This window comes from Enterobacter sp. R4-368, assembly GCF_000410515.1.
Taxonomy (GTDB): domain Bacteria; phylum Pseudomonadota; class Gammaproteobacteria; order Enterobacterales; family Enterobacteriaceae; genus Kosakonia.
Genome location: NC_021500.1, coordinates 115344 through 346029, shown reverse-complemented (window position 1 = coordinate 346029; position 230686 = coordinate 115344). Strand labels below are relative to the sequence as shown.

The 230686-nt window shown below is 53.3% G+C and carries 222 protein-coding genes, 3 tRNA genes, 2 other RNA genes, 2 pseudogenes and 1 other annotated feature (2 of these 230 only partly in view); of the genes and pseudogenes, 120 read left to right on the top strand and 109 right to left on the bottom strand.

The window, feature by feature from the left end; translation table 11 throughout:
- Together H650_RS01620 and H650_RS01615 are read right to left on the bottom strand one after the other, a co-directional pair.
- Window positions 1–226, bottom strand: the 5' portion of a protein-coding gene (locus H650_RS01620; protein WP_016495951.1) for an arsenic transporter. 1067 nt of this gene lie to the left of the window's left edge; the window shows 226 of its 1293 coding nt (coding positions 1–226); its start codon is at window positions 224–226; the stop codon falls past the left edge of the window.
- 42 nt (window positions 227–268) lie between these two features.
- Window positions 269–589 (bottom strand): metalloregulator ArsR/SmtB family transcription factor, encoded by a 321-nt coding sequence (locus H650_RS01615; RefSeq protein ID WP_016495950.1) that lies wholly within the window; start codon window positions 587–589, stop codon window positions 269–271.
- A 214-nt stretch (window positions 590–803) separates the two neighbouring features.
- On the opposite strand from H650_RS01615, the gene H650_RS01610 reads away from it, so the two are divergent.
- Both H650_RS01610 and H650_RS01605 read left to right on the top strand, forming a co-directional pair.
- On the top strand, window positions 804–1478 hold the full coding sequence (locus H650_RS01610; RefSeq protein WP_044489645.1) for a DUF2076 domain-containing protein: 675 nt from the start codon (window positions 804–806) through the stop codon (window positions 1476–1478).
- 175 nt (window positions 1479–1653) lie between these two features.
- The gene (locus H650_RS01605) at window positions 1654–2616 is read left to right on the top strand and encodes a DUF3829 domain-containing protein (RefSeq protein ID WP_016495948.1); all 963 of its coding nucleotides are present in this window, start codon (window positions 1654–1656) and stop codon (window positions 2614–2616) included.
- Window positions 2617–2669: 53 nt separating this feature from the next.
- On the opposite strand, the gene H650_RS01600 is transcribed toward H650_RS01605, so the two are convergent.
- The 5 genes from H650_RS01600 to H650_RS01580 form a co-directional block, all read right to left on the bottom strand.
- On the bottom strand, window positions 2670–4364 hold the full coding sequence (locus H650_RS01600) for a methyl-accepting chemotaxis protein (protein ID WP_044489349.1): 1695 nt from the start codon (window positions 4362–4364) through the stop codon (window positions 2670–2672).
- Between the two features lie 154 nt (window positions 4365–4518).
- The gene (locus tag H650_RS01595; protein ID WP_016495946.1) at window positions 4519–5637 is read right to left on the bottom strand and encodes an S-(hydroxymethyl)glutathione dehydrogenase/class III alcohol dehydrogenase; all 1119 of its coding nucleotides are present in this window, start codon (window positions 5635–5637) and stop codon (window positions 4519–4521) included.
- Window positions 5638–5669: 32 nt separating this feature from the next.
- Window positions 5670–5945, bottom strand: a complete 276-nt coding sequence (locus H650_RS01590) for a metal/formaldehyde-sensitive transcriptional repressor (protein ID WP_016495945.1) — start codon at window positions 5943–5945, stop codon at window positions 5670–5672.
- Window positions 5946–6205: 260 nt separating this feature from the next.
- Entirely contained in the window at window positions 6206–6571 is a 366-nt protein-coding gene (locus tag H650_RS01585) for a hypothetical protein (protein ID WP_016495944.1), read from the bottom strand.
- Between the two features lie 762 nt (window positions 6572–7333).
- Entirely contained in the window at window positions 7334–7963 is a 630-nt protein-coding gene (locus tag H650_RS01580) for a LysE family translocator (RefSeq protein WP_016495942.1), read from the bottom strand.
- A gap of 273 nt (window positions 7964–8236) precedes the next feature.
- Here H650_RS01580 and H650_RS25620 point away from each other — a divergent pair, with 273 nt between their 5' ends.
- Complete coding sequence (locus tag H650_RS25620; protein ID WP_071925195.1) at window positions 8237–8578, top strand: hypothetical protein; 342 nt, start codon at window positions 8237–8239, stop codon at window positions 8576–8578.
- 178 nt (window positions 8579–8756) lie between these two features.
- On the opposite strand, the gene H650_RS01575 is transcribed toward H650_RS25620, so the two are convergent.
- Complete coding sequence (locus H650_RS01575) at window positions 8757–10082, bottom strand: MFS transporter (protein WP_370447795.1); 1326 nt, start codon at window positions 10080–10082, stop codon at window positions 8757–8759.
- 192 nt (window positions 10083–10274) lie between these two features.
- Window positions 10275–10805, bottom strand: a complete 531-nt coding sequence (cybB, locus tag H650_RS01570; RefSeq protein WP_044489644.1) for a cytochrome b561 — start codon at window positions 10803–10805, stop codon at window positions 10275–10277.
- A gap of 190 nt (window positions 10806–10995) precedes the next feature.
- Between cybB and gap the strand changes: the two genes are divergently transcribed.
- Together gap and H650_RS01560 are read left to right on the top strand one after the other, a co-directional pair.
- Window positions 10996–11997: a type I glyceraldehyde-3-phosphate dehydrogenase gene (gap, locus tag H650_RS01565; RefSeq protein WP_016495939.1), complete on the top strand. Its 1002-nt coding sequence runs from the start codon at window positions 10996–10998 to the stop codon at window positions 11995–11997.
- 51 nt (window positions 11998–12048) lie between these two features.
- Window positions 12049–12975 carry an alpha/beta hydrolase gene (locus tag H650_RS01560; RefSeq protein WP_016495938.1) on the top strand — a complete coding sequence of 309 codons (927 nt, stop codon included), beginning with the start codon at window positions 12049–12051 and terminating at the stop codon, window positions 12973–12975.
- A gap of 34 nt (window positions 12976–13009) precedes the next feature.
- Here the strand turns inward: H650_RS01560 and aldA are convergent, their stop codons facing one another.
- The 3 genes from aldA to H650_RS01545 all read right to left on the bottom strand — a co-directional run bounded on the left by aldA (window position 13010) and on the right by H650_RS01545 (window position 16153).
- Entirely contained in the window at window positions 13010–14449 is a 1440-nt protein-coding gene (gene aldA / locus H650_RS01555; RefSeq protein ID WP_016495937.1) for an aldehyde dehydrogenase, read from the bottom strand.
- Between the two features lie 200 nt (window positions 14450–14649).
- On the bottom strand, window positions 14650–15450 hold the full coding sequence (locus tag H650_RS01550) for a YdcF family protein (RefSeq protein ID WP_016495936.1): 801 nt from the start codon (window positions 15448–15450) through the stop codon (window positions 14650–14652).
- Window positions 15451–15703: 253 nt separating this feature from the next.
- Window positions 15704–16153 carry a GNAT family N-acetyltransferase gene (locus H650_RS01545; protein WP_016495935.1) on the bottom strand — a complete coding sequence of 150 codons (450 nt, stop codon included), beginning with the start codon at window positions 16151–16153 and terminating at the stop codon, window positions 15704–15706.
- Between the two features lie 241 nt (window positions 16154–16394).
- Between H650_RS01545 and H650_RS01540 the strand changes: the two genes are divergently transcribed.
- The 4 genes from H650_RS01540 to H650_RS01525 are packed head-to-tail and all read left to right on the top strand — an operon-like array spanning window position 16395 to window position 21208.
- Complete coding sequence (locus H650_RS01540) at window positions 16395–18047, top strand: MFS transporter (protein ID WP_016495934.1); 1653 nt, start codon at window positions 16395–16397, stop codon at window positions 18045–18047.
- 19 nt (window positions 18048–18066) lie between these two features.
- Window positions 18067–19149 carry an HlyD family secretion protein gene (locus H650_RS01535; RefSeq protein WP_016495933.1) on the top strand — a complete coding sequence of 361 codons (1083 nt, stop codon included), beginning with the start codon at window positions 18067–18069 and terminating at the stop codon, window positions 19147–19149.
- Window positions 19146–20522, top strand: coding sequence for an efflux transporter outer membrane subunit (locus H650_RS01530; RefSeq protein ID WP_016495932.1), 1377 nt, complete (start codon window positions 19146–19148; stop codon window positions 20520–20522). Before H650_RS01535 ends, H650_RS01530 begins: the two co-directional genes overlap by 4 nt.
- A 26-nt stretch (window positions 20523–20548) precedes the next feature.
- Entirely contained in the window at window positions 20549–21208 is a 660-nt protein-coding gene (locus H650_RS01525; protein ID WP_016495931.1) for an O-methyltransferase, read from the top strand.
- Between the two features lie 110 nt (window positions 21209–21318).
- On the opposite strand, the gene hrpA is transcribed toward H650_RS01525, so the two are convergent.
- The gene (gene hrpA, locus H650_RS01520) at window positions 21319–25221 is read right to left on the bottom strand and encodes an ATP-dependent RNA helicase HrpA (protein ID WP_044489643.1); all 3903 of its coding nucleotides are present in this window, start codon (window positions 25219–25221) and stop codon (window positions 21319–21321) included.
- Window positions 25222–25422: 201 nt separating this feature from the next.
- Between hrpA and azoR the strand changes: the two genes are divergently transcribed.
- Entirely contained in the window at window positions 25423–26028 is a 606-nt protein-coding gene (gene azoR, locus H650_RS01515) for an FMN-dependent NADH-azoreductase (protein WP_016495929.1), read from the top strand.
- 217 nt (window positions 26029–26245) lie between these two features.
- On the opposite strand, the gene H650_RS01510 is transcribed toward azoR, so the two are convergent.
- Genes H650_RS01510 through H650_RS01500 form a run of 3 tightly spaced genes read right to left on the bottom strand, consistent with a single transcriptional unit; the run spans window position 26246 to window position 29407 of the window.
- Window positions 26246–26572, bottom strand: a complete 327-nt coding sequence (locus tag H650_RS01510) for a YdbL family probable chaperone protein (RefSeq protein ID WP_016495927.1) — start codon at window positions 26570–26572, stop codon at window positions 26246–26248.
- A gap of 7 nt (window positions 26573–26579) precedes the next feature.
- Window positions 26580–26771 (bottom strand): YnbE family lipoprotein, encoded by a 192-nt coding sequence (locus H650_RS01505; protein WP_016495926.1) that lies wholly within the window; start codon window positions 26769–26771, stop codon window positions 26580–26582.
- Complete coding sequence (locus H650_RS01500; RefSeq protein WP_016495925.1) at window positions 26768–29407, bottom strand: YdbH family protein; 2640 nt, start codon at window positions 29405–29407, stop codon at window positions 26768–26770. Before H650_RS01500 ends, H650_RS01505 begins: the two co-directional genes overlap by 4 nt.
- Before the next feature lie 171 nt (window positions 29408–29578).
- Here H650_RS01500 and H650_RS01495 point away from each other — a divergent pair, with 171 nt between their 5' ends.
- The 3 genes from H650_RS01495 to hslJ all read left to right on the top strand — a co-directional run bounded on the left by H650_RS01495 (window position 29579) and on the right by hslJ (window position 31408).
- Complete coding sequence (locus H650_RS01495) at window positions 29579–29764, top strand: hypothetical protein (RefSeq protein WP_016495924.1); 186 nt, start codon at window positions 29579–29581, stop codon at window positions 29762–29764.
- A gap of 120 nt (window positions 29765–29884) precedes the next feature.
- The gene (locus H650_RS01490) at window positions 29885–30874 is read left to right on the top strand and encodes a 2-hydroxyacid dehydrogenase (protein WP_016495923.1); all 990 of its coding nucleotides are present in this window, start codon (window positions 29885–29887) and stop codon (window positions 30872–30874) included.
- A 111-nt stretch (window positions 30875–30985) separates the two neighbouring features.
- On the top strand, window positions 30986–31408 hold the full coding sequence (gene hslJ / locus H650_RS01485) for a heat shock protein HslJ (protein ID WP_016495922.1): 423 nt from the start codon (window positions 30986–30988) through the stop codon (window positions 31406–31408).
- Here hslJ and H650_RS24295 read toward each other — a convergent pair.
- The 3 genes from H650_RS24295 to H650_RS01475 form a co-directional block, all read right to left on the bottom strand.
- Window positions 31402–31668 (bottom strand): putative hemolysin, encoded by a 267-nt coding sequence (locus H650_RS24295; protein ID WP_071925194.1) that lies wholly within the window; start codon window positions 31666–31668, stop codon window positions 31402–31404. The two genes, hslJ and H650_RS24295, sit on opposite strands and share 7 nt — an antisense overlap.
- 247 nt (window positions 31669–31915) lie before the next feature.
- Window positions 31916–33433, bottom strand: a complete 1518-nt coding sequence (locus H650_RS01480) for a sensor domain-containing diguanylate cyclase (protein ID WP_016495921.1) — start codon at window positions 33431–33433, stop codon at window positions 31916–31918.
- A gap of 299 nt (window positions 33434–33732) precedes the next feature.
- Complete coding sequence (locus H650_RS01475) at window positions 33733–33885, bottom strand: CPCC family cysteine-rich protein (RefSeq protein ID WP_110093587.1); 153 nt, start codon at window positions 33883–33885, stop codon at window positions 33733–33735.
- A 269-nt stretch (window positions 33886–34154) separates the two neighbouring features.
- Here H650_RS01475 and nifJ point away from each other — a divergent pair, with 269 nt between their 5' ends.
- From nifJ to H650_RS01450, 5 genes are all read left to right on the top strand, one after another.
- On the top strand, window positions 34155–37679 hold the full coding sequence (gene nifJ / locus H650_RS01470; protein WP_016495919.1) for a pyruvate:ferredoxin (flavodoxin) oxidoreductase: 3525 nt from the start codon (window positions 34155–34157) through the stop codon (window positions 37677–37679).
- A 123-nt stretch (window positions 37680–37802) separates the two neighbouring features.
- Window positions 37803–38015 (top strand): KTSC domain-containing protein, encoded by a 213-nt coding sequence (locus H650_RS01465; protein WP_016495918.1) that lies wholly within the window; start codon window positions 37803–37805, stop codon window positions 38013–38015.
- Between the two features lie 68 nt (window positions 38016–38083).
- Window positions 38084–38410 carry an antibiotic biosynthesis monooxygenase family protein gene (locus H650_RS01460; RefSeq protein WP_016495917.1) on the top strand — a complete coding sequence of 109 codons (327 nt, stop codon included), beginning with the start codon at window positions 38084–38086 and terminating at the stop codon, window positions 38408–38410.
- A gap of 123 nt (window positions 38411–38533) precedes the next feature.
- Window positions 38534–39397, top strand: coding sequence for an MBL fold metallo-hydrolase (locus tag H650_RS01455; RefSeq protein WP_238328372.1), 864 nt, complete (start codon window positions 38534–38536; stop codon window positions 39395–39397).
- A 49-nt stretch (window positions 39398–39446) separates the two neighbouring features.
- Window positions 39447–40289: a helix-turn-helix transcriptional regulator gene (locus H650_RS01450; RefSeq protein ID WP_016495915.1), complete on the top strand. Its 843-nt coding sequence runs from the start codon at window positions 39447–39449 to the stop codon at window positions 40287–40289.
- A 123-nt stretch (window positions 40290–40412) separates the two neighbouring features.
- Here the strand turns inward: H650_RS01450 and H650_RS01445 are convergent, their stop codons facing one another.
- Window positions 40413–41699, bottom strand: a complete 1287-nt coding sequence (locus H650_RS01445) for an AppA family phytase/histidine-type acid phosphatase (protein WP_016495914.1) — start codon at window positions 41697–41699, stop codon at window positions 40413–40415.
- A 174-nt stretch (window positions 41700–41873) separates the two neighbouring features.
- Between H650_RS01445 and H650_RS25870 the strand changes: the two are divergent.
- Both H650_RS25870 and ttcA read left to right on the top strand, forming a co-directional pair.
- Window positions 41874–42130, top strand: a pseudogene (locus tag H650_RS25870) (hypothetical protein); the annotation flags it as partial.
- On the top strand, window positions 42130–43065 hold the full coding sequence (ttcA, locus tag H650_RS01440) for a tRNA 2-thiocytidine(32) synthetase TtcA (protein WP_016495912.1): 936 nt from the start codon (window positions 42130–42132) through the stop codon (window positions 43063–43065). The pseudogene H650_RS25870 and the gene ttcA, both read left to right, overlap by 1 nt.
- A 38-nt stretch (window positions 43066–43103) precedes the next feature.
- On the opposite strand, the gene dbpA is transcribed toward ttcA, so the two are convergent.
- From dbpA to H650_RS01425, 4 genes are all read right to left on the bottom strand, one after another.
- A complete protein-coding gene (gene dbpA / locus H650_RS01435) occupies window positions 43104–44477 on the bottom strand; it encodes an ATP-dependent RNA helicase DbpA (protein WP_016495911.1) in 1374 nt (457 codons plus the stop codon).
- A gap of 30 nt (window positions 44478–44507) precedes the next feature.
- Window positions 44508–44681, bottom strand: a complete 174-nt coding sequence (gene ynaL, locus H650_RS25615; protein ID WP_016495910.1) for a proline-rich small protein YnaL — start codon at window positions 44679–44681, stop codon at window positions 44508–44510.
- A 271-nt stretch (window positions 44682–44952) separates the two neighbouring features.
- On the bottom strand, window positions 44953–45936 hold the full coding sequence (gene zntB, locus H650_RS01430) for a zinc transporter ZntB (protein WP_016495909.1): 984 nt from the start codon (window positions 45934–45936) through the stop codon (window positions 44953–44955).
- 145 nt (window positions 45937–46081) lie between these two features.
- A complete protein-coding gene (locus tag H650_RS01425) occupies window positions 46082–47257 on the bottom strand; it encodes a methyl-accepting chemotaxis protein (protein WP_016495908.1) in 1176 nt (391 codons plus the stop codon).
- Between the two features lie 457 nt (window positions 47258–47714).
- Here H650_RS01425 and H650_RS01420 point away from each other — a divergent pair, with 457 nt between their 5' ends.
- Entirely contained in the window at window positions 47715–49850 is a 2136-nt protein-coding gene (locus H650_RS01420) for a putative bifunctional diguanylate cyclase/phosphodiesterase (RefSeq protein ID WP_044489641.1), read from the top strand.
- 98 nt (window positions 49851–49948) lie between these two features.
- Window positions 49949–51169 carry a GGDEF domain-containing protein gene (locus H650_RS01415; RefSeq protein WP_016495906.1) on the top strand — a complete coding sequence of 407 codons (1221 nt, stop codon included), beginning with the start codon at window positions 49949–49951 and terminating at the stop codon, window positions 51167–51169.
- Window positions 51170–51224: 55 nt separating this feature from the next.
- On the opposite strand, the gene H650_RS01410 is transcribed toward H650_RS01415, so the two are convergent.
- Both H650_RS01410 and H650_RS01405 read right to left on the bottom strand, forming a co-directional pair.
- Window positions 51225–51413 (bottom strand): YdiH family protein, encoded by a 189-nt coding sequence (locus H650_RS01410; RefSeq protein WP_044489640.1) that lies wholly within the window; start codon window positions 51411–51413, stop codon window positions 51225–51227.
- A 409-nt stretch (window positions 51414–51822) separates the two neighbouring features.
- Complete coding sequence (locus H650_RS01405; protein WP_016495904.1) at window positions 51823–53439, bottom strand: peptide ABC transporter substrate-binding protein; 1617 nt, start codon at window positions 53437–53439, stop codon at window positions 51823–51825.
- A 188-nt stretch (window positions 53440–53627) separates the two neighbouring features.
- Between H650_RS01405 and mpaA the strand changes: the two genes are divergently transcribed.
- Window positions 53628–54341, top strand: a complete 714-nt coding sequence (gene mpaA, locus H650_RS01400; protein WP_016495903.1) for a murein tripeptide amidase MpaA — start codon at window positions 53628–53630, stop codon at window positions 54339–54341.
- Here the strand turns inward: mpaA and ycjG are convergent.
- Window positions 54332–55297: an L-Ala-D/L-Glu epimerase gene (gene ycjG / locus H650_RS01395; RefSeq protein ID WP_016495902.1), complete on the bottom strand. Its 966-nt coding sequence runs from the start codon at window positions 55295–55297 to the stop codon at window positions 54332–54334. The two genes, mpaA and ycjG, sit on opposite strands and share 10 nt — an antisense overlap.
- Window positions 55298–55414: 117 nt before the next feature.
- Between ycjG and tpx the strand changes: the two genes are divergently transcribed.
- The gene (gene tpx / locus H650_RS01390) at window positions 55415–55921 is read left to right on the top strand and encodes a thiol peroxidase (RefSeq protein ID WP_016495901.1); all 507 of its coding nucleotides are present in this window, start codon (window positions 55415–55417) and stop codon (window positions 55919–55921) included.
- Between the two features lie 49 nt (window positions 55922–55970).
- Here tpx and tyrR read toward each other — a convergent pair whose 3' ends face one another.
- The 7 genes from tyrR to pspA form a co-directional block, all read right to left on the bottom strand.
- Window positions 55971–57512, bottom strand: coding sequence for a transcriptional regulator TyrR (gene tyrR, locus H650_RS01385; RefSeq protein ID WP_016495900.1), 1542 nt, complete (start codon window positions 57510–57512; stop codon window positions 55971–55973).
- A 141-nt stretch (window positions 57513–57653) separates the two neighbouring features.
- Window positions 57654–58703 (bottom strand): YcjF family protein, encoded by a 1050-nt coding sequence (locus H650_RS01380; RefSeq protein ID WP_016495899.1) that lies wholly within the window; start codon window positions 58701–58703, stop codon window positions 57654–57656.
- Window positions 58700–60097, bottom strand: a complete 1398-nt coding sequence (locus H650_RS01375; protein ID WP_044489639.1) for a YcjX family GTP-binding protein — start codon at window positions 60095–60097, stop codon at window positions 58700–58702. Before H650_RS01375 ends, H650_RS01380 begins: the two co-directional genes overlap by 4 nt.
- Before the next feature lie 39 nt (window positions 60098–60136).
- Entirely contained in the window at window positions 60137–60373 is a 237-nt protein-coding gene (gene pspD / locus H650_RS01370) for a phage shock protein PspD (RefSeq protein ID WP_016495897.1), read from the bottom strand.
- Between the two features lie 9 nt (window positions 60374–60382).
- Window positions 60383–60742, bottom strand: a complete 360-nt coding sequence (gene pspC, locus H650_RS01365; RefSeq protein WP_016495896.1) for an envelope stress response membrane protein PspC — start codon at window positions 60740–60742, stop codon at window positions 60383–60385.
- A complete protein-coding gene (gene pspB, locus H650_RS01360) occupies window positions 60742–60966 on the bottom strand; it encodes an envelope stress response membrane protein PspB (protein WP_016495895.1) in 225 nt (74 codons plus the stop codon). The genes pspC and pspB overlap by 1 nt, the downstream gene beginning before the upstream one ends.
- A gap of 53 nt (window positions 60967–61019) precedes the next feature.
- Window positions 61020–61688: a phage shock protein PspA gene (gene pspA, locus H650_RS01355; RefSeq protein WP_016495894.1), complete on the bottom strand. Its 669-nt coding sequence runs from the start codon at window positions 61686–61688 to the stop codon at window positions 61020–61022.
- Between the two features lie 167 nt (window positions 61689–61855).
- Here pspA and pspF point away from each other — a divergent pair, with 167 nt between their 5' ends.
- From pspF to pdeR, 10 genes are all read left to right on the top strand, one after another.
- Window positions 61856–62836 carry a phage shock protein operon transcriptional activator gene (pspF, locus tag H650_RS01350; RefSeq protein ID WP_016495893.1) on the top strand — a complete coding sequence of 327 codons (981 nt, stop codon included), beginning with the start codon at window positions 61856–61858 and terminating at the stop codon, window positions 62834–62836.
- Between the two features lie 98 nt (window positions 62837–62934).
- A complete protein-coding gene (gene sapA / locus H650_RS01345; RefSeq protein ID WP_016495892.1) occupies window positions 62935–64575 on the top strand; it encodes an ABC transporter substrate-binding protein SapA in 1641 nt (546 codons plus the stop codon).
- Entirely contained in the window at window positions 64572–65537 is a 966-nt protein-coding gene (sapB, locus tag H650_RS01340; protein WP_016495891.1) for a putrescine export ABC transporter permease SapB, read from the top strand. Before sapA ends, sapB begins: the two co-directional genes overlap by 4 nt.
- Window positions 65524–66414 (top strand): putrescine export ABC transporter permease SapC, encoded by an 891-nt coding sequence (sapC, locus tag H650_RS01335; RefSeq protein ID WP_016495890.1) that lies wholly within the window; start codon window positions 65524–65526, stop codon window positions 66412–66414. Before sapB ends, sapC begins: the two co-directional genes overlap by 14 nt.
- Complete coding sequence (sapD, locus tag H650_RS01330; protein WP_016495889.1) at window positions 66414–67406, top strand: putrescine export ABC transporter ATP-binding protein SapD; 993 nt, start codon at window positions 66414–66416, stop codon at window positions 67404–67406. Before sapC ends, sapD begins: the two co-directional genes overlap by 1 nt.
- 1 nt (window position 67407) lies before the next feature.
- The gene (sapF, locus tag H650_RS01325) at window positions 67408–68214 is read left to right on the top strand and encodes a putrescine export ABC transporter ATP-binding protein SapF (protein WP_016495888.1); all 807 of its coding nucleotides are present in this window, start codon (window positions 67408–67410) and stop codon (window positions 68212–68214) included.
- Between the two features lie 121 nt (window positions 68215–68335).
- Window positions 68336–69124: an enoyl-ACP reductase FabI gene (fabI, locus tag H650_RS01320; RefSeq protein WP_016495887.1), complete on the top strand. Its 789-nt coding sequence runs from the start codon at window positions 68336–68338 to the stop codon at window positions 69122–69124.
- Between the two features lie 177 nt (window positions 69125–69301).
- Entirely contained in the window at window positions 69302–70459 is a 1158-nt protein-coding gene (locus tag H650_RS01315) for a carboxymuconolactone decarboxylase family protein (protein ID WP_016495886.1), read from the top strand.
- Window positions 70460–70596: 137 nt separating this feature from the next.
- Entirely contained in the window at window positions 70597–72531 is a 1935-nt protein-coding gene (locus tag H650_RS01310; RefSeq protein ID WP_016495885.1) for an exoribonuclease II, read from the top strand.
- 306 nt (window positions 72532–72837) lie between these two features.
- Window positions 72838–74829 carry a cyclic di-GMP phosphodiesterase gene (pdeR, locus tag H650_RS01300; RefSeq protein WP_016495884.1) on the top strand — a complete coding sequence of 664 codons (1992 nt, stop codon included), beginning with the start codon at window positions 72838–72840 and terminating at the stop codon, window positions 74827–74829.
- Here pdeR and H650_RS01295 read toward each other — a convergent pair.
- The gene (locus tag H650_RS01295) at window positions 74826–75692 is read right to left on the bottom strand and encodes a crotonase/enoyl-CoA hydratase family protein (protein WP_016495883.1); all 867 of its coding nucleotides are present in this window, start codon (window positions 75690–75692) and stop codon (window positions 74826–74828) included. The two genes, pdeR and H650_RS01295, sit on opposite strands and share 4 nt — an antisense overlap.
- A gap of 193 nt (window positions 75693–75885) precedes the next feature.
- On the opposite strand from H650_RS01295, the gene yciZ reads away from it, so the two are divergent.
- The 3 genes from yciZ to osmB all read left to right on the top strand — a co-directional run bounded on the left by yciZ (window position 75886) and on the right by osmB (window position 77396).
- Window positions 75886–76068: a protein YciZ/DeoL gene (gene yciZ, locus H650_RS01290; protein ID WP_016495882.1), complete on the top strand. Its 183-nt coding sequence runs from the start codon at window positions 75886–75888 to the stop codon at window positions 76066–76068.
- A 93-nt stretch (window positions 76069–76161) separates the two neighbouring features.
- Window positions 76162–76920, top strand: a complete 759-nt coding sequence (gene yciT / locus H650_RS01285) for a DNA-binding transcriptional regulator YciT (protein ID WP_044489347.1) — start codon at window positions 76162–76164, stop codon at window positions 76918–76920.
- A gap of 257 nt (window positions 76921–77177) precedes the next feature.
- Window positions 77178–77396 (top strand): osmotically-inducible lipoprotein OsmB, encoded by a 219-nt coding sequence (osmB, locus tag H650_RS01280; protein WP_025263597.1) that lies wholly within the window; start codon window positions 77178–77180, stop codon window positions 77394–77396.
- 111 nt (window positions 77397–77507) lie between these two features.
- Here the strand turns inward: osmB and yciH are convergent, their stop codons facing one another.
- The 5 genes from yciH to pgpB all read right to left on the bottom strand — a co-directional run bounded on the left by yciH (window position 77508) and on the right by pgpB (window position 81147).
- Entirely contained in the window at window positions 77508–77834 is a 327-nt protein-coding gene (yciH, locus tag H650_RS01275) for a stress response translation initiation inhibitor YciH (protein ID WP_016495879.1), read from the bottom strand.
- On the bottom strand, window positions 77834–78571 hold the full coding sequence (pyrF, locus tag H650_RS01270; protein ID WP_016495878.1) for an orotidine-5'-phosphate decarboxylase: 738 nt from the start codon (window positions 78569–78571) through the stop codon (window positions 77834–77836). The genes yciH and pyrF overlap by 1 nt, the downstream gene beginning before the upstream one ends.
- Window positions 78572–78757: 186 nt before the next feature.
- On the bottom strand, window positions 78758–79927 hold the full coding sequence (lapB, locus tag H650_RS01265; RefSeq protein WP_016495877.1) for a lipopolysaccharide assembly protein LapB: 1170 nt from the start codon (window positions 79925–79927) through the stop codon (window positions 78758–78760).
- Between the two features lie 6 nt (window positions 79928–79933).
- Window positions 79934–80242: a LapA family protein gene (locus H650_RS01260; protein ID WP_016495876.1), complete on the bottom strand. Its 309-nt coding sequence runs from the start codon at window positions 80240–80242 to the stop codon at window positions 79934–79936.
- 140 nt (window positions 80243–80382) lie between these two features.
- Window positions 80383–81147: a phosphatidylglycerophosphatase B gene (gene pgpB / locus H650_RS01255; protein ID WP_016495875.1), complete on the bottom strand. Its 765-nt coding sequence runs from the start codon at window positions 81145–81147 to the stop codon at window positions 80383–80385.
- A gap of 196 nt (window positions 81148–81343) precedes the next feature.
- Here pgpB and ribA point away from each other — a divergent pair, with 196 nt between their 5' ends.
- Entirely contained in the window at window positions 81344–81931 is a 588-nt protein-coding gene (ribA, locus tag H650_RS01250) for a GTP cyclohydrolase II (RefSeq protein ID WP_016495874.1), read from the top strand.
- 46 nt (window positions 81932–81977) lie between these two features.
- Here ribA and acnA read toward each other — a convergent pair whose 3' ends face one another.
- The 6 genes from acnA to topA all read right to left on the bottom strand — a co-directional run bounded on the left by acnA (window position 81978) and on the right by topA (window position 89467).
- Window positions 81978–84653, bottom strand: coding sequence for an aconitate hydratase AcnA (gene acnA / locus H650_RS01245; RefSeq protein ID WP_016495873.1), 2676 nt, complete (start codon window positions 84651–84653; stop codon window positions 81978–81980).
- A gap of 173 nt (window positions 84654–84826) precedes the next feature.
- Window positions 84827–84925: a small membrane protein YmiC gene (ymiC, locus tag H650_RS25865; protein ID WP_228007861.1), complete on the bottom strand. Its 99-nt coding sequence runs from the start codon at window positions 84923–84925 to the stop codon at window positions 84827–84829.
- 138 nt (window positions 84926–85063) lie between these two features.
- A complete protein-coding gene (locus tag H650_RS25610) occupies window positions 85064–85234 on the bottom strand; it encodes a YciX family protein (protein WP_016495872.1) in 171 nt (56 codons plus the stop codon).
- A 1-nt stretch (window position 85235) separates the two neighbouring features.
- Window positions 85236–85397: a YmiA family putative membrane protein gene (locus H650_RS24290; protein ID WP_082071763.1), complete on the bottom strand. Its 162-nt coding sequence runs from the start codon at window positions 85395–85397 to the stop codon at window positions 85236–85238.
- Between the two features lie 317 nt (window positions 85398–85714).
- A complete protein-coding gene (cysB, locus tag H650_RS01240) occupies window positions 85715–86689 on the bottom strand; it encodes an HTH-type transcriptional regulator CysB (RefSeq protein ID WP_016495871.1) in 975 nt (324 codons plus the stop codon).
- A gap of 180 nt (window positions 86690–86869) precedes the next feature.
- Entirely contained in the window at window positions 86870–89467 is a 2598-nt protein-coding gene (gene topA, locus H650_RS01235; protein ID WP_016495870.1) for a type I DNA topoisomerase, read from the bottom strand.
- Window positions 89468–89864: 397 nt separating this feature from the next.
- Between topA and H650_RS01230 the strand changes: the two genes are divergently transcribed.
- The gene (locus H650_RS01230; RefSeq protein ID WP_016495869.1) at window positions 89865–90116 is read left to right on the top strand and encodes a YciN family protein; all 252 of its coding nucleotides are present in this window, start codon (window positions 89865–89867) and stop codon (window positions 90114–90116) included.
- Between the two features lie 30 nt (window positions 90117–90146).
- Here the strand turns inward: H650_RS01230 and sohB are convergent, their stop codons facing one another.
- Window positions 90147–91193 (bottom strand): protease SohB, encoded by a 1047-nt coding sequence (gene sohB, locus H650_RS01225; RefSeq protein ID WP_016495868.1) that lies wholly within the window; start codon window positions 91191–91193, stop codon window positions 90147–90149.
- Window positions 91194–91407: 214 nt separating this feature from the next.
- Here sohB and H650_RS01220 point away from each other — a divergent pair, with 214 nt between their 5' ends.
- Together H650_RS01220 and cobO are read left to right on the top strand one after the other, a co-directional pair.
- The gene (locus tag H650_RS01220; protein ID WP_016495867.1) at window positions 91408–92163 is read left to right on the top strand and encodes a YciK family oxidoreductase; all 756 of its coding nucleotides are present in this window, start codon (window positions 91408–91410) and stop codon (window positions 92161–92163) included.
- Window positions 92160–92750: a cob(I)yrinic acid a,c-diamide adenosyltransferase gene (cobO, locus tag H650_RS01215; RefSeq protein WP_016495866.1), complete on the top strand. Its 591-nt coding sequence runs from the start codon at window positions 92160–92162 to the stop codon at window positions 92748–92750. Before H650_RS01220 ends, cobO begins: the two co-directional genes overlap by 4 nt.
- 236 nt (window positions 92751–92986) lie before the next feature.
- On the opposite strand, the gene tnpA is transcribed toward cobO, so the two are convergent.
- From tnpA to rnm, 4 genes are all read right to left on the bottom strand, one after another.
- A complete protein-coding gene (gene tnpA / locus H650_RS01210; protein ID WP_016495865.1) occupies window positions 92987–93421 on the bottom strand; it encodes an IS200/IS605 family transposase in 435 nt (144 codons plus the stop codon).
- A gap of 164 nt (window positions 93422–93585) precedes the next feature.
- The gene (rluB, locus tag H650_RS01205) at window positions 93586–94476 is read right to left on the bottom strand and encodes a 23S rRNA pseudouridine(2605) synthase RluB (protein ID WP_016495864.1); all 891 of its coding nucleotides are present in this window, start codon (window positions 94474–94476) and stop codon (window positions 93586–93588) included.
- Between the two features lie 99 nt (window positions 94477–94575).
- Window positions 94576–95196, bottom strand: a complete 621-nt coding sequence (locus H650_RS01200; protein WP_016495863.1) for an L-threonylcarbamoyladenylate synthase — start codon at window positions 95194–95196, stop codon at window positions 94576–94578.
- Window positions 95193–96074 (bottom strand): RNase RNM, encoded by an 882-nt coding sequence (gene rnm, locus H650_RS01195; RefSeq protein ID WP_016495862.1) that lies wholly within the window; start codon window positions 96072–96074, stop codon window positions 95193–95195. Before rnm ends, H650_RS01200 begins: the two co-directional genes overlap by 4 nt.
- A 160-nt stretch (window positions 96075–96234) precedes the next feature.
- Window positions 96235–96329 (top strand) — a sequence feature (Trp leader region).
- A gap of 26 nt (window positions 96330–96355) precedes the next feature.
- Here rnm and H650_RS01190 point away from each other — a divergent pair.
- From H650_RS01190 to H650_RS01165, 6 genes are all read left to right on the top strand, one after another.
- Window positions 96356–97918 (top strand): anthranilate synthase component 1, encoded by a 1563-nt coding sequence (locus H650_RS01190; RefSeq protein ID WP_016495861.1) that lies wholly within the window; start codon window positions 96356–96358, stop codon window positions 97916–97918.
- The gene (gene trpD / locus H650_RS01185; RefSeq protein WP_016495860.1) at window positions 97918–99513 is read left to right on the top strand and encodes a bifunctional anthranilate synthase glutamate amidotransferase component TrpG/anthranilate phosphoribosyltransferase TrpD; all 1596 of its coding nucleotides are present in this window, start codon (window positions 97918–97920) and stop codon (window positions 99511–99513) included. Before H650_RS01190 ends, trpD begins: the two co-directional genes overlap by 1 nt.
- 3 nt (window positions 99514–99516) lie before the next feature.
- Window positions 99517–100875, top strand: coding sequence for a bifunctional indole-3-glycerol-phosphate synthase TrpC/phosphoribosylanthranilate isomerase TrpF (trpCF, locus tag H650_RS01180; RefSeq protein WP_016495859.1), 1359 nt, complete (start codon window positions 99517–99519; stop codon window positions 100873–100875).
- Window positions 100876–100887: 12 nt separating this feature from the next.
- The gene (trpB, locus tag H650_RS01175) at window positions 100888–102081 is read left to right on the top strand and encodes a tryptophan synthase subunit beta (protein ID WP_016495858.1); all 1194 of its coding nucleotides are present in this window, start codon (window positions 100888–100890) and stop codon (window positions 102079–102081) included.
- Window positions 102081–102890 (top strand): tryptophan synthase subunit alpha, encoded by an 810-nt coding sequence (trpA, locus tag H650_RS01170; RefSeq protein ID WP_016495857.1) that lies wholly within the window; start codon window positions 102081–102083, stop codon window positions 102888–102890. Before trpB ends, trpA begins: the two co-directional genes overlap by 1 nt.
- 132 nt (window positions 102891–103022) lie before the next feature.
- Window positions 103023–104285, top strand: a complete 1263-nt coding sequence (locus tag H650_RS01165) for a chloride channel protein (protein ID WP_044489638.1) — start codon at window positions 103023–103025, stop codon at window positions 104283–104285.
- Between the two features lie 259 nt (window positions 104286–104544).
- Here H650_RS01165 and ompW read toward each other — a convergent pair whose 3' ends face one another.
- Window positions 104545–105180: an outer membrane protein OmpW gene (gene ompW / locus H650_RS01160; RefSeq protein WP_016495855.1), complete on the bottom strand. Its 636-nt coding sequence runs from the start codon at window positions 105178–105180 to the stop codon at window positions 104545–104547.
- 281 nt (window positions 105181–105461) lie between these two features.
- On the opposite strand from ompW, the gene H650_RS01155 reads away from it, so the two are divergent.
- The 4 genes from H650_RS01155 (at window position 105462) to yciA (ending at window position 107727) form a co-directional block, all read left to right on the top strand.
- The gene (locus H650_RS01155) at window positions 105462–105866 is read left to right on the top strand and encodes a YkgJ family cysteine cluster protein (RefSeq protein ID WP_044489346.1); all 405 of its coding nucleotides are present in this window, start codon (window positions 105462–105464) and stop codon (window positions 105864–105866) included.
- Between the two features lie 24 nt (window positions 105867–105890).
- Window positions 105891–106634 carry a YciC family protein gene (locus H650_RS01150; protein WP_016495853.1) on the top strand — a complete coding sequence of 248 codons (744 nt, stop codon included), beginning with the start codon at window positions 105891–105893 and terminating at the stop codon, window positions 106632–106634.
- A 51-nt stretch (window positions 106635–106685) separates the two neighbouring features.
- Entirely contained in the window at window positions 106686–107228 is a 543-nt protein-coding gene (locus H650_RS01145) for a septation protein A (RefSeq protein WP_016495852.1), read from the top strand.
- A 100-nt stretch (window positions 107229–107328) separates the two neighbouring features.
- Window positions 107329–107727: an acyl-CoA thioester hydrolase YciA gene (yciA, locus tag H650_RS01140; protein ID WP_017457174.1), complete on the top strand. Its 399-nt coding sequence runs from the start codon at window positions 107329–107331 to the stop codon at window positions 107725–107727.
- A gap of 28 nt (window positions 107728–107755) precedes the next feature.
- Here yciA and tonB read toward each other — a convergent pair whose 3' ends face one another.
- Window positions 107756–108475, bottom strand: a complete 720-nt coding sequence (tonB, locus tag H650_RS01135; protein WP_044489344.1) for a TonB system transport protein TonB — start codon at window positions 108473–108475, stop codon at window positions 107756–107758.
- A gap of 220 nt (window positions 108476–108695) precedes the next feature.
- Between tonB and H650_RS01130 the strand changes: the two genes are divergently transcribed.
- Window positions 108696–108992: a YciI family protein gene (locus H650_RS01130; protein ID WP_016495849.1), complete on the top strand. Its 297-nt coding sequence runs from the start codon at window positions 108696–108698 to the stop codon at window positions 108990–108992.
- 192 nt (window positions 108993–109184) lie between these two features.
- Here H650_RS01130 and H650_RS01125 read toward each other — a convergent pair whose 3' ends face one another.
- From H650_RS01125 to H650_RS25605, 3 genes are all read right to left on the bottom strand, one after another.
- Entirely contained in the window at window positions 109185–109523 is a 339-nt protein-coding gene (locus H650_RS01125; protein WP_016495847.1) for an SMR family transporter, read from the bottom strand.
- A gap of 18 nt (window positions 109524–109541) precedes the next feature.
- Entirely contained in the window at window positions 109542–110162 is a 621-nt protein-coding gene (locus H650_RS01120) for a LysE family translocator (protein ID WP_016495846.1), read from the bottom strand.
- A gap of 65 nt (window positions 110163–110227) precedes the next feature.
- Entirely contained in the window at window positions 110228–110401 is a 174-nt protein-coding gene (locus tag H650_RS25605) for a YciY family protein (protein WP_017457170.1), read from the bottom strand.
- Between the two features lie 140 nt (window positions 110402–110541).
- Between H650_RS25605 and cls the strand changes: the two genes are divergently transcribed.
- A complete protein-coding gene (gene cls, locus H650_RS01115; RefSeq protein ID WP_016495845.1) occupies window positions 110542–112002 on the top strand; it encodes a cardiolipin synthase in 1461 nt (486 codons plus the stop codon).
- A 30-nt stretch (window positions 112003–112032) separates the two neighbouring features.
- Window positions 112033–112362 (top strand): HI1450 family dsDNA-mimic protein, encoded by a 330-nt coding sequence (locus H650_RS01110; protein ID WP_016495844.1) that lies wholly within the window; start codon window positions 112033–112035, stop codon window positions 112360–112362.
- A 58-nt stretch (window positions 112363–112420) separates the two neighbouring features.
- Here the strand turns inward: H650_RS01110 and oppF are convergent, their stop codons facing one another.
- The 6 genes from oppF to H650_RS01080 form a co-directional block, all read right to left on the bottom strand.
- Window positions 112421–113425 carry a murein tripeptide/oligopeptide ABC transporter ATP binding protein OppF gene (gene oppF, locus H650_RS01105; RefSeq protein ID WP_016495843.1) on the bottom strand — a complete coding sequence of 335 codons (1005 nt, stop codon included), beginning with the start codon at window positions 113423–113425 and terminating at the stop codon, window positions 112421–112423.
- A complete protein-coding gene (locus H650_RS01100; RefSeq protein WP_016495842.1) occupies window positions 113422–114435 on the bottom strand; it encodes an ABC transporter ATP-binding protein in 1014 nt (337 codons plus the stop codon). The genes oppF and H650_RS01100 overlap by 4 nt, the downstream gene beginning before the upstream one ends.
- An 11-nt stretch (window positions 114436–114446) precedes the next feature.
- Window positions 114447–115355: an oligopeptide ABC transporter permease OppC gene (gene oppC, locus H650_RS01095; RefSeq protein ID WP_016495841.1), complete on the bottom strand. Its 909-nt coding sequence runs from the start codon at window positions 115353–115355 to the stop codon at window positions 114447–114449.
- A 14-nt stretch (window positions 115356–115369) separates the two neighbouring features.
- On the bottom strand, window positions 115370–116290 hold the full coding sequence (gene oppB / locus H650_RS01090; protein WP_016495840.1) for an oligopeptide ABC transporter permease OppB: 921 nt from the start codon (window positions 116288–116290) through the stop codon (window positions 115370–115372).
- 128 nt (window positions 116291–116418) lie between these two features.
- Window positions 116419–118050: an oligopeptide ABC transporter substrate-binding protein OppA gene (gene oppA, locus H650_RS01085; RefSeq protein WP_016495839.1), complete on the bottom strand. Its 1632-nt coding sequence runs from the start codon at window positions 118048–118050 to the stop codon at window positions 116419–116421.
- An 844-nt stretch (window positions 118051–118894) separates the two neighbouring features.
- The gene (locus tag H650_RS01080; protein ID WP_044489637.1) at window positions 118895–119542 is read right to left on the bottom strand and encodes a YchE family NAAT transporter; all 648 of its coding nucleotides are present in this window, start codon (window positions 119540–119542) and stop codon (window positions 118895–118897) included.
- 477 nt (window positions 119543–120019) lie between these two features.
- Between H650_RS01080 and adhE the strand changes: the two genes are divergently transcribed.
- A complete protein-coding gene (gene adhE, locus H650_RS01075) occupies window positions 120020–122698 on the top strand; it encodes a bifunctional acetaldehyde-CoA/alcohol dehydrogenase (protein WP_016495837.1) in 2679 nt (892 codons plus the stop codon).
- A 65-nt stretch (window positions 122699–122763) separates the two neighbouring features.
- On the opposite strand, the gene tdk is transcribed toward adhE, so the two are convergent.
- Complete coding sequence (gene tdk / locus H650_RS01070) at window positions 122764–123378, bottom strand: thymidine kinase (protein WP_016495836.1); 615 nt, start codon at window positions 123376–123378, stop codon at window positions 122764–122766.
- A gap of 546 nt (window positions 123379–123924) precedes the next feature.
- On the opposite strand from tdk, the gene hns reads away from it, so the two are divergent.
- A complete protein-coding gene (hns, locus tag H650_RS01065; RefSeq protein ID WP_017457162.1) occupies window positions 123925–124338 on the top strand; it encodes a histone-like nucleoid-structuring protein H-NS in 414 nt (137 codons plus the stop codon).
- Window positions 124339–124616: 278 nt separating this feature from the next.
- Here the strand turns inward: hns and galU are convergent, their stop codons facing one another.
- The 3 genes from galU to rssA form a co-directional block, all read right to left on the bottom strand.
- A complete protein-coding gene (gene galU, locus H650_RS01060) occupies window positions 124617–125528 on the bottom strand; it encodes a UTP--glucose-1-phosphate uridylyltransferase GalU (protein WP_017457161.1) in 912 nt (303 codons plus the stop codon).
- A gap of 198 nt (window positions 125529–125726) precedes the next feature.
- On the bottom strand, window positions 125727–126740 hold the full coding sequence (rssB, locus tag H650_RS01055) for a two-component system response regulator RssB (protein ID WP_016495833.1): 1014 nt from the start codon (window positions 126738–126740) through the stop codon (window positions 125727–125729).
- 90 nt (window positions 126741–126830) lie between these two features.
- Window positions 126831–127739 (bottom strand): patatin-like phospholipase RssA, encoded by a 909-nt coding sequence (gene rssA / locus H650_RS01050; protein WP_016495832.1) that lies wholly within the window; start codon window positions 127737–127739, stop codon window positions 126831–126833.
- Window positions 127740–127849: 110 nt separating this feature from the next.
- Between rssA and H650_RS01045 the strand changes: the two genes are divergently transcribed.
- The 7 genes from H650_RS01045 to H650_RS01025 all read left to right on the top strand — a co-directional run bounded on the left by H650_RS01045 (window position 127850) and on the right by H650_RS01025 (window position 130039).
- Entirely contained in the window at window positions 127850–128308 is a 459-nt protein-coding gene (locus tag H650_RS01045; protein WP_071925192.1) for a YchJ family protein, read from the top strand.
- Window positions 128309–128356: 48 nt separating this feature from the next.
- Entirely contained in the window at window positions 128357–129199 is an 843-nt protein-coding gene (gene purU / locus H650_RS01040) for a formyltetrahydrofolate deformylase (protein ID WP_016495830.1), read from the top strand.
- Between the two features lie 173 nt (window positions 129200–129372).
- Window positions 129373–129514, top strand: a non-coding RNA gene (locus H650_RS24285) — RtT sRNA.
- Window positions 129515–129540: 26 nt separating this feature from the next.
- Window positions 129541–129625: transfer RNA gene (locus H650_RS01035), tRNA-Tyr, on the top strand.
- 34 nt (window positions 129626–129659) lie between these two features.
- A tRNA-Tyr gene (locus H650_RS01030) sits at window positions 129660–129744 on the top strand.
- 43 nt (window positions 129745–129787) lie between these two features.
- Window positions 129788–129920, top strand: a non-coding RNA gene (locus tag H650_RS24280) — RtT sRNA.
- Between the two features lie 34 nt (window positions 129921–129954).
- Window positions 129955–130039, top strand: a tRNA-Tyr gene (locus H650_RS01025).
- A gap of 153 nt (window positions 130040–130192) precedes the next feature.
- On the opposite strand, the gene H650_RS01020 is transcribed toward H650_RS01025, so the two are convergent.
- A complete protein-coding gene (locus H650_RS01020) occupies window positions 130193–130636 on the bottom strand; it encodes an Lrp/AsnC family transcriptional regulator (protein WP_044489636.1) in 444 nt (147 codons plus the stop codon).
- A 110-nt stretch (window positions 130637–130746) separates the two neighbouring features.
- Here H650_RS01020 and H650_RS01015 point away from each other — a divergent pair, with 110 nt between their 5' ends.
- Complete coding sequence (locus H650_RS01015; RefSeq protein ID WP_016495828.1) at window positions 130747–131634, top strand: DMT family transporter; 888 nt, start codon at window positions 130747–130749, stop codon at window positions 131632–131634.
- Between the two features lie 31 nt (window positions 131635–131665).
- Here the strand turns inward: H650_RS01015 and narI are convergent, their stop codons facing one another.
- The 5 genes from narI to H650_RS00990 form a co-directional block, all read right to left on the bottom strand.
- Window positions 131666–132343 carry a respiratory nitrate reductase subunit gamma gene (narI, locus tag H650_RS01010; RefSeq protein WP_016495827.1) on the bottom strand — a complete coding sequence of 226 codons (678 nt, stop codon included), beginning with the start codon at window positions 132341–132343 and terminating at the stop codon, window positions 131666–131668.
- Window positions 132343–133053 carry a nitrate reductase molybdenum cofactor assembly chaperone gene (gene narJ / locus H650_RS01005; RefSeq protein WP_016495826.1) on the bottom strand — a complete coding sequence of 237 codons (711 nt, stop codon included), beginning with the start codon at window positions 133051–133053 and terminating at the stop codon, window positions 132343–132345. The genes narI and narJ overlap by 1 nt, the downstream gene beginning before the upstream one ends.
- Window positions 133050–134585, bottom strand: a complete 1536-nt coding sequence (gene narH, locus H650_RS01000; protein ID WP_016495825.1) for a nitrate reductase subunit beta — start codon at window positions 134583–134585, stop codon at window positions 133050–133052. Before narH ends, narJ begins: the two co-directional genes overlap by 4 nt.
- Window positions 134582–138325: a nitrate reductase subunit alpha gene (locus H650_RS00995; protein ID WP_016495824.1), complete on the bottom strand. Its 3744-nt coding sequence runs from the start codon at window positions 138323–138325 to the stop codon at window positions 134582–134584. Before H650_RS00995 ends, narH begins: the two co-directional genes overlap by 4 nt.
- A 396-nt stretch (window positions 138326–138721) precedes the next feature.
- Window positions 138722–140113: a NarK family nitrate/nitrite MFS transporter gene (locus tag H650_RS00990; RefSeq protein WP_016495823.1), complete on the bottom strand. Its 1392-nt coding sequence runs from the start codon at window positions 140111–140113 to the stop codon at window positions 138722–138724.
- Between the two features lie 308 nt (window positions 140114–140421).
- Between H650_RS00990 and narX the strand changes: the two genes are divergently transcribed.
- Both narX and narL read left to right on the top strand, forming a co-directional pair.
- Entirely contained in the window at window positions 140422–142224 is a 1803-nt protein-coding gene (narX, locus tag H650_RS00985; RefSeq protein WP_016495821.1) for a nitrate/nitrite two-component system sensor histidine kinase NarX, read from the top strand.
- On the top strand, window positions 142217–142867 hold the full coding sequence (gene narL / locus H650_RS00980; RefSeq protein WP_016495820.1) for a two-component system response regulator NarL: 651 nt from the start codon (window positions 142217–142219) through the stop codon (window positions 142865–142867). The genes narX and narL overlap by 8 nt, the downstream gene beginning before the upstream one ends.
- 4 nt (window positions 142868–142871) lie before the next feature.
- Here the strand turns inward: narL and H650_RS00975 are convergent, their stop codons facing one another.
- Complete coding sequence (locus H650_RS00975; RefSeq protein ID WP_016495819.1) at window positions 142872–144242, bottom strand: YchO/YchP family invasin; 1371 nt, start codon at window positions 144240–144242, stop codon at window positions 142872–142874.
- A gap of 145 nt (window positions 144243–144387) precedes the next feature.
- On the opposite strand from H650_RS00975, the gene H650_RS00970 reads away from it, so the two are divergent.
- From H650_RS00970 to H650_RS00955, 4 genes are all read left to right on the top strand, one after another.
- Window positions 144388–144936 carry a YbhB/YbcL family Raf kinase inhibitor-like protein gene (locus tag H650_RS00970; protein WP_016495818.1) on the top strand — a complete coding sequence of 183 codons (549 nt, stop codon included), beginning with the start codon at window positions 144388–144390 and terminating at the stop codon, window positions 144934–144936.
- A 78-nt stretch (window positions 144937–145014) separates the two neighbouring features.
- The gene (locus H650_RS00965; RefSeq protein WP_016495817.1) at window positions 145015–145368 is read left to right on the top strand and encodes a DsrE/DsrF/TusD sulfur relay family protein; all 354 of its coding nucleotides are present in this window, start codon (window positions 145015–145017) and stop codon (window positions 145366–145368) included.
- A 107-nt stretch (window positions 145369–145475) separates the two neighbouring features.
- Window positions 145476–147260, top strand: coding sequence for a methyl-accepting chemotaxis protein (locus tag H650_RS00960; RefSeq protein ID WP_016495816.1), 1785 nt, complete (start codon window positions 145476–145478; stop codon window positions 147258–147260).
- Window positions 147261–147475: 215 nt separating this feature from the next.
- A complete protein-coding gene (locus H650_RS00955; protein ID WP_016495815.1) occupies window positions 147476–147721 on the top strand; it encodes a DUF1883 domain-containing protein in 246 nt (81 codons plus the stop codon).
- A gap of 9 nt (window positions 147722–147730) precedes the next feature.
- On the opposite strand, the gene H650_RS00950 is transcribed toward H650_RS00955, so the two are convergent.
- Both H650_RS00950 and chaB read right to left on the bottom strand, forming a co-directional pair.
- Window positions 147731–148429 carry a gamma-glutamylcyclotransferase gene (locus H650_RS00950; protein ID WP_016495814.1) on the bottom strand — a complete coding sequence of 233 codons (699 nt, stop codon included), beginning with the start codon at window positions 148427–148429 and terminating at the stop codon, window positions 147731–147733.
- A gap of 171 nt (window positions 148430–148600) precedes the next feature.
- The gene (chaB, locus tag H650_RS00945) at window positions 148601–148831 is read right to left on the bottom strand and encodes a putative cation transport regulator ChaB (protein ID WP_016495813.1); all 231 of its coding nucleotides are present in this window, start codon (window positions 148829–148831) and stop codon (window positions 148601–148603) included.
- A 274-nt stretch (window positions 148832–149105) separates the two neighbouring features.
- On the opposite strand from chaB, the gene chaA reads away from it, so the two are divergent.
- The gene (chaA, locus tag H650_RS00940; protein WP_016495812.1) at window positions 149106–150206 is read left to right on the top strand and encodes a sodium-potassium/proton antiporter ChaA; all 1101 of its coding nucleotides are present in this window, start codon (window positions 149106–149108) and stop codon (window positions 150204–150206) included.
- A gap of 43 nt (window positions 150207–150249) precedes the next feature.
- Here the strand turns inward: chaA and kdsA are convergent, their stop codons facing one another.
- From kdsA to hemA, 6 genes are read right to left on the bottom strand one after another with little or no spacing between them, the layout of a single operon-like run.
- Window positions 150250–151101, bottom strand: coding sequence for a 3-deoxy-8-phosphooctulonate synthase (gene kdsA, locus H650_RS00935; RefSeq protein WP_016495811.1), 852 nt, complete (start codon window positions 151099–151101; stop codon window positions 150250–150252).
- Window positions 151102–151137: 36 nt separating this feature from the next.
- On the bottom strand, window positions 151138–151947 hold the full coding sequence (sirB1, locus tag H650_RS00930) for an invasion regulator SirB1 (RefSeq protein WP_016495810.1): 810 nt from the start codon (window positions 151945–151947) through the stop codon (window positions 151138–151140).
- A 3-nt stretch (window positions 151948–151950) separates the two neighbouring features.
- On the bottom strand, window positions 151951–152343 hold the full coding sequence (gene sirB2 / locus H650_RS00925) for an invasion regulator SirB2 (protein WP_016495809.1): 393 nt from the start codon (window positions 152341–152343) through the stop codon (window positions 151951–151953).
- Window positions 152344–152349: 6 nt separating this feature from the next.
- Window positions 152350–153189, bottom strand: a complete 840-nt coding sequence (gene prmC / locus H650_RS00920) for a peptide chain release factor N(5)-glutamine methyltransferase (protein ID WP_016495808.1) — start codon at window positions 153187–153189, stop codon at window positions 152350–152352.
- A complete protein-coding gene (gene prfA / locus H650_RS00915; protein ID WP_016495807.1) occupies window positions 153189–154271 on the bottom strand; it encodes a peptide chain release factor 1 in 1083 nt (360 codons plus the stop codon). The genes prmC and prfA overlap by 1 nt, the downstream gene beginning before the upstream one ends.
- 39 nt (window positions 154272–154310) lie before the next feature.
- Window positions 154311–155567: a glutamyl-tRNA reductase gene (hemA, locus tag H650_RS00910; RefSeq protein WP_044489342.1), complete on the bottom strand. Its 1257-nt coding sequence runs from the start codon at window positions 155565–155567 to the stop codon at window positions 154311–154313.
- Between the two features lie 198 nt (window positions 155568–155765).
- On the opposite strand from hemA, the gene lolB reads away from it, so the two are divergent.
- The 4 genes from lolB (at window position 155766) to dauA (ending at window position 160110) form a co-directional block, all read left to right on the top strand.
- The gene (gene lolB, locus H650_RS00905) at window positions 155766–156386 is read left to right on the top strand and encodes a lipoprotein insertase outer membrane protein LolB (RefSeq protein WP_016495805.1); all 621 of its coding nucleotides are present in this window, start codon (window positions 155766–155768) and stop codon (window positions 156384–156386) included.
- The gene (gene ispE, locus H650_RS00900) at window positions 156383–157249 is read left to right on the top strand and encodes a 4-(cytidine 5'-diphospho)-2-C-methyl-D-erythritol kinase (RefSeq protein WP_016495804.1); all 867 of its coding nucleotides are present in this window, start codon (window positions 156383–156385) and stop codon (window positions 157247–157249) included. Before lolB ends, ispE begins: the two co-directional genes overlap by 4 nt.
- 125 nt (window positions 157250–157374) lie before the next feature.
- Entirely contained in the window at window positions 157375–158322 is a 948-nt protein-coding gene (gene prs / locus H650_RS00895; RefSeq protein ID WP_017457137.1) for a ribose-phosphate diphosphokinase, read from the top strand.
- 108 nt (window positions 158323–158430) lie between these two features.
- Window positions 158431–160110 carry a C4-dicarboxylic acid transporter DauA gene (gene dauA / locus H650_RS00890; RefSeq protein WP_071925191.1) on the top strand — a complete coding sequence of 560 codons (1680 nt, stop codon included), beginning with the start codon at window positions 158431–158433 and terminating at the stop codon, window positions 160108–160110.
- Here the strand turns inward: dauA and H650_RS00885 are convergent, their stop codons facing one another.
- Both H650_RS00885 and ychH read right to left on the bottom strand, forming a co-directional pair.
- Window positions 160111–161145: a MerR family transcriptional regulator gene (locus H650_RS00885; RefSeq protein ID WP_016495801.1), complete on the bottom strand. Its 1035-nt coding sequence runs from the start codon at window positions 161143–161145 to the stop codon at window positions 160111–160113.
- Window positions 161146–161257: 112 nt separating this feature from the next.
- The gene (gene ychH / locus H650_RS00880; RefSeq protein WP_016495800.1) at window positions 161258–161533 is read right to left on the bottom strand and encodes a stress-induced protein YchH; all 276 of its coding nucleotides are present in this window, start codon (window positions 161531–161533) and stop codon (window positions 161258–161260) included.
- A gap of 271 nt (window positions 161534–161804) precedes the next feature.
- Between ychH and pth the strand changes: the two genes are divergently transcribed.
- From pth to H650_RS25860, 3 genes and pseudogenes are all read left to right on the top strand, one after another.
- Entirely contained in the window at window positions 161805–162389 is a 585-nt protein-coding gene (gene pth, locus H650_RS00875; protein WP_007371851.1) for an aminoacyl-tRNA hydrolase, read from the top strand.
- Window positions 162390–162515: 126 nt separating this feature from the next.
- Complete coding sequence (gene ychF, locus H650_RS00870) at window positions 162516–163607, top strand: redox-regulated ATPase YchF (RefSeq protein ID WP_016495799.1); 1092 nt, start codon at window positions 162516–162518, stop codon at window positions 163605–163607.
- A 336-nt stretch (window positions 163608–163943) separates the two neighbouring features.
- Window positions 163944–164157 (top strand): annotated as a pseudogene (locus H650_RS25860) (IS3 family transposase); the annotation flags it as partial.
- A 22-nt stretch (window positions 164158–164179) separates the two neighbouring features.
- On the opposite strand, the gene H650_RS00865 reads toward H650_RS25860, so the two are convergent.
- On the bottom strand, window positions 164180–165388 hold the full coding sequence (locus H650_RS00865; RefSeq protein WP_044489341.1) for an acetyltransferase domain-containing protein: 1209 nt from the start codon (window positions 165386–165388) through the stop codon (window positions 164180–164182).
- Window positions 165389–166482: 1094 nt separating this feature from the next.
- On the opposite strand from H650_RS00865, the gene H650_RS25850 reads away from it, so the two are divergent.
- The 6 genes from H650_RS25850 to H650_RS00835 all read left to right on the top strand — a co-directional run bounded on the left by H650_RS25850 (window position 166483) and on the right by H650_RS00835 (window position 173357).
- Window positions 166483–166641, top strand: a complete 159-nt coding sequence (locus H650_RS25850) for a DUF5993 family protein (protein WP_016495797.1) — start codon at window positions 166483–166485, stop codon at window positions 166639–166641.
- Between the two features lie 11 nt (window positions 166642–166652).
- Complete coding sequence (locus H650_RS00855) at window positions 166653–167213, top strand: disulfide bond formation protein B (protein WP_016495796.1); 561 nt, start codon at window positions 166653–166655, stop codon at window positions 167211–167213.
- An 870-nt stretch (window positions 167214–168083) separates the two neighbouring features.
- Window positions 168084–168866: a hypothetical protein gene (locus H650_RS00850; RefSeq protein WP_016495795.1), complete on the top strand. Its 783-nt coding sequence runs from the start codon at window positions 168084–168086 to the stop codon at window positions 168864–168866.
- A 101-nt stretch (window positions 168867–168967) separates the two neighbouring features.
- Window positions 168968–169714, top strand: a complete 747-nt coding sequence (locus H650_RS00845) for a hypothetical protein (RefSeq protein WP_016495794.1) — start codon at window positions 168968–168970, stop codon at window positions 169712–169714.
- Between the two features lie 215 nt (window positions 169715–169929).
- Window positions 169930–171819: a fibronectin type III domain-containing protein gene (locus H650_RS00840; protein WP_016495793.1), complete on the top strand. Its 1890-nt coding sequence runs from the start codon at window positions 169930–169932 to the stop codon at window positions 171817–171819.
- Between the two features lie 935 nt (window positions 171820–172754).
- Complete coding sequence (locus tag H650_RS00835; protein ID WP_016495792.1) at window positions 172755–173357, top strand: response regulator transcription factor; 603 nt, start codon at window positions 172755–172757, stop codon at window positions 173355–173357.
- A 127-nt stretch (window positions 173358–173484) separates the two neighbouring features.
- Here H650_RS00835 and H650_RS00830 read toward each other — a convergent pair whose 3' ends face one another.
- The 6 genes from H650_RS00830 to H650_RS00805 all read right to left on the bottom strand — a co-directional run bounded on the left by H650_RS00830 (window position 173485) and on the right by H650_RS00805 (window position 178658).
- Window positions 173485–173823, bottom strand: coding sequence for a hypothetical protein (locus H650_RS00830; protein WP_016495791.1), 339 nt, complete (start codon window positions 173821–173823; stop codon window positions 173485–173487).
- Complete coding sequence (locus H650_RS00825; RefSeq protein WP_016495790.1) at window positions 173820–174239, bottom strand: hypothetical protein; 420 nt, start codon at window positions 174237–174239, stop codon at window positions 173820–173822. The genes H650_RS00830 and H650_RS00825 overlap by 4 nt, the downstream gene beginning before the upstream one ends.
- A gap of 567 nt (window positions 174240–174806) precedes the next feature.
- Window positions 174807–175385: a lytic polysaccharide monooxygenase gene (locus tag H650_RS00820; protein ID WP_016495789.1), complete on the bottom strand. Its 579-nt coding sequence runs from the start codon at window positions 175383–175385 to the stop codon at window positions 174807–174809.
- A gap of 124 nt (window positions 175386–175509) precedes the next feature.
- Entirely contained in the window at window positions 175510–175851 is a 342-nt protein-coding gene (locus H650_RS00815) for a protealysin inhibitor emfourin (protein ID WP_174240601.1), read from the bottom strand.
- Window positions 175848–176876 carry a M4 family metallopeptidase gene (locus tag H650_RS00810; protein ID WP_016495787.1) on the bottom strand — a complete coding sequence of 343 codons (1029 nt, stop codon included), beginning with the start codon at window positions 176874–176876 and terminating at the stop codon, window positions 175848–175850. Before H650_RS00810 ends, H650_RS00815 begins: the two co-directional genes overlap by 4 nt.
- Window positions 176877–177767: 891 nt before the next feature.
- Window positions 177768–178658 (bottom strand): DMT family transporter, encoded by an 891-nt coding sequence (locus H650_RS00805; RefSeq protein ID WP_016495786.1) that lies wholly within the window; start codon window positions 178656–178658, stop codon window positions 177768–177770.
- Window positions 178659–178777: 119 nt separating this feature from the next.
- Here H650_RS00805 and gcvA (H650_RS00800) point away from each other — a divergent pair, with 119 nt between their 5' ends.
- Entirely contained in the window at window positions 178778–179662 is an 885-nt protein-coding gene (gcvA, locus tag H650_RS00800; RefSeq protein WP_044489340.1) for a transcriptional regulator GcvA, read from the top strand.
- A gap of 9 nt (window positions 179663–179671) precedes the next feature.
- Window positions 179672–179956: a hypothetical protein gene (locus H650_RS00795; protein ID WP_016495784.1), complete on the top strand. Its 285-nt coding sequence runs from the start codon at window positions 179672–179674 to the stop codon at window positions 179954–179956.
- Window positions 179957–180254: 298 nt separating this feature from the next.
- On the opposite strand, the gene H650_RS00790 is transcribed toward H650_RS00795, so the two are convergent.
- The gene (locus H650_RS00790) at window positions 180255–180779 is read right to left on the bottom strand and encodes a lipocalin family protein (RefSeq protein WP_016495783.1); all 525 of its coding nucleotides are present in this window, start codon (window positions 180777–180779) and stop codon (window positions 180255–180257) included.
- Window positions 180780–180897: 118 nt separating this feature from the next.
- On the opposite strand from H650_RS00790, the gene H650_RS00785 reads away from it, so the two are divergent.
- The 10 genes from H650_RS00785 to H650_RS00740 all read left to right on the top strand — a co-directional run bounded on the left by H650_RS00785 (window position 180898) and on the right by H650_RS00740 (window position 188685).
- Window positions 180898–181626, top strand: coding sequence for a MerR family transcriptional regulator (locus tag H650_RS00785; RefSeq protein ID WP_016495782.1), 729 nt, complete (start codon window positions 180898–180900; stop codon window positions 181624–181626).
- A 206-nt stretch (window positions 181627–181832) separates the two neighbouring features.
- Window positions 181833–182267, top strand: a complete 435-nt coding sequence (locus H650_RS00780) for a nuclear transport factor 2 family protein (protein WP_016495781.1) — start codon at window positions 181833–181835, stop codon at window positions 182265–182267.
- Complete coding sequence (locus H650_RS00775; protein WP_016495780.1) at window positions 182264–182983, top strand: SDR family NAD(P)-dependent oxidoreductase; 720 nt, start codon at window positions 182264–182266, stop codon at window positions 182981–182983. Before H650_RS00780 ends, H650_RS00775 begins: the two co-directional genes overlap by 4 nt.
- Entirely contained in the window at window positions 182980–184248 is a 1269-nt protein-coding gene (locus tag H650_RS00770; protein ID WP_016495779.1) for an NAD(P)/FAD-dependent oxidoreductase, read from the top strand. Before H650_RS00775 ends, H650_RS00770 begins: the two co-directional genes overlap by 4 nt.
- Entirely contained in the window at window positions 184241–184963 is a 723-nt protein-coding gene (locus tag H650_RS00765) for a DUF1365 domain-containing protein (RefSeq protein WP_016495778.1), read from the top strand. The genes H650_RS00770 and H650_RS00765 overlap by 8 nt, the downstream gene beginning before the upstream one ends.
- The gene (locus H650_RS00760; protein ID WP_016495777.1) at window positions 184960–186180 is read left to right on the top strand and encodes an SAM-dependent methyltransferase; all 1221 of its coding nucleotides are present in this window, start codon (window positions 184960–184962) and stop codon (window positions 186178–186180) included. Before H650_RS00765 ends, H650_RS00760 begins: the two co-directional genes overlap by 4 nt.
- Entirely contained in the window at window positions 186177–186659 is a 483-nt protein-coding gene (locus tag H650_RS00755; protein WP_016495776.1) for a DUF2878 domain-containing protein, read from the top strand. Before H650_RS00760 ends, H650_RS00755 begins: the two co-directional genes overlap by 4 nt.
- The gene (locus tag H650_RS00750) at window positions 186659–187186 is read left to right on the top strand and encodes a hypothetical protein (protein ID WP_016495775.1); all 528 of its coding nucleotides are present in this window, start codon (window positions 186659–186661) and stop codon (window positions 187184–187186) included. The genes H650_RS00755 and H650_RS00750 overlap by 1 nt, the downstream gene beginning before the upstream one ends.
- On the top strand, window positions 187183–187713 hold the full coding sequence (locus H650_RS00745) for a DUF3833 domain-containing protein (protein ID WP_016495774.1): 531 nt from the start codon (window positions 187183–187185) through the stop codon (window positions 187711–187713). The genes H650_RS00750 and H650_RS00745 overlap by 4 nt, the downstream gene beginning before the upstream one ends.
- 12 nt (window positions 187714–187725) lie before the next feature.
- Window positions 187726–188685 (top strand): YbgA family protein, encoded by a 960-nt coding sequence (locus tag H650_RS00740; RefSeq protein WP_016495773.1) that lies wholly within the window; start codon window positions 187726–187728, stop codon window positions 188683–188685.
- A gap of 128 nt (window positions 188686–188813) precedes the next feature.
- Here H650_RS00740 and H650_RS00735 read toward each other — a convergent pair whose 3' ends face one another.
- Complete coding sequence (locus tag H650_RS00735) at window positions 188814–189482, bottom strand: class I SAM-dependent methyltransferase (RefSeq protein WP_016495772.1); 669 nt, start codon at window positions 189480–189482, stop codon at window positions 188814–188816.
- Between the two features lie 183 nt (window positions 189483–189665).
- Here H650_RS00735 and H650_RS00730 point away from each other — a divergent pair, with 183 nt between their 5' ends.
- Complete coding sequence (locus H650_RS00730) at window positions 189666–190025, top strand: DUF1304 domain-containing protein (protein WP_016495771.1); 360 nt, start codon at window positions 189666–189668, stop codon at window positions 190023–190025.
- 69 nt (window positions 190026–190094) lie between these two features.
- Here H650_RS00730 and H650_RS00725 read toward each other — a convergent pair whose 3' ends face one another.
- Window positions 190095–190889 carry an AraC family transcriptional regulator gene (locus tag H650_RS00725; RefSeq protein WP_016495770.1) on the bottom strand — a complete coding sequence of 265 codons (795 nt, stop codon included), beginning with the start codon at window positions 190887–190889 and terminating at the stop codon, window positions 190095–190097.
- Between the two features lie 149 nt (window positions 190890–191038).
- Here H650_RS00725 and H650_RS00720 point away from each other — a divergent pair, with 149 nt between their 5' ends.
- From H650_RS00720 to H650_RS00710, 3 genes are read left to right on the top strand one after another with little or no spacing between them, the layout of a single operon-like run.
- Window positions 191039–193030 carry an FUSC family protein gene (locus H650_RS00720; protein WP_071925282.1) on the top strand — a complete coding sequence of 664 codons (1992 nt, stop codon included), beginning with the start codon at window positions 191039–191041 and terminating at the stop codon, window positions 193028–193030.
- On the top strand, window positions 193023–193238 hold the full coding sequence (locus H650_RS00715) for a DUF1656 domain-containing protein (RefSeq protein WP_016495768.1): 216 nt from the start codon (window positions 193023–193025) through the stop codon (window positions 193236–193238). Before H650_RS00720 ends, H650_RS00715 begins: the two co-directional genes overlap by 8 nt.
- The gene (locus tag H650_RS00710; protein WP_016495767.1) at window positions 193235–194146 is read left to right on the top strand and encodes an HlyD family secretion protein; all 912 of its coding nucleotides are present in this window, start codon (window positions 193235–193237) and stop codon (window positions 194144–194146) included. The genes H650_RS00715 and H650_RS00710 overlap by 4 nt, the downstream gene beginning before the upstream one ends.
- Window positions 194147–194221: 75 nt before the next feature.
- Here H650_RS00710 and H650_RS00705 read toward each other — a convergent pair whose 3' ends face one another.
- The 3 genes from H650_RS00705 to H650_RS00695 all read right to left on the bottom strand — a co-directional run bounded on the left by H650_RS00705 (window position 194222) and on the right by H650_RS00695 (window position 196575).
- Entirely contained in the window at window positions 194222–195400 is a 1179-nt protein-coding gene (locus tag H650_RS00705; RefSeq protein WP_016495766.1) for an alpha/beta hydrolase-fold protein, read from the bottom strand.
- 377 nt (window positions 195401–195777) lie between these two features.
- A complete protein-coding gene (locus H650_RS00700) occupies window positions 195778–196188 on the bottom strand; it encodes an ASCH domain-containing protein (RefSeq protein WP_016495765.1) in 411 nt (136 codons plus the stop codon).
- Window positions 196189–196299: 111 nt separating this feature from the next.
- Window positions 196300–196575, bottom strand: a complete 276-nt coding sequence (locus tag H650_RS00695; protein ID WP_016495764.1) for a hypothetical protein — start codon at window positions 196573–196575, stop codon at window positions 196300–196302.
- Window positions 196576–196945: 370 nt separating this feature from the next.
- On the opposite strand from H650_RS00695, the gene H650_RS00690 reads away from it, so the two are divergent.
- Window positions 196946–197878: an ATP-grasp fold amidoligase family protein gene (locus H650_RS00690; protein WP_016495763.1), complete on the top strand. Its 933-nt coding sequence runs from the start codon at window positions 196946–196948 to the stop codon at window positions 197876–197878.
- On the opposite strand, the gene H650_RS00685 is transcribed toward H650_RS00690, so the two are convergent.
- Together H650_RS00685 and H650_RS00680 are read right to left on the bottom strand one after the other, a co-directional pair.
- Complete coding sequence (locus tag H650_RS00685) at window positions 197879–198952, bottom strand: ATP-binding protein (RefSeq protein ID WP_016495762.1); 1074 nt, start codon at window positions 198950–198952, stop codon at window positions 197879–197881.
- Complete coding sequence (locus tag H650_RS00680) at window positions 198949–199653, bottom strand: response regulator (RefSeq protein ID WP_016495761.1); 705 nt, start codon at window positions 199651–199653, stop codon at window positions 198949–198951. The genes H650_RS00685 and H650_RS00680 overlap by 4 nt, the downstream gene beginning before the upstream one ends.
- Before the next feature lie 435 nt (window positions 199654–200088).
- Between H650_RS00680 and crrC the strand changes: the two genes are divergently transcribed.
- From crrC to H650_RS00660, 3 genes are all read left to right on the top strand, one after another.
- Window positions 200089–200475: a colistin resistant protein CrrC gene (crrC, locus tag H650_RS00670; RefSeq protein ID WP_016495759.1), complete on the top strand. Its 387-nt coding sequence runs from the start codon at window positions 200089–200091 to the stop codon at window positions 200473–200475.
- A 271-nt stretch (window positions 200476–200746) separates the two neighbouring features.
- Window positions 200747–201670, top strand: coding sequence for an ABC transporter six-transmembrane domain-containing protein (locus H650_RS00665; RefSeq protein ID WP_016495758.1), 924 nt, complete (start codon window positions 200747–200749; stop codon window positions 201668–201670).
- A gap of 38 nt (window positions 201671–201708) precedes the next feature.
- The gene (locus H650_RS00660) at window positions 201709–204822 is read left to right on the top strand and encodes a multidrug efflux RND transporter permease subunit (protein ID WP_016495757.1); all 3114 of its coding nucleotides are present in this window, start codon (window positions 201709–201711) and stop codon (window positions 204820–204822) included.
- A gap of 71 nt (window positions 204823–204893) precedes the next feature.
- Here H650_RS00660 and H650_RS25600 read toward each other — a convergent pair whose 3' ends face one another.
- The 3 genes from H650_RS25600 to H650_RS25595 all read right to left on the bottom strand — a co-directional run bounded on the left by H650_RS25600 (window position 204894) and on the right by H650_RS25595 (window position 206433).
- Window positions 204894–205061, bottom strand: coding sequence for a hypothetical protein (locus tag H650_RS25600; protein ID WP_158539526.1), 168 nt, complete (start codon window positions 205059–205061; stop codon window positions 204894–204896).
- 365 nt (window positions 205062–205426) lie between these two features.
- Window positions 205427–205909, bottom strand: a complete 483-nt coding sequence (locus H650_RS00650) for an RES family NAD+ phosphorylase (RefSeq protein ID WP_016495755.1) — start codon at window positions 205907–205909, stop codon at window positions 205427–205429.
- Between the two features lie 62 nt (window positions 205910–205971).
- A complete protein-coding gene (locus H650_RS25595) occupies window positions 205972–206433 on the bottom strand; it encodes a hypothetical protein (protein ID WP_189660087.1) in 462 nt (153 codons plus the stop codon).
- Between the two features lie 201 nt (window positions 206434–206634).
- Here H650_RS25595 and cspE point away from each other — a divergent pair, with 201 nt between their 5' ends.
- Together cspE and H650_RS00640 are read left to right on the top strand one after the other, a co-directional pair.
- Window positions 206635–206847, top strand: coding sequence for a transcription antiterminator/RNA stability regulator CspE (gene cspE, locus H650_RS00645; protein WP_016495754.1), 213 nt, complete (start codon window positions 206635–206637; stop codon window positions 206845–206847).
- Between the two features lie 636 nt (window positions 206848–207483).
- The gene (locus H650_RS00640) at window positions 207484–209397 is read left to right on the top strand and encodes a methyl-accepting chemotaxis protein (RefSeq protein WP_016495753.1); all 1914 of its coding nucleotides are present in this window, start codon (window positions 207484–207486) and stop codon (window positions 209395–209397) included.
- Window positions 209398–209475: 78 nt separating this feature from the next.
- On the opposite strand, the gene H650_RS00635 is transcribed toward H650_RS00640, so the two are convergent.
- Both H650_RS00635 and yajD read right to left on the bottom strand, forming a co-directional pair.
- Window positions 209476–210507 (bottom strand): S66 family peptidase, encoded by a 1032-nt coding sequence (locus H650_RS00635; RefSeq protein WP_016495752.1) that lies wholly within the window; start codon window positions 210505–210507, stop codon window positions 209476–209478.
- A 136-nt stretch (window positions 210508–210643) separates the two neighbouring features.
- Window positions 210644–210991: an HNH nuclease YajD gene (gene yajD, locus H650_RS00630; protein ID WP_013365700.1), complete on the bottom strand. Its 348-nt coding sequence runs from the start codon at window positions 210989–210991 to the stop codon at window positions 210644–210646.
- Between the two features lie 559 nt (window positions 210992–211550).
- On the opposite strand from yajD, the gene H650_RS00620 reads away from it, so the two are divergent.
- Entirely contained in the window at window positions 211551–212762 is a 1212-nt protein-coding gene (locus H650_RS00620) for an MFS transporter (RefSeq protein ID WP_016495750.1), read from the top strand.
- A gap of 45 nt (window positions 212763–212807) precedes the next feature.
- On the opposite strand, the gene H650_RS00615 is transcribed toward H650_RS00620, so the two are convergent.
- Window positions 212808–213605: a helix-turn-helix domain-containing protein gene (locus tag H650_RS00615; RefSeq protein WP_016495749.1), complete on the bottom strand. Its 798-nt coding sequence runs from the start codon at window positions 213603–213605 to the stop codon at window positions 212808–212810.
- A 211-nt stretch (window positions 213606–213816) separates the two neighbouring features.
- Between H650_RS00615 and cfa the strand changes: the two genes are divergently transcribed.
- The 12 genes from cfa (at window position 213817) to H650_RS00555 (ending at window position 227110) form a co-directional block, all read left to right on the top strand.
- Window positions 213817–214965, top strand: a complete 1149-nt coding sequence (gene cfa / locus H650_RS00610; RefSeq protein ID WP_016495748.1) for a cyclopropane fatty acyl phospholipid synthase — start codon at window positions 213817–213819, stop codon at window positions 214963–214965.
- Between the two features lie 94 nt (window positions 214966–215059).
- A complete protein-coding gene (locus tag H650_RS00605; RefSeq protein ID WP_016495747.1) occupies window positions 215060–215779 on the top strand; it encodes a (Fe-S)-binding protein in 720 nt (239 codons plus the stop codon).
- Between the two features lie 9 nt (window positions 215780–215788).
- The gene (locus H650_RS00600) at window positions 215789–217222 is read left to right on the top strand and encodes a LutB/LldF family L-lactate oxidation iron-sulfur protein (protein WP_016495746.1); all 1434 of its coding nucleotides are present in this window, start codon (window positions 215789–215791) and stop codon (window positions 217220–217222) included.
- Window positions 217222–217917 (top strand): LutC/YkgG family protein, encoded by a 696-nt coding sequence (locus H650_RS00595; RefSeq protein ID WP_016495745.1) that lies wholly within the window; start codon window positions 217222–217224, stop codon window positions 217915–217917. The genes H650_RS00600 and H650_RS00595 overlap by 1 nt, the downstream gene beginning before the upstream one ends.
- Before the next feature lie 120 nt (window positions 217918–218037).
- Complete coding sequence (locus tag H650_RS00590; protein ID WP_082071774.1) at window positions 218038–218403, top strand: helix-turn-helix transcriptional regulator; 366 nt, start codon at window positions 218038–218040, stop codon at window positions 218401–218403.
- A 66-nt stretch (window positions 218404–218469) separates the two neighbouring features.
- Entirely contained in the window at window positions 218470–219258 is a 789-nt protein-coding gene (locus H650_RS00585) for a phosphotransferase (RefSeq protein ID WP_016495743.1), read from the top strand.
- A gap of 92 nt (window positions 219259–219350) precedes the next feature.
- On the top strand, window positions 219351–220256 hold the full coding sequence (gcvA, locus tag H650_RS00580) for a transcriptional regulator GcvA (RefSeq protein WP_016495742.1): 906 nt from the start codon (window positions 219351–219353) through the stop codon (window positions 220254–220256).
- Between the two features lie 74 nt (window positions 220257–220330).
- Window positions 220331–221158: an EamA family transporter gene (locus tag H650_RS00575; RefSeq protein WP_016495741.1), complete on the top strand. Its 828-nt coding sequence runs from the start codon at window positions 220331–220333 to the stop codon at window positions 221156–221158.
- 20 nt (window positions 221159–221178) lie between these two features.
- Window positions 221179–222069 carry an oxidoreductase gene (locus H650_RS00570; protein WP_016495740.1) on the top strand — a complete coding sequence of 297 codons (891 nt, stop codon included), beginning with the start codon at window positions 221179–221181 and terminating at the stop codon, window positions 222067–222069.
- 138 nt (window positions 222070–222207) lie between these two features.
- Complete coding sequence (locus tag H650_RS00565; RefSeq protein ID WP_016495739.1) at window positions 222208–224601, top strand: phosphoketolase family protein; 2394 nt, start codon at window positions 222208–222210, stop codon at window positions 224599–224601.
- A gap of 149 nt (window positions 224602–224750) precedes the next feature.
- Window positions 224751–226064, top strand: coding sequence for a cation:proton antiporter (locus H650_RS00560; protein WP_016495738.1), 1314 nt, complete (start codon window positions 224751–224753; stop codon window positions 226062–226064).
- An 89-nt stretch (window positions 226065–226153) separates the two neighbouring features.
- Window positions 226154–227110 (top strand): quinone oxidoreductase family protein, encoded by a 957-nt coding sequence (locus H650_RS00555; RefSeq protein WP_016495737.1) that lies wholly within the window; start codon window positions 226154–226156, stop codon window positions 227108–227110.
- On the opposite strand, the gene H650_RS00550 is transcribed toward H650_RS00555, so the two are convergent.
- From H650_RS00550 to ycgZ, 5 genes are all read right to left on the bottom strand, one after another.
- Window positions 227094–228617 (bottom strand): alpha/beta hydrolase, encoded by a 1524-nt coding sequence (locus H650_RS00550; RefSeq protein ID WP_016495736.1) that lies wholly within the window; start codon window positions 228615–228617, stop codon window positions 227094–227096. The genes H650_RS00555 and H650_RS00550 overlap by 17 nt on opposite strands.
- Entirely contained in the window at window positions 228617–228769 is a 153-nt protein-coding gene (locus tag H650_RS25590) for a hypothetical protein (RefSeq protein ID WP_160269839.1), read from the bottom strand. The genes H650_RS00550 and H650_RS25590 overlap by 1 nt, the downstream gene beginning before the upstream one ends.
- A 108-nt stretch (window positions 228770–228877) precedes the next feature.
- On the bottom strand, window positions 228878–229156 hold the full coding sequence (locus H650_RS00545) for a biofilm development regulator YmgB/AriR family protein (RefSeq protein WP_170956311.1): 279 nt from the start codon (window positions 229154–229156) through the stop codon (window positions 228878–228880).
- Between the two features lie 41 nt (window positions 229157–229197).
- Window positions 229198–229506: a hypothetical protein gene (locus H650_RS25585; RefSeq protein WP_045509656.1), complete on the bottom strand. Its 309-nt coding sequence runs from the start codon at window positions 229504–229506 to the stop codon at window positions 229198–229200.
- Between the two features lie 147 nt (window positions 229507–229653).
- Window positions 229654–229893: a regulatory protein YcgZ gene (ycgZ, locus tag H650_RS00540; protein ID WP_016495733.1), complete on the bottom strand. Its 240-nt coding sequence runs from the start codon at window positions 229891–229893 to the stop codon at window positions 229654–229656.
- A gap of 333 nt (window positions 229894–230226) precedes the next feature.
- On the opposite strand from ycgZ, the gene H650_RS00535 reads away from it, so the two are divergent.
- A protein-coding gene (locus tag H650_RS00535; RefSeq protein ID WP_016495732.1) for a diguanylate phosphodiesterase crosses the window boundary here: on the top strand, window positions 230227–230686 show its start. It continues 764 nt past the right edge of the window; only the first 460 of its 1224 coding nucleotides appear in the window; the start codon lies at window positions 230227–230229; its stop codon lies off the right edge, out of view.

Genomic DNA, 230686 nt, shown 5'->3' with positions numbered 1-230686 from the left:
AAAAACCGGACTCATCCAACAGTAAACTGATGATAATGACGGCAATAAACGTCGCCGTTGCGTTCCAGACAATATTCCACACCACCGGAATATCGCTCATATGAATCACACCGCAGGCCAGCGCCAGCACCGCGCCAAGCGTTGCGCTCCAGCCAATACTCAACCCTTTGGGCTGCCAGATAACCAGCACGAGTGTGAAAATAAATATGCTTCCAGCCAGTAACATTTCAGACTCCATGATATACGGATTTATGCATATGTTTTGTTATCAGCACGAACCCAAAGACACTGATTGCAGTTTGGCTCGCGTCTCTTTACGCAAGCAATCCCATGCTGTATCGATGGTTGCTGCCGCCCAGGCGGGCATATGAGGTGACAGCCGATAATGGATCCATTTTCCTGCTCGTCGATCAACGACCAGACCATATTCACGTAACATCGCAATGTGCCTGGAAATTTTAGGTTGCGACTCCCCCGCCGCTGCGCAAATATCACATACGCAAAGTTCGCCGGACTCTCTGAGCAACAGCAGGATGGTTAACCGCGTTTCATCGGCGAGAATTTTAAAAAGCTGAACGGGTTGCAGCATGCCTTTACCTTAATGACGCCAAAGAACATATATGTTAATTCATATGTATTGCTTTTTGAAGAGACAACGAGAATCACCGGAACATCTGGCCTTTCACATCATTTTTTTTGCCCAGCTGCAACCAATGTTAAACAAACATTTCACTCATCGGACACGTATTCATGGCACTGATAAACTCAACAGTATCTATCACAGCGATCGGAAGGTTATTGCCATGCAATATGAAGAACAGCAGCTTATCAACGGCCTTTTCCAGCGCCTGAAACAGACCGAGCAACAGAACGGCCAGCGCGACGCCGAGGCTGAGCGTCAGATAGCGGAATTTGTGCGTCAGCAACCTGCCGCGCCGTACTATATGGCGCAATCGATCCTGATTCAGGAAGCGGCGCTAAAACAGCTCCAGAGCAAAGTCCAGCAACTGGAAAGCGAGCTGGCGGCGCAAAAAAGCAAACCGCAAACCGGCGGTGGCAGTTTCCTCGGCGGCCTGTTTGGCGGCGGGAGAAGCCAAAGTCCACAGCCGGAAAATAACTGGAATGCACCTCAGCAGCCGCAGCAGGACTATTCCCGTTCGGCGGCACCTGCGCCACGCGGGAGCGGTTTTATGGCCGGGGCCTTACAAACCGCGGCGGGCGTTGCCGGTGGTGTGGTGCTGGCCGAAATGCTGACCAGCATGTTCCATCAGTCCCGCCCGGAAGAGATTGTGAATATTATTGAAGAACCGGCGACGGCGGCGGGTAATTCGTCGTTTGAAAACACGCAGAACGACAACTTTAGTAATGCCTCCGACACCCGTTTTCTCGATCAGAACGATTCGTTCGGCAATGACTCTTACCAGAACGATGATTTTGATGACACCGATTACAGCGACGATGACGACAGCTTTATTTAACGCTGCCCACGCCTGAACCTGGCCCGGTGGCGCTGTCTGCCGGGCAATTTCTCCCCCTTTTTAAAACCTACCAATTCAGGTGGCATGCCCCTTGCCAGTCGGGCATTGATGCTAACCTGTGCGGCGCTCAGCAAAAATGAGTCGGTTTTTTCTTTTTTCGGACAAGGAGAATGGGATGTTCATCGCCAAACCTGTCGCACGTACGCTGGCGGTTGCCGCCTGCCTGCTGGCACTGTCAGCCTGTGACGACAAAACCACCAAAACGCAAGAAGCGCAGCCGTCAGCCGAACAGGCCGAAGTGCTGAAGTACAACGAATATATTGCTGCGGCTAACATGACCTCGGCCAACTTCGGTAAACAACTTGCTGAATACCAGAAGTACACACAGCCCGCTTTCGATGGCAAAAAGAAAATGGATGATCTGTTTTTTACTGAACCGCTCTCTATGGGGCGTATTAAAGAACATCTGGATAAAGCGCACAGCATGAAACCGGATATGCCGGAACTGGATGAACCGGGGCGTCTTTACAGCGAAGCGCTGGCAAAAGCCGAACCGGTAAGCCGCGATATGTACAACTACATCAGCGCAAAAACATACAAAAGCGATAATGGCGCTCACGGTCGCGAGATCCAACCCGCGTTGTTGAGCAGCATGCAGATGCTGGTCGTTGCGCAGGCAAATTTCTTTGAAGGTATCGAGGCAAAAGATCGTGCTCGCATTAAAGCGGAATTCGAACGTACGCAAAAAGGCACGCTTGAGCACGCGCAAATGGGGATGGTCTACTACCTGAAAGAGAGCCTGGATGCCGCCGGTGGCGTGCTGGATGGCAAAGGACTGGGCGATAAGAAGGCGGCATTCAAAGAGGCGCTGGATCAGTTCAACAGCATGGCTACCGCTTACGATGCCAAAGTACGCGAAAGCAACAAAACGGGCTGTTCGAGTCTTCTGTCTAAAGCCAATGACTATCTCTCCACCGGCCGTGACATTATTGAGCGCACCGAAAATGGCGAGTACGAAAAAGATGCCAAACAGTCAACGCAGTTTCAGCTGATGCAATCGCAGCAGACACAGGACGCCCAGTCCCTGCTGCAAAACTACAACAATATGGTCAGCGCCTTAAACACCAACCAGTGTTAAGATTTTGCGCATAAAAAAGAGGCCGTCCGGCCTCTTTTTTGTTTTCTGCATACTCAGAACGTTTCCCAGTTATCACCCTGCGCCAGCGCCGGGCGCTGTGGCTTGAAGGTTTTGCTGGTTGGCGATGCCGCATTATTCTGACGCTGCGGTGCCGCATCAGTTAAACGGAATGCCCCCACGGCTTCGGTCAGACGAGCCGCCTGCTCTTCCAGCGAAGCCGCCGCCGCCGAGGCTTCTTCTACCAGTGAGGCGTTCTGCTGGGTGACGTTATCCATTTCCGTGATCGCCTGGCTCACCTGAGTGATGCCTTTGCTCTGCTCATCAGAAGCGGCGGCGATCTCCAGCATGATATCGGTCACGCGCTTAACGGCTGTGACGATCTCACCCATGGTTTCACCGGCGGAAACCACTTCTCCGGAACCTTGTTCAATTAAGCTCACGGATTCGCTGATCAGCGCTTCAATCTCTTTCGCCGCCTGCGCACTGCGGCTTGCCAGCGTACGAACCTCGCTTGCCACCACCGCAAAACCACGCCCCTGTTCGCCAGCGCGCGCCGCTTCTACCGCCGCGTTAAGCGCCAGAATATTGGTCTGGAAGGCGATGCTGTTGATAACCGCTGTGATTTCGGAAATTTTGCGCGAACTGTTGGTGATATTGCCCATCGTTTGCACGACGCCAGAAACAATCTGCCCACCTTTGGTCGCTTTGCCGGAGGCATCGCGTGCCAGCCCGCTGGCATGGTGCGCGTTGTCGGCGTTCTGCTTCACGGTCGCGGTTAATTGCTCCATGCTGGCAGCCGTTTGTTCAATGGCCGCAGCCTGTTGCTCAGTACGGGAAGAGAGATCGGTGTTACCGGCGGAGATCTCGCTGGTGCCGCGATAGATCTCTTCCGCGCCCTGACGCACCGTCGCGACTGTGGTGACTAGTGAATGCTGCATCGCTTGCAGATCGCTACTCAGACGACCAATTTCGCTACGCCCGGCAGGCTCATCGGCTACCGTTAAATCCCCGGTCGCGATGCGAGAAATGCGCTGAGCCGCACGTTGCAGCGGGTTAATCACTACGCTGCGCAATACGGTAAAGGTGATAACCGTCAGCACCAGCGCTAACGCAAAGGCGGCAGCCATAAACATCAGCCCAAGCTGGGTGCGGCTGTGAGCCTCTTCGGTCAGGCGCTGCGCACGTGCGGTACGGATATCAATGGCTTTTAACAACACTTCGTTATAAGACGCATCCAGCTGGCGCGCCTGCTCACTTTCGTGGTTAATGATCGCTTCAAACATGCCGTTTTTGGCATATTTCAGCATAGGTTGCATGCCCGCGATGTAGGCATTAAAACGGGTGGTGAGATCGCCATCCAGGGCAAGGTCCGCCGGAGTTTTGACCGGGCGTTCCATATATTGATTAAAACCGTCCTGTGACTGCTTCATGCGTTTTTCTGCTTCAGCCACGTTGTTTTTCATATCTTCCATTTCGGCGATGCGACTGGCCGCGCCGGCGTGGATCAGGCTGATACGCGCTATGCGTAAGTTATTCGAACTGTTGGATAATCCCATGCGCACCTGGATTTCCTGTGTGACATCCTGCTGATCGCGATCCGCTTGCATCAGGAAGTAACCCGCCAGACCGGAACTTAATGCAAATAGCACTAAGATGCCGCCGAGAATGGAAGAAAACAGGGGAACCAATCGAATATTGTGCATAAAACCAATGCCTTGTGTTCTTTGCATCGCTGCTTTTTTATCCATGGCTATCGACTCTCATATATGTCTGATACGTACAACAGGAATGATATATAGGCATCGGCAATAATTGGATTATTCTTATGGCGAAAAGCGCGTCAGCGGTCACAGATTTGGAGTTTGGTTGCGCCAGCGGTGACACCGCTGGCGTGAGGGAGCGTTACTTTTCGCCGAAATGGATAACGGTGCGGATAGATTTCCCCTGATGCATCAGCTCAAAGGCATCGTTGATCTGCTCCAGTGGCATACGATGTGTAATGAAGGGATCGAGGCGAATTTTGCCCGCCATCGCATCTTCTACCATGCCTGGCAGCTGTGTACGACCTTTCACACCGCCGAAGGCGGAACCGCGCCATACACGCCCCGTCACCAGCTGGAATGGACGGGTGCTGATCTCCTGCCCTGCGCCCGCCACGCCGATGATGACGCTCTCGCCCCATCCTTTGTGGCAGCACTCAAGCGCGGCACGCATGACGTTCACATTGCCGATGCACTCAAAACTGAAGTCCACACCGCCGTCCGTCATTTCGACAATCACGTCCTGGATTGGCCGGTCGTGGTCTTTCGGGTTAATAAAGTCGGTTGCGCCCATCTCTTTGGCGAGAGGGAATTTATCCGGATTGGTATCGATCGCCAGAATGCGTCCCGCTTTCGCCTGAACAGCGCCCTGGATAGCCGCCAGACCGATGCCGCCGAGGCCAAAGATTGCGACCGTATCGCCCTCTTTGACTTTCGCCGTGTTATGCACCGCGCCAATGCCGGTGGTTACACCGCAGCCCAGCAGACAGACTTTATCCAGCGGCGCTTGTTCGTTAACTTTCGCCAGCGAGATTTCCGCGCAAACGGTGTATTCGCTGAACGTGCTGGTGCCCATGTAGTGATAAATCGGTTCGCCGTTATACGAGAAACGGGTTGTACCATCCGGCATCAGGCCTTTGCCCTGCGTGGCGCGAACGGCCTGACAGAGGTTGGTCTTCCCGGATTTACAGAACTTACACTCGCCGCACTCCGCCGTGTAGAGCGGAATAACGTGGTCGCCCGGTTTCAGGCTGGTCACCCCTTCGCCGACTTCCACAACGATGCCGCCGCCTTCATGGCCGAGTACCGCAGGGAACACGCCTTCCGGATCGTCGCCAGAAAGCGTAAATGCATCGGTGTGGCAAACGCCGGTGTGTGTGATGCGCACCAGCACTTCACCCTTTTTTGGCGGCGCTACGTCTATCTCGACGATTTTGAGCGGTTGACCCGGCCCAAAGGCCACAGCTGCACGTGATTTCATAAGTCGCTTCCTTTTTGTATATGGCTTATTGCTTATTTTAGATAAGAGCGCAGAAGATGACCGACTTCCGCCATGCGCACCGCGCGTTGATCAGCAGTGGTTTCGCCGGTGACCAGCTCATCTTTGAGGTGAATTTCAACCATTTCGCCCATCAGACCATTGGCTGCGCCGCGCACGGCGGCGATTTGCTGCAAAATCGCGATGCAGGGCTCGCCGCTTTCCAGCGCACGCTCTAATGCATCAACCTGGCCACGAATGCGACGAACCCGCGTAAGCACGCGTTTTTTATCTTCTGGTGAATGGGGCATGGGGCATGCGACCTCCTTGATACTATAGGGGGGTATGGTAACTTTTAATTTAGTATGGTGTAAACATTAGGTTTATATGGGTATCAGAAGGTTAGGCGTTTCAGTACAACGACCTGTGAAGCATAAAAGGGGTTTCGCCGTCCCAATTCGCCCCGGTTGCGAATATGAACCAGCCGGATCAGGAATAACCGCTTTCCTTTTTCACCGCGAATAAAAAAGCCCCGGCGAATGCCGAGGCTAGTGATAAGACCAGGGTAGTATTACCACTTCAGATCTTGTTTTGATGCCTTTTGATTTTCGTTGTACATCATTTCAATAGTCGTGTAGTTACACATATCCAGTGCCGAATGGCAGTATGTCTTAATGACTTTATCCATTATTTTTCGGTCTTTCGCCTGTGAAGCCTCTTTGAACGCGCGCAAATTCTCCTGCTCCATCATTCTTAAAGTCGTTTCCTGACACATATTGAGCTTGCTATTGCAGTAATCTTTCTGAACGCGATCTTGAATGTACTTAATAACTTCCGCTTTCTGCGCCTCTGAACCATCAAAATCCATCGGATGAATGAATTTTGCGAAAGATAAAGAAGGCAGGAAACAGATAAAAAGCAACAGTGATTTTTTCATAAACATCCTTTTATTATTTATCAGAAACATGTCGTTACATTACATCAAATCAGTTTGTTTGGCACTTCGCTGATAGTAAAAAATCCCGCCCAAAGCGGTTTTTATCGGGATGATGTATAAAAACAACTTATCAAACATTCGTTATGCATTGCCCTGTTTTATTCGGTTGTACAATATTGATGCGCAAATTCATCGAAAACGTGATCGCGATGATATGCACTGTCAAAGCCGCCTCATCTACAGCGCTCACGGTATGTTTCAATGCCAGCCAGTGCGAACGATAACGTTCACACCAGCCTGTCTGCTCAACTCCGCACCAGCGTATTCCTGATATGTTCCATAAAGGAGTACGCAAAGGTAATATGCCCTTCTCAGCGTATGATCGCATCGATGCTATGGGAGAGAGTTATTTTAATCATTAAAAACGTGGGGCTCTTTTTTATCTGCTTCGTGGCTGCATTTTGTTTATCAATATATGGAATGCCGCTCAATAGCTTAACCGTTGGCGTTTCAGACTGGGCTTATGCAACCTTTCGCCCGTTGATTTCCACGCCTTATGAAGCCGATGCCGATCCCACCTCACTTTGCATTTGTCATTATGCTATGTGTTTATGCATCGATTATGTTCGTGATCGTTAAATTAATTCTTCGCACAAAGAAGAGTTAATAACTCGCGTTCTTAATACAAGCAACTATTGTCGCCAGCGTTTTGACCGACAATATTTCTCAGGTTGCCACCCCCTGCGGTACTCAGCCTCAGTTTTACTTCACCAGCGACGAATAAATCAGCTTGATCCCTAAAATACTCAGTACCGTGGCCGAGGTTCTGTCCACCGCTGTTTTGATGCGCAAATACACGCGGCGCGGTTTCTCGGATGAAAGCAGCAGCGCCACCAGCGAATACCAGCCCGCATCAATCACAAAGCTCATTAGCGGGATCACATAATAGAAGACCGCTGGAATAGAGGCTGGCAGCAGCGCGGTGAAAATAGACGCGAATACGATAGCCGTTTTCGGGTTGCTTAACTGAATAAACAACCCATCACGAAACGTCTTCCACAGCCCTTTGGGTGCGTCGTTATGGTTCACAGAGAGCGTCAATGGTTGTGACGCGCCGCGAAAAATCTTCACCGCCAGCCAGATAAGATACGCGCCCCCTGCTATCTTTAGCGCCATATAGAGTTCCGGCACCGCATTCAGCACCCTTTGCAATCCCAGCATCGCCATCAGCGCAAAAGTCGCCGCGCCAACCCCCATTCCCAGCGAGGTGACTAAACCATGCACACGTGAATGCGCCAGTGAATTACGCGCAACGTAAATAAAACTCGGACCTGGGCTCATTACCCCCATCATTAGCACGGCGGCGATCGCAATCAGACTGGACAACAGCACGGGAAACCTCCTGACAAGGCGAGACTAAAGTGACGTGATGACTCTAGCAGAGAGAAAACATAATGTATTCACCGGAAAAGGTGAACAATCGTAAAAATATATTGTACAAAACCCCACCATTTTTGTTTGATATCAAAATCCTAAGTAAATTTAATTAAATATATCGTAGGTTAATCAGTGCAATATTAAATATAAAATTTAACTTAGGACTGGCGCGAATTATTTGATAAGATTTTTCTTAGTGAGACATTATGCTATTAGCAAGGAGAACTTATGCGCTGGGATATTACGGATATGCTGCTTTCCCCAACGACCGGCACGGCGTTTGCTGTCGCCAGGAATAGCGAGCATCTGTCGGTTATTGTCTGGTATCGCGGCAACTATTTTTTGCGACCAAACAACTACTTACATACTGATGGCGCACGGGTATCCATTGATGGAAAACCACAGAATTTTCGCGTTATTCATACCATGCCCTTTTTCCCTGCTATCTGGCGGACTTTAAAAACCAGTTGTCATTGTCCTGGTAATGATAACGTTTCATTACGGAATTGTGAAAAGCAGCAGACGTGTTTATTCGAACTTTGTCCCTATGGAATAAAAATGATTTCCTAGGTTAATATCACGTTGATATTTATTCCCCGAACGGACAAATAAATATTCCCCTGTAGATGTAAGCGAAAGAAAATCATCGGCCATTGCGCGCACCCGCCACGTCCTGCTCCGTGACGGATATGCGCAATATCCTGTTTAAGATTTACCTGATAGCCCGGCGGGCTCCTCCGGGCAAACGTCAGCGTTTTAACGGCTGCCCTGCGGTTTCGCGGGCGCGCAGCACTGTCAGGAAGGTGATGAGCGCCGCGCCCATCACATAGAAGGCGGGCGAAAATTTATCGCCGGTGCTGGTAATGAGCCAGGCGGAAAACCAGGGTGTGATGCCGCCAAAGAAGGCGACGGCAAAGTTATAGGCGATAGACAAGCCGCCATAGCGCACGCTGGTGGGGAAAAGTTCCGCCATTGCGGCGGTACAGGCGCCATCAAACGCGGCGATAAACGCCCCCAGCATCACCATTGCCAGCACAGCAGAGAGCACATCACCGTTCGCCATCACCATCATGGCCGGGTAACTCAGCAGAATAAACCCGGCGCACCCGGTCAGCATTAACGGTTTACGGCCATATTTATCCGACAGATAGCCCATAAACGGCACCAGCACCGCCACGGAAAAGAGACCAATCGTGGTGATGGCGTAAGCGTTAAGTTTCGAGAAGTGCAACTCGGTGGAGAGATAACTCGGCATAAAGGTTTGCAGCGTCCAGTGCCCGACCGCTTTGATCACCACAAAACCGACGCAGAACAACAACGCGCCCCACGCAGTGGTTACCGCTTTACGCAGCGGCGCGGATTCGGTTTGCCCGTTCTTCATGGCGTCGAGAAATTCTGGCGAATCTTCCAGATGTTTTCGTAAATACAGACCGACCCAGCCCAGCGGCCCGGCAATTAAAAAGGGAATGCGCCAGCCCCAGTCGCTCATTGTGCTTTCACCGAGCGTTGCCGTCAGCAGAAAGACCAGCCCGGAGCCGACGACAAACGCCATAAAACCAAAGTTATCGATCCAGCAGGTGAAGTAGCCACGGCGCTCCGTGGGGGCATATTCCGCCAGGTAGGTTGTCGCGCCCGAGCTTTCGCCCCCTGCGGCAAAGCCCTGAATCAGGCGCGTTATCACAAGCAGCACCGTCGCGGTAATACCAATCTGATGATAAGTCGGTAGCAGCCCCATTACGAAGGTGGCACCGGAGGTGAGCAGGATCACCGTTGCCAGCACTTTTTGCCGCCCTTTTCTGTCGCCCAGCGAACCGAAAAACAGCCCGCCAAGCGGGCGCATAATAAAACCCGCGCCAAAGACCGCGAACGACGAAAGCAGTGCGACGCTCGGATCGCCCGCCTGGAAAAACTGCAGGCCGATAATGGCGGCGAGCGTGCCATACAGGCCAAAGTCAAACCATTCGACAAAGTGACCAATGCCGGTGGCGAGCAGCACTTTGCGTAATTTGCGCGATCCGGCAGCGTGTTCTTGTGTTGCCATCCGATCAAGAGACTCCTGTACTGGCTGTGTCATATCCCCTCCGCCCGATAGTGTTTCTATAATAGATATACTATCTACACTGCTTGTACGAATTGCGCACAGCACGGATGGCGTAAAATGTGATTTCCGCCCTGCTTTTCAATGTGGAAAACCCGACAGGATCACATTTTAGACGCGCAGAAATGAAAAGGCCCCGCAGGATGCGGGGCCAGCAATGAGGAAGCGTTAACCGCGTTTTTTTGGCATCATACGCAGCAGCGTGTTGTCTTTAAAATAGTAGTGATGCGCCAGCGCCGCACCGGCATGCAACGCAATGACAAAATAGCCGACATTGGCCAACAGCTCGTGGAACTCTTTAAGCGTATCCACCAAATCATAATTCGCTTCGGCGGCATACGGCATCGTAATACCGAAAGCAATCCACGGACCACCGCGGTTATACATCATCAGCAGGCCAATAACGGGCAAGGCAATAAACAGCAGGTAAATGACCAGATGCCCAAGGTGCGCCAGCCCGGTCATCAGCGCGGACGGTTTCGGCTCAATCGGCGGCGTCGGGCTTTTCAGCCGCACCAGCAGACGCGCCAGCATCAGCACCAGAATTGAAATGCCGCATGAAACGTGTACCAGATTGAAATACGGACGATAGCTGCGCGGGAAGAATCCGCGTAGTTCCATGGCGCAATAAGCGCCAATAACCAGCAGGAACACCAGCCAGTGAATGGCGATTTGTAATCCGGAATATTTGCTACGCATAAGGAACCCCAAAACGAACGAACCGGCGTTCAACATACCGGGCTTTCCTTAAAAATTCATTAACTTTTCCTTATCATTTTTCAGGGACTTACCGCTGCCTGAATGGGATTCATTTGCCCAATAACGCCCGCCAGGTTATCACTAAATAAGTGCAAAACGGTGATTCATTACATTCTGATGGAGAAGATCGATGAGCAAAATTGGCATTAATGGATTCGGGCGCATTGGGCGCCTGGTGTTACGTCGCCTGCTGGAAACCAACAGCGGCGCAGAGGTGGTGGCGATCAACGATCTGACCTCACCCAAAGTGCTGGCCTATTTGTTAAAGCATGACTCCAACTACGGCCCGTTCGGCTGGAGCGTGGATTTTACCGAAGACGCGCTGATCGTTAACGGCAAAACCATCACGGTATATGCGGAAAAAGAGGCGAAAAATATTCCGTGGCGCAGCGCCGGTGCGGAGATCATCGTTGAGTGTACCGGTTTTTATACATCAAGCGAAAAATCGCAGGCGCACATCGACGCCGGGGCCAAAAAAGTGCTTATTTCCGCTCCGGCAGGCGAGATGAAAACTATCGTCTACAACGTTAACGACGACACGATTAATGCGCAGGACACCATTATTTCCGTGGCTTCCTGCACCACCAACTGTCTCGCGCCGATGGCCAAGGCATTGCAGGATAATTTCGGCATTAAAGTCGGCACCATGACCACCATCCACGCCTACACCGGTACGCAGGCGCTGGTCGATGGCCCGCGCGGGAAAGATCTGCGCGCCTCCCGCGCCGCCGCGGAAAACATCATTCCGCACACTACCGGTGCGGCGAAAGCCATCGGTCTGGTGATCCCGGCATTGAGCGGCAAGCTGAAAGGCCACGCGCAGCGCGTACCGGTGAAAACCGGCTCCGTTACCGAACTGGTATCCATATTAGAGAAGAAAGTGACGGTCGATGAAATTCATCAGGCACTGAAAAAAGCCACCGAAAATAATGCATCTTTCGGCTATACCGACGATGAGATCGTCTCGTCTGATGTTATCGGCAGCCATTTTGGTTCCGTTTTTGACGCCACGCAAACCGAGATCACCGAAGCTGGCGGTGTACAACTGGTCAAAACCGTCTCCTGGTACGACAACGAATATGGTTTTGTCACTCAGCTGGTTCGCGTACTGGAAAAATATCGCGCGCTGTAATCTCTCCATCCACGCCGGGTAATAACCCGGCGTATTCAAACCAGGCAGCACATGAGAAATATCAGCCCGGAAGATTTACTCACCCTGATGAAAGTAGCGGTACAACACGCCACGACGTTCCCCGTCTGGCCAACCGGCGAAGCTCCGGGTGCCGCGGTAAGCCCGGTGAAGTTTCAGCTTGAAGAGCATCATACCGGCCCCTCGCCTTTTGACCGATCCGTCACCGGCGTACGCGCTCCGCACATTACTGTCTACGCGCCACAAAACCCGAACGGTGTCGGTATTCTGGTCACGCCTGGTGGCTCTTATCGCCGCGTGGTGCTGGATAAAGAAGGCAGCGCGCTGGCCCCCTGCTTTAATGCCAAAGGTTACACTCTGTTTGTCATGACCTACCGCCTGCCCGGCGACGGGCATGAGGAAGGTGCGGACGCGCCGCTGGCCGATGTGCAACGCGCGATACGCGTCATTCGCGCCCGTGCGCAGGAGTGGCGACTCGATCCTGAACGTATTGGCATTATGGGTTTTTCCGCCGGCGGCCACGCCGCAGCCAGCCTTGGCACACGCTACAACGAAAACGTCTATCACCCCGTTGATGAGATGGATAAGCAACACGCCCGCCCGGCGTTTATGGCGCTGGTCTATCCGGTTATTACCATGCACCAGGAGATTGACCACCCGATGTCACGCCAGCAGTTGATTGGCGATACGCCGGGCGACGAACAGATCCGTCGCTACTCCGCAGAGCAAATGGCCGATGAAAACACACCGCCGACCTTTCTGTTGCACGCGGTCGATGACCCGGCAGTGAAAGTGGAAAATAGCGTGGTTATGTTCAGCGCCCTGCGCCGCCTTGGCGTGCCGGTTGAGATGCATCTGTTCGAACAGGGGAAACACGGTTTTGGCATTCGCGATGCGCTGGGCTTACCGGTGGCAATATGGCCGGAACTGATGATGGCGTGGATAGCAACCAAAGTATGAAACGTGCCCCCGCCATGCGCGGGGGCTACGGATATCAGGACTGCAGATAGACCATTTGCGTTTGCAGATACTCGTTCAGGCCGTGGCGTCCATCCGCCCCACCAATGCCCGATTTGCGCCAGCCCGCATGGAAACCCTGCATCGCTTCGAAATTCTCGCGGTTAATGTAGGTTTCACCAAACTTCAGCCCTCGCACGGCTTTCATTGCTGTCGTCAGATCGCGGGTATATACCGACGACGTGAGGCCATAATCGCTGTCGTTGGCCATCGCCAGCGCCTCTTCCAGCGTGTCGAACGCAACCACCGGCAGCACCGGGCCAAACGTCTCTTCATGCATGATGGCCATCTCCTGGCGCACATCGAGCAGCAATGTCGGCGGGTAAAAATAGCCTTTGCCGGCGACCGCCTTGCCGCCGAGTACCACGCGCGCGCCTTCAGACACGGCGCGCTCGACCTTCTCTGCAACGCGTTGCAGTGCCGCCGCATTGATAAGCGGCCCCATCGCTATATCGTTGCGCTGCGCCGGATCGCCAAACTGTACCGCTTTCATCGCTTCGCCAAGTCGATTGACAAAGCGGTCATAAATGCCTTTTTGCACATACACGCGTTCGGCGCAGTTACACACCTGCCCGGTGTTAATGACGCGGGAATCAACAATCGCTTTCACGGCCAGCTCAAGATCGGCATCATCAAAAACAATTGCCGGCGCTTTGCCGCCCAGTTCAAGACACACTTTGGTGATGTTTTTCGCCGCTGCCGCCATGATTTTCTCACCCGCGCCAACGCTGCCGGTCATGCTGACCATCGCCACTTTCGGATTCCCCGCCAGCTCCTGCCCAACGGTTTCCCCGCGCCCGAGCACCAGGTTAAAAACGCCTTTTGGTAAGCCGACATCATGGACGATTTTCGCGAAGGCGATCGCGTTGTTCGGTGTGAATTCGCTCGGTTTAATCACGATGGTGTTGCCGGTAATCAACGCAGGCGCCATTTTGCGGGCAATCAGGAAGAACGGGAAATTCCACGGCAAAATGCCAGTGGTGACACCCAACGGGCGTTTAAAGACAAAGATATTTTCGCCCGGACGGTCGCTTTGCAGAATTTCGCCTTCATAGCGCCGCGCCCACTCGGCCATATAGTCGATGTAATCGGCGGTAAAGGAGACTTCCACCTCCGCCAGTTGCTGGATTTTTCCCCCTTCGGCGACAATCAGCGCGCTAATCTCAGACGCTTTTTCACGAATACCCGCCGCGATTTTGCGTAACCAGCCCGCGCGCTCAATAGCGGGCAGCGCTTCCCAGCCTGGCTGCGCACGTTCTGCGGCGTCAATGGCCTTACGCGCGTCTTCGGCGGTGCCATCGGGAATACGCGCCAGGATCGCTTCGGTTGCCGGGTTGATAACATCCAACCACGTATCGCCTTGCCAGCTCACGAATTGACCATCGATAAACATAGGGTGCTGTACCGGTGCTGTCATGCCTCGCTCCTGTAATAACATTGTTTTTAACAAGTGAATTCGTTGTTAAAAATCTATCCGCGCACGACATTTTTCCTACAGACAGGGGCAGCTTTTGTGAGAGAACGCATAAAAGGGGCGCTAAAAAGCAACAAAACCGTGACAAGTACAGCGGAGGAAATGCCCGTTTGCGGCAACGTCTGCGCAAACGGGCATTGGGGTTACAAAGCGCGGCTGCCGAGCGCCGCAGTAAGCGTGGTATCGGCCATTAAAACCTGCCACGCAGCGTCGACTTCCTCCGGGAAATCAACATGAACGATAAAATCACGGCCGTTTGGCCCGTAGCCATTAGCATCATCGCGCAGACGCGGCACTTCCCCCAGCAGCAACGACAAATAACGCTCAACCGACCATAAACCTCGCTGCTGCGTCTGGAATGCCAGCCCCTCAGCCGTGTTGGTTAACTGCGGAGTAAAGCCGGGCCAGCTCAGCCAGTGCGGCGCATCGTGACACTGCTGGCTGACGCGGGCAAACGTCGCCATTGTGCGGCGCTGCATGGTGGGATCCTGCACCACCATCACGGTTTTCGGTTTTACCCCCTGCGACATCAGCATATCGATGCTGAACCTGGCGTTCTCGCCGCAGTTGGTGGATTTGTCCTCAATCAGGATCTGTTTCGCATCAATCTGCCAGAACTGGCGCGCGATATCGGCCAGAATAGCCGCTTCGCCGCGCCCGGTGGTACGCACGACGTTATAGCGTGGATGCCGGGCGACAGCCGAATAAAGAAACGTGGTGGAGTGCCCCACGCCACCGCTTATCAGAAGCGGCGTTTGCTGCGCCGCCGCCAGTGAGCAGGCGGCATCAATCGCAGGAATGACAGCATTACCCGCGAGGATCACCACATCAGCCCGCACGGGCGTGGGCTTACCGACAAAATCATTTTGCGCCAGCCATGCACCCAGCGTATTTGCCGCCGCCAGCGTGCGCTCTGATACGGCAGGAAAAGTCGTCATCAGCATAGAACCTCCTTCGCTTTAACTTACAGCCTACCGCGTCAACACCCGCAGAACAGGGGATCACTCCGAATCCTGTTCGCAGCGGTTCAGGTAAGTTTCTGTAGCCTTTTTGAAACATGTGCAATAACCCACGATGCAGGGATTACCGCTGTATCTGCCCCATTGAAGACAGCGCCTGTAACCCGGCGTTAAGCAGGCAAAACGGCATACTTTTATGCTGCACGCATTCGTGCACTAACGAAACCGCACCTACCGGTCACAACGCTTTTTCGAAACATACCGCTTCCGGCCTGCCAATATAGGTGCCGTAGTTTTCACGGATCCGAAAGCCGTTGCGCTGATAGAAATCAACGGCACGCTGGTTGATTTTGCGCGTCTCCAGCCACAGCGCATGAAAACCGCGCTCCCGCGCATGCTGCTCAAGCGCGCGTAGCAACCGAGCGCCTACGCCGCGCGTACCGGGGCGCGCATACATGCGCTTGATTTCACCGATCCCGGCGGACAATTCACGAACCGCAACGCATCCCACCGCCACCGCGTTTTCTTGTGCCAGCAAAAAGAAGCCCCGCTCACCTAAGGCTGCGGCGTCAAACGAGGCTCTGCCGCTGCTGCCTGTGAGGTGTTGCAGGTAATCGGAAAGCGCGTCCTGAAGTTGCAGGCATGCAGGCTCGCTTGCCCCGGTAAGCGTAATGGTTAGTGCACTCATAGTGACGTTGTCACCTATAGTTGTTTATTTTTATCAATAAAGCAGATCACTTAACGTCAGTAACCTATATTTTTCTTATGCGCTTGCATTGACTTTGACGGCACAAGTAGAATCATTAGCCCGCTAACCATTCACATTAACAACCTTTGTTTCTATATGGATTACAGCTGTCCCCGACATCTTCATACGCGCACAACTTACCGTCGCGAACGATCACCCTTAGCCCGGTCAGGAAAATGTAATGCGTTTGCCGAAAAGCGACCCGTATAGCCCACGCGAATGGCAGCCGCATGAAAAACCGATGCTGCTGGGTTCGCCTTCCACCCCTTATCACAGCACTCCGCGCCGTATCGCCTATGGTGTCGTTGGCCTGCTGGTTTGCATGACCGGCGCGCTCGGCAACGCGATGGTGACAGCTAATCTGCAAAACCTGCAAGGCACGTTTGCCGCCTGGTCGACGGAGATCGCCTGGCTGCCCGCCGTGTATGTGATGACCAATGTGTCAATTAACCTGCTGCTGGTAAAGTTTCGCCAGCAATACGGTCTGCGCGCGTTTACCGAAGGGTTTCTGGTGCTGTATGTACTGGTGACCTTCTTCCACCTGTTTATCAACGATCTCAGTTCTGCCCTGTTTGTCCGCGCCGCGCACGGCATGGTGGCGGCGGCACTCAGTTCGCTCGGCATTTACTATCAGATTCAGGCCTGGCCGGCGAAACATCGCTTAAAAGCGCTGACCATTGGTATTACCGGTTCGACGCTGGCGATTCCGATTGCCCGCCTCTTTTCTACCGAGCTGCTGCAACTGGATGAATGGCGCGGGCTGTACCTGTTCGAACTTGGGCTGGCGCTGCTCTCGCTTGGCTGCGTGATCGCCTTAAAATTGCCGCCGGGAGATCGTAAAAAAGTGTTTGAAAAGAAAGATTTCATCACTTTCTTTCTGCTCGCACCAGGCATGGCGCTGCTGTGCGCGGTGCTGTCGCTGGGTCGGCTGGACTGGTGGTTTGAAGCGCCCTGGATCGGCTGGGCGCTGGCAGGTGCCGTGGTGCTGATCGTCTCGGCGATAGCCTTTGAACACAACCGCAGTAACCCACTGCTCAACACCCGCTGGCTCTCCAGCGGCAGCATTGTGCGTCTTGGGCTGATTATGCTGCTGATCCGCATTGTGCTCGCCGAGCAGAACACCGGCGTGTTTGGCTGGCTGCAATATGTTGGCCTGCAAAACGAGCAAATGACCAGCCTGGCGTGGTCGATCCTGGCGGGTATCATCTGCGGTATTACCGCCAGTTGCCTGACGATTAAACCCCAGCGACTGGCATGGCCGATTGTCACCTCGCTGGCATTGATGATTATCGCCTCGCTGCTTGATAGCCAGTCCACCAGTTTGACGCGTCCCAATCAGTTGATGGTAAGCCAGTTTTTACTCGGTTTTGCCAGTGCGTTTTTTATCGCACCAGCGATGCTGGCAGGGATTGGCGGCGTGGTGGCGGAGCCGCGCAACCTGGTCAGTTTCTCGGTGCTGTTTGGCATGAGCCAGAATATCGGCGGGCTGCTGGGTTCGGCGATCCTCGGCACGTTTCAGACATGGCGGGAAAAGTATCACTCCAGCCTGTTAGCGGACCAGCTCACTACCTTAAACCCACTGGTCAATGAGCGTTTGCAATATTACAGCCAGATGTTTCAAAGCCAGCTTGGCGACAGCACATTGCTTAGCGCGCAGGCGGTGACGCAGCTGCAAACGGTGTCGACGCTGGAAGCGAATATTCTGGCTTACAACGATACTTATCTGCTGACGGCCAGCATTGCTGCCGCCACGCTGATTTGGATTTTATGGCGCTTGTTGCGCCTGCGTATTACTGCCCGCCTTGTGTTGAAGCGGGCCACTGGGAGCAAATAATAATGTTACTGGAGTGTCTATGAGCCAGCAGGATGCCGCCAAAGAGCGGGCCAATACCCGCAGCAACTTACGTGTGGTTTCTCTTTTTTCCGCCGCCGCGATTGGCCTGGTGGGCGTACTGGTGATCCTTTACGCCTGGCAGTTGCCGCCGTTTACGCGCCATACCCAGTTTACTGATAACGCCTATGTACGTGGCCAGACAACATTTATCAGCCCGCAGGTGAACGGCTACATCACCGACGTGCCGGTACAGGATTTCGCCGTCGTGAAAAAAGGCGATCTGATTATGCAGATCGATGACCGAATCTACCGCCAGCGCGTCGATCAGGCGAAAGCCACGCTGGCGATGAAGCTGGCTGCGCTGGATAACAACCTCCAGCAGCGAAAAAGTGCGCAGGCCGTCATTGCCCGCAACGAAGCCGCGCTTGCCAGCGCCAAAGCGCAGGATTTGAAATCCCAGGCAGATTTAAAACGCGTGAAAGCACTGACCGCAGACGGCTCGCTCTCCATTCGTGAACGCGACGCCGCCCTCGCCACCGCCGCGCAGAACACCGCCAGTATTGCCCAGGCACAAGCGACGCTTGAGATGTCGCGCCAGGATTTGCAAACCACCATCGTTAATCGCGGGTCGCTACAGGCAGATGTGGAAAATGCCAAAGCGGCGCTTGAACTGGCGCAAATCGATCTGCAAAACACCCGTATCGTCGCCCCTCGCGACGGGCAACTGGGGCAAATCAGCGTGCGCCTTGGCGCGTATGTCACCGCCGGAACGCACCTGACCTCGCTGGTGCCGTCGCAACGCTGGGTGATCGCCAACCTGAAGGAGACGCAACTGGCAAATGTGGTTGTCGGGCAGCCAGTGCGCTTTACCGTCGATGCGCTGGACGGGCGCAGCTACCACGGGCGCGTGGAGAGCATCTCACCGGCCACCGGCGTGGAATTTAGCGCTATCAGCCCGGATAACGCCACCGGTAACTTTGTCAAAATCGCCCAGCGCATTCCGGTGCGTATCCAGGTGGAGGCGAAACCCGACGAACTGGCAAGGCTGCGCCCTGGAATGTCGGTGCAGGTACATATTGATACGCGGGAGGCAGAGCAATGAAGCGGCGTCTCACCGTTGTCGCGTTGAGTCTCACCCTTGCCGCTTGCCAGTCTGCCGATGTTCAGCAAGCCCAACCGTCGCTGCAGATCCCGGCGGCCTGGCGCAGCGAGGCGGGTCTGGTCAGCAAAACGGATAGCGTCTGGTGGCGCAACTTTCACGACAGCCAGCTAAACCGCTATGTCGACCAGGCACTACGCCACAACAGCGACGTGCTGATCGCCCGCGAGCGGGTCAATGAATATCAGGCGCGGGTTTACGCCGCCGACAGCGCCCTGTTCCCCGAACTGGACGCCGGAATTTCCGGCACCCGTGCCCGGTCGCAATCTGCCGCGACGGGTTTACCCGTTTACAGCACCTTGTACAAAGGCAATCTGACGGCCAGTTATAACGTCGATATCTGGGGAGCCAGCCGCAGCGCGTCTCGCGCGGCAGACGCCTCGCTGGAAGCCCAGAAAGCAGCGGCAGCGGCGGCTGATTTGACGGTGGCGACCAATGTCGCTTCCGGTTATCTCACGCTGCTGTCGCTGGATGCGCAATTACAGGTCACGCAATCCACGCTGGCAGCGCGGGAAGATGCGCTCAAACTTGCCCGGCGACAGTATGAGACCGGCTATACTTCCCGGCTGGAGCTGATGCAAGCGGATTCCGAGTTGCGCAGCACGCGCGCGCAGATCCCGGTGCTGCAACATCAGATAAGCCAGCAGGAAAATGCATTGAGTGTGCTGCTGGGTAATAATCCGGCTGCGGTGAATCGTGGCGAATTTGCGGCGTTAACACCGCTGACATTGCCCTCGCAGTTACCGTCAAGTTTGCTCAACCGGCGGCCGGATATTGTGCAGGCACAGCGCCAGTTGGTTGCCGCCGATGCGACACTCGCCGCGTCGCAGGCGAAATTACTGCCGTCGATTAATCTGACGGCAACCGGCAGTATGCAGGACGATACGCTGCCCGGTTTGCTGGATAATCCGCTACGGTTGTGGAGCATTGGCGGCAGCATTCTTGCCCCGTTGCTTAACCGCCAGGCGCTGAATGCGCAGGTCGATGTCTCGATGTCGCAGCGTAATCAGGCGCTTTACACCTATGAAAAAACCGTGCGCAACGCGTTCAAAGAGGTGAACGATAGCCTTGATGCCATCACCCGTCTGGGCGAGCAGCTCACCGAGCTTGCCGGGCAAGTCGATGTCGCGCAGGAGACGTTACGCATTGCGCAAAACCGTTATCACAACGGTTATTCCTCTTATCTGGACGTGCTGGACGCCCAGCGCACGCTGTTTTCCGCTCAACTGAGCGCGGTACAGGTTAAAAACAATCTGTTACTGGCGCAGGTGGATCTCTATCGCGCACTGGGAGGTGGCTGGTCCGGGCTGAATTAAGTTTCTAATAAACCAGGAGTAATGCTATGCAGCAGAAGTGGTCCGCGGTTGACGAATACTTAGTAAAACAGCTGATTCCGGAAGATGAAATCCTGACTCAGGTGCTGGCAAATAACCAGCGCGCAGGGCTTCCGGCCATTGATGTTTCGCCCGCTCAGGGGCAATTACTGGCGCTGTTTGTGCGCATGGTGCGGGCGAAGCGCATTCTTGAAATCGGTACGCTCGGCGGTTACAGCACGGTGTGGATGGCGCGCGAGCTGCCAACCGGCGGCGAACTGCTGACGCTGGAAGCCGATCCGCTACACGCGGCGATAGCGCGTGAAAACCTGCAGCTTGCCGGGGTGGCGCATCAGGTCACTGTTGCCGAAGGCCCGGCGCTGCAGACGCTGGAAAACCTCGGCGAACGCCCGCCGTTCGATCTGATTTTTATCGACGCCGACAAACCCAATAACCCGAACTACCTGAAATGGGCAATGCACTATGCCCGTCCGGGTACGCTGATTATTGGCGATAATGTGGTGCGCGACGGCGCAGTGACTAACCCGACGACCACCGACGCCAGCGTGCAGGGCGTGCGTAAATTCATTGAGATGATTGGCGCCGACCCGCGCCTGACGGCCACTGCCATGCAAACGGTCGGCGTCAAGGGATGGGACGGCTTTACGCTTGCCTGGGTGAATGCGTAAGGTTACCGGTGCAAATCATTGCGGATGGGAAACTCGCTTAGCTGGCAACACGCGAAAGCGATGATAGTCGCCCGGTAGGCATCGCAACCGGGCTGCTATCAGTTCTCTGTTCAGGCGCTAATCTGCTCCATTGCCTGCAGGATACGCTTATCGGAGATGGGATACGGTGTCCCCAGTTGCTGCGCAAAGTAGCTGACGCGCAGCTCTTCGATCATCCAGCGGATCGCTTTGACATCCTCATCTTCCCGGCGTGCCGGCGGCAGTTTATTCAGCCACTGCTGCCAGGCTTGCTGTGTCTGCTCCACTTTCAGCATCTGCGCGCGGTCGCGGTGCGGATCGACGGCCAGTTTTTCCAGCCGCTTCTCGATGGCTTGCAGGTAACGCAACGTGTCGCCCAGACGGCGGAAACCGTTGCCGGTAACAAACCCGCGATACACCAGCCCGCTCATTTGCGTTTTGATATCCGACAGCCCGAGCGCCATGGTCATATCCACGCGCCCTTTCAGCCGCTTGTTGATATTGAACACCGCCGTCAGGATCTGTTCGACCTGTTTGGCGATCTCCACCACCGTTTCGTTCAGTTCGGCGCGCACTTTTTCATGCAGCGCAGCGAAGCTCTCTTCCGTCCATACCGGGCCGCCCGCGTCATCAATCAGTTTGTCCACGCCGCAGGAAATGCAGTCATCAATCAAATCCAGCACTTTGCCGTACGGGTTGAAATAGAGCCCCAGCTTGGCTTTGTTGGGCAATTTCTCGTGCAGGTATTTAATCGGCGACGGAATATTTAGCAGCAGCAGGCGGCGGATACCGCGCCACATCGCCTGTTGCTGCTCCTGCGGGTTATCAAACAGCTTGATCGCGACACTGTCACGTTCATCGACCAGCGCAGGCCAGGCTTTTACCTTGTAGTTACCGCGTTTTTGCTCGTAGCTTTCCGGCAACTGGCCGAAACTCCAGATATGCAAACCGCTCTGCTCAATGCCGTCATCGGCCACCGCAGAAAGAGTTTCCTGCACTTTGCCTTTCAGGCGCTCTTTCAGTTCGGCCAGCGAGCGCCCTTCCAGCAGCTTCTTGTTCTTGTCATCCACTACGCGGAAGCTGATTTTCAGGTGATCGGGCACCTGATCCCAGTGCCAGTCGTCGCGGTCGACGGTAACCCCCGTCATCCGGCGCAGCTCGCGCTCCAGCGCATCCAGCAATGGCAGTTCCAGCGGTGTAACGCGTCCCAGAAACGCTTCGGCGTAGTTTGGCGCGGGAACGAAGTTGCGCCGCGTCGGTTTCGGCAGTGATTTGATCAGCGCAATCACCAGTTCGCGGCGCAGGCCGGGAATTTGCCACTCAAACCCGCTCTCTTCGACCTGGTTTAATAACGGCAGCGGGATATGTACCGTGACGCCGTCTGCATCCGCGCCCGGTTCAAACTGATAACTCAGACGCAGCTTCAGGTTACCCTGATGCCAGAAGTTGGGGTAATCGAGCTTACTGACGCCCTCTGCGCCCTCTTTAATCAGCATGCTCTTTTCGAAGTTGAGCAGATCGGGGGCTTCACGGCTGGCCTTTTTCCACCAGCTGTCGAAATGGCGGGCGGAAATCACCTCGTGGCTGATGCGCTGGTCATAAAACTCAAACAGCGTTTCGTCGTCCACCAGAATGTCGCGGCGGCGGGATTTGTGCTCCAGTTCTTCCACTTCCGCGCGCAGTTTCAGGTTGTCGCGAAAGAAAGCATGCCGGGTTTGCCAGTCACCCTCGACCAGCGCGTGGCGAATAAAGAGCTCACGACACAGCATCGGGTCGATCTGGCTGTAGTTCACTTTGCGCGCCGCAACGATTGGCAGACCATAAACCGTCACTTTTTCCGTTGCCATTACCGCGCCCTGCGCCCGCTCCCAGTGCGGTTCACTGTACGAACGTTTAATCAGGTGCTGCGCTACTGGTTCAACCCATTCCGGATCGATGCGCGCGGCGATGCGCCCCCACAAACGGCTGGTTTCCACCAGTTCCGCAACCATTGTCCATTTCGGCGGTTTTTTGAATAAACCCGAGCCCGGGAAGATGGAAAAACGGGCATTCCGCGCGCCGGTAAATTCCTGTTTATCGGCATCTTTCATACCAATGTGCGACAGCAAACCGGTTAACAGTGCGATATGAATTTCGCGATATTCCGCAGGCTCGCTGTTGACCGGGATCCCTAACTCTTTCACCACCTGGCGCAGTTGGGTGTAGATATCCTGCCATTCGCGCACGCGCAGATAGTTCAGGTAATCCACCCGGCACTGACGACGGAACTGGTTTGACGAGAGCGCTTTTTGCTGCTCGCCCAGGTAATTCCACAGGTTCACAAAAGCGAGGAAGTCAGACTCTTTATCATGAAAGCGCTGGTGCTTCTCGTCTGAAGCCTGCTTTTTATCCAGCGGTCTTTCGCGCGGATCCTGAATCGACAGCGCCGAGGTAATGATCATTGCTTCGCGCACGCAGCCATGTTTTTGCGCTTCCAGTACCATACGCGCTAAGCGCGGATCGACCGGCAGTTGCGATAGCTGGCGGCCCAGCGGCGTCAGTTTGTAGGCGGTCTGCTGCTCGTCGGTGGTGATCGCGCCCAACTCTTCCAGCAGGCGAACACCGTCCTGAATATTGCGTTTATCCGGCGCTTCAACAAACGGGAAGGCGGCGATATCACCAAGCCCTAAAGCTGTCATTTGCAAAATGACCGATGCCAGGTTGGTGCGCAGAATTTCCGGATCGGTAAATTCCGGGCGTGACAGGAAATCATCTTCTGAATAGAGACGAATACAGATCCCTTCCGACACGCGGCCGCAGCGCCCTTTACGCTGGTTGGCAGAGGCCTGTGAAATCGGCTCAATCGGCAAACGCTGCACTTTGGTGCGATAGCTGTAGCGGCTGATGCGCGCCGTACCCGGATCAATGACATATTTGATGCCCGGTACGGTCAGCGACGTTTCCGCCACGTTGGTCGCCAGCACGATGCGCCGCCCGCTGTGCGGCTGGAATACGCGGTTTTGCTCACTGTTTGATAAACGCGCATACAGCGGCAGGATCTCCGTGTGGCGCAGATCGCGCTTGCTCAGGGCATCAGCGGTGTCGCGGATTTCCCGCTCGCCGCTCATAAAGATCAGAATATCGCCTGCACTTTCGCGCCCAAGCTCATCCACCGCATCGAATATCGCCTGAAGCTGGTCGCGTTCCGTGTCGTCCGCTTCTTCGACAATCGGCCGATAGCGCACTTCCACCGGGTAAGTGCGCCCGGACACTTCGATAATCGGCGCGTTATTGAAATGGCGCGAGAAACGTTGCGGATCGATGGTGGCGGAGGTGATGATAATTTTCAGATCCGGGCGGCGCGGCAGTAATTCACACAGATAACCCAGCAGAAAATCGATGTTCAGGCTGCGTTCGTGCGCCTCATCGATAATGATGGTGTCGTACTGCATCAGCAAGCGATCCTGCTGGATTTCCGCCAGCAGAATACCGTCGGTCATCAGCTTGACCATGGTGCTGTCGCTAACGTGATCGCTGAAACGCACTTTATAGCCAATGCAACCGCCCGGTTCGGTTTTCAGCTCTTCGGCAATACGGTTGGCAACGGTGCGCGCCGCCAGACGACGCGGCTGGGTATGACCAATCATCCCTTTAATGCCGCGCCCCAGCTCCATGCAAATTTTCGGTAACTGCGTGGTTTTACCGGAGCCGGTTTCGCCGGCCACAATCACCACCTGGTTATCGCGGATAGCTTCGAGGATCGCCTGTTTTTTCTGGCTGACCGGCAGGTTGTCCGGGTAATCAATGGTCGGGCGCGCGGCTTCGCGCTGCGCCACTTTTCCGGCGGCTTCGTTTATCTCTTGCGCCAGCGTCTGCAGCAGTGCTTGCTGAGATTCAGGATTTTTAACTTTCTTGCTGCCATGCAGGCGGCGGGCGAAGCGCTGCTGGTCGCGTAGCATCAGGGTGCTGAGCTGCGCGCTGAGATCGGTAATCGTCAATTTCTGTTGTTCTGTCATAGCGTTATTGGGCAGAGCACTGCCGGGAAACATCTTAAGTTCGCAATCGCAGTAGGATAGCACATCGCCGCAACCCTTTTCTTGTTCAAGAAATTCGAACATAGGATTCGATATATTGCGCTATTCATGTAGAGATTTTGTGAATAGAGTGTCATGACGTCACGGGGCAACCCATTGCAAATACAATAAAGGAAACACCCAATGAGCAAAGTTTTAGTTCTTAAATCCAGTATTCTGGCAGGGTACTCACAGTCTGGTCAGTTAGCCGATTATTTCGTTGAACAGTGGCGTGAAAAACACGCGGCGGATCACATTACCGTGCGTGACCTGGCCGCTAATCCGATCCCGGTGCTGGATGGCGAACTGGTTGGCGCGCTGCGCCCAAGCGATGCCCCGCTGACACCGCGTCAGCAGGAAGCACTGGCACTCTCCGACGAGCTGATTGCTGAGCTGCAAGCGCATGACGTGATTGTCATTAACGCCCCGATGTACAACTTCAACATCCCGACGCAGCTGAAAAACTACTTCGACCTGGTGGCACGTGCTGGCGTAACGTTCCGTTATACCGAAGCAGGTCCGGAAGGGCTGGTGAAAGGTAAACGCGTCATCGTGGTTTCCAGCCGTGGCGGTATCCATAAAGACACTCCGTCCGATCTGGTTGCGCCGTACCTGAAATTGTTTCTCGGCTTTATCGGCATTACCGATGTGAACTTTGTCTTCGCAGAAGGTATTGCTTACGGTCCGGAAGTGGCGACCAAAGCGCAGACCGACGCCAAAGCCGCAATCGACAGCCTGGTGGCTGCCTAAGATTTCCCCCTCTCACCTCCTGGTGGGAGGGTGCTTTTCCCCGCTTTTCCGGCTATTCACCTTCCGCAATATTATCGGCTGGATGCTTACCCGCGCCGCCTGTGGTTACGACATATCCCGCTTTTTTATCAAACCCATGACGCGGTGGCTGATTCACCGGAGTGCGAAAGCGCTGGCAGGTTGCCCCAGCACCTTGCTCAGGAAGGTAACGCGCCGCTTACGGTTTCTTCATCCATTTACCGTTAATGCCCTGCACGTAGTCGCCGGGCTTCGCGCGTTCCACCAGTTTCTGTCCGGCCATTCTGGCCACGTCATCCACCGCGATGTTGTTGCGATCGGCCAGTTGCTGGTAGCTCTCAGTACGCGCTTTGTTAATGCGTTCCACCAGCGCCAGCGTCTCTTTATCCTGGCTTATCGGCGCGACATAGCCATTGAGTGTTTCACCGACGCGCCCCTGGGTGCGGGCCTCATCAAGCGTCAGCGCCTGAGCGGTTGCGCTGAAAAGGCCAACGGCCAGCAGCGCGCTTATGACACGTTTTTTCATCATCGCCTCAGAACAAGTCGCTGCGGGTTTTCAGCAGGGTTTCGACGTCTTTATCCACTTTGATGTGGATTTCATGCTCGATCTTCACGTTCATATTGATGGTGATCGGCTCCTTCGGCGCCGCCACCTCAATACGCGGCGTGCAGGCAGCCAGCAGCATTGTCGCCATCAATACGGGCACGGCTTTCAGGGTTCTCATTTTTTATCCTCACACTCTTCGCCCTTCGCGCAGCGGGCTTGCGGTAGCGCCGCGTGTTGCTCAAGCCATGACTGCAAATTGTCGCCAAAACGTAAACTGCGCCATAAGGTGAATACATTCTCCTCATGGGTATAGTTCAAATTCACGGTACTGCTTTTGCCATCGACAAAACTGGTGCCGCGCAGGGTGGCCTGCAGCGTCAGCAACCCCAAATTATCCAGATTGATCTTCGTCCATGAGCGGGAAATTTCCATATAGCGCAGCCAGTTAATCGCCGCGCCCGCTGCCATGTTGTCCTTCACCACCGCGTCAGCGGTATCTTTATCGATCCGCAGCGTCATCGGGCCGGGGTTATGCAACCAGCCATCTTTAATGATCCATTGCGGGTTATCCAGCCACAGCGGCAGCGCGCCGTCAAACGGCCCGGAAAGCGCGAACTGCTTCGGATTCACTGCGCTTATCAACTCACTGGCGGAAATGTGCTTCAGACGCAGCAGTGCCGGGTCGTGCTGCGGCATACGTAGCTGCTGCATGGTCACTTTTCCGCCCAGTACATCGACGCTGACATCGCTTAAAACGAGTGGATTATCCTCGCTCCACGGCCACGCGCCCTGCAAATCAGCGGTGATGTTTTTCGCCGTCACCTGGTTTGTTATCTCACCGATGCGCAATGAAACCGGTCTGCGGGTTCCCAGTTGCCAGCGCCCTTCGCGGTAGCGGAATGGCAGCACAAAATCGACGCCGCTGATTTGGTTGTCCGGCGTCCAGACACTGCCGCTTTTTAGCACACCGTGACCGCCCGCTTCAAAACCCTGGTCCGCTGCGGCGGAAAAGGCGACCTGCGCATACAGTGCGCCATTGAGCAGCTTCATTTTCCAGTCCGGGGGAATAAGCGGCTGGAATACCGAGAGCGCCTGGCGCGGCCACCATGCCTGCCCGCGTAAACGCTCACCGTCCCAGCGGCCATTAACCTGCACCGGGCCAATCGTGTCGGCCTGCAACGCCCCCTTAAACTGGAACATGGTTGGATCGTTGCCTTCGACGCTGAATGTCAAGGTCGAAGGCGGTAAGACACTTCCCGCGCTGAAGCTGGTTTGCCCGGCATCCAGCGTCAGTGCGCCGGTGAACTGCGGATTTGCCGCGTCACGCACCCACTTTACTGGTGCATCCAGCACTAACCGGGGCGCAGCCATGTGCATCGCGCCATATTGCAACTGGTCAAAGCCGGTCGAGAGATCGTTAAGTGTGATCGTGTTGTTATTCCATTCGCCGCGACCGGCGACATCCCAGCGTGCGTTCATCGGCGTGAAATTGCCGTCGCCCCAGTAGCGCCAGCGCCACAGGCCGTTATCCGGCAGAAAATCCTGCGCCTGACCATCAAGGTGCAGACGGAAATCCCCCATCGCATTTTCATGCACGCGAAGGATGGCCTGCAAACGCCCGTCAATACCATGCTGAGTGAGTTTGACGCCCGCCAGCGGCCAGCGCACTTCATCAATATTTAACGAATCAATCACCTGTCCGCGCGAGCGCAGCAACGCGCCAGGCGTAAAAGCCAGTTGCGGATCGTCAATACTGCCGCTCAGATGGGCGGGAAGCACCGCATAAAACACCAGATCGCCCTGCTTTGCTTCTCCGGTCAGCCGCAGCGGCATATCGTTATTGTCGCTACCAAGACGGCCAGGGCCAATTGTCAGTACCGCGTTACCTTTCCCGGCGTCGCCCTGCGTCAGCACGTTTAACCGGCCACTGAACTGCGCCTTTTCCAGCCCCTGTTGCCAGTTATCCACTTTTAAACCGACCCGACCGCTCAGCGGAAAACCCTGATAGGGCCAGCTCCAGCGTCCATCGCTGATGGTCAATTGTTCGGGCGTAAGCTGCCACGGCAGATCGAGTAGCGGATCGCCCTGATCGCGCGCCATAACCACCAGTTGCCCTTCGTTATCGCGCCAGTCGAGATCGACATCCACCACGCCCGGCTGCTGCGACAGGGTTAAGGTGCTTTCCATATGTCCGTTAACGGGTACGCTGTCTGGAACATCCGGCAGGGTAAATTCGCCACCGAGTGTAAACGGCGGCTGATCATCGACAAGACGCAGCGCCATGCGGCTAACCGTCAGCGTCTGCCCGTGCAGGCGCGCGCTAAGTTCAATGCGCTCGCCGGAGTATGTGAGTTGCTGCGCATCCGGTGTCAACGAGGCGGATAATTTACCTGCCCACGTTTTCCACGGCGAAACGGTAAAACGCTCCACCGTCAGCCAGCTATAAGGCAGCATGGCTTGCCATTCGGCCAGCGTACGCGGCGCGGCAGAAACAGTTTCACTTTGTGGCAGTTTATTCAGGCAGGCGGTGTTAATATCCAGCGCGCCAATATGAAGCTGCCAGCGGCTGGGGTGTGTGAGTTCGGCGTTCTGTAATGATGCCAGTTGACAATCACCGACCAGATAGCGCAGATCGGGGATGTTTAACGCGTGTCGGGTGAATCGCGGGCTCTCCTCCATCGCGATACGCGTGCCGGCTGGCAACCAGATCCCGACCAGCGTCGGCACCCATTGCGCAAGCGTCAGCAGCAGCGTAAGCGGCAACAGAAGGAACAGTAACACCAGTGCGATGGCGGCTTTGTATTTACCCTTCATGGGTAGCTAATATCCTGATTTTGCATATGATTAAGCCGATTCTGGCGGTTATTGTGGCATGTTTGACCGTCCCTTTGAAGGCGCGAGTCGCTTTAATCATAGTCTGGCGAGTGCATTTTCAGTAGTTACAGAAAATAGTGTTTTAATATCATTAACTTATGGATTAAGCGTATGTTCACGAAAGGCTCTTTAATTCGCGGCTGGTTTATCGGTACCACCGTTTTCACCTGCTTTACCTTCAGCGATTATCTCAGTGCTAATTACTTTCACGACTCCAAAATTCCATGGCTTATCGGCGTATTCACCGCTCTGGCGATCAACTGGAGCGCCATTGGCTCGTTGAAACAATTGCGCTAGCAGCGGATATACTGAAACTGGACACATTCACCGCACCCATGGTTGTCAATAAAATTTGAACGTTTACATAATAATTTTAAAACGTGATAATGTGGGTAGAAAACCATTGGAGAAAGTCTTATGAAACTCGCGATATACAGCACAAAGCAATACGATAAAAAGTATTTGCAGCAGGTAAACGAGAAATATGGCTACGATCTTGAATTTTTCGACTTTCTGTTAACCGAAAAGACTGCCAAAACCGCGAACGGCTGTGATGGGGTCTGCATTTTTGTTAACGACGATGGCAGCCGCCCGGTGCTGGAAGAGCTGAAAAAGCTTGGCGTGAAGTTTATCGCCCTGCGCTGTGCCGGGTTCAACAACGTTGATCTCGACGCGGCAAAAGAGCTGGGGTTGCAGGTCGTGCGTGTTCCGGCCTACTCACCGGAAGCGGTGGCAGAGCATGCCATTGGCATGATGATGACCCTGAACCGTCGCATTCACCGCGCGTATCAGCGTACCCGCGATGCTAACTTCTCCCTGGAAGGGCTGACCGGTTTCACCATGTACGGTAAAACGGCGGGCGTTATCGGCACCGGTAAAATTGGCGTTGCCGCCCTGCGCATTCTGAAAGGGTTTGGCATGCGCCTGCTGGCGTTCGACCCGTACCCGAGCGCAGCGGCGCTGGAGCTTGGCGTGGAGTATGTTGATCTGCCGACGCTGTTTTCGCAGGCGGATGTTATCTCCCTACACTGCCCGCTCACCCCAGAAAACTTCCACCTGCTTAACCGCGACGCCTTTGCTCAGATGAAAGATGGCGTAATGATCATCAATACCAGCCGCGGTGGATTAGTGGATTCGCAAGCGGCGATAGAAGCGCTGAAAACGCAAAAAATCGGCGCGCTGGGAATGGATGTGTATGAAAACGAACGCGATCTGTTCTTTGAAGATAAATCCAACGATGTTATTCAGGACGACGTGTTCCGTCGCTTATCAGCTTGTCACAACGTGCTGTTTACCGGTCACCAGGCATTCCTGACGGCCGAGGCGTTGATTAGCATTTCCGAAACAACGCTGGAAAACCTGCGCCAGTTACGCGACGGCGAAGCCTGCCCGAACGTGCTGGCCTGATTGTCCGGGGTTCCCCTGCCTGCACGGGAACCCTTTCGGACAAACCCCGATGACGCCCAGGCTTAGCCTGTTAGAATCCCCCACGTGATGGATAACCCCTTAGAGGACGAGATGAAGAAAATTATGACTTTGGTTGCGTTGAGCGTAGTGCTTTCTGGCTGCGTGAGTTCCCGCACCGACACATTGAAGCCACAGCAACTGGCAGATCAGCGTTTTGTGCTGACCACTGTGAACGGCCAGGCCGTGCAGGGTAATGGCCCGGCCCCGGAAATCCGTTTTGATAAAGACCTGCGCGTGTCCGGCAAAATGTGCAACGGCTTTATGGGCCAGGGAAAACTCTCTGAAGGCAAATTGACCGTCAAACAGATGGGCATGACCATGATGCTCTGCCCTGACCAGCAGCGTAATGAACTGGACCACACCATTAATGCGATGCTCAGCGAAGGTGCGCAGGTTGATCTTACTGACAACCAGCTGACGCTGGCGACGGCGACGCAAACCCTGATTTACACGCGCGCGGCGAAGGCTCAGTAACTGCCGCAGCTTCCGGTGGCAAGCGACTGTTCACTGCAGCGTTTGCCATTTGGTAAGGCGCACATTCCCACCATTGAACCATCGAGTTGCCGGGCAACAGACAACGAACCACCAATCATCGCACAGTTCGCCTGACCACCATTTGACATTGCGGCTTTAAGCCCCGGCGCTACGTGTGCTGCAGTCGCTTGCTGAACGGGTTCACTGCTGCATGCCGATAATAATAAAGCGGCACATCCTACTAAAAACGCTGCGCGCATTTCTCTCCCCCTGCCCCTGTGTCCTCAGGATAATTTAAAAAAGCGAAACCCAAGCATCATAGGCAGCAAGACGCAATACGTCGAGAGCTGAAAAGCATCTTTATGCGACCTGGAAACATTTTTTTGCGTTTTTTTGGGCGGGTGAACACAATTCGTCGCAAACCGCGATTCAGCGGGTTCGTCAACTCAGGTTCAGTGGCAGGCGTTCCGCAGGCTACATCGCCACGAATGGCACGCTTTGGGCGTATCACGCAATTTGGCGGTTTGAGGTAACAACACGGTCGCGTCCTGAAGATTTCGCTGCGTAAAGCGCCTCATCGGCGAATTCGATGAGCATCGCCTCGCGCCCCTTCAATGCGGTGGCAGATCCGGCGGCAACACCAATGCTCACACTCACGACGCCAAGCGGGCTTTGCTGGTGGGGAATATTCGCAAGCTTAATATTATGGCCTATCTTTCTGGCAATATTTCCGGCGGAATTCTCATCCGTTTCAGGCAGAATGACCACAAACTCTTCTCCGCCATATCGGGCGGCCAGAAAAGAAGTTTCGCTAATGGTCTTTTTCAAATTTTCGGCGACTGCCTGTAAACAGCCGTCACCGGCAATATGCCCGTAATTGTCGTTATATTTTTTAAAGTAATCGACATCAATTAATAGCAGTGCAATCTGCTGTTTGTTGCTGGTACATTTTGCCACTTCGTCCACTAAAGCCTCATCGAATTTGCGCCGATTCGCCAGCCCGGTTAAGCCATCTTCCGTGGCCATCACTTGCAATTCGGCATTCGCCGACGCCAGAGACTCTTTTGCTGCCGACAGCTCTTTGCCGATGCGGATACGGTTGCGAACATCCTGAATAAGGTAATAGCTGGAGAAACTGACGCAGCCGATAAGAAACAGAATGATCGCAGCAAGAATTTCAGACTGACGACGCCATGAAGCCATGGCTTCATCGATGCTAACGGCAACGGTTGTCACCAAACCATAGCGTTTATTTTTTTGAAATGAATAAATGCGCTCTATTTTATCGAAACGCGATACTGACGTTGCGATCCCGGAATTCCCTCTTTTTAAATAATCCGTAAATAATGGCGAGTCCGAAATTTCCTTACCCATATATTTATCATCAAAAGGATAACGTAAAAGCACGATCCCCGCGTCGCTGGTTAACGCAATCGCGCCCTGCTTTCCAATGTCCAGCTTTCCATAGGTTTGCAAAAAATTGGCGATGTTCAGCGTCAATACAGCAACCCCTTTAAAATTCCCTTCGTTATCCTCCAGCCGTCGACTCACGGTGATCACCCACTGGCCATTTGTTCTGCTCACCACAGGCGGGCCGATAAAGATCTCCTTTGAATTATTATCCCGGTGGTGGATGAAGAAAAAGCGGTCAGCGCTATTACTCCTGCCCAAAAAATTCTCCTGCAAAGCGATAACTTTATTTCCTTTATCATCATAAATAATAATGTTATTCAGCTGGGTGAGAAGCAGGTTCTGGTCGGCGAGTATTTTCTTAATATTCACTAACTGAGCGGGATCCATGCCATATATTTCCGTTATGTCAGAAATGTTTTTTATCAACATCTCGCTTTGCCGGATAATTCCCTCTGAATAGGTATCGAGGGTATGGCTCAGGTTGGATATATTCGTATTAAGTTCATTCCGCGTATGGTTTTTGGTACTCAGGATCTGAACAATCAGCGTGATGGATATCGCGAAAAAGACAACAGTAATGAAACTTGCCGCAAAAAAGATCTCTTTTTTCATCTTATTTTTACCCGCTACGACTCCTTCACAAGCACGACTGTAACTGTAAATCTTAAGTATCAAAAACACACATCTAAAGTTTTGAGAGCATTTAATTCAGTAAGTTATTTACTGTACTCAAACGCAACGGCCGATAATAGCAGGATTGCAAATCCTTGTTTGTTAAGAACTGATGACCATCTTCTTTTTAAACAAGGCGCGATTACCCACCGCCATCATTTACCGTACATGGTCATTGCGATGATTCCACGTTCTCTTATCGTGCAGCGCGACGATCGTTGCTGCTTTACACGCCCAATTTATGCGGGAAATTGTCGACGATACGCTTTTTTAGCGTCATTAAGACTCTGCGCATTAGCCCCACCAGCCAAATCGGGGTTGTCTGCCTGCAGCGGATCATCTTCCCAGTGGCAAACAGGGCAGCTCTCCCACGCACCGCTTTGTTTCGCCACCGCAGCAAGGGCAGCGCAAAAGCTGTCTTGTCATTGATTTTCTCCCTCATTAAATGCATTCCGGCGCGAGAGTAACAGGAAACGCCTGCACACGTGTCACCAGGTCTCGCCATCACCTGCCATTAAATCGCAATTCATTGATTCCCGTTATACCTCAGGACACAAAAGCGAAAATTGCGCGCGCAGTGGTTTGCTAAAATAACAGGATAACTACAGGGCTTGCCGCCGTTTCACAAGCCCCTTCCTATTGAGCAATGCAAGGGTGCCATATGATTACTATTGACGGTAATGGCGCGGTCGCGTCAGTCGCTTTCCGCACCAGTGAAGTTATCGCCATATACCCCATTACTCCCAGCTCGACGATGGCTGAACAGGCCGATGCCTGGGCCGGAAACGGCCTGAAAAATATCTGGGGCGACACGCCGCGCGTCGTGGAAATGCAGTCGGAAGCGGGGGCGATTGCCGCCGTACACGGAGCTTTGCAGACCGGTGCGCTCTCCACCTCGTTTACCTCATCGCAGGGTTTGCTGCTGATGATCCCCACGCTTTACAAGCTGGCGGGCCAGTTAATGCCATTTGTTCTGCACGTCGCCGCGCGTACCGTTGCCACCCACGCACTCTCTATTTTTGGCGATCATTCCGACGTGATGGCGGTTCGCCAGGCCGGTTGTGCGATGCTCGCTGCCGGTAGCGTGCAGGAAGCACAAGATTTCGCGCTCATTTCGCACATGGCGACACTGAAAAGCCGGGTGCCATTCATTCATTTCTTTGATGGTTTTCGCACCTCGCACGAAATTAACAAAATCGTGCCGCTGGCGGATGACACCATTCGCAACCTGCTTCCTCAGGCGGAAATTGATGCGCATCGTGCCCGCGCGCTCAACCCGGAACATCCGGTGATCCGTGGTACTTCTGCCAACCCGGACACCTATTTCCAGTCTCGCGAAGCGACCAACCCGTGGTACAACGCGGTGTACGCGCACGTTGCGCAGGCGATGGACGATTTCGCTACCGCCACCGGGCGGCAGTACAAACCTTTTGAATATTATGGTCACCCGCAAGCCGATCGCGTGATCGTGCTGATGGGCTCGGCGATCGGTACCTGCGAAGAGGTGGTCGATGAGCTGCTGACGCGCGGGGAAAAAGTCGGCGTGTTGAAAGTGCGCCTCTATCGCCCGTTCAGCGCCGCGCATCTGTTGTCCGTGTTGCCGGAAAGCGTGAAAACCGTTGCCGTGCTGGATCGCACCAAAGAACCGGGCGCCCTGGCCGAACCACTGTATCTGGATGTGATGACCGCGCTGGCAGAAGCGTTTAATAACGGTGAGCGGGAAACCCTGCCGCGGGTGGTTGGCGGGCGTTACGGTCTGTCGTCAAAAGAGTTTGGCCCCGAATGCGTGCTGGCCATTTTTAACGAGCTGTGCGCGGCGAAGCCCAAACCGCGTTTTACCGTCGGTATTTACGACGATGTGACCAACCTTTCTCTGCCGCTACCGGAAAACACCCTGCCGTCGCATGCGAAATTAGAAGCGCTGTTCTATGGGCTCGGCAGTGACGGTAGCGTGTCGGCGACCAAGAACAATATCAAGATTATCGGTAACTCTACGCCGTGGTATGCGCAGGGTTATTTTGTCTATGACTCGAAAAAGGCTGGCGGCCTGACGGTTTCGCACCTGCGCGTCAGTGAAAAACCGATCAACTCGGCTTATCTGGTGTCGCAGGCGGATTTTGTCGGTTGCCACCAGTTGCAGTTTATCGATAAGTACCCAATGGCCGAGCGCCTGAAACCGGGCGGTATTTTCCTGCTCAACACGCCTTACAGCGCCGATGAAGTCTGGTCACGTTTGCCGCAGGAAGTGCAGGCGGTGCTCAACCAGAAAAAAGCGCGTCTCTATGTGGTTAACGCCGCGAAAATCGCCCGTGAATGTGGACTTGCCGCCCGCATTAACACCGTCATGCAAATGGCGTTCTTCCATCTCACAAATATTCTGCCGGGCGACAGCGCGCTGGCTGAATTGCAGGGTGCGATTGCCAAAAGCTATAGCAGTAAAGGTCAGGAGCTGGTGGAGCGAAACTGGCAGGCGCTGGCGATGGCCCGCGAATCGCTGTTCGAAGTACCGCTGGAAGCGGTTAATCCGCAAAGTGCCCATCGCCCGCCGGTGGTCTCCGATTCGGCCCCCGATTTTGTCAAAACCGTGACGGCGGCCATGCTGGCCGGTCTTGGCGATGCATTGCCGGTCTCCGCGCTGCCGCCGGACGGCACTTGGCCGGTGGGCACCACGCGCTGGGAGAAACGTAATATCGCCGAAGAGATCCCTGTCTGGAAAGAGGAGCTTTGCACCCAGTGTAACCACTGCGTTGCCGCCTGCCCGCACTCGGCGATCCGCGCCAAAGTGGTCTCGCCGCAGGCGATGGAAAACGCCCCGTCGAGCCTGCATTCACTGGATGTGAAATCCCGCGATATGCGCGGGCAGAAATATGTGCTGCAAGTCGCGCCGGAAGATTGCACCGGCTGTAATCTGTGTGTGGAAGTTTGCCCGGCAAAAGATCGCCAGAACCCGGACATCAAAGCCATCAACATGATGTCGCGCCTTGAACACGTTGAAGAAGAGAAAGTGAATTACGACTTCTTCCTCGACCTGCCGGAGATCGACCGCAGCAAACTGGAGCGCATCGACATTCGTACCTCGCAGTTGATTACCCCGCTGTTTGAGTATTCCGGGGCGTGCTCAGGCTGCGGCGAAACGCCGTATATCAAACTGCTGACGCAACTGTATGGCGACCGCATGATGATCGCCAATGCCACCGGTTGTTCATCGATTTATGGCGGTAACCTGCCTTCGACGCCTTACACCACCGATGAAAACGGGCGCGGGCCGGCGTGGGCGAACTCGCTGTTTGAAGATAACGCCGAGTTCGGCCTTGGGTTCCGCTTAAGTGTGGATCAGCACCGCCAGCGTGTTATGCGATTAGTTGATCAATTCGCTGAACATATTCCGGCGGAACTGAACGCGGCATTGCACGCGGAAGCGACCCCGGAAGCGCGCCGCGCACAGGTGGCAGAGCTGCGCACCGCGCTGGCGTCTGTGGAAGGTGCGCAACAACTGTTGACCGATGCCGATGCGCTGGTCGAAAAATCGATTTGGCTGATTGGCGGCGACGGCTGGGCGTACGATATCGGCTTTGGCGGCCTCGATCATGTGCTGAGCCTGACCGAGAACGTCAATATTCTGGTGCTGGATACCCAGTGTTACTCCAACACCGGCGGCCAGGCCTCAAAAGCCACCCCGCTCGGTGCGGTGACCAAATTTGGCGAGCATGGCAAACGCAAGGCGCGCAAAGATTTGGGCGTCAGCATGATGATGTACGGCCACGTTTACGTCGCGCAGATTTCGCTCGGCGCGCAGCTCAACCAGACGGTGAAAGCCATTCAGGAAGCAGAAGCCTACCCCGGCCCGTCGTTGATTATTGCTTACAGCCCCTGTGAAGAGCACGGCTATGATTTGGCGCTGAGCCACGATCAGATGCGCCAGCTCACCGCGACCGGCTTCTGGCCGCTGTACCGCTACGATCCGCGCCGTGAGGAAGAAGGGAAAGTTCCGCTGGCGCTGGACTCGCGGCCGCCGTCCGATGCGCTGGCGGAGACCCTGCTTAATGAGCAGCGTTTCCGTCGTCTCAATGCGCAGCAGCCGGACGTGGCGGAACAATTATGGAAAGATGCCGCCGCAGACCTGCAAAAACGCTATGACTTCCTGGCCCGGTTGGCAGGGAAAGCGGAGAAAAACGCGGCGGAGTAAGCCAGCCGCTGAAAAAGCCACCGGTTAACGCTGGTGGCTTTTTTAACGCACCGATTTAGCATGACACCCGCAGGAAGCGCGCTGATAATCACAATTTCAGTCCGCACGGCAAGGAGCGAATTTATGCATCATCACTCAGTTACCTCATCACGCATCGCTTCTGTCGGTTATGACGAACGCACCCGCACGCTGGAAATCTGTTTTCACGATAAAAGTGTCTACCAGTATCAGGGCGTGCCGGAACGTATCTTTTCCCTGTTTCTTACCGTGGTGTCCAAAGGCCGTTTTTATGATGGCGTGGTAAAAGGCAAATATCCGGAAAGAAAAGTCGCCTGAACAGGTAGCTACCGCTGCGTAAAATTCCTGTCAGGATGGAGAGCAGACAACCCGCATCAGGAATCGCCATGCCAGCATTTAACCACCCCACTCCCTATTACGCAGTGATTTTCACCTCCGTGCGCACCGCCGTTGATGATGGCTACGGCGCCATGTCCGATCGCATGATGGAACTGGCGGTGACTCAACCCGGCTTCCTGGGCGTGGATTCCGCCCGTGAAGAGGTTGGTATTACCGTCTCTTACTGGACATCGCTTGACGCTATCAAAAACTGGAAGATGAACGCCGGGCATCTGATTGCGCAGAAAACCGGGCGTGAAAAGTGGTATCACTCGTTCACGACCCGCATCTGCCTGGTGGAAAAAGAGTATTCTTTTCAGGCGCAGGACCAGTAACAGTGTGCTCGTGCACCACGCACAATGAGCGCAAAACGCACCGCATTGAACAAATAAGCGCACGCTTTTTCGTTACGCTGTATTCGATATTCAACGGAATGTGATGAAAACAGAGCGAGGATTATGATGACATCCCGGACGCTTGAGCCAACGCCCGTAATCAAACGCCAGCAATTGCAGGACATCACCGTCACGATACTCAGTGACGGTTACCTTGAAGGCAATTTTGCGCTATTGAACGGTATTGAAACCGACCAGGCCGAAGCGTTACTGACCGCCAGTGGCGTTTCGCCCCTGCCGCGCATGAATATTAATGCCTGCGTGGTCGAAACCGCCGGACACACCATTCTTATCGATAGTGGAACCGGTACGCCCGACGGCGCAAGCGGCGTGTTACCGGCTGCCCTTGCCGCAGCGGGCATTGATCCCCGCCGTATCGATACCGTCCTGTTAACCCATGGTCACCGCGATCACATTGGCGGTCTTGCCGGCCCGCAGCAGACTCCTCTGTTCAGTAACGTGCAGCGCCTGTTCGTGCATGAGAAAGAGCTCGCCTTCTGGCGGGATGAAACGTTGTATGCCAGCGCACCGGAGGGGCTCAAGCGCTCATATGACATCGCAAGGAATGCATTCAGCGCATACGACGATCGGCTGGTGACCTTTAAGCAAGAGGATATTCTGCCCGGTATTCAGGCGGTGTCGCTTTTTGGTCATACCCCAGGTCACAGCGGTTTTCTGCTTGGCAATGAGAAAGACGCTTTGCTTATCTGGGGAGATATTGTCCATTTCCCGCACATTCAGATAGCCCGGCCTGATGTCTCGATTGCTTATGACCGCGACCCGGCGCTGGCGGCCAAAACGCGCAGCGCCCTGCTGGATCGCGTCGCGACAGATAATATTGCCGTTTGCGGTATGCACTTTAACCTCCCGACCACGGCAAAACTTAGCCGTAGCGGTAAAAGCTACGCGTTGCATTACGCGATGTAAGTTTCTCCGGCACGAAAACCTGCCGGAACCAGCCTTGCAGAGAAGACAAATGATAAGCCCCGCTTTACACGCCGATGCACGCGAAACAGAAATCCTGCTCAATGAATTACTGGAGCTGGCCTGTTCGGAACTCGCCTTCCCCTGCTGTTGCCTGCGCGCCATGCAAAGCTGGCAGGTTAATAAGTTTCAGGTCGACGGTGCGACCTTCTCCTTCCCCCTGCGCGGCACGTTTCGTTACCGCGAGCAGGATAAGTGGGTCTGCGTACCGCCCGGCGAGATGCTGGTATTCCCCAACGCCCGTAGCATTGATATTGAGTGTACGCCCGATCCCGACAGCGGCGAGTTTCTCGCGCTGACGGTGTTAATGGCCGAGGAGCAACTGGAGGCCGCCCGGCTGTTACTGCGCGTTTTACCCCCGGCAACGCCCGGAAACGTCGGCGCTGAACCGCTGGCACAATTTATCGCCCCGATGACCCGCTGGGTCGCCGCGCTGCGGGCCGGAAACCGGGCACTATCAATACATGCAATGCTTGAGATTGTGATCAGATTGTTTGAGATGGGACATCACGGTTTGTTGCGTCTTCAGCCGCCGGGGATCGCCATGATGATACGCAACATGGTAAGCAGTGATCCGGCGTATCACTGGTCTACCGGTGAGATTGAAGAGCGGCTCAATATTAGCGGCGCCACACTTCGCCGCCGTCTTGCGGCTGAAAATACCACGCTCAGCGCGGTGATCACCGATGCACGGATTGCCGGTGCGCTTCAGTTACTGATGACAACCCGCATACCGATAAAAACAGTTGCCGCGCGTGTTGGCTACGCGTCGGTCGCCAGTTTCAGCCGTCAGTTCAGTAAACGCTACGGCGCAGAACCTTCCGTTTTTCGCTAAAACAAACAGGCTCAATGGCATATTAAGCGCGAATCACCTGCGCCCCGTTTCTTTAGCAATGTTCGGGGCACAGGATTTTACAGCGGGTCGTAAGATTCAGTTTTCTGGCGAAAGCCGTGTTTTTTATAAGCCACAGTCTGCAACGCGCACCGATTCAATCAGCTTTGCAAAATTGTTTAAGGAGCACATTCCCTGCGCATTCTTCTCACTGCACGCCTTGAGCGCAAGATCCACCCGCCCCGGCGGGTTATCCAGCGAGAAAGCGCGCATCTCTCTCATCTCCTGCAAGGTCTGATAAACGAACGACACCTGAACCCAGTCTGTGTTGTCGCTTACCCGTTTCCAGCGTTCGAAAACCAACTCTCCGCCCGGCGGGGTATTATCGGGTTGCGACGGCAGCGACCAGTTAAGATCTAACGCACCGCTGAGATTGGCGAGATTGGTATCATGTCCGGCAATAAACAACACAGAAACAGGAAATGTGATGCCGTAGTAATGCTGATCAGCGCCGTTGGTGGTCAATGCCGTGCGTATTAAATCAAGTAAGGGGGTCGCCCGGCTCCGCGCCACTTCAGGTGTTCTTTGTAACAGATCAAACTGGGCATTATGCAGGCTTAATAGCGATTGCCATTCTTTTTCTCCTGCGATCCTGCCCCACGCCACGTCCGCCATCCCCTGGGCTTGCTGCAGGAGGAAGATTTCCGTAAGTGTTGAAGAAAGCCCCCATGCGCCAGGCAAGGAGACGTTATCAGGCTTGATGTTGAGTCTGGTGGGGATGTTTTTGGTGAATGAACACGCACGGCTATCCCCGGCGGTTTTGCATTTCTCTGAGGCAGGGAAATTTAAAACGTGCTCCAGAGTCTGAAAAGCTGGCTGATATTTCTGCGTGAATTGCTCAATATTTCCTCCCGCTTTCGTTAAAATCGCCTCATTCACCGCCGATGTGTTAAATGAACATTTCCCCGTTTTTATCGGGTTAAAAAGCGGGTCTGTCTTCGATTTGTCTTGCTGATAATGCACAGGAACAGGACATTCAGGCGCCAGCCCCGCCAGGAACGCTTCACCTGTTTTGCGGGTTCGTTGATCGGTATCGGCAATCACTGCCACATGCCTCTCATCCGGGCAGGTTTTATCTGTCAGTAACCCCGTATCTGCCAGCCGCAGACGCTGATAATGCCCCAGAGCCGCTATAAGTTGTCCTCCGCGCGGCGTGAGCCATCCCAGCGGCACATCCCACTGGGGCCACTGAAAGGGTGTCACTTCGCGCATTTGTGGCGTGAACTTGGTTGGCGCGCGAACCCCGTGACGACTAACGATCACGACGCGCTCCAGCTTCATTCCGGGGTCTTCTTTTGCCTGTAATTGAAATGAAAAAAAGAAAAGGAGTAACACTCCTGCGCGAACAATCATTGCTCTTATCACTTTTACCTCCCTTCGATGATTAGATAACGGCTTGTTTCTTCACAAGCTGATTACACATCCTGGCGAAAATGATTTTACTCCTCTATTGATCAATAGGTTTTATACCGCACCTGAAAAAAGATGAGCGATGCCCCTTTCATTTATTGCCTGCGCCTGGTACCAGCCGTAAAACGTGCTGGTATTCGCCGCCGGAATCCGTACCATACGCGACATACTTTTGCCTGCTGGTGTTTGACTGCCAGCACAAGCCCATTTTCATCGCCAGTTAATGTGCATGAAAAGGGCAAAGGGTTTACGAAATTTACGGTGCATGGCGAGAGGAAATGAACCAGGATCAGAAAGGCATGCTCATCAGCAGCAGCCCTATCATGATGTGGTTTGCCCCTGCGGTGCCCCTGACGCTTCCAGAGACAAAATAATGATTGAAAAGCAAGAGATTACAAAGAAAGAACAGTACAACCTTAACAAACTGCAAAAGCGTCTGCGCCGTAATGTGGGCGAGGCCATTGCCGACTTCAACATGATTGAAGAAGGCGATCGCATTATGGTTTGCCTTTCCGGCGGTAAAGACAGTTACACCATGCTGGAAATTTTGCGCAACCTGCAACAGAGCGCGCCGGTCAACTTTTCGCTGGTAGCCGTTAACCTCGACCAGAAACAGCCGGGTTTCCCGGAACATATTCTGCCGCAGTATCTGGATACGCTGGGCGTGGAATACAAAATCGTGGAAGAAAACACGTACGGTATCGTTAAAGAGAAGATCCCGGAAGGCAAAACCACCTGTTCGCTCTGCTCACGCTTACGTCGCGGCATCCTTTACCGCACAGCGACGGAACTGGGTGCGACAAAGATCGCCCTTGGTCACCACCGCGATGACATCCTGCAAACGCTGTTTTTGAACATGTTCTACGGCGGAAAAATGAAAGGGATGCCGCCAAAACTGATGAGCGATGATGGTAAACACATCGTGATTCGCCCGCTGGCGTACTGCCGCGAAAAAGATATCGAGCGCTTCTCGGAAGCCAAAGGGTTCCCCATTATTCCGTGCAACCTGTGTGGCTCCCAGCCGAACCTGCAACGCCAGGTGATTGCCGATATGCTGCGTGACTGGGACAAGCGTTATCCTGGACGTATCGAAACCATGTTCAGCGCGATGCAAAACGTGGTGCCTTCGCACCTGAGCGATATTAATTTGTTCGACTTTAAAGGGATCACCCACGGCTCTGAAGTGGTGAACGGCGGCGATCTGGCCTTTGATCGGGAAGAGATCCCGCTGCAACCGGCGGGCTGGCAGCCGGAAGAGGATGATTCGCAACTCGATGAGCTGCGCCTCAACGTCATTGAAGTGAAATAACGTTGTGCCTCTCTGGTGCGCCAGAGAGGCTTTTTGCTTTATTTCAGCAACCGCACACGGCAGGTCTTGCCCTTAATTTTCCCGTTCTGCAATTGCTTCCACGCCTGACGCGCCACGCTTTGGCGCACTGCGACATAAACGTGCGCCGGGTGGAGGGTGATTTTGCCGATATCCGCGCCATCCAGCCCCATTTCTCCCGTTAACGCCCCGAGTACATCACCGGCGCGCATTTTGGCTTTCTTGCCCCCATCAATGCACAACGTTGCCATTTCGGCTTCCAGCGGAACGACTTTGACGTTAGCCGGAGGATTGAGCCAGTTCAGCTTCAGTTGCAGCATCTCGGCCAGAATATTCGCGCGCTGTGCTTCTTCCGGCGCACAGAAACTGATGGCCAGACCGCTGTTACCCGCACGCGCGGTACGCCCGATGCGGTGTACGTGAACTTCCGGGTCCCACGCCAGCTCGTAGTTCACTACCAGCTCCAGTGATTTGATATCCAGCCCACGCGCGGCAACATCGGTGGCGACCAGCACACGGGCGCTGCCATTGGCGAAACGCACCAGCGTCTGATCGCGATCGCGCTGCTCCAGATCGCCATGCAGCGCCAGGGCATCCTGCCCGGCGGCGTTCAGTGCATCACACACTTCCTGGCAATCTTTTTTGGTGTTGCAGAACACCACACAGGATGCCGGGCGGTGTTCGCTGAGCAGCTTTTGCAGCAAACTGGCTTTGCCGCTGCGGGAAACTTCAAAAAATTGCTGTTCTACTGCTGGCAGTGCGTCAACGGTGTCGATTTCAATTGTTTCCGGATTGCGCTGCACACGACCGCTAATGGCGGCAATGGCTTCCGGCCAGGTCGCAGAAAACAGCAGCGTCTGGCGCGAAGCCGGGGCAAAAGCGATAACCTCATTGATGGCGTCGCTAAACCCCATATCCAGCATACGATCCGCTTCATCCATTACCAGCGTTTGCAGGTTATCGAGAGCAACGGTGCTTTTTTGCAGGTGATCCAACAGGCGGCCCGGCGTGGCAACAATAATGTGCGGCGCGTGCTGTAACGAGTCGCGCTGCGCCCCGAAAGGATGCCCACCGCACAAGGTCAATATTTTGATGTTCGGCATATAACGCGCCAGGCGACGCAGCTCGTTTGCAACCTGATCCGCCAGCTCACGCGTGGGGCATAAAATGAGGGACTGCGTTTGAAAACGGCTGGCATCGATGTACTGCAATACCCCTAAGCCAAACGCCGCTGTTTTACCGCTGCCGGTTTTCGCCTGTACCCGGACATCCTTACCCGCAAGAATCGCGGGCAGCGCCGCCGCCTGGACGGGCGTCATGGTGAGATAGCCCAGTTCGTTGAGGTTTTCGATCTGGGCTGCGGGCAAAGTATTCAGGGTTAAAAAAGCGGTCACAATGTTTTCTCGCGATAAAAAGGCTTACGTTTAGCAGGCGCGTATCCTCTCAGATCTGCCTTTATAACGCGACATTTTAATCGGCTCTTCATCCGGCGGCGGATCCGGCATTGGTTGCGGGCGTGGGATCGGGTCGGGGATTGGAACCGGATCGGTTGGCACCGGATCGCTCAACTGTGGGGAAGAAAAATAGAGTGCGTTCATCATTGCCTCCTTTTTGTGGGCTTCTCGTTAAGGGTAGACGGCGAGAACACGGAGGCAAAAAAAAGCCGACTATTAAGTCGGCGTCGTACGAATCAATTGTGCTATGCAGTAATTCAAAAAAGGAAGTAAGACAATATGGAGCGCAACGCCCATCGCTTGACGTTGCATTCACCTGCGAGATGAATATTGCCCTGAACAGGTGTTTCGTTTATTGACCTCGCTCAATTAATGCGGCGTTTTTATGTTCAATTTTTGTTAAAAAAGTGAAATTTTACAGCCAGTTACTACGATGCAACCACCAGGTAACACCACCGATCAGCACCACCAACATCATGCAAAACAGCGCAAAGCCAAAATGCCAGCCACCGCCGGGGATACCGCCAAGGTTGACGCCAAACAACCCGGTTAAAAATGTGCTCGGCAGAAACACCATTGCCATCAAAGACATCGTATATGTGCGTCGCGCCAGTGATTCCTGCATCACCTGGGTAATTTCATCGGTCATCACGCCGGTACGGGCGATACAGGCATCAATCTCATCGAGCCCGCGACCAAGGCGATCGGCAATATCCTGCATCCGTCGGCGCTGATCGTCACTCATCCACGGTAAACGTTCGCTGGCCAGCCGGGCAAACACATCGCGCTGCGGCGCCATATAGCGGCGCATCACAATCAATTGCTTACGCAGCAACGCCAGGATGCCGCGCGGCGGAATTTGCTGATCGAGCAGGTTATCTTCAAGGTCGATAATCCTATCGTGCAGCGATTCGATAAACTCGCTGGCGTGATCGGTCAGCGCATCGCACACATCCACCAGCCAGCCGCCACAATCCGTCGGGCCGGTTCCCTCCTCCAGATCGCTGACCACATCGTCCAGCGCCAGCACTTTGCGCTGGCGTGTCGACACAATCATGCGCTCATCCATATAAACGCGCACCGCTACCAGTTGATCCGGCCGCTCGTCCGTGCTGCCATTTATGCAGCGCAAGGTAATTAACGTCCCCTCACCCATGCGGCTTACCCGTGGGCGCATGCTCTCCCCGGAAAGCGCCGTGCGTACGCTGTTCGGCAACACCGGTGTGGTTTCCAGCCACTGGGCGCTCTCCGGGTTGGTATAATTCAGATGCACCCAGCACGGTGTGCTTGCGGTAATAACATCATTATCTTCCAGCGGTTTCACGCCGCCTTTTCCGTCCAACAGCCAGGCAAATACCGCATCCGGAACGTTCACATCAGTTCCTTTAATTGCTTCCACAGGACCTCCACAATCCGCATGGTGTTTTGGCAAGTCTAGCCATATGGCAACGTTAAGCAATCATCACGCTGAATTTATTAACAAATTAACAAACAATGCAAAAAAGAAGGCCCGGTTTCCCGGGCCTTTACGGCTATCACCGCAATCAGAACGAGTGCCAGTAATTTTCCTGCTTACCCAGCAGCGGAGCACTGACGCGTGGAGGGGAGACTTTTTCTGGCAGTACCGCATCCTGTGCTTTTACCGCCGCCAGGCGGAATTTACCAATACGTTGCAGTAAGCCCTCCACCTGGTGTTGTAAAACATCCGACGAGCCCGCCAGTTCATCCACCATGGTGACGTTGCTTTGCGTCACTTTTTCCAGCTCCGCCAGCGCCAGAGTGATCTGCGAGATCCCCTTTTCCTGCTGCAGCGTCGTGACGGCGATTTCATCCATTAATTTACTCACCACGCTCGCACCAGAAACAATCTCGTGCATGTTCTGCTCGGCTTCACCAACGACGGTCGCGCCCTGGTTAACGTTATCGGTGGTAACAGCAATCAGCGATTTAATGTTTTTCGCCGCTTCCGCGCTGCGATGCGCGAGACTGCGCACTTCGCCCGCCACGACGGAAAAACCTTTGCCATGATCCCCGGCGCGTGCCGCTTCTACTGCCGCGTTCAGCGCCAGAATATTTGTCTGGAAAGCAATACCATCAATGATGGAGATAATTTCGGTCATCTGACCGGCACAATCGGTTATCGATTGCATATTTTTCGCCACCTGCCCCATTAACATGCCCCCTTTTTGCGCGCAGGTTGTGGCATCTTTTGCCCGGGTACTTGCGAGGCGGGTATTGTCAGCGTTGTTCTTCGTGCTGGAAGCCATCTGCTCCATACTGGACGCCGTTTGCACCAGCGCGGCAGATTGCTCTTCCGTTTTAACAGACAGATCGGCGCTGCGTGAGGCCAGTTGCGCCGAAAGCTCCAGCGCGGTATCGGAAGAGGCGCGAATTTCTTTCACCAGGTTCGCGATACTGGCAGAAAGGCTGTTAATGCCCGGAATTAACCGACCCGCGCAATTATTACCAAACTCAGGAATAACGATAGAAAGGTTTCCCGATGTGACTTCTTCTATGCTTTTTTTTACCGTGTTTATCGGCGTCACCAAATATTGCGTCATATAAAACCAGAGAAGCGTCAATGATGTGAGGGAAACAACACTTGTCATGGCAAATAGAACGATATTTTTTGAGACAACGATCACTAATACATCAAGAATAAAAAAAGAGACCAGAAGATATAAAATAATAAATGTTCTTACGCTAATATTTCGCAACATAGGGAAACCCACCTGAACACCGGGGACGGTAAGATCCTTATAGCATCCGCAATGTACTTTTACACGGCGAAATTGATGCCGAATAATGTTCACCTTTAAATAATTTCAATTTTACTTAAGTCGATTTAAATGAGAAGTTTAACTTCCACTCAGCAGATACTGATATAACAATATATTGAGCAAGCAGGATTGCTCGTTAACATATATCATATAAGAAATGATGCATCCCATACTAATGAGAAATAATATTCGCGACTTAAGATAATTTTATCATATGTTAAATCATTCACTTTATTTATGTTATTGCCATAACAGCCGATGAATAAATAAAGAGCTATTATTAGTTTATTCGCCCCTGCAATAATAAAATTAGCGTAGCCATTAAATTCATTAGGTTAGCTGCTAAAATTAGTGCCAGGATTACATATCATCTTTTTTTGCCTGTGTGGATTGCATGATGCTCTACGTTTCGTGGGACCCCATTCTGATTGGCATCTCTTTTCTGGTCGCTTTCATTGCTTCATTTGTCGCACTGGATAGCGCAGGCAAAGTTGCGACGTCTGAACCTCGCAGCGCAATATTCTGGCGTTTTTCGGGTGGAGCCACCCTGGGGATCGGTATCTGGTCGATGCATTATGTCGGCATGCTGGCGATGAAAATGCCGGTGATGATGCATTACGATTTAGAACTTACCCTCCTGTCATTTATTATCGCGATGTTGACATCCATACTTGCTATCAATATTGCCGTAGCGGGTAAAACACTGCCGACAAAACGTCTACTGTTCGCTTCCTTACTGCTCGGTACCGGCGTTGTATCCATGCATTATCTGGGTATGGCCTCGATGATGGGTTTCCTCACTATTTACTGGAACGTTGCGCTGATTGCGCTTTCGGTAGCCATTGCATTTTTCAGTGCCTGGGTTGCCCTTTGGCTGGCCTTTAGCCTGCGGCAAAATACCCATGGCGTCTTTATTAATCGCGTCTTTGCAGCCCTGGTAATGGGTGCTTCTATCAGCGCCATGCATTATACCGCCATGAGTGCCGCCACATTCAGCAACGATGGCACAGGCATTGTGATCCGCGGCCATGCAACAACGCTGATGAGCCACGACGTCGGCGAATTGGGGCTGTCATTGTGGGTTGCCACGACGACACTGGTGATTTTCGGCATCATGCTGTTCATTTCGATGATTGATTCCCAACTGCGGACATCACGTTTGACGGACAGCCTGCGCCAGCTTAATCAACAACTTGAAAAACAAGCCTATTATGACCCACTAACGGGGCTGGCAAACCGCTCCCAGCTCGACAATCTTCTTGATGCTTGCCTTAGCAAGGCCTCGGAGACACGCAGCACTTTCGCATTGATTTATATGGACTTAGATCGCTTTAAACTGGTCAATGATGCCTGGGGACATCACATAGGTGACCAACTGCTGGTGGCGGTTGCCGGGCGATTATCCGCCTGTATCAGCGAAAAAATGTCGCTGGCACGCCTGGGCGGAGATGAATTTACCCTGCTGGTGCCGGACACCCACGAAGACGAAGTTGAGGCGCTGGTAAAACACCTTGTAGCCACCATTCAACAGCCCTTCTGCGAGCTGAACCATGTCATTAATGTTTCACTTAGCGCCGGGATCAGTTACTACCCACAGCATGGCGATACCGCGCACGAGCTGAAACTGAAAGCCGACACGGCAATGTACAGCGTAAAACAGGAAGGCCGAAACAGCTGGGCTGTTTTTCATGCCGGCATGGCGCAGAAGACCGTCGACGATCCGCTGTTTTTGCAGGATTTATCGCAGGCGTTATCACGCGATCAGTTTGAACTCTGGTATCAACCGCAGTACCACGCGCCGGAGCATGCGTTGGCAGGTTTCGAAGCGTTACTGCGCTGGCGTCACCCGACACGGGGAGTTTTGCTGCCCGCAACCTTTTTACCGATGCTGGAAAAAACGGGGCTAATCATCTCTGTCGGGCGCTGGGTAATTGATGCAGCATGCAGGCAGTTGCATCACTGGAACAACCTGGGTTTTCGTCATCTGACGCTTGCTATCAACCTCTCACCCAGCCAGTTTGAGCAGCATGATATTTACGACCAAATCACCGATTCACTGCAACGCTACCATATCGATCCCATGCAGTTGACGCTTGAAATCACGGAGAACACTGCGCTGAAAAACATCGAGCGCAGTGTGCAGTTGCTTAACCAGTTCGCGCAAATGGGTATCACGGTCGCCATTGATGATTTTGGCACGGGCTACTCCAATATGCTGATGCTGAAACGGTTACCGGCAACAGAGCTTAAAATCGACAGAAGTTTTGTGAAGGACATTCGCGATAACAGCCGCAACGTTAAAATTGTCTCCACGATCATTGATATTGCACATTCCATGAACATGCATGTCGTCGCGGAAGGTATCGAAACGGCCGAGCAGCAGGCGTTGCTGACCAATATGGGCTGCGCTTATCTGCAAGGGTTTCTTTTTGCCCGTCCTTTACCGGTTGAGAAAGTGGCGGTGCTGCTCCAGCAAAAAAGATTCACTTTATCGCTGGAATGTTCAGATTCGTCACAAAAAAAGCCCGCATAACTCCCTAATTTTCAGGTATGTTGCAAGAAAGTCATTAAATTGCCGCTGATGTGTCACTTGTGATCGCGTTGCAACATACATGATTAAGGGGAGTCGCCATGCTTAAACATCACCTGGATGCGTTGAATGTGCTCTCCACCCCGGTTTGGGTGGTTGCTCCTGACACAGAAGCGTTACTGTTCGCGAATGCGCAAGCGCTGAAAATCGCGGCAGGACGCTCGCTCACTGAGATGCGAAACGGAAAATACTCTGCTTATGCGCAACTCAGCCTGTCTATGTACCTGCCCAGCTTACAAAATCATGAAGATGTGGTCGAAATCTGGAGTGTTTGTCCGGATGGTGAAGAGACCACCATCAGTTGCCGTGTCATGTTGCGTACGCTGGAAAACGCCGGTGAAGTGCTGCTGTTTGAAGGCGTATCAGGTGCCGCGGCGGCGGCGTTAAAAGCACACCACTCGCCAACGTATCGCCCACACAAGCAAGGTTTTTACGCCCGTTTTTTTTACACAACATCCGCGCCAATGCTGCTTATCGATCCCATTCGTGATGGGTTGATTGTCGATGCCAACCTCGCTGCGCTGCGTTTTTATGGTTATGACCACGAAGAGATGTGCCAGAAACACACCTGGGAGATCAATACGCTTGGGCGCAGCGTATTACCGGTGATGCAGGAAGTGTCGAATCTGCCGGGCGGGCATAAGCCATTAAATTTTATTCATCAACTCGCGGATGGTTCCACCCGCCATGTACAAACGTACGCCGGGCCGGTTGAGATCTATGGCAAGCGTTTGATGTTGTGCATTATTCACGATATCACCGAACAAAAACGCCTTGAGCAGGAACTGGAATACGCCGCGCATCGCGATGCGCTCACCGGCCTGCTGAACCGCCGCCAGTTTTATCATCTGACGGAACACATTCTGCCGACGGGGCTTGATTTCAGTTTGCTGCTGGTCGACGCCGATCATTTCAAAGGTATCAATGATCAGTTTGGTCATCAAAAAGGTGACCAGGTACTGGTTGAACTGGCGCGAATGCTTGAGACGAACTGCCGCTCAGGCGATTATGTTTTCCGCTGGGGCGGCGAAGAGTTCCTGTTACTACTGCCGCATACCACCACGGATATGGCACTAAACGTAGCGGAACGGATACGTCAGGCCGTGGCCAGTATCAACATCGCGGATCTGCCTGGCTTTACGGTGAGTATTGGTGTGGCGCACCATCTGCCTGATGAAGACCTGGATGCCCTCTTTAAACGCGTGGATGAGGCGTTATACCTGGCGAAGAATAACGGGCGAAACCGGGTACTGGCCGCATGATAACAAGCAAAAAAAAGCGCCCGTCGGACGGGCGCATTGCAGTGATGTTGCTGAGTTAGTGGATACCCAGACGCCAGGCAAAATCAATCTCTTCTTTCAGCTCGCTGTGCGACAGCGTCAGCAAATCCGCAAACTCCAGGCGCAATTGTTTGAGTTTTTTTAAGTATTCCGCCGGTGTCAGCGTGGTTTTGTCGCGACGCAGATATTCAATTGCCAGTTGGGTTGGGTCTAATTCAGTCTCCATAGCATCCTCTTTCGTGGTGAAAACCTGACCACTATAGCACACTGCATTGTCTGTTTTTTGACCAAAATCGTAAAAAGGCGGCATTTCGCGGGGGAAGATAATTTTGTCCCAGTCCATTTAAAAATGGGTTGCGTACTTAGATGATAAAATGAACTTTCTTAATAACGAATCGTTGAGTCAATGATTCAAGGGTATTACGTACGACATTACTTCCAGTTTTTTAGCCCGCTCAACGAAGCGGGCTTATTTGTTGAAAAGTCAGGGAAAAGCGTAAAAATGCGTCTCCTTATTTCCTCCATTGTCCCTTCACATTCCCTAAGTAAAATTCGCACCACTCCTGCTCAGACAGGAACCATTCCGTAATCAATGAGTTTCCCCTTACTTCCCGTGACGTAAGGGGATTTTTTTATCAGTGCTTCAGAATATAAAGCGTACGGCTATAAGCCACATCTTCGGGGTTATTGATCGGATAACCTTTCAGCCATGGTTTAATCAAACGCCCGTTGGTGTACTGATAAATCGGCGCGATCGGCGCTTTTTCCGCCAGAATATGTTCTGCCTCGTTATAGTCAGCGTTTCGCGCCTGGGCGTTGGTTTCCAGCGCCGCCTGCGCCAGCACTTTGTCGTACGCCGCATCGTTGAAACGTGGAATGTTGCCGCTGTTCGTCGAGTTCAGCACCGACAGGAAAGTGGAAGGTTCATTGTAATCCCCGACCCACGACGCGCGGATAACATCAAAGTTGCCGCTGTTACGGCTGTCGATATAGGTTTTCCACTCCTGATTCTGCAATTTGACGTCCGCGCCAAGGCTCTTTTTCCACATTGACGCCACCGCAATCGCGATTTTCTGATGGTTTTCTGAAGAGTTATACAGCAGCGTCAGTTTCAGCGGACGTTGCGGGCCGTAGCCTGCCGCCTGCAATAACGTTTTTGCCTGCGCGTTCAACTCGTCCTGGCTCATCTGTTCAATTTGCGAGGGCTGCGGCGTAAATCCGGCGGTAACATCCGGTGTGAAGCGCCAGGCTGGTTTTTCACCGGTGCCCAGCACTTTCTGCGCGATCACCCGCCGATCAATGGTCATGCTCAATGCAAGCCGCACACGCGCATCGGCAGTCGGCCCTTTCTGGGTGTTAAACGCATAGTAATAGGTGCCAAGCTGCGGCGGCGTATAAACCTGTCCGGGGATATCGTTAAGTAACTTTTGATAGAGGTTTTTCGGGAAAGATTCCGTAATGTCGATACCGTTCGCCAGATAGCGTTTGGTGGCCGCAGACTCCTGATTGATCGGTACAAACGTGACCTGCTGGATAACCGTTTTCGCATCGTCCCAGTAATGCTTGTTACGTTCGAGCACCAGCTTTTCGTTCACTACGCGATCGGCAAGTACATAAGCGCCATTGCCCACCAGTTTGCCAGGGCGCGTCCAATCAGCACCGCTTTGCACATTGGCTTTTTGCACCGGGTAAAAGGCAAAACTGGCGGCTAAACTCGGGAACCATGGCAATGGCCGCTCCAGTTGCACCCGCAACGTGCGCGCATCAACGGCGCTGACGCCGAGTTTATCCACCGCCTCTTTACCCTCCGTAATGCTTTTCGCATTCGCAATGCCCGCCAGCGCAGCAAAACTGGCAAAGGGTGAAGTGGTTTTCGGATCAACGAGTCGCTGCCAGCTATAGACAAAATCCTCTGCCGTTACTGGCGAACCATCGGACCAGCGCGCATCGTCCCGCAACGTAAATACCCAGGTGCGGTTATCGCTGCTTTGCCATTTACTGGCAACGCCCGGCACTATCTCGCCCTTCTCGTTCTGATTCACCAGCCCTTCAAAGAGATCGCGGATAACCTGAATTTCCGGCAAGCCAACGGCTTTCGCCGGATCTAACGTTGCAGGTTCATCTTTAACATGGCGAACGACTTCCTGTTTCTCGGCTAGTTGGGTACCCGGCGGCACATCGGCCGCCAGTGCACTTACAGAAAAACCGCACAGCCAGAGCGCGCAGCTCAGCGCTGAAATTCGATGCTTCATGGGATCCCCTCATTGGTATAACTTCCCGGCAAAAGATGAGGTAATTATTTGTTTTAACTTGGGAGAATGCAAACAGCGGACAGCGGAAAATTGAGGCTGGACGCCAAATTAACCCTCATGGCATGATTTGCGTCGCATCGCTTTATGCTCAACACTTGCTGTAAATAAACGACAATAAAAGGAAGCCTATGCCAGCCACACGCCCGCGTGCTCAACGAGGCGCATTTGCCCCCGGCAGTGAAGAGTTTGGTCGCTCGCTGTTAGGCGCGCCGCTGATCTGGTTTCCCGCCCCCATTGCCACGCGTGAAAGCGGGCTCATTATCGCCGGAACGCACGGTGACGAGAATTCGTCCGTGGTGACGCTCTCCTGCGCGTTGCGCACGCTTAAGACAGATTTACGTCATCATCACGTGGTGCTGGCGGTCAACCCGGATGGTTGCCAGCTTGGTCTGCGCGCAAACGCGAACGGGGTTGATCTTAACCGTAATTTCCCGGCGGCCAACTGGAAACCCGGTGAAACGGTGTATCGCTGGAACAGTGCGGCTGAAGATCGTGATGTCGTCTTGCTGACAGGCGATGCGCCCGGTTCAGAACCGGAAACGCAGGCGCTGTGCCAGCTTATCCATCGCATTCACCCGGCGTGGGTCGTGACATTCCACGATCCGCTGGCCTGCGTTGAAGATCCCCGCCAGAGCGCGCTTGGGAAATGGCTCGCGGATGAATTTTCCCTGCCGCTGGTCACCAGCATCGGTTACGAAACGCCGGGATCGTTTGGCAGCTGGTGTGCAGATATCAATTTGCACTGTATCACCGTCGAATTCCCGCCGATCTCCTCTGATGAAGCCAGCGAGAAATACCTTGCGGCAATGACGGCGCTACTGCACTGGGATCCTCAAAGATGAAGCTTACCGGTGCTGAAATGCAGCGCCGGTTCAACATCCACCGCCAGCCAGGTCGGGCCATCAAGATCGGCAAAACGCACCTGGCTGGCAAGCGGTAGCGCCGCCGCGATGGCGCGCGACGTACAGATCATACAACCAAGCATCAGCGTGAATCCTTGTTGAGACGCCTCATGCGCCAGCGCCAGCGCTTCGGTTAATCCGCCAGTTTTATCCAGCTTGATATTCACCATTTCATAGCGCCCATGCAGGTGAGCGAGGCTTTCTCGGGTGTGGCAGCTTTCATCCGCGCAAATCGGCAACGGATGGATGAAATTCGCCAGTGCATGGTCCTCATCGGCTGGCAGCGGCTGTTCCAGCATGGCAACGCCGAGATCCGCCAGCAACTGGCATCGCGCGGCAAGCCCTTCACTGTGCCAGGCCTCATTGGCATCCACAATTAATGTCGCTTCGGGCGCGGCAGCGCGAATTGCCACCAGCCTTTCGCTGATCAAATGGTCATCCAGCTTAATTTTCAGCAGTTGAGCGCCCTTTTCGCTGAGCGCGGCGGCGCTGGCCGCCATCTGTTCCGGTGTGCCAATCACCACTGTTTGAGCGGTGATAATAGTTTCCGGCAAACTGACACCAGCGGACTGGGCCAGCGAGATAGCCGCTTTGCGCGCCTGTAAATCCCACAAGGCGCAGTCAACCGCGTTTCGCGCAGCGCCCGGCGGCAGGAGGGTTTGCAACTCTTCACGCGTCAGGCGGTTTTCCAGTTGCGGCACAATTGTCATGATTTGCGCCATGACAGATGCCTCGCTTTCACCATAACGCGGGTAAGTCGTACATTCCCCGGCGGCTTTTATGCCATCCTCTTCCAGCTCGACCACCACCACGCGCGCTTCGTTGCGCGCACCGCGCGAAATCACAAACGGCGTGTGCAGCGGCCAGGTTTCCTCATACACTTTGACGCTTCTCATTCCTCACTCCTCTGCCGCAGGTCTAAACCAGTATAGATATGAAAATTGGTTTGCCGTGCTCTCCGTGGATGGCATAAACTAGCGCCGACGTTAACTATATGTAAACAGGAAGATATTATGTCACAACTCGTTCATTTTCAGGGCAATCCGGTTCCGGTTGCAGGCGCTATCCCGCAGGCTGGCGCAAAAGCCAGGCCGTTCACGCTCGTGGCTAAAGACCTGTCCGACGTCGCACTGAGCCAGTTCGCGGGTAAACGTAAAGTGCTGAACATTTTCCCAAGCATCGATACCGGCGTTTGCGCGGCTTCTGTGCGTAAATTTAACCAGTTAGCAACTGAGATGAACAACACCGTGGTGCTGTGCATTTCTGCTGACCTGCCGTTTGCCCAGTCCCGTTTTTGCGGTGCTGAAGGTCTGAGCAATGTCATTACCCTTTCGACGCTGCGCAGTGCTGACTTCCTCGAAAATTACGGTGTTGGCATCTCTGATGGCGCACTGAAAGGCCTTGCGGCGCGTGCTGTGGTGGTGATTGACGAAAACGACACTGTTGTTTTCAGCCAGCTGGTGAATGAGATCACCAACGAGCCGGATTACACCGCCGCGCTGGACGTGCTGAAAGGTTAATTAACCTGACACCAACAAAAAAGCCTCCGCAATGGAGGCTTTTTCTTTTCTACTCGTCGCCCTTCTTCTGGCTCAAGCCATATTCCCGCAGTTTATTGGCAATCGCGGTGTGCGAAACGCCGAGCCGCTTCGCCAGTTTACGCGTGCTGGGATAGTTGCGATAAAGCTGGATCAGCACCGAGCGCTCAAAACGGCTGGTGATCTCATCCAGCGATCCCTCCATGGCATCTTCGCCCACCGGCACCGTGGCGGCATCATAATCCGGCAGTTGAATATCCTGAGCGCGCAGCTCGTAGCCTTCCAGCTGCGTTAACGCCCGGTAAATGGCGTTTTTCAACTGGCGCACGTTACCCGGCCAGCCATAGCGGTTGAGCAATTGATGCACATCCTGCGACAGTTTTGGTCGTGGAACGCCCTGCTCATCGGCAAAACGGGCCACAAAAAGCTCTGTCAGCGGCATGATGTCCTGCGGACGATCGCGCAGCGGCGGTAAGTTCAGCGTCAGTACATTCAGGCGATAGTAAAGATCTTCACGGAACAGCCCTTTTTGCACCAGCTCCACCAGATTGCGCTGCGTTGCGCAGATCACGCGCACATCCACATGCACTTCATGATCTTCGCCGACACGCCGGAACGTACCATCGTTAAGAAAACGCAGCAGTTTCACCTGCATACGCGGTGACATTTCGCCAATCTCATCAAGCAGCACCGAGCCGCCGTTTGCCTGCTCGAAAAAGCCCTTTTTCCCTTCCGGCGCATGGCCAAACAGCTCGCTTTCGACAGACTCTTCCGGAATGGACGCGCAATTCAGCGCCAGATAAGGTTTCGCCGCGCGCGGGCTGGCAAGATGGCAGGCATGCGCCAGCAAATCTTTACCGGTGCCGGTATCGCCGGTGATCAGCAGCGGTGCGGTGAGCATCGCCAGTTTCCGCGCCTGCTCCACCACCTGACGCATTTTCTGGCTCACGGCGACAATCTGACTGAACGCGCTGAGATCCTGTTGGCTCAGGTTTTGTAACTGGCGACCCATACGAATAGTCGAACGCAGCATCACCACCGCACCGGTCAGCACCGGTTCGCCGGTCTCGCCTTCCAGGTGTACCGGCGTTATCTCCATCAGGAAATTTTGCCCGGCGATAACGACGTGCTCGTTATGCGAATTTTGCGGGTTACCATCGAGCCAGCGCTGGAAATTAAACCCCGCAATTAGCTGTACCGCGTTGTGGTTACGAAGTTTATCGGCATCCAGGGCAAAAAGCTGGCAGCTGGCCGGGTTCGCCAGTTCCACTTTGCTTTTCATATCCAGCGACAATACCGGCTCCGGCAGCGCTTCGAGCAGCGCGCTCATCGCGCGGTGTTCGCGTTCAGATGGCATCCACAACACGGTACGCACATCCGTCACGCCGGGGATACGGCGAATTTCAGCCATCAGGCTGCTGAAAGTGTTAAATTCGAGCGCGGCGAAATTCAGGTAGATCCGCCCGACAGGGTCAATTTCTATCCCGCGTAAGTCGATACCGCGCAGCACCAGTAAATCCAGTAATTCGCGAGTCAGACCAAGCCGGTCTTCACAAAAAACTTCAAGACGCATGGGAATTCGCCCTTATTCATTCACGTAATGAAAGGATGATAAGCCAGTTCGCGGTTGGCAGGAAGATATCTGTCAACAAATATTGACAGTTTGCGGAGAAAAGCGGCACTGCGGCGTAAAGGTAAGCGCAGCGCCGGTTTTTTAGTCAGCGGAGCGTTTCTGAAGCGTCTCTTTCAACTGGCTAATCAATTGTCTGCGGAAATCGCCAAGGCGCGGCTTATCGTCGTCAAGCCACGGCAGCGGACGACACAGCTCCATCGCTTTAATACCGAGGCGCGCCGTCAACAGCCCGGCACCAATCCCCTGCGCCGCACGCGCCGAAAGCCGGGCCGCCAAATCCTGCGAGACCCAGTCCATGCCAATTTCACGCACCAGTTCGCTGGCACCCGCAAAAGCGATATTCAGCAGCACCAGGCGGAACAAACGCAGACGGCTGTAGTAACCGAGTTCAATACCGTACAGCGTGGCGATACGGTTGATCAGCCGCAGATTGCGCCAGGCGATAAAAGCCATATCGACCATCGCCAGCGGACTGACGGCGATCATCAGCGCGGATTCCGCCGCCGAACGGCTGATTTCACGCCGGGCCTGAGTATCCAGCACGGGCTGAACCAGATGCGCATACAGGCTGACAATTTCTCGATCATTATGCGTTTCGTGGATCGCCGCATACCAGCGCTGTAGCGCCGGGTGCGCCTGATCGATGCCTGCCTGCCGCGCCAGTTTTTCGCAAAAAGCCCGCCCTTTCCCGGTGGCGTGGCTGTGCAATAAATCACGCGCTTCATCGCGTTCCTGCGCACGCTGGCGTAAACGCCAAAGCCGTCGCCATTCGCTGGCAACCGAACCGACACCTGCGCCAACAATCAACGCGCCGGCGGCGCAGCCGCCCAGTGCCACCCAGTCCTGAGTTTGCCAGGCGTTCATTGCCCACTGCACACCTTGTCCGACCACGCTTACGCCAAACAGCGTCAACCCGGCGGTGACCATTTTGCGCCACAGGCTCCGTTTTGGCCGCAGCGCAGCCTCAACCACCGCCTCGGCTTGCCCCTCTTCCGGCAGTTCATCAACCAGGGCGGGAGCAAAGTTTTCAGCTTGCTTATCGTTAAAGGTCTGCGCCCGCTTAAACTGCGCGCTGCTTTCCGCTTCCAGCGGGCCTGCGAAATCGATTCTCGGTTTTAGCGGCTCGGTCATCGCAATTTATCTCCAATCAAAAACTCCAGCGCCGCATCCAGGCGGATATGCGGCAGCGGCGTATCAACATCCATCACTGGCGGGCGGAACGCCTCAAAATTAAAACCTTGCTTATCCCAGAATGCCTGCCCCGGTAACCGCGCGGGCACTTCACCGGGGTAGACGGTTAGCGGCACGCCATCGCTCAGACGATGCCCGCGCAGCGCCGGGATCTTCTCGCCATTCACATCAATGATGCCGCTTTGCGTCGCCTGCACAGAAGCCAGCCCCAGACAATCCATACTGATGCCTTCAAACGCCGCGTTTTGCCAGGCGTCCTGGATCAGTTGCTGTAACAGCGACACCATATTGGCGTGCTGATCGACCGTAATATGATCGGCTTTGGTGGCGGCAAATAAGAGTTTGTCGATAACCGGCGCAAACAGGCGGCGAAACAGCGTGCGCTGACCGTAGTGGAAACTTTGCATCAGTTGTGTGAGCGCAAGCCGCATATCGTTAAACGCCTGCGGGCCGTTGTTCAGCGGTTGCAGGCAATCGACCAGTACAATCTGGCGATCAAACTTGAGGAAATGGTGTTTATAGAAACCTTTGACGACGTGCTCGCAATAATAGTTGTAACGTTCACGCAGCATCCCGGCGTTGGTGTGTTTACCGGCCTGCGCCAGTTTCGCTTCCCCGGTGCCGTCAACGTCCGGCCACGGGAAGAATTGCAGCGCGGGCGCGCCCGCCATATCACCGGGCAGAACAAAGCGGCCAGGTTGAATAAAGTGCAGCCCCTCTCGTTTGCATTGATGCAAATAGTCCGTCCACGCCGCAGCAATTTCGGCCAGCCGGTTTTCATCCGCTGGAGCCAGCGGATCAAGCCCCGCGCACAGGGCGCGCCATTGTGCCGACCACGCCTGACGCTGCCCTTGCAACAAGCCAGTCATTTGCCGCGACCAGCTCAGGTAATCCTGTGCCAGCATCGGTAAATCCAGCAGCCATTCGCCAGGATAGTCGACAATTTCCAGATAAAGCGTGGAGGTCTCTTTGAAATGGCGCAGCAGCGAATCATTGGAGCGAAAACGCAGCGCAAGGCGGATTTCGCTGACGCCGCGCGTCGGCGTCGGCCAGACCGGCGACGATCCATACAACTGCGCCAGCCCCTCATCATAGGTAAAGCGGGGAATACCAAAATCACGCTGCGGCACGCGTTTCACGCCAAGCAGCCGCTCTTCGCGCACGGCGCTTAGCAACGGCAGACGTGAACCTGCGTGAATGTTCAGTAATTGATTAACCAGTGCGGTAATAAATGCGGTTTTGCCACTGCGGCTCAGGCCGGTCACCGCCAGACGCAAATGCCTGTCCATTCCGCGGTTAACCAGCGCATTCAATTCGTTACGAAATCGATCCATCGCCATTGCGTTTTGCCTTAGAGCGTTAGCCGTAATTCCTTATTTTATCTCGTTTTGGGACAGGAAGCGGCGAGAAAATTTATTCGCAGCTCGCTTCAACAACGGCTCCAGCGCGAACGCCAGCAGCAACTTAACCGGGCGTCGGGCGACGGATTTCACCGCCCAGCCCGCAACACCTGCCGGGCCGAAGCGCAGCGCGGTCAGCAACGCCAGCTTTCCGACAATCTGCAAACCGGGTTTTACGTTACGGTGAACCTGTTGCCAGCGTTGATTCATATTTTTCTCCTACAACTGACGGAAACGGCTGCGCAGCGAGAACGTGTCTGAGGTGACATAACGTTCCATCTGGCGCAAACGGGTTTCTCCGGCGGCGAGCTGTGCGTCTACCGCGTCCAGCAATTCGCTGCTGCTCGGTACGTTTTCGCTCTCGGCATAATTGTCCGGCAGCGGATCCAGCACAAAAAACAGCACGATGTACGCCGCCACAACAAAGAAAAACAGCCCGAAAAACATCGCCAGAATGGCAAGAATACGCACGACTTTGACGCGAATATCCAGATACTGCGCGATGCCTGCACAGACACCACCGATTTTTCCGCGCTGCGGGATGCGCCATAACTTTTTATTCAGATCGAGGGTTGCCATTAGCGGTCTCTCCAGTTCGGGTGCTCAGCATCAAGAATATCTTCCAGCGCCTGAATACGTTCGCGCATCCTCGTGGCCTCTTCGGAAAGCTGGAGTAAGCGCTGCTGCTCGTTCTGGTTAAGTTCGCCGCGTGAAGTGCGATTGTTGTAATGCAGCCATAACCAGACCGGCAACACAAACAGGATGAAAAGTGTCAGGGGTATAGCCAGAAACAGCGTGCTCATGTGTACTCCTTACAGCGGATGAGGAGCGACATCTTCTGATGCCGCCGTTATTATTATTCGTTGTCTTGTTTCATTTTGGCTTTCAACTGCGCCAGTTGCTCGCTGATTTCGTCATCGGCACGCAGTTCTGCAAATTGCTGATCCAGCGATTTCTGCTTTCCAAAACCGTGACTTTCCGCTTCGGCTTCCATCTGGTCGATACGACGTTCAAACGATTCAAAGCGCGCCATCGCTTCATCCAGTTTGCCGCTGTCGAGCTGACGGCGGACATCGCGCGATGAGCTGGCCGCCTGGTGACGTAACGTTAATGCCTGCTGGCGGGCTCGGGTTTCGCTGAGTTTATTTTCCAGCTCGCCGATCTCTTTTTTCATCCGCGTCAGACTTTCATCCACCAGCGTCACTTCCTGCTCAAGCGTTTCAATCAGCGCGGTAAGTTTTTGCTTTTCAATCAGCGCCGCACGCGCCAGATCGTCTTTATCTTTCCGCAGCGCCAGTTCGGCTTTTTCCTGCCACTCGGCCTGCTGCGCGCTCGCTTGTTCAATGCGACGCGTCAGCTGTTTTTTCTCCGCCAGCGCACGCGCTGAAGTTGAACGAACCTCCACCAGCGTATCTTCCATCTCCTGGATCATCAGGCGCACCAGCTTTTGCGGATCTTCGGCTTTTTCCAGCAGTGAATTGATGTTGGCGTTCACGATGTCGGCAAAACGAGAAAAAATACCCATAATCTGTTCCTCTTGATTTCTGTAATCGGGCTCAGCCCTGCTGCTGGACTATTACAAACGCCGTGCCAACTTTTTATCCCATTGAATATAAAGCAGATGAATAGTTTTACCACAACGATAACTTAGGCTAGAGTAGTTAATCTCACTAACTAGTGGCGAATTTCATCATGTCGGAACAAAAGGATAATTTGCTCGGCGAGGCCAACAGCTTTATTGAAGTGCTGGAACAGGTTTCGCGCCTCGCGCCCATCGATAAGCCGGTGCTGATCATCGGCGAGCGCGGTACCGGTAAGGAGCTGATCGCAAACCGTTTGCACTTTCTCTCTTCGCGCTGGCAAGGACCATTCATTTCGCTCAACTGCGCGGCGCTGAATGAAAACCTGCTTGATACCGAACTCTTTGGCCATGAAGCGGGCGCGTTTACTGGCGCGCAAAAACGCCATCCGGGCCGGTTTGAACGTGCCGATGGTGGGACGCTGTTTCTTGATGAACTGGCCACCGCGCCAATGCTGGTGCAGGAAAAACTGCTGCGAGTGATTGAATATGGCGAGCTGGAGCGCGTCGGCGGAAGCCAGCCGCTACAGGTCAATGTGCGGCTGGTTTGCGCCACTAACGCCGATCTGCCGCAAATGGTACAGGACGGCACATTTCGCGCAGATTTGCTCGACCGGCTGGCCTTTGATGTCGTGCTCCTGCCGCCACTGCGCCAGCGTCAGAGCGATATCATGCTGATGGCGGATCATTTCGCTATCCAGATGTGTCGGGAACTGAAATTGCCGCTCTTCCCTGGCTTTACCGATCACGCGCGCGACGTGCTGATGGGCTATTCATGGCCGGGTAATATTCGCGAACTCAAAAACGTGGTGGAGCGCTCGGTTTACCGCCACGGCAGCATCGATACGCCGCTTGATGACATCATCCTTGATCCTTTCAACCGTGATATCACTCCCCAACCACAAACCGGGCAGGAAACAGCCGGGTTGCCAGCGTTGCCGCTGGATTTACGCAAATTCCAGTTCGATCAAGAAAAAGCACTGCTGCAAACCGGCCTGCAACAGGCGAAATTTAACCAGAAACGCGCGGCGGAGTTACTCGGGCTCACTTACCATCAACTGCGCGCCCTGCTGAAAAAGCACCAAATCAGCTGAAATCGCCGACAATAACAGCAGTCGTAAGCAGACATTTGTACGAAGCCATAGCAAGTGCGATACACTTTGCACATGAATTTAAAATCGTTGAAAAAATCATGCGTCTGGTTTTCTCTTCCCTGCTATTGACCGCAAGCCTGGCAACGGGTTTTGCGCAAGCGGCGACACCGCTTTCTGAGCAAGCGGATATTCGCGACAGCGGCTTTGTCTATTGTGTCAATGGCCAGGTCGATACCTTTAACCCGCAAAAAGTCAGCAGCGGTCTGATAGTCGATACGCTGGCGGCACAGCTTTATGATCGCCTGCTGGATGTCGATCCTTATACCTACCGGCTGGTTCCGGAGCTGGCGGAAAGCTGGGAAGTGCTCGATAACGGCGCGACCTACCGCTTTCGCCTGCGCGACGGCGTGGCTTTCCAGAAAACAGCCTGGTTTACGCCGCACCGCACCCTGAACGCTGATGATGTGGTCTTCACCTTCCAGCGCATTTTCTCGCGCAATCATCCCTGGCATAACGTCAACGGCGGTAACTTCCCCTATTTCGACAGCTTGCAGTTTGCCGATTCTGTCGACAGCGTGCGCAAGCTCGATAACCGCACGGTTGAATTTCGCCTGAAAAAACCGGATGCCTCCTTTTTATGGCATCTGGCGACACACTATGCTTCGGTGATGTCGGCGGAATACGCCGCCCAGTTAGAGAAAAGCGATCGCCAGGAGTTGCTTGACCGACAGCCGGTCGGCACCGGGCCTTATCAACTGGATGAATATCGTGCCGGGCAATATATTCGGTTACAACGTCACGAAAAGTTCTGGCGCGGTACCCCATTAATGCAACAAGTGGTGGTCGATCTCGGATCCGGCGGCACCGGGCGCTTGTCGAAGCTGTTAACCGGCGAGTGCGATGTGCTGGCCTGGCCTGCCGCCAGCCAGTTGACGATTTTGCGTGATGACCCGCGTTTGCGGCTCACGTTGCGCCCGGGCATGAACATCGCCTACCTGGCGTTTAACACCAACAAACCGCCGCTGAATAACCCGGAAGTGCGCCATGCGCTGGCGCTGGCTATTAATAATCAGCGTCTGATGCAGTCGATCTATTACGGAACCGCTGAAACCGCCGCTTCAATATTGCCGCGCGCCTCCTGGGCCTATGATAACGAAGCGAAGATCACCGAGTACGATCCGGCGCAGGCCCGCGAACGTCTGAAAGCGCTGGGGCTGGAAAATTTGACGCTGCAATTGTGGGTGCCGACCAGTTCACAGGCGTGGAACCCAAGCCCGTTGAAAACCGCCGAGCTGATTCAGGCAGATATGGCACAGGTCGGTGTTAAAGTGGTGATTGTTCCGGTGGAAGGCCGTTTCCAGGAAGCGCGGCTGATGGATATGAATCACGATTTAACCCTTGCCGGCTGGGCAACGGACAGTAACGATCCGGACAGTTTCTTTCGCCCGATGCTCAGTTGCGCGGCAATCAACTCACAGACCAATTTTGCGCACTGGTGCAACCGTGAGTTCGACGAGGTGTTACAAAAAGCGCTGGCTTCACAGCAACTTGCGGCTCGCATTGATGATTATGACGAGGCGCAGCAGATACTGGCGCGCGAATTGCCGGTGTTGCCGCTGGCATCTTCCCTGCGTTTGCAGGCGTATCGCTATGACATTAAAGGCCTGGTGCTGAGTCCTTTTGGTAGCGCCTCCTTTGCCGGTGTTTCGCGGGAAAAACAAGAGGTATCGCCACAATGATTATCTTTACCCTGCGCCGCCTGTTATTACTGCTGGTCACGCTTTTTTTACTGACCTTTGTCGGCTTTAGCCTGAGCTATTTTACGCCCCACGCTCCGCTTCAGGGCGCGTCCCTGTGGAATGCTTGGGTGTTCTGGTTTAACGGTTTGCTGCACTGGGATTTTGGTGTTTCCAGCATCAATGGCCAATTAATTTCAGAACAGCTTAAAGAGGTGTTTCCGGCCACTATGGAGCTGTGCCTGCTGGCGTTTGGCTCCGCCTTGTTAGTGGGTATCCCGGTCGGCATGCTGGCTGGTGTGATGCGCGGCAAGTGGCAGGATAAAATGATCAGCGCCTTTGCGCTGCTGGGCTTTTCAATCCCGGTGTTCTGGCTGGCACTGCTCTTAACCCTGTTTTTCTCGCTGAATTTAGGCTGGCTGCCGGTGTCGGGTCGTTTTGATCTGTTATACGAAGTCAAAACGGTGACCGGTTTTTCGCTGATTGATGCCTGGCTCTCCGATTCGCCGTGGCGCGAAGAGATGATTATCAGCGCCTTACGTCATGTCGTGTTGCCGGTGTTAACGCTGGCGGTGGCACCGACCACCGAAGTTATTCGTCTGATGCGCATCAGCACCATTGACGTGTTCGATAAAAACTACATCAAAGCGGCGGCGACGCGCGGCCTTTCGCGGCTGACGATCCTGCGCCGCCATGTTTTGCATAACGCCCTGCCACCGGTGATACCGCGCCTCGGCCTGCAATTTTCGACCATGCTGACGCTGGCGATGATCACCGAAATGGTCTTTAGCTGGCCTGGGCTGGGGCGCTGGTTGATCAATGCGATTCGCCAGCAGGATTATGCGGCGATTTCCGCAGGTGTGATGGTGGTAGGCTCACTGGTTATTATTGTGAACGTGCTGTCCGATATTCTCGGCGCGCTGGCTAATCCGTTGAAACATAAGGAATGGTATGCCTTACGATAGCGTCTACAGCGAAAAACGCCCGCCTGGCGCGCTGCGAACCGCGTGGCGCAAATTTTACGGCGATACCACCGCGATGATCGGCCTGTATGGCTGTGGCGCGTTAGTGCTGCTGTGTATTTTCGGTCACTGGTTTGCCCCTTACGGCATTGACCAGCAATTTCTCGGTTATCAGTTGCTGCCGCCCTCCTGGTCGCGCTACGGCGATGTTTCGTTTTTCCTCGGCACAGATGATTTAGGGCGCGATGTATTAAGCCGGTTGTTGAGCGGTGCAGCGCCAACGGTGGGCGGTGCCTTTGTCGTTACGCTGGCGGCAACGCTTTGCGGGCTGGCGCTTGGCGTTTTCGCCGGTTGCACTCACGGCCTGCGCTCGGCGGTGCTGAACCATATTCTCGACACGCTGCTGTCGCTACCGACACTGCTGCTGGCGATTATTGTGGTGGCGTTCGCCGGCCCGCATCTCTCGCACGCAATGTTCGCCGTCTGGCTGGCGCTGCTGCCGCGCATGGTGCGTTCCGTTTACAGCCTGGTGCATGACGAACTGGAAAAAGAGTATGTGGTTGCCGCGCGGCTTGATGGTGCGTCAACCATGAATATTCTCTGGTTTGCCGTGTTGCCGAACATTACCGCAGGCATGGTGACAGAAATTACCCGCGCGCTGTCGATGGCGATCCTCGATATTGCGGCACTCGGTTTTCTCGATCTCGGCGCGCAACTGCCCTCTCCGGAATGGGGTGCCATGCTTGGTGACGCGCTGGAGCTGATATATGTTGCACCGTGGACAGTAATGCTGCCGGGCGCGGCAATTATGGTGAGCGTGTTGCTGGTTAATATTCTTGGCGACGGTATCCGCCGCGCGATCACAGCGGGGGTGGAATAATGCCGCTTCTTGATATTCGTAATCTCACCATCGAAGTGAAAACCGGTGAAGACTGGGTAAAAGCCGTCGATCGCGTCAGCCTGACGCTGGCAGAAGGTGAAATTCGCGGGCTGGTTGGCGAGTCCGGCTCCGGTAAAAGCCTGATTGCTAAAGCGATTTGCGGCGTTACCAAAGACAACTGGCGCGTCACCGCAGACCGTATGCGCTTTGATGATGTTGATCTGCTGCGCCTCTCCTCACGTGAGCGCCGCAAGCTGCTGGGCCACAACGTATCGATGATTTTTCAGGAACCGCAATCCTGTCTCGATCCCTCCGAGCGCGTTGGCAAACAGCTGATGCAGAATATTCCCGGCTGGACGTGGAAAGGCAGCTTGTGGCAACGTTTTGGCTGGCGGAAACGCCGCGCCATTGAGCTGCTGCACCGTGTTGGCATTAAAGATCATAAAGATGCGATGCGCAGTTTTCCTTATGAGCTGACCGAAGGTGAATGCCAGAAAGTGATGATTGCTATCGCGCTGGCTAACCAGCCGCGATTGCTGATTGCCGATGAGCCGACGAACGCGATGGAACCGACCACCCAGGCGCAAATCTTTCGCCTGCTCGACAGGCTCAATCAGAACAACAACACCACCATTATGCTGATCAGCCATGATTTGCAGATGCTGAGCAAATGGGCGGATCGCATCAATGTGATGTATTGCGGCCAGACCGTGGAAACCGCGCCGAGCGAAGAGTTGATCGCAACGCCTCATCACCCTTATACGCAGGCGTTGATTCGCGCGATCCCGGATTTCGGCAGCGCGATGCCGCACAAAAGCCGCCTGAATACCCTGCCCGGCGCGATCCCGCTGCTGGAGCAGTTGCCGATCGGCTGCCGCCTGGGGCCGCGCTGCCCTTACGCCCAGCGTAAATGTGTGGAAACGCCGCGGTTAGCCGGTGCAAGAAATCATCTCTTCGCCTGCCATTTCCCGCTGAATATGGAGAGTGAGTGAGATGGTCGAAACCTTGCTTGAAGTGCGCAATCTGAGCAAAACCTTCCGTTATCGCACCGGCTGGTTCCGCCGCCAGACGGTTGAAGCGGTTAAACCGCTGAGCTTTACCCTGCGGGAAAAACAGACGCTGGCGATTATTGGTGAGAACGGCTCCGGTAAATCGACGCTGGCGAAAATGCTGGCCGGAATGGTCGAACCGTCTTCCGGCGAACTGGTGATAGATGATAAACCGTTGCATTACGGCGATTACACGTTTCGCAGCCAGCACATTCGCATGATTTTCCAGGACCCAACCACCTCGCTGAACCCGCGCCAGCGACTGTCGCAAATCCTTGATTTCCCGTTGCGCCTGAATACGGATCTTGAGCCGGAAGTCCGCCAGAAGCGCATTCTTGAAACGCTGCGCATGGTCGGCCTGTTGCCGGATCATGTCAGTTATTACCCCTATATGCTGGCACCGGGGCAAAAACAACGCCTGGGGCTGGCGCGGGCGTTAATCCTGCGTCCGAAAGTGATTATTGCTGACGAAGCGCTGGCGTCGCTGGATATGTCGATGCGTTCGCAGTTAATTAATCTGATGCTGGAATTACAGGAAAAACAGGGTATCTCTTATATTTATGTCACCCAGCACATCGGCATGATGAAACATATCAGCGATCAGGTTTTGGTTATGCATCAGGGTGAAGTCGTCGAGCGCGGCAGCACCGCCGATGTGCTCGCCTCGCCGCTGCACGATTTAACAAAACGTTTAATTGCCGGGCATTTTGGCGAAGCGTTAACAGCCGATGCCTGGCGAAAAGACCGCTGATTCAATAGTTTCAGTGGTCGGATTAACTCATCCGGCGACTCATGATAGAATCGCCGCGTTTTAACGACGATCGCCCCATATAATGGCGCTCGCCACAACAATGAATATAAGGATTAGAGCTATGGGTTTTCTTTCCGGTAAGCGCATTCTGGTTACTGGCGTCGCCAGCAAACTGTCCATCGCATACGGCATCGCACAGGCTATGCACCGCGAAGGCGCTGAGCTGGCATTCACCTACCAGAACGACAAGCTGAAAGGCCGCGTTGAAGAGTTTGCCGCCCAGCTGGGTTCCAGCATCGTTCTGGAATGTGATGTCGCTAAAGATGAAAGCATCGACGCCCTGTTCACCGACCTGGCGAAAAGCTGGCCGAAGTTTGACGGTTTCGTTCACTCCATTGGTTTCGCACCGGGCGATCAGCTGGATGGCGACTACGTGAACGCGGTAACCCGCGAAGGCTTTAAAATCGCCCACGACATCAGCTCCTACAGCTTTGTGGCGATGGCGAAAGCCTGCCGCGAAATGCTGAATCCGGGTTCAGCGCTGCTGACGCTCTCTTATCTGGGCGCTGAGCGTGCGATCCCGAACTACAACGTAATGGGTCTGGCAAAAGCTTCTCTGGAAGCAAACGTCCGCTATATGGCGAACGCGATGGGTCCGGAAGGCGTGCGTGTCAACGGTATCTCCGCCGGTCCGATCCGCACACTGGCCGCCTCTGGCATTAAAGATTTCCGTAAAATGCTGGCACATTGCGAAGCGGTTACCCCGATTCGCCGCACTGTGACCATTGAGGACGTCGGTAACTCCGCCGCGTTCCTGTGCTCCGATCTCTCTGCCGGTATCTCCGGTGAAGTGGTTCATGTTGACGGTGGCTTCAATATCGCCGCCATGAACGAGCTGGAAATTAAATAATCCCCACCGCCCCTTCTTCTGAAGGGGCGTTTTTCGATATGCCATTCTGATATTTATTATCACCTAACAATCTTTCATCCCTCTCCGTCATTACGCCAGGATTAAGCAGCAAAAAAGATCCGGCGACAATGATATGCCGTCGTATCCGGATCGCCACTTTCAGACCAAGGAACGACCATGGAACAACGCCGGATTGAAGGCAAAAGCCACTGGTATCATGAGACCCAGTCGAGTGCCAGCCGGGCACATGCGCTACCGTTAGTTCCCGAAGCGGCCACAGTAAACGACCCTTTTCTGCTCGACCTCGCCCTGCCGGAGAAACAAAAAACCGACCTTGAAGGCATTGTTTCGTCCGCACGAAAAATCTATGCCCTGCTATTTCCGCAGCGTGTAAACACCAGCCGTTTACGCACTTTCAGCGCCTATGATCGCCTCAGCACCGCCCTTACGGCGGCGCAGGTTTTCGGCGTTCAACGGTTATGCAATCACTACGCCGCGCGGCTGGCACCGTTATCCGGCCCGGACTCGTCACGGGAAAGCAACTACCGACTGGCGCAAATTACCCAACATGCGCGGCAGCTTGCCGCCTCTCCCTCGGTTATTGACGCACGTGCGCGACAACAATTAGAAGACGTAGGATTAACGCTGTATGACCTGGTGATCATCAATCAGATTATCGGCTTTGTTGCTTTCCAGGCGCGCGTTGTCGCCGCCCTGCAGGCATCGCTCGGCCAACCGGTGCGGTTTATACCCGGTATGGAAACCCAGCAAGAAGCGGACGCCGCGCTTTTTAGCGATACCGCCACTGAATGGCAACCCGGTATTGATAGTGTCGATTTACGTACTGCAAATGCGCCGCAAATGGAGTCACTTGCGCGCTGGCAACCGCTGCCGGAACTACGCCTGCTTGCCCCCTTGTTGGCCCATGAACATCTGCTGCTCAATGAGCTTGGCGAAATGAGCGAACAGGTGGCTAAAATCAGCCCCAATAAACAGCAGAGCTGGCTGGTGGCGGCCTACACCGCGCGCCTCAACGGCAGCACGAGCTGTTTTACCCAACAAGTGCAACGTGGCAGTGACGATGAGTTACTGGCGCAGGCGCTGCGCGCCGGCAGCCGCGAGCTCAATCGTGTGCTGGCAGGGAAAAACAAAGAGAGCGCTCTGGTGCAAGCCGTTCAGATGCTTACCTGCGCGCCGGACAGGTTCAGCCCCGCGCAATTTTTACAGCTTGAGGAGCATGGCTACAGCCGCCAGGCGGCAATGAGCTTGCTTGTCGCTTGTGCGCTAAATGGCTGGTTAAACCGGCTGCATATCGCCCTCGGGCAAAGCGTGTAGCCGCAGGCGGGTATAGAGCAGCGTAAGTGCTCTTGCCACTGGTTGCGCAGCATGATTTTGCTGAAACAGCGCTTGCCGCAGCAGGAAGAATCGCGTAAAACTGTCAGCCGCTCTTTTAGCCACGAAAATACATAATTATGCTCCAGGACAACCCGCTGCTAGCGCAGCTTAAACAGCAACTTCATTCCCAAACTCCGCGTGCGGAAGGTGTTGTAAAAGGCACTGAAAAAGGCTTTGGATTTCTGGAAGTCGACGCGCAAAAAAGCTACTTCATTCCGCCACCGCAGATGAAGAAAGTGATGCACGGCGACAAGATTATTGCCGTCATCCACAGCGATAAAGACCGTGAAAGCGCGGAGCCTGAAGAGCTGGTCGAGCCGTTCTTGACCCGTTTTGTTGGCAAAGTGCAAAAGAAAGACGATCGTCTCTCTATCGTGCCGGATCATCCGTTGCTAAAAGATGCTATCCCCTGCCGCGCCGCCCGTGGCGTTGAGCATGATTTCAAAGAGGGCGACTGGGCCGTCGCTGAAATGCGTCGCCATCCGCTGAAAGGCGATCGCGGTTTCTACGCTGAACTGACGCAGTTTATCACCTTCGCTGAAGACCACTTTGTGCCGTGGTGGGTCACCCTGGCGCGCCACAATCTGGAAAAAGAAGCGCCAAATGGCGTGGGGACCGAAATGCTGGATGACGGCTTGCAGCGTGTGGATTTAACCGCGCTGGATTTTGTCACCATCGACAGCGCCAGCACCGAAGATATGGACGATGCGCTGTATGTTGCGCAGACCGCTGAAGGCGAACTGCAACTGACCGTGGCAATTGCCGATCCTACGGCCTGGATTGCCGAAGGCAGCAAGCTTGATGAGGCTGCGAAGATCCGCGCTTTCACCAACTATCTGCCGGGTTTCAATATCCCTATGCTGCCGCGCGAGCTGTCTGACGATCTTTGCTCTCTGCGCGCCAACGAAGTGCGTCCGGCGCTGGTTTGTCGGATGACGCTGGATGCAGACGGCGCTATCAAAGACAATATCGAATTTTTCGCGGCGACCATTGAGTCGAAAGCCAAACTGGCTTATGACGATGTCTCCGACTGGCTGGAAAACACCGGTAACTGGCAGCCAACAAACGATGCCATCGCGGCGCAGATCCGTCTGCTGCAGCGCGTCAGCCAGCTGCGCGCCCAATGGCGCCAGAACCACGCGCTGGTATTTAAAGACCGTCCGGATTACCGCTTTGTACTTGGCGAGAAAGGCGAAGTGCTGGATATCGTTGCCGAGCCACGCCGCATTGCTAACCGCATTGTTGAAGAGTCAATGATTGCCGCCAATATCTGCGCTGCACGCGTACTGCGCGACAAGCTCGGCTTTGGCATTTATAACGTGCACCTTGGTTTCGACCCGGCGAACAGCGAACAACTGGCCGCGATGCTGAAAACGCACGGTATGCATGTTGATGCCGAAGAAGTGCTGACGCTGGAAGGTTTCTGCAAATTGCGTCGCGAGCTGGATGCGCAGCCTTCAGGCTTCCTCGATAGCCGCATTCGCCGCTTCCAGTCTTTCGCGGAAATCAGCGTTGAACCTGGCCCGCATTTTGGTCTTGGCCTGGAAGCGTACGCGACCTGGACCTCGCCTATCCGTAAGTACGGCGACATGATCAACCATCGCCTGCTGAAAGCGATTATCAAAGGCGAAACGCCGAAGCGCCCACAGGACGATGCCACGGTGCAAATGTCTGAGCGCCGTCGCCTGAACCGCATGGCGGAACGCGATGTCGGCGACTGGCTCTACGCCCGTTTCCTGCAAAACAAAGCCGGTACCGATACCCGTTTCGCGGCAGAAATTATTGATGTCAGCCGCGGCGGTATGCGCGTACGGCTGGTGGATAATGGTGCCGTTGCCTTTATTCCGGCTCCGTTTATTCATGCCGTGCGCGACGAGCTGGTGTGCAGCCAGGAAAATGGCACCGTGCAAATTAAAGGTGAAATCGTCTTTAAAGTGACCGACGTTATTGATGTCACGATTGCGGAAGTCCGTATGGAAACCCGCAGCGTTATTGCCCGCCCGGTGCTGTAACGTTTTTTAATCATGGCGCTTTCCAGCCCTGGGAAGCGCCAAATTTCTGTTGCGATGCCACGCGCATTTTTTTCTGAATTCTTCACACAATCCTGCAAAAACGGCCACAATAAAACCTCAGGCAACTGTTTGTTTACTGCGGCTTTATGCTATTTATTACAGATATTTTTTCGCTACCAGGCCGGGTTTTAACAAAACATTCCAAGAAGAAACAACACGTTCATGCCTGATTACCCCCTTTAAAAAGGCGGTTATCCGTCAATAAATTGTGTACCCGTTGCGCTTTTATGTGGGTTGGGAGATTGCATGAAAGACTTTCAGGAACAGAACCTGCTGTTTCGCTATCTGGGTTCGACAAGCCCCTTTTGGCGTTTAACCGCCGACAGTAACGCACTGCACTTTGCTCCGGACGAAAACGCCGATGTCAGCCAGGTTGTTGCGCTGAGCGACGAGCAAGCAGCGCGGATCCGCGAAATGACGGTCATCACGTCCAGCCTCACGATGCATCTCTCTTTATTCGGCGAGGACGTTGCCGTGCACCTTGTCGGCAGGAAAATATCCCGCAAAGCCTGGGCGGGTAGCGCATCGGCCTGGCACGATACCAAGTCAGTAGCCCGCGATCTGGTGCAAGGCCTCTCCTTCGCAGAGCAAGTTGTTTCCGAAGCGAATTCAGTGATTGTGATCCTCGATAAGCACGGGAATATTCAGCGTTTTAATCGCCTGAGCGAAGAATACACCGGCATGAAAGAGCAAGAGGTCATCGGGCAAAACGTTTTTAAACTGTTTATGAGCCGCAGCGAAGCGGTGGCTTCAAAACGTAATATCAGCGGTTTTTTCCGTGACGGTAGGCCATATGAAGTGGAACGCTGGGTTAAAACCCGTAAAGGCCAGCGTTTATTTCTGTTTCGCAATAAGTTTGTTCACAGCGGCAGCGGTAAAAATGAAATTTACCTCATCTGCTCCGGTACGGATATTACCGAAGAGCGGCGTGCGCAAGAGCGTTTGCGGGTTCTCGCCAACACCGATACGGTGACGGGTTTACCCAATCGCAACGCTATTCATGAGTTAATTAGCGATGCGATAAGCGCGCGCGGGGAAACGCAGGTCGGCATTGTCTATCTTGATCTGGATAATTTTAAAAAAGTGAATGATGCCTATGGGCATATGTTCGGCGATCAACTCTTGCAGGCGGTCGCGCTGGCCATATTGAGTTGTCTGGACGAAGGCCAGGTGCTTGCAAGGCTCGGCGGCGATGAGTTTATCGTACTGGCAACAGACACTTCACAGAGCCTGCTGGAAGCGATGGCATCGCGCATTCTGACCCGTTTACGCCAGCCTTTCCGTATCGGCCTTATTGAAGTTTACACCGGCTGTTCGCTGGGCATTTCGCTGGCTCCGCAGCACGGTAATGACCGGGAAAGCGTGATCCGCAACGCCGACACGGCGATGTATACCGCTAAAGAGAGTGGCCGCGGCAAGTTTTGCGTCTTCTCGCCGGAAATGAATCAACGCGTATTTGAATATTTATGGCTCGATACCAATCTGCGTAAAGCGCTGGAAAAAGAGCAACTGGTGATTCATTACCAGCCCAAGATCACCTGGCGCGGCGAAGTGCGCAGCCTTGAAGCGCTGGTCCGCTGGCAATCGCCGGAGCGCGGCCTGATCCCGCCGCTGGACTTTATCTCCTATGCTGAAGAGTCAGGTTTGATTGTGCCGCTGGGGCGCTGGGTCATGCTGGATGTGGTGCGGCAAGTGGCGAAATGGCGCGACAAAGGCATATTTGTGCGCGTAGCGGTAAACGTCTCTGCGCGCCAACTGGCGGATCAGACAATTTTCAGCGATCTGAAACAAGCGCTGCTGGATCTTAAATTTGAATATTGCCCAATTGATGTGGAGCTGACCGAGAGCTGCTTGATTGAAAACGAGGAGCTGGCGTTGTCGGTTATTCAGCAATTCAGTGCGCTGGGCGCGCAGGTGCATCTTGATGACTTCGGCACAGGTTACTCGTCCCTGTCACAACTGGCGCGTTTTCCGCTGGACGCTATCAAACTCGATCAATCTTTTGTCCGTGAAGTCCATAAGCAGCCAATATCGCAATCACTGGTGCGGGCGATTGTCGCCGTCGCACAAGCGCTTAATTTGCAGGTGATTGCTGAAGGTGTGGAGAATGCAAAAGAAGACGCCTTTCTTACAAAGAATGGCGTCAATGAACGGCAGGGTTTTTTATTTGCCAAACCAATGCCCGCTGCCGTATTCGAGCGGTGGTTCAGGCGTTATCAGGCACGTAAATCGCGTTAGCCCGCTTTCAGTGCCACCGCAGCGTGGCGATCCTGTAACAGGACTAAACGTTCCATATAAGCAATATCTTTCGGTTGCAAACAGAAAGCCGAGTCCACCCAGTCTTCGGTAATGTCCATCAGTTCACTGCGCGGTAACTGCAAAACGCGCTGGCGGGCGCGCAGCATTGCCCGCACACCGTTTAACCGGGGTTGCAGGGTATCGATAAAGGTACGTGTCGCAAGGAACCCCTGCCCGGATTCGAAAGAGACATCCACCAGCCCTTGCGCTTCATACCACTCTGCCGCGTGCGACTCCCCTTTGTAGATCAGCTCTTCCGCCAGTTTCATTCCCGAACGACGCGCCACCAGTGAGTACGCGCCCATACCGGGAAAAAGATTGAAGGCGATTTCCGGGAAACCGAGTCGTGCGTCGCGCTGCGCCAGCACGAAATGGTGCGCCAGCGCGGCTTCGAAACCGCCTCCGAGCGCACTGCCTTCGACCATCGCCAGCGAGATGGCTCCCGTGTCAAACCCTCTTGACGCGGCGTGAACGCAATCCACGCAGGCGCGGGCATAGGCGCGCAGGGCTTCGCGTCGACCATTCTTGATACAATCAACAAAAAATTGTAGATCGCCGCCGGTGTTGAACATGCCGGGGACTAACGATCCGGTTACCCAAAAATCAACGGCAAATCCCGCTTGTCGGACAAGCCAGGAAATATTCATGATCTCCTCAATTAACGCATGGTTGAAGCAAGGTCTTGGCCTGGCGCGCAGCATCATCCACACGGTACGGCGCTCCTCCTCGTAATAGCCAGAAAGCTGCGTAAAGCGTTCTTCGTCAGTAAACAGTTTGCAGGTGGTCTGGTTGATAATCGTCATTGCTTTATCCTCCGGTAATAAAAGCGCATTGCGCGCACTGCAAGACTAATCCACCGCCAGAGCCAGCTCTTTGTTGCGTAATGAATATATAATTGGCGCTTATAAGTTTTTGAGATTTCCTTTTTTTCCTTCTCTTTTTAAACTGTTTTCTGCATCATTGAATTCATTCGTTTTTCGACATAAAGGTGAAGGTATGGCAGACATCGACGTGAAACACCTTGCCGGCCGGATAGATACCGTTCTGGATATTCTGGTTGCGGGGGATTACCAATCCGCCATTCGTAACCTGGAAATTTTGAAGGCGGAATTATTGGATCTCGATAACAACGATAAAGCGGCCTCTTCTGGTGCGCCGAAAACACCCTGGGAAATTTAACTACCCTTATTTTCGCCATGACGCGGCAGCCGGGAATGCGACGCGCGTACTGGCGATTCCCTTTCTTCAAACCATTATTCGAAATATGTGGCTATGAATTCCCGACAACAACTTATTTTGCAGACGGTCATCGACAAGGGCCAAATGAGTGTTACAGACCTCGCGCGTATGACCGGGGTATCTGAAGTCACGATTCGTCAGGATCTGAATACGCTCGAAAAACAAAGCTATTTGCGCCGTACGCATGGTTTTGCTGTGCCGCTGGACAGTGACGATGTAGAAACACGCATGATGAACAACTACACCGTGAAGCGTGATTTGGCTGATTTTGCAGCATCGCTGGTGAGTTCAGGTGAAACCGTGTTTATTGAAAATGGCAGCAGTAACGCCCTCCTCGCCCGTAAACTGGGCGAACAGCGTGATATCACCATTATCACTGTGAGCAGCTATATAGCTCATCTGCTTAAAGAAGCGTTATGTGAAGTGATCCTGCTTGGCGGCATTTATCAGAAAAAGAGTGAAAGCATGGTCGGCCCGCTGACGCGCCAGTACATTCAGCAGGTGCATTTCAGCAAAGCTTTTATCGGGATCGATGGCTGGCAACCGGAAACGGGTTTTACCGGGCGCGACATGATGCGTACTGACGTGGTCAATGCTGTGCTGGAAAAAGGCAGCGAAGCGATTGTGCTCACCGATAGCTCCAAGTTTGGCGTAGTCCATCCTTATACGCTTGGCCCCGATGAACGATTTCAGCGGGTGATCACCGATTCAGCCCTTAAGCCGGAAGCACATCTTCAACTGCAGCAAAAAGGCCTGATTGTCGATATCGTTAACACTGGCGGGTTTCGCTAATCCTGTTAGCCCGCCGGCGCGGGCTATCTCCCTCATATCTGAGACTATTCTGACGTTTCGATTAAGACTATTTACCTGTCTTGTTACCGGTCTGCGCGTAAAATTATTATTAGCGATATAACAGGAAGTGACTATCACTGACGTGATTGAATTACACCTGCGCAGCAAGGTTTCACGGGGAATCTTTAGGTCCGCTCACAGGCACTATACTTAAAGAGAACATTCTTCCGTGAATCGATTATTCAGGAGAAAGTATGATGATGTTAACAAGCAAAAAAATGGCCGCAGCAGTACTGGCAGTTACCCTGGCAATGTCTCTGAGCGCTTGTGGTCACTGGTCTAAACGCGATCGTAATACCGCAATCGGTGCGGGTGCGGGTGCGCTTGGTGGTGCTGTGCTGACGGATGGTAGCACGCTCGGTACGCTGGGTGGTGCAGCTGTCGGCGGTATCATCGGTCACCAGGTTGGTAAGTAATTGGTCATTTAAACGGCGACAATAAAAAATAATACTTTCTTTTTCAGGTCTACGTTTCACAGTGTAAATAATAAGGCCGCGGTAATAACCGCGGCCTTTCTGTATTCAGGTTTAACCACCCGCTAATTTCACTTTCATCCCTTTGGCTTCCAGCAATGATTTGAGTAAATCACGTTTGTCGCCCTGGATCTCAATGACGCCCTCTTTCACCGAACCACCGCAGCCGCATTTTTTCTTTAATTCTGCGGCCAGCTTAGCCAGTGCTTCATCATCTTCATCAATGCCGGTTATCAGGCACACGCCTTTGCCTTTGCGGCCGCTGGTCTGGCGCTGGATACGTACAACACCATCACCTTTCGGACGTGTATGTTGCTCTTTTGGCTCGTCAATGCGCCCGGTTTCGGTCGAGTAGACCAGACGGCTGTTGTCGTCTTTCATTATTCCCCCATACCCAGCGATGCATTAATTGCTTTAAGGGTTTTCGCCGGGTCGGCAGACTGCGTAACCGGACGGCCAATCACCATATAGTCTACGCCTGCCGCAAGCGCCTGTTCCGGCGTCATGATGCGACGCTGATCGCCAGATTCGCTGCCGACCGGGCGAATGCCCGGCGTGACCAGTTTGAATGCTTTGCCTAATGCGTTTTTAAAACGGACAGCTTCCTGGGCGGAGCAAACAACGCCATCAAGGCCACATTGCTGCGTAAGACGAGCCAGGTGCTCCGCATGCTCTGCAGGCGATGCGTTGATGCCAAGATCCTGTAAATCACTCGCTTCCATGCTGGTCAATACGGTGACGGCAATCAGTAACGGCGCATCTTTGCCAAATGCGAGCATCGCCTCTTTCGCAGCCGTCATCATCCGCGCGCCGCCAGAAGCATGCACATTCACCATCCAGACACCTAAATCTGCCGCCGCTTTCACCGCATGCGCTGTCGTGTTGGGAATGTCATGGAATTTCAAATCGAGAAAAATATCGAAACCGCGCTGTTGCAGATCGCGCACCAGCTGCGGGCCGAATAAGGTGAACATCTCTTTGCCAACTTTCAGGCGGCAGTCACGCGGATCGATACGGTCAACAAACGCCATGGCCGTGTCGCGGTTATCGTAATCAAGTGCTACTACAATCGGGGAAGCAGTAACGGTGCGGGAAGTCGATAAAACAGTAGACGTCATGATCAGACCTTCTGAAATGAGGGCACCCGCTCAGGCGCGAGAAGAATAAACGGCGAGCATTCTACCCGCGAGTGCGTAGAAATAACAGGTTCGATTTTTTTGCTGCTAAGCGAAGACCAGCGCAGATGCTGCATAGTCAAAAAAACATCATTAGTATGTTGTAACTAATGATGATGTTTTTAAAAATTACTGGCCATCCAGGCCGCGAATCGGTTTAACGGTCGACCACGCCCGGCAAGACGGACAATGCCAGTACATGGTAAACGCGGTGAATCCACATTTATGGCAGCGATAACGGGGTTTACTACGCACCTGCTCGCCCACCATTTCACGCAGCACCATCAGGCTCTCTTTGGCGCGCCCCTCTTCGGCTTCGTTGAGGTGGTAATCCATTAGCTTATGGAAAACGCGCATGGTGGGATGCCGCTGCAGTTGTCGCGTAACATAACTCTGCGCCGCGTCAGGCCCATCGCGGCGCTCCATAATATCTGCCAACATCAATTCGGCAGTCGCACCGGTGTTCTCTTCCACGCAACGCTGTAAAAATGCTGCCCATTCGTCATTTTTACCCAATTGCTGATAGCAGGTTTGCAGCATTTCCAGCGTTTCGCTGACGAGTTCTTTATCCTGATCGATAACGCGTAACAGGCTTTCCACCGCTTTTGCATAATCGCCATCGGCCATAAACACACGGCCCATCATGATAGAGACGCGCGGGCTGTCACGATCGGCGGCAGCGCCTTTTTTCAGCAATGCCATCGCCCGCCCCATCTCTTCGTTGCCCATCTGCTGCAACGCCAGCTCACAGTAGAAATGCGCGATTTCGCCCCGCTGCTTATCTTTGCCGAGTTTCACTAGCCGCTCAGCGACATCGATGGCTTTTTGCCACTCACTGGTCGCCTGATAAATTTGCAGCAATTGCTGGAGCGCACCGATCCGAAAATCGGTTTCATCCACCAATTGGTTAAACATATCTTCCGCGCGATCGTACATGCCGGCTGCCATGTAGTCGCGGCCAAGTTGCTGCACCGCCAGCAGGCGCTGGTCGTACGAGAGGGACGCGCTTTCCATCAATGTCTGATGAATACGGATTGCACGGTCAACCTCACCGCGCGAGCGGAAAAGGTTGCCGAGAGTGAGGTGCGCTTCAACGGTCCCGGTGTCCTCTTTCAACATATCGAGGAACAGATCAACCGCTTTATCTTGCTGATTACTCAGTAAAAGGTTAACCCCGGCGACGTATTCACGTGACAGCCGGTTAGCCTCATCCTGTTTCGTCTGTTGAGCATTTCTGCGCCCCATATACCAGCCATAGGCAGCCGCGACAGGTAACAACAGAAACAACAACTCCAGCATAAAATATTATTCCTTCACTGCCGTTGCGCCGGTTGCAACCGTAACAGTTGTGGCAGGAGTAAGCTGGTGCTCAAGACGTTTGATTTTACGTTCGGCGCGCGCCAGAGAAACGCGAACGCGTAGCCAGAAAAGGCCACAAATCAGCCAGCCGATAATAAAACCAGCAGCAAACAGCACGGCCAGCAGCGTGGAAATCCTGTATTCACCCTGTGCGAGCAAATAGTTGAATGTGACTTGCTGATCGTTTTGCGCGCCAAGGGTAATAGACACAACAAAAATCGCTAACACCAGTAAGAAAATGAGTAAATATTTCACATTACGTCCCGTTATGTGCTGCCGAGCGATGAATTTATATGCAACGACTGCATTCAGCCCTATAAACTACCATTTTAGCGCCCGGCGCGAAATGGAAATGCATGATGTTAAATTCTGATTTGCGGGCGAAACAGCGGAAATCAACCCTCTTGATCGCGAGCAATAATTTCCGGTACTTCTTCCGCAGGCGGCGTGAGCGGGCCGCAAATACGCTGGGCAAGCCAGGTCGCCAGCGTCACAAGCAGCCAGGATATCAACGTCGCAACCACCAAATCGCGCGGCCAGTGCATGCCTAACAGCAGCCGGCTCCCCATCACGCCTGTCGCCCACACAAGCAGCACAGCAATCGTCCATGTGCGTCTGCGTGGCCACAGCAGCCCCACGGCTAATAATGCCCAACTTGCGGCAAACATGGTATGTCCGGAGGGAAATGCGAAACCCGTCTCTTTTTGCCAGTGTTTACGTAAAAACCCAGGAATATCATGCTGGCTGGAGAGCTGTTTTTTCACTAACTCTCCCCGGTCCTTACGTTTCAAAGTGTAGAACTGTTCGGCCTGAACATCGTGCGTTTTTTCCAGCCACAGGACGAAAGGTCGCGGCTCCTGCACACGCTCTTTGACAAAAGATTTAACCCCCTGTCCTGCCAGAATCGCGCAGCCAAGAATAACGAACAGCATCACCGCAGCCTTGAGGCGAAAACGCAGGCACCAGAGAAACCACGCGCACAACACGACATGCGTGATAATTCCCCACGGTTGGGTAACGGTTTCTGTTAACCAGTATAAAAAATGCAGCCACCAGCGGGTTTGCCCCGGCTCCCAGTTCCAGCCGGAAATCCACATTATCAGCGGCATTATCAATAAAATCGCCGCACCTGCTGTTGTTCGCATTGCAATGGAAAGCATCTTTTCTCCTTCTGATTTCGCGAACCAATATAACTGAAAAATAACATTTCCGCTGAAACCTACGCATTTGTGCGTTTAAACGGCAATGCGTGGGTCATCTGTAGGCGATGCGTAATGCATTGTGGCAAAATGAGGTTATACAGAAGGCCAACAGGCTAAAGGTGCGCAGTGCACCACTAAAAATCCGGAGATTCACATGCAACTTAAACGTGTGGCAGAAGCCAAACTGCCAACCCCATGGGGCGACTTCCTGATGGTGGGTTTTGAAGAACTGGCAACCGGGCAGGATCATGTCGCTCTTGTTTTCGGTGATATTTCCGGGCAACTGCCCGTCCTTGCGCGCGTTCACTCCGAGTGTCTGACCGGCGATGCCTTGTTCAGCCTGCGCTGTGATTGCGGTTTTCAGCTTGAAGCGGCGCTCAATCACATTGCAGAAGAAGGACGCGGCGTACTGCTTTATCATCGCCAGGAAGGCCGTAACATCGGTTTGCTGAATAAAATTCGCGCGTATGCGTTGCAGGATCAGGGCTATGACACCGTTGAAGCGAACCATCAGTTGGGTTTTGCTGCCGATGAGCGCGACTTCACGCTTTGCGCGGATATGTTTAAATTGCTGGCGGTAGACGAAGTTCGTCTGCTGACCAATAATCCAAAAAAAGTTGAGATCCTTACCGAGGCAGGAATCAATATTGTAGAACGCGTACCGCTGATCGTCGGGCGTAACCCGAAAAACGCGCACTATCTCGATACCAAAGCAGAAAAAATGGGGCACCTGCTGAAATAAGCGCCCCATCGGTGATGAAACAGGCCTGCAGATGCAGGCCTTTGTTTTAATTCAACATATTACGGATCACGTAATGCAGAATGCCATCGTTGCGGTAATAGGTCAGCTCTGTCGAGGTATCAATGCGACAGCGGCACGCCAGCGTCTCCTGCTTGCCATCGGCGCGGGTTAATGTCACCGATAAGGTTCCACCGGGCGTGATATTTTGCAGATCGACAACGTCCAGCTTTTCCTCCCCCGTCAAAGCCAGCGTTTTTCGCGTCACGCCTTGTGGGAACTCAAGCGGCAGGATCCCCATACCAATCAGGTTGGAACGGTGAATACGCTCGAAAGATTCAGCAATTACCACCCGAACTCCCAACAAGCGCGGCCCTTTTGCCGCCCAGTCGCGGCTGGAGCCTGAACCATACTCTTTGCCGGCAATCACCGCCAGCGGCGTACCCTCTTGCTGGTAGCGTACCGCGGCATCATAAATAGAGACCACTTCGCTGCCCGGCAGATGACGCGTCATGCCGCCTTCAACGCCCGGCACCATTTCGTTGCGAATACGGATATTGGCGAATGTCCCGCGCATCATTACTTCATGATTGCCACGTCGCGAACCATAGGAGTTAAAATCCCGGCGCTCGACGCCATGGCTTTGCAGATACCGGCCCGCCGGACTGTCCGCTTTGATACTGCCTGCTGGCGAAATATGGTCGGTCGTGACCGAATCACCCAGCATCGCCAGGATCCGCGCCCCATGAATATCTTCCACCGGTTTTGGCTGCGCCTGCATATCTTCAAAGAATGGCGATAACCGGATGTAAGTCGAGTCATTCTGCCAGCTATACGTATCGGAGTGCTCAACCTCAATCGCCTTCCACTCCGGCGTGCCTTCAAACACCTCGGCATACTCCTTGCGGAACATTTCAGTTGAGACTTGCTCAACCGCACGGGCGATCTCACTACTTGTTGGCCAGATATCTTTCAAATAGACCGGATCGCCCTTCCGGTCATGACCGAGCGGGTCAGTGGCGAGGTTGATATTCATATTGCCCGCCAGCGCATAAGCCACCACCAGCGGCGGTGAAGCAAGCCAGTTCGTTTTTACCAGGGGGTGAATACGTCCTTCGAAATTGCGGTTGCCTGAAAGCACCGCACCAACGGTAAGATCGCCTTCACGGATCGCCTGTTCAATAGGCTCAGGTAACGGTCCAGAGTTACCGATACAGGTAGTACAACCGTAACCGACAAGGTTAAAACCCAGTTCATCCAGGTAAGGCGTTAATCGCGCCTGCGCCAGATAGTCAGAAACCACTTTCGAACCAGGCGCCAGCGATGCTTTCACCCATGGCTGACGTTTGAGCCCGGCGGTGACCGCTTTTTTGGCCAGCAGCCCGGCGGCCATCAACACACTGGGGTTTGATGTGTTAGTACAAGAAGTGATCGCAGAAATCACTACCGCACCGTCCGGCAATGCATATTTCTGCCCGTTCAGCACGTACTCGACCGGTTTGCGATCTTTCTGCGCCGTGTTCAGTTCAAGTTCTGAGCTGGCTGCAAAGGCTTTAGGCACATCGCTCAGCGCGACCCGATCCTGAGGGCGTTTTGGCCCGGCGAGGCTCGCTTCGACGTCGTGCATGTTCAGTTCAAGTGTGCTGGTAAAGACGGGTTCATCGCCCGGGTTACGCCACATACCTTGAGCTTTCGCATAAGCCTCCACCAACGCGACTTGCTCTTCGCTACGGCCACTCAGGCGCATATAATCGAGCGTCACGCCATCGATAGGGAAAAAGCCGCAGGTTGCGCCATATTCCGGGGCCATATTGGCAATGGTGGCGCGGTCGGCAAGCGGCAGCGAATCAAGGCCATCGCCGTAAAACTCAACAAATTTACCGACAACGCCGTGTTTGCGCAGCATTTGCGTGACCGTCAGCACCAGATCGGTTGCCGTGATCCCTTCCCGCAATTTACCGCTCAGTTTAAAACCGACAACATCAGGGATCAGCATAGAGACCGGCTGCCCGAGCATCGCCGCTTCGGCTTCAATCCCGCCCACGCCCCAGCCCAATACACCGAGGCCATTAATCATGGTGGTGTGAGAGTCAGTGCCGACAAGCGTGTCAGGATAGGCAACCCACTCTTTGCCCTGCAATTCGCTCCAGACCGCTTTGCCGAGGTATTCGAGATTTACCTGGTGGCATATTCCTGTTCCCGGCGGCACCACGCTGAAACGGCTAAACGCCTGCTGGCCCCAGCGCAGGAAAGCATAACGCTCATGGTTACGTTCCATTTCAAGACGGACGTTCTCTTCGAAGGCGTCATCATCACCGAAGTGATCAACGGTCACAGAGTGGTCAATCACCAGATCGACCGGGGATAGCGGGTTCACTTTAGCGGTATCGCCACCAAGACGTTTCACCGCTTCACGCATCGCCGCTAAGTCAACGACGGCGGGAACACCGGTAAAGTCCTGCATCAGGACCCTTGCAGGGCGATAAGCGATTTCGCGATCGGCGTGCGCATTGTCGAGCCAACCGGCCAGAGCACGGATATCTTCTTCAGTGACAGATTCTTCGTCCTGCCAGCGCAGGAGATTTTCGAGTAAAACTTTTAGCGACTTGGGTAACCGTGCGATATCCCCAAGTTGTTTAGCGGCCAGCGGCAAGCTGTAGTAGTGATAAGTTTTGTTCTCTGCCTGCAACGTGTCCTTACTGGCTTCGCGTAGGGTTGACGACATGTGCTCCTCCTTAATGACAGGGATTGCTTACCCTGATGCTCTTCAGGGTCTGTATTAAAGATAACACAAACATATCGTAACGTTTTGATAACAACCAAAATTGCTACAAAAGGGAAAATCTTTCAGGAGAAGGGAAATAAAAAAACCTCGCTGATGCGAGGTTTTTCAATTCATTAGCGAAGGGCAGCCCAGACAATCTGTCCCCAGAAAAGAATGGAAACAGAAAAAGCAGCTAACCACGACCAGTATTTCATTCCGCAATCATTACTCATAAATTTATTACCAGAAAATCTATTCATTAAAACTGAGTCATTACTCAATTCATTTATGCCGTGTATTAATTAAAGAGTACAAAAGAACGCATCAATGAATAGCCGGGATAATTTCCCACGTTTATTCTGATGATATTTTTATTGTTTTTTGATGTCGTCTTCAGAGAAGGCATCAATAAAAGCTTGTTGCTGCGGCGTCAGCTTCCAGGAAGCCGGAATAGAGGTCACAGGTTTCTTTTTCGCTTTAGCTGGTGTGTCATGCAGTTGACATACTTGCTTAACCGGTTCGAATCGACCCGCTATAGCCATTTTAACCCCAGAATTTCCAGATCAATAACGCGACGACTGCCCAAAACACGGCAGAGCCAAGAAATACCGCCAGCCAGGCTTTACGCTTAAGCTCAGGGTCCCTTTGCGGCTCTTCACTTCCTGATGGCATTGCTAACCTCGTACAATCGACATCACTTATCATTTTGGGTACCAACAATCGGTGTAATTAATCATGAGATGAGACAAATCCTAAAAGAACTTTAGCCGAAAATCCAGTGAATTTACTCACCAATTCCAAAGAAATATTTAATCTTTTGACCCGAAATAAATTATTGAAGTAATAAATTTGCAGAGCGGCAATTTAGTTTCTATTTTTGTCGCTAAATAGTGACAGTGTCGGGTTTAAAATTGTGAAGGCAATCACCCGGGAAGGTGATTGTATCAAAGATGAAGATAATTCTAATTTGGCTTTAGGAGACATTATGGGTATCTTTTCGGGCGATAAGATACCCTACGGCATTATTTCTGCGGCAACTTAATATCTTTAAACATCGCTTCTATATCTTCATTAGAACGCAACGCCACGGCGGCATCGACCACATCGCGCGTTAAATGTGGCGCGAAGCGCTGAATAAAATCATACATATAGCTGCGCAGGAACGTGCTGCGACGGAAACCTATTTTTGTGGTGCTGTGGCTGAAGATTTCGTGAGCATCCAGTTTAACAAGGTCCGGATCGGAAATCGGATCCACCGCCATGCTGGCAATAACCCCTACTCCCAGCCCGAGTCTGACATACGTTTTGATAACGTCTGCATCTGTCGCGGTGAAAACGATTCGTGGCGTCAATCCTGCTCGATTAAACGCCGTGTCGAGCTCTGAACGTCCGGTGAAGCCAAAGGTGTAAGTCACCAGTGGATATTGCGCCAGCTCATCAATACTGACGGACTGCTTAGACGCCAGCGGATGATCGGGTGTCACCACGATCGAGCGATTCCAGTGGTAGCACGGTAACATCACCAAATCATCGTAAAGATGCAGCGCTTCAGTGGCGATGGCGAAATCAGCATTGCCTTTAGAAACCGCTTCTGCAATCTGCGTTGGCGATCCCTGGTGCATGTGCAATGAAACGCGCGGATAGCGTTCGATAAACCCTTTAATCACATTCGGCAGGGCATACCGCGCCTGGGTATGCGTGGTAGCTACATACAGCGAGCCCTTATCCGGCCAGGTGTGTTCCCCCGCCACCGATTTAATTGCGTCAACTTTGGACAATACTTCACGCGCAATGCGGATGATTTCCTGCCCGGCGGGCGTCACCTGAGTGAGATGTTTGCCGCTGCGGGCGAAGATTTGTATGCCGAGCTCATCTTCCAGCATGCGGACTTGTTTACTGATGCCAGGCTGAGAGGTATAGAGCCCTTCCGCCGTGGAAGAGACGTTGAGGTTGTGATTCACCACCTCGACGATATAACGAAGCTGCTGTAGTTTCATAACAGACCATCCGAAGTACGCAAACGGGGTTATCGCTTAATACGATTTGATAATAAAAAAGCGGTTAGCTATAACAACTATATCATTTATAGCTTCCGTGTATAGCAGCGAACAAAGAATAATAACGCGCAAATAAAAAGGGCCGGAAAACCGGCCCCTGAAGGTAGATGGCTGAAAAAACTACTTTTTAGCTTCAGTCCATTTATTATCGATATAAAACGCTGACCATCCGGTCGCTTTCCCGTCTTTTTCCGAAGCCACATATTGCTGCCTGGTCTTGCGGCTAAAACGCACAATGGTTTTATTGCCCTGCGGATCTTCCTGCGGGGCGTCCGCAAGATAGCGCAGTTTTTCCGGCAGACGGTCACGGAAGCGGTACAGTTCTTCTACCAGCGGTGCACGTGTTTCGCGAGATTTCGGGAAGGTATTCGCCGCGAGGAACACCCCGGCTGCGCCATCACGCAGAACAAAATAGGCATCCGATTTTTCGCACGGCAACTCCGGCAACGGTACCGGATCCTCCTTCGGCGGTGCAACTTCACCGTTACGCAGGATCTTACGCGTGTTTTTACACTCGTCGTTGGTGCAAGCCATGTACTTACCAAAACGCCCCATTTTCAGGTGCATTTCAGAACCGCATTTTTCACACTCAACGATTGGGCCGTCATACCCTTTGATGCGGAATTCACCCTCTTCGATCTCGTAGCCATCGCAGGTTGGGTTATTCCCACAGACATGCAGTTTACGCTTCGGATCGATCAGATAGCTGTCCATCGCCGTACCACATTTCTGGCAACGACGTTTGGCGCGCAGCGCGTTGGTTTCCGCGTCTTCGCCTTCCAGCACATTGAGCACTTCGTTTTCCGGCACCAGGTTAATGGTGGTTTTGCAGCGCTCTTTCGGCGGTAACGCATAGCCGGAACAGCCAAGGAAAACTCCGGTACTGGCGGTACGAATGCCCATTTTACGCCCACATGTCGGGCAGTCGATGCTGGTCAGTACCATCTGATTCGGACGCATACCGCCCGCTTCAGGATCCTGTTCAGCTTGCTCCAGCTGGCGAGAGAAATCGCCAAAGAAGCTGTCCAGCACCTTGCGCCATTCCGCTTCGTGGTTCGCCACGCGGTCGAGGCTGTCTTCCATCTGTGCGGTAAAATCGTAGTTCATCAGCTCGCGGAAATTCTCTTCCAGACGATCGGTAACAATTTCACCCATTTTTTCCGCATAAAAACGGCGACTTTCAACACGCACATACCCCCTGTCCTGAATGGTCGAGATGATCGACGCATAGGTAGACGGGCGGCCGATGCCGCGTTTTTCCAGCTCTTTTACCAGCGAAGCTTCGCTAAAACGCGCAGGTGGCTTGGTAAAGTGTTGTGCCGGCGTTAACTCTACAAGCGAAAGAACATCGCCTTTATTCACCGCAGGCAACGTACGATCCTCATCACCTTTGCGCAGCGCGGGCATCACTTTTGTCCAGCCATCGAAACGCAGGATGCGACCACGGGCTTTAAGACGGAAATCGCCTGCGCCCACCGTCAGCGTGGTGGAATCATACTGAGCAGGGGTCATCTGACAGGCAACAAACTGGCGCCAGATCAGCTGATAAAGCTTCTGCGCGTCGGCTTCCATGTCTTTTAACGATTCAGCTAACACCGCGACATCGGAAGGACGAATAGCTTCGTGCGCCTCCTGAGAGTTCTCTTTGCTGGCGTACTGATTAGCGTTTTCCGGCAGGTATTTTTTACCAAAGTTATCAGCAATGTAGCTGCGCACCATCGACACGGCGTCCTGGCTCAGGTTTGTCGAGTCGGTACGCATATAAGTGATGTAGCCGGCTTCATACAGGCGCTGCGCCATCATCATGGTTTTCTTCACGCCAAAACCCAGACGCGTACTGGCGGCCTGTTGCAGCGTAGAGGTAATAAATGGTGCACCCGGTTTGCTGCTGGTCGGCTTATCTTCCCGCTCCAGCACCGTATAACGCGCTTTTTCCAGCAGGCTGACCGCCGCCATGGTTTGCTCACGATTAACCGGACGGAAGGCTTTATCACCTTCATGTGTCACCTGCAGCGGCAGCGTATCGCCACCAGGCGTCGCTGTAGCAGCGTCGATCTCCCAGAACTCTTCCGGCACAAACGCTTTAATTTCGCGTTCGCGCTCAACAACCAATCGCACTGCGACCGACTGTACGCGACCGGCGGAGAGGCCGCGGGCAATTTTCTTCCACAGCAGTGGAGACACCATGTAGCCCACCACGCGGTCCATAAAACGGCGCGCCTGTTGAGCATTCACACGGTCAATATTCAGTTCGCCCGGCGTTTCGAAGGCCTGACGAATCGCATTCTTGGTAATTTCGTTAAACACGACACGGCTGTAGCGTTTCTCGTCGCCACCGATCACTTCCCGCAGGTGCCACGCAATGGCTTCCCCTTCGCGGTCAAGGTCGGTTGCGAGATAGATGTGGTCGGCTTTTTCCGCCAGCGATTTCAGCTCGGAAACCACCTTCTCTTTACCGGGCAGCACTTCATAATGTGCATCCCAGTTGTGCCATGGGTCGATCCCCATGCGATTGACAAGAGCGCCGCGTTCATCCTTTTTAGGCTTCTTAGCCGTTTTGGCGGAGGCTGAGTCTGCGCTCTTTTTGGGTGCTGAGCCACTGGTCGGCAAATCACGGATATGACCAACGCTGGATTTAACCACATAGTCATTACCCAGATATTTATTGATCGTTTTGGCTTTTGCCGGGGACTCAACGATAACGAGAGCTTTACCCATATTCACCTTTACCTAATTAAATTCTTCCAGAAATTCGTCGCATGTCGCTTCAGACCCACCGGCGACGAGCATTCAATATTGCGGCGGCGTCAATGGATATCAACCCTTTTTTTAACAAAGCGCGTAAAACGGAGCGTTCAGGTGACTGAGTTTACAGGCTTTTTCGCGCAAGGGCGGAGTAGCACAACGATATAACGGTCGAATGTCAAGCAAATCTGTTGCCAGATTGACGAAAGCGTCACACTGTACCTGATAAAATTTGTTACGCAACTTTATTAGCATGCAAAAGCGGATCACGCCAGCACAACGCCCAGGCAAAGCCCTTGCAAAAACAGGGAAAATTTGCCCGGGAACCGGGCCAGCGGTAAACTGACGAAATTTTTTGAGGAGTAGAAAAATGCAAGAGACATCTCAGCCAATCAATCGCCAGTCTCTGCTTGAACTGGCTAATAAAATGATCAGTGAGCATGACGACACGCTATCCGGTATCGTCGCGACCGGCGTCAGCCAGCGTAACGGCGTACTGGTTTTCAGCGGCGAGTATTTTCTTGATGAGCAAGGCTTACCGACGGCGAAAAGTACAGCGGTATTCAACATGTTCAAATACTTAGCGCATGAGCTTTCTGAAAAATATCATCTGATTGACTAAAAGAAAACGCGAGGCCGAAGCCTCGCGTTTTTACATCATCGGTTTTTGCCCGCGCTGCCACCAGCGCATCAGCAAATGATCGATGCTCTCCATCGCACTGCCCGTAAAACGCTCCATCAGCTTTTTACGCTGCTGATAGCGCACACCAATCACTTCGTGATCTTCGATAAGCCCCAGCAGCAGATCATCGCTGGTGCCAATGGCGTCGATCAGTCCCTTATCAAGCGCCTGGGAGCCGTACCAGTGCTCCCCCGTCGCCACGCTTTCAATGTCCAGTTCTGGCCGCATCTGGTGAACAAAACCTTTAAACAGATCGTGAGTTTCGTTCAGGCTCTCGCGAAATTTCTGCCGCCCTTCTTCCGTGTTTTCACCAAGCAGTGTCAGCGTACGTTTGAACTGACCCGCCGTGTGCAGCTCAATGTCGATCTCTTTGCCTTTGAGGAAGCGGTTAAAGTTGGGGATCTGCGCTACCACGCCGATAGAGCCGATGATCGCGAACGGTGCCGCAACAATTTTATCGGCCACGCAGGCCATCATATAGCCGCCACTGGCAGCCACTTTGTCGACGGCGATGGTCAACGGGATATGCTTGTCGCGCAAACGTTGTAACTGGGAAGCGGCAAGACCGTAGCCATGCACCACGCCTCCCGGGCTTTCCAGGCGCACAACGACTTGATCCTGCGGCGTTGCCACCGCCAGCACTGCCGTAATCTCTTCACGCAATGCGTTGACTTCGCCCGCGTCCATACTGCCTTTGAAATCGAGCACATAGGCACGCGGCGCGCCTTTGTCTTGCTGTTCGCCGGCCTTCGCCTTCGCTTTTGCCGCTTTCGCTTCCAGCTTCAGTTTTTTCTTCTGCGCTTTGTGCCAACGTTTCTGTTGGTGATCATCCAGCAAGGAGACCGACATCTCCTCCTGCATCTCTTTATATTGCTCACTCAAACGGGTGATTTTCAGTTCTCCCCGCTGGCGTTTGCGCTGTGTCAAATTAACAATCAGCACGGCCACAACAGCAATCGCCACGACGACAGTCGCGATTTTGGCCAGAAACAGGCCATACTCAGACAGTAATTCCATGCATACCACCTCGATTACACCACTCGACAATCGCACCAGTGTACATGAGCGATGCTGGCACGTCTCGCGTAAGCCATTGGTACAATGTGCCATGTTGCTGAATTTTTTCGTAAAGGTTGCGCAACCTTCCCGCAGGCTGATTGAAATAGCCCTCTGTTTAAGGCATAAAGCCAACATGTGAAGGCGATAACAGGCTCCGGCCTGAGGAGAGAGTGTGCATTATCAGCCACAACGCGATTTGTTAAACGATCGCATCATTCTGGTGACCGGTGCCAGCGACGGCATCGGCAAAGAAGCGGCGCTGACCTACGCCCGCTACGGCGCGAGCCTCATTCTGCTGGGCCGAGACGACGCAAAATTACAGCAGGTTGCGCGCGATATTGAACAAGAAGGCCAGCAAGCGCAGTGGTTTACCCTCGATATGGCAAGCTGCACCCCGGAAATGTGCCAGCAACTGGCTGATACCATTGCGGCCACCGTGCCGCGTCTGGATGGTGTATTGCACAATGCCGGTTTACTCGGGGATGTATCGCCAATGATCGAGCAGGTTCCGGCAGTCTGGAACGAGGTGATGCAGGTCAACGTGAACGCCACCTTTTATCTCACCCAGGCGCTTCTTCCTTTATTACTTAAATCGGACTGCGGCTCTCTGGTTTTCACCTCCTCGAGCGTTGGCCGCCAGGGACGTGCTAACTGGGGCGCTTATGCTGTGTCGAAATTTGCCACCGAAGGGATGATGCAGGTGCTGGCCGAAGAGTATCAAAACCGGGTGCGGGTCAACTGTATTAACCCAGGCGGTACGCGCACCAAAATGCGTGCCAGCGCCTTTCCGACCGAAGATCCAGACAAACTGAAAACCCCCGCCGATATTATGCCGCTTTATCTGTGGCTGATGGGCGATGACAGCCGCCGTAAAACCGGTATGAGTTTTGATGCCCAGCCGGGTCGCAAACCAGGAATTTCACAATGAGCGAAGAACGATATCAGCAACGCCAGCAGCGCGTGAAAGAGCGTGTCGATGCGCGCGTCGCTGCCGCACAGGATGAACGCGGGATCATTATTGTTTTTACCGGAAACGGTAAAGGGAAAACCACCGCCGCATTCGGCACAGCAACACGCGCAGTCGGCCATGGTAAAAAAGTGGGCGCCATTCAGTTTATCAAAGGGACGTGGCCGAATGGCGAACGCAACCTGCTGGAACCGCTGGGCGTGGAATTCCAGGTGATGGCAACCGGTTTTACCTGGGACACGCAAAACCGCGAAAGCGACACCGCAGCCTGTCTGGCGGTCTGGCAACATGCCGAACGAATGCTGGCCGATCCCGCGCTGGATATGGTGCTGCTGGATGAACTGACCTATATGGTGGCCTATGATTACCTGCCACTGGAAACGGTACTTGACGCGTTACGCAAACGCCCGGCAAACCAGACAGTGATTATCACCGGACGCGGCTGCCACCGCGATATTCTTGACCTGGCGGATACCGTCAGCGAATTAAGACCGGTGAAACACGCTTTTGAAGCGGGCGTGAAAGCGCAACAAGGTATCGATTACTGACGCAACGTAAGGCTGCCGTCATTGCAGGCAGCGCTTTTTTGCCCCTGGAGACCGGGCCGCAGACCTTAGCAAGCAGCTACAGACAGCGCGTGAGATTTCACGCAAGCGGTCGGGCTGAACCAAATCAGTTCCACATCCACTGACATGGTTCTTTGGTGAGCAGTAAAAGACCACCTTCTTAGAAGGTGGCTTTTGAGAATGCCCCCTGTAAGGGGGCTATTGTCACTTTCCGCTTACTACTCTAGCAATTCCATTTGCTGTTCATGTATTTGTTCCGTTTTCTCCTGATGCCTCACATATCGTCTGATAATTTCCTCGTTCACACCGACAGTATCTACAAAGTAGCCACGTGACCAAAAGTGGCTACCCCATAGCTTTTTTCGTATATGTGGGAAACGATTGTAGAGTCTGATTGCGCTGCGGCCTTTCAGATGCCCCATCAGAGTTGATATCGAGATTTTCGGCGGAACTATTACGACCAGATGTACATGATCTGGCTGAACATTTAGCTCCAGAACCTCACAATCCTTTATTCCGCAGAGAATGTAGATTGTCCTGTAAAGTTCCTTGCCCAACTTATCTTTCAGGATCCTGAAACGGTACTTTGGCGTCCAGACTATGTGATATTTGCAACGCCAATATACATGTGATGAACTCCTGTAAAGCCCCATGTCGGTTTGACTCCTTTTACTTGTGGTGAGTAAGCGGAGATATTCCGGCATGGGCATTCTTCAGGCTATAGCCTTACAGGATCAATCACCACCTCCCCAGGAGGTGGTTTAAGGGTGACAACAAAAAAGGGGCTTTCGCCCCTTTCTCATATTCTTTATTAGGATCAGTCGTTTTTATTACGCGAACTGCCAGGACGACGACCACCACCGGACTTGCCAGCCGGTTGGCTGTGACGTTTCACCGCGCGGCGGATCTGGTTCGCTTTCATGCGACGGCGATCTTTCTCCACGGCCACTTTGGATTGCGTTTCCGCATCCAGCCCCACCAGCTCACGCAGGTAGTTAGTTTGCGCCAGATCGAGTTCCGTCCAGCCACCGCGAGGCAAACCTTTTGGCAGCGGAATATCACCGTAACGTACGCGGATCAGGCGGCTAACCTGTACGCCAACCGCTTCCCACAGACGACGCACTTCACGGTTGCGCCCTTCGGTCAGGGTGACGTTATACCACTGGTTAATGCCTTCGCCACCGCTGAACTTGATGGTTTTAAACGCCGCCGGGCCATCTTCCAGCTGCACACCGCGCGACAGATCGCGCAACTTCGCGTCATCAACTTCGCCAAAAACACGTACCGCGTATTCACGCTCAACTTCACGGCTCGGGTGCATCAGTCGATTCGCCAGTTCACCATCGGTGGTAAACAGCAACAGACCGCAGGTATTAACGTCGAGGCGACCTACCGCGATCCAGCGCGCGCCGCGCAGTTTCGGTAGACGATCAAAAACTGTCGGGCGTCCTTCCGGATCGTTACGCGTACAGAGTTCACCTTCCGGTTTGTAGTACGCCAGCACGCGGCAGATCTGCTCCACGGACTCTTTCACCGAAATGAGGTGGCCATCGATACGGATTTTCAGCGCAGGCGTCACTTCCACGCGATCGCCCAGTGTGGCGATTTTGCCGTCCACGCTTACGCGGCCAGCCTCAATAATAGATTCGATTTCACGGCGGGAACCGTGGCCAGCTCGCGCCAGCACTTTCTGTAGTTTCTCGCTCATAGAGCTTCCTTCAGGTGTCGCCTTCACAGGCGTCGAATAGGGTCATCAGGTCGGCGAAGCCGCTGCTGAAATGGCCGCGTAGTATAGCGGCTTGCGCCACTATAAGAAAGGCTTAACGTCGCCAACCCCTTCGCGAATAACCTCGGGTGTCGATTCCGTTAAATCGACCACCGTCGTCGGTTGTTGGCCGAGATAGCCACCGTGGATAATTAAATCCACCACTTTTTCCAGCCGATCTTTAATTTCATCCGGATCAGATTCGGTAAAATCACTGCCCGGCAGCATTAACGAGGTGGAGAGCATCGGTTCGTTGAGCGTTTCCAGCAGCGCCAGCGCAATCGGGTTCGAGGGTACGCGCAGACCAATCGTTTTGCGTTTTTCCTGCAATAAACGACGCGGCACCTCTTTTGTCCCTTTCAGGATAAACGTGTAATTGCCGGGCGTATTATTTTTAATCAGACGAAAAGCCACGTTATCGACAAAGGCATACGTCGACAGCTCCGATAAATCGCGGCACATCAGCGTAAAGTTGTGGCCATCCGGCAGGTGACGAATGCGGCAAATACGCTCCATCGCCCCTTTGTCTTCTATTTTACAGCCCAACGCATAACCGGAATCGGTGGGGTACACGATGACGCCGCCTTTACGCACAATTTCTACCGCCTGGTTAATCAACCGCGGCTGGGGGTTTTCCGGATGAATATAAAAAAATTGACTCATACTTCCCTCTCTCTGTTCTGTTGCGGCTGCTCCCATTTCAGCCATACGCCCTCAACACCGGCCGGAAGCCAGAGTTTGCGCCCCAGTTCAATCCATGGGCAAGGCTGATGGAAATCAGAACCTTGCGACGCCAGTAAACCAAACTGACGGGCATACGCGGCGAGCTGCGTTCGCTCGTTGGGAGCCTGCTGGCATTGGGCGACTTCCATCGCCTCACCGCCGCACTGTGCAAAATACGCCAGCAGCCTTTTCAGCCATTTAGCAGAAAGGTTATAGCGACCAGGGTGGGCCATTACCGCCGTTCCGCCAGAATGATGAATCACATCAATAGCTTGTTCTATTGTACACCACTGGGGAGGAACGTATCCCGTTTTGCCCCGTGCCAGATACTTTTTAAACACATCGGCAATATTGCTCGCTTTGCCCTGTTCCACCAGGAAACGGGCAAAGTGTCCGCGCGTTACGTTCGCCCCCTGCGCCAGCCGTTGCGCGCCTTCCCAGGCACCGGGAATGTGCGCTTTTTCTAAACGCTCAGCAATCAGTTTCGCCCGCTGGACCCGGCGTTCAGATTGCGCCTGCAAAAAAGTACGCAGCGCCGGGTGGTCAATATCAATATTCAGACCAACAATATGTATTTCGTGGTTTTCCCAGACGGTGGAGATCTCCACACCGCTGATAAGCTGCAAATCCAGTCCGGCACGGACAATTTCCGCACGGGCTGCAGGAATGGCATCGGTGGTATCGTGGTCGGTTATCGCCAGCGTGCCAACGCGCATTTCTACCGCGCGATGCACCAGTTGTTCCGGGGAAAGCAGACCGTCAGAGGCCGTCGTATGGCTGTGAAGATCGTAAATAATGGCGTAATTCGTGTCGCTCAAAGCGGCTCCGCTAATTCATCTGGACGTCGGTTTGTCGCCTATCATACAGTCCAGAGAATATTTTCTGAATTCGAGGTTGACTTTCTTTTCCTGAACCAGTTAACTAGTACGCAAGTTCACACGACAAGGTATCGCAAACATGAATGCACATTTCTCTGTTACTCGCTGGTGGCGCACTCCCTGACAAGGGCTGTGAGATCACGTGCGCATTCAGCATACCGATACCAGGCCCGCTCACCCAGCGGGCTTTTTTTTGAACAAAATAAATAATGAGAGCGACTATGCAAACGCAAAAACCAGCACTCGAACTTCTGACCAGCAACGCCAGCTACCGCAGTAACCCGACGGCGTTGTTCCATCAATTATGCGCTGCCCGCCCGGCAACCCTGCTGCTGGAATCAGCGGATATTGATAGTAAAAGTGACTTAAAAAGCCTGCTGTTGGTTGATAGCGCATTGCGTATCACCGCGCTTGGTGACACTGTCACCATTACAGCATTAACTGAAAATGGAGCAGCACTCCTGGCGCTGCTGGATAACGCCCTTCCAGCCGGTGTTGAAAACACCCTGCTGCCCGATGGGCGCGAGCTGCGATTCCCGCCGGTCAGCAGCCTGCTGGATGAAGACGCCCGCCTCTGTTCGCTCTCTGTGTTTGATGCTTTTCGCTTATTACAAAACCTGGTCGACGTCCCTTACGATGAACGCGAAGCCATGTTCTTCGGCGGCTTGTTCGCGTATGACCTGGTAGCCGGTTTTGAAGATTTACCGCAGCTTACGCACGATCGCCGTTGCCCGGACTACTGCTTTTACCTCGCCGAAACCTTACTGGTGATCGACCACCAGAAACAGCAAACCCGTATCCAGGCAAGCCTGTTTACGCCTTCAGCAGAGGAAAAAGACCGCCTGCTCCAGCGAATCGACACCCTGCGCCAGCAGCTGGATCACCCGGCCGGGGCGTTGCCGGTGGAGAAAGTTGAACATATGCGCTGCGACTGCAACCAGAGTGATGAAGAGTACGGCGCAGTGGTTCGCGAAATGCAAAAAGCGATTCGCGCGGGCGAGATTTTTCAGGTAGTACCGTCTCGTCGCTTCACCCTGCCTTGCCCTTCACCGCTGGCGGCTTACGAAGTGTTAAAAAAGAGCAACCCCAGCCCGTACATGTTCTTTATGCAGGATAACGATTTCACGCTGTTCGGTGCCTCACCGGAAAGCTCGCTGAAATACGACGCCAGCAACCGCCAGATTGAGATCTACCCTATCGCCGGTACCCGTCCGCGTGGACGCCGTCCGGATGGTTCACTGGATCGCGATCTCGACAGCCGTATTGAACTGGAGATGCGTACCGACCACAAAGAGCTGTCAGAACACTTAATGCTGGTGGATCTGGCGCGTAATGATCTGGCGCGCATCTGTACACCGGGTAGCCGCTATGTCGCTGATTTAACCAAAGTCGATCGCTACTCCTACGTGATGCACCTGGTTTCACGCGTGGTGGGTGAGCTGCGTCAGGATCTGGATGTTCTGCACGCCTACCGCGCCTGCATGAACATGGGCACCTTGAGCGGTGCGCCAAAAGTGCGCGCAATGCAGTTAATCGCCAAAGCGGAAGGCACACGTCGCGGTAGTTACGGCGGCGCGGTGGGTTATTTCACCGCCCATGGCGATCTGGATACCTGCATCGTGATTCGTTCTGCGTGGGTGGAGGACGGTGTGGCAACGGTACAGGCAGGCGCGGGTGTCGTGCTGGATTCCGTTCCGCAATCCGAAGCCGATGAAACCCGTAATAAAGCTCGCGCGGTTCTGCGCGCTATCGCTACCGCACACCACGCTCAGGAGACTTTCTGATGGCTGACATTCTGCTGCTTGATAACATCGATTCCTTTACTTACAACCTGGCGGATCAGCTGCGTGCGAGCGGACACAACGTGGTGATTTACCGTAACCATGTTCCGGCGCAGACCTTGATAGATCGCCTTCAGACAATGCAAAACCCGGTGCTGATGCTTTCGCCAGGCCCAGGCGCACCGTCTGAAGCGGGCTGCATGCCGGAGCTGCTTACGCGGTTGCGTGGAAAGTTACCGATTATCGGTATCTGCCTCGGTCACCAGGCGATTGTTGAAGCCTATGGCGGCTACGTCGGCCAGGCGGGTGAAATCCTGCACGGCAAAGCCTCAAGTATCGAACACGATGGCCAGGCGATGTTCGCGGGGTTAAGCAACCCGCTTCCCGTTGCGCGTTACCACTCACTGGTGGGCAGCAACATCCCGGCAGGATTAACCATCAATGCCCATTTTAACGGCATGGTGATGGCGGTGCGTCACGACGCCGATCGCGTTTGCGGTTTCCAGTTCCACCCGGAGTCGATTTTGACCACGCAAGGCGCACGTCTGCTGGAACAAACGCTGGCCTGGGCGCTGCAAAAACTGGAGCAGACAAATACGCTGCAACCGATTCTGGAAAAACTGTATCAGGCGCAAACACTCAGCCAGCAGGAGAGCCACCAGCTTTTCTCTGCGGTGGTACGCGGCGAGCTGAAGCCGGAACAACTGGCGGCCGCGCTGGTCAGTATGAAAATTCGCGGTGAGCATCCCAACGAAATTGCCGGAGCGGCCACCGCACTGCTGGAGAATGCCGCGCCGTTCCCGCGCCCGGACTATGCTTTTGCCGATATCGTCGGCACCGGTGGCGACGGCAGCAACAGCATCAATATTTCCACCGCCAGTGCATTTGTCGCTGCTGCGTGCGGATTGAAAGTTGCCAAACACGGCAATCGCAGCGTGTCGAGCCGTTCCGGCTCATCGGATTTGCTGGCGGCATTTGGTATTAATCTGGATATGAACGCAGATAAATCGCGTGCCGCGCTCGATGAGCTGGGTGTCTGTTTCCTGTTTGCGCCGAAGTATCACACCGGTTTTCGCCACGCAATGCCGGTCCGTCAGCAGTTGAAAACCCGCACGCTGTTCAACGTGCTCGGCCCGTTGATTAATCCGGCGCACCCCCCGCTGGCGCTGATCGGCGTCTATAGCCCGGAGCTGGTGCTGCCGATTGCCGAAACCCTGCGCGTCCTCGGTTATCAGCGTGCGGCAGTCGTACATAGCGGCGGCATGGACGAAGTGTCACTGCATGCGCCTACACTGGTTGCCGAACTGCACGCTGGCGAAATCAAAAGTTACCAACTCACCGCTGCCGACTTTGGCCTGACACCGTACCATCAGGAGGCGCTGGCTGGCGGGACACCGGAAGAAAACCGTGACATTCTGACACGCTTACTCCAGGGTAAAGGTGAGGCCGCGCATGAAGCCGCCGTCGCCGCCAATGTCGCCATGCTGATGCGTCTGCACGGCGAAGATGATTTACAGGCCAACGCGCAGAAGGTTCTGGATGTGCTGCACAGCGGAGCAGCCTACGACAAAGTCACCGCACTTGCGGCAAGAGGGTAAAAAATGCAGACCGTTTTAGCGAAAATCGTCGCCGATAAAGCCGTATGGGTAGCGGCGCGCAAGGAGCAACAACCGCTGGCCAGTTTTCAGAACGATGTCGTGCCAAGCACACGTCGCTTCTACGATGCCCTGCAAGGTACGCGGACAGCGTTTATCCTGGAGTGCAAAAAAGCCTCGCCCTCCAAAGGCGTGATCCGCAATGATTTTGACCCGGCGCGCATTGCGTCTATTTACAAACATCATGCGTCGGCAATTTCCGTGCTGACGGATGAGAAATACTTCCAGGGCAGTTTTGATTTTCTGCCGATTGTCAGCGGCATCGCGCCGCAGCCGATCCTGTGCAAAGACTTTATTATCGACGCTTATCAGATTTACCTGGCGCGTTACTACCAGGCAGATGCGTGCCTGCTGATGCTTTCGGTACTCGACGATGAGCAGTACCGCCAGCTTGCCGCCGTCGCGCACAGTCTGAATATGGGCGTGCTGACGGAAGTGAGTAATGAAGAAGAGCTGCAGCGCGCTATCGCGCTGGAAGCGAAAGTCGTCGGCATCAACAACCGCGACCTGCGCGACCTGTCCATCGATTTGAACCGCACCCGTGAGCTTGCTCCGCGCCTTGGCACAGGTGTGACGGTCATCAGCGAATCTGGCATCAATACTTATGCTCAGGTGCGTGAGCTCAGCCATTTTGCCAATGGTTTCCTGATTGGCTCCGCGCTGATGTCCCATGACGATCTCGATGCGGCGGTAAAACGCGTTTTGCTGGGTGAAAACAAAGTGTGCGGGCTGACCCGCCCGCAGGACGCGCAGGCGGCTCATCAGGCCGGTGCCATCTACGGTGGTTTGATCTTCGTGGCCAGCTCCCCGCGCGCCGTAACGGAAGTGCAGGCACAAACGGTGATGCAGGCCGCGCCGCTGCAATATGTTGGTGTGTTCCGTAATGCCGCGCCCGAAGACGTGGTGGCTAAAGTTAACGCGCTCAATCTGGTAGCCGTCCAACTGCACGGTGATGAAGACCAGGCCTATATCGATACGCTGCGCGAGCGTCTGCCGACAAAGACGCAAATCTGGAAAGCACTCAGCGTTGGCGACAGCCTGCCCGCGCGGCGCTTCCGGCAGGTCGATAAATATGTGTTTGATAACGGCCAGGGTGGCAGCGGTAAACGTTTCGACTGGTCGCTGCTGGCAGGCGAACCGCTGGATAACGTGATTCTTGCTGGTGGCCTGAGCGCAGATAATTGCGTGCAGGCGGCTAAAACCGGCTGTGCCGGACTCGATTTTAATTCAGGCGTGGAGTCGGAACCGGGTATCAAAGATGCCAGCAAACTGGCCTCGGTTTTCCGCACACTGCGCGCTTATTAAGGAAAGAAGATAATGACGACACTACTGAATCCCTATTTTGGCGAGTTTGGCGGAATGTTCGTTCCGCAAATCCTGATGCCAGCACTGCGCCAGCTTGAAGAAGCCTTTGTCAGCGCACAGAGCGATGCCGAATTTCAGCAACAGTTTAACGATCTGCTGAAAAACTACGCCGGACGTCCGACCGCGCTGACCAAATGCCAGAACATTACTGCCGGTACGCGCACCACGCTTTACCTCAAGCGTGAAGATTTGCTGCATGGTGGCGCGCACAAAACCAACCAGGTGCTGGGTCAGGCGTTGCTGGCAAAACGCATGGGCAAAACCGAAATTATCGCCGAAACGGGAGCGGGTCAGCATGGCGTGGCCTCGGCGCTGGCGAGCGCCCTGCTGGGCCTGAAATGTCGCATTTATATGGGCGCAAAAGACGTTGAACGCCAGTCGCCAAATGTGTTCCGCATGCGCTTAATGGGCGCGGAAGTCATCCCGGTACACAGCGGTTCTGCCACGCTGAAAGATGCCTGTAACGAGGCGCTGCGCGACTGGTCTGGTAGCTATGAAACCGCGCACTATATGCTGGGAACTGCGGCAGGTCCGCACCCTTTCCCGACCATTGTGCGCGAGTTCCAGCGCATGATTGGTGAAGAGACCAAAGCGCAGATCCTCGAAAAAGAGGGGCGTCTGCCGGATGCAGTTATCGCCTGTGTGGGCGGTGGTTCGAACGCGATCGGTATGTTTGCCGATTTTATCGACGAAACCTCTGTCGGCCTGATTGGTGTCGAACCGGCGGGTCACGGTATTGAAACCGGCGAGCACGGCGCACCGCTGAAACATGGCCGCGTTGGCATCTATTTTGGTATGAAATCGCCGATGATGCAGACAGAAGAAGGCCAGATTGAAGAGTCTTACTCTATTTCTGCGGGTCTCGATTTCCCGTCAGTCGGACCACAGCATGCGTACCTCAACAGTACGGGGCGTGCCGACTATGTTTCGATTACCGATGACGAGGCGCTGGAAGCCTTCAAAACCCTGTGCCGCCATGAAGGGATCATTCCGGCGCTGGAATCCTCGCACGCCCTCGCCCATGCGCTAAAAATGATGCGCGAGAACCCGGACAAAGAACAGTTGCTGGTGGTTAACCTTTCCGGACGCGGCGACAAAGATATTTTTACCGTACATGACATCCTGAAAGCGCGAGGGGAAATCTGATGGAACGCTATGACAATTTATTTAAACAGCTGAGCGCGCGCAAAGAAGGTGCATTCGTTCCCTTCGTCACGCTGGGCGATCCGTCCCCGGAACAGTCGTTAAAAATCATTGATACGCTGATTGAAGCGGGTGCGGATGCGCTTGAGCTGGGGATCCCCTTTTCCGACCCGCTTGCGGATGGCCCGACCATCCAGAACGCCACGCTGCGCGCCTTTGCCGCAGGCGTGACACCGTCACAATGTTTCGAAATGCTGGCAACCATTCGCCAGAAGCATCCGACTATCCCTATTGGCTTGCTGATGTACGCCAACCTGGTTTTCAGTCGGGGAATTGACGAATTCTATGCCCAGTGCGCAAAAGTCGGCGTCGATTCTGTGCTGGTGGCGGATGTGCCGATTGAAGAGTCCGCACCGTTCCGCCAGGCGGCTTTGCGCCATAATATCGCGCCCATTTTTATCTGCCCGCCAAACGCGGACGACGATCTGCTGCGCCAGATTGCCTCTTATGGCCGGGGGTACACCTACCTGCTTTCGCGCGCTGGGGTCACGGGCGCGGAAAACCGTGCGGCGCTGCCACTGCACCATCTGGTGGAAAAACTTACCGAGTATCACGCTGCGCCCGCGCTGCAGGGCTTCGGTATTTCCGCACCGGATCAAGTTAGCGCTGCCGTAGAAGCAGGTGCCGCCGGGGCGATTTCCGGTTCAGCGATCGTGAAAATCATCGAGAAAAATCTCGCCAACCCAACGGCTATGCTGGCTGAACTGAAAGCCTTTGTGCAAAGCCTGAAAGGCGCTACTTTACCGCGTTAACCTCCCGCACCGCCTGTTGATTCAGGCGGTGCGCTTTCCTGTTTATCCCCATGTTTTCCTGACGCATTGTTAAAAGGTTCATATTTTCTGTGGAATAATAATCCTAAAAATTATGACACCGATAAAAACACCATGCGTGAGACCCCTGATTCTTGCTGGCAACGTCGCTGGCTGGCCCTGTTGTTGACCGGGCTGCTTTCCGGCGCGGCTGGCATGTTGATCGCCCTTCTGCTGCATGCCATCCAGCACCTCGCTTTTGGTTATAGCCAGCAATCGCTGATCGGCGGCGCACCATTTCTGCAGGGCGTAACGGATGCCAGCGCCCTGCGCCGTTTTGCTTCTCTTGCTGCCGCGGGTGTGGTGGCAGGCTGGGGTTGGTGGCTCCTGGCGCGCTATGCAAAAAAACGTGTCGGTGTGGTCGCTGCGCTAAAAGATGTTCAGCGCCCGATGCCTGCTTTCACCACCTTAACTCATGCGCTCTTGCAAGTTGTTACCGTGGCGATGGGCTCGCCGCTCGGGCGTGAAAGCGCACCGCGAGAAGTTGGTGCCCTGTTTGGCGGTGGGATCGCGCGGCATATCGGCTTAAATGCGCAAGAGACGAGGCTGGTGATCGCCTGCGGCGCAGGTGCCGGGCTGGCGGCGGTATATAACGTCCCGCTGGCGGGCGCGATTTTTACCCTCGAGGTGTTGCTGGTCACGATCAGTTGGGATGCGGTCATTGCCGCCATTGTCACCTCCGCTCTCGCTGCGTTCGTGGCATCGCTGGTACTGGGCAACGAGCGACAATATCTTTTTACCGCCCCCGCCGCGCACCTGTCCTTGATTATCTGGGCTACCTTGTCCGGCCCGTTGTTCGGCTATGCCGCCAGTCTGTTCCGGCGGATGACCAAAAACGCGCGCGCACAGGTGAAAACCAACTGGCAGATGCCGGTCTTCTGTTTTATCGCTTTTGCCTGTCTCGGCTTGCTCGCTATCTGGTTTCCGCAATTACCGGGCAATGGGCGCGGTCCGGTGCAACTCAGTTTTGGCGGAGGCGTTACGCTGCCGCTGGCGGCAATGTTGATCGGGTTGAAAGTGCTGAGTATCTGGATGGTGCTGCGCAGCGGAGCCGAAGGCGGCCTGCTCACGCCAGGTCTGGCGATCGGTGCCCTGCTGGGAGCGCTGATGTTCCTGCTGGTTGGGCAATTTTTCCCCGGTGGCAGTATGGCGGAATTCGCGCTGACCGGTGGCGCGGCTTTTCTCGCCTCGTCGATGCAAATGCCGCTCACTGCCATTGTGCTACTGATGGAATTCACCGGCATGGATTTCAGCTTTTTTGTGCCGTTGACACTCTGTGTTGCGGGTGCGTATATGACGTGCCGCTATTGCGAGTCGCGCGTTCGTTTACGGCGCTGAATGCGCCATCAGGTTTCTGATAGCTGCGCGAAAAAAATTAAACGCTGACATTCGTAATGCGTCATCTCGCATTTGGCCGCGCAACATGAGGTCTGGACAAACGAGGGTTTATCCCGTGGCTTACGGTGATCTTTGTGGTTGGTGCGCGTAGCGTGATGGCGCTGGGGAGCGGTTACATACGCTAAAAGAAAGCCGCATGGTGATATGGCATAGAAGTGCGTGGAAACTGGTTATTGTGAAACCAGTTTCCACAATACGCTTAAAAACGATAACCAGCAGAGAACATAAATACCCACGGATCCAGGCGAGTATGTACGCTTTGTTGCTCACCATTCGCTTTAAAACGCACATCCGTATCAATATCCATCCACCAGACTGACATGTTAATCAGCCAGTTGCGGTTGATTAAGTAATCCAGACCAGCTTGCCCCGCCACGCCCCAGGAGTCTTTCAGACTCAGATCCGACAGCCCGGCCGCTTTCCCGGTATCGTTAAATTTCTCATCAAAGAAAGTGGTGTAGTTTACGCCTGCCCCAAGATATGGGCGCAATTTGCTCTGTGAATCACCGAAATACCACTGCGCCATCAATGTCGGCGGCAGGTGGTGCACAGTGGCGATGTCGCCGGTTGGACCGGTGCCAACGCGGTGGCGAAACGGCGTCGCGGCCAGTAATTCAACGCCGATGTTGTCGGTCGCCATCCAGCTCATCGTGACACCAAGTTGGGTGTTATTGTTGACATTAAAACTGCCCAGAGCGCCTAAAACGTTATCAGAACCTTCCGTCGGACGTACCGTCGCAGAACCGGCTCGAATGAAAAACTCGCCAGCTTCATGCGCGTATACACCTGTAGAAAGACTACTCAGGATCAATGCTGCCACGGCTAACTTCTTCATATCCACTCCATGTTTAAGGTTTTTATCGCGCCGTGAATATACCTATAACTGAGTACAAAGTGATCCAACACAGATCACACTTGACCCCGTAATTTAACATTCATTGATCTGGGTTAATTTTCACTACTCGTTACACTCATTAACTTTTGTATTTAAATCAATTTCCGCTTTGTGAGGCGGTTAAAAAAATACCTGTTCGCCCATCTTGTGCGCGTTCTGCGGCAGCGATAATTTATTGGCCTGACAATTTATGTTGATGCGTGGTTAAGTGCAGGTGTGCTATGAGTGATGTGAATCCGTGCATGTCGTGCGGAGCCTGTTGTGCGTATTTTCGAGTCTCTTTCTATTGGGCTGAAGCGGATGACGCTGGCGGCCCTGTCCCGGCTCAACTCACCGAGCCGCTAACCCCCTTTCTGCGCTGCATGAGCGGAACCAACCAAAAGCAGAGCCGCTGTACGGCGCTGCAGGGTACGCCCGGCGAGTCGGCCAGTTGCAGTATTTATGCGAACAGACCCTCTCCCTGCCGGGAATTTGCGATGTCCGGCGAAGACGGAAAGGTTAATGAAGCCTGCGATCGTGCTCGCGCGCGCTACGGTTTAGCGCCTCTTTACAAAGATATGCTTTTCCATACAAGCAGCGATGCTGCCACTGAGAGTGTATTCGGGGTACAATTGCCCGCAATTTAACACCGCTATACTCAAGGAGAGTGCATGTCTATCACGGCGAAGTCCGTTTACCGTGACACGGGGAATTTTTTTCGTAATCAGTTCGTTACCATTTTACTGATCGCGCTGCTTTGTGCGTTTATCACGTTCTTACTTGGGAGCGCCTTTAAGCCCAGTGATGAGCAACTCTCCATTTTAAGTGAAGGGGATAATCTTGCAGGCAGCGTCGGGTTGTTTGAACTGGTGCAAAATATGACGCCGGAGCAGCAACAAGTGCTGCTCCGCGCCTCTGCGGCGTCGACGTTTTCCGGCCTTGTTGGCAATGCGATTCTCGCTGGTGGCGTGCTGCTGATGATCCAGATGATTTCTGCGGGTCAGCGCATCAGCGCGTTGCGGGCGATTGGTGCCAGCGCCCCACTGTTGCCGAAGCTATTTTTACTGATCCTGCTGACCACGTTTATCGTGCAAATCGGCATTATGTTTGTGATTGTCCCGGGCGTCATTCTGGCGATCCTGCTCGCTTTCGCCCCGGTGATACTGGTGCAGGATAAAACGGGGATTTTCGCTGCCATGCGTAACAGCATGCGTCTTGCCTGGGCGAATATGCGTCTTGTCGCTCCGGCAGTGTTAGGTTGGTTACTGGCGAAAACATTCCTGCTGCTGTTTGCCCATAACTTTGCGGTGTTCACTGTAGAAGGCGGCGAAGTGATTGCCAATACGTTGAGCAACCTGATTTCCGCAGCGCTGCTGGTTTATCTGTTCCGCCTCTATATGTTGATGCGTTCGTGATTGTTCCGGTTGCCCACATCTGTGGGCAACCCCTTATGATGGAATCGTAGAATGAAGCAGTTTCTTGATTTTCTGCCGTTAGTGGTCTTTTTCGCCTTTTACAAACTGTACGATATCTATGCGGCGACCACTGCGCTGATCATCGCGACCGCTATCGTGCTGATATACAGCTGGGTGCGCTATCGCAAAGTGGAAAAGATGGCGCTGATTACTTTTGTGCTGGTCGCGGTATTCGGCGGGCTGACCCTTTTCTTCCATAACGATGAGTTTATTAAATGGAAGGTGACGGTGATTTACGCCCTGTTCGCTGCTGCGCTGCTCTTCAGCCAGTGGGTAATGAAAAAGCCACTGATCCAGCGCATGCTCGGCAAAGAGATCGCGCTGCCGGAGGCCGTTTGGGGCAAGCTGAACATCGCATGGGCACTGTTCTTTATTTTGTGTGGTCTGGCAAATATCTACATTGCCTTCTGGCTGCCGCAAAATATCTGGGTGAATTTCAAAGTGTTTGGCTTAACCGCCCTGACACTGCTCTTCACCGTGCTGAGCGGTGTTTATATCTACCGCCATATGCCCGCGCAGGACGACAAATCCTGAGAATGAAAGCCAGGCTCTCGTGCCTGGCTTTTTTCTTTCCGAACGCCCCGCATTCGTAGTAGCATCCCGCCATAAATCCCTCATAGCAGAAGAGATAACAATGACAACCCTTCAGGACACTCCCCAGGGAGATCTTGTTTTACGCACATTAGCAATGCCAGCAGACACCAATGCCAACGGCGATATCTTCGGCGGCTGGTTAATGTCACAAATGGATATTGGCGGGGCAATACAAGCCAAGGAAATTGCGCATGGTCGCGTGGTGACGGTGCGCGTTGACGGCATGACTTTTCTTCGACCGGTCGCGGTGGGCGACGTGGTGTGCTGCTATGCACGCTGCGTTAAACGGGGCAACACATCAGTGACGATTAATATTGAAGTGTGGGTGAAGAAGGTCTCATCCGAGCCAATTGGTCAGCGCTATAAAGCAACGGAAGCGCTGTTTATTTACGTCGCAGTGGATAATGAAGGTAAACCGCGCCCGTTACCGCAGGCATAAGAAAAAAGCCTCCTTACGGAGGCTTTTTTTATTCCATTGAGGCACCGCCGTTCAGGCGGAACACAATATTCACAATTAATCCCGAACCCGGTTTCCCGGACTCATAACGCCACTTGCGCATTGCCGCTTTTACTTCACGCTCGAACATATTCGCCGGTTGCGCCGACAATACTTCAACGTTCTCAACACGGCCATCTGAGGTGACGTCAAATTTCACTTTTACCCGGCCTTCGATGCGCAGCGCTTGCGCGCGGGCCGGATACTGCGGCTGATTGCGACTCAGCGCGCGCGGGCCGGCAGGAACAGCCGGTGCTGGCTGGGTTGTTGCCGACGGCGTCGGATTCGCGACCGGGCGTGCGGGCGCATTATTCTGGAACGGCGAGGCCGGTTGCGGCGTTACCGGTTTGACTTCGCGCTTCGGCTGCTCGACCTTTTTCTCCGGTTTTGGTTTTGGCTTAGGTTTTGGCTGCGGTTTGGGCTTTTCAATCACCACTGGCGCTTCTTTCGGAGGCTCAGGAACGGGTTCCGGCTCGGACTCCGGTTCAACCACCGGCTCCGGCGGTTGAGCAACCTGGGGAGGTTCCAGATCGGCAGGCGAAACCATCGTTACCGTAATAGGCTGCGCGGGCGCAGGAAGTTCAACGACCTGATGTACCGATGTATAGAGCAGACCCGCCACGACAGCACCGTGAATACCGATGGACAATAGCGTCGGCCAGGGAAAGCGGCGAGGTAAATCGAGGGTCATTGAAGTCATAATCGTGTCAGTTAAAAAACCAGAGCTAGATTTTAAATGCAAATAGCAATCATATTCAACAAGCCATCGCATGCGCAGGCCATTTAGTCGGGTAAATGAGTAAAAAAAACCGCATACTTTGCATGGCTGTTATCGCATTGTCATCTTTACATTGCAGTCGTTTCACCTTTCACATAGGGTATGGCTTTCTTATCTGTAAGGAGTTCTGCCCGTGCTGTACGTTATTTTTGCTGAAGATATTGCTGACTCGCTCGAAAAACGTTTGTCTGTGCGCCCTGCCCATCTGGCAAGACTGCAACTGCTGCACGATGAAGGCCGCCTGCTTACGGCTGGCCCAATGCCGGCTGTTGACAGCAATGATCCGGGAGCGGCGGGTTTCACTGGCTCGACGGTGATTGCTGAGTTTGAATCGCTGGAAGCGGCGAAGTCCTGGGCAGAAGCCGATCCCTACGTCGCTGCCGGGGTTTACCAGAACGTAACGGTGAAGCCGTTCAAAAAAGTATTCTAAAAAGAAAAGACCCGCCACGGCGGGTCTTTTATATTACAGGCGGCTTCAGAACCCGGCAGCATTTCACATCCGGCTGGTGAGTTGATCGCCTGTGCAAATCGCGGCGTATTAACGAACTCACCCGCAACCAACATATACCCGCTTCCTGCGGTATATATAGACAGGCAGAACGCCAGGTCGGGTTTTTATTATTTAATGCCCAACGCTTTTGGAAAAAAGATTAATAATCACCACCCCGGCGATAATTAACCCCATTCCCATGATTGCCGGCATATCCAGTTTTTGCCCGTGTACAAGCCAGCCAGCAAGACCTATCAGCACAATACCTGCACCTGACCAGATGGCATAAATCACCCCGGTAGGCAAAGTGCGCATCGTAATTGTCAGGCACCAGAATGCGATGCAATACCCGGCGATACTGATAATAGCGGGTAACAAACGGGTAAAGCTGTCGGAAGATTTCAGCGCCGTGGTGGCAATCACTTCCATCACAATGGCAATACTGAGAAAGATAAAGGCTTCTTTATTCATATGGGTTACCGGACAATATTAACGTTTACTCAGCGCCAGACGGGTGGCAAACAGCAAAAAGACCATGCCCGTGCAACGATCCATCCAGCGTATGACTTTTTCTTTACGCAGGAATGACGCCAGCGGGCGCGTGGCAGAAATCAGTAGCGTCGACCAGCAGGTGCCCAGTAAAAGGTGAATAAAAACCAGGCCAAACGTCCACGCGATCGGCGGTTGCCCCTGCGGAATAAATTGCGGCAAAAATGAGACATAAAAAATGCCCACTTTCGGGTTAAGTACGTTGCCGAACATCCCTTTGATAAACCAGTTCTGCGATTTCGTATCGCTTGCGTCTACCGCCGCAAACGATCTGCGCGGGCGCAGCAACATGTTCATGCCCAACCAGCATAAATAGGCAGCACCGCAATATTTCAGGATATTGTACGCCAGCTCAGAGACTGCGATCAGTGCGCCCAGACCAAACGCCACCATTGCGCCCCAGATAAGGCAACCGGTGTTGATTCCCATCTGTGCCTTGAAGGCCTCTTTGCGCCCCTCAACGGTCGCGGTGCGTAGTATCAGCGCCGTGTCCAGCCCCGGTGTTAATGTCAAAAGCGTGGCGGCGAAGGTAAAAGCCAGCAGACTATCCATTACCGACATACGACAACTCCCTCTTTAGCACTAAGTCCAGAAACGATCGCGGGCACCTTTTCGGTGCCCGGATATTAAAGATCGTAAATAGCGAATAACAGCACATTACGATGACGGTTTACGCCACATTTCCTGATGGCGTGGATGCGCATATTGCGTCGTGATTGCGCTTCCAGCCAGCGCGCTTTACGGCGGCTCATCTGCCGCAGCATACGCCAGCGCCCCACTTCCGTTCGACTACGCTTCATTTTTACAACTCAAAACTTAACAGAAACGCCATTATAGTCCGTCAACTTCGCCAGGCCAGCGCTTTTCGGCGTTTTTATTTGCCAGATGAATGCGGATGCGTACACTCATGAAATACGGTTTTTAAAAAGGATTTTTATCTATGTCCGCTTTTTACACGGTAATGAGTTGGCTGATTGTCCTGGGTTACTGGCTACTGATTGCTGGTGTAACACTGCGCATATTGATGAAGCGCCGCGCGGTCACCTCTGCGATGGCGTGGTTATTGATTATTTACATCCTGCCGCTGGTTGGGATCATCGCCTATCTTTCCCTGGGTGAGCTGCACCTTGGAAAACGTCGCGCCGAGCGTGCCCGCGCTATGTGGCCTTCGACTGCCAAGTGGCTGAATGATCTGAAAAATTTCAAGCATATCTTTGCCACTGAAAACAGCGGTGTGGCGTCGTCTCTTTTCAAGCTTTGCGAGCGACGTCAGGGGATCGCCGGGGTTAAGGGCAACCAGTTGCAGCTACTCACCTCAACCGATGATGTCATGCAGGCATTGATCCGCGACATCCAGCTCGCCCGCCACAATATTGAGATGGTGTTTTACATCTGGCAACCCGGCGGAATGGCGGATCAGGTGGCCGAATCGTTAATGGCCGCAGCGCGCCGCGGCGTACACTGTCGGCTGTTGCTGGACTCTGCCGGCAGCGTGGCGTTTTTCCGCAGCCCGTGGGCAACCATGATGCGAAACGCCGGCATTGAAGTGGTCGAAGCGCTGAAAGTGAATTTAATGCGTGTTTTTCTGCGCCGCATGGATTTACGCCAGCACCGGAAAATCGTGTTGATAGATAATTACATCGCCTACACCGGCAGTATGAATCTGGTTGATCCGCGCTTCTTTAAGCAAGATGCTGGCGTCGGTCAGTGGGTCGATTTGATGGCGCGCATGGAAGGTCCGATCGCTACGGCAATGGGGATTGTTTACTCTTGCGACTGGGAAATTGAAACCGGAAAACGCATTCTTCCCCCGCCGCCGGACGCCAACATCATGCCTTTTGAGGAGGCCAGCGGCCACACCATTCACACCATTGCTTCCGGGCCTGGTTTTCCGGAAGATCTGATCCATCAGGCATTGCTGACCGCTGTCTACGCCTCGCGCGAATATTTAATTATGACCACGCCCTATTTCGTGCCCAGCGACGACCTGCTGCATGCGATTTGTACGGCTGCTCAGCGCGGTGTGGACGTGAGTATTATTCTGCCGCGCAAAAACGATTCGCTGCTGGTCGGCTGGGCCAGTCGGGCATTTTTTGGCGAGTTGCTGGCCGCAGGCGTAAAGATTTACCAGTTCGAAGGCGGTCTGCTGCATACCAAAAGCGTGCTGGTGGATGGCGAACTGAGCCTCATTGGTACTGTAAATCTGGATATGCGTAGCCTGTGGCTGAATTTCGAAATCACGCTGGTGATTGACGATGCCGGTTTCGGTGGCGATCTGGCGGCCGTACAGGATGATTACATCTCCCGCTCCCGCTTACTTGATGCGCGATTGTGGGTAAAACGGCCGTTCTGGCACCGCATTGCTGAACGACTGTTTTACTTCTTCAGTCCGTTGCTGTAAAACGTGCCCAACAGACGCGAAGAGGTAATCATGGAAATGGATCTGAATAATCGCCTGACCGAAGACGAAACCCTTGAGCAGGCTTACGACATCTTCCTCGAACTGGCAGCGGATAATCTCGACCCGGCGGACATCATTCTTTTCAACTTACAGTTTGAAGAGCGTGGCGGCGCTGAGTTGTTTGATCCGGGCGAAGACTGGCAGGAACATGTGGATTACGATTTAAACCCGGACTTCTTCGCTGAGGTGGTCATTGGCCTTGCGGATACCGATGGCGGCGAGATCAATGACATCTTCGCACGCGTCTTACTGTGCCGCGAAAAAGATCACAAACTTTGCCATATTCTCTGGCGCGAATAAGCGCGGAAAGAGAAAAGAAAAAGGGCTGACAGTTGTCAGCCCTTTTTATATGCGTGGATTATAGCGGGTCGACTTTCAGGCAGGAGACCGCATGACGGAAGCTGCCCTCCAGCACCGGACGTGTCTGCGCGCACTCAGGCCCGGCAATCGGGCAGCGAGTACGGAACACGCAGCCCGACGGCGGGTTGATTGGTGACGGCAAATCCCCTTCCAGCAACTGTATCGTCTTGTTCTTTTCCCGATCCGGATCCGGAACCGGCACCGCCGACATCAGCGCTTTGGTATATGGATGCAGCGGGTTCTGGTACACCTCGTCATAAGTGCCAAGCTCTACAGCATGGCCGAGATACATCACCAGCACACGGTCGGAGATATGCTTAACCACCGCCAGGTCGTGGGCGATAAAGATTAGCGACAGCCCCATTTCACGTTGCAGTTGCTGCAGCAGGTTAACGACCTGCGCCTGGATTGAAACATCCAGCGCGGAAACCGGCTCATCACAAATGATCAGTTTCGGTTCGAGGATCAGCGCGCGGGCAATACCGATACGCTGACACTGGCCACCGGAGAACTCATGCGGATAGCGGTTAATCAGGTTCGGCAGCAGTCCCACTTTCATCATCATCGTTTTAACGCGATCGCGCACTTCCTGGCGCGACATTTTCGGATGATAGGTGCGCAGCGGTTCGGCGATGATTTCACCGATAGTCATACGTGGGTTCAGTGATGCCAGCGGATCCTGGAATATCATCTGGATATCGCTGCGCACGTCGCGCCACTCTTCCTGCTTCATGCCCAGCAGATCTTTACCCAGCCAGGCCACTTTTCCGTCGGTGGCTTTCACCAGGCCAATAATGGCACGGGCGAAAGTCGACTTGCCGCAACCGGATTCGCCCACCACACCGAGGGTTTCCCCTTCGTACAGACGCAGCGTAACGCCATCAACCGCTTTCAGGGTTTTCGGCGGTTGCCAGAACCACTGCTTGCCATCTTTGATGTCGAAATGCACCTTTAAATCGGCGATTTCCAGCAGCACTTTTCTCTCATCAATCGCGGTATTCATACCAGTTCCTCCACCGATTTAAAGCAGGCGCGCAAACGGCCCGGGGCAAACTCCTCCAGCGGTGGAGTACTGTTACAGATTTCCATCGCGTGCGGGCAGCGCGGCTGGAACGGGCAGCCTTTCGGCAGACGCAGCAGGTTCGGCGGGTTGCCAGGAATGGTCAACAACGCTTCGCCTTCCGTGTCGAGGCGCGGTACGGCATTCAACAGGCCGATAGAGTACGGATGCGATGGTTGATAGAACACATCGCGCGCTTTGCCATACTCCATGGTACGGCCAGCGTACATCACCAGCACTTTGTCACAGATACCAGCAACAACGCCCAGATCATGGGTGATCATAATGATTGCGGTGTTGAATTCGCGTTTCAGCTCGTTCAACAGGGTCATGATCTGCGCCTGTACGGTCACGTCCAGCGCAGTGGTCGGTTCATCGGCGATCAACAGTTTTGGCCGGCATAACAACGCCATTGCGATCATGACACGCTGGCGCATACCGCCGGAAAACTCATGCGGATACATGCGCATGCGTTTACGTGCTTCCGGCATTTTCACCGCGTCGAGCATTTTTACGGACTCTTCAAATGCTTCCGCTTTGTTCATGCCTTTGTGCAACATCAGGACTTCCATCAACTGCTCACCCACGCGCATATACGGGTTCAGCGAGGTCATTGGGTCCTGGAAAATCATCGAGATCTGCTCTGCGCGCAGTTTGTTCAGCGCCTGCTCCGGCAGGTTAAGGATCTCTTTGCCGTTGAACGTCGCCGAGCCGCCAATGCGCCCGTTCGCCGCCAGCAACCCCATCAGAGCAAACGCCGTCTGGGATTTACCGGAACCCGATTCACCCACGATACCCAGCGTTTCACCGGCACGCAGCGAGAAGTTCAGGTCATTCACCGCCGTGACGTCGCCATCCGGGGTCTGGAAGGTCACACGCAGATCTTTCACGTCCAGCAGGAGATTGGATTGCTGCTGCGTCGCCGACGCGAATGAGGTTTCAGTTATGCTCATAACAGCACTCCTTAACGGTCTTTCGGATCGAGGGCATCACGCAGGCCATCGCCGATAAAGTTAAAACAAAACAAAGTGATAACCAGGAAACCTGCCGGGAACAGCAGCAACCACGGCGACACTTCCATCGAGTTCGCACCATCGCTTAACAGCGCGCCCCAGCTGCTTAGCGGCTCCTGGGTACCCAGACCGAGGAAGCTCAGGAAGGATTCGAACAGGATCATGCTTGGCACCAGCAGTGAGGCATACACCACCACCACGCCCAGTACGTTTGGCACAATGTGGCGCACAACAATATTAGCGGTAGAAACCCCGCCGACCTGCGCCGCTTCGATAAACTCTTTCCGTTTCAGGCTCAGGGTCTGACCACGCACAATACGCGCCATATCGAGCCAGGAAACCATGCCGATAGCAACAAAGATGAGCAGAATGTTTTGCCCAAAGAACGTCACCAGCAGGATCACAAAGAACATAAACGGGAAGGAGTTGAGGATCTCCAGCAAACGCATCATCACCGAGTCCGTTTTGCCGCCCAGGTAGCCGGAAAGTGAACCGTACAGCGTTCCCAGGATAACGGCCACCAGCGCCGCAGCGATACCCACCATCAGCGAGATACGTCCGCCGATTGCCACACGCACCAGCAGGTCGCGCCCCGAAGAGTCAGTACCAAAATAGTGACCGGACTCCATATCCGGCTTGCTGGACATCATGCCCCAGTCGGTATCGAAATAACTAAACTGCGACAGCATCGGTGCTAATGTCACAAACAGGGCTATCAGCAGCAGTACGATCAGGCTTGCTACCGCAGCACGGTTATGCATAAAGCGACGACGTGCGTCCTGCCACAGGCTTCGTCCTTCGACTTCCAGTTTCTCACTGAAGTTTTCCAGCGCCTCGCTGTTTTTCTTACTTAACATCATGGCGAACTCCAGTATTAATAACGAATCTTCGGATCGATAACGGCATACAGCACATCAACAATCGCGTTAAACAGAATGGTCAGCGTGCCAACCAGAATGGTCAGGCTCAGCACCAGCGAATAGTCACGGTTCAGCGCGCCGTTAACGAACAGCTGGCCGATACCCGGCAGACCATAAATGGTCTCGATAACCATGGAACCGGTAATGATGCCGACAAACGCCGGGCCCATATAGGAGAGCACTGGCAGCAGCGCGGGTTTGAGCGCGTGGCGGAAAATGATCCGGCGCATCGGCAACCCTTTGGCACGCGCAGTGCGAATAAAGTTAGAGTGCAAAACTTCAATCATCGAACCGCGAGTGATACGTGCAATGCTGGCAATATAAGCCAGAGACAACGCCACCATCGGCAGGATCATGAATTTCAGTGCCCCGCCATTCCAGCCGCCCGCTGGCAGCCACTTCAGCACGATGGCGAAGATCATCACCAATAACGGCGCGACAACGAAGCTCGGGATAACGACCCCGGTCATTGCCAGCCCCATCACCGTATAGTCCCATCGGGTATTCTGGTTAAGCGCGGCTACGACACCGGCCGTAACGCCAAAGACAATCGCCAGAATAAATGCCGCCGCACCTAATTTTGCGGAAACCGGGAAGCTTGCCGCTACCAGGTCATTCACGGTGTAGTCTTTGTATTTGAATGACGGCCCGAAATCGAAATGCGCCAGCTGTTTCAGATAACTGAAATATTGCGTGGTGATCGGGTCGTTTAAATGATATTTCGCTTCAATATTCGCCATGACCTCTGGCGCCAGCGCACGTTCACCGGTGAATGGACTTCCCGGCGCGAGACGCATCATAAAGAACGAGATGGTAATAAGAATGAAAAGTGTTGGGATCGCTTCAAGACAGCGACGTAGGATAAATTTCAACATTGCCCGTACCTTCTGGCCTGTGCCTTTTACACATTCTCTTTCAGGCGGTTAAGCCTGCGACCGATGTGTGTTCTGGTGCGATAAAATAAGACACTGTGGGGCAGGTCGCCCTGCCCCACTCATTGCCATTAATGCTTGATAATATACAAGTTTTTAACGTAGATATTATCCATCGGGTCTTTACCGGTGTAGCCACCAACCCAGGTTTTCACCAGACGGGCGTTCACGTAGTAGTAAACCGGAACGATCGCCGAGTCTTTATCCAGTTGCTGTTCAGCTTTGGAATAAAGCTCGCTGCGCTGTGCTTCGTCAGTGACTTTCAGCGTGTCGCCGATCAGCTTGTCAAACGCCGGGCTCTTATAGTGCGCCGTGTTGTTGGAGCTGTCAGAGAGCATGGTATTCAGGAAGGAGGTCGGTTCGTTGTAGTCCGCACACCAGCCCGCACGTGCAACATCAAAGGTGCCCTGATGACGCGTGTCGAGGAAGGTTTTCCACTCCTGGTTTTCCAGCTTAACGTCTACGCCAAGGTTTTTCTTCCAGATGGAAGCCACAGCGATCGCCAGTTTTTTATGCAGATCGGAGGTGTTATACAGCAGGCTGAACGACAGCGGTTTGTCTGCGGTGTAGCCAGCTTCGGCCAGCAGTTTTTTCGCTTCCGCGTTACGCTGTTCCTGGGTCATTTTGAACCAGGCCGGTTCAGTCAATTTTGCGCCATCGGTGTACGGCGGCGTGTAGCTGTATGCCGGCAGATCGCCCTGGTTTTTCACTTTGTTGACGATGATGTCGCGATCCAGCGCCAGTTTCAGCGCGGTACGAACGCGAACGTCAGTGAACGGGGCTTTCTGGTTGTTGATTTCGTAGTAATAAGTACACAGGTACGGGTCGACGTGTACTTCTTTAGGAATCTCTTTTTTCAGCTTCTGGAACAGTTCGATCGGCATGTTGTTATAAGTCATGTCGATTTCGCCGCTGCGGTAGCGGTTAACGTCCGTTACTTCAGAAGAGATTGGCAGGTACGTTACCTGGTTAATAACGGTTTTCGCGTTATCCCAGTAATTGGTGTTGCGCTCAAGAACGATACGTTCGTTGACCACCCAATCTTTCAGTTTGTAAGCACCGTTGGTCACGATGTTCGCCGGCTGGGTCCATTTTTCGCCGAATTTTTCAATGGTAGCTTTAGGCACAGCCGAAACAGATGGGTGAACCAGCAGTTTATAGAAATAAGGAACCGGCTCGCTCAGGGTGACTTCAAAGGTGTAATCATCAATTGCTTTTACGCCAAGATCGCTGGTCGGTTTTTTGCCAGCGATAACATCGTCGATATTGGCGATGTGGCCGTACTGCAGATAGCTCGCATACGGAGAAGCGGTTTTCGGATCCGCCAGACGCTGCCAGCTATAAACAAAATCATGCGCCGTTACAGGCGTACCGTCGGACCATTTCGCGTTTTTACGCAGATGGAAGGTCCAGACTTTGAAATCTTTATTATCCCACGACTCTGCGACACCGGCAGTCGGGTGCCCCTGAACATCGGAGATCAGCAGACCTTCAAACAGGTCGCGGTTGATGTTGGATTCAGGAACCCCTTCGATTTTATGCGGATCGAGAGATTGCACTTCAGAACCGTTGTTACGAACCAGCGTTTGCTTCTCCGCCAGTTGTACTCCTGCCGGTACATCGGCAGCCATTGCCGCGTTACCGGTAATTAGTGCAGTCAAAATCCCCGCAGCTACCAGACTTTTCTTTGTGATGATGGACATTGTGTTGTTACTCCACTCATTATAATTACTGACGTTCACGCCAGCGTGTTTCATCCCCTATTGGGGGCCTGTATAGCGCAGGAGCTTTTTGGCGCTATCAGACATCTTTTTTACTGCTGCTATCACCGACTTTTTTTATTACGGACTGCTCAAACGGCAATCTTGCGTCGATTCTGTTACGCTTCTCCCCTGTCGAGACGCGCGGTGTTCATTATGACGAGCGTTTTATATGAAAACGATTCTCATCTGAGCTGTTTATTCTGCAAATTATAAGGTCGAGAAACATAATGGGCGGAAAATAACAAATGCCCTCTGCTGCCGCCAATACATTTTGCAAATTTGTTAACCATTTCTCTTTTACGACACAGCATCAAGCGCAAGGCAATAGCTTTTCAGCCTCCCTGTTAAATTTTTATCTATTATTATCAATGAGATAAATGAACATCACCACCATGTGATGTTTTTCGACTGACGCTGTGCTTTTTTGCACAAAAAAGCAACAATTGACTACTTTTTAGCACATTCATCTGCGAGAAGATTGAAAGTACTAATATCATTTCAATTATGTCACGGCAAGCCCAATAGTATTATGTGACAGAAATAACAGGTGCGATTGCGCGAATTCCGCACAGCAGAGATTCGTTATACTTATAATTCGCTGATTGACAACAGATTTTCTGATTAGTGTAATTTATTATACTTTCCGCCGTTTTGCGCTTTCGTCATATGTTTTGCTGATTTTGCGCGTTCCTTGACAGCCATTTTGCAACGTAAAACGGTCATCGCTATATAGAAGAAAGCATAACGACAACCTTTTTATTTCCTTATTAAAGGAAGAAGTGAATCAGTTCAGCAAACCAGGAAATAGCGATCTCGCCCCCGCGACAATAAACTCAATACCCAGCGCCATAAGTAACAATCCCATAATACGTGTAATGACGTTGATACCCGTTTGCCCAAGCAAACGCACCAGCCAGGGCGCGATACGAAATAGTCCCCAGGAGCTGAGCGCAAACAGCGCAATCGCAACGGTAAAACCGATCAGATGCTCAACGGTGTGATAGCGTGTTCCCCAGACAATGGTGGAACTGATCGCCCCCGGCCCCGCCATCAGAGGCAAGGCTAACGGTACCACGCCAATACTTTCGCGGATGGCTGTCTCTGACTTTTCTTGTTTATTCTGCTTATCTTCACCCAGTTTCCCGCTGATCATCGACATGGCAATAGTCACCACCAGAATGCCCCCGGCAATGCGGAACGAATCGATCGAAATACCAAACAGCTGCAATATGGCATCGCCAAGAAACAGAGATGTCCAGAGAATAATGGCCACGGACAGATTGGCGGTGAGATTCGTTTTATTGCGTGCGGCGGTCATCTGGTAGCTGGTCATGCTAATAAAGACCGGAATAATGCCGACCGGATTGACCAACGCAAACAGGCCAATAAAAAATTTAAAATAGAGGGGAAGATCGAACACGGTGTGCTCCACAGTAGGTTTCGTAACGTTGTCAGATAAATAACCTATCGGCACGACAGGAAAATCCATGCAGAAGATACGCGTTTTCGCTGCGTAGTTCATCATGATTTCCGTGGAAATTCGCAGCAATACAGCATGTTATTCAGTTGTGGGAATTGTGATAATCTTAGAGCGCGCCTGGCCATATGCCATTAACATTTGCTACAAACGCCCAAAAATGGGCTGCTGAAAGGTGTCAGCTTCGCTGAAATTTGATGTAGATCACGCAACACTTACTCAGAAGTGGGTAATCTTGATGACACGAAAAGAGCTCAAAAGTGTCAGTAAGTGCGTAGTATCCTCGAGGCTCTTTCAGTAAATCAGTGGTGGATGGTTTAGCGTTAACTCTTTGTTTTTATGAAATTTACGCAACCTGCAGCCGGTCTGTCTATACTATCCAATTAGGCAGCTGGTTTACTAAAAGAGTTTAAACATTATCAGGAGAGCATTATGGCTGTTACTAATGTCGCTGAACTTAACGCACTCGTTGAACGCGTGAAGAAAGCCCAGCGTGAATATGCCAACTTTACTCAAGAGCAAGTAGATAAAATCTTCCGTGCTGCCGCTCTGGCCGCCGCAGATGCTCGTATCCCGCTGGCAAAAATGGCGGTTGCCGAATCCGGCATGGGTATTGTTGAAGACAAAGTGATTAAAAACCACTTCGCTTCCGAATATATTTACAACGCGTATAAAGACGAGAAAACCTGCGGCGTTCTGTCAGAAGATGATACCTTCGGCACCATTACCATTGCAGAACCAATCGGCATTATCTGTGGTATTGTTCCGACCACTAACCCAACCTCTACCGCTATCTTTAAATCACTGATTAGCCTGAAGACCCGTAACGCCATCATTTTTTCCCCGCATCCGCGCGCTAAAGATGCCACCAACAAAGCAGCTGATATCGTACTGCAAGCAGCCATTGCCGCTGGCGCCCCGAAAGATCTGATCGGCTGGATTGACCAACCGTCTGTCGAACTGTCTAACGCATTAATGCACCACCCGGATATCAACCTGATCCTCGCCACTGGCGGCCCAGGTATGGTAAAAGCGGCGTACAGCTCCGGTAAACCAGCGATCGGTGTAGGTGCAGGTAACACCCCGGTTGTGATTGATGAAACTGCTGATATTAAACGCGCAGTGGCATCCGTACTGATGTCTAAAACCTTCGATAACGGCGTTATCTGTGCTTCTGAACAGTCCGTAGTTGTAGTTGATTCTGTCTACGATGCGGTTCGTGAGCGTTTCGCCAGCCACGGCGGTTACCTGCTTCAGGGCAAAGAGTTGAAAGCCGTTCAGGACATTATCCTGAAAAATGGCGCGCTCAACGCCGCTATTGTTGGTCAGCCTGCTTATAAAATCGCTGAACTGGCCGGTTTCACCGTTCCAACGACCACTAAGATCCTGATTGGTGAAGTGAAAGTTGTCGATGAGAGCGAACCGTTCGCCCACGAAAAATTGTCCCCGACGCTTGCCATGTACCGCGCAAAAGATTTCGAAGACGCGGTCGAAAAAGCAGAGAAACTTGTCGCCATGGGCGGTATCGGTCATACCTCTTGCCTGTATACCGACCAGGATAACCAGCCAGATCGCGTTGCTCACTTCGGTCAGAAGATGAAAACCGCGCGTATCCTGATTAACACCCCGGCTTCTCAGGGTGGTATCGGTGACCTGTACAACTTTAAACTCGCGCCTTCCCTGACTCTGGGTTGTGGTTCCTGGGGTGGTAACTCCATCTCTGAAAACGTTGGTCCGAAACACCTGATCAACAAGAAAACCGTTGCTAAGCGAGCTGAAAACATGTTGTGGCACAAACTTCCGAAATCTATCTACTTCCGCCGTGGCTCTCTGCCAATCGCGCTGGATGAAGTGATTACTGATGGTCACAAACGCGCGCTTATCGTGACTGACCGTTTCCTGTTCAACAATGGTTATGCAGATCAGATTACTTCTGTACTGAAAGCGGCCGGCGTTGAAACCGAAGTGTTCTTTGAAGTTGAAGCAGACCCAACACTGACCATCGTACGTAAAGGCGCTGAGCTGGCGAACTCCTTTAAACCAGACGTGATTATCGCGCTGGGTGGCGGTTCTCCGATGGACGCCGCGAAAATTATGTGGGTGATGTACGAACATCCGGAAACCCATTTTGAAGAACTGGCGCTGCGCTTTATGGATATCCGTAAACGTATCTATAAGTTCCCGAAAATGGGCGTGAAAGCGAAAATGATCGCTATCACCACCACTTCCGGTACCGGTTCTGAAGTTACGCCGTTTGCGGTAGTAACCGATGATGCCACTGGTCAGAAATATCCACTGGCAGACTATGCTCTGACGCCGGATATGGCGATTGTTGACGCCAACCTGGTGATGGATATGCCGAAATCCCTGTGCGCCTTCGGTGGCCTGGATGCGGTCACTCACGCACTGGAAGCTTACGTATCCGTACTGGCTTCTGAGTTCTCTGACGGCCAGGCGCTGCAAGCGCTGAAATTGCTGAAAGAGAACCTGCCAGCGTCTTACAACGAAGGTTCAAAAAACCCGGTTGCTCGTGAACGCGTTCACAGTGCCGCTACCATTGCCGGTATTGCCTTTGCCAACGCCTTCCTTGGTGTGTGCCACTCCATGGCGCACAAACTGGGTTCGCAGTTCCACATTCCGCACGGTCTGGCTAACGCCCTGCTTATCTGTAACGTTATTCGCTATAACGCGAACGACAACCCGACTAAGCAGACCGCGTTCAGCCAGTATGACCGCCCGCAGGCACGCCGCCGTTATGCTGAAATCGCTGACCATTTAGGCCTGACTTCTGCCGGTGACCGTACAGCAGCGAAAATCGAAAAACTGCTGGCATGGCTGGAAAGCATCAAAGCTGAACTGGGTATTCCGAAATCTATCCGTGAAGCTGGCGTACAGGAAGCTGACTTCCTGGCTAACGTGGATAAGCTGTCTGAAGATGCGTTTGATGACCAGTGTACTGGTGCGAACCCGCGCTACCCGCTGATCTCCGAACTGAAACAGATCCTGCTGGATACTTTCTACGGTCGTGAATACAAAGAAGGTGAAGTGGCGGTAGTGAAAGCTGAAGCTGCTCCAGTTAAAGCAGACAAAAAAGCGAAGAAACCCGCTTAATTGTTAACGCTAATAAAAAACCCGCTTCGGCGGGTTTTTTTATTGCGAAAGAGAGGAAGCAAAAACTAACCTCTGACGCGTTGCTGAATCGTCGTTAAAGAGCCCTCTTGCAGCGCTTCTTTGTAGTGTTTGCGGCACACGGACACATAGCGTTCATTACCGCCAATGACCACCTGTTCTCCTTCGTTATAAGGGCGCCCTTCTTGATCAAGACGCAGCACCATACTGGCTTTACGCCCGCAGAAACAGACAGTTTTCAGCTCAACCAGTTTATCTGACCAGGCCAGCAAATATTGGCTACCTACAAATAACTCACCGCGAAAATCCGTACGCAAACCGTAACAGAGCACCGGAATATCCAGTTGATCGACAACTTCCGATAACGCATAAACCTGTTCACGCGTTAAAAACTGGCACTCATCGACCAGAACACAGTGCACAGCTTGTTGTTGATGCTCTGCGTTGATTTCGTCAAACAACGAGGAGTTGTGATTAAACAACCGCGCGGGTGAAGATAAGCCGATACGAGAGCTAACCTTGCCTGCTCCGAAACGATCGTCAATTTCGGCGGTGTAAACCACCGTGCGCATCCCTCTTTCTTGATAATTGTAAGAGGATTGTAGTAACGCTGTTGATTTCCCCGCATTCATTGCTGAATAGTAGAAATAAAGCTGTGCCATTGCGTGCAAAACCCCAATCAAAGTGTGATATTCCCGGCGAGGAGTGTACCATATTTTATCTGCTCCTCCTGTGGTCGCTCCGCGATTGAAGTAAATCCATCCTCAATAGCAGACTCATAGATATTCCAATAGTTAATCCTTTGAGTTGTTACTGCCAAAGAAACAGCAATAAGAAATTCATGATCTTACAAATTTTTTTAATCGGAACATTCTCAGCCAGGCATACGGAAATTATTAATAATTTAAGGAAGAAGCACTTTCAACGCTGGAATACTTAAGGTCGATATTTATCCATAATGGCTATAAACACGGATCAGATTAATCAGAAGTTCATGCATAAACACGCCGTAAACGGCGCTGCCAGTACCTCGGTATAAGTGGTTTTTTGTGCGTTTCTTCAAGAAAAATTTAAGTTAGCGATATTTATAAATCGACTTAATAAAGCGGCATTTTGAATTCCTTACATTCACAGCTATTGCACTGACGAAATTAACGCTCTATTATTAGCCCGACAAACCACCCCAATATAAGTTTGAGATTACTACAATGAGCGAAGCACTTAAAATTCTGAACAACATCCGTACTCTTCGTGCGCAAGCAAGAGAATGCACTCTGGAAACGCTCGAAGAGATGCTGGAGAAATTAGAAGTTGTGGTTAATGAGCGCCGCGAGGAAGAAAGCGCTGCCGCAGCTGAAGTTGAAGAACGTACGCGTAAATTACAACAATATCGTGAAATGCTGATCGCTGACGGTATTGATCCGAACGAATTGCTGAACAGCATGGTTACCGCTAAGACTGGTACTAAAGCAAAACGTGCAGCACGCCCGGCTAAATATAGCTATGTTGATGAAAATGGCGAGACTAAAACCTGGACAGGTCAGGGGCGTACTCCAGCAGTAATCAAAAAAGCAATGGACGAACAAGGCAAACAACTCGACGATTTCCTGATCGAAGAGTAATCAAGCCAGATTTCAAAAGGATCCCGCCAACTGGCGGGATTTTTTTTGATAAAGCACACATTCTCTTCACAAATATAGTGTATGGCATCTGGAATATAGGTTTCTCAAATGCGTGCTGCTCAAATTCTGGTCAATTCATTTATTGTTTTGTGCGATATCTTCTGCACCGCTTTGACATAACCTTTTCATTAGGAACATTCACAAATAAAAAAGGCCGGAGATAAGCGGTGCGATGCACTATTATCTCCGGCCTTATTCAGACTACTAAAGAAAGCGTATTATGCTTTCCCGGCGCCGACAGTTTCTTCGAGCCAGGCTTTAAATTCCTCGCCCAGCGAATTGTGACGAATACCGTACTCTACAAATGCACGCATATAGCCAAGTTTATTACCGCAGTCATGGCTTTTGCCTTTCATATGATAGGCTTCTACGGTTTCTTTCTCGATTAGCATATCGATAGCATCGGTAAGCTGGATCTCATCACCTGCTCCCGGAGGTGTTTTCGCCAGCAGCGGCCAAATTTCTGCGCTCAGAACATAGCGACCCACAACGGCAAGATTAGAAGGTGCGACATTAGCTTTCGGTTTTTCAACCACACCCACCATTGGAACGCTATCACCCGGGTTCAGCGTTGCGCCTTTGCAATCCACTACGCCGTAAGCAGTAACATCATCCACAGGCTCAACCATGATCTGGCTGGCACCGGTTTCATCAAAACGTTTAATCATCTCAGCCAGGTTATCCTGGGAGAGATCGGATTCGTATTCATCCAGAATAACGTCCGGCAGAATAACCGCTACGGGCTCGTTACCTACTACCGGGTGCGCGCACAATACGGCATGTCCCAGACCTTTCGCCAGCCCCTGACGCACCTGCATAATGGTTACGTGCGGCGGGCAAATAGACTGAACTTCTTCCAGCAACTGACGTTTTACGCGTTTTTCCAACATTGCTTCGAGTTCGAAGCTGGTATCGAAGTGGTTTTCGATAGAGTTTTTAGATGAATGTGTTACCAGAACGATTTCAGTAATGCCGGCAGCGATACACTCATTTACGACATACTGAATTAATGGCTTATCAACCAGCGGTAACATTTCTTTAGGAATTGCCTTAGTCGCTGGTAACATCCTGGTTCCCAATCCCGCAACCGGGATTACTGCTTTAGTCACTTTCGAATTTATTGCAGCCATTGAAAATCTCCTGGACTGTCCATGCTTGAACATGTTCATGAATTAACTCGCGTCTGAGTATATCAGTACCAACCCATTGACCAGGTCTGAAAAGGACGCGCTAACATCTAATTAGGACTAATACGCATAAACTGCGGCGATAGTACCACCCGTTTTTATGCGGAGGGTAAATCTATCTGCAAAGTATGATTCGATCGCTCATTCCGCGCTCAACATTAAACGCAGCCGGCCGCCGGCGCCCCACACCTGACATTGCCAGGAGTCGCAACGCTGGCTCAGCTGATTTAAATAGGTATTGCCAAGCGTACCGAGAGGCACACCATTGCTGATTTGAATTTGATGATCGCCGGTATTTAACGTTGCGTTAAGACCAGCCGAAACAAGTATCAGGTTTTTCAGTTCACTGTGGTAATAACCGACAAGCAGTGGAAACTGACCGGGTAAATTAGCCTGATGCAATAATTGGTTTACCTGCTTGAGCAGCGCACCCATCTCGGGTAAACGCTGGCGCTGGTGAGAAAGCTGTTCTTGCAGTAATCCATTAAATAAGGCGCGCAACAGCAGCGCCGCCAGCACACCGTTATTTTCTGCACGCGTCACGTCCAGGCAATAAAACGCCAGGTCCTGACCTGATATCGGCGCGATATCAAGCACCAGGCCAGGGCTTTCAACAGAAACCAGTTGCCGATAATTTACCCGGCAACCGGAAATAACTTGCTGCACCGGAGGCTGAAGTTCCTGCAACAAATTCGCCGCGGCCTGAGGATTATCGACCAGCGCGTCCCAGTCCTGAAACAAGCGCTCCTCTTCCTCAACGCGTGAATTAAACATATTGGGATAAAGACAAGCGAAAAGCGTTTCTTTTAAACGATTAAGATCTTTAACGGGTTTAAGAACGACATCCTGAACGCCAAGACGCAATGCTTTAGCGATATCCGCCATATTTTCTGTCGCCGATATCACAAGCACCGGCGTTTGCATGCCCCGATTGCGTAACGTCTCAATGAGGACCAGGCCATTCATGCGCGGCATAGCAAGATCGCAAATCATCAGATCGGGATTATTTGCTGCCAACAGCTCAAGCGCGACAACCCCATCTTCTGCCAGCAGCGTTATCGCGCCTAAAGATTGCAACCACGAATCCAGCAGAGAGCGGAAAACGGGCTCGTCTTCAACGATCAGTATCTGTTTTCCGGCCAACGGCTGCGTCATCTTATCTCCCCTGCCTGACGATAGATCAATAGTGGCATGCTTCGCCGATAATCGCCTGTCAGAATTTGCTGAAGTCTATAAAAAATCTACTTACGAAAGGGTCCGTACCAAAGGAAGCAACTCATCCATTTTCTTTTCTGTCGCCAGTTGCCCTGCAGCAATAGCAGCATCAGCCCGATGAAAATCGAGTGTCGAAATTTGCGGGCAGAGAGGTTGCAACAGAATATCTGGCGGATCGCCAGCCATACGATTACGTTTGAGCCGGTTTTCAAGCACCTGAATAGAGGTACTCATGATTTCCATCGCCGTCGGCGCGATCGGCCGTTTTGGCGCGATCCGCCCCAGCCGTTCACGCAGACGTTGATGCCAGCGCTGCGTGGCAACCGTGTCGCTGTCTTTATCATTATTAGAAAGATTCACCGACAGCAGATCTTGCTGCATCAGATGGGCGTCATGCTGCAAATCTACGGCAATCACCACATCCGCACCTAACGCGCGGGTAAGGGAAACCGGTACGGGATTCACTACCGCGCCATCTACCAGCCAGTAACCGTTATGCGGAACCGGTGACATTAACCCGGGCATACTACAGGAGGCGCGAACAGCATGATGTAAATCCCCTTCAGTGAACCATAGCTCGCGCCCGGTGCTAAGGTTGGTTGCCACCGCGCCGAAGCGTTTCTGGCAACGGTTAAAATCCGCGAATGGCAGCAACTGGCGATACTGATTGAACACGCGTTCACCGCGCAACAGACCACCACGCTGCCAGGAGAGATCCATCAGTCGCAACACATCCCAGTAGCCAAAAGAGCGTACCCATTTCTCCAGTGCCGGCAGACGACCACACGCGTAAGCGGCACCGACCAGTGAGCCAATGGAACACCCCGCTACAATATCAATTTCGATACCGGCACGCTGTAATGCGTTAATCACGCCGATATGCGCCCAACCTCTGGCCGCGCCGGAACCGAGCGCCAGACCAATTTTTACCTTTCTCATAACGCTTATTTTACTTCCCCCGGCTTACTGTAGCCACAGCGCTACGGCTCAGTTAACATATCGCTACCCTGGCGCTAACGCGCCGTTATTTTTATTCCTGGAATGCTATTTTGTCACAATCTTGCCCTTGCGGTAGCGCTCTGGAGTATAGCCTATGTTGCCAGCCTTATCTGTCTGGTGCGCAGCTTGCGCCGGATCCGTCACGCCTGATGCGATCGCGCTATACGGCTTTTGTGTTACATCAGTCAGAGTACCTGGTAAAAACCTGGCACCCATCTTGTGGCGCGGAGGCGTTCCGCCAGCAAATTGAAGCGGGCTTCGCGGCGACCACATGGCGCGGGCTGACGGTATTTGAGCATGCTTACGGCGAAAATGATAATGAAGGCTTCGTCAGCTTCGTGGCGCGGTTTAATGAGCATGGCAAAGACGGCGCAATTATCGAGCGTTCCCGATTCTTAAAGGAGAACGGCCAGTGGTACTATATCGACGGAACGCGGCCGCAATTTGGCCGTAACGATCCCTGCCCTTGTGGGTCAGGTAAAAAATTCAAAAAGTGCTGCGGGCAATAGGCCAGCCAGCACCTTATAGCAAACACCATCAACAGGATTTACCCGGCAATGCATTCAACACAACGTAAAATTTTGCGCACCATTTGCCCCGATCAGAAAGGCCTCATCGCGCGAATCACCAATATTTGTTACAAGCACGAACTGAACATTGTGCAGAATAATGAATTTGTCGATCACCGCACCGGTCGTTTCTTTATGCGTACCGAGCTCGAAGGTATTTTTAACGACGCCACATTGCTTGCGGATCTCGATAGTGCGCTCCCGGAAGGTTCGGTACGCGAGCTGAATCCTGCCGGTCGTCGCCGCGTTGTCATTCTGGTCACCAAAGAGGCGCACTGCCTTGGCGATCTGCTGATGAAAGCAAATTACGGTGGCCTGGATGTCGATATTGCCGCCGTGATTGGCAACCATGAAACGCTGCGTTCTCTGGTTGAACGGTTTGATATCCCGTTTGAACTGGTTAGTCATGAAGGCCTGACGCGTGAAGCTCATGACCAGCAGATGGCGCAGGCCATTGAAGCGCACCAGCCGGATTACGTGGTACTGGCGAAATATATGCGCGTATTAACGCCAGAATTCGTGTCCCGCTTCCCGAATAAAATCATCAATATTCACCACTCGTTCCTGCCCGCTTTCATTGGCGCCCGCCCCTATCATCAGGCTTACGAGCGCGGCGTGAAGATAATCGGTGCCACTGCGCACTATGTGAATGACAATCTGGATGAAGGCCCAATCATTATGCAGGACGTGATTCATGTGGATCACACCTATACCGCCGAAGATATGATGCGCGCGGGCCGCGATGTCGAGAAGAACGTATTGAGCCGCGCGCTGTATCAGGTGTTAGCGCAACGCGTGTTCGTTTACGGCAATCGCACGATTATTCTTTAACCATTAATAAAATGTGTTGTTCGGCTTTGCAGCGTTACGGGCAAAAAGCAGACAACTGATTCATTTTTCTCGTTTCAACGCTTTACAGCGGCGCGTCATTTGATATGATGCGCCGCGCTTCCCGAGATGGAAGCAGGCCAGTAAGAAATAGCTTTACTCCGTGGTGGGGTTCCCGAGCGAGCATAAGGTAGCTGACTGCAAATCTGCCGTCATCGACTTCGAAGGTTCGACTCGAGTGCCAGCGAGAGAACGTTGCCAGAGGCAACGACCCGAAGGGTGAGGAGCGTTAGCTCCGAATAATCCTTCCCTTTCGCAACATCACAACACTGTAGTAGCCCCGTGGTGGGGTTCCCGAGCGGCCAAAGGGAGCAGACTGTAAATCTGCCGTCATCGACTTCGAAGGTTCGAATCCTTCCCCCACCACCATCTACATCCTGCATCGACAATTTGATTTTCCCCTGGTGGGGTTCCCGAGCGGCCAAAGGGAGCAGACTGTAAATCTGCCGTCATCGACTTCGAAGGTTCGAATCCTTCCCCCACCACCATCCTTAAATGAACTTCTAGTTTTACCATTTACTCCGATTCCTCAGATTCTCCGTTCGGGGAAGGACGAGAACCTTCGATTAAGGTTCGACCCGAGCGAAGGCGAGAGAACGTTGCCGCAGGCAACGGCCCGAAGGGCGAGGAGCGCAAGCGACAAGTCATCCTTCCCCCACCACCATCTACATCCTGCATCGACAATTTGATTTTCCCCTGGTGGGGTTCCCGAGCGGCCAAAGGGAGCAGACTGTAAATCTGCCGTCATCGACTTCGAAGGTTCGAATCCTTCCCCCACCACCATCCTTAAATAAATATCCAGTTTTACTATTTACTCCGATTCCTCAGATTCTCCGTTCGGGGAAGGACGAGAACCTTCGATTAAGGTTCGACCCGAGCGAAGGCGAGAGAACGTTGCCGCACCGGGAAACCTGACGCGCGTCTGGCAGCCGGGCCTTACAGCGGCGGTAACCGCCGTTTAACCGGCGAGCTTTTCACTATCGACGTATTACACTGCGCATATTCGGCAATGCCATCCAGTAACGTATCCAGTTGCTCAATCGAGCGCACCACCAGCCGCATAACAAAACAGTCTTCCCCCGTCACTTTGTCGCATTCGATGCACTCCGGCAGCGCCTGGAGCATTTTATCCACCTTCTGCAACATGCCTGGCATCGGCCGAACACGCACCAGCGCCTGCAAGCGGTAATCCAGCGCGGCCAGGTTTACGCGCGCGCCGTAGCCTTCAATTACCCCGCGCTCTTCCAGCCGTTTCACGCGCTCTGCCGTGCTGGGCGACGTCAGCCCCACTCTCGCACTTAACACCTTCAGTGACTGGCGGGCATCCTCGGCCAGAGAGGCCAGAATCGCTCTGTCGATATCGTCAATAAGGTAATCCATCATCTTCACCTAATTTTTAAAGGAATTGGCCGTCATATACCTTACAACAACCATATAAAGCTGGCCGCCGTTTTTTCACAATATGCCAACAACCTTCAGGAGATGAAAAAATGAAAACTATCCCTAATGGCAGCTGGCAGATGAGTCTGGCGATGCTGATTTCCGGGTCGATTGGCGCATTTGTGCTGCTTAGCGGTCTGTCGGTGATTGATGTTGTGTTCTGGCGCTGCCTGATTGGCGCAGGCGCGCTATTTCTTTTTATCCGCTTTGGCCGCCAGCCGTTCGCGCGCCTTGCGTTCCCGGTGTTACTGCTGGCGATAGCGGGCGGTATCGCGCTGGTGATTAACTGGCTGCTGCTGTTCGCCGCTTACAGCCGCATTTCAATGGGGCTGGCAACCGTGGTCTACAACACCCAGCCTTTTATGTTAGTGCTGATGAGTATGTTGCTCGGCGAGCGCGTTACGCTTACGAAGTGGGGATGGCTGCTGCTGGCGTTTTCCGGCGTTGTCCTCTTGTTACTCAGTGAATTGCATCACCCGAACACCCAGTGGCTTCTCGGCATTGCCATGGCGCTGGGTGCTGCCTTTTTCTATGCCGTCACCGCGTTAATCGCCCGCCATCTGAAGCAACTTCCGCCACAGCATATCGCCCTGATTCAGGTATTAACCGGCACGGTGATGTTATTACCGCTGGTGCATCTGCCTGCGGCCGGCGGGACATTCCCGTGGGGTATTTTGTTAACGCTCGGCATTGTACATACCGGCGTGATGTACCAGTTGTTGTATAGCGCGATACAAAAGCTACCCACCCCGCTGATTGGCTCGCTGTCGTTTATCTATCCGCTGGTAGCGATTGTGGTGGATAACGCGCTGTTCGGGCATACATTAAGCGCGGTGCAAATGGCGGGTGGCGTGTTAATTCTGCTGGCTGCCGCAGGCAATAACCTTGGCTGGGGTGAGCGGAAAAGCGCGCCCGCGACAATGCCAACGCGACAGTAAAAAAAGCCCCGCGTTGCGGGGCTTTTTCTGATTAGCGACGGGCGCGAACAATCTGGTATTTGCGTGTCAGGTACTCTACCGGCGCGCTCCAGATATGCACCAGGCGGGAGAACGGAAACAGCACAAACAGCGTCATGCCCAGCACCAGGTGCACGCGGTAAATAAACGCCACACCCTCAAGATACGCGGAAGCGCCAACATGGAAGGTCACAACCGACTGTGCCCAGCCAACCAGCTTCATCATTTCGCTGCCATCCATATGCCGGGCAGAGAACGGAATGGTCAGCAGACCCAGCGCACACTGCACCATCAACAGCGACATGATCAGGATATCCGCCGTGGTTGAGGTCGCACGAATACGCGGGTTGAATAAACGGCGTTTCAGCAGCAGCAAACCACCCACCAGGCACAACACGCCGCTGGCACCACCGCCAATCATCGCCATCTTCTGTTTCACTTCAATCGGCAGGAAGGATTCATACATCCAGTGCGGTGTTAACATACCGAGGAAGTGACCGGCAAAGATCCCCAGAATACCGATATGGAACAGGTTCGACGCCAGCGTCATCCCTTTACGATCCAGCATCTGGCTGGAGCCCGCCCGCCAGCTGTACTGACCATAGTCGTAGCGCAGCCAACTGCCGAGCAGAAAAACGGCGCCGGCAATATACGGATAGATGTCAAAGAAGAACATATTAAGGAAGTGCATTAGCGCTCTCCTCCTGTTGTGATATTCAGATATTGCGGCGCAACGGCAACGGCAAAACGACGCTGATGCGCAGTGATGTCGGCATCACCGCAGCCCTGTTCGGCGAAGAATTTCACCTGCTCTTCTTCCCACACAGCATCCAGCGCCTGCGGCGTATCATCGCGGGCTTCACCGGCAATTTTTTCCGCGACCTGCGCGCTATCCACCTGCGTATTCGCCAGCGATAACAGCGCGTCGAACAGCGTTGCATAATGGCTTTCGCGCTGCGCTAAACGCGCTTTTAACAGCGCGAGGATCGGCGCGATATCCTGCAAACCACCGATAGCCTCAGACCGGGGCAGCTGTGCCAGATATTCCAGATAGAGCGGCAGATGGTCCGGCAATTCACGGCTATCCAGTTGCAGGCCGTGGCGCTCATACTGCGCCAGCAGATCGACCATCGCCTGCCCGCGATCGCGGGATTCACCGTGGACGTGTTCGAACAGCAGCAGCGAGGTTGCGCGGCCACGATCGAACAATTCGCTGTAGTTCGCCTGTGCATCCAGCAGATCCTGAGACGTCAGATCCCGCAGGAAGACGCCAACCCTCTGGGCGTCGGCTTTTGTCAGGTTTTCACCCGACGCCAGCGCATCGAAAACTTCCTGCTGATGCTGCCATAAGGCAGCATCCGGGTACTCGAGCAAACGGGAAATAACCACCAGTTCAATCATGGGTGCGGCTCCGTTTTCACTGTGACATCCACCGCGTCAATACGACGGCTGTTGAACAGGTTGAATTTGGTATCCGAACCGTGGCAACCATCGCCGAAACTAAAGCCGCAACCGTTTTTCTCCGGGAAGGCTTCACGCGCCAGCTCACGGTGGCTCGACGGCACCACGAAACGATCTTCATAGTTAGCAATCGCGAGGTAACGGTACATCTCCTGCGCCTGGGCGGTTGTCAGGCCAACTTCTTCCAGCGCGCGGGTATCTTCAATGCCATCCACGGTTTCCGCACGTTTGAAATGGCGCATTGCCAGCATCCGTTTCAGCGCGAGAAGAACCGGACCGGTGTCGCCAGCGGTCAGCAGGTTTGCCAGGTACTGCACCGGAATGCGCAGGCTTTCCACATCCGGCAAAATGCCGTTGCTGCCCAGTTCGCCCGCATCAGCAGCAGACTGGATCGGTGACAAAGGCGGCACGTACCAGACCATCGGCAACGTGCGGTATTCCGGATGCAGCGGCAGCGCCAGTTTCCAGTCCATCGCCATTTTGTAAACCGGCGATTTCTGCGCCGCGTCAATCACGCTCTGCGGCACGCCATCTTCCAGCGCCTGAGCAATCACCGCCGGGTCGTTTGGATCGAGGAAGACATCCAGTTGACGCTGGTAGAGATCTTTTTCACTCTCCGTGCTGGCGGCATTTTCAATCGCGTCGGCGTCGTACAGCAGAACGCCGAGGTAACGAATACGGCCCACACAGGTTTCCGCGCAGACTGTCGGCATGCCCGCTTCAATGCGCGGGTAGCAGAAAATGCACTTCTCGGATTTGCCACTCTTCCAGTTGAAGTAGATTTTTTTGTACGGGCAGCCGGTCACACACATGCGCCAGCCGCGGCATTTATCCTGATCGATCAGCACAATGCCATCTTCTTCACGCTTATAGATAGCACCGCTCGGGCAGGTCGCGACACAGGCCGGGTTCAGGCAGTGTTCGCACAGGCGCGGCAGATACATCATGAAGGTGTTTTCAAACTGGCCGTACATCGCCTTCTGCATGTTCTCGAAGTTCTGATCGCGGCTCAGCTTGTCGAACTCACCGCCCAAATCATCTTCCCAGTTCGGGCCTGCGGAGATTTTGTCCATCCGCTGACCGGTTATTACCGAACGCGGGCGGGCAATCGGCTGATGTTTGCCTTCCGGCGCGTTATGCAGGCGCTGGTAGTCAAAATCAAACGGCTCGTAGTAATCATCAATTTCCGGCATGTGCGGGTTAGCGAAAATTTTACCCAGCAACATCGGACGGTTACCCATACGCGGTTGCAGTTTGCCGTTGATTTTGCGGATCCAACCGCCCTTCCATTTTTCCTGGTTTTCCCAGTCGGTCGGGAAACCAGTGCCCGGTTTGGTTTCCACGTTGTTGAACCACGCGTACTCCATCCCTTCCCGGCTGGTCCAGACGTTTTTGCAGGTCACTGAACAGGTATGACAGCCGATGCACTTATCGAGATTCAGCACCATGCCGACTTGTGAACGAATTTTCATTTTGCGCTCTCCTGTACCTGATCATTGCCTTCGCCATCCAACCAGTTAATGTTCTTCATCTTACGCACCACCACGAACTCATCGCGGTTTGAACCGACCGTGCCGTAGTAGTTAAAGCCATAAGCCAGCTGGGCGTAGCCGCCGATCATATGGGTCGGTTTCGGAGTAATACGGGTAACGGAGTTGTGGATACCGCCGCGTTGCCCGGTAATTTCTGACCCCGGCAGGTTCACAATACGTTCCTGCGCGTGGTACATCATGGTCATACCGGCCGGCACACGCTGGCTGACAACCGCACGGGCCGTCAACGCACCGTTGGCGTTAAAGACTTCGATCCAGTCGTTATCCTCAATGCCGATCTCTTTGGCATCTTTATCGCTCATCCACACCACCGGACCACCGCGCCCCAGCGTCAGCATCAGCAGGTTGTCGCTGTAGGTGGAGTGGATGCCCCATTTCTGGTGCGGCGTCAGGAAGTTCAGCGCTTTTTCCGGGTTACCGTTGGATTTCGTCCCCATCACTTCTTTCACCGAATGGGTATCAATCGGCGGACGATAAACCAGCAGGCTTTCGCCGAAGTCACGCATCCACTGATGATCCTGATACAACTGCTGGCGACCGGAGAGCGTGCGCCACGGAATCAGCTCATGGACGTTGGTGTAACCGGCGTTGTAGGAAACGTGCTCATCTTCAAGGCCAGACCAGGTGGGGCTGGAGATGATTTTGCGCGGCTGCGCCTGAATATCGCGGAAGCGAATTTTCTCTTCCTCTTTATTCGTGGCCAGATGCGTATGGTCGCGGCCGGTAAATTCACTCAGCGCCGCCCAGGCTTTCACCGCCACATGACCGTTGGTTTCCGGTGCCAGCGTGAGGATCATCTCTGCGGCATCAATGGCGGTATTGAGCATCGGCTGCCCTTTCGCCGGGCCGTCCGCTTTGGTGTAGTTCAGCTTACGCAGCAGATCCATTTCGCTTTGGGTATTCCAGGCGATGCCTTTACCACCGTTGCCGATTTTTTCCATCAGCGGGCCGATGGAGGTAAAGCGCTCGTAGGTTGCCGGATAGTCGCGTTCCACCGGAATAATGTGCGGCGCGGTTTTGCCCGGGATCAGGTCACACTCGCCCTTCTTCCAGTCTTTCACACCCAGCGGCTGCGCCAGTTCAGCGGCGGAGTCATGCTGAATTGGCAGCGTCACGACATCGGTCTCTTTGCCTAAATGCCCAACGCACAACGCGGAGAAGGATTTGGCGATACCTTTATAGATTTCCCAGTCGCTTTTCGATTCCCATGCCGGGTCAACAGCGGCAGAAAGCGGATGAATAAACGGATGCATATCCGAGGTATTCATGTCGTCTTTTTCGTACCAGGTAGCGGTTGGCAGCACAATATCCGAGTAGAGACAGGTGCTGGACAGGCGGAAGTCGAGAGTCACCACCAGATCCAGTTTGCCGTCGAGACCGTTGTCATGCCATTCCACTTCTTCCGGTTTCACACCGCCCTGTTTGCCGAGATCTTTGCCCTGAATACCGTGTTCGGTGCCCAGCAAGTACTTGAGCATAAATTCGTGGCCCTTACCGGAAGAACCCAGCAGGTTGGAACGCCAGATAAACAGGTTACGCGGGTGGTTTTTGCCGTTTTCCGGCTGTTCCGCTGCGAAACGCAGCGAACCGTCTTTCAGCGATTTAACGGTGTAATCGACCGCGCTCATGCCCGCTTTTTCCGCTTCAGCGGCGATACGCAGCGGGTTGGTGCCAAGTTGCGGCGCGGACGGCAGCCAGCCCATACGTTCAGCGCGCACGTTAAAGTCAATCAGATGGCCGGTATAGCGTGATTTATCCGCTAACGGCGACAGGAATTCCTGCGCAGTTACTGTTTCGTAACGCCACTGGCTGGAGTGGTTATAGAAGTAGGAGGTGCTGTTCATGTGACGCGCCGGACGCTGCCAGTCGAGGGCAAATGCCAGCGGCTGCCAGCCGGTTTGTGGACGCAGTTTTTCCTGGCCAACATAATGCGCCCAGCCGCCGCCGCTCTGTCCCACGCAACCGCAGAAGACCAGCATGTTGATGATCCCACGGTAGTTCATATCGAGGTGATACCAGTGGTTCATCCCGGCACCGATGATAACCATTGAGCGGCCATGTGTTTTATCGGCGTTATCGGCAAATTCACGGGCGATGCGGATAATTTGCGCCTGTGAAACCCCGGTGACTTTCTCAGCCCAGGCCGGTGTGTAAGCTTTGACTTCGTCATAACGGGTTGCGCAGTTTTCATCACCCAGACCGCGATCAAGGCCGTAGTTCGCCATGGTCAGGTCGTAAACCGTGGTCACCAGCGCAGTGGAACCGTCAGCTAATTGCAGGCGTTTAACCGGCAGTTTGTGCATCAGGATATTATCAAGTTCAACGCCAGCGAAATGCTCGGTGTTGTCGCCACCGAAGTACGGGAAGCCGACCTGCGCGATATCGTCGTGTTTGCCCAGCAGGCTGAGATTCAGCTCAACATCCGCACCGCTGTTGCCGTCGCGCTGCTCAAGGTTCCACTTACCTTTTTCACCCCAGCGGAAACCGATGGAGCCATTCGGCGCGGTCAGGTTGCCTTCGCTATCGAGGGCAACGGTTTTCCACTCCGGATTATTTTCCTGGCCCAGCGCATCCACCAGATCGGCGGCGCGCAGCATGCGGCCTGCCGCATAGTAACCGTCGCGCTCTTCGAGCATCACCAGCATCGGCATGTCGGTATAACGGCGAACATAATCGGTGAAGTACTGGCTCGGTTTATCGAGGTGGAATTCACGCAGCATAACGTGGCCCATCGCCAGCGCCATTGCCGCATCGGTGCCCTGCTTCGGCGCCAGCCACAAATCACACAGTTTGGCAATTTCGGCGTAGTCCGGCGTTACCGCAACGGTTTTGGTGCCTTTGTAACGTACTTCGGTAAAGAAGTGCGCGTCCGGCGTACGGGTCTGCGGAACGTTAGAGCCCCAGGCGATGATGTAGCTGGAGTTGTACCAGTCGGCGGATTCCGGCACGTCGGTCTGCTCGCCCCAGGTTTGCGGAGAGGCTGGCGGTAAGTCGCAATACCAGTCGTAGAAACTCAGGCAGGTGCCGCCCAACAGGGAGAGATAACGCGCGCCAGAAGCGTAAGAGACCATCGACATCGCCGGGATCGGCGAGAAGCCTGCGACACGGTCCGGGCCGTACGTTTTCACGGTATAAACGTTCGAAGCAGCAATCAGTTCATTCACTTCCTGCCAGGAGGAGCGCACAAAACCGCCGCGACCACGCGCCTGTTTAAAGCTCTTCGCTTTTTCCGCATCTTCGATGATGGAAGCCCAGGCATTAACCGGATCGCTGTGCTGCGCTTTCGCTTCACGCCACAGTTTGATCAGGCGTTTACGCATCAAGGGGTATTTCAGGCGGTTCGCACTGTAGAGGTACCAGGAGTAGCTGGCGCCACGCGGGCAGCCACGCGGTTCGTGGTTCGGCATATCCGGACGGGTGCGCGGGTAGTCTGTCTGCTGGGTTTCCCAGGTGACCAGACCGTTCTTCACGAAGATCTGCCAGCTGCACGAGCCCGTGCAGTTTACACCATGGGTAGAACGCACGATTTTGTCGTGCTGCCAGCGGTTACGGTATCCATCCTCCCAGTCCCGGTTGGTGTTTAAGAGCTGGCCGTGCCCATCGGCAAAGGTTTCGCCTTTCTGTTTGAAGTAGCGAAACCGGTCCAGGAATTTACTCATCGGGGGTTCTCCTGTTGGAGCCTGTCAGGCTCTCTTGGTAAATCGACATTGCTGCAATTGCGGCGAAGGTAACCCCCACAAAGACAAAGAGAATTGATGATGATCAAGCTGCCAAAGCTTCGTTTCTGCGCCAGAAACACGGAGTACCCACAAAGAGTTAGGGATTTTTATTTTTTAATTCATTGATAAATAATGGATTTATATAAACTCGCAGCGGTACAAGCAGATAATTCCGCGTTCCGGGGTATTAAGGGGTAGATGAACCTGCAAAGTGATGCCCGTCACAGAGGTTTCCGCAGCACGCCGCTGAGAAAATTGCAAAGTATGTTGTAACTAATGGCGACATAAAAAAAGCGCGGCTTTCACCGCGCAAGGATAATCAACATTTACTGAGTGCTATTGTTTTTTACGCCCGTATATCGCCCAGGTGATCACCACACAGGCGATATAGAACACAAGGAACACTTTCATCGCGCCTGCCGGTGAGCCGGTTAACGCCAGTGAAGTGCCGAATGCTTTAGGAATAAAGAAACCGCCAATCGCGCCAATTGCCGAGATAAAACCCAGCGCCGCGGCTGTCTCGGTGGCGGCTTCACGCATGGCTTCACTTTCCGTGCCACCGCTTTGTTGCACGCGTTCCATGGTTTTTTTCCGGAAAATCACCGAAATCATCTGGAATGTCGAACCACTGCCCAGCCCGGCGGTCAGGAACAGTACGAGGAAGACACAGAAGAATGCGGTGAAATTGCCCCCGGTGCCGCCGGATGGCAGCGTCAGGAACAGCAAGGCGCTGAAAATCGCCATCAGCACAAAGTTCACCAGCGTTACGCGAGTCCCGCCGAGACGGTCAGAAATCGCGCCGCCTGCGGAGCGAGCCAGCGCGCCCACCAGCGGGCCGAAGAAGGCGAAATGCAGGATCTGCACTTCCGGGAACTGAGTTTTCGACAGCATTGCAAAACCGGCAGAAAAGCCGATAAATGAGCCGAACGTTGCCAGATAGAGGAAGCTCATAATCCACAAGTGCGAACGTTTGAGCACCGGAAGTTGCGCGCTAAGCGAGGCTTTAGAGGTCGCCAGCTCATTCATACCGAACCAGGCTGCCAGGGTAAACACCGCCAGTAACGGTACCCATATCCAGGCGGCGTTTTCGAGGTATAACAACGAACCATCAGGTTGTGCAACACCGGTACCGCCAAAGGCGGCAAAAATGGAGAAAGAGACCGCCAGCGGTGCGATCAACTGCATCACGCTCACACCGAGGTTGCCAAAGCCACCGTTAATACCGAGCGCGCCGCCCTGCTTCTGTTTTGGAAAAAAGAAGCTGATATTCGCCATGCTGGAAGCAAAGTTCGCGCCGGCGAAACCACACAGCAGCGAGATAATGATAAACGTGCTAAACGGCGTGCTCAGATCCTGCACGGCAAAACCGAGCCACACACATGGAATGATTAAGATCCCGGTGCTGAACGCTGTCCAGCGACGACCGCCGAACACCGGCACCATGAAGGAGTACGGGACACGTAGCAGTGCACCGGAAACGGATGGCAACGCTGTCAGCATAAAGAGCTGGTCAGTGGTAAACTGAAAACCTACTTTCGGGAGATTGACGGCGACTGCGCTAAAAAGCATCCAGACGCAGAAAGCCAGAAGAAGACAAGGCACGGAGATCCACAAGTTGCGGCTCGCAATCTTATTGCCCTGCTGTTGCCAGAATGCCGGATCTTCAGGACGCCAGTCGGTAATAACCCGCGCTGACGAACTTTTTTCCGGGATGGTTGAGTGCTGCATATACACCTCTGCTGTTCGGTTTGATGCCTGCCACCTTAGTTTTTATAGCGGTAGTTAAGTTGATATAAATCAAAGGAAAAGCAGCCCATTTCGCGGGTGAAAAATCGCCATGCTCATTTATGAGTACCTTTTACCGGCAAAAAAGGTGTGGTTTTTCACGGTTCTGACCTTCCCTACTCAGATTGTTCCCACTCTTGTCGGCTCGCTGGCAATAAAGGGGTAATCCTTTAGAGGTATGGGTATACCCCAGGCGATGGCAGACAATAGCGCCATCCGCACCGCACGCGGCCGAGGAGCCTTAATCACCTATGCTAAAACGCCTTTTTTCACCGATCTCGCTGGTTAACCAACTGGCGTTGTTGATGCTGCTGTCGACCGCCATCGGCGTGACGGGCATGGCGATCTCCGGCTGGCTGGTACAAGGCGTTCAGGGCAGCGCACATGCGATCAACAAAGCCGGTTCACTGCGTATGCAGAGCTACCGTCTGTTGTCCGCCATTCCGCTGCATGAAGACGAGCAATATTTGCTCGACGAAATGGAGTACACCGCATTCAGCCCGGAACTGGCGCAGGCGGCACAGCGCGACGGCCAGCAAGCGCAGCTCGCGGCATTGCAAAACTACTGGCGCAGCGAAGTCGTACCGGCGATAAAACAGGCGCAACAACCATCGCAAGCGGCGGAAATTATTGCGATTTTCGTTGGGCGAATCGACCGGCTGGTTACCTCGTTTGACCGCAGCACCGAACACCGTATTGAACAAGTGGTGGTGATGCACCGGCTCATGGCGATAGTGATGGGTCTGTTATTGCTGTTTGCCGTGGTCTGGCTGCGGGCGCGTCTACTCCGTCCGTGGCAGCAATTACTGAGCATGGCGCGTGCGGTCAGCCAGCGTGATTTTACCCAGCGCGCACGCATCAGCGGGCGCAACGAGATGGCGACGCTTGGCGAGGCGTTAAATAACATGTCGGCCGAGCTGGGCGAGAGCTACGCGATACTGGAACGCCGGGTGCAGGAGAAAACCGCCGGGCTTGAGCAAAAGAACCAGATCCTGTCGTTTTTATGGCAGGCTAACCACCGGCTGCATTCGCGTATCCCGATGTGCGAGCGCCTGTCGCCGGTGTTGAACGGTTTGCAGAATTTAACCCTGCTGCATGATATTGAGCTGCGGGTGTACGATCTGGAAGATGAAGAAAATCATCAGGATTTTACCTGCCAGTCGGATGCGAGCTGCGATGACAAAGGCTGCCATTTATGTCCGCGCAACGGTATTCTCACCGAATCCAGCGGGTTTGGCACCACGCTGAAATGGCGACTGGCGGATGCGCATATGCAATATGGTTTGCTGCTGGCAACGCTGCCGCCGGGCCGCCATTTAAGCCATGACCAGCAGCAACTGGTCGACACGCTGGTGGAACAACTCACCGCGACGCTGGCACTCGATCGCCATCAGGACAGGCAGCAGCAGTTGATGGTCATGGAAGAGCGCGCCACCATCGCCCGCGAATTACACGACTCTATCGCGCAGTCCCTCTCCTGCATGAAGATGCAGGTGAGTTGCCTGCAAATGCAGGGCGACGCGCTGCCGGAAAACAGCCAGCAGTTGCTGGGGCAGATCCGCAACGAGCTGAACACCTCATGGGCGCAGCTGCGCGAGTTGCTGACCACGTTTCGTTTACAATTAACCGAACCAGGGCTGCGCCCGGCGCTGGAGTCCAGTTGCCAGGAGTACAGCGGTCGTTTCGGTTTCCAGGTACGTCTTGATTACCAGCTCCCGCCGCGGCTGGTCCCGGCGCATCAGGCGATTCACCTGTTACAGATAGCCCGCGAGGCGTTGAGCAATGCATTAAAACACTCCGGCGCAACCGCGGTCAGCGTCGCAGTGCAACAGCAGGAAAACCGGGTAATATTGCGCATCACCGACAATGGTTGCGGCATCCCGGTCAATGCTGAAAGGACGAACCATTATGGATTGATAATTATGCGTGACCGCGCGCAAAGCCTGCGCGGCGATTGCCAGGTTCGCCCCGGAGCATCCGGCGGCACCGAGGTCGTCGTGACGTTTATTCCAGAGACGTTTCTCTCATCCATGCAAGGAGATACCCATGAGTAATCAGGATCCGGCCACCATCCTCCTGATCGACGACCATCCAATGCTGCGAACCGGCGTGAAGCAGTTAATCAGCATGGCTCCCGACATCACCGTGGTCGGCGAAGCCAGCAACGGGGAACAAGGCATTGAACTGGCGGAATCGCTGGACCCGGATTTGATTTTGCTGGATCTCAACATGCCAGGCATGAACGGACTGGAAACGCTGGATAAGCTGCGGGAAAAAACCCTGTCGGGCCGCGTTGTTGTCTTTAGCGTCTCCAACCATGAAGAAGACGTGGTGACCGCGTTAAAACGCGGCGCAGATGGCTACCTGCTGAAAGATATGGAGCCGGAAGATCTGCTGAAAGCGCTGCAACAAGCCGCGGCGGGCGAAATGGTGCTCAGCGAAGCGCTCACCCCGGTGCTGGCCGCCAGCCTGCGCGCCAACCGCGCCACCACTGACCGGGATATCACCCAGCTTACGCCACGCGAACGCGATATTCTCAAGCTGATTGCCCAGGGGCTGCCGAACAAAATGATTGCCCGCCGCCTGGACATCACCGAAAGCACGGTTAAAGTTCACGTCAAACACATGCTGAAGAAAATGAAACTGAAATCCCGCGTTGAAGCCGCCGTTTGGGTGCATCAGGAACGTATTTTCTGACAGGTTACGGGTCTGGTAGCGTCCAGCCCGTATTACTGTTTTCCGCTGGCGGGATCACCGGCTCCGTCAGCTTCAGTTCGATAGTGTTCGATTCAACGCGCTGCCCTTTATCGTCTTCCACCAGTGCCGACAACGTCCAGCGGTTGGTGGCACCTTCTGCGCTATCCCAGCGCGGCATAATCAGTGTCCAGCCATCGCTGCTGCGCCCATTGGCTGGCGGCGTGAGGCTTAACGCCTGCGTATCGCCCTGCCAGGTTATCGAACGTACACCGTGCGTGCTGTTAATTTGCAGTTTCAGCGCCACCGTCTCACCCGGCTGTAAATCCCACGGCGGCGTGGCGAGAAATACCGATAACGTTTTACGCTGGCGATATTCGAAAACCGGGGCATTGTTGCGCGTCGGGCTGTCATAGCGGCTACCCCGTAGCGAACGGCTCTCTGCCACCTCGCTGGCAGAGAGCTGCTTCCACAGAGGTACACCAAAGCGATAATTCACTTTCAGCCCTAAATCGTTCTGACTAACCCCACTCTCCCCCTGCCGGTGTTCGGCGGTCAGCGTCACCAGCGGGACCGGCGTGTAATTCACCCCCAGCTTCACCGCCACCGGGTTGTGATAGCCGGTACCGGTGTCAAACAGATCAACGCTGTTGCCAAAATATTGCTCGACGCTGACGCTGGTATTGAGCTGCTGATAAAACGGCAATCGCGCCTGCGCCGTAACATCGTAGCCCCGCGCCATACGCTGTTGCAGCGTGGCGGTCTGGTACTCCCAGCTGTTTACCGGCTGGTAGTAGTTTGCTGAAAAGCGTAAGTACTCGCCCCAGGCCTCAGCGCCCAGCCCGGCGCGACCAAGATTGTCATCAAGCAGATTATCGTAAAAGGTGTTGTAGCCGAGCAGCCAGTCGCCGGCGATCCAGCGCTGACCGACGCCAACATTTCCCACCAGCCCGGCATCCTGCTGCGTCAGTCCAAGCTGGCTCCAGCTGAGATAGCGATTATTATCCTGCAATGGCACAAACCAGTCGCCGTGGCTGCCGGTGAACCCGCCTTCATTATCCACTTTGAAATCCACGCTGGCGCTGCCCCACGGCGAAAGCCAGGACTCCACTTGCTGATTCACTTCATCACTGACGACATCGCGCAGTTGTCCGAAAGCAAACTGCCGCGCCTGCTCGCCGGTGGTCAGGCCGTTATCATTCATACTGGCTTCGCCGAACGCTTTCGCCATCTCGGCGAAATGCTTTTCCTGCGCGCCATTTTCCGCGGCCATGCCAAGATCCGGCAAACCATCGCCGTCATTATCAAAGGGGTTTTCTGCTTGCTGTACGAAGCTATTCTGCCGGGCACTGGCGACGCCGCTTATTAGTGACAGCATCAGAAGTGTAAGGAGAGGATAATTCATACCGTTAAGTTTAACGGTTTTGCCAGGGCTTTACAGCCGCAGACAAAATACCAGGAAAAACCTTATCCCTGCGCTTCGCTGCAGCTACAGTTAATGCACCCCTTACCGGAGAGCTGACATGAACACTAAGCATAAAATTTTGTGTAGTGCGATCCTGTTTTATGCCGCGCAGGCCGGCGCCAGCGAGCTGTTTACCCTGCAATCTTCCGCATTTGCCGATAACGCCTTAATGGAGAAAAAATTCGCCGGTAACGCCAGCAATAACCCGAACTGTACCGGCGAAAATTATTCCCCGTCGCTGGTGTGGAACAACCCACCTGCCAATACGCAGAGTTACGCGCTGGTGGTACACGATCCCGAAGGCGCGACCGGGCTGGGCGTAACGCACCTGGTGGCTTATAACATCGCCCCGTCCAGCACGGGCTTTGCGCAAAACGATCTGCGTGATGGCAAAGGCTATACGGGCGGCAAGAACACACCGGGGAATCTGCGCTGGCATGGCCCGTGCCCGCCTCCGGGCAGCGGCGCGCATCATTACACCTTTACCCTGATCGCCACGTCGCTTAAACCAACGCTGCCCGAAGGGCTGACGCGCGAAGAGTTATTTGCAAAACTGAAAGGTCACACGCTTGCCGCCACCGGGCTTATCGGTCGCTTTGGTCAGTAATTGTTGTGACTGCCTTTCGCCTGTCGCTGCGGCGCAGTAGCATAAACGCCACGAACCCTGTTTATCGAAGGAGTGAAGATGCAAAAGATCGTGATTATCGCCAATGGCGCGGCGTACGGCAGTGAGTCGCTTTTCAATAGCTTACGGCTGGCCATCGCGCTGCGTGAGCAGAGTAGCGACACTGAACTGCGGCTGTTTTTGATGTCCGACGCAGTAACCGCCGGGTTGCGCGGACAAAAACCCGCTGAGGGCTACAACATCCAGCAGATGCTGGAAATTCTGACGGCGCAAAATGTACCGGTGAAACTGTGTAAAACCTGCACCGACGGGCGCGGCATCACCGCGTTGCCGCTGATTGACGGTGTGGAGATCGGCACGCTGGTGGAGCTGGCGCAGTGGACGCTGGCGGCCGACAAAGTATTAACGTTTTAATATTGCGGCGAGTTTAATATTTTTTTCTTATGGGTGGCGTTACGTCATCAAGTTTGCCTGCTGTGTTGCCGATAGCCCTTTAAGACAACACAGCAGGTACTATAACTATGTTCAGATCGATTAAGTCCCGTATTATTACAGCAACGGCGGGGTGTCTCGCCGGCGCTTTGCTGCTTAACACCATCATTAACTATCAGGTAACCAGCCAGCACAGCCAACAAACCCAGCAGGATATTCTCTCCAGCACCAGCGCCAGTCACAGTATTGCGATTGCCGACTGGGTCGCCAGCAAAATGAACATGATTGCCTCTTTGCAAAGCGTGGCGTTAACAGACGATCCCGTGCCGGTTTTCACGCAGATCGCACGCGCCGGTGGGTTTATCAACGTTTATGTCGGTTACGCCACGAAAACGGCGAAATTCTCCGATCCGGGCGGCGTCCCGGCGGATTACGACCCGACAATCCGTCCGTGGTATCAGCAAGTGGTAAAAGCCGACGCGCCTGTCGTCACTGCGCCTTATGTTGACGCCAGCACCGGTGCGCTGGTGGTAACCTTCGCGGTACCGGTCAAAGAGAACGGTACGTTGAAAGCCGTGGTCGCAGGCGACGTCTCGATGGATAGCGTGGTGGCTAACGTGCGCGGTATCAGCCCAACACCGAACAGCACCGGCATGTTGCTGGCAAGCGATGGTTCTGTAATTGCCGCCGCCAACGACAAACTGACCATGAAGCCCTTCAGCGAAGTGATTGGCGGGGTCAGCTTCGAACAGTTACGGGCAGGAAAACGGGTGGAAGGTGTGTATGCCGGCGAAGATAAAGCACTGCTGGCAAGCCCGGTCAAAGGCACCAACTGGCTGCTGGCGGTGGCGCTTGACAGCGCTGATTCTACCGCCGGGTTGCGCGCGCAACTGAAAGCCTCTGCGCTGTCGCTGATTGTGCTGGTGCTGATTGCCGGTACATTGATGCACTGGATTGTCGCCACCCTGCTTAAACGCCTCTTGACGGTGCGCGATGCCATGAACGCGATCAGCAGCGGCACCAACGATCTCTCGCAGCGCTTACCGGTGGATGGTCATGACGAGGTGTCACAAATAGCGCATGCCTTTAACGCCTTCAGCGACAAGCTTTCCGTAGTGATGATTAAACTGCGCGATTCCAGCAATTCGGTACAAGTGGCCGCGCAACAGATTGCCGCCGGCAACCAGGATCTTTCCGGGCGAACCGAACAAGCGGCCTCCAGCCTGCGCGAAACGGCCAGTGCGGTCGAGCAAATCACCGCATCGGTGGCGCAGTCTACCGACGCCGCAGCACAGGCCAACGATCAGGCGCATGTGGCTTCGCAAGCGGCGTCGCGCGGCGGTCAGGTAGTAACGCAAGCAATCAATACGATGCAGTCGATTGAAGTGGCTTCGGCAAAAATCGGCGATATCACCAGCGTGATTGACGGCATTGCTTTCCAGACCAATATCCTGGCGCTCAACGCCTCGGTTGAAGCTGCCCGTGCGGGTGAACAGGGTCGCGGTTTCGCGGTGGTCGCCGGTGAGGTGCGCAATCTGGCAAGCCGCAGTGCACAAGCGGCGAAAGAGATCAAAACGCTGATCGACTCCACCACCGAAAGCGTGGCGACCGGTTCACGCTTTGTCCGCCTCGCGGGCGACAGCATGACGGACATTGTCGCCAGCATCGACAGTGTGTCGGTGATCATGCGTGAAATCTCCGTCGCCACCAGCGAGCAGATGAAAGGCATTCAGGAAATTAACCATGCGGTGCTAGATCTTGACCGTATGGTGCAGCAAAACGCGGAACTGGTGGTTGAATCGACCGCCGCCGCAGGCGCGCTGCGCTCGCAGGCGACGGAGCTTGCTGAAACTGCCGGTCATTTCCGCATTTAATTTTTTATCGGCGCGTTTTAACCACGGTTTTACGCGCCGTCTTCTTCCCCTGCCGAATAATGTAATTTTTGTTTAATCGTTACGTCATTATTTGATCAAAATCAGCATTCGAACCCCCTCCGTTTGGTGTTATGCACTGAGTGAATTGTGAACAAAGTCACGCACGGGGATCCTTCCCGCACGGATCGCGTTGTTAAAAAACTACGGGGTTAAAAATGGCGGTGGTAAAAGCAAGTCTGAAATTGTTTGGTGGGGATACAGTAGTTGTTCGTTGTTCCGAAAGTTGTCACATTCATTTGATGAGCGAGAAGAGCCGAACGCCGAACGCTCAAACGGACATTCTGAGTGTGCAGAATCGCGCAAGTGCCTATCTGGCTGTGCCATACAGCGGCGTCTGGAGTGTGCTGATCGACAGCCACAGCCAGTCGCTGGAGCACTCGATCAGCTACGTCGCCGCTTAACGGTTACGGTTAGCAGGCAAAACCAGGCTGCATCTCCGGGCCTGGTTTTTCTCCCTCCAGCAGCAAACGCACTTTCCCTACCAGATCGTTCAGGCAATCATCCTGCATACCGAGCTTCATCAGCTCCTGTTCCAGTGAAAAAAGATATTGCGCATTCGTACCGAGCGGGCCGCTGGCGGCGGCAATCAACGGGGCGATGGTCTGTGCACGCGTATCGGATTCATACAGCGGGTGGCGCGGATCCATAATAAACACCAGCGCATTTACCGTGCGGCCATCATCAAGCGCCAGTTTGCACCAGCTTGGCATGTAACAGCCGGTGATCATTTCGCGTTTCCACAGCAGCGTCAGCTCATCATGCAGGGTGTCGTCGGATAAACGGTACGCCACGCCCGTGGTACGTCCGCCCTCTTTAAGCGCCAGCATGCGTCCAGGCTGGCAAGCGGTGCCGCGACCAGCGGTTAAGCGCAGACAAAACGCACGGTGCCACCCCGTCAGCGTACCGGTGCAGGATTCGTCAAACTCCAGCGCCGGGTTCCACATCAGCGAACCATAACCAAAAATCCACACCGGGCCATCGTCCGGCCGACATGCCAGCGTCGCCGCAAGCGATGCCGCGCGCTGTTCCGCCGACCAAAGTAACGACTCGTCAATATCGCCGAATGCCGTTTTGCAATCTGCTGTTCGCAAAAAATCACGCGTTAACATCTTCTACCTCCGCCACTGCCTGCTTCCGTGCGACTGCTCAACTGCTGCCTTCCCGGCATATGCTGCTTTAAGCGCAGCTTACTACGACCTTATGCAATTCACAGGCCGCTGGCAATAGCGTCAATCCATCGAATAGAGCTATAAATGGCGAAAAGTAATTATTTCAGCGCGTTACTTCTTTTTATGCCATTTGTCATCGTCACCTTTCTGGTAATCGTTTTTTACTGCCGCCCAGGCAACGCGGTGCGCCGTCTCCTCGCGGCTGGCATCCCCTTTGCGATCGTCTTTGTCCTTATATTGCTCCCAGGCGCTGTTAAACGCCTCTTTATAAATTTCCTGCGCATGCGCCGGCAGGACATGTTGCACGCTCTCTGGCAGATCGGACTTCGCTTTATACGGCATTTCACGCTCCTTTGGGCTTAAAGAAGTAAGCCTGGACGACAAATAGCGGGCACGCCAGAAAAAGTAACAGATTGCCAGATAACCACACCCATATCACTGTAATATAAATAAAAATTAAATGAGAGCGTGCATTTTATTTAGTTGATAACAAAACGAAGCGCTGAGGGTAAAACTACGTAAAAAAGCCCAGCAAAACAGTGATTTTTGTTATTTTATGACCCGTTCTTTTTCTATCTATAATTCGCAAACACCTGCACTGTGATGGAGCATCATAATGACAACAACGCACGAGGCGGTGAAAACCCGCCACAAGGAGACATCCCTTATTTTCCCGGTGCTGGCGCTGGCAGTGCTGCTTTTCTGGGGAGGTTCGCAGTCACTACCAGCGGTTATCGGCATTAATTTGTTAGCACTGGTTGGTATCTTATCCAGCGCGTTTAGCGTGGTACGCCATGCCGACGTGCTTGCCCACCGGCTTGGCGAGCCCTATGGTTCACTGATCCTCAGCCTGTCGGTGGTTATCCTCGAAGTCAGCCTGATTTCCGCATTGATGGCCACCGGCGACGCCGCGCCAACGCTTATGCGTGACACGCTCTATTCCATCATCATGATTGTCACTGGCGGTCTGGTGGGCTTTTCGCTGCTGCTGGGCGGACGTAAGTTCGCCACGCAATATATGAATCTGTTTGGCATTAAACAGTATCTGATAGCGCTGTTTCCGCTGGCGATTATCGTGCTGGTGTTTCCGATGGCACTGCCGCAGGCCAATTTTACAATTGGTCAGTCGCTGCTGGTGGCGTTGATCTCAGCGGCCATGTACGGCGTATTTTTGCTTATCCAGACCAAAACGCACCAGAGCTTGTTCGTCTATGAACATGAAGACGAAGGCGATGATGACGATCCGCACCACGGCAAACCTTCCGCGCACGGAAATCTGTGGCACACGCTGTGGCTGATTATCCATCTGGTTGCGGTCATTGCCGTGACGAAAATGAATGCGACGCCGCTGGAAGCGCTGCTGACAGAAATGAATGCTCCGGTGGCATTTACCGGTTTCCTGGTGGCGCTGTTGATCCTCTCTCCGGAGGGTTTAGGGGCGTTAAAAGCGGTGCTGAATAATCAGGTACAGCGCGCAATGAACCTGTTCTTTGGCTCGGTACTGGCAACGATTTCCCTCACCGTCCCGGTTGTGACGCTGATTGCGTGGCTAACCGGTAATGACCTGGTGTTCGGCCTGGGCGCGCCGGAAATGATTGTCATGGTCGCCTCGCTGCTGCTGTGCCAAATCTCGTTCTCTACCGGGCGAACCAACGTGCTTAATGGCGCGGCGCACCTGGCGCTGTTCGCAGCCTATCTGATGACAATATTTGCCTGACAGGCAGAAACAAAAAACCCCGCACTCGCGGGGTTTTTTATGCTTACTCGGTATCGAGTTCGTCGAAGCTTTTCACCAGATCGTCAATCGCTTTGATCTGTTTTAAGAACGGCTCCAGTTTATCCAGCGGCAGTGCGGACGGGCCGTCGCATTTTGCGTTATCCGGATCCGGGTGCGCTTCAATAAACAGCCCTGCCAGACCGGTTGCCATCCCGGCACGCGCCAGTTCAGTAACCTGAGCACGACGACCGCCAGACGCCGCGCCGAACGGGTCGCGGCACTGCAACGCGTGGGTGACATCGAAAATCACCGGCGAGTTGTTGGAGACTTTCTTCATCACGCCGAAGCCCAGCATGTCGACCACCAGGTTGTCATAGCCGAAGTTCGCGCCGCGATCGCAGAGGATCACTTTATCGTTGCCGCCTTCGTGGAATTTATCCACGATATTGCCCATCTGGCCCGGGCTGACAAACTGCGGTTTTTTGACGTTGATGACCGCGCCCGTTTTCGCCATCGCTTCAACCAGATCGGTCTGACGCGCGAGGAACGCAGGCAACTGGATCACATCCACCACATCAGCCACCGGCTGCGCCTGCGACGCTTCGTGCACGTCGGTGATCACTTTCACGCCAAAAGTCTGTTTCAGTTCCTGGAAGATTTTCATCCCCTCTTCCAGACCCGGTCCACGGTAGGACTTGATGGAAGAACGGTTGGCTTTATCAAAAGAGGCTTTGAACACGTACGGGATACCCAGTTTCTGGGTCACGGTGACGTAGTGTTCGCAAATGCGCATTGCCAAATCGCGGGATTCCAGCACGTTCATACCACCAAACAGTACAAACGGCAGGTCGTTCGCGACGTTAATGTCGCCAATGCTGACCACTTTTTGTTTCATAAAATCGCCTTATCGAGTGTGAATCGGAACAAATCTTTAATGCAGGGTAATCTGCTTGTGCGCAATCGAATTGATTTGCGCGCGGATCATTTCACTTATCGGATCCTCAGGACACTGCTCTACAAAGTAGTTCAAATCATTCAGCGCCACATGGTCACAATCCAGCTGCGCATAAATCAGACCGCGATCGCGGATTTCATACGGATCTTCGGGATTGAACTGCAACAGCGCTTCACTGGCGCGCAACGCCAGTTCCATCTGCTGCTCTTCCATCAGCGCCGACTTCAAGGTATCCAGTAATTTGCGGATCACTTCGGCGTTGTCGGCCTCATCGAGATCTTCGTTAAACAGCTCGGCCACCGGGCTGATATTGCCTTTCAGCCACACTTCCAGCGTGTGTTCGTCCAGCGTGTCGCCGTTAAACGGGTTGATCAGCCACATTTCACCATCCAGCCATTCGGCACGCAGGATGAGCTGAGTCGGGAAAATCACCGGCGTCAGGGGAATATCCAGCTGACCGGCGACCCACAGTAAAATCGCGCCCAGCGATACCGCGCTACCCTGACGGTTTTGCAGCACTTTATCCAGCCACAGCGCGTCAGATAAACGGTACACGCCGCGCGTATCTTTAAAACCCCATTCGCCGTAAAACAGCTCAACGAGTTTTTCCAGTTGCCAGTCCTGAGGCTTTGCCTGACCTATCTCCTCACGTGCCAGACTGAGCAACCGCTCCAGTTCGTCTTGCACATATTGCGAAGGAAAGTCATCGCGAATCAGCTCGGAAACAAGGATCATCCCGTCGCATAACGGCGCTTTGTTAAATTCGAAATCAGCTAACGATCTCATGTCTTACCCCAGTATCGGTACTTTTGTGGCGGCGAGTTTAATGATGATGTACAGCACCACCAGCCCCAGCAAGAAAGCGATAAAACCTGTTTGCTGGCTGCGCGGGCGATGTCGCCCCAGCGCAATAAAACCCAAAACGATGTAGATGATAACGCCAAACAGCTTTTCAGTCAGCCATGCGCCTTTAACCGTAAATGGCAAATAGCCTGTCACCCACATCAAACCCGCGCCGCTCAGCAGCAGCACGGTATCCACCGTGTGCGGCACCACCCGCACCCAGCGGGCGTTAATACGCGGATCGCCCGACCAACGCCACCAGTAGCGTAAAACAAACAGGCTAACGGTGAGCGCCACAGAGGTCAAATGCAATGTAATCAGCAGCTTAAAAGCATTCATTGCCCGTTACTCCTGTAAAAGCCATTGCCCCAGCGTCAGGCGTTCGTTATCACCGTAATCCCGGCACGTTGCCACGTGCTGCCAGCCATAATGTTCGAAGATAGCGCGAACATCTGCGCCCTGTTGCCAGCCATGTTCCAGCAGCAGCCAGCCGCCGGGCAACACATGCTGGCGGGCAGCGTCAATGATGGTGTGTAAATCCGCCAGTCCGTTGTTGGCCGCCACCAGCGCACTGAGCGGTTCAAAGCGCACATCGCCCTGCACAAGATGCGGATCATGCTCATCAATGTAAGGCGGATTGCTGACAATCATGGCAAATTGCTGCCCTTCAAGCGCGCTGAACCAGCGGCTTTGCAGGATTTCAATATTGGTGATGTTCAGATGTGCGGCGTTACGTTGTGCCAGCGCCACCGCATCCGGGATCAGATCGACCGCTGTGACATTGCAGTCCGGGCGCTCGCTCGCCAGCGCCAGCGCGATGGCGCCAGTGCCGGTGCCTAAATCGAGAATGCGACACGGTGAGGAAGGAAGGCGCGCCAGCGCCTGCTCTACCAGGCACTCGGTGTCGGGGCGCGGAATAAGGGTTGCAGGCGAGACAAACAGCGGCAGTGACCAGAACTCCCGTACGCCAATCAGATGCGCCACCGGCTCGCCATTCACACGACGAGCCAGTAACATCGTCAGCTGTTGCTGCTGTCCGCCGTCAAGCAAGGTTTCACCAAACGCGAGAATGAACGTTCGCGATTTGCCAGTGACAAAGCCCAATAAGATCTCCGCGTCGCGGCGCGGGCTTTCGCTCGCGGCCAGCTCACTTATCGCCTGGCGCAACCACTGTTGATAATCCATTAGTCCTGCTCGGAGAGCGCCGCCAGCTGGTCGGCCTGGTATTCCTGCACAATTGGTTCGATCAGCATATCCAGCTTGCCTTCCATCACTTCGTCAAGGCGGTACAGCGTGACGTTGATACGGTGATCGGTCACACGGCCCTGCGGGAAGTTATAGGTGCGGTTACGGTCGCTGCGATCGCCACTGCCCAGCAGGTTACGCCGTGTTGAGGCTTCTGCCTGCTGGCGTTTCGCGGCTTCTGCGGCGTGGATGCGCGCGCCGAGCACTGACAAGGCTTTCGCTTTGTTTTTATGCTGCGAGCGTTCATCCTGGCACTCGACCACAATCCCGGTCGGCAGGTGGGTAATACGGATTGCGGAATCGGTGGTGTTAACGTGCTGACCGCCAGCGCCGGAAGAGCGGAAGGTATCAATACGCAGATCGGCCGGGTTGATATCCGGCATTTCGGCTTCCGGCAGCTCCGGCATCACGGCCACGGTGCAGGCAGACGTGTGAATTCGGCCCTGCGATTCCGTCGCCGGAACGCGCTGGACGCGATGTCCGCCGGATTCAAATTTCAGACGACCGTAAACGCCCTCGCCGCTAATTTTGGCGATCACTTCTTTAAAACCGCCGTGCTCACCTTCGTTGGCGCTCATGATCTCGACGCGCCAGCGGCGGGATTCGGCATAACGGCTGTACATACGGAACAAATCGCCGGCAAAAAGCGCAGCTTCGTCGCCCCCGGTTCCGGCGCGAACTTCGACAAACGCGTTACGTTCATCATCAGGATCTTTCGGCAGCAGCAACAGCTGCAATTGCTGCTCAAGTTGCTCGCCTTTTTCTTTCGCGTCACGCAGTTCATCCTGCGCCAGGTCGCGCATTTCCGGGTCGTCGAGCATCATCTGCGCGGTTTCGATATCTTCCTGAACCTGTTGCCAGTCAGTAAAACAGCGCGACACATCGCTCAGTTGTGCGTATTCGCGCGACAGCGCACGGAATTTATCCTGGTCGGCGATGGTTTGCGCGTCACCGAGCAGCGCCTGAACTTCTTCATGGCGTTCATGCAGGGCTTCCAGTTTGGCAACGATAGAAGGCTTCATAGGCGTAAATGCACCTTTTAATAATAAGAGAGTGTTGTGCTAATCCAGCCCGAGGCTGTTGCGCAGAATATGCAGGCGCTCATCGTCCCCGTCACGAGCGGCCTGCTGAAGAGATTTGGTTGGGGCGTGGATAAGGCGGTTAGTCAGTTTCCACGCCAGATCTTGCATGATAGCTTGCGGATCGCCGCCCTGCTCCAGCGCGGCAAGCGCTTTGGCGGTCAGTTCATCGCGTGCCGTTTCAGACTGGCTGCGGTATTCGCGAATGGTCTCGCTGGCGCTTTGCGCACGCAGCCAGGCCATAAATTCACTGGTTTCCTGGGCGACGATGGTTTCCGCCTGCACCGCCGCGGCTTTACGCTGCGCCAGGTTGTGCTGAATAATACTTTGCAGATCGTCGACGCTATAAAGATACGCGTTCGCCACTTTGCCCACTTCCGGCTCGACATCGCGCGGCACGGCGATATCCACCAGCAAAACAGGCTGATTACGCCGCGCTTTCATCGCGCGTTCCATCATTCCTTTACCAATAATTGGCAGCGGGCTGGCGGTGGAACTGATCACGATATCAGCATCTTTCAGGCGCTCATCAATATCGCTTAAAGCAATGACTTCCGCACCGACTTCATCCGCCAGCGCCTGCGCGCGTTCACGCGTACGGTTGGCGATGATCATTTTCTGCACTTTATGCTCGCGCAGGTGGCGCGCAACCAGCTCAATGGTTTCGCCTGCGCCCACTAACAGCACGGTCACCGACGCAAGCGATTCGAAGATTTGCCGCGCCAGCGTACAGGCGGCGAAAGCGACCGATACCGCACTGGCGCCAATATCGGTTTCCGTGCGCACACGCTTGGCGACGGAGAATGATTTCTGGAACATGCGCTCCAGATCGCTGGCGTTGTCATGACCACGCCGGGAATCGGCAAAGGCCTTTTTCACCTGGCCTAAAATTTGCGGCTCGCCGAGAACCAACGAATCCAGCCCGCTCGCCACACGCATTAAATGGCTGACGGCGTCATTATCCTGGTGCCAGTAGAGGCTCTGGCGCACTTCGTCTTCACGCAAATGGTGATAATCACACAGCCAGCGCACCAGCGCTTCTTGCAGGTTGTCCCGCTCTTCAACGCTCAGGTAGAGCTCGGTACGGTTGCAGGTTGACAGCACCACACCGCCTTGCACCATCGGCTGTGACAGCAGGCTTTCTAACGCCTGGTCAAGCGTTTCCGGCGAAAATGCAATGCGTTCTCGCAACGAAACGGGAGCCGTTTTGTGATTGATGCCAAGTGCTAAAAGGGTCATGAGCGCGGGAATAGTACCAACGTTGATAAGGTTAGACTGTACGCATCATACAGGATGAGTGAGGTCAATAAAAGAGACACTACCCTTTCGGAGTAATTGGTAATTTAATGATTTAAGACAACTTGAACGTAGACGCTGTTTCAGAGCGGCGCTAGCATTAAGCGTAATACTGCAACCTCGCAAGGATTTCCACTCGTTATGACTCTGCCAGACTTCCGTTTTATTCGCCTGCTGCCGCTGGCAAGCCTCGTGTTAACCGCTTGTACGCTCAATGCGCCAAAAGGGCCGGGACAAAGCCCGGATTCGCCACAGTGGCGAGAACACCAGCAACAGGTGCGCAGCTTAAATCAGTATCAAACGCGCGGCGCATTCGCTTATATATCTGACGAGCAAAAAGTGTATGCCCGTTTTTTCTGGCAGCAAACCGGTCAGGATCGCTATCGTCTGTTGCTGACCAACCCGCTGGGCAGCACCGAACTGGAACTGAACGCCCAGCCGGGTAACGTGCAACTGGTGGACAACAAAGGCAAACGGTATACCGCCGATGATGCCGAAGAGATGATTGGCAAACTGACCGGCATGCCGATCCCACTTAACAGCCTGCGCCAGTGGATCCTTGGTCTGCCAGGCGATGCCACCGATTATAAACTCGATGCGCAATACCGCCTGAGCGAGTTGAATTACAGCCAGGGCGGCAAAAACTGGAAAGTGGTATATGGCGGGTATGACAACAGCCAGCCCTCCCTGCCGGCCAATATGGAGCTGAGCGACGGCAAACAGCGCATCAAGCTGAAAATGGACAACTGGATTGCCAAATGACGACGTGGCCCGCTCCGGCGAAACTCAACCTGTTTTTATACATTACCGGCCAGCGCGCCGATGGCTACCACACGCTGCAAACCCTGTTTCAGTTTCTTGATTATGGCGACACGCTGAGCATTGAACCGCGCCGCGATGGAGAGATCCGCCTGCTGACACCGGTCGAAGGCGTGCCGGACGAAGAGAATCTGATTGTACGCGCCGCACGTCTGCTCATGCAGCGCGCGGCGCAAAGTGGTCGTCTGCCTGCGGGTAGCGGCGCAGAGATCGCTATCGACAAACGCCTGCCGATGGGCGGCGGGCTCGGCGGCGGGTCGTCGAATGCTGCCACCGTGCTGGTCGCCCTCAACCATCTGTGGGGCTGTAAGCTGAGCGTCGATGAGTTAGCCGAACTCGGCCTGCGACTGGGTGCCGATGTGCCGGTGTTTGTCCGCGGTCACGCGGCTTTCGCCGAAGGGGTTGGCGAAATCCTCACCCCGGTCAATCCGCCGGAAAAATGGTATCTGGTGGCGCACCCTGGCGTCAGCATTCCCACGCCGGTAATTTTCAAAGATCCCGAGCTGCCGAGAAATACGCCGCAAAGGTCAATTGATACGTTATTAAAATGTGAATTCGGCAACGATTGCGAGGTTATCGCAAGAAAACGTTTTCGCGAGGTTGATGCCGCGCTTTCCTGGCTGTTAGAATACGCGCCGTCGCGCCTGACTGGCACAGGAGCCTGTGTCTTTTCCGAATTTGACACCGAATCCGCCGCTCGTCAGGTGCTTGAGCAAGCCCCGGAATGGCTGCACGGTTTTGTCGCGCGAGGCGTCAACCTCTCGCCGCTAGCGCAGACCATCGCCGGGCAAGCTGAGCTCCGGTGACAACGTCACACCTGTTCCAGACGTTGCATCGCGCTCTTTAATACACCGCATGGATAGAATTCAGCCCTGACCGCACATTTTGGCCGATTCTATCCACCACTGGACGCATGCCTGAGGTTCTTCTCGTGCCTGATATGAAGCTTTTTGCTGGTAACGCTACCCCGGAACTAGCACAACGTATTGCCAACCGCCTGTACACTTCTCTCGGCGACGCCGCCGTAGGTCGCTTTAGCGACGGCGAAGTCAGCGTACAAATCAATGAAAATGTACGCGGTGGTGATATTTTCATCATCCAGTCCACTTGTGCCCCTACCAACGACAACCTGATGGAATTGGTTGTGATGGTTGATGCCCTGCGCCGTGCTTCCGCAGGTCGTATCACCGCGGTCATTCCTTACTTTGGCTATGCCCGTCAGGATCGCCGCGTGCGCTCCGCCCGTGTACCGATTACCGCAAAAGTGGTTGCCGATTTCCTCTCAAGCGTCGGCGTTGACCGTGTACTGACCGTTGACCTGCATGCTGAACAGATTCAGGGCTTCTTCGATGTACCGGTAGATAACGTATTCGGTAGCCCAATCCTGCTTGAAGATATGCTGCAACTGAACCTGGACAACCCGATTGTGGTTTCCCCGGATATCGGTGGCGTCGTTCGCGCCCGTGCGATTGCCAAGCTGCTGAACGATACCGATATGGCGATCATTGATAAACGCCGTCCGCGCGCGAACGTCTCCCAGGTGATGCACATCATCGGTGACGTGGCAAACCGCGACTGCGTCCTGGTTGACGACATGATCGATACCGGCGGTACGCTGTGTAAAGCAGCAGAAGCGCTGAAAGAGCGTGGTGCGAAACGCGTGTTCGCCTATGCCACTCACCCGATTTTCTCCGGTAATGCGGTAAATAACCTGCGCAACTCTGTGATCGACGAAGTGGTTGTCTGCGACACCATTCCGCTGAGCGATGAGATCAAAGCGCTGCCGAACGTACGTACGCTGACGCTGTCTGGCATGCTGGCTGAAGCTATCCGTCGTATCAGTAACGAAGAATCGATTTCCGCCATGTTCGAACATTAATCGTTGCTGTATAAAAAACCCGCTCAGGCGGGTTTTTTTAGCTTTAAATATTATTTGTATGATTTATTAATTAGTTATCGAATGATTTCCAGGGGACGCCAGACCATTGTGAACAGATTGTTCTCACCTCATGTCATGCCTTTTCGCGCGCTAATCGACGCGTGCTGGAAAGAAAAATACACCACCGCCCGTTTCACCCGCGATCTGATTGCCGGGATAACGGTTGGTATTATCGCTATCCCGCTGGCGATGGCGCTGGCGATCGGCAGTGGCGTGGCACCGCAATACGGGCTTTATACATCGGCGGTTGCCGGGATTGTTATCGCCCTGAGTGGCGGTTCGCGCTACAGCGTTTCCGGTCCGACGGCCGCCTTTGTGGTGATCCTGTACCCGGTTTCGCAGCAGTTTGGTCTGTCGGGCCTGCTGGTAGCGACGCTGATGTCCGGTGTGTTTCTGATCCTCTTCGGGCTGGCGCGCTTTGGTCGGTTAATTGAATACATTCCGCTTTCTGTGACGCTCGGTTTCACTTCCGGGATCGGCATTACCATCGCTACCATGCAGATAAAAGATTTTCTCGGCCTGCAAATGCCGCATGTGCCGGAACACTATCTGCAAAAAGTCGGCGCGCTGGTGATGGCACTGCCGACAGTCAATCCGGGTGATGCGGCGATTGGTATTGTCACCCTCGCCACGCTGGTGCTGTGGCCGCGCCTGCGTTTACGTCTACCGGGGCATCTGCCCGCGCTGCTGGCGGGCTGCGCGGTGATGCTGGTGGTCAATCTGCTCGGCGGTCACGTCGCGACCATCGGTTCACAATTTCACTACGTGCTGGCAGATGGTTCGCAGGGCAACGGCATCCCGCAGCTGCTGCCGCAACTGGTGCTGCCGTGGGATCTGCCTGGTTCTGAATTTACCCTGACCTGGGATTCGCTGCGCGCGTTGCTGCCCGCGGCATTTTCTATGGCAATGCTTGGTGCTATCGAATCGCTGCTGTGCGCTGTCGTGCTGGACGGTATGACCGGCACCAAACATAAAGCCAACAGCGAGCTGATTGGCCAGGGGCTGGGGAATATCGCCGCACCGTTCTTCGGTGGGATCACCGCGACCGCAGCGATTGCCCGTTCGGCGGCCAACGTCCGCGCCGGAGCCACTTCGCCCATTTCGGCGGTGGTTCACTCACTGTTAGTGATCATGGCGTTACTGGCGCTGGCTCCCCTGCTCTCCTGGCTGCCGCTGTCTGCCATGGCGGCGCTGTTGCTGATGGTAGCGTGGAATATGAGTGAAGCGCACAAAGTGATCGATCTGCTGCGCCGCGCGCCGGTGGATGACATTGTGGTGATGCTGATTTGCATGTCACTGACCGTGTTGTTCGATATGGTGATCGCCATCAGCGTAGGGATTGTGCTCGCGTCGCTGCTTTTTATGCGCCGTATCGCGCGGATGACTCGCCTGGCCGTGGTAAACGTCAGCGTACCGGATGATGTGCTGGTGCTACGCGTGATCGGCCCGCTGTTCTTTGCTGCTGCAGAAAGTGTGTTCAGCGATCTGGAAACCCGTATCGCCGGGAAGCGCATTGTGGTGCTGAAATGGGATGCGGTGCCGGTGCTGGATGCAGGCGGGCTGGACGCTTTCCGTCGTTTCGTCAACCGCCTGCCGCAGGGTACTGAACTGCGCGTCAGCAACCTTGAGTTCCAGCCGCTACGCACGCTGGCACGCGCGGGTATACAGCCAATCCCTGGCCGTCTGTCGTTCTTCCCTAACCGTGACGCGGCCTTAGCCGACCTGTAATCATGATGCGCGGCGGCGCATCATCACCTCAATCGCCCGTTGTAGCCATTGCAGCACGTCGGGCGTCATCCAGGTTCCCGTCATCAGATGCGGCTCCTGTTGCATCGCCCTGCGGAATTTTTGCTGCGTTTGCGGATCGGTTCCGGCATAAGACTGGAACAGCTCCAGCCAGTTAGCGGCCAGCGCCTGCGCTTCGTCAGACTCTGGATCTACTGCCTGACGTTGAGCGGTATGCAGTTTCGCCACCAGCGGCGGCCACTCCAACATGCGGTCAAAATAGTGCGCCCGGGTAAACGCCATCTCTTGCGCAGACAAATAACGCTGCCAGATAGCGAGCTTGCTTTCCGCAAAACTGTGGGTAATAAAATCGACCGCTTCCTGCGTAATGCCTGTTTGCTCACGCATTTGGGGCTCCACGCGGTGCATCTCATTTAAGCGGGTCAGAAACTCCGGTTTGTTGGCAGTATCCTGCTCCAGCCGCGTCATCCAGCGGGTTGCCAGCTCCATCGCGCGCGGATCATCCACCGGGCACTTCTGCGCTAAAAGGGTTTGCACTTCGCTCACCATTTGCGCCCAGAATCGTTCGCGAGCCTCATCGCGCGAGGCAAACGGTAATTCCTGTAACTCTTGCGGACTAAACCAACGATCGTACATTTTCATTAACTCCAGGGTCCGTAGCCAGGACTCCAGATCGGGCTCCACGCCGCTGGCGAGACCATCACGCAACACCGCAAGCTGTTCGCGCAGAGTGACAATATTGCGCATTTGCTTGTCGAGCAGCATGATTTGGTCATCCAGTAATTCCGCCAGCGGACGCGTTTCCCGCGCCAGATAATCCCCGATTGCCGCCAGTTCCATACCCGCTTTCGCCAGCGCCTGAATCATATGCAGGCGTTTGACATCCGCGAGCGCATAAAGCCGGTATCCGGCGGCGCTTCGGGCAGAAGGCAACAGCAAACCGATTTGCTCGTAGTGGTGCAACGTACGCACACTGATCCCCGCACGTCGCGCTAACTCCCCCACCTGAATCAACATAGCTGCTCCTTTCTCGCCCACAGACTGGACTATCGGGCCTCACGTTACGTGAGGGTCAAGAAAAAAGCCAAAAAAAACGGCTCCCGCAGGAACCGTTATCGAAACTGACTTTTTAACTATGATGTTGCCGGTCCCTGCGGCAGCGTTTGTCATAATGACGCACCCACCAGTACTTATCGCACACCTGCTCATGACCACTTACGCGGGCGCCAGCGAGCCAGAGAACGGCGCCGAGGAAGATGCTCAGCACAGCGCCATGGGCAAAAAACTGCGGCAGGTTAAGTTGCGGCAACTGGTTTAAAATGGAATAACCAACGCCGACAACCATCACGACCAACCCCAACCCCATAAGCACATTACCGAGCAACGAAGCGTTTTTGCGTTTCATCTGTCACCTCCGGAACGACGGGTTGGATGGGATAACCCCAATCCTTGTGTGTAAAGTATAGACAGCCACCCTTTTAGCGGTTGCGGGCACGATCACAATTACACATCTATGACTAACACAAATTTACAAATAACCTACTGAACTACATGAAATTCGAATGGTTGATGTGAGCAATCATTATCATTTTTCGCGTTTCGCCGGGAGAATTTTGTCTTCGCGTCCCGCACAACGTAAACTACGCGCCGGACATTGATCTGGTCAGGAATAAAAAGTGACGATTAAACTGATTGTCGGGCTGGCGAACCCCGGCGCTGAATACGCCGCGACGCGCCATAACGCGGGCGCCTGGTATGTCGATTTGTTGGCGGAGAGAGCCCGCGCGCCGCTGCGCGACGAACCGAAGTTTTTCGGCTATACCTCGCGCATCAATCTGGCGGGTGAAGACGTGCGTCTGCTGGTTCCCACGACATTTATGAACCTGAGCGGTAAGGCGGTCGCGGCAATGGCGACGTTTTATCGCATCAACCCGGACGAAATCCTCGTCGCCCACGATGAGCTGGATCTGCCGCCAGGCGTGGCGAAATTTAAACTGGGGGGCGGCCACGGTGGCCATAATGGTCTGAAAGATATCATCAGTAAATTAGGCAATAACCCCAATTTTCACCGTTTACGCGTTGGAATTGGCCATCCGGGTGATAAAAACAAGGTTGTCGGTTTTGTGCTGGGTAAACCACCGGTTTCCGAACAGAAGCTGATTGACGAAGCCGTAGACGAAGCGGCGCGTTGTACCGAGATCTGGCTGAAAGACGGTTTAACCAAAGCCACCAATCGCCTGCATGCCTTTAAGGCGCAGTAAGCGGGTTGCGGCGGCATTTTTGCCGCGCGTAACAGCGGTTACGTGTATAATAGCCAAAGTTATTCACTTTTCTACAATCTGTTTTTCGCAACAGGTTGATTATCAAGATATTAAGGTAATTACATCATGGGATTCAAATGCGGTATCGTTGGCCTGCCCAACGTAGGTAAATCCACCCTGTTCAATGCGCTCACCAAAGCAGGTATTGAAGCGGCTAACTTCCCGTTCTGTACTATTGAGCCGAACACCGGTGTCGTACCAATGCCCGATCCGCGTCTGGATAAACTCGCGGAAATCGTGAAACCGCAGCGTATTCTGCCGACCACCATGGAATTCGTCGACATCGCCGGTCTGGTAAAAGGCGCGTCCAAAGGCGAAGGTCTGGGCAACCAGTTTTTGACCAACATTCGCGAAACGGAAGCCATCGGCCACGTTGTGCGCTGTTTTGAGAACGACAATATCATCCACGTTGCGGGCAAAGTGAACCCGGCCGAAGATATTGACGTGATCAACACCGAGCTGGCGCTTTCTGACCTGGATACCTGCGAACGCGCTATCCATCGCGTGTCCAAAAAAGCGAAAGGTGGCGACAAAGATGCGAAAGTTGAGCTGGCCGCACTGGAAAAATGCCTGCCGCAACTGGAAAACGCCGGTATGCTGCGCGCGCTGGATCTGAGCAAAGAAGAGAAAGAAGCGATTCGTTACCTGAGCTTCCTGACACTGAAGCCGACCATGTATATCGCTAACGTGAACGAAGACGGCTTTGAAAATAACCCTTACCTTGACCAGGTTCGCGCTATCGCTGAGCAAGAAGGCTCCGTCGTGGTGCCGGTTTGTGCCGCCGTTGAAGCAGATATCGCCGAGCTGGACGATGAAGAGCGTGACGAGTTCATGGCCGAACTGGGTCTGGAAGAGCCGGGGCTGAACCGCGTGATCCGCGCAGGTTACGCCCTGCTGAACCTGCAAACTTACTTCACCGCCGGCGTGAAAGAAGTGCGTGCATGGACCATCCCGGTTGGCGCAACCGCGCCGCAGGCGGCGGGTAAAATCCATACCGACTTCGAAAAAGGCTTTATTCGCGCGCAGACCATCGCGTATGAAGATTTTATCGCTTACAAAGGTGAGCAAGGCGCGAAAGAAGCCGGCAAGATGCGTGCAGAAGGCAAAGAGTACATCGTGAAAGATGGCGATGTGATGAACTTCCTGTTCAACGTCTAAATAAGTTTTGTTGTCTCATGAGGTGTCATAACATCTCATAAATCTCACAAAACCCTCTAAAATCCACGCACTTGCGTGGATTTTTTTATTCCGTATTGTCGCATGAAAGCGCGGTCTGAAATGAATACATAGGTGAGGTGCGTACAATCAGTTTCCATTCTTATCTTGGGTGAGTGCAATAAAGCTATAAGAAATAGACAAGAACCCGCTAGAGCCGCAAGGTCAATGACGCATCTAACACCTTTGAGCTGCTCGCTAAAGAATGGTTGCAAATAAAAGACCGGGCAGAAACCACCAAAATGCGCCGAGGAGAGATGCTTGCACCTGTGGCAGGAAGTCATGAGTAAGGCAACGGGTCTGTCGTAACATCGTTCCAGCGGGCTAGCCGGTTTATCCCTGTCAACATGCCATAATGAGGCTCAGCCTCCGGCTGGCTGCTGATGCGCAGTTATCCGCGCACGTCACTGAACGGGCACCTGAACGCCGCCGCTTTGGTTACCGGCGTATCCGGGAGCTTCTGCAGCGTGAAGGTATTTACGTTAATCACAAGTAGGTCTATTGAATTTTACATCTTAAATATATGATAACCATCTATAATTATGCGTACTTTTATATTTCTGATATGCGGAGCATAAAGGATAAATAATAATAATTAACAACAACCACACAACATATACTAATAACAAATTTGGACTGTAGTTAGCCGGCCATTTTTCATCTGTATTTGAAGTTGGAAAATGGAGCCACCAACCGCCTGGCGAATTTAATATTAAACGTGAATAAATGCTTGCAAATATATGAATTAAATAAAGATGCACCAAATAGAAAAATAAAGACACCTTACCAAAACATAAAATAACCCCGTTGTTTTTAGGTTGCCATTTCTCCACTGCAGCTAATACTATAAAAAAAACACCTAACGTGAGCATAATAAAAAGCAATGAAGGCGGATACTTTGTTACATTTAAAAAGGAAAGTATACTGTAGGCGAGGTCATTCCCTTTAATAGTAAAGTGGTTGGCATCGCCGTAAATATTAAACCACCTTAACACACAAAAACAAACCAGTGAAATCAGACCTAAAATAAAGAACCGTTTAATCCTTAACTTAATTGGCAGTAAAAACCATGGTGCCAAATAATATCCTAAAAAAATCATACCAAACCAGGGTATTATTGGATAAAAAACCCTGACAGCCCATGAGCCAATATATATATCTCCTTGTACATGCAAAATATGAAAGATAATTTTAAAGAATCCGTCCGGCGCTGCGTATGTATCCATTAGATTATGACCAAAAAACGCAACCAAAGCGCATGCCAGTAGAAATGATCTTGATAACCAAATAAATGCAGAAAGCAAAATCATTGAAAACCCTAATATAAAAATAACCTGTATAATAACAAACTTATCAAAGTTAAATTTCCACGCAAAACTGACAACGGTTACCTCTAATAAAATCAACCATACTCCTCGACTAAACAGGAATACAGATAACTGCTGACGAGTACGCTTCAGACCATACAAATACGCACTAACACCTGCCAGAAAAATAAATGCAGGCGCGCAGAAGTGAGTAATAAATCTGGTCAAAAAAAGGGATATGGATGCATGAGATAAATCGGTTGGGTCGAATTCTGTAGGGCAAAATAAAGTGCGCACATGATCTAATACCATTAAAATAAGTGCTAAACCACGTAAAAAATCAATAGATCTCAATCTTGATGAATAGCTCTGGTTGCCTCTTGAGGGGAAGATTGCTGAATTTCCTATAGTATCCATTGTATCACCCCGCAGGCTGGATAAGTTGCCAAGGGTAGCGGTTTAATACGGGGTTTACCCGTTTTCTAAATGAGTTGTTCTTTAACAAGATGACAATTCCTCTGGAAAAATACCTCTAAGGTAATATTCATGATATTTTTCTATGTTAATGATTTCCATATATAATACAATCCTGTCTGCTGGAGCTCCGTTGCTTGCTGAAAACAGATTCTTTAAACATGGTATGTTGTACAATTAGGGACTAAACAGCATAAACGAACATCGATGACATTTTATTCAGCATAGAGATTTCTGATACTTAATAAATAATTGATTGAATCAGTTAAAGGATAGCATCCAAAAAACTCACTTTTGCTAGAAAATTCTGATTTTTTTATTTTTCACATCGGATGGCTTGCGCGGTATTAAATATGACATGTAATAAACTTTCAGCTTTTTGAAATATTGTATATTCCAAAAATTGTTTTTGCAGATAAACCATTCCCCCAGGAGGGGGCAAGTAAAAAACTCAAATTTTCATTCTATTCAAGATATTGTTGCAAAATTCGCGATGAGGTCGTTTTTTTCTCATTTAAATACCCTACCTTTCAAAAACATCTGCTAACCAGAAGCAGCTCACCAGGAAGGTCACCATAATATAATACTGAGGTCTGGCCTTTGCGAAGCACACGCATCAGCTCAACGCTATAGGATCTTTTTCGAAATAACACAAATATGGGTCTATTCTATGTTCTCGGTATAAGCTACTCTGTATCTCAGAGTTTTGGTGTTCCTGGGTTATTTTACTTTTTATCCAAAGGTTAACACCTCCAAGGACTTAATGATGTCTCTGGTATTGTTTCTGATTGCAGTAAGCATGGGAAAATATATTTTGTAGCATAATCAATATTACTTGTTATAGCGTTAGCTAAAGAGGTATTTCTTATATCTTAATGAATATACCCGTAACCAGAAAAAAGGAGGTGATCACTACAAACAAACGGTCGTATCCCTGACAATTCAAAGCATTCCAGATTGACATAATCTGTTTTCGCTCATATTAGGGTACGACAACACAGCAATCCCTTATCAATTGACATAAAGAGGAAATATTTATGTTCATGTTTTTGCCATTTTTGATTGCATTGGGTGTGATCCTGGCTGCCATAACCGGAAAGGAGAAAACCAGTTACATTCTTTGGGCAGCTTTATTGATCGTCACAATTTTATCATTCATTCACCATGTAACTGATCCACTGAGTTTATCATTTTAAGGAGCTATGCTATGAAAACCCAAACTCATCCAACGACGGTTGTCCACCTGGTTAATATGGTGGGACTTCTTGGAATATGCGTTTCTCTGGTTATAGCTTTTTATTATCAACTCGTTATGCATGAATTGCCTTGTCCACTTTGCCTGTTACAGCGAATTGGGCTCATCATCGCTGGTTTCGGTTTTTTATTTAACATTTACTTTGGACTACGAAACCTGCATTACGGGATGGTAATTATTGGCAGTATCCTCACAGGAATAATGGCATCACGGCAAATGTTTTTACATATTCTGCCCGGCGACAAAGGATATGGTTCTGCATTTCTTGGGCTGCATTTTTATACCTGGGCTCTGGTTACATCAGTTGTGATTATTGCTGCCACTGCGGTAGTTCTGGCAATCAGTGAGATGAATAGTTCGATTCGGCCATTAAATATGCCACCGGCGTTGTTCCGCATTGCCAGTTGGGGATTCCTGCTACTGATTTCAGCCAACCTTGTGTCAACTGTACTGGAATGCGGGGGTGGGCAATGTGCTGATAACCCGGTTATATATGAATTATTATCCAAGTAGCGTGTTTCTATTTCGGATAATGGTCTGACTAATTTTCTCTATCTAATGCTGCTATCCCCTTACCAAATTATTCTGGAGTAACTGTGATTTTTTGTAGACATACAGTACAGTGATTTTCAGTTATTTGGGGTATGGGGTAATGGAATGCAGCCCGGCGCAGATACATGCAGGTTTGATCATTTATAAACGCAGGTCGTTACACCTACAGATACTTGAATAACAGGAGATAAGATACGGTCCAGAAACCGCAATATACGTGCTTTGAGTGGGTTCCGATAGGCACACGAACAGTTTGAAATGGTGCGATAACCGGAGTCGAACCTGAGACCGCAGCATGGCGCATGCGACCTAACTCAAAAATGAGCATAGCAATAAGTACAAATAAACAAAAAATTAATAAAAAATATCATACAAATTATGTTTTAGCGTCAAATAAGATGTCTTATCTCATGAGGTTTAGTCAAACTTCATAGGCAACACAAAAGCCTATAAAATCAACGCTATTGCGTGGATTTTTCATTTCATAGCAACTTAACCCATCACGTCACACAATATAATTCGCATTACAATCAATATTTAATGCGATAAACACAGCGCATATGGCTCCGTAATTTACCCTGCCGTATTTACCGTATTGATATCAGATGCTTTCGTATTTATATTTCTTCCATTAGATTCATATTTCGAGGAAGTTAAAAAACCTCATATAACGACTATAAATTCGTTCTATATCGCAGGAAGCACTGAAATATATACAAGCCACTAATAAGCAACATTTTCGTTGATTACCCGGCGGCATTCTCTTTTATATCAATGAAACACAGTAATTTTTATAGCATACACGTCTATAACTTTGAGTGGAGAAATAATATGAATACTAACGCTTTGGATTTTGTGCTTAAAACACCGATTGAAACCACTGCCGATCTGGCACCGTTACTGGAACGTCTAAAGGGGGTACCGGATCATGGTCAGTCAAAAAGAAAAACCATGCTGACTGATAATAAAGTATCTGCACAAGTCAATGCCGGCAGCCTCATCTCATTTACCGAACGTTTGGATGGGCAGAATAAACAAGATGTGCAGAACTCAACACTGTTCGCTCAACTGGCGGCGGATAAACACTGCAACCGTTATACTGCGCCCATGGATTGGTATCGTTTTTATGTCAATGTACTGGGCCAAATTGGCTGGAACCAACCTGCTTTCGCGTTTGATACCTATACGTCAGGTGCCAGTACCGTAAAACTGGATGAGGCTGTGTTGGGGATCATTGCGCAAATCGCTACTGTCGGTGAGGTTGCATTAGTGGCAGCGGCAATGAAGGCGTTATCCAGCCTGAGCGATACCTCAAAGCAAATGCTTATCTGGGACGCGAAATCAAATTCGGAAAACACCGGTAATTTTCAAATTTTCCCGGCAGATCTGTTACCAAATGGCGATGTGGTAATGATGCTTGATGGTATGCAATTTGATGCAAAGCGCAATGAGGGGCGTTTTCTGTGGGTAACCTGGCAATCCACCTCGATCAAAATTCAACGCGCGGCAAATAAATTCGTCTTAAACGAAGGTGTTTATAAGGGGGTGCGCCAGGCCGTTATTGATAAACTGGGTGATCGGGCAATCGATATGATTGCAAATATTGAAATCTGATATCGAAATACGGTTATTTTAATCTGTCGTCCATGACGAAGTAATAAGCCATGTTATGGACGACCACCTATTATACTTGCGATACATTGCGAGGTTAATTTATGTTGTCACTCCTGAATTCCATCACGCTTCCTGAATTAACAGATCGAGAAAAAAAACTTAAATCTGCCGCCCGCTGTCCTGACCCGGCGATTGGTTCAGATGATGATAATTATGCGCAAATTAACGAAGGTATTGTGCTCTCTTTTGATAAAACCCTCTCCAGCCAACAGCGGGATGATGTGAGCCATTCTCTGTTATTCGCTCAACTTGCGGCAGATAAGAAATTTAACCGGCATTCTGCCACTCAGGACTGGCAGGAAAGTTTTACGGGTGTGCTTGCAACGGTAGGCTGGAATATGCTCCATTTTGCCAGTCAATCCATTGAGCTTTCAGCACCTGTCGACTGGGCTGCGTTAGTAAATCAGCATATTCCCGACGCGACACAGCCTCTGGCAGGCGCGAGTATTCACGCGGCGCAAGACCTCGCATTGACCTCGCCCGCTTTTACCTTATGGGAATCCGCGGCTATCAATCCGCACAAATATAGTGACGGCCTTTTCATTGTGACACCAACGCTGAATGTACAAAATTCGCCGCAAATCATTGTCCTGATGCTTGCTTATCACTTTACCAGTGATGTTGAGGGTTTTATGAAATGGCAAGAAGGCTATTCCATAGATATATACAAACTGGGACTCAAATTGAATGAAGATATTTACAACCAGCTAAGACAACCTATTCTTACAAAGCTTGGCGATCGCCCGGAATATCTGATAGCAAATATCCCAATGGATACAGCAATGTGATTGCCTGACGATAATACATACTAATCCCCTTTCTGACATGCTAATTATTTTAACGACGGCGGCGCTTATTAAAATTGATTAGCAACAGGACAACCCAACTGCTTAACCAATAAAAGCAGAGTGCTTATTTGATAGTTATCTGTGTAAGCACTCTTGTTTTTACCTGCAGGATATACCTGAAACAGAATTCACAATAAATACATGGAGAAATACAAATGTCTGAAACAACTCACGTCTCTTTCACCGCGAAATATGCATCAGTTTCCGCGTGGTCGGGGGCACTTAAAATAACACTTCTCAATAATACTGGAAAAACCATTAACAGCCCTGTGAAAATTAGCTTCGATATGCCGCAAAGCGTTCAGCCGTCTACCAATATTGGGTTGAACATCGAGAAAACGGGGATAAGTACGACACATATTACCGGGCAATTAGCGAACTACCTGACACCAATCGCTAATGGCAAATCGGTCAGCTTTATTGTCAATATCGGTTCCAATAATGGTAGCTTAAGCGCTAATGTTTTACCGATCGCTTATTATGTAAATGGTGTACTCGCCGGAGACAGCGATACGCCAGATACCACAGCCCCCTCAGCACCGACAGGTCTGGTTTCCACCGGCACCACCAGCTCAACCATTGCTCTTTCATGGAACGCCTCCACCGATGATGTAGGCGTCAGCGGCTATATTGTCACCTGGAGCTGGGCCAACGGAAGGCATACTAAACGCGTACCGAACACCACCACTATCCTCGATGGTCTTAGCGCAGATACGCAATATACAATCTCGGTACAGGCCTATGATGCCGCAGGCAATGTATCCGACAATACTGGCAGCATCAGCGTGCTGACCCGGCCCGTTTCGCCAGATACCACCGCCCCCAGCGTTCCGGTTAACCTGCATGTGACGCGTATTGCGCACAATGCCATATCCCTGGCATGGAATGCCTCTACCGATGAAGGTAGCGGCGTAAAAAACTATGTGGTTTCTTACGCAGAACCAGGAGCTTCATCGCAGACCGTTACCGTGACAACAACGTCAGCCACCATCGGCGGCCTGAAACCAAACACCCTTTACACCTTCCGTGTCTTTGCTGTCGATAACGCAGGCAACCAGTCAGCCAGAAGCACTGCAATTAATGGCAAGACTTCCGGTAAACCCTCGACAGGCTCAGGTGCCACTGATTTTGCACCCTATGTTGATGTCACTATATTCGCTAAATGGGCAACAACACCCCCTGGACTCAACCAGGATTTTATCAGTGATGCGATCGCGTTTGGTGTCAAAAAGTTCCATCTCGCTTTCCTTGTGCAGGATCCCGCCAACCCGAAAAATCCGGTCTGGGGCAACAGTAGTTTTCCACTCAAGGCCATCAAACCGCTGACAGATTTAATTAATAACGCAGGTGGTGAACCCATATTTTCTTTTGGTGGTTTTTCCGGCGTGGATTTTTCCACCACATGGAGCGTTAATGATCTCGCCGGGTTATATGTCAATATCGCCAATAATTACGGTGTAAAAACGATCGATCTCGATTTTGAAACCCAGGGTTTTTATAATAGCAATGTTGCATTCCCGGCATTTGTGCAAGCTAAGAAAGCCGTTCCATATCTGGAAGTCAGTGTCACGCTGCCCGTATTACCGACTGGATTAGTTCAGGCTGGCCTGGATGTACTTACTAGTGCAGCAGCGAATAAATTACACCCTTACGTTAATATTATGGCGATGGATTACGGCCCAAGTTTTGCCGGCAATCAGGGGGATTATGCTATTCAGGCAATTAACGCCACCAAAGATCAGCTAAAAGCGATTTGGGGTTATACCGATGCCGAAGCATATTCAAAAATCGTTGTGACACCGATGATCGGCCACAATGACACTGACCCGTTAGTATTCACGCTTGAGGATGCAGTTAAGGTTGCTGAATTTTCCAAAGCCAACAATCTGCATCAAGTCAGTAACTGGTCTCTGGGACGCGATTTTGCACCTGATACCATCGACGAACATGGCAATATGCACTCGAACAGTAAACCAACCAGTACGCTGATCACTGGTCAGGAAAACTATGCTTTCGCCAAAGCTTTTGCAAAAATCCTCTCCTGAGTGTTCTCTGCGGGGTCGGTAACGACCCCGTTTTATACTACCCCGCCACAAGCTGTGATCATTCTGAAGTGTTCTCTGGCAGTGCGATAATGCATAAATGCCATTTAACATGCCCGGCCGGAACAGGAAACAGACTTCACCTGAACGACGCACGATCACAGCTCACACTGTCTACTCTCTTAATTATTTCAGGAATGGACGGTCAATCATTTCACTTGTTTTTTAAAGTATAACCAGTTGATTTAGAATCCGTCGCAGAAGATGTAAGCGTAATAAACTTTCATACCCAGCATGAAAAACCTCGCCAGGTATACTGTTAACGACATATGTCTATTATTAAATCTGACATCACTAACAGTTAGTACATATAGCCAAATGATATTTTTGGGTGAAAGCGAATTTCACGAATAAGGGAACAGCTACGCCAGAGTATATGAGGAAAAAGTACCCGCAACCGCTTTTTGCCCTCCTTTTATGGGACCGGATTTCTGACACCAGCGGTGTTAGCCCGGGTCGGATGCCACTATTCACCCATCATGATTAAAAGACGTTTTTTGTTATTGTCTGTACGGGCTTTCTATCAAAACCCTTTCGATTATTTACAGCGAAGAGTATTGCGCAGATAAGTTCTGGAATCGGATAACGCTAATTCTGCTGCCGGTCTCCATGCTTTCATGCTGTTGTCGAAAGGAGCACATCGGCGCACCGAAAACCTTGCGTTTCAAGGTATAACTAAATGAGATAATAAGATAACACCCTACTTCGCAAAAATAATTAAGAGGTTGTTTATAAGCGTCAGGCATAACTTAAAGTTATTATCCGTTTCCTGTCGGATAAAAGGCCTATGGAAATCACCCTAATTTCAATTATTCACACCATTGACTACTCTATGAAGTAATAGATTCATTGAAGAAACTATTATATGGAGAAGGCGCATGCATATATTCATGATTGACAAACATTCTATATACATTGAAGAAATGACATCGGTAGTGTCTCATAGCATTCCGGAAGTAAAAATCTGCGGTTTAAATGATTGTAAGAAAATCAATGAAACTCTGGGCAAATTCCCCGCCTCCTTAATTATTCTGGATGGTAATGATAATAAAAAAGCATGTATTGAGTTAATTGATAACTTATCGCAGCACTATCCTGGCATCCCGGTGGTGATGCTGGTAAATAAATGCCAACTCATCTCGTTGCGGCAATTTCTGAATCATCATGCCATTGCTTTTGTCAGGCGCGACTCCCCCCCCGAAACCATCACACAAACGCTACATACCGCTTCTGCGGGCATGCTCAGCTTTCCCCACGAGAATATGACGGTTCTGGATAATAACCATCGTACCCTGGCTTGTCTAAGCGAACGTCAGCGCGAGATCCTCAAATTGCTCGCTGCCGGCGAATCTAATAAACAAATTAGCCGCCTCCTGAATATCAGTCCGGGTACCGTAAAAACGCATCTCGAATCTATTTTTCGTCGCCTGAATGTGACTAACCGCACCCAGGCAGCAATGATGTATTTTAAAGAAAGTTAGCCACACTATTTATGCTGTTCGATTGCCATCCATTCCCAACGAGTCTCTAGCACAAAAGGAGCATCAGATGTAAATAATGCTCCTTTTATCATACCCACTCTTTTTTTGGGTTGGTGATTTATTTAGCTTATTTTGCTGCTCTTTTATGGGGAAATTTCTTACTGGATGGCAGATTTGTAGACGGCGGATGTATGCAATAGCTGATTGTTACTATCCCGATACCGATATCTTTAAATATAAAAAAAGAGGATTGATAAGGCGTTAATATGACATCAAACAATAAAAAAGGCACATTTATCGCCACCTGTAACATAAAACCAATCCCCGCAATCAGCAGCCCAATACTATATCCTCGCGAAATATAAACGGTATTGAGAAGGCGATGACTGAGCGCGCTAATCAGAATAATCAAAGCAACAAAAACATCTACCAGAGTGAGTACCCAGTATAAAACCTTCAACATCATGATGGATCTCCTGTTTTTGAACTACGAATGGATCGGTAACGGCCTGGTATTTTGTTAACACCTCTGGCGGCGCGCTTCAGCTCTCCTGCCACCTGCAAAATGTCGCGCTCTTCTCTGTGGCAGAAAAAATTGGCCAGCCAGGCAACCATTCCGACACTGATTGACCCAATGAAATAACCGATCCCCATAGCAGTATCCTTATCTGTAAAATTCATTCCCAGCCATTGAGAGATAATTCCTCCCAGGGTAAATGTCGTACTAACGCTAATCCCCCCGATAATGATGCCCGCCGTCAGACGGCCACGTTGATACAACTTTTTAGGTTGCCAAAAAAATGACACGCTCAGGCCACCAAATAATCCGGCGAGAGCGGCCAACCAGTTACTGAGTAACCCCATGTCATCAATTGTTATCATTGCAGCCTCCTTAAATTATCAAGATATGACCTCAGTAAACATCATGAGGCCTTAACATCAATTACTGACAAGGGAGAAGCACGACAGTTGTAGCGCCATTATCCGTAGAGAGATAACGCACCGCGCTTTGTGGGTTGTCGATCACATATTTATCAGTACGCAAACCGCGTACGCTATCCGTCACTGCACTGTCCCAATTCCCGGCATCCGCAAATTGCTTGCCAATCCAGAGAGCGGGTTTGTTACGCTTTATGTGAGACTCGCCCCGTGATTTTCACACTGAACGACCCCTTGCGGGCGAACCTTCCAGCCTGGCTTCTGTTCTGGTTTCGCTGTTACCTGATTCGCGTTGGGTAACATCCAGTTCGAAGCCAATTGCCCTTTCTTCAATGCTGATGTTTCGATGAGGGATGGCAACAAGCAGGGGAAATGGCCCTGGGCAAAAGGGCCAAAGGTAAGATTAATTACACATTTATACCTGCAAAAAACCACACTCGATAAATAATCTTATTTAATAAACTGTATTAGTACAGACTCGGACTAACACAGTTTTAGATATTTCATTGATTATTTAGTCATATTAGCATCAATGACCTGATAGAACGCATTCCCTGTGTCGGCAATTGTCCATACGCCCAAAATAACTTGATACCCCGAGCGTTGTGGAATAGTACAGTTCATCTGGACTTTACTTTGCGGGATTTTCCCGTTATCAAATCTTTCGCAGAAAGGTTTTAAATCAAAATCAGCCCGAGCTAATGGTTTATTCGGATCCCATCCTTGCTTAGTGATGTAATATTTCCAGGAAGTTGTGCTATGGCGGGCGGTGAGCGTCCAGTCAAATGTATGCGCGCCACTTTTGAGATTGACTTTGTACCAACGACCTGGCGTCTGTTCATTTAATTCAGAAAAACTCGGATTCCCTGCGCTTGCGATTAAACCATCGGAAGGACCGCCGTCAGGAAAACCTTTCACGCCTTCAATCGATTGAGGTTCATACATCACCGCGCCACAAGCTTTATTTAGTGCACCGCCCGCGTGAGTGCAAAGAAATGAACGACTTGGTGGGTTATCAATATATCCATGCGCGTAAACATAACCAGTCAGAAATAAAGATAACATTAAAATCAGTAGATTTTTTTTCATGATTGAATATTCCTTTTCAGATGTGATATTACCTGTTGGTATTCGTAACCAAGCTGATTTAAGATTTTTATTGATATACCTCCTTTGCAGAAAAAATATAAAAACGCGTCGGGTTCATCGCATTTTAAGGTTTGCAGATAGAGGTCTTACCTTCTCTGCACAACCTTTGCAGGGATTCCGGCGCCTGGTTTTCCGGGATCAACAATTGCATCTCTTTTTGCCGGGCCGTCCAAGTAATCTGGAGGCGGTAGAAACGCTGGTCACCCTCGCCTGGAGAATTTGCCAGGCCAGGCCGCTGCCCGAGCGGTAATGCCTGGCGAAGAATAGTGTCAAGGCGCTGGCGCTGCTCTGTATTCAACTGCGCTATTTCAATGCACTGCTTTCTGATGAGTTTCGGCATATAAACCAGCCCGCCTTCACGGGCCAGTTCAATCACCACATCATCGGTGAGTTCAGGCGTGCTCACCATAACACTCCAACTTCTCTCCAGGCCTGCTCGATGGCGTTGGCAACCGCTTTGCCGGAACGTTTTCCACCGTGATAGATAGTCAATCTGGCGAAGGTGGCGAAATCTGCGTCCGGAGTCAGTGACTTGTCACAAACCGTGTCGTACCAGGCGTAACCGGTTTTTTCCCATGCATAACCGCCGACAGCGACAGATGCCAGGTAAAAGGCGCGATTTGGGATACCGGAATTTAAATGCACACCGCCATTGTCATCGCGGGTTCGGACATAATCGTTCATATGGGCGGGCTGCGGGTCGGCACCTAACATCGGATCGTTGTAGGCGGTGCCCGGCGCAGACATGGAGCGCAGCGCACGGCCATTAATTCTTTCACCCAGTAATCCTTCGCCAATCAACCAATCAGCCTGGTCGGCGGTTTGCTGGTAGTAGTATTGCTTCACCAGCGAGCCGAAAACATCTGATAAAGATTCATTCAGTGCGCCTGACTGCGCATAATAGATCAACCCGGCCTCACTGCCGGTGACGCCATGACCGAGTTCATGCGCGATGACATCGATGGCAATCGTGAAACGATTAAAAATAACACCGTCGCCATCACCAAAAACCATCTCCTGCCCATCCCAGAACGCATTCATATATGATTCACCGAAATGCACGATGCCATTCAGGGCCATCCCCTGGTTATCAAGAGAATTGCGTCGCCAGACTCGCCAGAAGAAATCATGCGTCACGCCGAGGTACTCATAGGCCTCGTCCGCAGCGATATCGCCATTGGAAGGTTGGCCTTCATAACGTACCAGCGTGCCATTTACCGTCGACTGATGATGCGCATCGTAAATATTACGCATCAATTCGCCAGGGTAGGTGGCCAGAGGCTTAGAGATTCCTTTAAGGCCGATATCCATCAAGTTTTGCACATGGACTAAAGTTCGACGCGCAAAGTGTTGCTGCGCCTCAGAGCCATTGTCGATAATGCGACGTAAAATATGGGGAGGAATAAGACTGTGTGGGTAATATGCGGACATATTTTTCTCCTTGGCTTTATTTAGGCTGTATGAGGACATACTGGCCTCCTTGCAATAAAATTATCTACGAGCAAATATGCTGTTCCCCTTGAAATAAGAAAGAACAACAAAAATATAGGCCTGCTCACCTTTTTTACTCAATACGGCAAATAAACCAGGGCAAATAAACCAGGGCAAATTACGGAGCCTTCCGCATTGTTATTTTATAGCCAGTAATAAAATCGCTTTCATCAAGCTATTACCTGAAAAAACATTATTCAGATGTTATTAAATGCAAATCCTCACCCATCGGATAGCTCATTATCAGGCAAGCATTGCCTCATTAAATATATTATTAACCTTTGCGTATGTCCCCCGACAGATATAAAGGAAGGTTATACCAGATGTGATATTTTCCGCGTCTGCAACATCTGCCCTACCCTTCGTCTGCACAAAATAATTATATTGCGCGACGCCCGGTTAATAGTGCATATCAACGGCGATAAACCCGGTAAACGGAATGATTTTCTGGACACTTTTCCGCTAATCAATCGCCACGGATATTCCCGACACTTCCGGGCCGCTGATAATAGTGTTTTTCATACTCCGCCGGTGGCATGGGATTGCGCTAACCATGCTGACGCTTACTGATATAAAACAGTCCGTTGTTATCGAAATATCGCTGCGGGATTCATCTCTCGTTCGGTAGATTTTTTTCTTTAATTCTTCACGCTTCAGTAACGGAACAACTTTCTGTAACGGCGTTGTCGTGGCCGTCAGCACGACGACTCCTGCTGCCCTCCAGGGCGTGTGATCGGCACAGCAGAGTCATCAAAATGGCTCTGCTGTGCCTGTTAAACCCATGGCGATGCAATCACATGAGATCTGATTGCCTCTCTAAAAGCCGTTACCTCACCTGAACGCTTTTTCAGGACTCACCACCATCCAGACCGCCACACCGATAATAAGCGCCCCCATAATGAAACCGCTGTTAATGGTTTCGCTCAGTACCAGATATCCCCATAGCACGCCAAACGGCGGAATTAAAAATGTCACGGTTAATGAACGTAACGGCCCGATATCGGCAATCAGTCGAAAATAGAGGATGTAAGCCCATGCCGTGCAGAAAACCCCGACTGCAATGACGCTCACCCAGGCCTCTTGCTGCAGCCAGTTAATCGTTGGCCCGAACCGGGTGCTGCAGATGAAAAAAGGCAGCAAAAAAACCGTTGCGCCTGTCTGACTACCGAAAGCGACTATTTTCGGATCGAGTCCCCCTTTGTTTGAAATCCAACTGCGCGTCAGAAAGCCGGCGATCCCATAACAACTGGTCGCGATAAGACAGGCAATAACACCGATGATTTGTTTATCCGCTGATTGCGCTTCACCGATGGTGGTAATCACGATGATGCCGATAAGCCCCAGCAGCACGCCACCCCATTTTTTGAGGGTGAGTTTCTCGGCAAAAAAGGAAAAACCCACCAGCGCCCCCATCAACGGGGTGGTTGCATTCAAAATGGCCGAATACCCGGCAGGCAGCCATTGGGCCGCCAGACAATACATCAGAAAAGGCAACCCAGAATTAATAACACCGAGGATAAATGAGGATTTGAACTTATCTTTAAAATCAAACGAAGATTTAAACAGTAATAAAATGACCGCAAGTCCGATAAAACCAAAAAATACCCGCAAAAATGCCGTATTAATCGCACCGAACTGCGGTACCGCTATGCGCATAAAGAGAAAACTCGCGCCCCAGATAGCGGCAAGCAACACTAACCGAAGATAATCAGCAACACGCATAACCGTTCCTTTTCGTTTACGGGGAATTCACGGCGAAACTGTGAAACATGCCAGACAGACTGACAAACAAGATTTTTGTTTATACTTAAGATTTTCTAACCCATGAGACAGTGTCGTTAATGAAAATGCCCCCTTTACATGCACTTATGTGTTTTGAGTCGGCCGCGAGGCTGATGAGTATCAAAGCGGCTGCGGAAGAGTTATGTGTGACATCCAGCGCTGTCAGCCAGCAAATCGCAAAACTGGAAAACTTCACCAGCACCAGGCTGTTCATCCGCAGCCCTCGCCGTCTGGAACTGACAACCGAGGGGCGCATCTATATGCGGGCGATCAGACCCGCGTTCGGCCAGATAGCAGAAGCAACGCAACGCTTAATGAATGAGGGAAAGGCAAACAAAGTGACGGTCAGTTGCACCAGTGGTTTTGCCATTCAATGGTTGCTGCCGCGCCTGCCAGCCTTTGAAAAAGCCAATCCGGGTGTGGAAGTGCAAATCAGCACCACCAACAGGCAGGTTGATTTACTTTCCGAAGGGATTGATTTCGCTATCCGACACGGTGCGGGTAACTATCCGGGACTGACGTCTGAGGTTCTGGTAAACGACAATCTTCTCCCGGTCTGTAGCCCCCGATTACTCGCGGCAGAAAGCGAACTCTCAGGGCCGCGGGATGTGGCAAAATATCCGCTGCTGCACGATGAGCACCGGCTGGACTGGGCCTTATGGTTTCATACGCTGGGTATTGACGATGTGAAGAGTGACACCGGCCCCATTTTCATCGACTCCAATGGCGTGATTGAAGCGGCAATTGCAGGCAGAGGCATCGCGCTTGTTCGCCGTGCTCTTGTACGCGAAGAGCTAAGAAGTGGCCTGCTAATTAACCCGCTGAAAATCTCGCTTCATTCGCCGATAGCCTACTATCTGGTGTATGAGGAATCCGCGTTGTTGCAGAAGATAAGCCGCCGTTTTCGCGACTGGATCTCGGCCGCTGCAGCCACTGACGAGTAAGGACGTAGTATGCAAATCGATCTCCATTTACTTGAAGAAATCATCAGCAAAATTTTTATTGAAATGAAGCAGCGGGGAATAGATAGCATTGCGCTGGATGCCGATTATTACTGGAATGTTCCCTCCGCATCCCTCTACGATCCTCATCGTGAGCCAGCTAAATTAGACATCGGCCAGCTGGTTGATGACTACGACATATTGAAGCTGGCTTATGAGAAGAACAGTCTGGTTAGCTATAACTTAAAAAATGTCGCGGCAATCATGAGATTCTTATCGGAAAAATATTCATTTTGAAGGCAAAATTCTGGCTGGCATCTCAGCGTTAACGGTATCACCTCTTGTCGCTGAAACAGATTGTGCGCGGAATTCGTTCGTCCTGCGCAACACAAGCTGCCTGTTTTGTGCCTGACGGAAGAACGGCTAAGCTAACAGACTGAGCACTAAAACCCCTACGGGTGCGCGGTATTTCCCCCTGCCGGCGCGACATTGCGTGTTGTTCGCGCCCGGCGCAAAGGGGAACTGGCCTTTGTTGCTGCCCCTTCCCCAGGGTGTCGCAGCGTTATCGCGGACATGAGGCGATCCCGGCGCTGCGTTACTGTTTAACCCATACCAGTTGGTCAACCCGGAACCCGAGGCTTCGCGCGGTATTCAGATAATCCTGTTTTACCGTTTCAGGAAGCGTCGGCGTGCGGGAGAGGATCCACAAATAGTCGCGGTTCGGGCCGCTCACCAGCGCGTACTGGTAATTGTCATCGAGTTTGATCACGTTATAACCGCCGTAAAACGGGCCAAAGAACGATACTTTCAGCGCCGCGGTGGTCGGCTCGCCGGTGAAATAAGCCTTCCCTTCGCTCTCGCTCCACTTCTGCTTTTGCGGATCAAAACCACGGTTAAGGACGCTGATCCCACCGTCGCTGCGCTTGCCATAAGTGGCGGTTACCTGTTGAAGCCCGCGCTCAAAACGATTTTCCAGACGCGCGATTTCATACCATTTCCCCAGATAACGGCTGGCGTCAAACCCGGTGATCGGCTGCACCCCTTCTGGCGGCGTCGGAGATTTACAGGCGACAAGTGTCAAGGCGATAGACACACCCGTCACCACTGGCCATAACTTCATGAGAACTCCTTTCATCTTCGCGGTTGGCAGTAAAGTGTAGTGCAAACGGCCCACACTTCATTCAACCCATAAATATTCGTAGTATATTGAGAGCATTCTTTATTATCGGGTTTACCTTATGTCTTACTCCATCGGCGAATTTGCGCAACTTTGCGGGATCACCGCGACCACGCTGCGTGCCTGGCAGCGTCGCTACGGCCTGCTCAAACCGATGCGCACCGATGGCGGTCACCGGCTCTACAGCGATGACGATGTGCAGCAGGCGCTAAAAATTCTCGATTGGGTGAAAAAAGGCGTCCCTGTCAGCCAGGTGAAACCCTTGCTGGAGCGCCCCGGCGCGCGTCGCACTAACAACTGGCTGACGCTGCAGGAAAACATGCTCCAGCGCCTGAAAGAGGGAAAAATCGAATCCCTGCGCCAGCTTATTTATGATTCAGGACGTGAATATCCGCGCCCGGAACTGGTAACCGAAGTGCTGCGACCGCTGCGCAGTAAAGTGTCGGCCAATATCCCGGCGATGATGACCCTGCGCGAAATCCTCGATGGCATCATCATTTCTTACACCTCCTTTTGCCTTGAAGGAGACAGAAAAGCGCCGGGCGATAACTATCTCATCACCGGATGGCACCTTGCCGATCCGTGTGAAATCTGGCTTGAAGCGCTCAAACGCACCGGCCAGGGCCACCGTATTGACGTGCTTCCCGTGCCGCCTGCAACCTTAGCGCCGGAGATCCTGCCGGAACGAAAGTGGTTGCTGGTCACTTCCGGCAAACTCACCGCCGCCCGTAAAAAACAGATCGAACTCTGGCAACCACGCGTTCGCTCCCTCGACGTCATCTCACTCTAATCCCTTCCCTGCGCAGGCCTTTGCATCAAGCGCAACGGTTACCGTTGCGTATCACCCTCATTTTTTCGCAAAAAAACACTGCAAACAACCAATTGAATTCTCTACTAAATAAAAAATATTTTCATCAAAACTTGGACAAATAATTTTAATTGTGTAAGTTTGAATTATGCAGTTCCGTTACGTTGTTCAACGCCCTGGTGAGAGTCATGAGCACACTGTCCCGCGTCATCGATCGGTTTGTTGAGTACTACGCCCGGCTGGATAGCCAGCCCGTCTCTGCGCTATCCGCGCTCTATCACCCGGATGCGCTGCTTATCGATCCGTTTGGCGAACACCTGGGGTTACCGGCTATTGAGCGCTATTTCAGCCACCTTCTCGCCAGTGTTAACCACTGCCATTTTTCCATCGACTCACCACTTCACGACGATGCGCGTTTTGCCACAAGCTGGACCATGCACTGGTCGCATCCGCGCATTGCCGGCGGGAAACACCTCACACTGCCGGGCTGTTCAGTGGTGGATGTGCGGGGCGAAAAGATAGTGCGGCAGCGCGATTACTACGATGCCGGCGAGATGATCTACCAACATCTGCCGCTGCTGGGTTGGGCGGTTCGCGGTGTGAAACGGAGTGTGCGCGCATGATGACTGTCCTCATCACCGGCGCCAGCTCCGGTATCGGCGAGGGGCTGGCGAGATCCTGGGCCCGCGATGGCTACCACGTTATCGCCTGCGGGCGTGACCCGGTGCGGCTGGAAGCACTCCGGCAATCCAGCCCGAACATCACAGTTCGCCTGTTTGATATGACCGATCGCGAAGCCTGCCGCCATGCGCTGGCCGATTGCTGCGCCGATCTCACCATCCTTTGCGCAGGTACCTGCGAGTATCTCGATCGCGGCGTGGTGGATGCAGAGCTGGTTGAACGGGTGGTCACGACCAATTTTCTCGGGCCGGTCAATTGCATTGCCGCGCTGCAACCGCAGCTTGTGGCGGGAAACCGCGTGGTGCTGGTCAGTTCGATGGCGCACTGGCTGCCGTTTCCACGCGCCGAGGCGTATGGCGCGTCGAAAGCCGCGCTGAGCTGGTTTGCCAACAGCCTGCGGCTGGACTGGGAACCTAAAGGTATTGCCGTCACGGTCGTTTCACCCGGTTTTGTGGATACGCCGCTGACGCGTAAAAACGATTTTGCCATGCCAGGCCAGGTAAGCGTTGATGAGGCGGTAAACGCTATCCGTCGTGGTCTGGCGAAAGGCAAAAACCACATCGCCTTCCCGACCGGTTTTAGCCTGATCCTGCGTCTGCTGGCCGGGCTGCCCTCTTTTCTTCAGCATGCGCTGTTGCGCAGGATGGTGCGTTCATGAAGATTGCCATTATCGGCAGCGGCATTGCCGGGTTGACCTGCGCCTGGCGGCTGGCGGGACACCATCAGGTGACGCTGTTTGAAGCACAGCCCACCGCTGGCGGGCATACCGCCACGGTCGATATCACCACGCCGCAGGGTACTTACGCCATTGATACCGGTTTTATCGTCTACAACGATCGCACCTACCCGCGCTTTATGGGTCTGCTCAGCGAGCTTGGCATCCGTGGGCAAAAAACGCAGATGAGCTTCTCGGTGCATAACCCGCACAGCGGTCTTGAGTACAACGGGCATACGCTCACCTCGCTATTCGCTCAGCGGCGTAATCTTTTCAACCCTGCATTCTGGGCGTTACTGAAAGCAATTGTGCGCTTTAACCGGCTGGCGAAAGCGGCGTTACAAGACAACATGGATGAGAATGCCACACTGCAAACCTTCCTTGAGCGCCACCACTTTAGCGATTTCTTCGCCCGTCACTACATTTTGCCGATGGGTGCCGCCATCTGGTCATCCTCCTTGCAGGAGATGCGCCGCTTCCCGTTGCCGCTCTTTTTGCGCTTTTTTGACCATCACGGTCTTTTGGATATCACCCATCGCCCGCAGTGGTATGTGGTGCCCGGCGGCTCGCGGGAGTACATCCGTGCGATGCTCTCACAACTGGGCGATCGCCTGAGCCTGCAGCTTAACGCGCCAGTGCAAAAAGTGATTCGCCATGACAACCGCGTCGATATTGAGCTTGCCACAACCACGCAGACTTTCGACCAGGTGATTTTCGCCTGCCACTCCGCGCAGGCGCTGGCGATGCTTGATGCCCCAACCCCGGCCGAACGTGAAGTGTTAGGCAATATCGGCTGGCAGCGCAACGCGGTCGTTTTGCATAGCGATTCCCGCTTGCTGCCGGTACGCCAGCGCGCATGGGCAAGCTGGAACTATCGCCTGAGCGAGCAGGATCATGCCAGCGCCTGTGTGACTTACAACATGAACATTCTCCAGGGGCTGCCAGCGGGAAGCCCGCTATTCTGCGTCACGCTGAACCCGGATAAGCCTATCGATGATCGCTACGTCTGGCAGCGCTTTGTCTATGAACATCCGCTGTTTAACCCGGCAAGCTGGCGCGCCCAGGCGCGGCGTCATGAGATCAACGGCCAGCACCGGAGCTGGTACTGCGGCGCTTACTGGTACAACGGATTTCATGAAGATGGCGTGCGCAGCGCGCTCGATGTCGTCCACGGCATCGCCACCAGCGAGGGGCGCGCCGATGAATAGCTGCCTGTATCAGGGCGTGTTGCGCCATCGTCGGCTGCAGCCGAAAGCGCACCATTTTCGCTATAGCGTATTTATGGCCTGGATTGATCTGGACGAGCTTGATGCGCTGCCTTCGGTCGGCATTCGCCGTAATCGCTTTGCTGCGGCCTCATTCCATGATGCGGACTATCCGCTGGGCACGCCGCTTAAAGCGCGCGCGCTCGATCAAGTGGAAAAGCTGACCGCCGAGCGCCCGGACGGCCGCGTGATGCTGCTGACCCAGTTGCGCTATTTCGGCTTTCACTTTAACCCGGTCAATTTTTACTACTGCTACGACAGCGCGGGTAGCCTGCGCTGGGTGCTGGCAGAGGTGCGCAACACGCCCTGGAACGAGCGTCATTACTACGCCGTTGAAGGCCAGACGCCGCGCCCGCTGGAAAAAGCGTTTCACGTCTCCCCCTTTAACCCGATGGAGATGGTCTATCACTGGCGCTTCAACAGCCCCGGCAAAACGCTGCACATGCATATCGAAAATCATCAGCAATCAAAAGTGTTCGACGCCACGCTCATGCTGAGCCGGGAACCGTTAACCCGCGCCACACTGGCGTCTTTACTGCTGCGTATTCCGTTGATGACGCTAAAAACCGTGTTGGCTATTTACTGGCAGGCGCTGCGGCTGTGGCTCAAACGTGTGCCGATTTATCCTCATCCCGTGAGCAGGAGTGAACGTTCATGACCGATCCCGTCTTTGCGCTTGAACCCGAGATTTCGCGCAACGTCCGTATCGCGCGATGGATACTTTTCCGCCTGCTGAGCGGCATTCAGCAAGGCTCCATCACCCTGCGTGAAGGTGCCCAGGCGTTTCATTTTGGCGATGCCTCAGCTACGCTGCGCGCCGAGGTGCAGATTGTGGCACCCGGTGTTTACTGGCGGCTGCTGACCGGCGGCAGCCTCGCCGCTGCTGAAGCCTGGATCGCGGGCGACTGGGAGACCAGTCAGCTTACCGCACTGCTACAGATCCTGGCGCTGAATAGCCGCGTGCTCGGGCGGCTGGAGAGCGGTTTTCGCTGGCTTAGCCGACCTGTTGAGCGGCTGCGTCACTGGACGCGGCGCAACCATCGCCAGCAGGCGCGGGAAAATATCGCCGCCCACTACGACCTGGGTAACGCCTTTTACGCGCAGTTTCTCGATGAAAATCTGCTCTATTCCAGCGCGCTTTTTGCCGACGACAATCAGGATCTTGCCGACGCGCAACAGGCCAAAATGGCCAGGCTTTGCGAACAACTGGCGTTGACACCTGCCGATCATCTGCTGGAGATCGGCACCGGATGGGGCGCGATGGCGGAGTACGCCGCCCGTCACTATGGTTGCCGGGTAACCACCACCACGCTTTCGCAGGAGCAGTACCGCTGGGCAAGCGAGCGCATTGCCCGCGCGGGGTTGCAGGATCGCGTGCAGGTGCTGCTTTGCGACTATCGCGATCTGACAGGTGAATTCGACAAACTGGTGTCGATCGAGATGATAGAAGCCGTCGGTCAACGCTATCTGCCTACCTTTTTCAAAACCTGCCAGGCGCGTCTGCGTCCCGGTGGCAAAATGGCGTTGCAGGCGATCACCATTCAGGATCAGCGCTACCGCGACTACAGCAAAAGCGTCGATTTTATTCAGCGCTACATCTTCCCCGGCGGCTTTTTGCCGAGCATCACCGCCATGAACGATTTGATGACGCGCCACACCGATTTTGTCGTACGCAATCTGTTCGATATGGGCCCTGACTACGCCCGCACGCTCGCGCACTGGCGGCAGCGTTTTAACCACGCCTGGCAGGAGATTGAAAAACTCGGCTTTGATAACCGCTTTCGCCGCATGTGGCTCTACTACTTTGGCTACTGCGAAGCCGGGTTTAACGCGCGCACCATCAGCGTGGTGCAACTGACCGCGGAGCGCGTATGAAACGTTATCTGCAGGTCTTTTTATTGGCTATCGCGTTCGATCTCTACTGGACGCTGGTGGTGCTGTTTCGCGAGCGCGGCCTGGTTATCTGGCTTACGCTGGCGATCGCGGCCTGCATGCTGTTATCCCCCACACAGCGTCTGTACGCCCTGTTTCTGGCAGGAATGGGGGGCGGACTGGATGCATTCTGGGCGCTGACGGGTCTTATCGAATTTAGCGGCGATTCGCTGCTGCCGCTGTGGATGGTGGCGCTGTGGCTGATGTTTGCCTGCGTCTGGACGGCGCTGAGCAGTACCTCGACGCTTCCCGGCTGGGCCCTGATGTTGATGGCGACAGGCGGCGGCCCGGTGGCTTACCTCCTTGGCGAACGTTTAGGTGCCATCACCTTTCTGCCCCCCACGTTTATTGTCGTTAGCTCGATGGCTACCGGCTGGCTGGTGATGATGCTCTTTTTCCATATTGTGACGGGGAGGCGCTGATGCGAACCGCGTTACTGATGTTGTTGTGGCTTGGCGCGCTGGTGCCCACGGTCCACGCTGCCGACTGGTTAAGCTGGCGCAAAGTGGGCGACGCGACGCTGACCTGGGGGCCGTTTACGGTTTATACCTCGCAGTTGCGCACGCCAGACGGCCGCTACAGCGGGCCTGAACAGGATCAGGCGCTGATCATCACCTACCAGCGCGATATCGACCGCGACGAACTGGTAGACGCCACCCGCGAACAGTGGCAGGCGCAGGGGATCCTGGCGCGCGAGCCGCAGAGCGAAGCCTGGTTGCACATGTTGCGCAGGCTGTGGCCTGACGTAACATCCGGCACGCAACTGGCGTTTGTGATGCGCGGCAAACAGGGGCAATTCTGGTATCGCGCCGCTTCGTCGCAGCAAGGCTTTAGCCCGCTCGGCCCATACCAGTCGGAGGCGTTCAGCAGCCACTTTCTGGCGATCTGGCTTGCGCCCGCCACGCAATATCCCGCCCTGCGTCAACAGTTGATCGGAGGTCAAAAATGAAACGCATTCTGGCGCTCGGCCTTGCGCTGATGATGCTGCTGGCTGGTTGTAGCAGCGAGATTGGCGATTATCAACACCAACAGCCGCCGCTTGATATTTTCCGCTATTTCAACGGCACAACCGAAGCCTGGGGGATGGTGCAGGATCGCAGCGGCAAACAACTGCGCCGCTTCCATGTTGAGATCAAGGGCGAGGTGGTGGGCGAGACGCTCACGCTCAATGAACACTTCATTTATGACGATGGTGAAAAGCAGCAACGGGTGTGGCATATCCGCCGCGTCGGTAGCGATCGCTACGAAGGTACGGCAGGCGATATTGAGGGCGTGGCAACCGGGCAGTCGGCCGGTAACGCCTTTAACTGGCACTACCGCATGAACGTGAAAGCCAACGGCAGCACCTGGCTGCTGAACTTTGATGACTGGATGTATCTGCAGGACGACACCCATTTATTCAACAAAACAGCGATGAAGAAGTTCGGCATTACCGTCGGGACGGTGACGCTTTTCTTCACCCGCCAAACGCAGTAAGAGGATAGCGCCATGAAAACCCCACCCATGATTGGTATCAGCGGCTGTTTAACCGGCTCTACCGTCCGTTTTGACGGCGGGCATAAACGCATGGGCTTCGTGATGGACGAGCTGGCGCGTTGGGTCACGTTCAAACCCGTCTGCCCGGAGATGGGCATCGGCCTGCCCGTGCCGCGCCCGGCGCTGCGTCTGGTGCAGACCACCGCCGGGGATATCCGTATGCGCTTTAGCCACGCCCCGCACGACGATGTGACAGAGAAAATGGCCGAATTCGCCGAGGCGTATCTCGCCCGCCAGGAGGGATTAGCCGGGTTTATCGTCTGCGCGAAATCGCCAAGCTGCGGCATGGAGCGCGTACGGTTGTATGACGAAAATGGTCAGCGCGGGCGTAAAGAAGGGGTTGGGCTTTTTACCGCTGCGCTGCTGGCGAAATACCCATGGTTGCCGGTGGAGGAAGATGGTCGCCTGCACGATCCGCTGCTGCGGGAAAACTTTGTCGAGCGCGTTTTCGCCCTGCATGAACTCAATACCTTGCGGGCCAACGGCCTGACGCGCCACGGCCTGCTGGAATTTCACAGCCGCTACAAACTGCAACTGCTGGCGCACCATCAGGCGGGCTACCGGCAGATTGGCCCGTTCGTCGCCTCCCTGCATGAGTGGGAAGATCTGGATGCCTTCTTCAGGGTGTATCGCGAAAAGCTGATGGCCATCCTGAAAAAAAATGCTTCCCGGGAGAACCATACCAATGTGCTGATGCATATTCAGGGCTATTTCCGCGAACATTTGAACAGCCGTCAGCGGGGCGAACTGCGCGATGTGATCCTCAATTATCGCAACGGGCGGCTGCCGATCCTCGCCCCGATCACGCTGTTAAAGCACTATCTCGCCGAATACCCGGATGGCTACCTGGCGAAACAGCGCTACTTTACCCCCTACCCCGACGATCTGGCGCTGCGTCTGACCGTTCACTGAATTAATGACAAGAAAGCCCGAATGACCCTTACGGGCTCCTGAACCACCCCCTTTAGACGACATCGTAGTGTCGTCTTTTTTTTCCGGCATTGCCAGCGGCTTATGCGATCCTGAAGAGAGGGGGCAACTCACCGTGCGGAACAGACGATAGTGGCATGATCCCACCACGGATTCTCGTTCACCTGGCTTGCATGCACGACAAACTGCGCGTTTTGTACTTCCTCGAGCAAATCCGCCAAGGGTTTAAGCGTGCGCCAGGCTTGCCCCTGCCTGAGCAGACACTGCTGGTCGCTATCGTAAGCCGCAATATCCCCGGCGTAGCGCGGCAGCCCGCACATTGAGCTGATAACAAAGTACCCTGTCGGTTTGAGCAACCGCCTGACTTCGGCCAGGCAGCGCTGCCGGGCATCGCCAATGAGACAGTGCAGGCAACTGCCATCCACAATCAGATCAAACATGGCATCGTCACATTGTGGGAGATGGCAGACATCGCCCGTGAAAAAGTGCGCGGGCAGGCCCGCCTGCGTAAAGCGCGCTTTCGCCCATTCGATGGCGGTTGGCGCGAAATCCACGCCCCAGACGGTATCGCCTCGCAGGGCAAAATAGTGCGCCGCCATGGCACCATTGCCACAGCCAAGTTCCAGGATGGTCGCACCGGGTTGCGGAAGATAATGTTGCTGGCTGAGCCAGGCAAAAACCTGCTGTTGTTGCGCTTTCGCGCGTTGGTAACCGTCGCCAGCCCAGGCTTCGGCACCGCTGGCTTGCAGTTCCTGATACTGTTTTTCGTAAATATCCATTGAGCACCTCACGTCCGGGCAAACCTGTCGTCACGCATTTTGATGGTGGTTAAACGTTGTGCCGCTATAGTGCGCGCATCAAAGGGTGAATGCTATTGCGCGTTTTGTTAAACGCACTTGCTGCTGCCCCCCGCGCAATTATCTATACTCCCTTTCACCTGCCCTCATTCCGTAAGGTTTCCTGTGTTAGCCAAAATTCTTGTCGCCATTGTTGCCGTCATTCATCTCTACATTCTGGTGCTGGAAATGTTCCTCTGGGACACAAAAACAGGCCGCAAAGCCTTTAACCTGAGCGCGGAGTTTGCCCGCGAAACCCGCGTTCTGGCCGCAAACCAGGGGCTGTACAATGGCTTTCTTGCCGCAGGGTTATTGTGGGGATTGTGGCTCGCTGAGCGCGGCGTGGCGGTACTCTTTTTCTTTCTTATCTGCGTGCTGATTGCCGGGGTTTTCGGCGCGGTCACCGCCAGCCGTAAAATCCTTTATGTGCAGGCGCTTCCGGCTCTGCTGGCGCTGATTGCGTTGCTGGCGCAGCAGATGTCGTGACAGTGAGTGCTGTTTTTCCTGCCTGGCTAAATGGCCGCAACGGGAAGCAGCTATATGCAGGCGCGTCGCTTAACGCGGCGCTTTTTGTTGTTCCGCAAAGTAGTGCGCGGGCGTGCTGCCCATCGCTTTTCTGAACATGGTGATAAAGGCGTTCACCGATTCATAACCCAGTTTTGCCGCCACATTTTGCACCGAGACACCACTCGCCAGCTCCCGCAAGGCAATCACCAGATGGAGCTGTTGCCGCCAGCGCCCGAAGCTCAGCCCGGTTTCGCGCAGCATCAAACGCGCCAGCGAGCGTTCGCTGAGCGCCAGCCGCTTTGCCCATGCTTTAAAGGTGCTGCGATCGTCGGGATGGTTTACCAGCGCCTGTGCCATCGCGCGGATTTTGGCGTTCGCTGAAACGGGCAAACTGACGTTTTGCTGCGGCATGGTGGCTAACTCGTCGAGCGTGACTCTGGTCAGCCTGGCAACATGGCTGTCTGTGGGGTATTCGACGCTCTCGCCTGTCAGTCTGTCCACCAGTTCTTTGACCAACTGGGAGATCGCCAGCGTGCAACACCGGTTCGGTAGCGCTGCCGCGCCAGGCTCGATAAACAGATAATTGAGATGCGCGTTCCAGGTGGCGCTGACGCTATGTGCGACGCCGCCCGGGATCCAGACCGCGCAGTGCGGCGGCACAATCCAGATCTCATTTTCCGCCCGGCAAGTCACCGCGCCATACAGCGCAATAATTAACTGCCCTTTACGGTGGGTATGCACCGGCACTTCGGCTTCGTAATCAACAAAATCGAGACGACGCGCCACCGCCGGGCAGTCGGTGGTGTCGGGATCAAACAGGGTCGTGGCATAACGGGTTGGCATACGATTGGCAACATTCAGGTATTTTTTGACAGAATAGAGTATTTAATGGCGTGCGCAAGCCGGTAATACTTCCCGCCATGAACAAAATTGATTTCTCACCCCGCCGTTTGTTGCGCGATTTATCTGCCCTGCGTCGTCGTACGGGCGCGATGTTAGGTTCCGTCACAGTGGCGGGCGATGCCAACGCATTACTCTATTCCGCCAAGAGTTTTGCAGCGGCGATGCTCGCTTATTACATCGCCTTATCGATCGGCCTTGAAAAACCCTCCTGGGCGATCATTACCGTTTATATTGTGTCGCAAACCTCGGTTGGCGCATCGCTGAGCAGAAGCGTCTACCGCTTAGCCGGTACAATAGTGGGTGCCGGGGCGACGGTGTTGATTGTGCCCACTTTCGTGAACACACCGATTTTTTGTAGCGTGGTACTCACCGGCTGGATCACCTTTTGTCTCTATTTATCGCTGCTTGAGCGCACACCCCGTGCGTACGCTTTTGTGCTGGCCGGTTACACGGCGAGTCTGATCGGTTTTCCGGCAGTTTTTCACCCCGGCGAGATTTTTGATACCGCCATTGTTCGTGTGCAGGAGATTGGGATTGGCATCTTCTGCGCGGCGCTGATTCACCGCTATGTGCTGCCAAAACGGATCTCTGGCCTGTTTAACAGCAAAATCGCGCAAACGCTGCATTCCGCACGCCAGATGCTGGCAGACGCGCTAGCGGGAAGTGCCAATGAGGCGGCCGCTAATCTGCGACTGGCGCTGGCGTTACAGTTTCTGCAAGGCCTGAGCCACCATATCCCTTACGACTTCGCCTTCTCGGCGCCGGTGCGCCATGCGCGAAAAGCGCTGCATGACAAGCTGGCGCGCTTGTTGATCGTCAGCGGTGAAATACACGATCGCCTGTTGATGGTCACTGTCCTGCCCGCCGATATTCAGACGCTGCTGGAAGAGGTGCAAAGCTGGCTCGTCGGGGAAGAAAGCGCAAAACGGAAAATTACCGGACAAGCGCTGGCAGAACGCTGCGCGATATTAACCAAACGGCTTGCCGCCGCAGAGGCGCTGACCTTTGAAACGGCGCTGCAGATGAACCTTGTCCGTCACCTCCATGAAGCCATTATCCTGTTGCTGCACTGCGAGCGGCTCGCGAACGCACTCGCGCAAGCAAAACCGGCGCAACAACCAGCAGAAGATAAACCGGCGAAAGGCTATGTCTTTCACCGCGACAGCCTGTCTGCGGCGCGCACGGCGCTGGGGGCATTTGTCATCATCCTCTGTGGTTGCCTGATCTGGATTTATTCCGCCTGGCCCGATGGCGCGACGGCGGTCTCTATCCTCGGGGTCTGCTGCACGCTGTTTGGCAGTTTCGATACCCCGGCGCCGCATATTGTGAAATACATGATAGGTTCCGCCTGGGGGGTGATGGTGAGCCTGCTCTACAGCTTTGCCCTGCTTCCCCAGGTGACAGATTTCGCGGTGCTGGTGGCAGTGCTGGCGCCGGTCTATCTGTGGGCCGGATCGTTACAGGCGCGACCGGCTACCACCTTTATGGCAATGGGGATCACGCTGACGCTGCCCATCTTATGTGAGCTGGGAGCGCACTACAGCGGTGATTTCGCTACCGCCGTCAATACCGCCATCGCGCTTTTTGCCGCCACCGGCTTCGCGGTACTGGGGATGGGGTTGCTGCAAACCGTGCAGGCCGATGCCGCCATCCAGCGTTTACTGCGCATCTGCCAACGCGATATCAGGCGCAGTGTGAAAGGCGTCATGATGCTTGATGAAGTGCACTGGACCAATCTGATGATGGACAGAGCGGCGTTGTTACTGCCGCGCCTGCAACGCAGCGAACAGGCAGCCGGAGATGTGCTGCAGGTGATGTTGCAGGCTTTGCGTATCGGCCTTGCGATAGTGCATTTACGTCGCTTGCAAACGCAGGTTAACCGTAAAACCGCCGTTGAGATAAGCCTGCTTCTTGAACGGCTTATCCACCATATCGACTCGCCTGCGCCAGGCCCGCACCTTCACACCCTGATTGACCACCACGCGCCGTCGCCACATGCGCTTTCACAAAAACTCACCGACAGCCTGCTGGATCTGCACTGTGCCTTGCGTGAACACAATAAGGAGCCGAACGATGGTTAATGATCTCAATCTCGCTGGCGTATACGTGCCCGGGCTGCTGGTGATCGCGCTGGCGGCGTTACTGCTCACGCTGTTATGGGTGTCGCTTTTCACCTTCAGCAGACCCCATCGGCGCCTGCCCTGGCGTCCGCTGATGAGTTTTGCCACTTACATTGTTACTTTTTTCCTGCTTATGCAGGGACTGAACGCGCTGGGGTTAGTCGCATGAAATCCTTTTTTTCTCTGTTAAGCCGTTATGCACTGACGTTAAGCGCCGTGCTGGTGGCAACCCTCCTTGCTTACCTGATGTGGAAACATTACGCGCAGCGTCCCTGGACCCGTGATGGTCGGGTGCGTGCTGATGTGGTGCAGATAGCGCCGGATGTTTCCGGGCCGGTGGCTAATGTCGCCGTTCGCGATAACCAGTGGGTTAATCGTGGCGATGTGCTCTATTCGATCGATCCGCACTGGCTGAAGCTGGCGGTAGCCAGCGCACAGGCGGATGTCGAGGCGAAACGTCATGAGATGTTAATGCGCCAGGATGCGGCGTCAAGGCGTTCGCAAATTAAAGGCGTGATCTCCGGCGAAGACTTACAACAAACAGGCAGTGCGGCCAGCATCGCGGTGGCAAATTATCACGGTGCGCTGGCGGCGCTGGAACTGGCACAACTAAATTTATCGCATGCCACGGTGCGCGCGCCGGTAGCGGGCTATGTCACGCATCTCAGGCTGCGTCCGGGCGACTACGCCACCGCCGGGGAAACCAAAGTGGCCATCATTGATGCGAACAGCTTCTGGGTTGTGGGCTATTTTGAGGAGACAAAACTGCGGCATATTCATGTCGGAAATCGCGCGCACATCGCGCTGATGGGGTTTGAACCCGTCATCACCGGTCACGTTGAGAGCATCGGGCACGGCATCGGCGACAGCAATGACGAAACGGGTGGTCTTGGCCTGCCGGACGTCAACCCCACCTTTAGCTGGGTGCGACTTGCGCAGCGCGTACCGGTCCGCATTCATATCGATAAGTTGCCCGCAGGCGTGGAGTTAGTGGCGGGGTTATCCGCCACGGTGTCAGTGGAGACTACCGGGCGGAAAACTTCCCCGTCGTTACTCGCCCGCATAACCGGTGAATAACCAAAGCGTTAAATGTTGTCTTGATTTTGTCCGCTGGCAGCGCTGTTCAGCGCCAGCGGACGAGACTGCAACGTCTTATTTAAACAGCTTCTGCACAAACTCAGCATAGGCGGGACGCCAGACATCCATTTCATGCCCCAGGCCGGGATACGCTTTATAGCTAAACGTGATGCCCTTTTGCTCCAGTTCTTTTTTAAGCCCGGCAATATCCTTCCCGGTGACGGTATCTTTTTCGCCCACCACCACCGTGAAGTTATGCAACTGCTTATTCACTTCCTGCGGCTTATTGAGCTGCGCTGTCACACCCGCATCCGGGACGGTGGCGGTGGTGACACCACTGAATGTCGCCAGCCAGCCAAAGCTGTCCAGATGGTTCATCCCGGAAACCAGTGCCTGAAAGCCCCCTTGTGAGAGACCCGCCAGCGCACGTCCGCCAGCATCCTTGCGCACATTAAAGCGGGCATCGACCAGCGGAATAATGTCATGCATCAGTTCGCGATCTGCCGCTTTGGCATTAAGCGGATAGAAGGTTTTGCGCCGCTCTTTCGGCGGGAAATTTTCCGGGATCGCCTGCACGATATCCGTTTCGGTATCCGGCACCACCACCAGCATGGGCTTGATTTTCCCTTCGGCCAGCAGGTTGTCCATTATCTGCGGCAACCGCCCCTGATCAATGGCGGAAAGGCCGGTATCGCCAAAGCCATGGTAGAAATAGAGCACCGGCAGAGGTTCGCCTTTACCGTTGTAACCCGGCGGCGTCCAGATATACATGCGACGCTCTGAACGCAGCTCTTTCGCGTGGTAGGTCACCGTCAACAAATCACCATGGGGCACAACGCGATCGTCAAGAATACTGCCCGGCACCAGAATCAGGCTGGTATTGACCTGGCGCTGCGGTTTCTGAAACCGGCTTCCTGTATCCACCGAACGAAAACCATCGACATCAAAGTAATATTCGTAAAGGTTCGGTGCCAGTGCGGCGCTTTTCCACGACCATATGCCGTGCTCATCTTTTTGCATATCGTGTGAAACAACGCTCTCCGGGGTTGAACCGGTCACCACCGATACCCGCTTTGCGCCCGGTGCGAAAAGGCGAAAGGTAATACTTTTATCGGCGTTAACCTGGGTTACATACTGACTTACCGGCACAGATAAATCCGGCGTCGCCGGTAATGGCGCGGCCACGGCAGGAAGCGTCGCGCCCGCAACAAGCGCGCTGACGGTAAGCGCCAGCCAGGTAATGTGTGTTTTCATATTCCACTCCCTCATTGTTTTTTTCGTTAAGGCAGAATGTGTTAGCGCATTCCCACCACGCTTCAACCTGAACGCCAGCCCGCCTGATCAATGTTACCCGCGAAGGCTGGCAGCAAAAGTTTGCGTAGTGAGCGGATTTTTAAAAACCGGTTTCTGTGCGTTTTGCGATATATGTTGCGTAAATCAGCGACTTTTAACCAATTTGAACAGGGTTAAGAACGAGAGGACGTTCTGTGAACATCACGCTGAGTTTCTGCATGGCGAGCTTTTCGACCTGTTGCAGCGGTGCGAGTTTTGAAGGTAAAACAGGTGAAACGCGCCCGTCGCGTTTCACCTCGGGAGTATTAGGAAATGCGGATCGACCGTCAATGCACGGTTTAGAGAACCTCAACCACCGCGAACTCTTCCGCGACAAGCTCCATCTGTTCAGAGAAAAATCCCGCGCGGGTAAAAAAGGCTTTGTGCTCTTCGCGCCAGTATTCAAGGCTTAAATCGCCCTCGCCCTCTTTTCTGGCAAACTCTTCCGTCACATCGCAAAAGCGTACCAGGCGCAGCGCTAGCATTCTGATGACGCAAACCGGGGAATGTTGTCCGTCGAGAATAATATGATAACTGCCGATTTTGGCTGCCGACTCTTCAGCGAGGTAGGAAGCAAGCGAGCAGCAGGAGGCCGTTTTTTTCCCACTCACCACTAAGCGTGCAAGCGCGTTTGCCATCTCCGCATTATCGCCAAATGACCATGCCTGTGCGCCGGGATAGGCGTTTTTTAGTTCATCAATTTTCGTCATGCTGGACCTTTTATCGGCGTATTATCGGCGTAACTTCGCGGCAACCCGCGTTCAGAGCGGGCATTGTGCCGCCGTATTTCCCATCCATTAACGTAACCGTCTACGTTTTGATCACTGCTCTTTTTTGCGCACAAGAGAGGTGACAATGGCCGTCAATCCACCGATAAGCGGCATCGGTCCTGCGCCGGCGAGGAAGTTTTCGCGATCGATTTGGTTATCACGGCGAATATCCGCAAAGCGGGCAAGCGCATTTTTTTCACTGCTCGCGCTGATCTCTTCAAACTGTTTTTCGAAGCCCTGCGCCACCAGTTGTGAAGCGGCATCCCCTTGCGAACTTTTCAGCACAACGATTTGCTTACCTTTTTGATAAAAACTGTAATCCGTCATTTCTCACTCCCTCATAGAAAAGGTGGCCCGACAGGTAATATATCTGGCTTAAGTGAATTCTGAACCTATTTTCTGCGCAATTTGTTAAACCGGTAAGAAAGACCCTTTTATCTTCAAGCCCTGTACTTTCCTGCAAAGATAATTCGCGTTTCTCTTTCCTTACTCCCGCCCCATATTTCGCGGTCACACGCCGGTATCTGTGTTGAGATTTAACTTAAAGGAAGATATTGCCCGTTCCCTTCTGCCAAGCAGAACTTAGCCAACTCGTTTAAGGATGTTTTACCTGTAGCCACTCCATCGTCACTCCATATTAGCGGCAATATAAATCAATAAACCCTCTGCAGAATGTTTACTGTCCGCAGGAGGAAAAATGAACAGATTTAATTATTTCATGAAATACACCGAGTATCTGGGTCGAAAACTTTTAACCGGTATGGTTCAGGATCACCAGTTTCATAGCAAAAGATTAAAAAGACTCACGGGCAGAACCCCCGATCTGGTTAATCCGGTGACGCTGAGCGAAAAAATATGCTACCGCATGATGCATGACCATAACCCACTCTATACGCGGCTGGCAGATAAACTGGCGGTGCGCGATTACGTTGCGACGCGTACGCAGAAAGTACAATTACCCACCTTGCTTTGCGTCTATGACAACGTGCAAAGCATCGATTTCAGCCAGTTACCGGACAAGTTTGTGCTGAAGTGTAATCACGACAGTGGTAGCGCAGTAATATGCACCGATAAGGATAAACTCAATATTGCACGCGCGCTGCAGAAGCTGGATTTTGCCCTGCGCAAAAATATGTATTACACCACCCGGGAATGGCAGTATAAAAACATCAAACCGGTTATATTGTGCGAAAAATACATTGATTTATTTTCCGAAAGAGACAAAAGCCGCACGCCAGAAATGCTGAGAATACACTGTTTTCACGGCATCGCGGGTTTTATCGAAGCGGATTTTACCGATGACGCCGGTCACGGTTTTATTAATGTCTACAATCGCTGCTGGCAGTTGCAGCCCTTTCAGTTGGAATATCCCAATACCCCCGGGGCGATACCTGAACCGGAATTATTGCATAAGGCAATAACCGCTGCGCAGGAGCTGTCAACCGGGATCGATTATTGCCGAATTGATCTTATGCTGCAGCGTGATGTTATTTATTTCAGTGAAATCACCCTCAGCCCCCGGCGCGGCAAGTTACAAATCTCACCGCCAGAGTGGGATACCCGGCTGGGTGAGATGTGGAATATGGCCGCGAGACAAACCAACCCGCAGTTGCAGACACTGAAAGCGTAATCACGGTTGTTTCCGTAGGGGCCATGAGAGGCGAAAAATGGAATGGCCCTGATCGGTTAACGTGTAGGTAACGTCGCCCTGATGGGCAAGCATGATGGCTTTCAGCACTGACAACCCCAGCCCACAGCCTCCCGGATTGGTATCCCTTGCACTGGCGCCGCGCTGAAAGGGGTGAAACATAAATTTATGAAACGCCTCCGGGATCCCCGGCCCCCCATCCTCGATGAGAATAAAGTTCTCGTGTTCATTCGCACCGTGGCGGATCACCATGCTTTTAGAGGTGGCATATTTTATCGCGTTATCGAAAAGGACAGTCAGACACTGAATGATTCGCAGCGGATCGCACTGGCATTGCTGGGGATGTAATTCGGTCGCGACGGTAAAATGGCTGCGTTTAAATTCCAGCGCAAAGGAATCCACCGCGCTCTGAATGATCTCCTGCAAATCCACTTCCGCGAGCGTTAACGTAAATTCGGCCCCGCCGGATGAACTCACCACCCGCAGATCTTCTATCAGGCTGGATAAACCCTCGGTTTGCTTTAGCAGATTGTTAAACAAGGTTGGATTTGGCTCGAATACGCCATCCACCAGCCCCTGTAAACGGCCCCGCAGAATGGTAACCGGCGTGCGCAGTTCATGGGCGATGGCGGCATTCCAGGATCTGCGCTGCGCATCCATTGTTTGTAGTTTTTCCGCCATCTCATTGAAGTCATTAACCAGATGATTAAGCTCACCCAGATGGGAACTGGCGCAAAACGCTCGTGCGCCCAGATCGCCCTGGGCTATTCTGCGCAGGCTGGTCGCAACGGAGCTTAACGGGGTCAATATTCTTGCCGACAGTTTTACCGTAAAAAAAAGCGAGATGGATAAACTTATCGCGGAAGCAATCAGGATCCATAACCAGTCCAGATAGGTCATCTGATCCTCATTCCCGGCCATTGCCCCGCCGGGAATGTAATAAATGATAAAGGTATAAAACAGGTAGGAGCCGATAACCGAGACAGCAATAACCGTCAGCGTCAGCGAAATCATAAACGCCAGAACCTGGCGGCTTAACGGATGGCCTTTGTTCATTTGTTTTCACCTAACCGGTAACCCATGCCGCGAATACTTTCCGGAACCCCTTTTAACCCGCAGTTTTCCAGCTTTTTGCGCAGTTTGCTCATATGGCTGTCCACCGTGCGATCCAGGGTATCGCCTTCCGGCAGGCAGGCATTGAGCAACTCTTCGCGCGAGCAGACTTTTCGCGGGTTACGCGCCAGATAGGCCAGCAGTTTGAATTCGGTCGTTGTCAGTAAGGGAGAGATAACCTCGCCGCAACCATTGATCTCCACATAAAAATCTTGCGGATACACCGTTAAAAAGGGGGTGCGGATAGGCTTGTTGTGGAGTTGTTCGTGGCTGGCCTTTGCCCTGCGCAGCACGGCTTCGATACGTGCGACCACCTCAGTGGGATTGAAAGGTTTAACGACATAATCATCCGCGCCAAGCCGCAGCCCCATCAGTTTGTCGATATCCTGATCCAGTGCCGTAACCATGATGACCGGAATATTGCTCTCTTTTCGCAGTGTGGAAAGGACAGTCCAGCCATCGAACACTGGCAACTGAATATCCAGTAATACCAAATCGGGCTTTTTCAGCCGACAGGTATCTATTGCCTGCTCGCCGTCCGCCGCGCGCAGGGTGCGCATCCCCGAACGCTGAATATAACTGGTCAGAATATCCGCTATTTCATCATCATCTTCAGCAACAAGAATAAGATAGTTGTCGTTCATGATTTCTCCACCCACCACTGATATTGCAGGCATTCTGTGACCTGGCTTGCGCGAAAGCATACACCGATGTTTTCGCTGAGGTTAATGCACCGATGCAAATGCCGTTTTTCTAAGCTGTTTCTGAAGCCAGGCAATAACGCGCAGGTCATCAGCGAACATGAGACCCGCTTGTGCGACGAAAGTTGCATACAGGTAAACCCGCTGACGTCTCATTTTTTTCTCAATGTCTGACGGCAACATCCGCAAGTGAATATTTACCAGGCAGACGTACACACTCGCTCCACATTCGGGTAATCAATTTTCCACAGTCCTGGATAACAATAGAAAGTAAGACATAGAAAATAACGTGTTACTGGAAAACGACGACATAAATAAACACGGTAAAAACATCTTATTTCATTACCGGTAACGCTATCTTTCGGAGTAGAAATATCAATGAAGTACTTACGGAAGCTCACCACTGAAAAAATCAGTTCATTGATGATATTTTCGCTATGGTTATGGGGAATGTTCTATATATGGCTTATTTTGATGCACAACGTTGAGGAAAAAGTAGGTGCGACGCTGCTTTCATCACCGTTTATCTATTCGGCGTTAAGCGTTTCACTTTTATTGTTTTTGCTACAGGAAAAAGCGGGCGTACTAAAAGAGCTGGCGCTTGTCACCTTCGTTTTGGTCATCATATTTCTTCACCTTATTCTCATCTTTAATATTCTGTTACTGAGGTTTCCTGATATTTATGATTTTAGTTTTTATTATGAGTGTTTTTTGATTATTTTCCTCGGCGTTACGCCGATGTACCTTTTATTGCGGATCCTCTGAATCTTGTTGAATGCGAAGCAACGATTTTTGGCGATAAGCGTGGTGACAAGTAGCCAGAAAATTCTGGCATCTTTATATCGCAGATAAACTAGCTGCCTCCATATAGCCTCCATAAAGCAGCCATTCTGCGTAAACATCAAAACGATACATTGCATCAATGCACTGTAATTCTGGCGCATATGTTAATCGGCTCGCAATGAAAGCGCAGGGGTGATTAAGCATAAAGGTAAGCCAGGATTGTTCATCCATACCGGGTAGATACTTTTTTATAATGACGTCGATAAATAAACACCCACCGTCCTCCACTGAAAATGTGAAAAGGACATTAAAACATCTGGCCGTAAAAAACGGGAAAAAGCTCTCGGTGACTTTTTTGCTGGTGATTGCGGAAAACGTGACCTATTTGTTATATCCCGTGCTGGCGGGCATCGCTATCAACGCGATTCTGGCGGGGAATGCCCTTACAGCCGCGCTGTATGGGCTGATGATCCTCTTTATCTGGATCCTCGGTGCAACCCGTCGCAGCATCGATACGCGCACATTTGCACGCATTTATGCCGGTCTTGCCGTATCGGTTATTATTGCGCAGCGTAAATATCAGCTTAATCACTCAACCATCGCCGCACGGGTGGTGTTAGCCCGTGAATTTGTTGATTTCTTTGAGATGCATCTGCCGATGCTGATGACCTCGATTATTTCCCTTTTTGGCGCGGCCATTATGCTGCTCATCATTGAGTTTCACGCCGGGGTGATGTGTGTGGTTATTGTCATTATTCTGTCGTGCTTTCTTAAAGGCTATACCCGTAAAAATGAGTTGCTGTTTAACCGGCTGAATAACCGACTGGAGAAGGAGGTGGACTATGTGCATAAAGCCACCACGCTCTCGCTTAACCGCCATTATTCCTCCCTTGCCCGCTTGCGAATCAGACTTTCCGATCGTGAAGCGCTGGGATACCTGGCGATCGGCGTGCTGATCGCCCTGCTCTTTACCCTGACCATTATATTAATGACCTCAACCCAGGGGGTGAACGCCGGGCATATTTATTCGGTAATGACGTATATGTGGATGTTTGCCACCAGCCTTGATGATGCTCCGCAACTGCTGGAGAAGTTTTCACAACTTAAAGACATTGGTCAACGCGTCAAGACGGATGATGTCGATACCGGGACATTATCACCGCAGCAGAAACCTTGAGTTTACTCACCTCGCCTTAATTGTTCGGAATTGATTTCATGCCACAGTTTTTTATTGACCGGCCTGTTTTTGCCTGGGTTGTTGCACTGTTCATTATATTGAGTGGGTGTTTATCCATCCCGCATCTTCCGGTCGCACAATATCCGTCGGTCGCACCGCCGAGTATTATTATTTCGGTCAGTTTTCCTGGCGCATCGCCTGACATGATGAATAGCTCGGTGGTTTCACTTATCGAGCGAGAGATCACCGGTGTCGACAATTTGCTCTATTTCGAGTCCACCAGCGATACCAGCGGCATGGCGTCTATCACAGTGACGTTTAAACCCGGAACGGACAGCAAACTCGCGCAGATGGATGTGCAAAATAAGGTAAAAACCGTGGAGCCGCGCCTACCGCAGGCGGTGAGACAAAACGGTGTCAGCGTTGAAGCGGCCGAGTCTGGTTTTCTGCTGATGGTCGGACTGAAATCCGAAACGGGTGCCTATCAGGAGGCGGATCTGAGTGATTATTTCGCCAGAAACATCAGCGATGCACTTCGTCGCGTGCCGGGCGTGGGCAAGGTTCAGTTGTTCGGCGGTGAAAAAGCCATGCGCATCTGGCTTGACCCGGTAAAAATGCACCATTACCAGCTTTCAGCCAGTGACGTCATCAGCGCGGTGAGCCAACAGAATGTGCTGGTTTCACCCGGCAGATCGGGAGACGAACCGGCGCTGCCGGGCCAGGACGTCACTTATCCGTTAACCGTGAAGGGGCAACTCACCTCTGTTGCGGAATTTAAAAATATCACCCTCAAAGCGACCACGGACGGCGCGCGTCTGACGCTTGGCGATATCGCACGCGTGGAGTCTGGGTTACAGAGTTATACCTATGGCATCCGGGAAAATGGCGTTCCGGCAACGGCAGCAGCGATTCAGCTTTCGCCAGGCGCGAATGCCATCAGCACTGCCGCAGGGATTCATCAGCGGCTGGCCGAACTGAGCACCGCGCTGCCGCAGGGCATGGCGTTTACCGTTCCGTTCGACACCGCCCCTTTTGTCAAAGCGTCGATCATCAAAGTGGTACAAACGTTAGCCGAAGCGATGGTGCTGGTTTTTCTGGTGATGCTGATCTTTTTGCACAATATCCGTTGCACGCTCATCCCGGCCATTGTTGTTCCGGTGGCGCTGCTCGGGACATTCACCGTGATGCTGCTAAGCGGCTATTCCATCAATATTCTGACCATGTTTGGCATGGTGTTAGCCATTGGTATCATCGTCGATGACGCGATTGTTGTCGTCGAGAACGTTGAGCGACTGATGGCAGAAAAAGGCCTCCCGGCGCGCGAGGCGACCCGCGAAGCGATGCGGGAAATCACACCGGCGATTATTGGCATTACGCTGGTGCTCACCGCCGTATTTATCCCGATGGCCTTTGCCAGCGGTTCGGTCGGGGTGATTTACCGCCAGTTCACGGTTTCGATGGCGGTATCGATCCTGTTCTCCGCTTTTTTAGCTTTAACGCTGACGCCTGCGCTCTGTGCCACCCTGCTGAAGCCGCAACGGGAAAACGCGTCGTCAGCGGGAAAATTCGCCGCCGGGTTTAACCGTTATTTTCAGATGCTCTCTTCACGTTATACCGCGGGACTGGGGTATGTAGTAAAGCGCGCCGGGCGAATGATGCTGCTCTATGCCGCGCTGTGCGCGGCCCTGGTGATGGGGTTAATCACGCTGCCATCCTCTTTTTTGCCCGAAGAGGATCAGGGCTATTTTATGTCCTCCATTCAGCTTCCCTCCGAGGCCACGATGCAGCGCACGCTCGCGGTGGTGAAACGCTATGAAGATGAGGTAGCGGCACGGCAAGCCGTTGATAGCAATATTATGATCCTCGGTTTCGGTTTTTCAGGCTCGGGACAAAACTCCGCGCTGGCTTTTACGACCTTAAAAGCGTGGTCATCGCGCAAGGGCATCGCAGCCCAGGATGAAGCCGATCTCATTCAGGCAAAAATGCAATCCGTGCCCGACGCGGTCACCATGAGTCTGCTGCCGCCCGCTATCGCTGATATGGGCACCTCTTCCGGCTTCACCTTTTATGTTGAAGACAGAGCGGGCAAAGGCTACGAGGCGCTGAAACAGGCCGCAGACAGGCTGGTTTTACAGGCAAACAAGAGTGCAAATCTTGCGGATGTCTATATCGATGGATTACCCGAGGGGGCCTCTATTTCCCTGAACATCGACCGGGAAAAAGCGCAAGCGTTAGGCGTATCGTTTGAGGAGATCAATCAGGCTATTTCTGTCACCTCGGGTTCAAACTACGTTAATGACTACACCAATGCTGGCCGTGTCCAGCAGGTCATTGTGCAGGCCGATGCGGCCTACCGAATGCAGCCTGAAACGCTGTTAAAAATATCCGTAAAAAACAGGCTCGGGGAAATGGTGCCACTTTCAGCTTTTGTCACCTCGTCCTGGCACCAGGCCCCGCAGCAACTCAATCGTTATCAAGGATACCCGGCCATTCGCATTACCGGCAGCGCCGCTTCGGGTCACGCCAGTGGTGAAGCGATGAAAACTATGGAGCAACTGGCAAAGGCATTACCGCCAGGGTTTACCGGCGAGTGGGCGGGCAGTTCGTTGCAGGAGAAAGCCTCGGCGTCCCAGTTGCCAGGGTTAATCCTCCTGTCTGTGCTGGTGGTATTTCTGGTGCTGGCGGCACTGTATGAAAGCTGGTCAATTCCCGTTTCCGTGATGCTGGCCGTGCCGTTGGGGCTTATCGGCGCGCTTATTGCTGTTAGCGCCGCCAGTATGACCAACGATGTCTTTTTCAAAGTGGGCCTAATTACCCTGATTGGTCTTTCAGCCAAAAACGCCATTTTGATTGTCGAATTTGCCCGGCAGCTACGCCACCAGGGCATGAGCACCCTGGAGGCAACATTTGTGGCGTCCCGACAACGGCTGCGCCCGATTTTGATGACCTCGTTAGCCTTCACGCTGGGCGTTGTTCCCCTGATACTCGCCAGTGGTGCCAGCGCCAGCACGCAGAATGCCATCGGTATTGGGGTTTTCGGGGGCATGATCAGCGGCACCGTATTCGCGATTTTCTTTGTGCCGGTATTTTTTATTGTGGTGACAGCATTTTTTGACAGGAGTTTGCGATCCATAAATGAACCCAAAGCGTGACGTATAACCAGGCCGACACAAGCCGGTACGTGTTTGTTTAAAGCCCCGGAAAGGGGCTGAACCGTGGTTAACTAGGGTGCGGGGGGAACGGGTGGCGCCGGTGCCAGCTCCCTCACTTCCAGCCGGACTTCATAACGCTTGCCGTTTTCCAGCGCCGGCAGATTTTTAACCACATTGTTCAACGTATCGACCGGGGTGGTAGTTTGCTGGACGACACCATACACGAGGGATCCCGGCACGGGCGGGCTATCCCTTTGTAACGGCGGCGGTTTTATATCGCCCTCCGGGGCAGCAAAAACAGAAAAAGTGCACACCATAACGGCAGTGGCCAGGCGTGTCTTCGTTAATCCTCTCATGCTGTCCTCCGCGTTTGTGGTTAAAAAAACATCACCCGAGGGAAAATAGCCCGCCAACAAGAAGGGAATGTGAACGCGTTTCGCAAGAAAGGAAAATTGCCGGACAACATCGCGACGTCATGGCCAGTAACGGCGTCGCGGCAGGCATTTCTTTCGCCCGCCATGTACGCTTTTGGCTTCCAGCACGGTACTCAGCATCGTAGCCAGACCGTAGTGGTGTCTATCCGGTGCGTTATGTCAGCTTCGTACTATTCAATAATATTGACCTGACATTGGCCGTTGTCATTCCAGGCAAAAAGCACCAGATGCCAGAGCCCGGGCGCTTTACGCGAAGGGTCAATTAAACCATTAAAGCCGAGTAATTCCAGCCGATTACGCACACCCCACGAGCCGGGAACGCCGCCCTCTTTCACCATTTCCTGCCATGGCGCAATCGCATCTTGAAGATTAATGCCCGCAGCCAGCACGGCATCTGCACTCCGGAGATCAAAAATGTTCTTTGCCATAACCCTGACTTTGACTATTTCCAGGCTGGCGCTTCGGTTGCTACGGTGGGATTGCATGGCTGCCTCTACACCAGCCGGCGATGAACTCAGGTACAGCGTTGGCTGATGGCTGTCAGAATAGCGCCCTGGCGCTCTGGAGCCGGCTAATGCAAAGTGCCGGTAAGCCGGATCAACTGCGCGATAAAAGACCCCGTCAACCGCTGTAAAATGCGTTGTCAGATCCATAAATCTCCTCATTGTGTTCTGAGAAAAAGTCTGCCATGGCAGCCGCATCGATTCTGCTTCGTTTAATGGCCTGATTTCCGTCCTGCTGCCTGTGCTGATACGAGGATAAATTTGATGCTGCTCAATATGTAGTCCGATCCGCGTTGCAAGGTCAACAAGCGCGGCGTATCACCGTCGATGGCACTTTTGCCATTCTTGGGGGACGAAAACATGGCTGACAGAAGACCACTTAATCCAGACGTCGTCGTACCTAAACCTGGTGGTGGCACACAACCTCGCGATCGCAACAATAACGGAAGGGTTCGTGAGAAACGCTCGGACGCAGGTAAATCGAGAAAATGATGACCGGGGCCACCTTGCGGTGGCCTTTTTGTTTTGTACGCTAAGCGAATTGGCAATGCAACCCTGCAAAAACTCTGCGAAATAACAGGCTTGAGAAAGTACTTAAAGCCAGGCAAAACAGACAGCCATGCAGCCATCCGGGCGTGTAAGTGGTTAAAATAAAAAAACATAAACGTTGCCAAATCGAACTCGCTATGTCTTAATAGCGCCATCGGTTTGGAATACAGACCTTATGAAAGCAGTTTTAGTAAAGCAGTCCTCAGTTCAAGAGTTATCCAAAGATACCCTTCTTCGTGAGCCTCCTCCTAAGTGCCAAATAAGTCACTCTATAATCACAGGCCATTATCGCCGCGCTTCGTGGCTCATTAATTAAGGAAATATCAATGTCTAATAAAATGACTGGTTTAGTAAAATGGTTCAACTCTGATAAAGGTTTTGGCTTTATCACTCCGGACGACGGCAGCAAAGATGTGTTTGTTCACTTCTCTGCAATCCAGAGCGACAGCTACAAAACCCTGGATGAAGGTCAGAAAGTCTCCTTCACCATCGAAAGCGGCGCGAAAGGCCCTGCAGCTGGTAACGTTACCGCGCTGTAAGTCCTGCCCTTTATCAGCGGTGCTTACCACAGCGATGAAGGCAAACAGCCTGAGCAGTTAAGCGCGACTGAGAATAAAAAACCCGCCTGGTGCGGGTTTTTTATTGCCCGCATTTCGGCAAAACGGAGAGCGGCGCCGCCAGACAGGCGTAGTGCTGTTTGGCACAACCAGAAAAGCGACATTAAGAAACATCCTGCCAGATGAATAAATATTGAGAGCCCGCCCACATTTAATTCGCCGCTATCCCCAAAGAACATAGAGCACTAATTAAAACCAGGCTAACCGGTAATTTCGCAAGCCCGTCAGTATGAATGACGGCACATATAATATATTCCCTCTTAGTTTTATCTCTGCCAATAAAAACCTTTGCTGACTCATGATTACAACGCTGATCGAATAAAAGCACACGGCTTTTTTCGCTATCTATAATGCAATGTGCTTCATTTACTTAAAATATATTTTTCGCCTGCAATTTTTTTCTTTTTTTCATTAAAAAATGTGCGGCAATTGTCGATAAGTATTTTGATAAGTCCTGTCTCCAGCGTCCTCTTAAGAAGTGAAGACACCTGCAATCTGATAAGAAGTGAAAATGAAACCGTCTTTTGAATATTAAGAATTATTATTGAGGATACCTCTATGCCAAAGCTGTTACCGTCAATAAAAAACCTGCCTGTCGCTGCCAAGCTGTTTGGCGGATTTGCGGTTTTGATAATTATCATTGTTCTGTCTTCACTTATCAGCATTCAGCAATCCAGCAATATTCGCGACCACGCCCTGAAAGGAAAATTAATCAATGAAATCAGTACGGAGCTAAATACCGCGCGGCGTAACCGTTTGACGTATCAATTAAACCACGATGAAAAATCCCTTGAGGCGAACAAAGTCGCCATTGAAAAAATGGACCAGAAAGCAGTTACTGGCCTGGACTACACCTGGGACGATGACGCCCGCGTGTTGTTTGATGAACTGCGCAGCACTATCCCGGATTACGCCACTCACCGGGACACGTTTGTTAAGCTGGAAAAAGTGACCGTCGGGCAGTCACAGAACCTGACATCAGCTGATATGAAAACCCTGCTCAATCAATTCACTACCCGCCTTGAGCAGCAGGAAACCACCACCAAAAACGAGATAGCGTTGCTGAACCGCCTCAACAATATCTGGACGACGGCGTATGAGATCCAGTCATCGGCGGGTAAGCAAGGAATGGACATTTTTGCCCGTCAGTACGATGACGCAACGAAAATGCTTAACGCTGAAAATGCGGCGTTTAGCGCTGAAGACAAAGAGATGGCGCAGGCGTTTCTCAGCGGCCTGCAGGGGCACGTCACAGCATATGCGGCTGCATTAAAAGAGTCGCAGAAGGCGGCGACGGAATTGACCGCCGTGGCAGAAAAAATTAATACCGTTACCTCGAATTTGGTTACAGGCCAGACGCAGAAAAATATCGATATCATTCAGCGGGTGATGATCATCATGGGCGTGGTTGCCCTTTGCGCCGTACTGACGGGGTTACTGGTCGCCTGGCTGCTTACGCGCCAGATGACACGGCAGATAAAACACAATCTGACGCTGGCAGAACGTATTGCCGAAGGTGACCTGACCGCAACCATTGAGCCTCAGTCAAAAGATGAACTGGGTCGCCTGACGCTGGCCATGGGCGTGATGAACGACAAGCTTCGCGAAATGATCACCCAGATAAAAGAGTCGGTGGTTCATGTTGCCAATGCCTCTTCGGACATTTCAGCAGGCAATACGGATCTGGCCTCCCGCACAGAACAGCAGTCTGCCGCGGTGGTTGAAACGGCGGCCAGCATGGAAGAGTTGACCTCAACGGTTAAGCGTAATGCCGACAACGCGCGTGAAGCCAGCCAGCTCGCGGTGCTGGCGGCGGAACATGCGCGTTCCGGTGGGAAAATTGTCTGGGATGTCGTCAGCACGATGGAGACGATCACCGAAAGCTCAAACAAAATCACCGATATTATCAGCGTCATCAATGGCATCTCTTTCCAGACCAATATCCTTGCGCTAAACGCAGCCGTTGAGGCGGCGCGCGCAGGTGAACAGGGGCGCGGTTTTGCCGTGGTGGCGGGAGAAGTAAGAAGCCTTGCATCGCGCAGCGCTCAGGCCGCCAAAGAGATCGAAAGCCTGATTAAAGAGTCCGTACAACGTGTGGTCACCGGTTCAGAAATGGCCAATAAAGCCGGGACGACGATGGAGCAGATTGTCTCTTCTGTCACCAATGTGAGTGGCATCATGAACGAAATCTCCAGTGCGTCGGAAGAACAGAGCAGAGGTATCGATCAGATTGGTAAGGCGGTCACCGAGCTGGATTCAACGACACAGCAGAATGCCGCGCTGGTTCAGGAGTCGTCTGCGGCATCATCATCACTGGAACAACAGGCTGAGCAACTTGCACAACTGGTTTCGGTGTTCAAACTGCGTTCCGATACCGTTAAGCCGAAAAAAAGCGTAGCGGCGCCTCACCGCAAGGTTGATCTGAAGCCCGCAACGTCGACAGGTCATAGTGCTGACTGGGAATCGTTCTGACGGTTATGACTTGCCAGTAAGTGCCCTCCTGATGAGGAGGGCACTGTTCGCGGCCAAGTGATAAACGGTGGCGGCTTATTACCTGTCTGACAGCCAGGGTTCGACGATGGATACTTTCTGATTGTCAAAATCAAGGGTAAGCGTTGAACCAAGGGGTAAAGTCAGCATCGGATGCGTGTGGCAGCAATCAAAACCATCCACGATCGGAACGTTTTCGTCACCTAAAACTTCGCGCAATACATCGTAAGGCGTCCGGCCGCTTCCGGCGTTATCGAATAATTCATGTTTACCAAGAAGGATCGCCCGCACTTTTTTAAACACGCCATTGAGTTTCAGCATCACGAATGAACGTTCAACGGTGGCAATATCTTTTAAGCTATCTTCAATGAACAGAATGTCACCGGATCGTATTTCAGGCATCCATTCACTCCCCCAGATACCCGATAACGTATTCAGGTTACCGCCAATAACGCGCCCTGTGTGTACCCCCTGCCCGATAAACCGGCAATTATTCGCATACAGTGTTTTAGCCCGTACCGGCTCGGCATCATCCCAGTTAAGCCGTTCATCCGTCCATTTTTCCGGTAAAACATAGTCGTAGTGACCGTTATTCTGTCCGCAAAGTATTTCAATAAACGCGTGATAAGTGGCATCCACCAGCGGCGGAAATTCACCAAATGAAGCAACCAATGCCGGGCCATAAAAGGTAACTAATCCCGTTCGCGCATAAATTCCCGCCAGTAACGCAGTGGTATCTGAATAACCAATGATTATTTTTGGGTCTGCTTTCAGGGCGTCATAATCAATAAAAGGCAGTAAGGCGTTACTATTATTTCCCCCTATTGTCGACATCACACAGCGAATTTGCGGATCGCGAATAAGTTCGTTGAACTCCTGCGCTCGCTCCGCAATCGTGCCGGAGCGATAGAAATCAGACTTGCCGGTCAGACGACCGGCTTGAAGACGAAACCCTTTCTCCTCCAGGAAGCGTTTCCCACGGCTAAACCGATTGGGTGCCGTGGTGGTTACCGGCGCTGATGAAGAGAAAAAACCAATGGTGTCACCGACCTGAAGAGGCGGCGCCAGAAGAGGCTTGCTGAAGTTAATCATTGGGATCCTTGTCTGTACTTACCTGCCAGCTTGCGGGCAAAACCTGTTTAGCACGCTTACTTAACGCCACGACTGACGGCTTGTTGCCAACCTGCCCGGCACTGATTTTTGCGGGCAGGAGCGAACGGTGCTGGCGCTATTTTTTCTTATTCAGCATCGATTTTAAATCGGCAAAGGGGTTATACGTCGCGGCCCCGACATCTTTCTGCGCGTCTTCCCCCGCCACTACGGTAGTGCCGTACTGATCGGCTTCCGTATATTTCGAGTGTTCGTGGTCATGGCAAAACAGACACAACAGCTCCCAGTTGCTGCCATCTTCCGGGTTATTGGTATGGTCGTGATCGATATGGTGAACCGTTAATTCTCGCAGATTTGAATAGACAAACTCGCGGGAACAGCGCCCGCACACCCACGGATAGATTTTCAGTGCTTTCTCACGATAACCGCTTTCCAGCCGCGCGTAGTTTTTTGGGATCAAAGCCATTGCCAGTGCCACCTGTTATAAAAAGATAGTTTTCTACTATATCCCAAAAGCGACGCACTGACGTAACCCGCAGCGGTGAATGGCTGGCAACACACCGCTGCTGGCCGTCTGCTTTATTAGCCTGTTAGTGGAGCGGCTTAACTCCGCTACCGAAGCGGTGGTTGATCGCATTTGACTGGCACGCCATCCGCTAGCTAAAAACGCCACAATATCGGCAGTGCCGCCCAAAGCACGGCGCTGCTGATGGTCGCTGTTGTCCAGGCGTGCTTTTGCTGGCATAGCCGTCAAACACCGTCGGCATCGTCAGCCGCCTTGAAGATACAGACTCACCACACGTTTGCAGTCGACCGCCTTTCCTGCGCCCCTTCGCCAGCACGACAGAATGTTACATTTATGTATCACACGATTGACGTGAAAGCCGATTATTATCCCTTCTCACAGGTGTTCGATACGGCATCTGTTTTGTCTGCCAGCCGCCGGAAGCGGATAACAACCCGCTTTCAGGATGCGGAAAACCGGGACTTCAGGAACGCAGCGCATGCACATAAAAAGGGGTTCTATGCCGTTACGCTCGCTACAGGCACTCTGTTTAGTGAATTTTTTCATGGCGGATGTCAGGGATGGCCTTGGCCCCTTTTTGGGGATCTTTCTCACTGAGCATCACTGGCAAGCCGACAACATTGGCTGGATGATGACAGCCGGCGGTCTGGCGGGTCTGGTGGCGACCATGCCTTCCGGGCTGGTCGCTGACGCCACCCGGCATAAGCGCGGCATTCTCGTTACCTGCTGCTTGCTGATCACCGCCGCCACGCTGTTACTCTGGGCGTATCCGACACTTTTTGTCGTCGGTTTTTCACAACTTGTCACCGGCATATCCGCCGCGTTTATTGCGCCGCTGTTAATGGGTATTACGCTTGGCTTAACCAGCCCGTCTGGCTTTAACCAGCAGATGGGCAGGAACGAGGCGTTTAACCACGGCGGAAATATGAGTGCCGCGATCCTGGCGGGCATTCTGGTGGGGTATTTCGGTACCGATGCCGTTTTTATTCTGATGACCGGCATGGCGATATGCGCAACGTTCGCGGTATTTGCTGTTCGCAATAACGACATTGATAACCGCGCCGCACGGGGGCTCAGTCACGGCGAAGATCCGGCGGCCGTCCCCCGCCTCAGTGCGATTATCACCCACCCGGCCCTTATTGCGACCGGCGTGACGCTGATGCTGTTTCACCTGGCTAACGCGGCGCTGCTGCCGATGCTCAGCATGCGGGTGGCCTCCGCGCCCGGCGGGGAAATGAGCGCCGGTGTATATGCGGCGGCGACCGTCATTATTTCGCAACTGGTGATGATCCCCGTCGCCTTATTTGCCGCCGCCAGGGCGGGAAAATATGGTTACCCGTTGCTGATTACCGCAGCGTTACTGGTTCTGCCGCTGCGCGCGGCGCTTGCCTGCGTCTCGGCAGGACCGCTTTTTATGATCCCGGTTCAGATACTGGATGGCGTGGCCGCAGGGCTGCTGGGCGTGGCGGTACCCGGTTATATCGTTAAATTGCTGGAAGGCAGCGGGCACACCAACGCCGGGCAGAGCTTTATCATGCTGTTGCAGGGTGCCGGAGCCGCATTCAGCCCGGCGATGGCGGGAACAATTGCGGCGAAATACTCCTACAGCGTGGCGTTTGCCGTGCTGGGTGCAATCGCCCTGCTGGCGCTGGTTATCTGGTGGCTACGCCGGCTTTTTTCAGGTGTTCGTAAAGAGCGGCAGTATGAATGACGCGCGCCCCGGCGCGGCTGAAAAAGCGCGGCGGGTAGTCTCTGTTTAATAGCGCGTTGGCGGCACGCCGAACATGGCGCGAAACGCAAAGGTAAACGAGGCCGGGCTTGAATAGCCAAGCTCCAGCGCCACCTGCGTCACGCTGCGTTTGTTTTTTAACATCACCACGGATTCCAGCAAACGCACCCGTTTTTTCCATTCGCTGAACGCCACGCCGGTCTCCTTTTTGAAACGGCGCGAGAACGTGCGCACCGACATACCGCTACAGGAGGCCCACTGTTCAATACTGTGCGCGTCGCCGGGGGTTTTCTGGATCTGGCTGCAAACTCTCGTCAGCAACGGTGATACCGGCCAGGAGACCGATAACCCGGCATCGGGTAAACGTCTGAGCAGCGAAATCAGCACCTGCACTAACTGCGCGTCATCGCCTGCGTCGTCATACTTTTCCGGCACGTTTTGCGTGGCGTAGTGAATATACTCACGCACAAAATCACTCACCACCACCACCTTACTGCCGCTAAAGGGGATGGTGGCAAAATCGGCCTCGACATACAGGCTTTCCAGCAATACGTCGCTGCCGGCAAGAAGACGGTGCGGCACGCGCGCCGGGATCCAGACGCCGTAAAGCACGGGCACCACCAGCGTCTTCCCTTCAATTTCCACCCGCATACTTCCCTCGCGCGCATAGAGAAATTCCGCAAACGGATGCTCATGCATGTCCACGCCCGTATCGCCGCGTAAAGGGTAACTGCGAAAGTACACCGGGCGAGGCAAGGTCATCAGCACCGGCGCGGGCTGGCCGCTAATGGGCTGACGAGGCGGCAACACAAGCTTTGAGCACATAACAACCTGACCTCTATTCGATGAAGTTTGTCTTGATAGCACAGCGCAGGCAAAACGGGTTTCCTGAATAATGAACGGGTCATAAATATATTTCACCCGTTGTGAACAATTTACCAGCCAGCTGCCTGAGCGATAAGCCTTTTTCGCACTGACGGGCAGTGAATAACGGGGGAATTACCGGCTGAGCGCACGCTACGTTGAAGGAAAGATGATGGCTAACGAATGTACCGTCGATGTGATCAGTAAACCCGGCCACTGGCTGCGGATCGTCCAGGAACTGCTGTCCCAGGCAGGCATCATGATTAATGGTCCCGAGCCCTGGGATATCCGCGTGCATGACACGCGTTTTTTCAGGCGCGTGTTGCAGCAGGGTTCACTCGGGCTCGGTGAAAGTTATATGGAGGGCTGGTGGGATTGCAAACAGCTCGATGCGTTTTTTGACAAGCTATTGCGCGCCAGACTTGATGAGCAGCGCCCGGCGCGTTTGGCCGACCTGATGCGCATTGCCGCGGCTCGCATCATCAACCCTCAGTCCCGTCGCCGCGCCTGGCAAGTGGGCGAAGTGCATTACGATCTGGGTAACGATCTGTTTAGCCGCATGCTCGATCCCCATATGCAGTACTCCTGCGGTTACTGGAAAAACGCCGATGAACTCTGCGCGGCGCAGGAGGATAAGCTCGCGCTGATCTGTGAAAAACTGCAGCTTAAACCGGGCATGACGCTGCTGGATATTGGCTGCGGCTGGGGCGGTTTAGCGCAATACGCGGCGCGCCATTATGGTGTCAGCGTTGAAGGCATCACCATTTCGGCAGAGCAAAAAGCCTACGCCGAAAGCCACAGCGAGGGGCTGGATATTCGCATCCTGTTGCAGGATTACCGCGATCTGGATAAACGCTATGACCGCATCGTCTCCGTCGGCATGTTCGAACATGTCGGGCCGAAAAACTATGCGACCTACTTTAACGCCGTCGATCGCTGCCTGAAGCCAGATGGTCTGTTTTTACTGCACTCCATCGGGTCGAATAAAACCCTGCATAATGTCGATCCCTGGATCAATAAATACATTTTCCCGAATGGCTGCCTGCCCTCCTTAAAACAGATTACCGAAGCCAGCGAGCCCTATTTTGTTATCGAAGATGTGCATAATTTCGGTGCCGATTACGACAAAACATTAATGGCCTGGCATCGCCGTTTTAATCAGGCCTGGCCGCAAATAGCAGGCAATTACTCCACGCAATTTCATCGCATGTTTAATTATTACCTCACCGCCTGCGCGGGCGCATTTCGCGCCAGAAATATCCAGCTCTGGCAAATCGTATTAAGCCGCGGCGTCACCGGCGGGCTGCGCGTGGCGCGCTAAAGAGACGCGTAAACAGGTAAGCGCAAACGCCCTTGCCGCCTGCCTGAAATGAAAAATAACGTTATGCCGTTATCTTCGCTGGAAGCTAAATAATATGAACGTAAATTTTTTTGTTACCTGCATTGGGGACGCACTTAAATCGCGCATGGCGCGAAACAGTGTCCTGCTACTCGAACAGTTAGGCTGCCGTGTGCAGTTTCCTGAAAAACAGGGCTGCTGCGGTCAACCGGCAATTAATAGCGGCTACATTCGTGACGCCTTGCCGGGTATGAAAGCGCAAATTGCGGCGCTGGAAATCAACGACTACCCGATTATCTCGCCTGCCGGTTCCTGCATGAACGCGATCCGCCACTATGGGGACTGGCTGGTCGATGAACCTGAGTGGGCGATGCGCGCCGCGAAGGTTGCCAGCCGCATGGTTGATCTGACCTCCTTTATCGTTAACCAGCTTGGCGTAACCGACGTCGGCGCGCGCCTGCCAGGACGGGCGGTCTATCACCCCTCATGCAGCCTGTTTCGTAAGCTCGGGGTACGTGATGAACCGCTAATACTGCTGCGCGAAGTGCGTGATCTGGAAATTGTACCGTTTGGCGCCCAGGAAACCTGCTGCGGATTTGGCGGCACCTTTTCGGTCAAAATGGCCGAAATTTCCGGCGAGATGGTGAAAGAAAAGGTCGCGCATATCATGCAAGCCAGGCCGGATTACCTGATTGGCGCGGATGCCAGTTGCCTGCTGAATATCGGCGGGCGTTTACAGCGTGAAGGCCAGAACGTGAGTGTGCTGCATATCGCTGATGTGCTGATGAGCCGCTAAGGAAACACTATGTCGCTAAAAACCAGCAATGTTCCTTTTTATGACCGGGTACAGCAGCAAATTGACGATCCGGTAATGCGCCACGCCGTGGCGAACGCGCAGGATCGGATCGGTATCAACCGGCAGAAAATGGTCGATGAACTGGAAAACTGGCCCGACTGGCGCTCGCACGCCGCTGAAATTCGTGCCCATGTTCTCGACAATCTCGATGCCTATCTTTACCAGTTAAGCGAAAAGATCCGCGCTAACGGCGGTCACGTCTTTTTCGCCGATACGCATGAAGATGCCACCCGCTATATTTTGCAGGTTGCCGGGGAAAAACGGGCGCGCAAAATCGTTAAATCGAAGTCGATGGTCACCGAAGAGATCGGCATGAACGCCGCGCTTGAAGCGGCTGGCATTGAGGTCGTGGAAACGGATCTGGGCGAGTATATTCTGCAACTCGCCAAAGATGCCCCCTCACACGTGGTGGTACCGGCCATTCATCGGGATCGCCATCAAATTCAGCAGGTGTTGCGCGAAAAGCTGGGTTATAACGGCCCCGAAACGCCGGAAGCCATGACGCGTTTTATTCGCCAGAAGATCCGCGAGGATTTTCTCAGCGCCGACATCGGCATTACCGGCTGCAACTTTGCAGTCGCGGAAACCGGCACGCTCAGTCTGGTGAGCAATGAAGGCAATGCCCGGCTTTGTACCACCGTGCCGAAAACGCATATCGCCGTGATGGGCATGGAGCGCGTGGTGCCGACATTCGCCGAGCTGGACGTCATCCTCACCATGCTGGCGCGCAGCGCGGTTGGCGCCCGTCTTACGGGATATAACACCTGGCTTACCGGCGCGAAAGGCAGCATGGAGAGCGACGGGCCGGAATCGTTCCATCTGGTTATTGTCGACAATGGCCGCTCGCAGGTGCTGGGCTCGCCTTTCCAGGACATCCTGCGCTGCATACGCTGCGGTGCCTGCATGAATACCTGCCCGGCCTACCGTCATATCGGCGGACACGGTTACGGCTCAATCTATCCCGGCCCGGTTGGCGCGGTGCTTACGCCGTTGCTCGGCGGTTATGATGATTTCAAAAACCTGCCCTATGCCTGCTCGTTATGTACCGCCTGCGATGATGTTTGCCCGGTGCGCATTCCGCTGTCGTCACTGATCCTTGAACACCGCCGCACGCTGGCGGAAAGCGGAAGAACGCCCGCCATGGAAAGACACACCGTTCATCTGTTCAATTACGCCAACCGTCACCCCCGGCTGTGGAAAGTTGGCATGGTTGCTGGCGCACGCGCCGCCCAACTGATGATCCGCAACGGCAAGATGCCCTTTACGATCTCAGCCATCGGCAAGTGGACGGAGGCCCGCGATCTGCCCGCTGCCGATGGCGAGAGTTTCCGCAGTTGGTTTAAAAAACACCAAAAACAGCATAAAAACGGGGAGCAAGCCTGATGGAAAACCGCGATGCGTTTATGCAAAAAATTGCCGGACGGCTCGGTCGCGAACCGCGTCAGATACCGCCGCCGCTGGAGTTTGCCGGACACACTCCGCTGACAAGCCGCTATGCCGGACAGATCCAGCAGCACCCCTGCGACAGTTTTATCGAATATGCGACCACGGTTATGCAGGCCCACTGCGAAGTGGCTCCGCTGGCACAAATTCCCCAGCTTGCCGAACGGATCTGTAACCAGTACGGCGGCGGTCCGCTGCTGATTAGCGGCGACGCCCGGCTGGCAAACATCGGTATCAGCGCGCATTTGCAGAACACATTTCCAGCACATTGCTGGGATTCAGCCAGCGGAGAAGAGAATCTGCGGCGCGCCGCACAAGCCAGTATTGGCGTGGTCTACGCCGAATATGGTCTGTGCGAAACCGGCGGTGTGGTGCTCTTTTCCTCCCCGCTACAGGGGCGTGCTATCAGCCTGCTGCCCACCACCACCCTGTTCGTTATCTATAAGAGCAGATTGCTGTATGGCGTCACACAACTGGCGCACGTTTTGCGCCAGCGGGTGAAGGAAGGCGAAACGCTTCCCTCGTGTATCAATCTTATCGCCGGACCAAGTTCGACGGCCGATATTGAGCTGATTAAAGTCGTCGGCGTCCACGGGCCGCTTAATGCCGTCTACTTAATTATTGAAGATTGCTGATGCGGATAACCTGACGGGCGGAAACAGGTCATCTGCCCGTAAACAGAATGACGCTTTTGCGTTCGGGGAGGAAACAGAGATAACTTCCCCAAGCGCCGCGCATTAACAGCGGGTATTGAAATGAGAAAAAAGTCCTCGTTATATCTGATGAGCTTAACCATCCAGGATATTCTCCAGTGGATAGAGCGCAATATTGCCGAACCCTTACCGCTTGGCGTGTTAGCGAAAAAATCCGGTTACTCTGCCTGGCATTTCCAGCGCGGTTTTAAACAAATCGCCGGCATGTCGCCTGGCGTGTACATCCGCTACCGGCGCATGGTGATTGCGAAAGCGTTGCTGAGCGAAACGCATCGCTCTATTACGGATATTGCGCTGCACCTGGGTTACCAGCAGCAATCAACATTCTGCCGCGCGTTTCGCGAACAGTATCAGTTAACACCAAGACAATATCGCCTGCTTGCTCAGGAGCAGTCGACGCAGGAATAAACCGCTCTCGCGTCGCCACCCTCCAGGCTACACTGAAACGCTCGACCCGCGCGCAAGGAATAAGGGATGACAGCTCAGGATTTATCAAAAATGGGGGCTGCGAACGTGGCGCTTTTTGTTGATGAGCATGGCCAGCGCGTCATTGAGAAATATCCCGTCAGTGAGGTTGAATATGCTTTCTATCAACATGTGGCGCACCGGCTCAACGCGGCAAAGATTGCCTCGCCAGGGCTGTTATTCGCCGATCCGGCGCGGCAGTTAGTAAGGCTTGAGTATATTCCCCACCCGGTTTCGCAGGATGCCGTGGCAGGTGATGAGGTGTTAGCGATGCTGGCTCGCTTGCATCGCGTTGCGCCAGAGGCGTCATGGCGCTATCACCCGCACAGCTGGTCAGTTTCCGCGCTGGAAAAATCGCTGGCGCTGCTGGCGTTGCCGGAACCGGCTTCGCAACAACTGCGCCGTTTTCAGCAATCCAGCGAGGTGCTCTTTCGCCATCCGGGGTTAATTTCCGGCGACAGCAATGCGGGTAACTGGGGACGACGGCATAACGGCGAGCTGGTGCTCTTCGACTGGGAACGATTTTCCACGGGAAGCCCGGCGATTGACCTCGCGCCGCTGATAAAAGGGATGGGCACCACACACGCTTTTCAGGCGCTTGCCGGGCGCTATTGTCGTATTGCGGATCATGCAACACCGCGCGAACTCGGCCGGGAGATTGCCCTCGCCAAAGCGTGGATTGTCACCGAAGTGGTCACGCTGCTTGCTGAGCGGCAGAAAACCGATCTTCAGCGCTATCTCGCCTGGTACCGGCAACATCTTCCGGACTGGTTAGACAGCACCGTTACCCTGCTCTGAATGGCGGCAGCTTACTGTCCTGTTCGCGTAGCTTTCCCCACGGTTTCGGCATAGGGTGTTATGAGCATTAGCTCATTAACAGGAACCGTAAGATGCGTGATCTTCCCCCCACTGCGACACTGCGCGCTTTTGAAGTGGCAACCCGCCACACCACCTTTACCGCGGCGGCGGCAGAGCTGTGTATAACGCAAAGTGCCGTCAGTCATCAGCTAAAAAATCTCGAGGAAATCTGGGGATTACCGCTGTTTCAGCGCGGCAAAACCCTCAGCCTGACGCCAGCCGGTGCCGCGCTCGCCCCGCTGGTACGTGAATTTTTCAGCAAACTGGAAACCACGCTGGCGGATTTGCGCGAGCAAAAAGGCCGGGTGCGGCTGCGCGTCAACACCACTTACTCTTTTGCGCTGAAATGGTTGCTCCCACGCTTGCCGGATCTGGCGCGCTTACACCCGGAAATTCTGGTCACGCTGGAAAGCACCGATCAGGCCATTAACTTCGCCAGCACCGATGCTGATGTGGCGATCCGCTTTGGTCACGGGAATTATCCGGCGCTGCATACAGAATTTATGTTCCGCGAGCAGCTTTTCCCGGTTGCCAGCCCGGCACTTTTGCAGCGTTTTGGCACGCCGGATGAACCTGCCGAACTGCTGCGCTACCCGCTGCTGACGCGCGATGGCGCCGATCTGGTTCCCAAATGGGACGCCTGGTTTAAGCAGGTCGGCGTTAATACCGATGTGCTGCATGAGAACGTGCGTTTCGCCGATACCAATATGACCATCGAAGCGGCGTTACTGGGCCAGGGAATTGCGCTGGCGCGCAGTGGGCACGTTGAAAAGGAGATCGCCGACGGCTCGCTGGTACGGCTTTTTGACGTGCCTTTCCCGTCGCCGGCCGCCTATTATTTTGTCTGCCCGCAGGGGATCGAAACACAGCCGCACATTGTGACATTCCGCAGCTGGCTGTTAGCAGAGTCACAACAGGCACAGCTTAACTATTGCTAAGTATGAGTATTTGTTCATGCTGGTGTGATGACACTTCACTTTTCATCCGGGTATGTGCTGATTAGCATCGATACATGCCCACTTACCTTGTTTTACTGACGTTATTCGCCGCCCTGCTGCATGCCAGCTGGAATACGCTGTTACGCGGCGGCACGGATCGCTTATGGTCCATGACCATCATGTGCGCGACGATAGCCCTCACCTGCATTGTCGTGGCGCCGTTTTTACCCTTGCCGGCTTATGCAAGCTGGAAATATGCGCTGCTGTCAGCGGTGCTGCATGTCGGTTATAACCTGTCTCTGGTACGCAGTTATCAGAGCGGCGATCTCGGGCAAACCTACCCGATTGCGCGCGGTGCTTCACCGCTGATGGTGACCCTGGCGGCGGCTCTGTTTGTCGGGGAAAAAATGGCCGTGAACGCGCTTGCTGGCATTGGGTTGATTTCCGGCGGTATTCTGCTGCTTGTCCTGCAACGCCGTCGCCTGGCGCTACCGGGTCTGAAATATTCGCTGGTCACTGGCGCGTTTATCGCCGCTTATAGCGTGGTGGATGGCATTGGCGTGCGCATCGCGGGTAATGCCATCGCCTATACCGTGTGGATGAGTGCGTTATGGGGCGCGCTGATGCCCGCGCTCTATATCGGGCTTCGCGGTACAAAAAGTTTACTGCGCTGGCGTCCCGATGTATGGCCTGCCGCCGCCGGCGGGCTGGTTTCGCTGCTGGCTTACGGCATCATTATTTATGCGATGGCGACCGCGCCAATGGGGGCAGTTTCAGCGCTGCGTGAAACCAGCGTTCTGTTTGCGGCGCTACTGGGTTATCTGTTTCTCGGCGAGACGTTAACGCTAAGAAAAGTGCTGGCGTGTATGGTGATCGCGACCGGCACGGTAATGATTGGTTAACCACATCAGGAGAACTCACCATGTCTAATTTTCCGACAATTGCGCTGCTTGGCCCGGGGGCTATCGGCACGAGTATCGCGGCGGCGCTGCACGAAGTGGGCCGCGCTCCCGTTTTATGCGGACGTACCGCGCACCCGCAGTTGATTCTGCGCCACGATGAGGGGGAAATTGTGGTGCCCGGCCCGGTATTGAGCGATCCGGCAGCGCTGCATAAGCCGTTCGATCTGGTGTTTGTGGCGGTGAAAACCACGCAGGTTGCGCAGAGCGCCGCCTGGCTGGCGACGTTATGCGATGAAAACACCGTTGTGTGCGCGCTGCAAAATGGCGTCGAGCAAAAAAACCAGCTCGCTCCACTGGTCAACGGCGCAAGCGTGCTGCCGTCCGTCGTCTGGTTCCCGGCGCAGCGTGAGCCGGATGCCTCTGTCTGGCTGCGCGCCAGACCGCGCCTGACGCTGCCGGACGTGCCGCAGGCAGAACGGGTGGTGAAAGCGCTCAGCGACACACGCTGCGCGGTTGAATTGTCAGCGGATTTTACGTCGATCGCCTGGCGCAAGCTGTTGCAGAATGCGGTCGCTGGCCTGATGGTGCTCGCCAATCGCCGTGCCGGCATGTTCACACGCGAGGATATCACCGCGCTGGCGCTGGCGTACCTGCGTGAATGCCTGACGGTTGCGCGGGCGGAAGGCGCGGTGCTCAGCGATAACGTTGCCCGGGAGATTGTGGACGGTTTTCACCGTGCGCCAGCGGACTTAGGCACGTCAATTCTCGCCGACCGCCAGGCGAATCGCCCGCTGGAGTGGGATATCCGTAACGGTGTGGTGCAGCGCTATGGCCGCACGCATGGCATCGCCACGCCCATCAGCGATGTGGTGGTTCCACTGCTGGCCGCAGGCAGTGAAGGACCCGGTTGATCGTCCGGCTTTGCACGAAAAAGGGAACGTGATGCTGTTCATTTCGTCATCAGAAAACACGGTGTGCCAGGCTTAAAGGGAAATTTGTTCGCCTGCAAGGGCAACGCCTGGTTTACCTTCTGACGACGCGAGGAAAGCATGACACAGATATCGTCTCTCTCTGACCACGAAATTCAGCTGCTTGATCGCTACTGGCGCGCGGCCAATTATCTCTCTGTCGGGCAAATCTACCTGATGGATAACCCGCTACTGCGCGAGCCGCTCAGGCCGGAACATATCAAACCGCGCCTGCTGGGCCACTGGGGTACCACGCCGGGGCTGAATTTTATCTATGTTCATCTCAACCGCGCCATACGCCAGCGCGATCTCGATATGATTTATATCTGCGGCCCCGGCCATGGCGGGCCAGGCATGGTGGCCAACACCTGGCTTGAGGGGAGCTACAGCGAAATCTACCCGCAGATAAGCCAGAACGCTGACGGCATGAAGAAGCTGTTCCGCCAGTTTTCTTTCCCCGGCGGCATCCCCAGCCACGCCGCGCCCGAAACGCCCGGTTCGATTAATGAAGGCGGCGAGCTGGGTTACTCACTTGCTCATGCGTTTGGCGCGGTGTTCGATAACCCGTCCCTGATTGCCGCCTGCGTGATTGGCGATGGCGAAGCGGAAACCGGCCCGCTGGCCTCAAGCTGGCACGGCATAAAATTTCTCAACGCCGCCCGCGACGGCGCGGTACTACCGATCCTGCACCTGAACGGGTACAAAATTGCCAACCCTACGCTTCTCGGGCGCACCAGCGATGATGATTTACAACAGCTCTTTCGCGGCTACGGCTACGAACCGCTGTTTGTCAGCGGCCATGAACCCGCCAGGATGCACCGCCTGATGGCACAAACGCTGGAACAGGCGCTGAACAGCATCCGTGACTATCAGCAGCAGGCGCGCAGTGGCGAGGCGCAGACCACCGTGCCGCGCTGGCCACTGATCATTCTGCGCAGCCCCAAAGGCTGGACAGGCCCGCAAACCGTCGATGGCAAAAAAGTGGAGGATTTCTGGCGCGCGCACCAGGTTCCGGTTTCATCATGCCGTGAAAACGATGAGCACCGGCAACTGCTGGAACAGTGGATGCGCAGCTATCAGCCAGACGATCTTTTCGATGCATCGGGACAACTCAAAACAGAACTACAGGTACTGGCTCCGGTCGGCGATAAGCGCATGGGCGCGTCGCCGTGGGCCAACGGTGGTCGTTTACGCCGGGAACTGGTGACGCCGGACCTGCATCACTACGCCGTCGAAGTGACCTCCCCGGGCGAAACGCAGGCCGAATCCACCGCCGCGCTGGGCGCCTATCTGGCCGGTATTTTCGAACACAACCGCGATAATTTCCGGCTGTTTGGCCCCGACGAAACGGCCTCCAACCGGTTGAGTAAAGTGTTCGACGTAACGAATCGCACCTGGCAGGAGCCGCTTAAACCCTATGATGAGCAACTGGCGCGCGATGGTCGGGTGATGGAGATCCTGAGCGAACATCAATGCCAGGGCTGGCTTGAGGGCTATTTGCTGACCGGGCGTCACGGGCTGTTCAACTGTTATGAGGCGTTTATTCATATTGTCGACTCGATGTTTAACCAGCATGCGAAGTGGCTGAAAGTGACGCGCAACCTGCCCTGGCGCGCGCCGATATCGTCGCTCAACTACCTGCTCTCCTCGCATGTCTGGCGCCAGGATCACAATGGCTACAGCCATCAGGACCCCGGTTTTATCGATCATGTCGCCAATAAAAAAGCGGATATTGTGCGCATTTACCTGCCGCCGGATGCCAATACCCTGCTGTGTGTCGCCGACCACTGCCTGAAAACCTGGGATCGCATTAACGTCATCGTCGCCGGGAAACAGCCTGCGCCTCAGTGGTTAAACCTCGATGACGCGGCAAAACACTGCGCTGCAGGAATGGGGATCTGGTCGTGGGCCGGAAACGTGCAGCAGAACGAAACTCCGGATGTGGTGATGGCCTGCGCGGGCGACGTGCCGACCATGGAAACCCTCGCTGCGGTCGACCTGCTGCGTCATTACCTGCCGGAGCTGCGTGTTCAGGTGGTGAACGTCGTGGATCTCATGGCGCTGCAAACCCAGGATCAGCATCCGCATGGCCTGAGCGAAGAGGCCTTCGAGGCGGTATTTACTGCCGATAAGCCGGTGATTTTTGCCTTCCACGGCTACCCGAGTCTGATTCACCGCCTCACTTATCAGCGCAACAACCACCGCCATTTTCACGTGCATGGCTTTATGGAAGAAGGCACCACCACTACGCCATTTGATATGACCGTGCTCAATGAACTGGATCGTTTTCACCTGGCGCAGGAGGCGATTTTGCGCGTGCCGTCGTTACAGGGCAAAGCGGATGACATCCTGGAGGATCTGGCGCAAAAAATTGCCGCGCACCATCAGTATGTTCGCGAATATGGCGAAGACTTGCCTGAAGTGCAGAACTGGAAATGGCCATCGCAGCAAGGGGAAGGTAACGTACCGGAGTAAACGGGCGAGCAACCCGCACGCGTAATGTCCCATGTGTTACCAGCACGCCGTTCGCCAGGCGCGGCGTGCTGGCATTAGGGAGTACTCTGCTGGCACATCTTTTGGTAGCAGCTATACCTGTTAAGAAGATGATTTTGCTTGGGAGTAGTATGGAATATCTGGCCTGGACCGCTGCGGCGGGTTGTTTGTTGTTGTTTATGTCTCTCTCTTACGGCTGGATAAGCCGTGTCCCGGTGCCCATTTTTGGCCTCTATCTGCTGGTGGGTTTTGCCTGCGGGCCGTGGATGTTGGGGCTGATTGGCATTGATATTGTTCGCCACGCCCCGCTTACCAGCCGGATAACGGAAATGGCGATGGCGGCGTCGCTTTTTATCACCGGGCTGAAAATCCGCCTGCCGCTTACCTCGCCTTACTGGCGAATGGGCATCATGCTGGCGCTGCCCGCTATGTTGCTGACCATTGCCGGGATTATGCTCGCCGCCCATTTTATGGCCAATCTTTCATGGCCGTTATCGCTGGCGCTGGCGGCTATTCTCGCCCCTACCGATCCGGTGCTGGCAAGCCTGGTGGCTATCAACGATGCACAGGATGATGACCGCCTCAGGATCGCGCTCTCCAGTGAAGCGGGTCTCAATGATGGCACCGCGCTGCCCTTTTTGATGCTGGCGCTGCTCTGGCAAAAAGCCGGTGGCACAATCAGCGCCGGGGAATGGTTTCACTGGTTGAGCGTCGATCTGCTCTGGGCGCTGATCGGCGGGCTGGGTATCGGTTTTGTTCTCGGACGCTTAATTGGCCTAGTCGCCACACGCTCACGCCACGCGCAGGGGGAAGTGGCACCCAGCGATTTTATTGCGTTAGCGCTGATTTGCCTGAGTTTTTCGCTGGCGATGATGCTCAGCGCGTCCGGTTTTCTCGCGGCGTTCGCTGCCGGTATCGGCCTGCGTAGCGCCGAGATGAGCGTACAAAAACGCCACACCAGCGAGGACGATCACGACCTGCCCGCCGAGATGCAGGTGAATCCGCATACCCGGCACGGGCTTGAAGAGCATAACCCGATCAAATCCGTCGGTCTGGTGGTGGGCGATGCGCTCTCCTTTGGCGATACCGTTGAGCGGTTGCTGGCCGCCGGGCTGGTGATCGTGCTTGGTGTGACACTGTCACGCCACTGGGATGCCAGCGCGCTGCTGCTGGCTTTCACCGTGTTTATCATCATTCGCCCCCTCGCCGTCTGGTTGCTGACCTGGCGTTCGGGTGAATCCGTGCTGCATCGGTTAAGTCTTGGCTGGCTGGGCATTCGCGGGATCGGCAGTCTTAACTATATCGCCTACGCCTGGACGCATGGCCTTCAGAACGCGGGAGTGATAACCGATATCGCCATCACCATCGTGACGCTAAGCGTGCTGGTACACGGTATTTCAGTCACGCCATTACTCACCCTGCGGCGAAAACAGGAACAGCGCTGAACGTCGCCGCGAACCATCATACGCAGACGTAGCGTCGCTGAGCTTGCGGCGTTGTCATGATCACCCGCAGATAAAAACAGGAGACAACGATGAAAGCCGCACGCTATTTTCAGCCGGGAAAACCGGAGGTTTTACGTTATACCGACGTCCCCGAACCTGTTTGTGGTCCGAACGATGTGCTGATCCGCGTAGAAGCCATCTCGCTTGAGGGCGCCGATGTGATTAATCGCGCCACGGCCTTCCCCGGCGAGCAAGGTGGTATTCCTGGTTATTCCGCTGCGGGCACGATTATTGAAGTCGGTGCGCAGGTAACAGATCGCCACCCGGGACAACGTGTGGCGACGCTCGCGCTCGCGGGTTCTCATGCCCAGTACCGCGTTGCACCCGCGCAATGGTCATGGGTCATTCCCGACGGGCTGGATGTTGTTTCCGCGTCGGTTATCCCGGTGAGTTTTGGCACGGCTGCCTGGGCGCTCTCTTCACGCTTAAAGATCAAAGCAGGCGATAGCGTGCTTATCCAGGGCGGCGCGGGTGGCGTTGGGGTTGCCGCCATTCAGCTTGCGAAGGCGCAGGGCGCGCGCGTGCTCGCCACGCTTTCCGGTGATGCCCGCATAAGCCAACTGACAACACTCGGGCTTGATGTCGCACTGGATTACCGCCAGCAGGATATTGTCGCCGAGGTGAAACGGCTGACAAACGCAGCCGGCGTGGACGGCGTTCTCGATCTGGTCGGCTCGACGCTGGAACAATCCATCGCCTGCCTGCGCGAATGGGGAACCGTGGTACTGGCCGGTAACGCCGGGGGAAATGCCCGCGCCGATCTGGCGGCATTACAGCAAGCTAATCAAACGATTAGCGGGCTTTTCTGGGGGCGTGAACTTGCCCACCAGCAAGCACGAGATTCAATCGACACGCTGCTGATGGATGTCAGGGATAACAAATTCAGCGTGATCATCGACAGAGAGTTTTCCCTGCAAGAGGTGGAGCAAGCCCACCGCTACGCAGAGGAAAACCGCGTGCTGGGGCGCATTATTCTGCGTCCCTGACGGCTGGCGACTGGCGAGAAGCATTGAGGCACGCCGGGATATCGCGCTTATCGCTGCACGCAATGCGCTGGTTTATTTGCGCCATCATCCACGGGAAAAACGGGTTGGAACTGGCGCGCATCAGCGTATCAAGACTCACCGCCAGCGTATTGGTTTCGCCGCGTAGCGAAATGGCGCCGAGGCTTATGCCGTATTGATTATTCTGCGCCGGATACAGGCCGTACAGGGAGTCATTCAGTGGAAACGGCAGCGCAATGTGCGACAGCGAAAACATCCCCGGCGGCCAGGCAATGTGTAACGCCTCCTGCGTCTCCTGCACCGCCTGCGCGGGCGTCATGCGGGCAACCGTGTCAACGCTGTCGGCGGCGGCATTGGTAATGACGGTGGTTGTGTAGCGACGTGGCGGCGCAGGCAGCAGCGTATTCACCGCCAGCGAGGCTGACGGGCGAAACAGCGCACCGGCATTGGCCGCCTGGTTGATATCAAACAGCACTAACTCGCTGCCGTTTTGCGGCAGATAGCGGTACAGCGCGTCGACCACCGCGCGGGTACTGACCGTGGAATCCATCACCGACTGGAACGTCAGTACCGGCGGTAAGTCTTTTATCTGTCCGCTGCGCGCAGCCTGCTGGATCTGCTGCTGCAACGCCTGCGTTAGCAACCATGATTGTCGGGCGGCGTTAACCGGAAACGAATTGTATTTATACGGGTTGAATTCTGGCACCACATTCAGCCACGCCGCTTTGGCAAACGCCGGAAACGCCGCGGGCCAGCCAGCGAGCCCGGCAAAACGCGCATAGGATGGAACACCGATCATCGGCGATAACAGAATGATCTGTTGTGGTCGGCGCAGCGCGCTGTTGCCAAGGCTATCCAGCGCATACTGCATGGCCAGCGCGCCTCCGTTCGAGTAGCCGACAAGATGCAGCGGTACGGACGCTCCCGCAAGCCTTGTGGCTTCCCGCACAGCCAGTCGCGTGGTCGCCAGCCATTGGTCGCGATCCACTTTCGCCAGCGCGCCTGGTGCTGTGCCGTGCCCCGGCATGCGCGGCACCACCACCACAAATCCCTGCTGCTGCCAGGCCTGCGCCAGGTAACGCATGCTGTAGGGCGAATCCGTCAGCCCGTGCAGCAACACCGCCGCGCCGCGAATAGTGCCTTGCGGCATCAATACCTGAGAGCGGTTCCAGTTGGGTTGAAAACCGGCGGGGTAAACCCGGCTTTGCGCGTAAAACCGGTTAAGCGGTGTTTTCTCATCGTCGCTAAGCGCATCCGTGAGCTGCGTTTTCATGTCGCGGAAAAGCGTGTCTTCGTGCGCAAGATAGTCGGCGAAACGGGCGTGGTCGATCGCTTCGGCAGACATTTCATCAGCAGACCAGCGGTGCCATGACTGCAACGAAGGGCCTTTTTCCGACTGATAAACGCGGCCAATAAAAAAAACGATGCCGAGCACAAGCAGCCCAACGGCAAGCTTTCTGGCAAGTGGGATGAGCTTAAAACCTGACATTATTGCCCTTTGTCGCCACCAGGCGCGGCGATGCCGTTACGAAACAGTGCACAGAGAATAGTGCCACTTTTCAGATTGCGGCAAATCACTACGTCGGCAGGCAAGCGTAAAAAAACCCTGGTGTGGCAGGTGTTGGCAAAGGGTGTTTTCAACAAGTGGAGCCAGTAGAAGCCAATAAAGGAAGGCAAAAAACCGCTATTGGCAGATTATTGCCACCGTCTGCTTTTGCGGACGGTGGCAATAATCCCTCGTTCCTGAGGTCAGATATCATCCGTCGTATGGTGTACAACAATTTCCAGCGTATTGCGGATAATGTCGCTTCGTACCACATCATCCGTGCTTTCGATCATCCGGATAAGTTCAAGAATCAACGCCTTATGGGTTATACGTTCATCGGCTGCGACTATGCGTCTGATGGCGACACCAAGAATGGCGGATTCCTCTGCAAGTTTTTCACCACCGCTGCGAAAATATTCCATGAGAGAAAGATCGGTAAGATTTTCGTACCCATCAGAACTTTCAAGCATAGCCTGGCTCATTTCATTACCCCATGTTGAGTTCATTCTTATCAGCACTTCAGTCAGTGTTTTTTACTACTGCCCGGCTGCTTGTTGCCAAACAGTGGATAAATGTTATCCCTGCGATCCTCATTCCATTCCATGCCTACCGCGTCTGCGCCATGGCGCATTTCGCCCAGCGTGTTATTGCTGATTTCGGCAATAATGCGCCCCAGCATCTTGCGCCGTTGGCTGTCAGGCTCACTGCTCTCCATCGAACGCAGCCGGGCTATCAGTGCCTGGGTGCTGATAGGAGAGTTGTCTTTCAGGAGTGACAACACGGCCACTCCGATAAGTTCATCTGTCAGTTGCTCTATTTCACTACTGTTCATAACTGCATCTCGGGTTGCCGCCCGTTGCCGAAGTGCAATTGCGGCATGAAGCCAATTCTCACGTGGTAGCGTTCTGCCAGAGCTTATGGCGCCCCGTGAGAATTGACTCAAATAACCAGGTCATTTATCGCGATTAGTCTTTTCATCTTAACGATCAAACAGCAAACCAATCAGCGTGTGATAGTGGCTCTCCTCTTCCGGGCCAGATGCTTTTTCAAGCCGCGACAACAATTTCGTACAAATAGCCTTACGGTTCAGATTGCGGCCTTCGGTCAGGATCTCGACTGCAATGCGTCCTAATGTTTCTTGCTGCGTTGGCAGCGTGGCTTTATCAAAGTAGCGAGTAACAGCATTCGCTGTGTTTGGAAGAAAACCATTCTGTTGCATCTGTTAATCCTCTAAAGTCCATGAGTCAGGAAAGTACAATTAAAGTTATACAAAGATTGCTAATATGTACATAGAAATTGTACAAAATAATTAGCCCCCTATAGAAACCCTCCATAAATTTATACAAATCATCAAGTTAACACGAAAACAAAAGTTTTCGGACGCAACAGGCTTGTACAAATTACCTGTATCGATGCCTGCTGAGTTGTTAACATTTCTGCATAATCACCTGCGGACATACGCGAACTATTTGAAAATAAATGGAATAACGGCACAACGTCCTGGCTATCTTCTGCTAAGGTAAATATTCCTAAATATCCCGCCGGAACTCCTATGCTTACCACCATCATTTACCGCAGCCACCTGCACGACCATGTCTCGTTTAAGATGCTTGAAGAGATGGTCGCAGCCGCCAATATCAAAAATGGTCGGGCCAGCGTGACGGGGATCCTGCTATTTAATGGCACCCATTTTTTTCAATTGCTTGAAGGGCCTGAAGAAAGTGTTACGGCTATTTATCAGGACATCTGTGGCGATGACCGCCATTACAATTTGGTCGAAGTGCTCAGAGACTACGCGCCGTCAAGGCGCTTCGGTAAGACCGGAATGGAGCTGTTCGACTTGCGCGATCACGATCGTGAAGCGGTATTGCAGACCGTGTTTGATAAAGGCACAACGCGATACCAACTGACCTACGGCGATCGCGCATTGCAGTTCTTTCAGACCTTCGTCGAAGACAGCGAGAAAGAGTTCTACTACGAAATTCCACCGGGCGATGCCTGGGAGTTTATTG

Bases quoted from the DNA above. Each gene is read 5' to 3' on its own strand.
- H650_RS00825 (WP_016495790.1), bottom strand. From the start codon at position 174,239: ATGATAACAATTGATGACATGGGGTTACTCAGTAACTGGTTGGCCGCT.
- lapB (WP_016495877.1), bottom strand. From the start codon at position 79,927: ATGCTGGAGTTGTTGTTTCTGTTGTTACCTGTCGCGGCTGCCTATGGC.
- H650_RS00715 (WP_016495768.1), top strand. From the start codon at position 193,023: ATGGTTAATGATCTCAATCTCGCTGGCGTATACGTGCCCGGGCTGCTG.
- rluB (WP_016495864.1), bottom strand. From the start codon at position 94,476: ATGAGCGAGAAACTACAGAAAGTGCTGGCGCGAGCTGGCCACGGTTCC.
- H650_RS00820 (WP_016495789.1), bottom strand. From the start codon at position 175,385: ATGAAAAAAAATCTACTGATTTTAATGTTATCTTTATTTCTGACTGGT.
- H650_RS00735 (WP_016495772.1), bottom strand. From the start codon at position 189,482: ATGGATATTTACGAAAAACAGTATCAGGAACTGCAAGCCAGCGGTGCC.
- ymiC (WP_228007861.1), bottom strand. From the start codon at position 84,925: ATGAGTAATGATTGCGGAATGAAATACTGGTCGTGGTTAGCTGCTTTT.
- H650_RS00755 (WP_016495776.1), top strand. From the start codon at position 186,177: ATGAAACGTTATCTGCAGGTCTTTTTATTGGCTATCGCGTTCGATCTC.
- H650_RS00690 (WP_016495763.1), top strand. From the start codon at position 196,946: ATGAACAGATTTAATTATTTCATGAAATACACCGAGTATCTGGGTCGA.
- sohB (WP_016495868.1), bottom strand. From the start codon at position 91,193: ATGGAATTACTGTCTGAGTATGGCCTGTTTCTGGCCAAAATCGCGACT.
- H650_RS01145 (WP_016495852.1), top strand. From the start codon at position 106,686: ATGAAGCAGTTTCTTGATTTTCTGCCGTTAGTGGTCTTTTTCGCCTTT.
- ychF (WP_016495799.1), top strand. From the start codon at position 162,516: ATGGGATTCAAATGCGGTATCGTTGGCCTGCCCAACGTAGGTAAATCC.
- H650_RS01455 (WP_238328372.1), top strand. From the start codon at position 38,534: ATGATGACATCCCGGACGCTTGAGCCAACGCCCGTAATCAAACGCCAG.
- sirB1 (WP_016495810.1), bottom strand. From the start codon at position 151,947: ATGAGATCGTTAGCTGATTTCGAATTTAACAAAGCGCCGTTATGCGAC.
- H650_RS00615 (WP_016495749.1), bottom strand. From the start codon at position 213,605: ATGTGCTCAAAGCTTGTGTTGCCGCCTCGTCAGCCCATTAGCGGCCAG.
- ychH (WP_016495800.1), bottom strand. From the start codon at position 161,533: ATGAAACGCAAAAACGCTTCGTTGCTCGGTAATGTGCTTATGGGGTTG.
- H650_RS01125 (WP_016495847.1), bottom strand. From the start codon at position 109,523: ATGAATAAAGAAGCCTTTATCTTTCTCAGTATTGCCATTGTGATGGAA.
- prmC (WP_016495808.1), bottom strand. From the start codon at position 153,189: ATGGATTATCAACAGTGGTTGCGCCAGGCGATAAGTGAGCTGGCCGCG.
- sirB2 (WP_016495809.1), bottom strand. From the start codon at position 152,343: ATGAATGCTTTTAAGCTGCTGATTACATTGCATTTGACCTCTGTGGCG.
- H650_RS01405 (WP_016495904.1), bottom strand. From the start codon at position 53,439: ATGAAGCATCGAATTTCAGCGCTGAGCTGCGCGCTCTGGCTGTGCGGT.
- H650_RS00990 (WP_016495823.1), bottom strand. From the start codon at position 140,113: ATGCAGCACTCAACCATCCCGGAAAAAAGTTCGTCAGCGCGGGTTATT.
- H650_RS00855 (WP_016495796.1), top strand. From the start codon at position 166,653: ATGAAAACCCAAACTCATCCAACGACGGTTGTCCACCTGGTTAATATG.
- H650_RS00720 (WP_071925282.1), top strand. From the start codon at position 191,039: ATGTTAGGTTCCGTCACAGTGGCGGGCGATGCCAACGCATTACTCTAT.
- H650_RS01310 (WP_016495885.1), top strand. From the start codon at position 70,597: ATGCTCCAGGACAACCCGCTGCTAGCGCAGCTTAAACAGCAACTTCAT.
- H650_RS00705 (WP_016495766.1), bottom strand. From the start codon at position 195,400: ATGAAAACACACATTACCTGGCTGGCGCTTACCGTCAGCGCGCTTGTT.
- H650_RS00750 (WP_016495775.1), top strand. From the start codon at position 186,659: ATGCGAACCGCGTTACTGATGTTGTTGTGGCTTGGCGCGCTGGTGCCC.
- H650_RS24295 (WP_071925194.1), bottom strand. From the start codon at position 31,668: ATGCGCGCAGCGTTTTTAGTAGGATGTGCCGCTTTATTATTATCGGCA.
- H650_RS00850 (WP_016495795.1), top strand. From the start codon at position 168,084: ATGAATACTAACGCTTTGGATTTTGTGCTTAAAACACCGATTGAAACC.
- hrpA (WP_044489643.1), bottom strand. From the start codon at position 25,221: ATGACAGAACAACAGAAATTGACGATTACCGATCTCAGCGCGCAGCTC.
- H650_RS00590 (WP_082071774.1), top strand. From the start codon at position 218,038: ATGAGAAAAAAGTCCTCGTTATATCTGATGAGCTTAACCATCCAGGAT.
- pspF (WP_016495893.1), top strand. From the start codon at position 61,856: ATGTCGGAACAAAAGGATAATTTGCTCGGCGAGGCCAACAGCTTTATT.
- H650_RS00725 (WP_016495770.1), bottom strand. From the start codon at position 190,889: ATGCCAACCCGTTATGCCACGACCCTGTTTGATCCCGACACCACCGAC.
- H650_RS01410 (WP_044489640.1), bottom strand. From the start codon at position 51,413: ATGGAGACTGAATTAGACCCAACCCAACTGGCAATTGAATATCTGCGT.
- H650_RS00710 (WP_016495767.1), top strand. From the start codon at position 193,235: ATGAAATCCTTTTTTTCTCTGTTAAGCCGTTATGCACTGACGTTAAGC.
- acnA (WP_016495873.1), bottom strand. From the start codon at position 84,653: ATGTCGTCAACCCTACGCGAAGCCAGTAAGGACACGTTGCAGGCAGAG.
- H650_RS01415 (WP_016495906.1), top strand. From the start codon at position 49,949: ATGCTTAAACATCACCTGGATGCGTTGAATGTGCTCTCCACCCCGGTT.
- cobO (WP_016495866.1), top strand. From the start codon at position 92,160: ATGAGCGAAGAACGATATCAGCAACGCCAGCAGCGCGTGAAAGAGCGT.
- H650_RS00965 (WP_016495817.1), top strand. From the start codon at position 145,015: ATGCAAAAGATCGTGATTATCGCCAATGGCGCGGCGTACGGCAGTGAG.
- H650_RS00680 (WP_016495761.1), bottom strand. From the start codon at position 199,653: ATGAACGACAACTATCTTATTCTTGTTGCTGAAGATGATGATGAAATA.
- H650_RS01500 (WP_016495925.1), bottom strand. From the start codon at position 29,407: ATGAAGGGTAAATACAAAGCCGCCATCGCACTGGTGTTACTGTTCCTT.
- osmB (WP_025263597.1), top strand. From the start codon at position 77,178: ATGATGTTAACAAGCAAAAAAATGGCCGCAGCAGTACTGGCAGTTACC.
- H650_RS01020 (WP_044489636.1), bottom strand. From the start codon at position 130,636: ATGGATTACCTTATTGACGATATCGACAGAGCGATTCTGGCCTCTCTG.
- H650_RS01605 (WP_016495948.1), top strand. From the start codon at position 1,654: ATGTTCATCGCCAAACCTGTCGCACGTACGCTGGCGGTTGCCGCCTGC.
- pspC (WP_016495896.1), bottom strand. From the start codon at position 60,742: ATGGCAACCCTCGATCTGAATAAAAAGTTATGGCGCATCCCGCAGCGC.
- H650_RS01495 (WP_016495924.1), top strand. From the start codon at position 29,579: ATGTTCACGAAAGGCTCTTTAATTCGCGGCTGGTTTATCGGTACCACC.
- ynaL (WP_016495910.1), bottom strand. From the start codon at position 44,681: ATGAACGCACTCTATTTTTCTTCCCCACAGTTGAGCGATCCGGTGCCA.
- H650_RS00550 (WP_016495736.1), bottom strand. From the start codon at position 228,617: ATGTCAGGTTTTAAGCTCATCCCACTTGCCAGAAAGCTTGCCGTTGGG.
- pyrF (WP_016495878.1), bottom strand. From the start codon at position 78,571: ATGACGTCTACTGTTTTATCGACTTCCCGCACCGTTACTGCTTCCCCG.
- H650_RS01505 (WP_016495926.1), bottom strand. From the start codon at position 26,771: ATGAGAACCCTGAAAGCCGTGCCCGTATTGATGGCGACAATGCTGCTG.
- prfA (WP_016495807.1), bottom strand. From the start codon at position 154,271: ATGAAGCCTTCTATCGTTGCCAAACTGGAAGCCCTGCATGAACGCCAT.
- H650_RS00805 (WP_016495786.1), bottom strand. From the start codon at position 178,658: ATGCGTGTTGCTGATTATCTTCGGTTAGTGTTGCTTGCCGCTATCTGG.
- H650_RS00660 (WP_016495757.1), top strand. From the start codon at position 201,709: ATGCCACAGTTTTTTATTGACCGGCCTGTTTTTGCCTGGGTTGTTGCA.
- nifJ (WP_016495919.1), top strand. From the start codon at position 34,155: ATGATTACTATTGACGGTAATGGCGCGGTCGCGTCAGTCGCTTTCCGC.
- H650_RS00650 (WP_016495755.1), bottom strand. From the start codon at position 205,909: ATGGATCTGACAACGCATTTTACAGCGGTTGACGGGGTCTTTTATCGC.
- H650_RS25620 (WP_071925195.1), top strand. From the start codon at position 8,237: ATGCGCTGGGATATTACGGATATGCTGCTTTCCCCAACGACCGGCACG.
- trpCF (WP_016495859.1), top strand. From the start codon at position 99,517: ATGCAGACCGTTTTAGCGAAAATCGTCGCCGATAAAGCCGTATGGGTA.
- H650_RS00640 (WP_016495753.1), top strand. From the start codon at position 207,484: ATGCCAAAGCTGTTACCGTCAATAAAAAACCTGCCTGTCGCTGCCAAG.
- ttcA (WP_016495912.1), top strand. From the start codon at position 42,130: ATGATTGAAAAGCAAGAGATTACAAAGAAAGAACAGTACAACCTTAAC.
- H650_RS00595 (WP_016495745.1), top strand. From the start codon at position 217,222: ATGGAAAACCGCGATGCGTTTATGCAAAAAATTGCCGGACGGCTCGGT.
- crrC (WP_016495759.1), top strand. From the start codon at position 200,089: ATGAAGTACTTACGGAAGCTCACCACTGAAAAAATCAGTTCATTGATG.
- H650_RS01600 (WP_044489349.1), bottom strand. From the start codon at position 4,364: ATGGATAAAAAAGCAGCGATGCAAAGAACACAAGGCATTGGTTTTATG.
- H650_RS01120 (WP_016495846.1), bottom strand. From the start codon at position 110,162: ATGTCGGTAATGGATAGTCTGCTGGCTTTTACCTTCGCCGCCACGCTT.
- H650_RS01450 (WP_016495915.1), top strand. From the start codon at position 39,447: ATGATAAGCCCCGCTTTACACGCCGATGCACGCGAAACAGAAATCCTG.
- H650_RS00970 (WP_016495818.1), top strand. From the start codon at position 144,388: ATGAACACTAAGCATAAAATTTTGTGTAGTGCGATCCTGTTTTATGCC.
- yajD (WP_013365700.1), bottom strand. From the start codon at position 210,991: ATGGCTTTGATCCCAAAAAACTACGCGCGGCTGGAAAGCGGTTATCGT.
- yciZ (WP_016495882.1), top strand. From the start codon at position 75,886: ATGGCAGACATCGACGTGAAACACCTTGCCGGCCGGATAGATACCGTT.
- H650_RS00955 (WP_016495815.1), top strand. From the start codon at position 147,476: ATGGCGGTGGTAAAAGCAAGTCTGAAATTGTTTGGTGGGGATACAGTA.
- ompW (WP_016495855.1), bottom strand. From the start codon at position 105,180: ATGAAGAAGTTAGCCGTGGCAGCATTGATCCTGAGTAGTCTTTCTACA.
- galU (WP_017457161.1), bottom strand. From the start codon at position 125,528: ATGGCTGCAATAAATTCGAAAGTGACTAAAGCAGTAATCCCGGTTGCG.
- H650_RS25585 (WP_045509656.1), bottom strand. From the start codon at position 229,506: ATGAACAGTAGTGAAATAGAGCAACTGACAGATGAACTTATCGGAGTG.
- H650_RS00995 (WP_016495824.1), bottom strand. From the start codon at position 138,325: ATGAGTAAATTCCTGGACCGGTTTCGCTACTTCAAACAGAAAGGCGAA.
- narX (WP_016495821.1), top strand. From the start codon at position 140,422: ATGCTAAAACGCCTTTTTTCACCGATCTCGCTGGTTAACCAACTGGCG.
- ycjG (WP_016495902.1), bottom strand. From the start codon at position 55,297: ATGAGAAGCGTCAAAGTGTATGAGGAAACCTGGCCGCTGCACACGCCG.
- oppF (WP_016495843.1), bottom strand. From the start codon at position 113,425: ATGAATACCGCGATTGATGAGAGAAAAGTGCTGCTGGAAATCGCCGAT.
- H650_RS00950 (WP_016495814.1), bottom strand. From the start codon at position 148,429: ATGTTAACGCGTGATTTTTTGCGAACAGCAGATTGCAAAACGGCATTC.
- cspE (WP_016495754.1), top strand. From the start codon at position 206,635: ATGTCTAATAAAATGACTGGTTTAGTAAAATGGTTCAACTCTGATAAA.
- oppB (WP_016495840.1), bottom strand. From the start codon at position 116,290: ATGTTGAAATTTATCCTACGTCGCTGTCTTGAAGCGATCCCAACACTT.
- rssB (WP_016495833.1), bottom strand. From the start codon at position 126,740: ATGACGCAGCCGTTGGCCGGAAAACAGATACTGATCGTTGAAGACGAG.
- cfa (WP_016495748.1), top strand. From the start codon at position 213,817: ATGGCTAACGAATGTACCGTCGATGTGATCAGTAAACCCGGCCACTGG.
- H650_RS00635 (WP_016495752.1), bottom strand. From the start codon at position 210,507: ATGATTAACTTCAGCAAGCCTCTTCTGGCGCCGCCTCTTCAGGTCGGT.
- H650_RS01155 (WP_044489346.1), top strand. From the start codon at position 105,462: ATGAGTGATGTGAATCCGTGCATGTCGTGCGGAGCCTGTTGTGCGTAT.
- H650_RS00575 (WP_016495741.1), top strand. From the start codon at position 220,331: ATGCCCACTTACCTTGTTTTACTGACGTTATTCGCCGCCCTGCTGCAT.
- mpaA (WP_016495903.1), top strand. From the start codon at position 53,628: ATGCCAGCCACACGCCCGCGTGCTCAACGAGGCGCATTTGCCCCCGGC.
- H650_RS01535 (WP_016495933.1), top strand. From the start codon at position 18,067: ATGAGCCAGCAGGATGCCGCCAAAGAGCGGGCCAATACCCGCAGCAAC.
- H650_RS01375 (WP_044489639.1), bottom strand. From the start codon at position 60,097: ATGGATCGATTTCGTAACGAATTGAATGCGCTGGTTAACCGCGGAATG.
- H650_RS00570 (WP_016495740.1), top strand. From the start codon at position 221,179: ATGTCTAATTTTCCGACAATTGCGCTGCTTGGCCCGGGGGCTATCGGC.
- H650_RS25610 (WP_016495872.1), bottom strand. From the start codon at position 85,234: ATGGCTATAGCGGGTCGATTCGAACCGGTTAAGCAAGTATGTCAACTG.
- H650_RS00775 (WP_016495780.1), top strand. From the start codon at position 182,264: ATGATGACTGTCCTCATCACCGGCGCCAGCTCCGGTATCGGCGAGGGG.
- tyrR (WP_016495900.1), bottom strand. From the start codon at position 57,512: ATGCGTCTTGAAGTTTTTTGTGAAGACCGGCTTGGTCTGACTCGCGAA.
- sapB (WP_016495891.1), top strand. From the start codon at position 64,572: ATGATTATCTTTACCCTGCGCCGCCTGTTATTACTGCTGGTCACGCTT.
- H650_RS00845 (WP_016495794.1), top strand. From the start codon at position 168,968: ATGTTGTCACTCCTGAATTCCATCACGCTTCCTGAATTAACAGATCGA.
- cls (WP_016495845.1), top strand. From the start codon at position 110,542: ATGTCCGCTTTTTACACGGTAATGAGTTGGCTGATTGTCCTGGGTTAC.
- trpD (WP_016495860.1), top strand. From the start codon at position 97,918: ATGGCTGACATTCTGCTGCTTGATAACATCGATTCCTTTACTTACAAC.
- fabI (WP_016495887.1), top strand. From the start codon at position 68,336: ATGGGTTTTCTTTCCGGTAAGCGCATTCTGGTTACTGGCGTCGCCAGC.
- H650_RS01295 (WP_016495883.1), bottom strand. From the start codon at position 75,692: ATGACGATTATCAACCAGACCACCTGCAAACTGTTTACTGACGAAGAA.
- H650_RS01110 (WP_016495844.1), top strand. From the start codon at position 112,033: ATGGAAATGGATCTGAATAATCGCCTGACCGAAGACGAAACCCTTGAG.
- H650_RS01230 (WP_016495869.1), top strand. From the start codon at position 89,865: ATGCAAGAGACATCTCAGCCAATCAATCGCCAGTCTCTGCTTGAACTG.
- H650_RS00830 (WP_016495791.1), bottom strand. From the start codon at position 173,823: ATGATGTTGAAGGTTTTATACTGGGTACTCACTCTGGTAGATGTTTTT.
- adhE (WP_016495837.1), top strand. From the start codon at position 120,020: ATGGCTGTTACTAATGTCGCTGAACTTAACGCACTCGTTGAACGCGTG.
- H650_RS01380 (WP_016495899.1), bottom strand. From the start codon at position 58,703: ATGACCGAGCCGCTAAAACCGAGAATCGATTTCGCAGGCCCGCTGGAA.
- hns (WP_017457162.1), top strand. From the start codon at position 123,925: ATGAGCGAAGCACTTAAAATTCTGAACAACATCCGTACTCTTCGTGCG.
- kdsA (WP_016495811.1), bottom strand. From the start codon at position 151,101: ATGAAACAAAAAGTGGTCAGCATTGGCGACATTAACGTCGCGAACGAC.
- sapC (WP_016495890.1), top strand. From the start codon at position 65,524: ATGCCTTACGATAGCGTCTACAGCGAAAAACGCCCGCCTGGCGCGCTG.
- tpx (WP_016495901.1), top strand. From the start codon at position 55,415: ATGTCACAACTCGTTCATTTTCAGGGCAATCCGGTTCCGGTTGCAGGC.
- narJ (WP_016495826.1), bottom strand. From the start codon at position 133,053: ATGATTGAACTGGTGGTTATTTCCCGTTTGCTCGAGTACCCGGATGCT.
- H650_RS01190 (WP_016495861.1), top strand. From the start codon at position 96,356: ATGCAAACGCAAAAACCAGCACTCGAACTTCTGACCAGCAACGCCAGC.
- H650_RS00565 (WP_016495739.1), top strand. From the start codon at position 222,208: ATGACACAGATATCGTCTCTCTCTGACCACGAAATTCAGCTGCTTGAT.
- ycgZ (WP_016495733.1), bottom strand. From the start codon at position 229,893: ATGCAACAGAATGGTTTTCTTCCAAACACAGCGAATGCTGTTACTCGC.
- H650_RS01510 (WP_016495927.1), bottom strand. From the start codon at position 26,572: ATGAAAAAACGTGTCATAAGCGCGCTGCTGGCCGTTGGCCTTTTCAGC.
- tonB (WP_044489344.1), bottom strand. From the start codon at position 108,475: ATGACCCTCGATTTACCTCGCCGCTTTCCCTGGCCGACGCTATTGTCC.
- pspB (WP_016495895.1), bottom strand. From the start codon at position 60,966: ATGAGCACGCTGTTTCTGGCTATACCCCTGACACTTTTCATCCTGTTT.
- trpB (WP_016495858.1), top strand. From the start codon at position 100,888: ATGACGACACTACTGAATCCCTATTTTGGCGAGTTTGGCGGAATGTTC.
- oppC (WP_016495841.1), bottom strand. From the start codon at position 115,355: ATGATGTTAAGTAAGAAAAACAGCGAGGCGCTGGAAAACTTCAGTGAG.
- H650_RS00745 (WP_016495774.1), top strand. From the start codon at position 187,183: ATGAAACGCATTCTGGCGCTCGGCCTTGCGCTGATGATGCTGCTGGCT.
- H650_RS00695 (WP_016495764.1), bottom strand. From the start codon at position 196,575: ATGACGGATTACAGTTTTTATCAAAAAGGTAAGCAAATCGTTGTGCTG.
- H650_RS01015 (WP_016495828.1), top strand. From the start codon at position 130,747: ATGAAAACTATCCCTAATGGCAGCTGGCAGATGAGTCTGGCGATGCTG.
- H650_RS00665 (WP_016495758.1), top strand. From the start codon at position 200,747: ATGACGTCGATAAATAAACACCCACCGTCCTCCACTGAAAATGTGAAA.
- H650_RS00560 (WP_016495738.1), top strand. From the start codon at position 224,751: ATGGAATATCTGGCCTGGACCGCTGCGGCGGGTTGTTTGTTGTTGTTT.
- gcvA (WP_016495742.1), top strand. From the start codon at position 219,351: ATGCGTGATCTTCCCCCCACTGCGACACTGCGCGCTTTTGAAGTGGCA.
- H650_RS25605 (WP_017457170.1), bottom strand. From the start codon at position 110,401: ATGAAGCGTAGTCGAACGGAAGTGGGGCGCTGGCGTATGCTGCGGCAG.
- azoR (WP_016495929.1), top strand. From the start codon at position 25,423: ATGAGCAAAGTTTTAGTTCTTAAATCCAGTATTCTGGCAGGGTACTCA.
- sapD (WP_016495889.1), top strand. From the start codon at position 66,414: ATGCCGCTTCTTGATATTCGTAATCTCACCATCGAAGTGAAAACCGGT.
- H650_RS00975 (WP_016495819.1), bottom strand. From the start codon at position 144,242: ATGCTGTCACTAATAAGCGGCGTCGCCAGTGCCCGGCAGAATAGCTTC.
- hslJ (WP_016495922.1), top strand. From the start codon at position 30,986: ATGAAGAAAATTATGACTTTGGTTGCGTTGAGCGTAGTGCTTTCTGGC.
- H650_RS01445 (WP_016495914.1), bottom strand. From the start codon at position 41,699: ATGATTGTTCGCGCAGGAGTGTTACTCCTTTTCTTTTTTTCATTTCAA.
- H650_RS00885 (WP_016495801.1), bottom strand. From the start codon at position 161,145: ATGTTGATTCAGGTGGGGGAGTTAGCGCGACGTGCGGGGATCAGTGTG.
- H650_RS01545 (WP_016495935.1), bottom strand. From the start codon at position 16,153: ATGAGTGCACTAACCATTACGCTTACCGGGGCAAGCGAGCCTGCATGC.
- H650_RS00620 (WP_016495750.1), top strand. From the start codon at position 211,551: ATGCCGTTACGCTCGCTACAGGCACTCTGTTTAGTGAATTTTTTCATG.
- H650_RS01525 (WP_016495931.1), top strand. From the start codon at position 20,549: ATGCAGCAGAAGTGGTCCGCGGTTGACGAATACTTAGTAAAACAGCTG.
- H650_RS25850 (WP_016495797.1), top strand. From the start codon at position 166,483: ATGTTCATGTTTTTGCCATTTTTGATTGCATTGGGTGTGATCCTGGCT.
- sapA (WP_016495892.1), top strand. From the start codon at position 62,935: ATGCGTCTGGTTTTCTCTTCCCTGCTATTGACCGCAAGCCTGGCAACG.
- pspA (WP_016495894.1), bottom strand. From the start codon at position 61,688: ATGGGTATTTTTTCTCGTTTTGCCGACATCGTGAACGCCAACATCAAT.
- H650_RS00810 (WP_016495787.1), bottom strand. From the start codon at position 176,876: ATGTCCGCATATTACCCACACAGTCTTATTCCTCCCCATATTTTACGT.
- H650_RS01200 (WP_016495863.1), bottom strand. From the start codon at position 95,196: ATGAGTCAATTTTTTTATATTCATCCGGAAAACCCCCAGCCGCGGTTG.
- H650_RS00960 (WP_016495816.1), top strand. From the start codon at position 145,476: ATGTTCAGATCGATTAAGTCCCGTATTATTACAGCAACGGCGGGGTGT.
- H650_RS00760 (WP_016495777.1), top strand. From the start codon at position 184,960: ATGACCGATCCCGTCTTTGCGCTTGAACCCGAGATTTCGCGCAACGTC.
- oppA (WP_016495839.1), bottom strand. From the start codon at position 118,050: ATGTCCATCATCACAAAGAAAAGTCTGGTAGCTGCGGGGATTTTGACT.
- pdeR (WP_016495884.1), top strand. From the start codon at position 72,838: ATGAAAGACTTTCAGGAACAGAACCTGCTGTTTCGCTATCTGGGTTCG.
- H650_RS01480 (WP_016495921.1), bottom strand. From the start codon at position 33,433: ATGAAAAAAGAGATCTTTTTTGCGGCAAGTTTCATTACTGTTGTCTTT.
- narI (WP_016495827.1), bottom strand. From the start codon at position 132,343: ATGCACTTCCTTAATATGTTCTTCTTTGACATCTATCCGTATATTGCC.
- ribA (WP_016495874.1), top strand. From the start codon at position 81,344: ATGCAACTTAAACGTGTGGCAGAAGCCAAACTGCCAACCCCATGGGGC.
- yciT (WP_044489347.1), top strand. From the start codon at position 76,162: ATGAATTCCCGACAACAACTTATTTTGCAGACGGTCATCGACAAGGGC.
- H650_RS00795 (WP_016495784.1), top strand. From the start codon at position 179,672: ATGCAAATCGATCTCCATTTACTTGAAGAAATCATCAGCAAAATTTTT.
- H650_RS01165 (WP_044489638.1), top strand. From the start codon at position 103,023: ATGCGTGAGACCCCTGATTCTTGCTGGCAACGTCGCTGGCTGGCCCTG.
- yciH (WP_016495879.1), bottom strand. From the start codon at position 77,834: ATGAAAGACGACAACAGCCGTCTGGTCTACTCGACCGAAACCGGGCGC.
- aldA (WP_016495937.1), bottom strand. From the start codon at position 14,449: ATGACAGCACCGGTACAGCACCCTATGTTTATCGATGGTCAATTCGTG.
- H650_RS01315 (WP_016495886.1), top strand. From the start codon at position 69,302: ATGGAACAACGCCGGATTGAAGGCAAAAGCCACTGGTATCATGAGACC.
- H650_RS00780 (WP_016495781.1), top strand. From the start codon at position 181,833: ATGAGCACACTGTCCCGCGTCATCGATCGGTTTGTTGAGTACTACGCC.
- H650_RS00740 (WP_016495773.1), top strand. From the start codon at position 187,726: ATGAAAACCCCACCCATGATTGGTATCAGCGGCTGTTTAACCGGCTCT.
- H650_RS24290 (WP_082071763.1), bottom strand. From the start codon at position 85,397: ATGATAAGTGATGTCGATTGTACGAGGTTAGCAATGCCATCAGGAAGT.
- H650_RS01460 (WP_016495917.1), top strand. From the start codon at position 38,084: ATGCCAGCATTTAACCACCCCACTCCCTATTACGCAGTGATTTTCACC.
- H650_RS01490 (WP_016495923.1), top strand. From the start codon at position 29,885: ATGAAACTCGCGATATACAGCACAAAGCAATACGATAAAAAGTATTTG.
- narL (WP_016495820.1), top strand. From the start codon at position 142,217: ATGAGTAATCAGGATCCGGCCACCATCCTCCTGATCGACGACCATCCA.
- H650_RS01150 (WP_016495853.1), top strand. From the start codon at position 105,891: ATGTCTATCACGGCGAAGTCCGTTTACCGTGACACGGGGAATTTTTTT.
- tnpA (WP_016495865.1), bottom strand. From the start codon at position 93,421: ATGGGGCTTTACAGGAGTTCATCACATGTATATTGGCGTTGCAAATAT.
- H650_RS01610 (WP_044489645.1), top strand. From the start codon at position 804: ATGCAATATGAAGAACAGCAGCTTATCAACGGCCTTTTCCAGCGCCTG.
- H650_RS00600 (WP_016495746.1), top strand. From the start codon at position 215,789: ATGTCGCTAAAAACCAGCAATGTTCCTTTTTATGACCGGGTACAGCAG.
- H650_RS00585 (WP_016495743.1), top strand. From the start codon at position 218,470: ATGACAGCTCAGGATTTATCAAAAATGGGGGCTGCGAACGTGGCGCTT.
- cybB (WP_044489644.1), bottom strand. From the start codon at position 10,805: ATGCGTAGCAAATATTCCGGATTACAAATCGCCATTCACTGGCTGGTG.
- H650_RS01420 (WP_044489641.1), top strand. From the start codon at position 47,715: ATGCTCTACGTTTCGTGGGACCCCATTCTGATTGGCATCTCTTTTCTG.
- H650_RS00840 (WP_016495793.1), top strand. From the start codon at position 169,930: ATGTCTGAAACAACTCACGTCTCTTTCACCGCGAAATATGCATCAGTT.
- pgpB (WP_016495875.1), bottom strand. From the start codon at position 81,147: ATGCTTTCCATTGCAATGCGAACAACAGCAGGTGCGGCGATTTTATTG.
- H650_RS01100 (WP_016495842.1), bottom strand. From the start codon at position 114,435: ATGAGCATAACTGAAACCTCATTCGCGTCGGCGACGCAGCAGCAATCC.
- topA (WP_016495870.1), bottom strand. From the start codon at position 89,467: ATGGGTAAAGCTCTCGTTATCGTTGAGTCCCCGGCAAAAGCCAAAACG.
- H650_RS00700 (WP_016495765.1), bottom strand. From the start codon at position 196,188: ATGACGAAAATTGATGAACTAAAAAACGCCTATCCCGGCGCACAGGCA.
- H650_RS01575 (WP_370447795.1), bottom strand. From the start codon at position 10,082: ATGACACAGCCAGTACAGGAGTCTCTTGATCGGATGGCAACACAAGAA.
- H650_RS01585 (WP_016495944.1), bottom strand. From the start codon at position 6,571: ATGAAAAAATCACTGTTGCTTTTTATCTGTTTCCTGCCTTCTTTATCT.
- H650_RS01465 (WP_016495918.1), top strand. From the start codon at position 37,803: ATGCATCATCACTCAGTTACCTCATCACGCATCGCTTCTGTCGGTTAT.
- H650_RS01425 (WP_016495908.1), bottom strand. From the start codon at position 47,257: ATGTTGCGAAATATTAGCGTAAGAACATTTATTATTTTATATCTTCTG.
- purU (WP_016495830.1), top strand. From the start codon at position 128,357: ATGCATTCAACACAACGTAAAATTTTGCGCACCATTTGCCCCGATCAG.
- ispE (WP_016495804.1), top strand. From the start codon at position 156,383: ATGACGACGTGGCCCGCTCCGGCGAAACTCAACCTGTTTTTATACATT.
- H650_RS00835 (WP_016495792.1), top strand. From the start codon at position 172,755: ATGCATATATTCATGATTGACAAACATTCTATATACATTGAAGAAATG.
- H650_RS00685 (WP_016495762.1), bottom strand. From the start codon at position 198,952: ATGAACAAAGGCCATCCGTTAAGCCGCCAGGTTCTGGCGTTTATGATT.
- cysB (WP_016495871.1), bottom strand. From the start codon at position 86,689: ATGAAACTACAGCAGCTTCGTTATATCGTCGAGGTGGTGAATCACAAC.
- H650_RS00545 (WP_170956311.1), bottom strand. From the start codon at position 229,156: ATGAGCCAGGCTATGCTTGAAAGTTCTGATGGGTACGAAAATCTTACC.
- lolB (WP_016495805.1), top strand. From the start codon at position 155,766: ATGACTCTGCCAGACTTCCGTTTTATTCGCCTGCTGCCGCTGGCAAGC.
- H650_RS01540 (WP_016495934.1), top strand. From the start codon at position 16,395: ATGCGTTTGCCGAAAAGCGACCCGTATAGCCCACGCGAATGGCAGCCG.
- H650_RS01590 (WP_016495945.1), bottom strand. From the start codon at position 5,945: ATGCCCCATTCACCAGAAGATAAAAAACGCGTGCTTACGCGGGTTCGT.
- H650_RS00555 (WP_016495737.1), top strand. From the start codon at position 226,154: ATGAAAGCCGCACGCTATTTTCAGCCGGGAAAACCGGAGGTTTTACGT.
- rssA (WP_016495832.1), bottom strand. From the start codon at position 127,739: ATGAGAAAGGTAAAAATTGGTCTGGCGCTCGGTTCCGGCGCGGCCAGA.
- H650_RS00770 (WP_016495779.1), top strand. From the start codon at position 182,980: ATGAAGATTGCCATTATCGGCAGCGGCATTGCCGGGTTGACCTGCGCC.
- gap (WP_016495939.1), top strand. From the start codon at position 10,996: ATGAGCAAAATTGGCATTAATGGATTCGGGCGCATTGGGCGCCTGGTG.
- chaB (WP_016495813.1), bottom strand. From the start codon at position 148,831: ATGCCGTATAAAGCGAAGTCCGATCTGCCAGAGAGCGTGCAACATGTC.
- yciA (WP_017457174.1), top strand. From the start codon at position 107,329: ATGACAACCCTTCAGGACACTCCCCAGGGAGATCTTGTTTTACGCACA.
- chaA (WP_016495812.1), top strand. From the start codon at position 149,106: ATGACAACAACGCACGAGGCGGTGAAAACCCGCCACAAGGAGACATCC.
- tdk (WP_016495836.1), bottom strand. From the start codon at position 123,378: ATGGCACAGCTTTATTTCTACTATTCAGCAATGAATGCGGGGAAATCA.
- pspD (WP_016495897.1), bottom strand. From the start codon at position 60,373: ATGAATCAACGCTGGCAACAGGTTCACCGTAACGTAAAACCCGGTTTG.
- trpA (WP_016495857.1), top strand. From the start codon at position 102,081: ATGGAACGCTATGACAATTTATTTAAACAGCTGAGCGCGCGCAAAGAA.
- hemA (WP_044489342.1), bottom strand. From the start codon at position 155,567: ATGACCCTTTTAGCACTTGGCATCAATCACAAAACGGCTCCCGTTTCG.
- sapF (WP_016495888.1), top strand. From the start codon at position 67,408: ATGGTCGAAACCTTGCTTGAAGTGCGCAATCTGAGCAAAACCTTCCGT.
- H650_RS00865 (WP_044489341.1), bottom strand. From the start codon at position 165,388: ATGGATACTATAGGAAATTCAGCAATCTTCCCCTCAAGAGGCAACCAG.
- H650_RS01595 (WP_016495946.1), bottom strand. From the start codon at position 5,637: ATGAAATCACGTGCAGCTGTGGCCTTTGGGCCGGGTCAACCGCTCAAA.
- H650_RS01560 (WP_016495938.1), top strand. From the start codon at position 12,049: ATGAGAAATATCAGCCCGGAAGATTTACTCACCCTGATGAAAGTAGCG.
- H650_RS00790 (WP_016495783.1), bottom strand. From the start codon at position 180,779: ATGAAGTTATGGCCAGTGGTGACGGGTGTGTCTATCGCCTTGACACTT.
- narH (WP_016495825.1), bottom strand. From the start codon at position 134,585: ATGAAAATTCGTTCACAAGTCGGCATGGTGCTGAATCTCGATAAGTGC.
- H650_RS01530 (WP_016495932.1), top strand. From the start codon at position 19,146: ATGAAGCGGCGTCTCACCGTTGTCGCGTTGAGTCTCACCCTTGCCGCT.
- H650_RS01550 (WP_016495936.1), bottom strand. From the start codon at position 15,450: ATGCTGATGACGACTTTTCCTGCCGTATCAGAGCGCACGCTGGCGGCG.
- H650_RS00765 (WP_016495778.1), top strand. From the start codon at position 184,241: ATGAATAGCTGCCTGTATCAGGGCGTGTTGCGCCATCGTCGGCTGCAG.
- H650_RS01615 (WP_016495950.1), bottom strand. From the start codon at position 589: ATGCTGCAACCCGTTCAGCTTTTTAAAATTCTCGCCGATGAAACGCGG.
- H650_RS00605 (WP_016495747.1), top strand. From the start codon at position 215,060: ATGAACGTAAATTTTTTTGTTACCTGCATTGGGGACGCACTTAAATCG.
- H650_RS00785 (WP_016495782.1), top strand. From the start codon at position 180,898: ATGTCTTACTCCATCGGCGAATTTGCGCAACTTTGCGGGATCACCGCG.
- gcvA (WP_044489340.1), top strand. From the start codon at position 178,778: ATGAAAATGCCCCCTTTACATGCACTTATGTGTTTTGAGTCGGCCGCG.